General features: G+C 49.5%; 136 protein-coding genes. 61 read left to right on the plus strand and 75 right to left on the minus strand.

The features are described from left to right. The first annotated feature begins 574 nt into the window (after positions 1–574). The 6 genes from L4C36_RS03015 (at position 575) to L4C36_RS03040 (ending at position 6,831) form a co-directional block, all read left to right on the plus strand. Positions 575–1,126: an ECF-type riboflavin transporter substrate-binding protein gene (locus L4C36_RS03015; protein ID WP_428476305.1), complete on the plus strand. Its 552-nt coding sequence runs from the start codon at positions 575–577 to the stop codon at positions 1,124–1,126. 3 nt (positions 1,127–1,129) lie between these two features. Further along, positions 1,130–2,824, plus strand: a complete 1,695-nt coding sequence (locus L4C36_RS03020) for an ABC transporter ATP-binding protein (protein ID WP_428476306.1) — start codon at positions 1,130–1,132, stop codon at positions 2,822–2,824. Further along, positions 2,824–3,666 (plus strand): energy-coupling factor transporter transmembrane component T family protein, encoded by an 843-nt coding sequence (locus L4C36_RS03025; protein ID WP_428476307.1) that lies wholly within the window; start codon positions 2,824–2,826, stop codon positions 3,664–3,666. Before L4C36_RS03020 ends, L4C36_RS03025 begins: the two co-directional genes overlap by 1 nt. Before the next feature lie 266 nt (positions 3,667–3,932). Further along, positions 3,933–5,204, plus strand: a complete 1,272-nt coding sequence (locus L4C36_RS03030; protein WP_428476434.1) for an ABC1 kinase family protein — start codon at positions 3,933–3,935, stop codon at positions 5,202–5,204. Positions 5,205–5,446: 242 nt separating this feature from the next. Next, complete coding sequence (locus L4C36_RS03035; RefSeq protein WP_169749957.1) at positions 5,447–5,617, plus strand: hypothetical protein; 171 nt, start codon at positions 5,447–5,449, stop codon at positions 5,615–5,617. 5 nt (positions 5,618–5,622) lie between these two features. After that, positions 5,623–6,831: an MFS transporter gene (locus tag L4C36_RS03040; protein ID WP_428476308.1), complete on the plus strand. Its 1,209-nt coding sequence runs from the start codon at positions 5,623–5,625 to the stop codon at positions 6,829–6,831. Positions 6,832–6,955: 124 nt separating this feature from the next. Here L4C36_RS03040 and L4C36_RS03045 read toward each other — a convergent pair whose 3' ends face one another. Both L4C36_RS03045 and htpX read right to left on the minus strand, forming a co-directional pair. Continuing rightward, positions 6,956–8,602, minus strand: coding sequence for a methyl-accepting chemotaxis protein (locus L4C36_RS03045; protein ID WP_428476309.1), 1,647 nt, complete (start codon positions 8,600–8,602; stop codon positions 6,956–6,958). A gap of 271 nt (positions 8,603–8,873) precedes the next feature. Further along, positions 8,874–9,752, minus strand: a complete 879-nt coding sequence (gene htpX, locus L4C36_RS03050) for a protease HtpX (protein WP_428476310.1) — start codon at positions 9,750–9,752, stop codon at positions 8,874–8,876. Positions 9,753–10,889: 1,137 nt separating this feature from the next. On the opposite strand from htpX, the gene L4C36_RS03055 reads away from it, so the two are divergent. The 7 genes from L4C36_RS03055 to L4C36_RS03085 all read left to right on the plus strand — a co-directional run bounded on the left by L4C36_RS03055 (position 10,890) and on the right by L4C36_RS03085 (position 19,106). Next, positions 10,890–12,557 (plus strand): ABC transporter substrate-binding protein, encoded by a 1,668-nt coding sequence (locus L4C36_RS03055; protein WP_428476311.1) that lies wholly within the window; start codon positions 10,890–10,892, stop codon positions 12,555–12,557. A gap of 92 nt (positions 12,558–12,649) precedes the next feature. Beyond that, complete coding sequence (locus tag L4C36_RS03060; protein WP_428476312.1) at positions 12,650–13,636, plus strand: ABC transporter permease; 987 nt, start codon at positions 12,650–12,652, stop codon at positions 13,634–13,636. Position 13,637: 1 nt separating this feature from the next. Next, a complete protein-coding gene (locus L4C36_RS03065; RefSeq protein WP_428476313.1) occupies positions 13,638–14,675 on the plus strand; it encodes an ABC transporter permease in 1,038 nt (345 codons plus the stop codon). Beyond that, a complete protein-coding gene (locus tag L4C36_RS03070) occupies positions 14,675–15,661 on the plus strand; it encodes an ABC transporter ATP-binding protein (protein ID WP_428476314.1) in 987 nt (328 codons plus the stop codon). The genes L4C36_RS03065 and L4C36_RS03070 overlap by 1 nt, the downstream gene beginning before the upstream one ends. After that, complete coding sequence (locus L4C36_RS03075; protein WP_428476315.1) at positions 15,658–16,650, plus strand: ABC transporter ATP-binding protein; 993 nt, start codon at positions 15,658–15,660, stop codon at positions 16,648–16,650. Before L4C36_RS03070 ends, L4C36_RS03075 begins: the two co-directional genes overlap by 4 nt. 29 nt (positions 16,651–16,679) lie before the next feature. Further along, positions 16,680–18,056: a leucyl aminopeptidase family protein gene (locus L4C36_RS03080; RefSeq protein WP_428476316.1), complete on the plus strand. Its 1,377-nt coding sequence runs from the start codon at positions 16,680–16,682 to the stop codon at positions 18,054–18,056. 123 nt (positions 18,057–18,179) lie between these two features. Further along, positions 18,180–19,106: a glycosylasparaginase gene (locus L4C36_RS03085; RefSeq protein WP_428476435.1), complete on the plus strand. Its 927-nt coding sequence runs from the start codon at positions 18,180–18,182 to the stop codon at positions 19,104–19,106. Between the two features lie 115 nt (positions 19,107–19,221). Here L4C36_RS03085 and bioD read toward each other — a convergent pair whose 3' ends face one another. The 4 genes from bioD to bioB are packed head-to-tail and all read right to left on the minus strand — an operon-like array spanning position 19,222 to position 22,911. Next, positions 19,222–19,908 carry a dethiobiotin synthase gene (bioD, locus tag L4C36_RS03090; protein ID WP_428476317.1) on the minus strand — a complete coding sequence of 229 codons (687 nt, stop codon included), beginning with the start codon at positions 19,906–19,908 and terminating at the stop codon, positions 19,222–19,224. After that, complete coding sequence (gene bioC, locus L4C36_RS03095; RefSeq protein ID WP_428476318.1) at positions 19,901–20,707, minus strand: malonyl-ACP O-methyltransferase BioC; 807 nt, start codon at positions 20,705–20,707, stop codon at positions 19,901–19,903. Before bioC ends, bioD begins: the two co-directional genes overlap by 8 nt. Before the next feature lie 7 nt (positions 20,708–20,714). Continuing rightward, the gene (gene bioF / locus L4C36_RS03100) at positions 20,715–21,872 is read right to left on the minus strand and encodes an 8-amino-7-oxononanoate synthase (protein WP_428476319.1); all 1,158 of its coding nucleotides are present in this window, start codon (positions 21,870–21,872) and stop codon (positions 20,715–20,717) included. After that, the gene (gene bioB / locus L4C36_RS03105) at positions 21,859–22,911 is read right to left on the minus strand and encodes a biotin synthase BioB (protein WP_428476320.1); all 1,053 of its coding nucleotides are present in this window, start codon (positions 22,909–22,911) and stop codon (positions 21,859–21,861) included. Before bioB ends, bioF begins: the two co-directional genes overlap by 14 nt. Positions 22,912–23,104: 193 nt before the next feature. On the opposite strand from bioB, the gene bioA reads away from it, so the two are divergent. The 4 genes from bioA (at position 23,105) to prsR (ending at position 29,175) form a co-directional block, all read left to right on the plus strand. Beyond that, positions 23,105–24,364, plus strand: a complete 1,260-nt coding sequence (gene bioA / locus L4C36_RS03110) for an adenosylmethionine--8-amino-7-oxononanoate transaminase (RefSeq protein ID WP_428476436.1) — start codon at positions 23,105–23,107, stop codon at positions 24,362–24,364. A gap of 140 nt (positions 24,365–24,504) precedes the next feature. Continuing rightward, entirely contained in the window at positions 24,505–25,071 is a 567-nt protein-coding gene (locus tag L4C36_RS03115; protein ID WP_428476321.1) for an LON peptidase substrate-binding domain-containing protein, read from the plus strand. A 530-nt stretch (positions 25,072–25,601) separates the two neighbouring features. After that, complete coding sequence (prsK, locus tag L4C36_RS03120; RefSeq protein WP_428476322.1) at positions 25,602–27,689, plus strand: XrtA/PEP-CTERM system histidine kinase PrsK; 2,088 nt, start codon at positions 25,602–25,604, stop codon at positions 27,687–27,689. Between the two features lie 106 nt (positions 27,690–27,795). Then, positions 27,796–29,175: a PEP-CTERM-box response regulator transcription factor gene (prsR, locus tag L4C36_RS03125; RefSeq protein ID WP_428476323.1), complete on the plus strand. Its 1,380-nt coding sequence runs from the start codon at positions 27,796–27,798 to the stop codon at positions 29,173–29,175. Positions 29,176–29,317: 142 nt separating this feature from the next. Here prsR and L4C36_RS03130 read toward each other — a convergent pair whose 3' ends face one another. The 5 genes from L4C36_RS03130 to L4C36_RS03150 are packed head-to-tail and all read right to left on the minus strand — an operon-like array spanning position 29,318 to position 35,197. Beyond that, on the minus strand, positions 29,318–30,562 hold the full coding sequence (locus L4C36_RS03130) for an XrtA/PEP-CTERM system-associated ATPase (RefSeq protein WP_428476324.1): 1,245 nt from the start codon (positions 30,560–30,562) through the stop codon (positions 29,318–29,320). Between the two features lie 2 nt (positions 30,563–30,564). After that, entirely contained in the window at positions 30,565–32,022 is a 1,458-nt protein-coding gene (locus tag L4C36_RS03135) for a TIGR03016 family PEP-CTERM system-associated outer membrane protein (protein ID WP_428476325.1), read from the minus strand. Next, positions 31,991–32,989 carry an XrtA-associated tyrosine autokinase gene (locus tag L4C36_RS03140; protein ID WP_428476326.1) on the minus strand — a complete coding sequence of 333 codons (999 nt, stop codon included), beginning with the start codon at positions 32,987–32,989 and terminating at the stop codon, positions 31,991–31,993. The genes L4C36_RS03135 and L4C36_RS03140 overlap by 32 nt, the downstream gene beginning before the upstream one ends. Then, the gene (locus tag L4C36_RS03145) at positions 32,986–34,530 is read right to left on the minus strand and encodes an XrtA system polysaccharide chain length determinant (protein WP_428476327.1); all 1,545 of its coding nucleotides are present in this window, start codon (positions 34,528–34,530) and stop codon (positions 32,986–32,988) included. The genes L4C36_RS03140 and L4C36_RS03145 overlap by 4 nt, the downstream gene beginning before the upstream one ends. A gap of 13 nt (positions 34,531–34,543) precedes the next feature. Then, entirely contained in the window at positions 34,544–35,197 is a 654-nt protein-coding gene (locus L4C36_RS03150) for an XrtA/PEP-CTERM system exopolysaccharide export protein (protein WP_428476328.1), read from the minus strand. 197 nt (positions 35,198–35,394) lie between these two features. On the opposite strand from L4C36_RS03150, the gene L4C36_RS03155 reads away from it, so the two are divergent. From L4C36_RS03155 to L4C36_RS03195, 9 genes are read left to right on the plus strand one after another with little or no spacing between them, the layout of a single operon-like run. After that, on the plus strand, positions 35,395–36,792 hold the full coding sequence (locus L4C36_RS03155; protein WP_428476329.1) for a TIGR03013 family XrtA/PEP-CTERM system glycosyltransferase: 1,398 nt from the start codon (positions 35,395–35,397) through the stop codon (positions 36,790–36,792). Between the two features lie 2 nt (positions 36,793–36,794). Continuing rightward, complete coding sequence (locus L4C36_RS03160; RefSeq protein WP_428476330.1) at positions 36,795–37,748, plus strand: XrtA system polysaccharide deacetylase; 954 nt, start codon at positions 36,795–36,797, stop codon at positions 37,746–37,748. Then, positions 37,684–38,724, plus strand: a complete 1,041-nt coding sequence (locus L4C36_RS03165; protein WP_428476331.1) for a FemAB family XrtA/PEP-CTERM system-associated protein — start codon at positions 37,684–37,686, stop codon at positions 38,722–38,724. The genes L4C36_RS03160 and L4C36_RS03165 overlap by 65 nt, the downstream gene beginning before the upstream one ends. 4 nt (positions 38,725–38,728) lie before the next feature. Continuing rightward, positions 38,729–39,958, plus strand: coding sequence for a TIGR03087 family PEP-CTERM/XrtA system glycosyltransferase (locus L4C36_RS03170; RefSeq protein WP_428476332.1), 1,230 nt, complete (start codon positions 38,729–38,731; stop codon positions 39,956–39,958). Beyond that, positions 39,955–41,388, plus strand: a complete 1,434-nt coding sequence (xrtA, locus tag L4C36_RS03175; RefSeq protein WP_428476333.1) for an exosortase A — start codon at positions 39,955–39,957, stop codon at positions 41,386–41,388. The genes L4C36_RS03170 and xrtA overlap by 4 nt, the downstream gene beginning before the upstream one ends. A gap of 50 nt (positions 41,389–41,438) precedes the next feature. Further along, positions 41,439–43,319: an XrtA/PEP-CTERM system amidotransferase gene (locus tag L4C36_RS03180; protein WP_428476334.1), complete on the plus strand. Its 1,881-nt coding sequence runs from the start codon at positions 41,439–41,441 to the stop codon at positions 43,317–43,319. 2 nt (positions 43,320–43,321) lie between these two features. After that, a complete protein-coding gene (locus L4C36_RS03185) occupies positions 43,322–44,572 on the plus strand; it encodes a glycosyltransferase (RefSeq protein ID WP_428476335.1) in 1,251 nt (416 codons plus the stop codon). Then, a complete protein-coding gene (locus tag L4C36_RS03190; protein ID WP_428476336.1) occupies positions 44,569–45,738 on the plus strand; it encodes a glycosyltransferase family 4 protein in 1,170 nt (389 codons plus the stop codon). The genes L4C36_RS03185 and L4C36_RS03190 overlap by 4 nt, the downstream gene beginning before the upstream one ends. A 9-nt stretch (positions 45,739–45,747) precedes the next feature. Further along, positions 45,748–46,914, plus strand: coding sequence for a glycosyltransferase (locus L4C36_RS03195; protein WP_428476337.1), 1,167 nt, complete (start codon positions 45,748–45,750; stop codon positions 46,912–46,914). Between the two features lie 150 nt (positions 46,915–47,064). Here the strand turns inward: L4C36_RS03195 and L4C36_RS03200 are convergent, their stop codons facing one another. From L4C36_RS03200 to L4C36_RS03225, 6 genes are all read right to left on the minus strand, one after another. Continuing rightward, on the minus strand, positions 47,065–47,802 hold the full coding sequence (locus L4C36_RS03200) for a nucleotidyltransferase family protein (protein ID WP_428476338.1): 738 nt from the start codon (positions 47,800–47,802) through the stop codon (positions 47,065–47,067). Continuing rightward, positions 47,786–48,376 carry a D-sedoheptulose-7-phosphate isomerase gene (locus tag L4C36_RS03205; protein WP_428476339.1) on the minus strand — a complete coding sequence of 197 codons (591 nt, stop codon included), beginning with the start codon at positions 48,374–48,376 and terminating at the stop codon, positions 47,786–47,788. Before L4C36_RS03205 ends, L4C36_RS03200 begins: the two co-directional genes overlap by 17 nt. Next, the gene (locus L4C36_RS03210) at positions 48,364–49,392 is read right to left on the minus strand and encodes a GHMP family kinase ATP-binding protein (RefSeq protein ID WP_428476340.1); all 1,029 of its coding nucleotides are present in this window, start codon (positions 49,390–49,392) and stop codon (positions 48,364–48,366) included. The genes L4C36_RS03205 and L4C36_RS03210 overlap by 13 nt, the downstream gene beginning before the upstream one ends. A 154-nt stretch (positions 49,393–49,546) precedes the next feature. Beyond that, positions 49,547–50,884, minus strand: coding sequence for a putative O-glycosylation ligase, exosortase A system-associated (locus tag L4C36_RS03215; protein WP_428476341.1), 1,338 nt, complete (start codon positions 50,882–50,884; stop codon positions 49,547–49,549). An 89-nt stretch (positions 50,885–50,973) separates the two neighbouring features. Next, complete coding sequence (locus L4C36_RS03220) at positions 50,974–52,458, minus strand: oligosaccharide flippase family protein (protein WP_428476342.1); 1,485 nt, start codon at positions 52,456–52,458, stop codon at positions 50,974–50,976. A 53-nt stretch (positions 52,459–52,511) separates the two neighbouring features. After that, entirely contained in the window at positions 52,512–53,435 is a 924-nt protein-coding gene (locus tag L4C36_RS03225) for a hypothetical protein (RefSeq protein ID WP_428476343.1), read from the minus strand. A 190-nt stretch (positions 53,436–53,625) separates the two neighbouring features. Between L4C36_RS03225 and L4C36_RS03230 the strand changes: the two genes are divergently transcribed. Continuing rightward, a complete protein-coding gene (locus L4C36_RS03230) occupies positions 53,626–55,080 on the plus strand; it encodes a polysaccharide lyase domain-containing protein (RefSeq protein ID WP_428476344.1) in 1,455 nt (484 codons plus the stop codon). Here the strand turns inward: L4C36_RS03230 and L4C36_RS03235 are convergent. The 5 genes from L4C36_RS03235 to L4C36_RS03255 are packed head-to-tail and all read right to left on the minus strand — an operon-like array spanning position 55,073 to position 60,700. Next, positions 55,073–55,864: a hypothetical protein gene (locus L4C36_RS03235; RefSeq protein WP_428476345.1), complete on the minus strand. Its 792-nt coding sequence runs from the start codon at positions 55,862–55,864 to the stop codon at positions 55,073–55,075. The two genes, L4C36_RS03230 and L4C36_RS03235, sit on opposite strands and share 8 nt — an antisense overlap. A gap of 2 nt (positions 55,865–55,866) precedes the next feature. Further along, the gene (locus tag L4C36_RS03240) at positions 55,867–56,880 is read right to left on the minus strand and encodes a glycosyltransferase (RefSeq protein WP_428476346.1); all 1,014 of its coding nucleotides are present in this window, start codon (positions 56,878–56,880) and stop codon (positions 55,867–55,869) included. Then, on the minus strand, positions 56,873–57,841 hold the full coding sequence (locus L4C36_RS03245; RefSeq protein WP_428476347.1) for a polysaccharide deacetylase family protein: 969 nt from the start codon (positions 57,839–57,841) through the stop codon (positions 56,873–56,875). The genes L4C36_RS03240 and L4C36_RS03245 overlap by 8 nt, the downstream gene beginning before the upstream one ends. Further along, positions 57,831–59,555 carry an arsenate reductase/protein-tyrosine-phosphatase family protein gene (locus tag L4C36_RS03250; RefSeq protein ID WP_428476348.1) on the minus strand — a complete coding sequence of 575 codons (1,725 nt, stop codon included), beginning with the start codon at positions 59,553–59,555 and terminating at the stop codon, positions 57,831–57,833. The genes L4C36_RS03245 and L4C36_RS03250 overlap by 11 nt, the downstream gene beginning before the upstream one ends. 38 nt (positions 59,556–59,593) lie before the next feature. Then, positions 59,594–60,700: a GNAT family N-acetyltransferase gene (locus tag L4C36_RS03255; RefSeq protein WP_428476349.1), complete on the minus strand. Its 1,107-nt coding sequence runs from the start codon at positions 60,698–60,700 to the stop codon at positions 59,594–59,596. A 184-nt stretch (positions 60,701–60,884) separates the two neighbouring features. Here L4C36_RS03255 and prsT point away from each other — a divergent pair, with 184 nt between their 5' ends. The 5 genes from prsT (at position 60,885) to L4C36_RS03280 (ending at position 68,120) form a co-directional block, all read left to right on the plus strand. Beyond that, complete coding sequence (gene prsT, locus L4C36_RS03260) at positions 60,885–63,653, plus strand: XrtA/PEP-CTERM system TPR-repeat protein PrsT (protein WP_428476350.1); 2,769 nt, start codon at positions 60,885–60,887, stop codon at positions 63,651–63,653. Between the two features lie 33 nt (positions 63,654–63,686). Then, a complete protein-coding gene (locus L4C36_RS03265) occupies positions 63,687–64,457 on the plus strand; it encodes a S1 family peptidase (protein ID WP_428476351.1) in 771 nt (256 codons plus the stop codon). A gap of 24 nt (positions 64,458–64,481) precedes the next feature. Beyond that, positions 64,482–64,901, plus strand: a complete 420-nt coding sequence (locus L4C36_RS03270) for a VanZ family protein (RefSeq protein WP_428476352.1) — start codon at positions 64,482–64,484, stop codon at positions 64,899–64,901. A 460-nt stretch (positions 64,902–65,361) separates the two neighbouring features. Then, positions 65,362–66,753 carry a solute carrier family 23 protein gene (locus L4C36_RS03275; protein ID WP_428476353.1) on the plus strand — a complete coding sequence of 464 codons (1,392 nt, stop codon included), beginning with the start codon at positions 65,362–65,364 and terminating at the stop codon, positions 66,751–66,753. Next, positions 66,753–68,120 (plus strand): amidohydrolase family protein, encoded by a 1,368-nt coding sequence (locus tag L4C36_RS03280; protein WP_428476354.1) that lies wholly within the window; start codon positions 66,753–66,755, stop codon positions 68,118–68,120. Before L4C36_RS03275 ends, L4C36_RS03280 begins: the two co-directional genes overlap by 1 nt. 120 nt (positions 68,121–68,240) lie before the next feature. On the opposite strand, the gene mlc is transcribed toward L4C36_RS03280, so the two are convergent. Next, positions 68,241–69,455, minus strand: coding sequence for a sugar metabolism global transcriptional regulator Mlc (mlc, locus tag L4C36_RS03285; RefSeq protein ID WP_428476355.1), 1,215 nt, complete (start codon positions 69,453–69,455; stop codon positions 68,241–68,243). Positions 69,456–69,726: 271 nt separating this feature from the next. Here mlc and queE point away from each other — a divergent pair, with 271 nt between their 5' ends. The 4 genes from queE to L4C36_RS03305 all read left to right on the plus strand — a co-directional run bounded on the left by queE (position 69,727) and on the right by L4C36_RS03305 (position 75,917). After that, positions 69,727–70,395 carry a 7-carboxy-7-deazaguanine synthase QueE gene (gene queE, locus L4C36_RS03290; RefSeq protein WP_428476356.1) on the plus strand — a complete coding sequence of 223 codons (669 nt, stop codon included), beginning with the start codon at positions 69,727–69,729 and terminating at the stop codon, positions 70,393–70,395. A 199-nt stretch (positions 70,396–70,594) separates the two neighbouring features. Continuing rightward, entirely contained in the window at positions 70,595–73,447 is a 2,853-nt protein-coding gene (locus tag L4C36_RS03295; protein WP_428476357.1) for a hydrogenase expression protein HypA, read from the plus strand. Positions 73,448–73,790: 343 nt separating this feature from the next. Then, positions 73,791–75,191, plus strand: a complete 1,401-nt coding sequence (asnS, locus tag L4C36_RS03300) for an asparagine--tRNA ligase (protein ID WP_428476358.1) — start codon at positions 73,791–73,793, stop codon at positions 75,189–75,191. A 156-nt stretch (positions 75,192–75,347) separates the two neighbouring features. Then, complete coding sequence (locus L4C36_RS03305) at positions 75,348–75,917, plus strand: hypothetical protein (protein ID WP_428476359.1); 570 nt, start codon at positions 75,348–75,350, stop codon at positions 75,915–75,917. A 100-nt stretch (positions 75,918–76,017) separates the two neighbouring features. On the opposite strand, the gene L4C36_RS03310 is transcribed toward L4C36_RS03305, so the two are convergent. Then, positions 76,018–76,512: a YehS family protein gene (locus tag L4C36_RS03310; protein ID WP_428476360.1), complete on the minus strand. Its 495-nt coding sequence runs from the start codon at positions 76,510–76,512 to the stop codon at positions 76,018–76,020. A 161-nt stretch (positions 76,513–76,673) separates the two neighbouring features. Between L4C36_RS03310 and L4C36_RS03315 the strand changes: the two genes are divergently transcribed. Further along, positions 76,674–76,895: a VF530 family protein gene (locus tag L4C36_RS03315; RefSeq protein ID WP_428476361.1), complete on the plus strand. Its 222-nt coding sequence runs from the start codon at positions 76,674–76,676 to the stop codon at positions 76,893–76,895. Positions 76,896–77,449: 554 nt separating this feature from the next. Then, positions 77,450–78,640 carry an amino acid aminotransferase gene (locus L4C36_RS03320; protein WP_428476362.1) on the plus strand — a complete coding sequence of 397 codons (1,191 nt, stop codon included), beginning with the start codon at positions 77,450–77,452 and terminating at the stop codon, positions 78,638–78,640. A gap of 205 nt (positions 78,641–78,845) precedes the next feature. Here L4C36_RS03320 and L4C36_RS03325 read toward each other — a convergent pair whose 3' ends face one another. Next, positions 78,846–79,151 (minus strand): hypothetical protein, encoded by a 306-nt coding sequence (locus L4C36_RS03325; protein ID WP_428476363.1) that lies wholly within the window; start codon positions 79,149–79,151, stop codon positions 78,846–78,848. A gap of 458 nt (positions 79,152–79,609) precedes the next feature. Then, complete coding sequence (locus L4C36_RS03330) at positions 79,610–80,017, minus strand: MarR family transcriptional regulator (protein ID WP_428476364.1); 408 nt, start codon at positions 80,015–80,017, stop codon at positions 79,610–79,612. Between the two features lie 416 nt (positions 80,018–80,433). Here L4C36_RS03330 and L4C36_RS03335 point away from each other — a divergent pair, with 416 nt between their 5' ends. Further along, a complete protein-coding gene (locus tag L4C36_RS03335) occupies positions 80,434–81,108 on the plus strand; it encodes a DUF2982 domain-containing protein (RefSeq protein WP_428476365.1) in 675 nt (224 codons plus the stop codon). 54 nt (positions 81,109–81,162) lie between these two features. On the opposite strand, the gene L4C36_RS03340 is transcribed toward L4C36_RS03335, so the two are convergent. From L4C36_RS03340 to L4C36_RS03360, 5 genes are all read right to left on the minus strand, one after another. Then, on the minus strand, positions 81,163–82,503 hold the full coding sequence (locus L4C36_RS03340; protein WP_428476366.1) for an MFS transporter: 1,341 nt from the start codon (positions 82,501–82,503) through the stop codon (positions 81,163–81,165). A gap of 2 nt (positions 82,504–82,505) precedes the next feature. Beyond that, positions 82,506–84,029: a signal transduction histidine-protein kinase/phosphatase UhpB gene (uhpB, locus tag L4C36_RS03345; protein WP_428476367.1), complete on the minus strand. Its 1,524-nt coding sequence runs from the start codon at positions 84,027–84,029 to the stop codon at positions 82,506–82,508. Beyond that, positions 84,029–84,661 (minus strand): response regulator transcription factor UhpA, encoded by a 633-nt coding sequence (gene uhpA, locus L4C36_RS03350; protein WP_428476368.1) that lies wholly within the window; start codon positions 84,659–84,661, stop codon positions 84,029–84,031. The genes uhpB and uhpA overlap by 1 nt, the downstream gene beginning before the upstream one ends. A gap of 283 nt (positions 84,662–84,944) precedes the next feature. After that, positions 84,945–86,348 carry a hexose-6-phosphate:phosphate antiporter UhpT gene (uhpT, locus tag L4C36_RS03355; protein ID WP_428476369.1) on the minus strand — a complete coding sequence of 468 codons (1,404 nt, stop codon included), beginning with the start codon at positions 86,346–86,348 and terminating at the stop codon, positions 84,945–84,947. A gap of 288 nt (positions 86,349–86,636) precedes the next feature. Next, on the minus strand, positions 86,637–87,602 hold the full coding sequence (locus L4C36_RS03360) for a hypothetical protein (protein WP_428476370.1): 966 nt from the start codon (positions 87,600–87,602) through the stop codon (positions 86,637–86,639). Positions 87,603–87,825: 223 nt separating this feature from the next. On the opposite strand from L4C36_RS03360, the gene L4C36_RS03365 reads away from it, so the two are divergent. Then, entirely contained in the window at positions 87,826–88,659 is an 834-nt protein-coding gene (locus tag L4C36_RS03365; protein ID WP_428476437.1) for a glycosyltransferase, read from the plus strand. Positions 88,660–88,766: 107 nt separating this feature from the next. Here L4C36_RS03365 and L4C36_RS03370 read toward each other — a convergent pair whose 3' ends face one another. The 7 genes from L4C36_RS03370 to L4C36_RS03400 form a co-directional block, all read right to left on the minus strand. Beyond that, a complete protein-coding gene (locus L4C36_RS03370) occupies positions 88,767–89,420 on the minus strand; it encodes an MBL fold metallo-hydrolase (protein WP_428476371.1) in 654 nt (217 codons plus the stop codon). Between the two features lie 161 nt (positions 89,421–89,581). Continuing rightward, the gene (gene mepK / locus L4C36_RS03375; protein WP_428476372.1) at positions 89,582–90,136 is read right to left on the minus strand and encodes a peptidoglycan L,D-endopeptidase MepK; all 555 of its coding nucleotides are present in this window, start codon (positions 90,134–90,136) and stop codon (positions 89,582–89,584) included. A gap of 174 nt (positions 90,137–90,310) precedes the next feature. Beyond that, positions 90,311–92,011 (minus strand): L,D-transpeptidase family protein, encoded by a 1,701-nt coding sequence (locus L4C36_RS03380; protein ID WP_428476373.1) that lies wholly within the window; start codon positions 92,009–92,011, stop codon positions 90,311–90,313. A 181-nt stretch (positions 92,012–92,192) separates the two neighbouring features. Further along, entirely contained in the window at positions 92,193–93,446 is a 1,254-nt protein-coding gene (locus tag L4C36_RS03385) for a DUF1513 domain-containing protein (protein ID WP_428476374.1), read from the minus strand. Beyond that, on the minus strand, positions 93,427–94,575 hold the full coding sequence (locus tag L4C36_RS03390; RefSeq protein ID WP_428476375.1) for an imelysin family protein: 1,149 nt from the start codon (positions 94,573–94,575) through the stop codon (positions 93,427–93,429). The genes L4C36_RS03385 and L4C36_RS03390 overlap by 20 nt, the downstream gene beginning before the upstream one ends. Before the next feature lie 6 nt (positions 94,576–94,581). After that, a complete protein-coding gene (locus L4C36_RS03395; RefSeq protein ID WP_428476376.1) occupies positions 94,582–96,051 on the minus strand; it encodes a di-heme oxidoreductase family protein in 1,470 nt (489 codons plus the stop codon). Between the two features lie 160 nt (positions 96,052–96,211). Continuing rightward, positions 96,212–97,477 (minus strand): imelysin family protein, encoded by a 1,266-nt coding sequence (locus L4C36_RS03400; RefSeq protein ID WP_428476377.1) that lies wholly within the window; start codon positions 97,475–97,477, stop codon positions 96,212–96,214. A gap of 337 nt (positions 97,478–97,814) precedes the next feature. On the opposite strand from L4C36_RS03400, the gene L4C36_RS03405 reads away from it, so the two are divergent. Together L4C36_RS03405 and L4C36_RS03410 are read left to right on the plus strand one after the other, a co-directional pair. Beyond that, positions 97,815–98,300: a MarR family winged helix-turn-helix transcriptional regulator gene (locus L4C36_RS03405; RefSeq protein ID WP_428476378.1), complete on the plus strand. Its 486-nt coding sequence runs from the start codon at positions 97,815–97,817 to the stop codon at positions 98,298–98,300. Positions 98,301–98,315: 15 nt separating this feature from the next. Continuing rightward, positions 98,316–99,161: a LysR family transcriptional regulator gene (locus L4C36_RS03410; protein ID WP_428476379.1), complete on the plus strand. Its 846-nt coding sequence runs from the start codon at positions 98,316–98,318 to the stop codon at positions 99,159–99,161. Here L4C36_RS03410 and L4C36_RS03415 read toward each other — a convergent pair. After that, complete coding sequence (locus L4C36_RS03415; RefSeq protein WP_428476380.1) at positions 99,121–99,891, minus strand: TSUP family transporter; 771 nt, start codon at positions 99,889–99,891, stop codon at positions 99,121–99,123. The two genes, L4C36_RS03410 and L4C36_RS03415, sit on opposite strands and share 41 nt — an antisense overlap. 413 nt (positions 99,892–100,304) lie before the next feature. Between L4C36_RS03415 and L4C36_RS03420 the strand changes: the two genes are divergently transcribed. Then, positions 100,305–101,615 carry an anaerobic C4-dicarboxylate transporter gene (locus L4C36_RS03420; RefSeq protein WP_428476381.1) on the plus strand — a complete coding sequence of 437 codons (1,311 nt, stop codon included), beginning with the start codon at positions 100,305–100,307 and terminating at the stop codon, positions 101,613–101,615. Between the two features lie 83 nt (positions 101,616–101,698). Here the strand turns inward: L4C36_RS03420 and L4C36_RS03425 are convergent, their stop codons facing one another. Further along, on the minus strand, positions 101,699–102,610 hold the full coding sequence (locus L4C36_RS03425; protein WP_428476382.1) for a LysR substrate-binding domain-containing protein: 912 nt from the start codon (positions 102,608–102,610) through the stop codon (positions 101,699–101,701). 200 nt (positions 102,611–102,810) lie between these two features. On the opposite strand from L4C36_RS03425, the gene cuyB reads away from it, so the two are divergent. Both cuyB and L4C36_RS03435 read left to right on the plus strand, forming a co-directional pair. Continuing rightward, the gene (cuyB, locus tag L4C36_RS03430) at positions 102,811–103,521 is read left to right on the plus strand and encodes a cysteate racemase (protein WP_428476383.1); all 711 of its coding nucleotides are present in this window, start codon (positions 102,811–102,813) and stop codon (positions 103,519–103,521) included. A 459-nt stretch (positions 103,522–103,980) separates the two neighbouring features. Continuing rightward, positions 103,981–105,285: an anaerobic C4-dicarboxylate transporter gene (locus L4C36_RS03435; protein WP_428476384.1), complete on the plus strand. Its 1,305-nt coding sequence runs from the start codon at positions 103,981–103,983 to the stop codon at positions 105,283–105,285. A 132-nt stretch (positions 105,286–105,417) separates the two neighbouring features. On the opposite strand, the gene L4C36_RS03440 is transcribed toward L4C36_RS03435, so the two are convergent. From L4C36_RS03440 to cmoM, 13 genes are all read right to left on the minus strand, one after another. After that, on the minus strand, positions 105,418–106,260 hold the full coding sequence (locus L4C36_RS03440; protein ID WP_428476385.1) for a TSUP family transporter: 843 nt from the start codon (positions 106,258–106,260) through the stop codon (positions 105,418–105,420). Positions 106,261–106,514: 254 nt separating this feature from the next. Further along, a complete protein-coding gene (locus L4C36_RS03445) occupies positions 106,515–106,943 on the minus strand; it encodes a globin domain-containing protein (RefSeq protein WP_428476386.1) in 429 nt (142 codons plus the stop codon). A gap of 128 nt (positions 106,944–107,071) precedes the next feature. Next, positions 107,072–107,773 carry a PEP-CTERM sorting domain-containing protein gene (locus tag L4C36_RS03450; RefSeq protein WP_428476387.1) on the minus strand — a complete coding sequence of 234 codons (702 nt, stop codon included), beginning with the start codon at positions 107,771–107,773 and terminating at the stop codon, positions 107,072–107,074. Positions 107,774–108,167: 394 nt separating this feature from the next. Next, positions 108,168–110,654 carry a trimethylamine-N-oxide reductase TorA gene (torA, locus tag L4C36_RS03455; RefSeq protein WP_428476388.1) on the minus strand — a complete coding sequence of 829 codons (2,487 nt, stop codon included), beginning with the start codon at positions 110,652–110,654 and terminating at the stop codon, positions 108,168–108,170. Positions 110,655–110,677: 23 nt separating this feature from the next. Further along, positions 110,678–111,862, minus strand: coding sequence for a pentaheme c-type cytochrome TorC (gene torC / locus L4C36_RS03460; protein ID WP_428476389.1), 1,185 nt, complete (start codon positions 111,860–111,862; stop codon positions 110,678–110,680). Between the two features lie 53 nt (positions 111,863–111,915). Continuing rightward, positions 111,916–112,089 (minus strand): periplasmic nitrate reductase, NapE protein, encoded by a 174-nt coding sequence (locus L4C36_RS03465; protein WP_428476390.1) that lies wholly within the window; start codon positions 112,087–112,089, stop codon positions 111,916–111,918. A gap of 217 nt (positions 112,090–112,306) precedes the next feature. Then, a complete protein-coding gene (locus L4C36_RS03470) occupies positions 112,307–113,098 on the minus strand; it encodes a tetratricopeptide repeat protein (protein ID WP_428476391.1) in 792 nt (263 codons plus the stop codon). 450 nt (positions 113,099–113,548) lie between these two features. Further along, the gene (locus tag L4C36_RS03475; RefSeq protein ID WP_428476392.1) at positions 113,549–114,544 is read right to left on the minus strand and encodes a hypothetical protein; all 996 of its coding nucleotides are present in this window, start codon (positions 114,542–114,544) and stop codon (positions 113,549–113,551) included. Beyond that, positions 114,541–114,666, minus strand: coding sequence for a hypothetical protein (locus L4C36_RS03480; RefSeq protein ID WP_428476393.1), 126 nt, complete (start codon positions 114,664–114,666; stop codon positions 114,541–114,543). Before L4C36_RS03480 ends, L4C36_RS03475 begins: the two co-directional genes overlap by 4 nt. A 196-nt stretch (positions 114,667–114,862) precedes the next feature. Beyond that, entirely contained in the window at positions 114,863–119,326 is a 4,464-nt protein-coding gene (mukB, locus tag L4C36_RS03485; RefSeq protein WP_428476394.1) for a chromosome partition protein MukB, read from the minus strand. Next, entirely contained in the window at positions 119,326–120,075 is a 750-nt protein-coding gene (mukE, locus tag L4C36_RS03490) for a chromosome partition protein MukE (RefSeq protein WP_428476395.1), read from the minus strand. Before mukE ends, mukB begins: the two co-directional genes overlap by 1 nt. Next, positions 120,056–121,378, minus strand: a complete 1,323-nt coding sequence (gene mukF, locus L4C36_RS03495; protein WP_428476396.1) for a chromosome partition protein MukF — start codon at positions 121,376–121,378, stop codon at positions 120,056–120,058. Before mukF ends, mukE begins: the two co-directional genes overlap by 20 nt. Beyond that, complete coding sequence (gene cmoM / locus L4C36_RS03500) at positions 121,375–122,196, minus strand: tRNA uridine 5-oxyacetic acid(34) methyltransferase CmoM (RefSeq protein WP_428476397.1); 822 nt, start codon at positions 122,194–122,196, stop codon at positions 121,375–121,377. The genes mukF and cmoM overlap by 4 nt, the downstream gene beginning before the upstream one ends. A gap of 120 nt (positions 122,197–122,316) precedes the next feature. On the opposite strand from cmoM, the gene elyC reads away from it, so the two are divergent. From elyC to L4C36_RS03515, 3 genes are all read left to right on the plus strand, one after another. After that, on the plus strand, positions 122,317–123,099 hold the full coding sequence (gene elyC, locus L4C36_RS03505; RefSeq protein WP_428476398.1) for an envelope biogenesis factor ElyC: 783 nt from the start codon (positions 122,317–122,319) through the stop codon (positions 123,097–123,099). A gap of 382 nt (positions 123,100–123,481) precedes the next feature. Next, on the plus strand, positions 123,482–124,870 hold the full coding sequence (locus tag L4C36_RS03510) for an L-cystine transporter (protein ID WP_428476399.1): 1,389 nt from the start codon (positions 123,482–123,484) through the stop codon (positions 124,868–124,870). A 285-nt stretch (positions 124,871–125,155) separates the two neighbouring features. Then, positions 125,156–125,515, plus strand: a complete 360-nt coding sequence (locus tag L4C36_RS03515) for a YgiW/YdeI family stress tolerance OB fold protein (protein ID WP_428476400.1) — start codon at positions 125,156–125,158, stop codon at positions 125,513–125,515. 206 nt (positions 125,516–125,721) lie between these two features. On the opposite strand, the gene kdsB is transcribed toward L4C36_RS03515, so the two are convergent. From kdsB to L4C36_RS03540, 5 genes are all read right to left on the minus strand, one after another. Beyond that, the gene (kdsB, locus tag L4C36_RS03520; RefSeq protein ID WP_428476401.1) at positions 125,722–126,468 is read right to left on the minus strand and encodes a 3-deoxy-manno-octulosonate cytidylyltransferase; all 747 of its coding nucleotides are present in this window, start codon (positions 126,466–126,468) and stop codon (positions 125,722–125,724) included. Further along, positions 126,468–126,647: a Trm112 family protein gene (locus L4C36_RS03525; RefSeq protein ID WP_428476402.1), complete on the minus strand. Its 180-nt coding sequence runs from the start codon at positions 126,645–126,647 to the stop codon at positions 126,468–126,470. Before L4C36_RS03525 ends, kdsB begins: the two co-directional genes overlap by 1 nt. Then, positions 126,628–127,635 (minus strand): tetraacyldisaccharide 4'-kinase, encoded by a 1,008-nt coding sequence (lpxK, locus tag L4C36_RS03530; protein WP_428476438.1) that lies wholly within the window; start codon positions 127,633–127,635, stop codon positions 126,628–126,630. Before lpxK ends, L4C36_RS03525 begins: the two co-directional genes overlap by 20 nt. A gap of 8 nt (positions 127,636–127,643) precedes the next feature. Then, entirely contained in the window at positions 127,644–129,401 is a 1,758-nt protein-coding gene (gene msbA, locus L4C36_RS03535; RefSeq protein ID WP_428476403.1) for a lipid A ABC transporter ATP-binding protein/permease MsbA, read from the minus strand. 83 nt (positions 129,402–129,484) lie between these two features. After that, entirely contained in the window at positions 129,485–132,034 is a 2,550-nt protein-coding gene (locus L4C36_RS03540) for a DNA internalization-related competence protein ComEC/Rec2 (protein ID WP_428476404.1), read from the minus strand. Between L4C36_RS03540 and L4C36_RS03545 the strand changes: the two genes are divergently transcribed. Next, positions 132,006–132,524: a DUF2062 domain-containing protein gene (locus tag L4C36_RS03545; RefSeq protein ID WP_428476405.1), complete on the plus strand. Its 519-nt coding sequence runs from the start codon at positions 132,006–132,008 to the stop codon at positions 132,522–132,524. The genes L4C36_RS03540 and L4C36_RS03545 overlap by 29 nt on opposite strands. Positions 132,525–132,825: 301 nt before the next feature. On the opposite strand, the gene lolE is transcribed toward L4C36_RS03545, so the two are convergent. The 3 genes from lolE to lolC are packed head-to-tail and all read right to left on the minus strand — an operon-like array spanning position 132,826 to position 135,960. Further along, complete coding sequence (lolE, locus tag L4C36_RS03550) at positions 132,826–134,070, minus strand: lipoprotein-releasing ABC transporter permease subunit LolE (protein ID WP_428476406.1); 1,245 nt, start codon at positions 134,068–134,070, stop codon at positions 132,826–132,828. Continuing rightward, a complete protein-coding gene (gene lolD, locus L4C36_RS03555) occupies positions 134,070–134,759 on the minus strand; it encodes a lipoprotein-releasing ABC transporter ATP-binding protein LolD (protein ID WP_428476407.1) in 690 nt (229 codons plus the stop codon). The genes lolE and lolD overlap by 1 nt, the downstream gene beginning before the upstream one ends. Continuing rightward, entirely contained in the window at positions 134,752–135,960 is a 1,209-nt protein-coding gene (lolC, locus tag L4C36_RS03560; protein WP_428476439.1) for a lipoprotein-releasing ABC transporter permease subunit LolC, read from the minus strand. The genes lolD and lolC overlap by 8 nt, the downstream gene beginning before the upstream one ends. Positions 135,961–136,149: 189 nt before the next feature. Here lolC and L4C36_RS03565 point away from each other — a divergent pair, with 189 nt between their 5' ends. The 5 genes from L4C36_RS03565 to bamJ all read left to right on the plus strand — a co-directional run bounded on the left by L4C36_RS03565 (position 136,150) and on the right by bamJ (position 142,352). Beyond that, complete coding sequence (locus L4C36_RS03565; RefSeq protein ID WP_428476408.1) at positions 136,150–136,722, plus strand: PilZ domain-containing protein; 573 nt, start codon at positions 136,150–136,152, stop codon at positions 136,720–136,722. Between the two features lie 3 nt (positions 136,723–136,725). After that, entirely contained in the window at positions 136,726–140,181 is a 3,456-nt protein-coding gene (gene mfd / locus L4C36_RS03570) for a transcription-repair coupling factor (protein WP_428476409.1), read from the plus strand. A gap of 29 nt (positions 140,182–140,210) precedes the next feature. Continuing rightward, positions 140,211–141,041: a peptidoglycan binding protein CsiV gene (locus L4C36_RS03575; RefSeq protein WP_428476410.1), complete on the plus strand. Its 831-nt coding sequence runs from the start codon at positions 140,211–140,213 to the stop codon at positions 141,039–141,041. A gap of 169 nt (positions 141,042–141,210) precedes the next feature. Further along, positions 141,211–141,765: a GNAT family N-acetyltransferase gene (locus L4C36_RS03580; protein WP_428476411.1), complete on the plus strand. Its 555-nt coding sequence runs from the start codon at positions 141,211–141,213 to the stop codon at positions 141,763–141,765. A 113-nt stretch (positions 141,766–141,878) separates the two neighbouring features. Then, positions 141,879–142,352: a BamJ family beta-barrel-assembly machinery protein gene (bamJ, locus tag L4C36_RS03585; protein WP_428476412.1), complete on the plus strand. Its 474-nt coding sequence runs from the start codon at positions 141,879–141,881 to the stop codon at positions 142,350–142,352. 125 nt (positions 142,353–142,477) lie between these two features. On the opposite strand, the gene L4C36_RS03590 is transcribed toward bamJ, so the two are convergent. The 3 genes from L4C36_RS03590 to L4C36_RS03600 form a co-directional block, all read right to left on the minus strand. Next, positions 142,478–143,767, minus strand: a complete 1,290-nt coding sequence (locus L4C36_RS03590) for an NAD(P)/FAD-dependent oxidoreductase (protein ID WP_428476413.1) — start codon at positions 143,765–143,767, stop codon at positions 142,478–142,480. 605 nt (positions 143,768–144,372) lie between these two features. Next, the gene (gene ycfP, locus L4C36_RS03595; RefSeq protein ID WP_428476414.1) at positions 144,373–144,906 is read right to left on the minus strand and encodes an alpha/beta hydrolase YcfP; all 534 of its coding nucleotides are present in this window, start codon (positions 144,904–144,906) and stop codon (positions 144,373–144,375) included. A 227-nt stretch (positions 144,907–145,133) separates the two neighbouring features. Next, the gene (locus L4C36_RS03600; protein ID WP_428476415.1) at positions 145,134–145,952 is read right to left on the minus strand and encodes a DUF6279 family lipoprotein; all 819 of its coding nucleotides are present in this window, start codon (positions 145,950–145,952) and stop codon (positions 145,134–145,136) included. A 92-nt stretch (positions 145,953–146,044) separates the two neighbouring features. Between L4C36_RS03600 and L4C36_RS03605 the strand changes: the two genes are divergently transcribed. Next, positions 146,045–146,182 (plus strand): hypothetical protein, encoded by a 138-nt coding sequence (locus tag L4C36_RS03605; RefSeq protein WP_428476416.1) that lies wholly within the window; start codon positions 146,045–146,047, stop codon positions 146,180–146,182. Positions 146,183–146,309: 127 nt separating this feature from the next. Here L4C36_RS03605 and L4C36_RS03610 read toward each other — a convergent pair whose 3' ends face one another. The 5 genes from L4C36_RS03610 to hinT all read right to left on the minus strand — a co-directional run bounded on the left by L4C36_RS03610 (position 146,310) and on the right by hinT (position 150,174). Further along, entirely contained in the window at positions 146,310–147,194 is an 885-nt protein-coding gene (locus L4C36_RS03610) for a phosphotransferase (protein ID WP_428476417.1), read from the minus strand. 40 nt (positions 147,195–147,234) lie between these two features. Then, positions 147,235–147,828 (minus strand): penicillin-binding protein activator LpoB, encoded by a 594-nt coding sequence (gene lpoB / locus L4C36_RS03615; protein ID WP_428476418.1) that lies wholly within the window; start codon positions 147,826–147,828, stop codon positions 147,235–147,237. A 60-nt stretch (positions 147,829–147,888) separates the two neighbouring features. After that, positions 147,889–148,275, minus strand: a complete 387-nt coding sequence (locus tag L4C36_RS03620; protein WP_428476419.1) for a YcfL family putative periplasmic lipoprotein — start codon at positions 148,273–148,275, stop codon at positions 147,889–147,891. After that, the gene (locus L4C36_RS03625; protein ID WP_428476420.1) at positions 148,275–149,660 is read right to left on the minus strand and encodes a COG3014 family protein; all 1,386 of its coding nucleotides are present in this window, start codon (positions 149,658–149,660) and stop codon (positions 148,275–148,277) included. Before L4C36_RS03625 ends, L4C36_RS03620 begins: the two co-directional genes overlap by 1 nt. A gap of 163 nt (positions 149,661–149,823) precedes the next feature. After that, positions 149,824–150,174, minus strand: a complete 351-nt coding sequence (hinT, locus tag L4C36_RS03630) for a purine nucleoside phosphoramidase (protein WP_428476421.1) — start codon at positions 150,172–150,174, stop codon at positions 149,824–149,826. Between the two features lie 363 nt (positions 150,175–150,537). On the opposite strand from hinT, the gene L4C36_RS03635 reads away from it, so the two are divergent. Beyond that, complete coding sequence (locus L4C36_RS03635; protein ID WP_428476422.1) at positions 150,538–152,541, plus strand: methyl-accepting chemotaxis protein; 2,004 nt, start codon at positions 150,538–150,540, stop codon at positions 152,539–152,541. Positions 152,542–152,850: 309 nt separating this feature from the next. Further along, positions 152,851–153,882, plus strand: a complete 1,032-nt coding sequence (pyrC, locus tag L4C36_RS03640; RefSeq protein ID WP_428476423.1) for a dihydroorotase — start codon at positions 152,851–152,853, stop codon at positions 153,880–153,882. 156 nt (positions 153,883–154,038) lie between these two features. On the opposite strand, the gene L4C36_RS03645 is transcribed toward pyrC, so the two are convergent. From L4C36_RS03645 to L4C36_RS03660, 4 genes are all read right to left on the minus strand, one after another. Further along, a complete protein-coding gene (locus L4C36_RS03645) occupies positions 154,039–157,137 on the minus strand; it encodes an efflux RND transporter permease subunit (RefSeq protein ID WP_428476424.1) in 3,099 nt (1,032 codons plus the stop codon). After that, on the minus strand, positions 157,134–158,234 hold the full coding sequence (locus L4C36_RS03650) for an efflux RND transporter periplasmic adaptor subunit (protein WP_428476425.1): 1,101 nt from the start codon (positions 158,232–158,234) through the stop codon (positions 157,134–157,136). The genes L4C36_RS03645 and L4C36_RS03650 overlap by 4 nt, the downstream gene beginning before the upstream one ends. Before the next feature lies 1 nt (position 158,235). Beyond that, entirely contained in the window at positions 158,236–159,276 is a 1,041-nt protein-coding gene (locus L4C36_RS03655) for an efflux RND transporter periplasmic adaptor subunit (RefSeq protein ID WP_428476426.1), read from the minus strand. 309 nt (positions 159,277–159,585) lie between these two features. Next, the gene (locus tag L4C36_RS03660; protein ID WP_428476427.1) at positions 159,586–161,088 is read right to left on the minus strand and encodes a fumarate hydratase; all 1,503 of its coding nucleotides are present in this window, start codon (positions 161,086–161,088) and stop codon (positions 159,586–159,588) included. 276 nt (positions 161,089–161,364) lie between these two features. On the opposite strand from L4C36_RS03660, the gene pabB reads away from it, so the two are divergent. From pabB to L4C36_RS03680, 4 genes are all read left to right on the plus strand, one after another. Further along, complete coding sequence (pabB, locus tag L4C36_RS03665) at positions 161,365–162,771, plus strand: aminodeoxychorismate synthase component I (protein ID WP_428476428.1); 1,407 nt, start codon at positions 161,365–161,367, stop codon at positions 162,769–162,771. A 208-nt stretch (positions 162,772–162,979) separates the two neighbouring features. Next, positions 162,980–163,588 (plus strand): CoA pyrophosphatase, encoded by a 609-nt coding sequence (locus tag L4C36_RS03670; RefSeq protein ID WP_428476429.1) that lies wholly within the window; start codon positions 162,980–162,982, stop codon positions 163,586–163,588. 183 nt (positions 163,589–163,771) lie between these two features. Continuing rightward, entirely contained in the window at positions 163,772–165,025 is a 1,254-nt protein-coding gene (locus L4C36_RS03675; RefSeq protein ID WP_428476430.1) for an aromatic amino acid transport family protein, read from the plus strand. Between the two features lie 236 nt (positions 165,026–165,261). After that, positions 165,262–166,623, plus strand: a complete 1,362-nt coding sequence (locus L4C36_RS03680) for an L-serine ammonia-lyase (protein WP_428476431.1) — start codon at positions 165,262–165,264, stop codon at positions 166,621–166,623. Positions 166,624–166,735: 112 nt separating this feature from the next. Here L4C36_RS03680 and L4C36_RS03685 read toward each other — a convergent pair whose 3' ends face one another. Together L4C36_RS03685 and L4C36_RS03690 are read right to left on the minus strand one after the other, a co-directional pair. After that, entirely contained in the window at positions 166,736–167,704 is a 969-nt protein-coding gene (locus L4C36_RS03685; RefSeq protein ID WP_428476432.1) for an ADP-ribosylglycohydrolase family protein, read from the minus strand. 168 nt (positions 167,705–167,872) lie between these two features. Continuing rightward, positions 167,873–168,460, minus strand: a complete 588-nt coding sequence (locus tag L4C36_RS03690) for an acetate uptake transporter (protein WP_428476433.1) — start codon at positions 168,458–168,460, stop codon at positions 167,873–167,875. Between the last annotated feature and the right edge of the window lie 307 nt (positions 168,461–168,767).

Genomic DNA, 168,767 nt, shown 5'->3' on the forward strand with positions numbered 1-168,767 from the left:
AACATTCACTTTGTATTTTTGACTGAATTTTCAATTTTTTATAAATAAATCACCGCGTTAAAAGCATCCCCACAAAGCATATAGGTTATATCTTCACCATTGAGCGCCATTTTTTTTACAACACCGATTTACTGACTATTCATCACTGCCACTTGACGGCATTTAACACGGTGTTAACGTTTGAATTCTCGTCTTATCCTGCTTTATTGGGATTGTGCGGTCAAGTCAGAACCTGCCTAACTATCTAGGCGTTTGCGATCATTACTTTTTACGTTAAATAACGCAATATGGTTCATTGAATTGCATATTATTTTGTGAGTATAGCCCTTAGAATAAATGAATTGATTAAGAGTTAGACGTCTAGAAGTAAAGGTTTCCTTTCTTTATTCGGTTCATGTATGATGCGCCCCTCTTATGTCTCCCGACATAACTGCTCTTGCTCAAAACGGATATTTGCCCGCGAGTCGCAACCCTATTGCGACTCACATTTCGCTAATGACAGCGCCCCGCAAAGCAGCCTCGTGGTTGACACAGAAATACGCAAATACCCCCAAGAGTATATAAAGGTTATGTCATGAATCTCTCGGCTAAGACAGTTGTGGTCATCGCTATTGGTGCTGCTTTGTATGGAATAGGCGGCTTGCCTATGTTCGGTATTCCTGTCTTTGCAAATACCACCTTAAAACCCGCAATGGCTGTGCTTGCCCTCTTTGGCGTGCTATTTGGCCCATTAGTCGGCTTCCTCGTTGGTTTCATTGGCCACTGGGTCACGGATCTGTTCGCCGGTTGGGGCGTGTGGATCACGTGGGTGATCGGCTCTGGCATTGTGGGGCTATTGATTGGCCTCTACCCAAAAATCACCAAACAGCGCATTGAAAAAGGCATCTTCACCCGTTGGGATTTTTGCCTGTTTGTTCTGCTTGCTTTCCTTGGCAACGTGATTGGCTACGGCACCTCTGCATTCTTGGATGCCGTGCTATACGCCGAACCGTTTACCAAAGTCTTAGCGCAGCTCACTATCATTGCCGCTGGCAACACCCTGCTCATTGCGATTGTTGGCCACTTCATTTTGACGTCTGTCGCCAAACGCAAGCAACAAAGCTATAACCTGAAAGAGGCTTACTAACGCATGTCCATTGAGTTTTCTAATTTCTCGTTCAAATACTGGGCGTTGGAACAACCGACCCTAAAGAACATCAATTTAACGATCGAGAAAGGTGAAAAGGTCGTGATTGTCGGCCCTAGCGGCAGCGGCAAATCAACCCTTGGCCAATGCCTGAATGGCTTGATCCCGTTTGCGATTAAAGGGGATATCACAGGTTCTCTGTGCATTGGCGGCCAAGACACACAGCACATGGATCTTCACCAGTGCACCAACCTTGTTGGCACGGTACTGCAAGACACTGACGGCCAGTTTGTCGGCCTGAGTATCGGGGAAGACATCGCCTTTGCGCTGGAAAACCAGATGGTTGCACCGGGCCCTATGCACCGTGTCGTGGAAGAAACAGCAGCGATGCTGGATCTGGATACCATGCTGCATCTGTCACCGTTTGATTTGAGCGGTGGCCAGAAGCAACGCGTGTCACTGGCAGGCGTCATGGTCGATGATGTTGATATCCTCCTTTTTGATGAACCGCTGGCCAGCCTTGATCCAAAAACGGGCAAAGCCACAATTGAAGTGATTGATCGTCTGCACCGTGAAACGGGTAAAACCGTGGTGATCATCGAACACCGTCTGGAAGATGTCCTGCACTGCGCGGTTGACCGCATCATCATGATGGAACGCGGCGAGATCGTCGCGAACATGACGCCAGATGCCCTGCTTGCCAGCCCTTTGCTTGAGCAATACGGTATCCGTGAGCCACTGTATTTATCAGCGATGAAAGCCGCGGGCTGCCAGATCACGGAAGTGGATAAACCCGCGAATTTGGCGACAATGGATATATCCAAGTTTGCCCCGCAATTAATGGGCTGGTATCAGCAGCAAACCACTGAGACAGAACACGGCGAACAAACGCCGTTACTGGAAGTGAAAAACCTGGGCTATTCCTATGATGACCAACGCCAGACACTCAGTGATGTCAGCTTTGTAGTCAACAAAGGGGAGTTTGTCTCTATTTTGGGCAAAAATGGGTCGGGGAAATCCACCATTACTCGCCTCATCATGGGGGTACTTGAACCGGATCACGGCCGTATCTTCTTTAACGGCGAAGACATTGCCGAGCGTTCCATTTTTGCGCGCAGCCAAGACATCGGTATTGTATTGCAAAACCCGAACCATATGATTTCGCACCACATGATTTTTGATGAAGTCGCCTCTGGCCTGCGTAACCGTGGCATGGCAGAAGATCGCGTCAAAGAAAAAGTCATGGCGACACTTGAGCTGTGTGGCCTTGGTCGCTACCACCACTGGCCGATTGATGCTCTGAGCTATGGCCAGAAAAAGCGTGTGACGATTGCCACGATGCTAGTACTTGAGCCGAAGCTGCTGATTTTGGATGAACCAACATCGGGTCAGGATTATTACCACTACACCAAAATGATGAATTTCATTCGTGAGATCAACCAATCACTTGGGTTAACCATTGTGATCATCTCCCATGATATGCATCTGGTATTGGAATATACCGACCGTGCCATCGTGATCGCCGATAGCCTGCTACTGGCTGATGAACCGGTTAATTCTGTCTTTAGTCAACCTGCGTTGCTTGAGCAAGCGAACCTGACCGTCACCAGTTTATATACCTTGGCAGAGCGCTTAGGCATTGAACGTATTGATCACTTTATTCGTTGCTTCATTAACCATGAGGCAAAGACACAATAATGAAAACCAATAAAATCAAATTCGGTATTAGCTATGTAAATACCGGCTCACCGTTGCATGCGCTAAACGGTATTACCAAATTTTTGCTGTTCATGGCATGGGTAACGGTCGTGCTAATGACCTTTGATCTGCGTATTATTCTTGCGCTGATCTTGGTCGGTTTTGGCTTACTCCGTCTGTCTCGTGTGCCGTTTCCTGCGTACAAAACATTGATGACGGGCACTGTCAGCGTGTTGCTCATGAACGCTGTCTTTATGTTCATGATCGCTCCGCAGCAAGGCACGGAGTACATGGGCAGCCAAACGGTATTACTGTCGGTGGCGGGTAATTATTCCATCACTCTAGAAACCCTGTTTTATCTGCTAACAGTCACACTGAAATATTTCAGTATGTTCCCGATCGCGTTAGTGTTTGTGTTCACCACACACCCTACCGAGTTCTCTGCCAGTTTAAATCGCCTAGGGGTGCCTTACCGTATTGCTTATGCCGTAAGCCTGACATTGCGTTATCTGCCGGAAGTCACCAAAGATTTCATCAACATCATGCATGCACAGCAAGCACGTGGTGTGGATATTTCTAAAAATGCACCGGTATTCACACGTATTAAAAACGTCGCGAAAATTTTGGGCCCATTGATTTTCTCAAGCCTTGATCGCGCAGATGTGATTTCTAACGCCATGACACTGCGTGGCTTTGGCCGCAATAAAGCCCGTAGCTGGTATAGCCAAAAGCCTCTGACTAAGGCTGACTTTGCCGTATTGGCTCTGTTAGGTCTGGTACTTGCGGCAAGCTTTGCTAACCGCTATCAAGCTGAGCAGCTATTCTGGTACCCATTCAGCTGATACCACAGCGTGATTATCTACCTCGGTGATCCAACTCTGATTTTTTCGACCCATGGCCAGCTTTGCTGGCCATGTTCGTATTCATCACCATCATTGAACTAATCTTCGTTACAGCACGTACCTTTTGGCACACCGCTTTGGTATTAACGAATGATGAGACTTCCATGACCCGAAATAAACCGACGGCTCCTTCCCCCCTATTTGATGACGCCTCTCCAACGTCTGAGCTGGAATATGCTGCCGTACCCAAAAGCCGTTTTGCTCGTATGAGTAAACTCGGACTGCTGGCATCACGGGTCGCAGGCGGTATGGTCTCAGAAGGCGTCAAACAACTTGCACAAGGCAACAGACCCCGTGCCAGTGATCTATTACTGACACCCGCCAATGCCAAACGGGTTGCCGAGCAGCTTGCCCAATTACGCGGCGCGGCGATGAAAGTCGGACAATTAATGTCAATGGATGCTGGCGACCTGCTTCCACCCGAGCTGGCTGACCTGCTAGCGCGACTTCGTGCAGAAGCCAAAGCCATGCCTATCAGCCAACTTAATCATCTGCTAGAGCGTGAATGGGAGCTGGATTGGCAAGACCGCTTTCAACGCTTTTCGTTCTACCCCATCGCGGCAGCATCCATTGGCCAAGTTCACGCAGCGACCACCTGGCAAGACGAACAGGTTGCACTCAAAATTCAGTATCCGGGAATCAAAGAAAGTATCGACAGCGATGTCGATAACGTCGCGACCTTACTGAAAATATCCGGGCTGATCCCTAAAGACGTGGACTACCAACCTCTGCTGACGGATGCGAAACAGCAATTGCATGATGAAGCCGACTATCTACTGGAAGCCTCGCTCCTCAAGCGATACAAAGCGTTATTGAGTGATGACCCGCGTTATCGCATTCCTGCGGTGTATGACGCACTCACCACGGAACATATCCTCGCCATGGAATTTGTGGAGGGGGAACCCGTTGAGCACCTGCACACACAACCACAAGCCGTACGGAATTATGTCATGGCACTGGCCTTTGAACTGTTGTTCAAGGAAATGTTTACTTTCCGCTTGGTACAAACGGATCCCAATTTTGCCAACTTCCTGTATGACATTGAGCACCGTCAACTCGTATTGTTGGATTTCGGTGCGACCCGTCAGTATCCCGAGCACATTGCCACGGGCTATCAAGCGCTGATCAGTCATGCGATACATGACAACGATATAGAGATGCAAAATGCCCTCAAACAAATCGGGTTCTTCAGTCAACCCATTACTACTCGCCAACAGCAAGCCGTGGTGGACCTGTGTAAAGAAGCCTGTGAGCCGGTGATTTATGACGGTGTGTTCGACTTTGGCCGAACAGATTTAGCACAACGCATTCGTGATGCGGGCACGGCGCTGAGTACGCGAGAAAACTATTGGCATACCCCACCCGCTGATGCCATTTTCTTTCACCGCAAGCTTGGCGGTCTCTACCTACTGGCTGCTCGCCTGAAAGCACAGGTGAACGTACGCGCACTGTTTATGCCTTACTACCTGTCCGTATAGACAAGTATTTTATAACTAAAACGTTATATCGAAGCGCCCTATAAGCACTTTTCTTACCCTGCTTTACCGTGACCAATGAGTGAGATCTTGGTCACATTCTTTATTTTTGCCTAACTCCTCAGCAATCCCTGAACAGCCCCTCAGCGTATGCATTTTACGCATACCATAGTTGAATTTTGCTCATTTGAGTCATGTGATCGAATCCACTATCATCCGGCCTCTTTTTTCGCATTGAGGTATTCATGTTCTCGCAATCTCTACGTGCGCAGTTGATCCGTATGACGATTTTACTGGCGATCACTTTAGTGGGTGTGCACCACTGCCAGCCTCTGTTGGACGCATTGGCAGCACATGCGATGAGCGGTGGTTGCCATCAGCAAAATTCAACAAGCCCTAACTATTCAGGACTTTAAACACAATGAGTATTTTTCGTTTTCCACTCCTCGTTTGGATGGGAATTGGGACACTAATTATCAGCCTAGGGATCAGGCAGTCATTTGGTATCTTCATGATGCCTATCTCGACCCATTTTGATACGGGCCGAGAATTTTTTAGCCTTGCGATTGCCTTGCAGAACCTTCTTTTTGGTGTATTCCAACCTTTTGTCGGCATGGCAGCAGACCGCTGGGGCGCTCAACGTGTGATTTGGACGGGGGCGATTGCGTATGCGCTGGGCCTGTACTTGACGTCTATTGCCCTTGAACCCAACTGGCTATTCCTGACGCTGGGTGGCTTGGTCGGTCTCGGCTTGAGTGCCACCAGCTACGTGATTGTACTGGGGGCGGTTGCCCGTGTAGTACCTGCAGAGCACACAGCCAAAGCCTTTGGTTTAACCACTGCTGCCGGTTCGTTCGGTATGTTTGCGGTGATCCCGGGGGCGCAGTACCTACTGAGTGATTTCAACTGGCAAACCGCCCTACAAGTGTTTGCAATACTGTGTGGCCTAATTTTGGCTTTCTCATGCTTCATGAAAACCAAACCAGCAGCGACACCTGCCGGCCAAGCACCAGAGCAAGAACAAACGCTACGTGAAGCTTTGAGCGAAGCGTTCCACCACCGCGGTTACTGGCTCATCCATTTAGGCTTCTTTGTCTGTGGTTTCCACGTGATGTTCATTGCCACACACTTACCAAGCTATTTAGCCGACAAAGGCCTGCCTGCATCTGCGGCAGCCATGGCGCTGGCCTATGTGGGGATCTTCAATATCTTCGGGAGTTATTTCTGGGGTGTGATGGGTGACAAGTTCAGCAAACGCTATGTGATGACCGCGTTGTACCTGATGCGTACCGTTGTGATTGCTTGCTTTGTGTTGTTCCCTGTCACCGTGGAAACAGCGGCGATCTTTGGCGGTGCGATTGGTTTCTGTTGGTTGGGTACCGTGCCGTTGACGTCAGGCCTTGTCCGTCAAATCTTCGGTGCGCGTTACATGTCGACGTTGTACGGTTTGGTCTTCTTCACGCACCAAGTCGGCAGCTTCCTCGGCGCATGGGCCGGTGGCCGTATTTACGATTACTACGGCAGTTACGAACCTATTTGGTGGAGCACCGTTGTGTTGGCCTTCTTGGCTGCGTTAATTCATATTCCAGTGGATGACAAACCGATTGTGCGTCAACCAAGCATGGCATAACGCTGCACTGACAAGCAACGTAACATTCAGCGATAAAAAAACGGGCAGCTCACAAGGCTGCCCGTTTTATTTTTTCACGCTATCACACGGATATTCATACCGCATTCAATCTGCCGTTGCCGCGTTATACTCGGAACTGCGCAATCAACCCATCCAACACTTCGCTTTGTTTAGCGAGGCTCTGACACGCCAATTGAGCGTTTTGGACATGACTCAAGGTTTCCGTACAACCCGCGACAATATCGTGAATATTGTGAGTCAATTCATCCGTCACTGTCGTTTGCTGCTGAGCGGCTGTCGCCACTTGCGTGTTCATGTCACTGATCAACACAATCGACTGGCTCATTGCATCTAACGCGGTATTGGTTTGCTGCGCACGTTCAACCGTGTGTGTACCTGCGGCCGAATTATTGCGCATCGCCTGTACCGAGTGATCAACGGTTTCTTGCAGTTTCTCAATCATGGTATGGATTTCACCAGTACATGATTGTGTCTTGCTCGCCAAAGAACGGACTTCATCAGCCACCACGGCAAAACCACGGCCTTGCTCACCCGCACGAGCGGCTTCAATCGCGGCATTCAAAGCCAGCAAGTTCGTTTGGTCGGCAATCCCACGGATCACTTCTAGAATGGACGCAATGCCGCCCACGTTCTTTTCAAGCTCTTGAATCAAGCCGCTAGACTGATCAATTTCATTCGCCAACTGGCCAATGGCATTCACAGATTCATCCAGCGTCACCTGTACTTGGTGTGACTGGGTGCTGATATCGCTGGTCACGTTCGCCGCATCACTGGCGTGGCCGCTGACGGTCTGGCTAGTCGCACTCAGCTCCTGAATCGCGGCAGCCACTTGATCATACTGGCTTTGCTGCTCTTGCGATGCGTGCAAAATATTATTGGTCAATGCGGTTAATTGCTCCGCTTCTGAACGTACTTGGTGTGAAGATGCGACCACTTTGCCTAATGTGTGGTGAATCTTTTCCACAAACGTATTGAACGCCACCGCCAACTGACCGACTTCGTCATCACCCGACACATGTACACGAGCAGACAAATCACCATCACCCGCAGAAATTTCTTTCAACGTATCCGTCAATTTCTGCATAGGGTTCACCACCAAACGGCTAACCACCAAAGTGATCGCAGCCGATAGCAACAAGGTTAAAATCGACCCCACCACCAACATGGTATTGGTCTCTTCCGCATGCGCTTTCACTTCGGCTAATACTTCAGCGCGGTGCTTTTCAATGTCATTGCGGATCAATTTCAGCTGCTTACGCATTGACTCGAAGTCTTTTTCTGCCAGTTGTTCGTTAGCACGGTAAAACGCATTCGCATTCGCCGGATCGGTGATCATGATCTCGTAGCGTTTTTGCCATGTATCAAAGTTACGCTCTAACGCTTGAACATTGCGACGACTGGATTCAGGCAAGAAACCACTGTCAATCAATTGATGAACGGAGGAAATACGTGGTGCCGCTTTCGGCGCATTATCGTAAAAGTTGAAACGGTGAAGCTCGATGGAATCCGTTTCATGCTGCTCAGTCAGGGCCATCCCCATACCTGCCGCCATGACTTGGTACATATCGCGATAGGAATCTTCCAAATTGTCCAGCACAGGCTGAACCTCTTCGCGGAGTAAGGTATCTACTTGTTGTTGCTCGTTATAGGAACGGAAAACCTGTGCAATCAAGCCAGAGAAGGCCAATGCAACAATCAGGACCGGAAATACCAACTTATACTTAAAACTTATATTATTAAACCAATTCATATCTATCCTTGATCAAAAACTTTGTCATGCTTTTCTGTTTGCACCTCAAAGGAATTTGATATCTCGCTTCTTGTAAAAATCATACCTATGTCGGCATGTTAAGTGCAAAGTTGAGCATATTCTCCATGAAAATTTTTTATCAAGTTAATAAAAAGCATGAAGCTTTATTTCAATCGCAGGGAGGAGTATATAAAAAAAGCCCCTGACGGATTCGTCAGAGGCTCACATTTTACGTATTACGTAATGTATCAATATATTAAGGGATAACGCCTTACAAGTGCTCACCACGGCGTAGCGCATCAATACGCTTATCCAACGGCGGGTGTGTCATGAACAACTCTGACAGTGACTTCTTGCCATTGATACCAAAGGCCATCATTGACCCTTCCAGTTGAGACTCGTGGCTCATCTTCAAACGTTCCAGTGCCGCGATCATCTTCTCTCTACCAACCAAATGGGCTGAACCTGCATCCGCTTTAAATTCACGGTGACGGCTGTACCACATGGTGAGAATGCTGGCCAAGAAACCAAACAACACTTCCATGATTGAAGAAACAATAAAGTACGTCATGTAACTGCCGCCTTCGCCTTCTTCATCACTGTTGTTAACGCCACTGATGGCTCCGGCCACCAAGCGGGATACGAAAATCACAAAGGTGTTCACCACACCCTGCATCAGCGTCATTGTAACCATATCACCGTTCGCAATATGGCTCACTTCATGTGCCAACACGGCTTCCGCTTCATCGCGGGTCATGTTCTGCAGTAAACCGGTTGATACGGCGACCAGTGAATCATCTCGCTTTGCTCCGGTTGCAAAGGCATTAATATCACCTGAGTCGTAAATTGCAACAGTCGGCATACCAATACCGGCTTGTTGCGCCTGGCGAGAAACGGTTTCCATCAACCAATGTTCTGTCTCGTCACGTGGGTGTTCAATCACCATACCGCCCACTGAACGCAAAGCCATCGACTTTGACATAAACAGTGAAATTAACGAGCCACCAAAACCAAACAAGGCAGCCATCACCAATAAGCCAGAAAGGCTACCTGGTTGCATCCCCGTCACTGCATAAACCACATTCAAGACAACACTGAACACCAGCATGACTGCCAGGTTGGTCGCCAAAAACAATGCAATACGCTTCATAGTAAACTCTTTCTCCAGAAAAAGGCGTTGTTATTCCAACATAAGAATGACAGTACACACCACCGTGTCCGTCCTCATATTTCATCTTATAGTATGGTCGTCGAATCGAAAAACAAGGGAAAGAGATAAATTGTTACGTTTCGTGAGTTTGCCTGCTGCATAAGGCATCACTTCCTCTCAATGCCAAGAAAAGACGGCTTAATGGTATCACCTCACCAAACCGTTCACTGATCACATTTATTCCATGTAAACATAGTATGCGGTGCAGATTAGACTTTAGTCTTATTGAATGCATAGGCACATTGCACTATTGTCAGTACCAGTTAAAAGAAACTGTTGCGCTGTTGATTATCAAGGAGGAATGATGGCTGACCATGAGAACTACCAAGTAGCTATTGATATTTTGCGCTGTCATCTTGGTATGTCAGCTGAAGAGGCACGTAAGGAACTAGGTCTAGATGGAAACAAGACTGGCCTATCCGATACGCAAGATGCACTCATCGGCTTGATCCAAGACTAGCACTACCTGCTCGACCCGAATACACTCATCCGGCTTCAATCATGAAGCCGGATTTTTTGTTATTACGATCACGTCCTAACCTTCCCCCACCTCACTGCTGAAATTTTACCGGAATACACCTCACACTTCTGTCAGTGATATTCATATTAATATGCATTGTTTAAGCACGTCACAATTTATGTGTATGGATACAGAAGTCCAGTTGAGGTGATATTTATCCACTCCTCATTCCACACAAGGCATATTAGACTGTTCTCATAGCAAAGGAAGATACCAGGTCTGAATAAACGGAATGACACACGACCTAAACATCAGTTTTACACGTTCGATATTTTTATTTCGAGCGCGAATAAAAAACGCATAAATATAAACAATGTCACACGCTAGGATAATGCCCTATTTCCAGTCTAGGGCATTCATTTTCACTTGCTTAACCCTTTAATGGCATTTCACTGGGTGCGTTTATTCTGCGCCACAGAAATTCCATCGCTATGACTCGCTTTCAAAAAGGCATTTAGTTTTTCAAATAGACGGTTGCCGACTTGGCGTTAAGTGATGGTTTTGCATTGCCTCTCTATTCACGCTTTAACAAATGAATTATCAAGTAAGGACGCTCTATGTTATTTAAAGCGAAATCTTCTCGGCTTGCGTTAGTCATTCTTGCTGCATTATCCGCCCCAAGCGCGATGGCAGAAGTAAAGAATCAATTGACCATCGTGTCTGACTTCTACCCGGTTCTCATTCGTAACTTCAACCCCTACCTTTCAACCAACTTGCGTACGACAACGGACTTCGTCTACGAACCTTTGGTGATTTTCAACCAAATGCACGGTAACAAACCGGTCATGCGCTTGGCGAAAAACTACTACATGTCAGACGATTTGACCCAAGTCACTTATGAAATCCGTGACGGCGTGAAGTGGTCGGATGGTACACCTTTCACCGCAGCCGATGTCGTGTTCTCGTTTGAATTGATCAAAGCCAAACCAGAACTTGACCCTCGCGGTATCAACCGCTGGCTGAAAGATGTACGCCAGGAAGGCAACAATGTGGTGTTTGATTTAACCGAAGCCCACTCTAACCTACCGTATGAAATTGCCAACGTACCTGTGGTGCCGATGCACATCTGGAAAGACGTTGAGAAGCCAGAAAGTTTTGCTAACGAAAACCCCGTCGGTACCGGCCCATTCACAGAAATCGATACCTTTACCCCGCAGCTTTACGTGCAGTGTCGTAACCCACACTACTGGGATAACGACAACCTTGAAGTCGACTGTCTACGCGTACCTCAAATCGCCAACAACGACCAATTGCTAAGCCGTATTATCAAGTCTGAACTCGACTGGTCAGCGGCCTTCATTCCCGATATCGACAGCACATACGCGGCCCGTAGCGAGCATCACAAATACTGGTACCCAGCGGCCAGTACGCAAGCGTTCATGCTGAACTTCAACTCCCCGAAACCGGGCAACCATGAAGCCATCAATAACGTTGACTTCCGCCGCGCCTTCTCTATGTCGATTGACCGTCAGAAGATCATTGATATTGCCTTCTACGGTAACGGCGTAGTGAATGATTACGCGTCTGGCCTAGGTAAAGTATTTGAGTTTTGGGCTGATAAAGACATTTACAACAAGTACAAAGGCTACAACACTTACAACCTGAAAGGGGCAAAAGCGCTTCTTGAAAAAGCCGGCTTTAAAGACATCGACGGCGATGGCTATGTAGAAACCCCAACCGGTAAGCCGATTTTGATGGAAGTGCAGTCACCCAATGGCTGGACCGATTTCAACAACACCGTACAACTGGGGGTAGAACAGCTACGCGCGGTCGGGATCAATGCCACCGCCCGTACTTCAGACTTTGCCGTGTACAACAAAGCCATGGTATCAGGCACGTATGACGTAGCCTACACCAACTACTTTAACGGCGCCGATCCGCACCGTTACTGGAGCAGCGGTTACCACTCACAGAACCAAACTGGCGGTAACATGCCTCGCTTTGCGATGCATTTCTTTAAGAACGCCCAGCTCGATGCATTACTGGACAAGTTCTATAAAACTGCCGTACTTGAAGAACAAAAAGACATCGCCCACCAGATCCAGCAAATCATTGCTGAAAACCAAGTCACTGTCCCTGTGATGTCTGGGGTTGACGTGTACCAGTTTAACGAAAGCCGCTTTACCGGTTGGTGGAGTGAGAGCAATCCAAAAGGCCGTCCATTGTCATGGGCGGGTGTACCGGAGCGCTTATTGCACGTGTTGGACTTAAAACCACGTAAATAACCGTACACCGCATCACAACGTGATGATAACAGCGTGCAGGTGATGTCCTGCGCGCTGTGACGTTGTTTATCTTTTTTTATTAGGAAACGACTATGTCCTTTTTTGTTCGACGGCTTTTATTCTATTTCTTAGCATTAATTTTCGCCGCCACATTAAACTTTATTTTACCCCGCGCTATGCCGGGTGATCCGGTTACCATGATGTTTGCCAATGCGATGACCTATGTCAGCCCTGAACGCATTGATGCCATGAAAAAATTACTGGGATTTGTTGACGCGCCTTTATACGAGCAGTACTTCACTTATCTTGCCAATATATTCACCTGGAACTGGGGAACATCCATTAAGTTCTACCCCATTTCCGTGAATGAATTATTGGGCAATGCCATTGGTTGGTCTTTATTCCTCACCGGTACGGCCGTTGTTTTGTCATTCTGTATTGGCTCTGTGCTCGGTATTTTTGCCGCATGGCGCCGTGGCAGTTATTACGACGCCTTTATTTCTCCGGGTATGTTGGTGGTGCAATCCATCCCTTCGGTGGTGGTCGCCATGCTGGTCATGTTTATTTTCGCCATCGGTCTGGAATGGTTCCCTGCTGGGAATGCCTACACTTCCGGTACCACGCCTGACTGGTCCAGCTGGGCCTTCTACAAAGACGTGCTCTACCACGCGGCCTTGCCGCTGTTGTGTGCCACGTTATCCCAGATCGGCGGGTTCTTGATCAACATGCGTAACAACATGATCAACCTGCTGAATGAAGACTTCATCACCATGGCGAAAGCGAAAGGCCTGAGCGAAAACCGTGTTGTTTTCAACTATGCCGCCCGTAACGCCATGCTGCCAAGTGTGACCGCGCTGTCGATGGCACTGGGTACGGCCATCAGTGGCCAGTTGATTGTCGAGATGATCTTCAACTACCCCGGCCTAGGCACGGTACTACTGAACGCCATTCATGCCCGTGACTACCAGGTACTGCAAGGTCAGTTACTGCTGATGACACTGTTCATGCTGTTCTTCAACTTCATGGCTGACATTTTGATTGTTTACTTAGATCCTCGCCTGCGTAACGGAGATAAATAAGATGAAAGGATTATTTCTCTTACTGACCCGCAACCACAAATCACTGGCTGGTTTGTGTATTTTACTTATGTTCATCTTCATTGCGTTGTTTGCACCGTTCCTGACCAAACACGCCCCGGATGTCGGTACCGGCAACCCGCATGAGTACCCGTCTTTTGTCGTGAAGGCAGCCCAGAATAACCCTGACGGTTGGGTCGCGCAAAATCTGGCCGTGAACAAGCGTACCTTGTACATGTCAGAAAAAGCCGATCACGTACTGGGCACGTCCCGTATGGGCCGTGACATTTGGTCACAGTTTGTTTACGGCACCCGTACGTCCCTTTCTGTTGGTTTAGGCGCAGGGATCTTGGTGTGTTTCTTGGCCACCTTTATTGGTGTATCCGCGGGTTACTTCGGTGGCCGTGTGGATGAGGTGCTGACCGCGGCAATGAACATCATGCTGGTGGTGCCACAGCTCCCCTTGCTGTTCATCATTGCAGCCTTTATTGGTCAGGCTGGCCCTGCCACCATTGCGATAGTGATCGCGATAACCTCCTGGGCATGGGGCGCACGTGTTGTGCGTGCACAAACCTTGTCGTTGCGAGAGAAAGAGTTTATCCGCGCCGCAGAGCTACTCGGTGAATCGCCTTGGCGCATTATCGCCGCAGAAATTCTGCCTAACCTGATCTCTATCGTGGGGGCGAGCTTCATTGGCTGTGTACTGCTAGCCATCATGACCGAAGCCAGCTTGTCTTTCTTAGGTTTGGGCGATCCGAACGCCATCAGTTGGGGCGTCATGCTCTACAACGTACAAACCTCATCATCGATGCTGGTTGGCGCATGGTGGGAAATTCTGACGCCATGTTTGGCACTGACCTTCATTGCCATTGGTCTGTCACTGCTAAACTTCGCGGTCGATGAAATCGCTAACCCACAGTTACGTTCACACAAAGGTTTACGCCGCTGGCAGAACGTGGCCAATCAAGCCACTAACGCACAAAAAGCACCGGCTGCTGCAACGGGTACGCCGATCACCCAAGCACCTGGGGAGATGAAATAATGACAACCCCACAAATATCTATCCGCGAATTGTGCGTGGACTACATTACCGAAGCGGGTGACATCCGCGCGGTAAACAATGTCAGCTTTGATATTGGTAAAGGTGAGATTTTCGGTCTGGCCGGTGAATCCGGTTGCGGTAAATCCACCGTGGCGTTCTCCTTGATGCGTCTGCACAAGCCGCCTGCATTCATTACTGGCGGAGAAGTATTGTTTGATGGCCACGGTGATTTGCTCAAGAAAACCGATGCCCAAATGTCTGCATTCCGTTGGAGCGAAATGTCGATGGTGTTCCAGAGCGCCATGAACGCCTTGAACCCAGTACTGACGCTGGAAGAACAATTCTGTGACGTGATCATGCGCCACACGGGCTTTACGCGCCAACAGGCCATCTCTCGCGCCCAAGGACTGCTGGAGATCGTCGATATTCACCCAAGCCGTTTGCGCGATTACCCGCACCAATTCTCAGGCGGTATGCGTCAACGTTTGGTGATCGCTATTGCGTTGGCGTTAAATCCGAAAATGATCATCATGGATGAACCGACCACTGCGCTGGATGTGGTGGTTCAGCGTGAGATCTTGCAAAAGATCTACGCGCTGAAACAAGAGTTCGGTTTCTCGATCCTGTTTATCACCCATGACTTGTCGTTAATGGTCGAGTTCTCGGATCGCATCGGCATCATGTACTCCGGTGAACTGGTGGAAGTCGCGCCGTCGCGTGAAATACTCACCCACCCTTATCACCCGTACACCGAAGGCTTAGGTCGCTCGTTCCCACCGCTGACGGGGCCTAAAACCCGCCTTGCGGGGATTCCGGGCAACCCCCTTAACCTGCTAGAGATCCCACAAGGTTGCCGCTTCCAAGCGCGCTGCCCAAAAGCACACGACATTTGCTTCAAGCAAGCCACACAGATATGTGAAATCGATGCGGGCCGCTTTAGTAACTGTCACCTCTTTACCCAAGCACTTACAGCGGAGTCACTATGAGTCAGTCACTCGGCCAACCGATCATTGAAGGCAAAAATCTGATCAAAGATTTTGCCGTGAACAGCAATTCCTTGAAGAAGTCGAAGATGCGCGCCATCAACGACGTCTCTTTCAAAATGTACAAAAGCCGTGGCTTGGCGGTCGTGGGCGAATCCGGTTCCGGTAAGTCCACCACCGCCAAAATGATAGCCAAAATGTACCCGCAAACCGCCGGTACCATTGAGTACTACGGCCGTGATATTCAGACCATCACCAAAGGTGAAGATCTGATGCAGTACCGCCGTGGGGTGCAAATGGTATGGCAGGATCCGTTTGGATCGTTAAACCCGACACACACGATCTTCCACCACATTGCGCGCCCACTGTTGATCCACAACAAGGTCAGCAAGGGCAATCAGAAAGAACTGGAAGAGATGGTGTACGCCCTGCTTGAGCAAGTGGGCTTGATCCCGCCGAAAGCCACCGCGGAAAAATACCCGCATCAGCTGTCTGGTGGACAACGTCAACGCGTGAACTTGGCACGTAACATTGCCGTAGGCGCCGAAGTGGTACTGGCGGATGAGCCGACCTCCATGCTGGATGTCTCGATCCGTGCGGGTGTCCTCAACCTGATGGAAGAGATGAAGTTCGACCGTGGCATGGCCTTGTTGTATATCACCCACGACATTGCCACAGCACGCTACATCGCTGAGGACTTGGCCGTGATGTATGTCGGGCACATGGTGGAATGGGGAGACACCGAAACCATTATCCATGACCCACAGCACCCGTATACCCAACTGTTAGTCTCCGCCGTGCCCGATCCCAGCAAGTCGATCCACACTCGCTTGGAAGGCAACAAAGGGGAAATTCCACTGTGGACACCGGAGAGCGTTGGCTGTCCATTCGCCGGCCGCTGTACACACACCACCGACCGTTGTCGTCAACAACTGCCGGATGTAACCCAGCTGTCTGACAACCATTTTGTGCGTTGTTACTTGTACGAATAATAAAACCCAATAAGAGTAAGGATGACTCCATGCAACAGTTCGATTTTGTCCGTGGCGATGACACCATTTACACCGCCACCAAAACGATTTTTCTGACCAAGGGCAGCAGCCCAAAGATCGAAATGGAACGTGACAGCCTCGATTACGACGGTGAGATCAGTCCGCACGTATACACGGTGGCGGATATTCAAGACATTGGCTACCTGATCGCCACCACGTTTAAAACCGCCTCAACCCTGAGTGTTATGATTGACGATCACGTGGCACCATGTTTTGAACGTGATGTTTGGGTGAAATGGCTCTCGTTTGGGTTGGCTTTATCTGCATACCGCTATCAACACACCACCAGTGCACAGCTACAACCTGACGTCGCAACTTTCCGTTTAGCGACCGGCTGCAAAACACTCATGGCCGCGTTTGACGAAGGACAAACGCTGGCTCGCAGCCAATTGATCGCACGCGAATTGATGAACAAACCGGGGAATATCCTTTACCCCGCCACATTTGTTGATGCCGTTGAAGGACTGGCGCTACAGGGCGTGTCGCTGTCTTATCTGGGTGATGAAGAGATGTTGGCGCAAGGCTTTGGCGGACTGATGGGCATTGCACAAGGCAGTGATCGCGAAGCGCGCTTGTTATGTTTGGACTACCACCCTGCTGACGCGCAAACCACGATTGCCTTAGTCGGCAAAGGGGTCACCTTTGATTCCGGCGGTATCAGTATCAAACAACCGCGTTACATGAGCACGATGAAAGTCGACATGGGGGGCGCCGCCTCGGTTGTCGGTGCGCTGCATGCGATCGCCAGCCTGAAATTACCCGTTCGCGTAATTGGTCTGTGTGGTTTGGTGGAAAACATGCCTTCCGGCAACGCGGTGAAGCCGGGGGACGTGGTCACCATGCTGTCTAAAACCAGCGTTGAAATCATTACGACCGATGCCGAAGGTCGCATGGTGTTAGCCGATGTGCTGCATTACGCCCAGCAAATGTATCAGCCGGATTACTTAGTGGATATTGCTACCCTCACGGGCAGCACCGGTATCGCACTGGGTAAAGCGTATGCTTCGTTGATGGGCAATGACGATACCTTCATGCACCTGGCACAACAAGCCGGTAACGCCTGTGCCGAAGCAGTATGGCCAATGCCGTCTAATCACGCCATGTTCCAATCGGCCTTGAAGAGTGATTTTGCGGATTTGCGCCATGGTAGTGAAGAGCCGGATGGCAGCCCGTGTGTAGCCGCCACCTTCTTGCAGCACTTTGTGACACCCGAGCAAAAGTGGATCCATATCGACTCGGCCGCGATGTCTCTAGGCATGAACCATCGCCATATTCATCCGAATGCGGCCAGTGGTTACGGTGCTTTATTGCTGACACACATTTGCCAGCAGATTATCGCGCAATAGCCCATAAACCTGACAAATAGAACGATAAACAGAAAAAACAGACACACCATGAGGGCGCGGGTTTCGCGTCCTCACACTCGCATTTTGAATTTGAGCCATTAAATGAATAACAAGGTAAATAACATGATCTTGCTTGCTAACTCCGAAGCTTACCCAGGTATTGAAGAATCTGCGCGCCGCCTACAGGCCGGTGAAGATGGCCTACGTGCATTGATTGAAGGCATTAAACTGGTCGAGCTGGATCCACGCGTACGCACCGTGGGCTACGGCGGTTGGCCGAATGTACTGGGTGAAATGGAACTGGATGCGTCCGTGATGGACGGTGACAGTTTACGCACCGGTGCCGTAGGCGCACTAAAAGGTTACATGCACCCGGTTGAAGTGGCGTATGACGTCATGAAAAAGCTGAACCATGAGATTTTGGTCGGTGAAGGCGCGGCGATTTTTGCTAACGAAATGGGCGCAGTGGCCGGTGATAATCTGATTGAAAATTCCAAGCAAGTCTGGTGGGAAAAACTGGCTGACGCGATGACACCTGAACAGCAAGCTGCGTTCCCCAATGTACCGCTGGCACCGTTATCAAATAACGCGACCGATCCAGAACGTGTCCGTGATACGACCGTCTTCTTGTCCTCTGACAGTCGTGAAAGCATCAGTGCTGCCACCTCCACGTCGGGATGGGCATGGAAATACCCGGGCCGTTTAGGTGACAGCCCAATCATTGGTGCGGGCTCTTATGCTGACAGCCGCTACGGCGCTTGTGCGTGTACGCACACTGGTGAGATGAGCATTCGTTGTGCCACCGCTCACGCTGTGGTGCTCTACATGAAAATGGGGATGTCATTGGATGAAGCAGTTTACGAGGCGATTAACGATCTGAAATACCTCAAAGACGGCTACACCGAGGGCGTGACCATCCATGCGATTGATAACAAAGGCAACCACAAAGTGGTAAGTTTGAACTGCCCAGGCAACATCACTTACTGGTTCTGGGAATCAGGCATGGACAAACCTGAAGAGCGTCAAGCCGAAGTGATCATGACCAAGTAACGCAACACCGTATTGCTGATGCAATACAAACGTTCTACTAATACAAACAACAAGGGGGCGCATGATGCGCCCCCTTCTTACTGTACCCGGCTTTAACCGATACCCGGCCTTAACGTTACTTCGTTAAACCCAACGGTGATAAATCAATGAACTGCCCCAAATCACGCTTTTTGATACCCGGCATGTAAGGGATTTCGCCCAGCTTCTGGCCTGGCAAATTTGCTTCCAACATACGAATGATTTCAGCATAGTTTTCGGTGCCCGGATTGATACGGTTAGCGACCCAGCCCACCACTTCCAAGCCGTCATGGCCAATGGCTTCTGCGGTCAAAATCGCATGGCTTAAACAGCCCAGCTTCACCCCCACCACCAAAATGACTGGCAGCTTTTCACGCTTCACCCAGCTAGATAGAAAATCGGTACGCGTAACAGGCACACGCCAGCCGCCCGCGCCTTCGACCAACACGGCCTCAGACTTTTGCTTTAAGTGCTCTAGACCTTGAGATAACACGTCAAAATCAATCTGACGGTTTTCTTGCTCAGCGGCTAAATGCGGTGATACTGGGGCTTCAAACGCGTACGGGTTCACTTCATCGTACGCCAGTGTAACCGGTGACGCTTCTTGAATGTACAGCGCATCCGAATTGCGCATCCCTTCTGCTGTCATGGCGCTGCCTGATGCCACAGGCTTATAACCCGCCATCTTGATATTCGCGCTGGCTGCTGCATGAAGAATGGCGCGAGAGGCAACCGTTTTACCCACTTCGGTATCGGTCCCTGTTACAAAGAAAGCGTTAGTCATTAATTATTACTCCAAAACAGACTTGATAGGTGGCGGGCAGTTGATGGTTCTCATCTCGATACGCTTCATAAGCGCGTTCCAAAGCCAATAGTGTTTTTCTACCGGCCAAGCCTGCTTTGCGCCCCTGTTGCAGATGTGTTGCTCCAATGCCTTTCAGATCTTTCATGAGGTCAACTGCCGCGTTGTAATGCATGGTGATCGGAAGGAATTCTAGGTCACCCATATGCGCACCCGCTTGCGCCAGCGCAAGTTTTATAGCCTTTTGCGAAAGAAACTCGTTCACATGTTGATATTGATCAACCTGCTGCCACGCCTGCGCCAGCTCATGCAACGACCCTTCTGCCAGTGTGCTAAATACAATACGCCCACCGGGTTTTACCACCCGACGTAACTCACGCAAGGGCACCGACAAGTCATCACACCACTGCAAGGCCAAACTGCTGAACGCCACATCAAACTGATCATCGGCTAGCGGCAAGTGCTCGGCATCTGCCAATAAATACGACACCCGATCACCGCAACGTTGCGCGGCTTGCTCCAACATCGGAGCCGATAAATCCGCCGCACACACGGCAAACCCGCGTTCGGCAAGTTGCTTACTGAAATAGCCCGTCCCACAACCGACATCCAACACACGGCTATTAGCCGCCTGTAGCGGGGGAAGCTTACCCAGCAAATGCTGCCCCACAATACGCTGAAATTCAGCGGCCTGATCGTAACGCTTCGCCGCTTTACCAAACGCTTTGGCAATGGCTTGTTTATCGCAGCCCTGCCCGCCTGAAATCGACTGCGTTATCATCCTGTTCTCATTCACGATGAAATACCTCATTGATCGCGACGGCTAACTGCTTCACATCCTCTACTTGATGGGCGGCCGTCAGGGTGATCCGCAAACGCGCGGTATGTTGGGGCACTGTCGGTGGCCGAATCGCACTCACCCAGAAACCTTGCTCACGTAATGCATCGGCATAAGACAGTGCTCGTTGGCTTTCGCCCAACACGACAGGTTTGATCGGCGTACTCGTTACCACCAACGGAATGGCCGGATCGAGCGTTTCTGTCAAAAGTTCGCCTAACTCATTCAGCGCTTCTCGGCGCCAATCGTCTTGCTGAATTAATCGACATGCATGGGATAGCGCATACGCCTGTGCGGGGGGCATCGCCGTGGAATAAATGTAGTGACGGGCAAATTGGATCAGGTATTCAGCAATAGCGTGATCACACAATATCGCCGCCCCTTGCATGCCAAACGCTTTTCCAAAGGTCACCACCAAAATATCCGGTTTAATCCCCGCTAAATCACAGCTACCACGCCCTTGCTCACCCAATACGCCACAGCCGTGGGCATCGTCCACCATCAGCAATGCATGGGGTGAAGCCACATGGTGAATCTCCGCCAACGGGGCGAGATCCCCATCCATGCTAAAGACCCCTTCCGTGACCACCAGCGTATTGGCAGAAGCATCCGATGCAGATGAAAGCAGACGCGCTAACGCGGCGGGATCGTTATGGGCAAAGCGCCGCATGGTGGCGTCACTGAGCATGCCCGCTTCCATCAGCGAGGCATGATTGAGCTTGTCTTGCAGCAACACATCGCCTTTTTGCAGCAAGGTAAATAACAGCGCCTGATTCGCACTGAAACCGCTGTTAAACAGCAACGCACGTTCATACCCTAGCCAATCGGCCAACTGAGCTTCCAGCTCTCGGTGAGGCGAGTGATAACCGGTCACCAGTGGCGAGGCACCACTGCCTGCACCGTATCGGCTTAACCCGTCTTGCCATGCCGCCAGCAAGACCGGCGATTGCGCCAGCCCCAAGTAATCGTTACTGGAAAAATTCACATACGATTGCTGCTGTGTGACGCGCCCCTTCGCCTCCCGCGCTAACGGCGCACGCTGGCGGTACAAACCTTGTTCAGCGCGCGCCGTCAGTGCCTGTTCAATGCGGGAGTTAAACGGACGCATCGTAAAACAGGTCGTCTTTGGTCGGGCGGGCAGCGACACGCTGTGCCACTTGCCCCAACAATTCTTGAGCTTGCACCTCATCTGGCTTGGCGGCTTGCTCTTCGCGGTTAATACCCAACTTGGCAAATAACTGCATGTCTTTGTCTTCACCTGGGTTCGGCGTGGTGAGCAACTTACAGCCATAAAACACCGAGTTTGCCCCCGCCATGAAGCACAAGGCTTGCATTTGCTCATTCATGTCTTCGCGGCCTGCTGATAAACGCACGGCGGATTGCGGCATGATAATCCGAGCAACGGCAATAATACGGACGAAATCAAACGGGTCGACATCATCCACCGCTTCCAGTGGTGTTCCCTTCACTTTCACCAACATGTTGATGGGCACACTTTCTGGATGCGTTGGCAGGTTTGCCAACTCTACCAGCAAACCTGCACGGTCACGGGCACTTTCACCCATACCGATGATCCCACCTGAACAGATTTTCATGCCGGCATCACGCACATGGCTCAAGGTGTCTAAGCGGTCTTGGTAGGTGCGGGTTGTAATGATGTTGCCGTAGAATTCCGGCGAAGTGTCGAGGTTGTGGTTGTAGTAGTCCAAGCCTGCAGTGGCTAATTCACTGGCTTGATCGCCCGTGATCATCCCCAGCGTCATGCAGGTTTCTAGTCCCATGGACTTCACGCCTTTCACCATTTCCAGCAAATACGGCATATCGCGTTCTTTCGGATTTTTCCACGCCGCGCCCATACAGAAACGGGTCGCGCCAGACGACTTGGCTTTTTCCGCCGCATCCAAAACGCGTTCCACTTCCAATAAACGCTCACGCTCAACATCCGTACGGTAGTGCGCACTTTGCGGGCAATATTTGCAATCTTCTGGGCAGGCACCGGTTTTGATCGACAGCAAGGTGCTGACTTGTACCTGATTCGGCTGGTGATACTGACGGTGTACTTGCTGTGCCGCAAAGATCAAATCCATAAACGGCTTTTCAAATAATGCTTGTACTTCCCTGACGGTCCAGTCGTGACGAACTTCCACGTGTCATATCCTCTTTTTCTTTTATTTTTCCTAGCTCACAGCGTTGGGCTGGGCCTTGCTCGTAACACCATTCCCAACAAGCTAAAAGCGTAATATCTGATTTCAGTGACTTGGCTAGTCTACGTAGAGTGAGTAAACTGTCAACCACCAACAAGGAGCGAGGTTTACACTTGTGCAAAAATTGAACACAGCTATCGATCTTGAATTTGACCAGCAACATATCTGGCACCCTTATACATCTACCCTACATCCATTACGTTGCTATCCCGTTACGCGGGCAGAAGGCGTGCATCTGGAACTTGAAGACGGCCGCCAGTTGGTGGACGGCATGTCTTCATGGTGGTCGACCATTCACGGCTATAACCACCCCGCACTCAACGAAGCCGCCAAAGCGCAAATTGATAACATGTCGCATGTCATGTTTGGGGGGATCACCCACCAGCCTGCTGTTGAGCTGTGCCGTAAGTTAGTCACCATGACGCCTGAACCGCTGCAACATGTATTTCTGGCTGATTCTGGCTCTGTGGCGGTGGAAGTGGCGCTAAAAATGGCCTTGCAGTATTGGCAGGCCAAAGGGGAAAAACGGCCGAAGTTTTTGACGGTGAAACATGGTTATCATGGTGACACCTTCGCCGCCATGTCAGTGACCGACCCGAATAACTCCATGCACAGCCTGTACAAGGGCTTCCTGCCCGAACACATTTTTGCCGAGTCGCCGCAGTGTGGATTCTTTGATGAATGGGATGACGCCGATATGGCGGACTTTGAGCAGAAGATGTTACAACACCGCGATGAGATTGCCGCCGTCATCATCGAACCCATTGTACAAGGGGCGGGAGGCATGCGGATCTACCACCCGTTGTTCCTTAAACGGGTACGAGAACTGTGCGACCAACACGGCATTTTGCTCATTGCGGATGAAATCGCCACTGGATTTGGCCGTACTGGCAAATTATTTGCCTGCGAACACGCCAATATCAGCCCTGATATTTTGTGTCTCGGAAAAGCACTGACTGGCGGGTATATGACACTCTCTGCCACATTAGCGACACAGCATGTCGCAAATACGGTATGCGGCGGGGATGCCGGTTGCTTCATGCATGGCCCCACGTTTATGGGTAACCCACTGGCCTGTGCCGTCGCCAATGCCAGCCTTGACATACTGGCTTTGAATCATTGGCAAAATCAAGTAAAAAACATTGAAAATCAATTGGCTGAATCGTTACCAGAGCTTGAAAAGCTCGACCGCGTCAAGACCGTTCGATGGTTGGGCGCGATCGGTGTGGTGGAGCTGCATGAGCCGGTTGATATGGAAAGCATTCAGCAGACATTTGTCGACAACGGTGTCTGGATTCGCCCTTTTGGCACACTTGTATACATAATGCCTCCTTTTATCATTAATCAACAAGAACTTAGCCAACTCACATCCGCCATCCACCTTGCATTGAGCTAGTATCGAAAAGCAGACAACACCCCGTCGTTGTCTGCTTATACTTTTCCTGAACGTTATAGCAACTTCCGTTCCGTTCCCACCGTATAACGGTATAAAACCGGAACCCACTCATAATCAATAACGTCAGTAAGGCTAGTACTATGCAACTACCATTATTCCCACTCCAGATCTACGTGCTTCCCGGCGGGATCAGCAAACTGCGCATCTTTGAACCGCGCTACACCCGACTGGTTAAGTTGGCCATGGCCGCCAGTGAAGGCTTTGGCTTGTGCATGAAAGATGGGGACACACTGTGCCATTTTGGTACCCGCGCCATCATCACCGACTTTGAACAGTTACCCGATGGTTTGCTGGGGGTCACGATTAAAGGCGTGGAGAAATTCTTAATCAACAAACACTGGAAGGAAGACGACGGGCTTCGGTTTGGTGATGTCACCACCATGTCGAATTGGACGCCCACCGACATTAAATTTGTTGATCGTGACATCTCCATGTGTCTCAAAGCCCTGTTTGAGGAATACCCCGAACACGCCTCGCAATACCCCCTGCCCGATTACAATGACATGACGTGGGTTTGCCAGCGCTGGTTAGAATTGCTTCCGCTTGAAACCAATCAAAAGCAATGGTTCATGAGCAGAAATGATCATCGTGCTGCGCTGTCTTTCCTACACAATGTGATTGATGAACAATTAAATAAAGACCATTAGTTTGCTGCCATGATCATGTCTGTGGATGTTATGTTTAACAAAGGCATGATTTTCTTTTATACCGCAGCACCACCATCACATGCTCGGCATACCTTGCAAATAGCCACCGGCAGCGATTTATTCTTATCAATACGTCACTGTCTCGTGTTGATCATCACTAGAGTTAATACAACTAGGACAGCTCATACCCAACGGAGTGCGACTTATCATGCGTTGAGGACGCGAGAATGAAAAAACTGCTCTTAATTTTAACGTTAAACGGCCTCCCCTTTGTCATTTATGCCGCCGTGGGTTTCCAGCCGGATCACCTGCCCGCCTCCTATCGTGACGCTCTGCTTCATTCTCTGGGCGGCCACTCGCAATGCCTCACACACACGTCGGATATGCCCCCGCCACTTCGCCAAACCCATCAAATAACGCATCAAGTTTTACATCAGTCGCACACGCTCACATAACCGTCAGGTTGAACAAATATCTGCGATAAAATCGTCTAGGCTTATGATCAAGAAGGGAGAAAGAAGGAATGCAGAATGGAACGGCTGCTGGGACCAGTGGGATACATCGTTGCCGCACTCGGCTTTGCCCTGATCTTTTTGCTGATCTTGGCCACCAAACGTAAAAAGCACCTGCAAAAACGGCTTTTACAAAGCTTATGTGTACTGGGCGCGACATGGTGCGGGGTCACAGCATGGCAACTGCTCTATGCGCAATCTCGGGTACCGTCACTGCTGACAGAGAGCCTGTTCAATTTGTGTTTGATCTTATTGATCACCTCTTCGCTCACCGACAGTCATCGACTCTCTCAGTTACTGAAAAAGCGCAGTGACCTGTGGTTTTGTGCTTTTATTACCCTGACGGCCAGCCTAGAAACACTCCGTTTGTTTCTGCCGCTATTTCATCAAAAGGTGTATTTCTTCCTCCATCTCGGTCAAGCCATTATCGGTTTATGGTTCATTGAAAACCTCTATCGCAGCAGTCAGCATGCCGCGCGTGATGCCGTTAAACCACTGAGCCTTGGGCTCGGGCTGATCTTTGGTTATAACTTTGCCCTGTATGCCGATGCCGTCCTCACGAACTCACTCACGGCTACCTTCTGGCAAGGACGCGGCTGGGTCATTGCCATGGCGATCCCTTTGCTGTTACTGGCCATTAAACGGTTAAACCAATGGGAAAGTCGCGTCTATATTTCACGCGACATTGTTTATCACAGTACCCTGATCATGGTAGCAGGCATGTATTTGCTGACCATGGCCGCGGTCAGTTACCTGATCAAAATCGCCGGTTTCCACTGGGCCGATACCGCACAAACCCTCTTTTTTGCGTTAAGCGGCGTGGTGTTAGCGAGCCTGTTTTTATCCGAATCCTTACGCAAACAACTCAAGGTATTCATTGCTAAACACTTTTTTGCCAACAAATACGAATACCGTCAGGAATGGATGCAATTTTGCGCCACGTTGGAAGAACCGAATCGCTCGCCGTATGACAATGCGCTCGCCGCCGCCATGCGGCCTTTTGGCTGTGAATACGGCGTATTGGCCCTCAAGAAAAAAGGCCATTTACGCCCGATCACCAGCCTACATTGCACACTTAAGCACCCGGATATTGTCCCGACGCTGGATGCCATTGGCGAACTCGCCATTCAGCATCAATGGATCACGGAGCTTAATGCCTTAAGCCACGGTATTGAAACGCCGCCCTTTCCTATTCCCCATGCGGCGTTGATTTACCCTAATCATTTTTCCTTACTCATTCCGTTTGATTCATCCGGCCACTATCAAGGCGTATTGTTATTATCACAACCCACCTCAAGCGACAGTGTGAACTGGGAAGACCGGGATTTAATGCGGGCCATTAGTCAACAGCTCGGGGTCTATCTGGCGATGTACGAAGCTAATCAGCAACTGGCAGAAAGCCAACAGTTCGATACCTTCAACCGTATGTCTTCTTTTCTGGTGCACGACATCAAAAACGTTACCGCACAGCTGCAATTACTCAGTCGAAATGCAGAGCAACACAAACACAATCCCGCGTTTATTGATGATGCGTTTGAAACGGTCGATCACGCTATTGAGCGACTCAATAAAATGAGTTCTCAGCTACGTAAAAAGCAAATTGATATTGAAAGTCCGCAATCTTTTGATTTGATCGCCATGCTGGAGCACGTCTGTCAAACCCGCAGTATTCAACGACCTATTCCACAATTTTTCCCGCCAAGCCCCACCGCCAGAGCGTCCCTCAGTGATAGCACGGCACCACGTATAGACTTGCATGCCAGTAAAGAACGCTTTGAAAATATCCTCTGCCACTTGGTGCAAAATGCGCAAGACGCCACGCCCGATGACGGACAGGTTGAGTTGCATCTGACAATCGATGGCCAACACGCACACCTGACCATCAGCGATAGCGGCCACGGCATGAGCGAAGCTTTCATTAGAGAACGGTTATTTAAACCGTTTGATACCACCAAGGGCAATGCGGGTATGGGAATTGGTGCCTATGACGCCAAAAATATGATTGAGCAACTGGGCGGGCATATTGAGGTCCAATCGGCCGCACACCAAGGCACACAATTTCACTTGGCTATCCCACTCAGTAAAAACACCGCCGATACTACCTAACAGATACCGTGGTATCGAAATAAGCATCACCATACACAAACAAGCACAGCCACACTCAAAAAAGCACCACTATACTCAAATAACAACCACAAAAAAGAGACAATGCATGGACACACTTCTCGTTATTGAAGACGACCTTGGCATTCAAAAACAACTTAAATGGAGCCTTGCAGATTACCACGTCATTTTTGCGGCCAATCGGCAAGATGCCATCAGCGCACTGCGCAGGCATGAACCTCATGTTGTCACCCTTGATCTTGGTCTTCCACCCGACCCAACCAACGCCTCTGAAGGCTTGCAGACATTACAAGAGATCATGGCGTTATCGCCCAGTACCAAAGTCATTGTCATTACCGGTAATGACGACAAAGAAAACGCCCTGAAAGCGATTGCCTTGGGCGCGCATGACTTCTACCAAAAGCCCATCGACAGCGACATTTTAAATGTCATTGTCGAACGGGCCTTTATTCTGACCAAGCTTGAAAAAGAAAATATCCAGTTGCGTCAATCGTCAATGGATAACCACGGTTTCATCGGCAATTGCCCTAAAATCCAGCATGTCTGTCGCATGGTAGAACGCATTGCGGCGACAGAAATCTCAACCCTGATCTTAGGGGAAAGCGGCACGGGTAAAGAAGTGCTGGCACGGGCGATCCATAACCAGAGCCCACGTCGTGACGCCCCCTTTATCGCGATCAACTGTGCGTCGATTCCCGAGCACCTGCTGGAAAGTGAGCTGTTCGGCTTTGAAAAAGGCGCATTTACTGGCGCACATAAAACCACGATTGGAAAAATAGAATTCGCCAATGGCGGTACTCTCTTCTTGGATGAAATTGGCGACATGCCTTACACCCTGCAAGCCAAGATATTGCGTTTTTTGCAAGAGAAGGTGATTGAGCGTGTCGGGGGACGAACCGAAATACCTGTGGATGTAAAAATCGTCTGTGCTACCCACCAAAATTTGCAGCAAATGATGGCAGACAAAAGTTTCCGTGAAGATTTATTTTTCCGCGTCAGCGAGATCACAATTGAGAACCCGCCATTGCGTGAACGTGGCAGTGATATCATTTTATTGGCCAAATACTTTTTGCACATCGCGAACCAACAAACGCAACGTAACATCAACGGATTCACGGAAGATGCCTTGCAGGCGCTGTGCCATCATCAGTGGCCCGGTAACATTCGAGAACTGCAAAACAAGATCAAATCCGCCGCGATCATGGCGGATGGCAAAATGATCAGTGAGCTTGATCTCGCCCTTATGCCTGTTGACTCAGCCAGTAAAGAAACGCTGGCACTCAACCTGCGTCAAGTCCGGGAAGCCGCAGAAAAACAAGCCATTAAACAAGCATTGGCCATATGCAACAACACCATTTCTCAAGCATCCAATTTGTTGGGTATCACCCGCCCTACCTTGTATGCCTTACTTGAAAAATATTCAATGATGAACGAATACAAAGCCCAAAATGAAAGCAACGCGGAATAAAAACATGCCGTTATTGAGGACGGGATTATTGATAGCACCTAGCACCGAAGAATAGAATAAGGCGAAAGAAGAACAGCACCTAAGGGTGCTGTTCTTCTTTATGGCTTATCGCATTATTGTTGTGGTCATCCGTTGTTATTCTTCAACTGTCTTTCATCAATCGCTTAAACCAATGTTTATTTTTTAAGGTGCCATGATTGCCAGTCTTCGGGTTATCCGAATCCATCGCCGTATCACATTGATCCAATGCGCTATACGCTGTGCTGTCACCTGTGCCATCATCCCCTAGAATACGTTCGTCTGTGGTATAACGGGCACTGCTGGCAGGTACCGATTCAGACGGTGCTGGCGCATTGTACTGGCGACGCTTTTTAATGAGCTGCGCATCCAAGTAGCGAATGGTCGCCACCTTGCGTTCAATCACTTTATCCAGCACGTCGGTCACATCATCGAGCGTCTTAAAAAGCTTTTCGGTTTCATGTTCCGACCAGGTTCGCGACGTTTGGAAGCGAGATCCGCCATCATGCTGCTCGTCTCCCTCTGCAGCGCCTAATGCGCTAGCCGTCGACAATGCACCAGAGAACTCTTCCCCCATTTCTGCCAGTACCTGTGTGATAGCCGTCTCTGTCACCACGGGCATTTCTTCCAAAAAAGCGAACAGTAATACACGATCCATCAAGATATTGATCTTGCGGGGGATCCCGGCGGTATGCTCACAAATAACCGGAAAAATACTGTCCTCTAACGCCGGATTGCCCGTCCATCCCACTTGCAGCAGACGGTGCAGCACATACTCTTTCGTTTGCTCACAGTCAAACGACTGCAAATGGCAAGAGGCGATCACCCGCTGACGGAATTGTTCCATATCGGGGCGGGCTAAAATGGCTTTCAACTCTTCCTGTCCTAACAAGAAACTTTGTAGCAACGGTTTGTCATCTTGTTGGAAGTTTGACAGCATTCTTAGCTCTTCCACGGTTTCCGCCGGCAGGTTCTGGGCTTCATCCACCAGTAATAAGACTTGTAACCCTTTGGCATGTAACGACAAAAAACACTGCTCTAAACGCTTCAAAATGTCCGCTTTTGTCAGCCCTTCGACAGGAATATCAAATTTTGCCGCAACCAATCTCACCAGTTCATCGGGGCTCAAACACGTTGTGGCTATTTGAACGGCAACCACCGAATCATCAAGATTGGCTAACAAATGGCGGGCAATCATGGTTTTTCCTGACCCAATAGGCCCTGTTACCACAATGAACCCTTCCCCAGACGACAAGCCATATTGTAAATATGACGCCGCTTTCTCATGATGGGGGCTGGCAAAGAAAAAACGGGGATCCGGGCTCAGCCTAAAAGGTTTATCGGATAGTCCAAAATACGCTTCATACATGATTATAAATCCACACTTAATTCGAGATAGATTCGGTTCTCATCATACCCATCATCCGGTAACGATGATGACCGCGTGTTATGTTCAACACCGGCGGTCAGCACCACCTCAGGGTTGATGGTATAGCTGCCATCAATAGAGAAGGTCCAATAATGATCATCTTGATCGGGTGTATCTAAGTTTTTAAAATGGTAGTCGCTGTAATCGATAAGGGCTGACACACTAAACCGCCGCGACAAGCGATGATCGGCCGCGATGCTTGCGCCATAGCCAGACTCGTCTCCATCATTGTTAGTAGCGTTGAGCGCATCCACCTCAAACCGATAAAGAGAGAAAATAAAGGTTGAACGCCGCGCTTCAAGGGTTGATAGCCAAGTAAGCCGTCGCTCTAACGTGGCTTCTGCAATATTGGCACCGCTAACGAACGTATCACGATCAAAATTCGTCACCTCTTCTTCATACGTAATTTCGTTGGTCAGTCGACGAGAACGGTGTGACAGCAAGAAGAAATATGCATCGCCAAAAGTCCGTTTATCGTAAGACGCCCTGAGCAAAGTGCGCGGTGAAGGACGCAAGTAAATCGCCCCGGCCCAAAAGTCCGACTGGTTCTCGGTTTCCGTAAAGTTATAGCTCAATTCAAAGTACGTGGTTTTCGTCCAAAAATACCGTACCGCTGGACCCCAACTGAGCATGTCATCACTGTCTGCATCGGTAAGACCTGAGTAGTTTTCATAGTTCAAACGCACAAAAGGCACCCAGCGATACATCGTCTGAAAACCGATTTCTTCTCGCAGAATAACAAACGACGTATTGGGATCGTCGCCCTGACTCTGTTTGTAATCATAGGTGCCTTCTATCAGCCAAAACATGTCACGCACATTCGGGCCATTGGAAAAACTGAGGCTCGCACCGATGCCATCGTAGTTACCGATGTCATCTTCATTATTGATGACAATCCCAAATATACGGGCACTAAGATTACTGTCGCTCAGCGGGTTACTCTGATAGCTCAATCCAATTTCAGCTTGCCGGCTCTCCACCGTGTCGCCGGAGAAAATGTCCGCGTTGGCATTTTCGTCAATCGCGGCGGCTATGTTCTCTATCGATGCGATCGCATCAACACGAAAACCGTTGCCGATCCCTTTATCCGCTTCAAACTGCAAGGTTTGATACAGTGCGTTATCATTACCATCATGGCTATAAAAAAGCTGACTCAGCCCATAATTCAGCAGTAACACATTGCCATCAACGCCTGACACATCGAGCCCAAAATCGGCATTCGCGGTCGTAATTAAACTGCCCTGTCGATCAGAGGCGGTTTGATCAACATTATCGGTAAAGACCAGGCCGGCACCGACACTGGACGACACCGACACCTCAACGGCCAACGCCAACGGGGCAAGCAAGCACAACGCCGCCAGCGCGACATTAGTCGATATCGGTTGTTTTCCCATAGCCATATCCATATCCGTATTGGCTATAATTGCCGTGGGTCGCTTTATTGATGATAAATCCCATCGCGATATCCCGATTGAGCATCGAAATCGCTTCATCAATATTCGACAAGCTAGTTTTTGACTGTTCCACCACAATCATGGCTTGCCCCATAAACTTAGACACCGTGATCGTTTCGATCACACCTAATAACGGTGGGCAATCGAAAATCATGATACGATCGCTATAACGGGTAGCCAGCTCCTGCGCCAACGCCGCCATTTTGTCACTGGATAACAACTCATTACTTAAATGGTGTGCAGCACCCGCCGGCAAAATACGCAGATGAGGAATATTCGTGTCGTAGATAACATCGGCAATATCCTCGACCTCTCCCAGCAGGTAGTCGATCAATCCTTTACAGGATTTTATCCCCAACATAGCAGACACACTCGGTTTCAACACATCGGCATCCACCAGTAAAACCGTTTTGTCTTTTTCAGACGCGACACTTAACGCTAAATTCACCGACGTAAACGTCTTTCCTTCATTCGGTGCGGTACTCGATACCATGACCATATTGCTGTTTGTGATCGTTTCCGCCGCAGGACCAAACGCGTTATATAAAATCTTATGTTTTATCGAGCGATATTCATTCGTCATTTCAGGATTGGCTTTATCATTGTCGTGCGACACCATGCCTTTTCGTTTGAGTGCGTCAGTATCAATCGTAAACACCACATCATGGCTATCAACCTCCGATACCATGCGCGGTTTGCGTTTTTTCGCTTGCTTCACTGCCGTCGTCAGTGACGAAGAATGACCGGCATCGCCTGCCGCCCCATTCTGGTGTGTATCGGCATTAGTAGTATCCGCAGCCTCTGCCACAGTTTGTCGCTTAGCCTCTTCCGACGCCATCACCCGACCAATCAAGCTTTTTTTCTTTGAGCCTTTGTCGCGCCCTTTTTGGAGAGCTTTTTGAATGGTATTCATAATGACTCCTTCGCTTGCAATATCTGCTCATGAATGGAGGGGGTGGTATTAATGACAATAAAGGCCACAAATACGAGTCCTAACATGCCACACAAAGCGACATAGCGAATAACCTGTCTGCGCTTCGCTTGTTTTAATCCTGACATTTCTGTAGCCGATACCACGCCAAAAACGGGCACTTGTGTGTGTTTGAACAGTTGTGTCGGCGAAATAACCACAGGCCAGATCTGGCTGGCTAAAAAGGCTAAACACACACCGGCACCCAGCGACAAAATCAGGACAATCGTTAAAAACAAAGGTCGCATCGGTCCGGATGGCTCTCTCGGTAACAGTGGCGGATCAATGATACGAAACGAGATCTGGTCAGCGGAATTCCCAATATTTTGCGAAATCATCGCGGATTCACGGCGCGACAGCAGCATGTCATACTGGCTTTTCGTCACGTCATAATTTCGCATCATATGCGTCAATTGCGCTTCCACTTCCGGTAGATCGCTCAGCTTTTTCTCTATGAAGGTAATTTTCGTCACTAAACCTTCTTCGCGCACCGCCAATGAAGCGACTTGGTTTTCTAGCTCACTGACAATCAGTTTCATTTCTTGCAGCACCACAGTGTCATTATCGATATTGGTGCCTTGCGCAATCACCGTGCTTTTAAGTTTCTGTAATTCTTCAATTTGGCGACGTGTTTCACGCACGTCGGGGTGCTTTTCAGTAAAGCGGAACAGTAACGCATCAAGACGGGCCTTCAGTACATCTAACCGATCATCGTATTCGGTCCGATTGTTTCTCCCTTGACGCCTTATCTCCATCATTTCGCGATTAAGCTGATCACGTGCAGACGCTAAGCGTGACCTCGCCTCTTGCAGCTCTAAGCGGGTCGATTCCAGTGTGCGTTTTAACTCCTCCGCCATGCTGAAATAACCACTTTCAGAGCCAGGCATATAACCCGCATTGGTACGTTTGAAATTGGCGAGTTTCGCCTCCGCATCAATCAAACGCTCTTCATACACCGTGAGCTGCGTTTCAATAAAGACATTGGCTTGTTCTGTATCGTCCTTTTTCTGCCCCACCGCATTTTCAACAAACACATCCAGCGACGCCTGCACCACATCTTTCACAAATTTAGGGTCTTTACCTGAGTAGCTGATTTTGAACAGGTTTTCTTTCCCTGCTGAGCTGATTTTTATCTTAGATTTCAGATTCTCAAGCGCATTTTCGTAATCGTCTTGCGTTTCCGCTTTCACGTCGGCATCGGTATAGCGGGCAATCGTCTCCAAGTTTTTACGACTGAGCAGCGTTTTTACCATCAAGCGCAGCTCTTGAGAGGGATCGTTATCGATAGCGATCCCCTGCAGTAAGGGTTGCAAAATGGTACGGGTATCTGCATATACCCGTGCATTAGAGGTATATTGGTTAGACATCAATGTCACCGCAATCCAACCTAGCGGACAAAGAAGCCAAGCCGTAATGATAATCCAGCGACGGCGGTGCCAAATGCCATAGAGATAATGCAGCAGCAGTTCTAACTGTTCCTTCATGCCTTAGTCTCCTCTAAAACCAAGCTTCCGGAATAATAATGATGTCGCCGGGCAAGATATCGATATTGGCGTAAATATCCCCGTCTCGCACTAAATCGGCCATCTTGAGATTGAACTGCTTTTGCTGACCGTTGATCACGCGGATCAAGCGGGCATCATTGCCATCGGCATATTCTGTTAGCCCGCCTACCTCGACCATCACATCCAGTAACGTCATATTTTCACGGTAGTTAATGGCTTGCGGTGAAGAGGCTTCGCCTATCACTCGTACCTGCTCACTGTAAGGCCCGACAAAGCCTGAAATCATCACACTCACAATCGGGTCTCGCACGTATTCGGCTAATTGTGCTTCAAGGCTACGCGCCAAATCTGTCGGGGTGCGGCCGGAGGCAGGAAGGTCATCGACCAAGGAAGTTGAAATCATGCCATCGGGACGGACCATATAGCTGCCTGATATTTCAGGGTTACCCCAAACAAAAATAGACAAACTATCACCAGGGCCAATCAAATATTTGTAATCATTTATATTTTTGGTCAGTGATGACTGTGGCGTTGCCGAAGGTAAAAGAGGCAAGTCGTTCGAGCTACACCCTGACATGGCCATCACCAATGCCACGCATGCACATGTTACATACTTCACTTTAACAGCCTGTTCATTCATATCCATATCCACCCTTCGCCATTACCCTTGAGTTACCGAGTGCTCACTAATAACCATTTGAAGCATTTACTGTTATATGACTAATTTGTGGTACTAATTTAACTATATATGATTTTTTTATTTTGCAGATTTTTTCTGCTCATCAATAATTCAGGATGTACCTAATGAAATAAAATCAGCATCAATATAAATAGGGCTCGTTTATGGCAAACTCGCGTTTTCACGATTTAAACCTGAGTAACGCAACACTCATTGTCACCGATATTGTGATTTTAACAGCGATCTATTTTTTTGCTYCTCACTATTTATCAGGCATTTACCCTTCGCCTCCTCCCGCATTTGATCTGAGAACCGTTGTCCATCTCTTTTTCTTTACGTTTCCCATACAACTAACCTTATTGGCGGTCGGGCTCTACAATGAAAAATTGCGTGAGAATTTTCGCGGGATCACCCTACGCATCACCGTAGCGATCATATTGGCCTATTTGCTGACATTCACGCTGGCTATTTTCATTCCGCACCTTACCTTAGCCGGCTTCAGTAAAGAAATACTGTACGCCATCGCCTTGCTGGTATTGGTCGTCGCGCGCTATGTCGCCATTACGAATAATTATGAGCACATCGGCCGTCGCCGCGTAGTCCTTCTCGGACACGGTAAAAGGGCGCAACTCATCAACACCAGCATGCGCCGCAAAGCAGACCGGGTGCATTGTGACATTGTCGGCTATATCGATGTGCCAGGGGATCATTGTGAAGCACCTGACAATATTCCCCTTCTCACACTGAAACAGCCACTGGAAGAATACGTTCGTGACGAAAACATCGATGAGATTGTCATTGCCGTCGACGAGCGCCGTGGCAACCTGCCCATTGAAAGCCTATTCAAATGCAAAATACAACGTGTCCTTATCACGGATGTGATTGATTTCATTGAACGGGAGACAGGCCAAATTGCAGTTAACCATATTAATCCATCGTTTGTTATCTACAATAACAATGCCTCCGATAACACACTTTCGGCATTGTTTAGTTGGCTATTTAACAGCGTGATTGCCATGATTATTCTGTCTGTCAGTTGGCCGCTAATTATTGCTTCTTTTATTTGTATAAAATTTGAAGATGGTCTATTTGCCCCAGTTTTATACTCACAAAAAAGGGTGGGATTACAAGGCAAAGTCTTTTCCATTTATAAATTCAGGAGCATGCGGATTGATGCAGAAAAGCACGGTGCACAAATGGCAGCAAAAGCGGATAACCGTATCACCAAAATAGGCCACATCCTGCGTAAATACCGTATTGATGAGCTCCCCCAATTGGTCAACGTATTGCGCGGCGACATGTGCTTTGTGGGGCCTCGGCCAGAACGCCCTTTATTTTCCGACCAATTTGCCGATGACATTCCCTTTTATACCCACCGCCATGATGTGAAACCGGGCTTAACGGGCTGGGCGCAACTTAAATACCCTTACGGGGATGGGCTGGATGACGCCATTGAAAAACTGAAATTTGATCTCTACTACATCAAGCATCGCAGTCTACGATTGGATTTACTGATCCTCATCAGAACATCGGAAATTGTTCTCTTCGGTAAAGGACGCTGATTATGGAAAATCCGGTAACACCGACACGCTCATTACCTGCTAAGGTGCACGCGATGACCAATGCCATGACCATTGATGTCGAGGACTATTTTCATGTCTCGGCACTGTCATCGGTGGTTAAACCGCAAGATTGGGGAACGACCTACCCTCTGCGGGTAGAAGCCAGCACCTACCGTATCTTGCAAATTCTGGCGCAGCACGACACCAAGGCGACCTTCTTCGTCTTAGGTTGGGTAGCAGAAGCATGTCCACAACTGATCAAAGACATTGCCAAGGCCGGTCATGAAGTCGCCTGTCACGGGTTCGCCCACCAGCGGGCCAACCAACAAACTCAAACGGTATTTCGTGATGATGTCGCTAAATCAAAAGCCTTATTGGAATCACTGACGGGGCAGCGTGTCTACGGTTACCGTGCCCCCAGTTTTTCCATCGATGAGTCCAACACGTGGGCGTTTGAAACATTAGCTGAACTCGGCTTTGTTTACTCAAGCAGCACCTACCCCGTGAAGCATGATCTCTACGGTGTGCCTGATTGGCCGCGTTTTAAATACCGCCGCCCAGAAGGAGTGATTGAAGTGCCGATCCCCACGCTAACGCACTGGGGGCGAAATATCCCGATTGGTGGCGGGGGCTATTTCCGATTCTACCCTTACCTGCTAAGCCGACACTTAATAAAAACCTATCTCGAGCGTACGGGGCAGCCCTACAGCTTTTATTTTCACCCATGGGAAATCGACCCCGACCAACCCAGAGTCTCTGGAATATCGAGAAAGTCACAATTTAGGCATTACCTCAATTTAGACCGAATGGAGCAACGCTTAACGCGGTTATTGCAAGATTTCAACTGGCATTCAATGAATCACGTTTATCAACTCTATGGGCATGACAATCATGGACAACCTGACAATACGGAAATTATCAAAACACCAACACCCTGCGTGGGACACGTACGTTGATCACCATCCGGATGGCAGCTTTTTCCACCTGTCTGGTTGGCTTGATGTCATCCACTCCGTCTTCGGCCACCAGCATCACTATTTACTGGCAGAGCAAAATGATGAGCTTGTCGGGGTACTGCCCTTATTTGAACAAAAAAGTTGGTTATTTGGCCACGCACTCATTTCTACGCCTTTTTGTGTGTATGGCGGCGCCCTGTCAGATAGCACATCCGTCCGAGAAAAATTAGAAGACGCCGCTTATGAATTGGGTTGTAAACTGAATGTCGATTACGTCGAGTTACGCGATAAACATCCGGTTGAGAATACCGGCCCGTGGGTCACGCACAGTCATCACACCGCTTTTCAGTGTCCGCTGCCTGCCGAGTCGGATGCCATTCTCACCACCATTAAACGCAAACAGCGGGCGGTGATCCGGCATTCACAAAAAAACGACCTGCAATGGGACAACAGCGACAACCCACAGGGCTGTTTTGATTTGTATGCCGAGAGTGTTCGCAACCTCGGGACGCCGGTGTTTTCCGATAAATTATTTTCAGCATTGAAAAAGACGTTCGGGGAGCGCTGTGAAACACTGATCATCCATGACAAAGCAAATCAACCAGTGTCTGGCGTATTGAGTTTTTACTACAAAGACCAAGTGTTGCCCTATTACGGCGGTGGGAAGCATGAAGCCCGCGATCTGAAAAGTAATGATTTTATGTATTTTCAACTGATGCACATCGCCCAACAGAAAGGCATGACGTCGTTCGATTTTGGCCGCAGCAAAGTGGATTCAGGCGCCTACAAGTACAAAAAGCATTGGGGAATGGAAGAAATCCCGCTGCACTACCGCATTGCTCTCGTGAAAGCGAAGGCGCTGCCTAACTTGTCACCCAACAATCCTAAATACAAATATTTCATCCAAGCCTGGCAAAAGCTTCCACTCAGCGTAAGCCGACATCTGGGTCCTTTTCTGTCTAAGTACTTAGGATAAGCCTATGAAAGAGCCTCTACTTTATCTTTGTCATCGTATTCCCTTTCCCCCCAACAAAGGGGATAAAATCACGACGTACAATGTACTGAAATACTTACAGCAACATTATGACATTCACTTAGGGTGCTTTGTCGATGATGCCTTTGATACGCGCTATCAAGACGATGTAGCCCAATTTTGTGTCAGCAGCCATTGCATTCCGTTGTCACGGGCTTACAGCAAACTTAAAGGGCTGACGGCGTTATTGAAAGGGGAGCCCATTACGCTTCCTTTTTACGCGCGGCAAGCCATGCAGCAATGGGTCGATCGCACGTTAGCACAACACAGTATTCGCAAAGCCTTTGTGTATTCAGGCTGTATGGCGCAATACGTTATTCCCCATTCAGCCCAGTTACACACGGTGATGCATTTCGCCGATATCGACTCCGATAAATGGCGGCAGTATGCTTTGAAATCACACGGGATCATGAAGGCCATTTACCAGCGTGAGCACAAAACGTTGGAAGAGTACGAAATCGCGGTGGCTCATGCCCTCAATGTCAGCTGCTTTGTCACGCAGACAGAAACGGATGCGTTCAAAGCCCTGCTCGAACCGCGGGTACAAGACAAAATCATGCTGCTGGAAAACGGCCTCGACAGCGACTATTTCTCTCCTTCTGCGAACACCACACTCGGTGAATCTTACCCGCTGGAAAGCGATAACTACATTGTGTTCACAGGCGCAATGGACTATTGGGCCAATGCCGATGCTGTCACGTGGTTTACCCAGCAGGTATGGCCTTTAGTGATCCAAACACTGCCGGAAGCCAAACTGTATTTGGTGGGCAGCTCCCCCGGGCCCAACGTTGAAGCGTTAGCAGAGCAAACAGGAGTGATCGTGACTGGGCGAGTGGAAGACGTTCGACCGTATTTACAACACGCCAAAGCCGCTATCGCGCCCATGCAAATTGCCCGAGGGGTGCAAAACAAATTGCTGGAAGCCATGGCAATGGCCAAACCCATCATTGTCTCGCCGCTCACCATTGAAGGAATGGAAGACTATCCAACGGAACACCTCGCCATTGCCGATGCGCCAGAAGAAATCGCTCGCTGGTTGATTAACAAATTACAAGCACCCGCGATTGAAGCACATTCGTCACGCGAATGGATTGAGCAACACTATAGCTGGGAAGCCAAATTGAAACCGCTGCTCGGTTACCTCAGTCCCCCGCCCATTGGAGAGGTGACGGTATGATACGAAACAGAGCCACGTTAGTGTTGATCCCCATGTTCTGTTGGGGGTTGATTTTCTACAGCAGCGTGATCGATATGGTCACTGTATGGAGTCAATCCAAAACCTATGAGCACTGCTTTTTGATTTTGCCGATTTTTTTCTGGCTGGTCTGGCAAAAACGCCATGCCCTGCAAGAACAACCGCAAGACATTGCTCTGGTTCCCATCATATTGATCCCACTACCGGGCTTGCTCTGGTTGGTTGGCAAAACGGCAGGTGTCAGCTTGTTTGAACACGCTGCGGCTATATTCAGTTTGCAGTTGCTGATTTGGGCGCTACTCGGTACCGCTCGCGCCAAGCAAATTTGGTTTCCCATTTGTTACTTGGTGTTCTGTATTCCCTTTGGTGAAGAACTAGTACCGGCGCTGCAGGATATTACCGCCGATCTGTCTATGGTCATGCTGTCACTGTCAGGCATTGCGGCTTATCGCGACGGGCTCTACATTACCATCCCTAACGGGCAGTTTGTGGTGGCAGAAGCCTGTTCCGGCATCCGTTTTTTGATTTCCAGTTTGGCGCTGGGCACACTCTTTGCGTACCTACAATTTGCGAAGCTCTGGAAACGTGTCGCGTTCGTGGGCTTTTCTTTTATTTTCCCCATCATTGCAAACGGTATTCGCGCCTACGGCATTATTGTCATTGGTTATTTAAGTGATATGAAACATGCCACGGGGGCGGACCACCTCGTGTACGGCTGGTTGTTCTTTAGCATCGTGATTATCTGTATTTTTATGACCGCGAGTTTTTTCGCCGATCCCCCCGAAGCAACATCCCAGCACGCGGTGTCTAGCAACGCACAAAGTCAGCACAACAGCAAATCTATCGGGCTCTTGTCAGCGTTGCTTGTATGTATTGCGCTGTGGGGCCAAAGCATTCAACAACCCACGGCCAATGTGGAAGATACCTCTGCGTTATTAGCCGAAACCATGGTCACAAAAGATCACCTTCCTCGTGCTTATTGGGGGATCCAATTCCCCTATTCCAGCCATGACAAGCTCGCCACCAATGAAAACGGGGACACGTACTTTTACACCGCTCGCTATGCCCTCAATCAAACCCAAGGCGAGTTAATCAGCAGTGAAAACAGCCTGTATGACAAAGAATCCTGGTCGTTGCACTCCACCCAGCCTCTCCCTTTGGGTAATGATACGGACGCAACAACTCTCTCGTTAATCGACCAAAATGGTCGCACGATGGAAGTCATCTACTGGTATTGCATCAATGATTTTTGTACTAGCGATCCTTTAGCACTAAAACTGTATAAGGCAGGGCATCTTATTACCGGTGGTGATGGGTATGCCGATGTGTTTGCGATTGCGAGCCGAAAAGGCGCACAAGCGCAACATTATGCCAAACGCTGGCAACAAGCCGCGCAACGCACGGCGGAGTAACCGCAACATACGGATCAATGCTATCGGCTATCGCGTCAAGGAGGAATACCATGTGTGGCATTTCAGGCATCTTCAACCTACATTGCTCTCAGCCCATCGATGGTGAGTTACTGAAGCGCATTAACCGGCTACAACAACATCGCGGCCCCGACGATGAAGGCTATTATCTAGATCCACATGCGGCACTTGCTCATCGGCGCCTCTCTATTATCGATTTATCCGGTGGCCACCAACCGTTGTTCAACGAAGATAACAGCGTGGTCGTGGTGTTCAATGGCGAGATTTACAACTTCCGCGAATTGGCCGATGAACTGAAAGCATTAGGGCACCAATTTCGCACCTTGAGTGATACCGAAGTGATTGTGCACGCGTGGGAAGCGTGGGGGGAAGACTGTGTCCGCCGTTTCAGGGGCATGTTTGCTTTCGCCGTCTGGGATACCAATACACGCACGCTGTTTATCGGCCGTGACCGATTGGGCAAAAAGCCCTTGTTTTATACCGTGACCGAGCAGGGCCAGTTTGTATTTGCCTCTGAACTAAAAGTACTTATCGGTCATCCGGCAGTGAATAAACAGCTACGCCCCGAAATGGCGGAAGAGTTTTTCATGTATGGCTACATCCCCGACCCATTCAGTGCTTATCAGCATATTTTCAAACTTGAGGCCGGGCACACTCTGACCCTGCACCCCAACAGTACGGTTGCCTCCAAACAATATTGGGATTTAACGACGCCCTCTCACATACTCAGTTGGGAAGACACCCAGCAATCATTGGTCGAAAAACTCAGAGAAGCGGTCAACATACGTTTAATGGCGGATGTTCCGCTCGGGGCCTTTTTATCTGGCGGCGTGGATTCGAGTGCCATTGTTGCACTGATGGCAGAACTGCAATCGACCCCCGTCAACACCTGCTCGATTGGGTTTGATGAACGTGACTTTGATGAAAGCACCTACGCGCAACAAGTCGCAGAACGCCATCACACGCATCATTGGCAAGAAATTGCCAGTCCGCATGATGTCAGCCTGATTGATAAATTGGCTGACATTTATGATGAACCCTACGCTGACAGTTCAGCCCTGCCAACTTACAAAGTGTGTCAACTCGCCCGTCAGCAGGTAAAGGTCGCGCTTTCTGGCGATGGGGGGGATGAGATTTTCGGCGGCTATCGTCGTCACCGCATGCACCTTGCCGAACAACGATTGCGTAACGCAATCCCGCAGCCTATTCGTAAACCCTTATTCGGCACCCTTGGTTGCCTCTACCCCAAAGCCGATTGGGCACCACAGCCTTTGCGCGCAAAAACGACGTTTCAATCATTAGCGATGGACATGGTGGAAGGCTATGCCAGCAGTGTTTCAAAAATCCGTGCCGCAGAACGGCATAAACTCTTCAGTCCGGCGTATAACCGACAATTAAACGGCTATAACGGCATCGATATTTTGCACCAGCATGCCAAACGTTTACCAACCGATGACCCACTCAAGCAGATCCAATATCTGGATTTTAAAACCTGGCTGCCTGGCGACATTCTCACGAAAGTCGACCGAGCCAGCATGGCGCATGGGCTCGAGGTTCGTGCCCCTTTGCTAGACCATGAATTCATTGAGTGGGCCTACAGTATCAATAGCCGCAACAACATCAAAGGCAACGAGGGTAAGTACGCCTTCAAAAAATCGCTTGAAGGCCGCGTTAGTAATGACATTCTGTATCGACCAAAAATGGGCTTTGGCATGCCCATTGCTCACTGGTTCCGAACAACGCTACAACCCAGTTTGCACCAAAATGTCCTGTCTGAGGCCATGTGTGACAGCGGATTCTTTAATGTGGATTGGCTAAAAAAAATGGTGCATGACCACCAGCACGGTTACCGTGACCACGGCGTCTCTCTCTGGTGCTTACTGATGTTTTCTCAATTTATGGTGAGGCAATAAGTATGCAATTACTCACAATCACCACCTTATATCCCAATGCTAACGATACGAAGCACGGTATCTTTGTGGAAAATCGACTTCGTCATTTGCAAAAGCACCATCCTGATGTCGGGTGCACAGTGATTGCGCCGGTGCCTTGGTTTCCGTCCAGTCACCCACGCTTTGGGGAATATGCCCGTTATGCCGATGTACCACGGCAAGAAACCCGGCATGGCATCACGATTTATCACCCTCGTTATCTGGCGGTCCCTAAAATCGGGATGCAATTGCTGCCCGTCACACTCCATCATTGCATCCTTAAACAAGTTCGCGCTTTGTTAAAACAAGGGGAGCATTTTGACTGTATTGATGGGCACTATTTTTATCCCGAAGGGGTCGCGGTAGAAAAAGTGGCGGCGCAGGTTAACCTGCCATTTACCATGACAGCGCGCGGCACCGATATTAATCTTATTCCGTCGTTCCCTCGCCCCCTGCGCCAGATACAGCAGGTGTTTAGGCACAGTCACCATAATCTGGCGGTGTGTGAGGCATTACGCCAAACCATGATTTTGCACGGGGCCAATCCGGCCTCGACCACCACTGCCCGCAATGGCGTAGATTTAGCCTTATTTCCGTTTGTCGATCACCACCAACAACACGCATTGCGCACTGAATTAGACTTACCCGTTGATCGCCCCCTCTTTATTTCCGTTGGCTGGCTCATAGAACGAAAGGGACACCATTTAGTGATTGAGGCCATGCAGTCTCACCCTGAAGCCATGCTGCTGATCGCCGGAACCGGTCCCAACGAAAAAGCCTTGAAACAGCAAGCCCAGCAACAAGGAATGGGCGATCGTATTCGCTTTCTTGGCGGGGTCGACCAACCTACCTTGGCCCGTTATTTTGCAGCCTGCGACCTCTCCATTCTGGCCTCTGACCGAGAAGGCTGGGCCAATGTGTTACTAGAGTCGATGGCCTGTGGCACACCGGTCGTCGCCACCAATATTTGGGGCACACCGGAAGTGGTTAACTGTCCAGAAGCCGGTATATTGGTTGAACGTGATGCCGTCAGTTTGGCCAAGGGCATCGAGACACTATTACATCAACGCCCCGACCGCCAAGCAACGCGCCATCACGCAGAACGGTTTTCTTGGGAAGATACCGCCCACTTGCTCTATCACCTTTTTGAGCAAATCATTGCCTCCACGACGCCCTCATCATCTGCGGCACCGCACACCTCTTCCCCATCACCGCATAAGGATATGGCCTCATGAAAATTCTTTATCACCATCGTGTGGCATCACGAGATGGTCAGTTTGTTCACATTGACGCCATCATTCACGCCTTACGGCAACAAGGCCATGAGGTGATCGTGGTGGCGCCAGAGATCAGTGAAAACACAGATTTTGGTGATAATGGCGGCTGGGTGTCCACACTGCGCCGTCGGTTACCCGGGGCGGTGGCAGAGCTGTTGGAGTTTGGCTATAGCCTGTATGATTTCATCGCGTTATACCGTGCGATTAAACAGCATCAACCGGATGCTATTTACGAGCGTTATAACCTCTTTTTACCCTCCGGTATTTGGGCGAAAACCTGGTTTAATCTGCCCTTAATCCTCGAGGTCAATTCCCCCTTATTCCAAGAGCGTCACGATTACACGGGCATTCATCTACCTATGTTAGCGCGCTGGTCGGAATACTATACGTGGCGTAACGCCGATCATGTTTTGCCCGTTAGCCATGTTCTCGCTGGGTACTTGTATGATGCAGGCGTACCTTCTTCTCGCGTAACAGTGATCCCAAACGGTATTGACACGGCACACTTTTATCCTGACTTACCGGCCTCTCGTATGCCTGAATTTGACGGGAAAACCGTGATTGGTTTTGTGGGTTTTTGTCGGGAATGGCACCGATTAGATGCCGTTATGGCGCGTATCGCCGCATTGAATGACCCGACCATCCAGTTACTGATCATTGGGGACGGCCCCGTGTTAGACGATCTCAAAGCGCAAGCCAAAGCCCTTCAGATCACCGAACAAACCCATATCACTGGCTTGGTGCCTCGCGATGCCATGCCTCAATGGCTGGCACAAATTGACATTGCCTTGCAACCGGCGGTCACCCCTTGGTGTTCCCCCTTAAAACTCATCGAATATTTGGCGGCGGGTAAAGCCATTGTGGCGCCAGATGCCGATAACATCAAAGAGCTGCTCACCGATGATCATAACGCTTTGTTGTTTAAAAACGGTGATATGGAAAGCATGCTGGATGCGATTGAAACCTTGATCACATCACCGACATTGCGTGATCGCCTACGCCAACAAGCCAGCCAAACCATTCAAGAGAAGCAGTTAACATGGGACAGTAATGGCCAAAAGATCGTCCACCTGCTGACGCAGGTGTGCACAGAATCCGCGATCACGATTGAGCAACGCTCATAAGGATGCATCATGACCCAGTCAGTGGTTCACATTGTTCACGGCTTTCACATTGGCGGATTGGAAAAGTTGATCGTTAACTGTATCAACAAGATGGGTGAACAGTATCAGCACACCATTATCAGCCTGACCACCATCGGCGATGATATCGTGCAGCAACTGCAATACCCTGTCACGATGATTACATTGCATAAACCTGCCGGTAACAGTGTGCGTTTATATCCAACGATCTACCGCCATCTACGCCAAATTCAACCTGATATCGTACAAACTTATAACCTTGCCACCATTGAATACCAATGCGTGGCGGCAGCAGCGCGTGTCTCCGTCCGTATCCATGCTGAACATGGTCGTGACACCTACGACCCGTTCGGAAAAGTAAAAAAATACCGTTACCTCCGCCGGCTCTGTGCCTGCTTAATTCATCGCATGGTGGCCGTGTCTGATGATCTCTACCAGTGGCTCGCCAACGATGTGGGCATACCGAAAAAGAAACTCCTTTTGATTCGCAACGGGATCAATACCGATCACTTTCAGCCGGCGATGCCGTTATCTTTCGTCAAGCCCGATCCTGACGCTGAGCCTGACTATGACGATATCCCTCGCACAGAAGAGAACAATGTCGTCTCTTTCCCCCCGACATTCACCTTTGGCCATGTTGCTCGGCTGCAAAGTGTTAAAAACCAGCAATTACTGATCGGGGCTTATCAAGAAGCATGTCGGCAGAGTCCGACATTCGCCCAAGACACCCAATTGGTATTAGTGGGTGATGGTGATCAACGGCCTGCGTTAGAGCAGCTCGTGGTGCAATCGCCCCCCGGCACGCATATCCACTTCGCCGGCAGCCAAACCGATATGCGAGCCCAATATGCCCGCTTTGATGCCTTTGTCTTGTCTTCTATTGCTGAAGGGATCCCACTGACGTTATTGGAATCAATGTCGATGGGGATTCCTCATATCGTGACCAACGTCGGCGGAATTGGTGAAGTGATCATCGAAGGCTGTACCGGTATCGGTGTGCCCTCTGAAAATCAAGCCGCGCTAACAACGGCATTGTTGGAATTTTATCACCAGAAGAATCAACTACCGGATATGGGCGCATCGGCACGCCATCGCATCGAGCAAGACTTCAGTGAACATAACATGGTAGAAGCGTATAAATCACTTTACCGAGCTTAACGGCCATCACACTTAATAGCCTCAGTCACCACGTACCACGTTATTAAAAAACCACAACAGCCATTTAATTAGAAAACATTAATTAGAAACCATAGTAAAAGCCGACAACTTGTCGGCTTTTGTTTTCTGCTTTGATGATACATACCGTTATTAAAAATGCCGTTCATGCGTCACATTATCATGTTGCTTGAAATATTCATTCGCCAGCATGTAGTCATCAAAGATACCAATATCAATGAAATAACTGTCTGACTTCTGACTGACCACCTCAAGGGATCGTGCTGCCGCCCCTTCGAGAAACGCTTTTTCAAACGAGAACGTCTGCAATGGGCTCGACGAAAATTCACTGCCACGCAGCAAATAAATCCCCGCATTAATGTAACCAGACGCACTGCGTTTCTTCTCTAAGAAACCAATTACACGGCTCTCTTGATCTAACTGCGTTGTGCCATAGCGACTGGTGTTATGAAGATATTTAATGACCATTACGATATTGGCATCCGACAACTGCCGACGCATCCCGCTTAAATCAAATTCACAATAACTGTCACCATTCACGACCAGCAAGGTTTTCTGTTCGAGTTGGCATTGGCGCACCGCATTCACAATCGCGCCCCCCGTCCCAAGCGGTTCATCTTCCACGCTATACTCAATGGCGACGCCGCGGTATGAGGCACCAAAATAGTGCTCAATCACATCCCGTAAGTAGGACACAGCAAGCACAATGCGTGATACGTTTTGCTCAACTAAATTATCCAACACACGCTCAATGAAAGGGCGACCAGCCACATCCACCATGGGCTTCGGCTGGGATTTGGTCATATCCCCTAATCGTGTGCCGAGCCCACCACAAAGCACGATAGCAACAATGTCATCCTGCGTAGCCATTGAAATACTCCTTCTCCACATAACCACAAATCATGTGGCCAATCAGAATATGGGTCTCTTGGATGCGGGGCGTATCAGATGACGGCACAGCAATGCACAAATCACTGGCATGTTGTATTTCACCGCCCTGTCCCGCTAACCCAACAGCAGTAATCCCATGTTCACGCGCATAAGCCATGGCTTTGAGGATGTTCGGCGAATTGCCAGATGTCGTAATACCGATGAAGATATCCCCCGGCAGGCCATTGGCTTGCAACTGCCGTTCAAACAACTTCTCGAACCCGTAGTCGTTCCCTATCGCCGTGAGCACCGACGTATCAGTGGTTAATGCCATCGACGGCAAACCGGGGCGATCAAAGTTAAATCGACTGACAAACTCCGCCGCAATATGTTGCGCATCGGCGGCACTCCCCCCGTTACCGGCTAAAATAACTTTATTACCGCGCTTATATGCAGCTAAACAGAGATCCGCGACTTCCCCGATGGTCGCCATCACTTCAGGGGATTCCACCAACCGTTGTTTCACCGCAATAGACTGGACAATGCTTTGCTGAAAATACGTTAAACTTTCCATGATTGGGTTCCTTCTTGAGTAAATTTAAACGGATGGACCGTCCCTTCTAAATCCTCTAACGCATTCTCAACGGCAATGCGTTTCAGTGGATCGACAAAGAGCATCATAAATCCGCCGCCACCGGCACCTGATATTTTCAGCGACGTGGCCCCCGCACTCATGGCGCGATCTTCAATTTGCTCAATCAGAGGTGTTGATATGGCGGGCGACGTGGCTTTTTTGGCTACCCACGATTCCTGAAATAAATGCGACATACCGGAGATATCGGAATGCAGTAATCGCTCTTTCATCTCAAACGCCAATTGCTTCACCTCATGCATGGCTTGCAACGGTTTCTCTGTATTACCCGATGTGGTTTTTACCTGATCATCAATGATTTTCGCTGATGAACGAGATACGCCGGTAAAATACAATAACAACTGGGTTTCCAGCTCATTAAGAATCGACCGTCGGATCCGCAATGGATTCACCAACACTTTATTTTCATCGTGAAATTCCATGAAATTGAAACCACCAAACGTGGTCGCGTATTGGTCCTGCTTTCCGCCAGAGAGCTGGCAATCAACCCGTTCAATGTCATACGCGAGTCGTGCAATATCATATTCACCCAGCGGTAAATTCAGCAATTTCTGATAAGCGCTGATCATGGTAACAACCATGGTCGATGAAGAGCCCAATCCACTGCCAGGAGGGGCATCGCAATGGGTATAAACGTTAAGTGATAACGGGTTGCCATTGTTATATTCAGAAATAACACGGTTATATACTGCTTTATGCAATAATAACCGACCGTCTAACGGTAATTGTCCCGTTAAATCAGAATGAAAATGTTCATCAATATCTTGCGCATAAAAGGACACGCCTTCAATATCATCATCCATTTCAATAGTACAGTGGGCATACATGTCAATGGTCGCATTGAGCACGCACCCCCCGTATTTATCACAGTAGGGGGACAGATCGGTCCCTCCGCCTGCTAATCCTAATCTCAGTGGTGAACGTGAGCGTACAATCATTGACAAGCCCTCTGTCAGTGTTAAATAAATGACAAGACCACAAAAAATTACAACAACTATTTTAGAGTGGTAGAGCAAATGAATTTATGCAAGAAAATGTCGGACGATGGGGAGTACGGGGTTATCCTCTTTTAAAGACACCCCATCCGCCCTGCTATCCCGCATGCTGAGGTTGCTCAGATGCCGTAACCTGTCGCTTTTCTTTTTTGATCTCATCGAGTGACTCTCGCATCGATAAATCCAATGCAATCGCCACCGCAATAAACGACCAACACGCTTCCGCATAAGGCAACGACAACGCGGCGCCTGACACACAATACGCCACTATGGATAATTTCAGCATACCTGCAAGGTTGTATTGCCATCGCAGTCGCTCAAGGTCTTTTACTTTTCGCATAATATTACTTAACGTGAAATACGCGACGCTAATGACCCCCAAGAAGAGCCCTAAGCCCAAGAAACCATGATCCCCAAGCACCTGAAAATAGATACTGTGTGCCGCCCACCCTTTTTCTCCGGGTTCAGGGGATTCAATGAAGGATAATTTCTCAAAATCCCCTGCCACCGAACGCCAAACATAGCCAAACTGCATTGAGCGGAATCCGCCCCCCACCATTGGGCGTTCCATGGCCATCAATGTGTACATTTTCCACGCTTTCACCCGAATCATAAATGATCCGTCTTCTTCCGCATTTTCTATTGTATTCATACGGTTGAACCATTTTTCAGGTAAAAACTGCAGAGCAAGGAGCGTTAATACACCGAACCCGACCAGCGTGAGTATTTTCCGTTTACTCTTGATCCAGAAGAACCCACCCACACACGTTAGTCCGATAAATCCGCCTCGAGACTGAGTACCCAATACCGCTAAGACGCATAAAATCAAGATGGTGATAAGTCCGATACGATACAGTTTTTGTTTGTATTGCCCCAATAGGTAAACCACGACAGGCATCACCATACACAGGGCTAACGCAAAATGATTATTGTCGGATAAAATATTATTGCTCGGCCCTTTTATGTGGTGCCCTCCTGCCGTGGCCATGAATTTAAGTCCTTCGACAACCCCCATAAACCCCAGTGAGAACACATATGCCATTAATAAATAGTTGAAATGATTTCTTGATTTAATAATCAAAAACATAAATAGCATCATTAATATTGTTTTTGAAAACTTCACCCATTCATTAAACACATAGTCGGGATCCGCCACCGTAAACACCGTTGTCAATGTGACGTGGGCAAAAAACAGAAAAAATACAATTAATAATGGCGTTGACCGTAACGCACGTTTATCCGGAGAGGCCACGTACATAATAAATGTCAGTAGCACAAAGAGGCTATTGAAGCTGATTCCTGCAGCAAAACCATGTAACCAGTATTTAGGAACAAAAAGCCCCGTCCATAACCACAACGTGACCGCGACATACGGCTTACGCAGCGCCAAAAGGACTAAACAAACAATGACCAGTACAAATACGAGGTCCCTCATTCGTTATCGTCCTTATCATCATCTTTTATCGATAAATGAGTCACTAGAATGAATGCGATTAAGGCGACTAAAAAGAGAATGGACTCCATTTAATTCTCCTTTTGAAGTGTTACGCTGATTTTCTTATGAAGATAAGCATACGTAAAATCACAACATTCCCAGTAATAGACAAATTTCTGGCGAAACAAATAAGCCAATAAACCGAACACGCTGATATACAATATACACCCCGTCAGTATCGCAAAAACTAATTGTGCAATGACGTTATCCATTGAGGTCACCACTTCATGCGCCCCAAAGTACATCACGACACTCGCCACCAATGGAATCGCAAACAGTGATGCCAAATCAAACACGGCAATGTTCAAAATGCGGTAATTCAGAAACAGTAGCCACCCTAAAAAACCAACCCCGACCCACATTCTTAGCTCGGCGAGTTCTTGTACGGTGGATGAACGGTGCAGAAAAAATACCGTGGCGATCACAACAATGGCGATAATGTCGGATAACATCAAAACGCCCAATTTCTTTTTCACGGTTAACGCGGTATTGATCAAGCCGTGTGTGGCCATCACAATCATCAAACATGAGATGCTCACAATCAAGGCCTCTGCATCCTGCCATTCATCGCCCAAAATAATATCGGTAAAAGGTCCGGCGATGGCCATCATGCCAAAAGCACAAGGAATAACGATCAGCAAATTTAAACTCATCTGCTTCAATAATCGGTACTGAAACATTAATGGGTTGTCATGCAATTTGGCTAAAACGGCAAATAATCCCCGGTTAATCGGGCCAACGATTTCGACATAAGATAACCAAGCAAATTCCGTCGACACATTGTAGACCCCCACACTGCGGGTACCCACTAGATTACCGAGAATCAACACGTCGATACGAGAACGCAAGTAACCAAAAATAGATGAAAAATACAGCCATTTTGAGAAGTTCCACTGCTTATGCCAATAACGGCATGACAACTTTGGCCAATAAGGGCACATGACATAGCCCAGTATGATTTCCGTAGTATTGAGAGCGATCACCCCAATGATCAACGCCCAATATGACTGCAAATAAATGGCCAAGCTGATAGAAACCACCGTACCCACGGTTTTGGCGATCATGGTATTGACCAGCAGCAATTTGAAATTGTAATTTTTTTCCTCTACATCAAGCGCCACATTACGCAGCCCCAATAACAGGGGAATAAAAGAAGTTGCTCGTATCACATCCCCCATCGCCGCATTGTTGACATAATCAGCAATGAGATCGGCCGAACAAAATAATAGCGCAGACGCAAAGCCTTTCAGCACCAACCCTAACGTCCATACACTATCCAATTCCCGTTTTGACATCTTGCCCTGTGTGATTACAAATTTATTGGTTCCCATGTGGGAGAAAGCTTCAAATAACGACACAAAAAATGTCGCCAGCGCGGCAATACCGAAATCTTCTGTTCCGAGTAATTTCAGCAGGATAAGGGTGTTGACGAGACCGATACCTCGGCTATACCAATTACAGATCAATGCCCATTTAGCACTGTGCATCAGTCCGTCTTGATCGGATATTGCCATTCATCTTCCCTATTGATTGGTGTCACTCATACCCGTGGATAATGTCACTCGCCTCATACAAGATCTTGCATGGCTTGCGTCGCAATACGCCGGTATGCCCCCCTCTGGTATCGACAAGTCCCCATGAAATGAATCAATGACGCTTCATCGTGCGGATGTTCTGTGGGGGGAAACATAAAGGTTTGATATTTCGGCCAAGGCAAGACATGGGCCCCTTTCGCCGATGAGACAATCACATTGGAAGCAACTTGTTCCGAGCCCCACGTGTTCCATTTATCTTCGCCTAGCGCCTGAGTCATCTGCGCCGAAAACTGCTTCAACAGGGGCAAATATTGGGTTCCCGCAGGCAACCCCACGAACGCGGCACACCCACGAAAATACGAGGCCGTCGTCTGTTGAAAAAGCGGCAACCCCGCAAACTCTTGCTCTGAGCGCCCTTGAATGTGGCATTCCCCCCAATGCTTGGCGATCGAGGACATCTCATTCATTGACAGTGGCACAGACCATTCCGGGGAGCCTAATAAGAAGGCATCATTGTGCACAATGGCCACCAACACTTCAGCTATATCACCATTCACCACAATGTCGGCATCCAATTGGATCACATAGTTATCTTCCGCCAGGGTTAACAGCGTCACCAAGCGTTCCCAACAGTTCCCCCGCGGTAGCCCAGTCATATCCACATCGGCATATTCATGAATTACCAAATGCGGTAAGTGATGCTGTAACGTTGCCCTATCGCCGGTTGTTAATGACCCATCATTTAAGATGTGCACTTGCGACACAGGACACCGCTGCAAAAGGGTTTTGACTGCCACCAAGTAGTCATTCACCACCCGATGCCCAATCATAGAAAACACCAAGACTGGCGTTTCCGACTGGCACGTTACCGGTTCAGAGTGAAGAATTTTGACCAACTGCTTGTCACAAAATACTTTACCGACTGTGCGCGTTATTCTGTCAATCCAGTGGTGCATCGTGCCGCCCTCCATGTCACTGACGCACAGATGGAAAACATCGAATTAGCGTCATTTTTAAGCATGGCACAAAACAAAAAAACACCATAATGCAACGCCTCATATTATGGGCATTGGTATATATTTGTTAGATGGTGTGTAATCCACGCGCTTGTTTCTTGCAGAGATAAACCAATCAAAAGGCAAATACGTGAAAAAAATCTTTAAAAAATATGTCTTTGCCTGTGGGGTGCTTTTTAACATCGTGCTTCTCGCTGTCAGCGTAAAAGGCGCCGCGCATGTCGGGAGCCGAGTGAGTAATTTAGGTGAGCTGTTTCATTACTCGGCAGAATGGGTGAAGCCCTACTCCGCCTCATCCGCCCAGTTATTACTGTCTCTGTCAGAACGCGTCACGACCCAGCATGCGTTCGAGCAGCACTTTACGCCGCGCAATTGGCCCAATATAGGTCCTGCAGCGAACAGCGATCCCCTTCCTCCCTCTTCAATGATAACGGTGAGCACCAGTCAGGGACTTCTGTCAGCTTTACGCGATGTGCTTCCGGGACAAACCATTGTGATTGAAAATGGCCGCTATGAACTAAAAGGTAAACGCTTCAATATCAGCTCAAAAACCGCCAGTGCCTCGGCACCGATTCGGGTTATGGCGGCCACTCGTGGCCAAGTCACCCTCGCACTCAATAGCCGAGAAGGCATTGTCATTAACCAGCCACACTGGCAGATTGAAGGCATTCAGTTTATCGGCGCCTGTGAGCAGCATAGCCAGTGTGATCATGCCTTACATATCGTCGGCGATGCCGATTACACACAAGTGGCACACAACACGTTTTATGATTTTAATGCCGCTATAAAAATCAACCAGCAGGATGCCAATTATCCCGATAATGGCTTGATTAATAACAATGTGTTTGGTGCGACCTCCCCACGCAACACCCACCTTTCTGTTACCCCTATCAACCTTGACCATGGCAGTGACTGGGTCATCAAAAAGAACATTATTCATGATTTCATTAAATTGGGCGGCAACCGCGTCAGTTATGGGGCGTACATGAAAGGGGGCATTCAGGGGGGCGTATTTGAACAAAACTTAGTAATCTGCAATACAGGGAAAGAAAGCTATCCGGGTAGTCAGGTCGGGCTCTCATTTGGTGGCGGTGGTATGCAAAAAGATCACCGCAGGGATAAAGCCGATTATGAAGTGACGGAAGCGGTGATGCGTAACAATCTTATTCTGCATTGCAATGATGTGGGCATTTATAGCCAGCGCGCATCGTCAGTCACGATTAATAACAATACTCTCTATAATACCGCGGGCATCGATGTGCGGTTCCCAATATCGAGTGCCACCGTTTACAACAACATTTTAAACGGACGGATTAAGCCGCGTGATGCAGCCCATATCGATACCATTAACAATCTCGTGTCGCCGGCATCCTTTCTGCGACAGAGTAATGCACTCAATGCTATTTTTACCGCGCCACAAAATGGGGTGTTTTCCGTCATCAACCCTGATGCGTTATTTGATTATGCATTAGAAGCCAAACCAACAACGCAGACCGTGTATGATTTTTGCGGCAATCGCGTTCATCAAGGCACAGCCTACATCGGGGCGATTTATCAAGATAAAGCCTGCTTTTCGGCTAACTGACCGTCGTGGCGGGCTCTACCCCCTCACTGACCCAGCTGCGGCTTTTCAGCAGTGTGCGGCAACGAACATACGCATCCTGACATTGCAGCAGCAATTCCTCATCGATATCCAGAGCGGTGCTGTCCCCTTTCTTCTGTAGCACTTTGCCGGAGAGAATATTCTCTGAGCTGTCTCCGGCCGTTTTCTTCCCTGTCTGCGCAAACTGTTTATAGGTGGTTTCAAAAGGGGAATCCAAACCAATATAGCGTTGGATCTCGCCCAATACCGTTTCTGTATCAGAGATCAACGCCTCCGCATCGTAGTACAAATACGCATTGTCTCCTTCAAAGGCCATCGCAAAATCTATGATCCCCTGAATACGCTCACAATAATATACCGCGGCATTATGCTGCTCTGTGAACGGGTGCTCTGGGTGTTTTGAACGGTACAGCTTCACAATACTATTAATGGTGGCTATTGGCTCTCTGATTGAGAAAAGGCATTTTACATTTTGATGGCCGAGCAGTGCTGGGTTGACACCATGATCGTTGTGTAACAACTTATCAAAATAAATGGGCGTTAAAGGTTCAGATACATTTTGCTCATGAAATATAAACTTCTGATTTATCAAACTCTTCCAGCTGTAATACCCAATGTGCATTTCATAGTATCCAGAGATATCATCATGACTGCCGATTAGGTGAGAGACAACACTGGTATTGGCTCGCATGTGGCTGATCAAAAAGACATGCTGTGTCGGCAACAACAATCGTGCTTTGGTAACGGCATCTTTTACATCAATCATCTTTATCGTCCCTCTTCAATGGCAGCGGAATGACTTTTATGGCTAAACAATTTTCTACCCGCTAAGTAATGGCAATACAGCAACCACTTGATTGAAAAGCCATCGGCCAGAGCCTGCCAAGCATACGAAAAGGCACGGTGGTACTTCCCCTGTTCAGCAAAAGCTTCCGCAATAAACTTGAACTGAACACTTTTCCCATAGCGACAATGTTGAATAATTTCAGATCGCACACTGTGCAATATGCCTTTCTCATACACCCTTAATTGATACAGCCGCTTTTCAAATACAGTGACAGCGGTCGACATGTTTTTATCATCATTTTTATCTGGGATATTGTGGTATGACACAAAGGCCGGATCATAAAGAATATAATCTGCTTTATCGATGGATCGGATATAAATATCGCGGTCACATTCATAACGGATATTTTCATCCATGCCACCGATATACTGATAAAAATCACGCTTGAATATGGAGCAATTCAAGTGCGCAAACCCCTGACTGTCGAGTAAGGTTTGAGTATCTACAGGGTAAGCACTGTTGTTCTCTTTCAGGATAAACTCCTTCTTTTCTATCAAATCTTCAATCCAGACATTACTCTCATTCTGCGTACCATCAGAAAAGAATGCCTTTTGATTGGAGTAGTACAAATCAATCCGCTTTCCTAACAGATTATTATTGGCACGCGTCAAGTATGCATCATCGGTCCAATAGTCATCATCATCCAAAAAACAGAGGTACTCCCCTTTGGCGGCTTGTGCGCCAAAATTCATTGAATAGCTTTGTCCATGTCCATTGGCGCGCTGAACCAACGAGTAGAACGTCACATTGGCATGTTTTTCAATGATCGCTTCGTACTGCGTGACATACTCATCATCACTGCCGTCATTCACGACGATAACTTCTTTGTCTTCAAAGTGCTGACTTAGCACTGAGTTTAGCGCTAACTCGAATAATGCAGGTCGATTACGCGTTGGGATGATCACTGAAAAAAAAGGTGAATGCGATTTAACCATAATGCCCTCCGGTAGCATTGAGATTGGCTGGTGTCACCATTTCCGAATTCGGTACTCCCTTAAACCATTTAATGAAGTCAACCGTTGTGGTGGTAAACGCTTGCTGCTCATCCGCACTAGAAACATAAGGGGTCATACCCGGTTTCACCGTGGGAGAATGAAAAGACATAATGAGGTGCTCATGACCCAGACGAAGTTGATTTTCAACGGCGGTGATCATATCTGCTAACCCCGTTCCCTCTGGTGATAAACGATAGGTTTTTACCCCGAGAAATTTTTTCACCACTCGGCTCGCCAAGTCGTTGTTATTGAGTAACATTGGGGTGCTATTGAGTACCTTTGTTAATGGCGGAAAAGCCGAGTACCGACAGCAGGTATGCGGAAGATAGGTGATCGCCCCCTCCTGAAACATTTGGTTATTATAATGCCGGAAATCGGGTCCCTCTTGATGAGTGAAATCAGTAAATGCACTGATGCTCAGATCGACCCGGTAGCCTAACCGCTTCAAAATACCCGCGGTGTTGTAACCAATGCCATAACGCCCAGCTAAATACGTCACTGGCCGTTGCCCCGTCACGTCTTCTATCGCATCCGTCAGTGTTTTCAGTTTTTCATATTCCAACTCTGCCGTCAGGTTGCCCGGATAAGAGAGGATGTTGGCTACTTCGCCATTTTTACTATGTTCATCGAACGGCGGCGTCACCCACGGATGTAGGTGCGTGGCAAACTCAATATGTTCTTTGCCGTAACGTTGACAATGGGCAATCACTTGCTGGCCACCGTCACTGGTGACAAACGGGTAATCCATCGCTAACGTGACTTTGGCCCCCACCGCCAACATGTCATCAATTAACGTAATTAATTCAACATGGTGTGTGACTTGGTCTTGATGTTGCTTGAACCCTCCCGACCAATCAAACTCTTCTTCTGCATGAATAACAACGGCAAGTTTAGCGACCATACACATCCCTCTGATAACATCTCAACAAGTAGGCAATTGCACGCTCAATTTGGGTATAACACGTTGTAACGCCCTCCATACCGTGACCATAAGGGTCTGCGACTTCATGTTGCATCGCCGCGCGCAGCGGAATCAAATCGGCCAAGCAAAACGCATTCGCAATATCGTAACTGGCGGCGATCGTGCTGCCATTTCGCTCATCAAAATAGAAGACAATATCGTCATCAAGCAGGTCGCACTGACGCAAACACTTAGATCGGTGCTGATCGAGGCGGTAGTTAAAATGCTGTGCCGCCGCTTGAGCTTCCTCTGGGCTTTGCCGATTTTCAGGCACATGAAAGCCAAAGGATTCGACATCACACACCGCCATATCACGTTCAAACAGCGATTTACACACCTGCTCTGCAAACGGGCTCCGCATAATGTTGCCATAGCAAATAAACAGAATGCGACGACGGGGGTTAGCCTTAAACAACGCTTTTAATCGTGACTGTGTACGCACACTGCGGTATTTCAATAACAACGGGAAACGGCGGCATACGCCCAGTGCAATTTGCTCCGCAATCGCCATCACCTCGCGTAAAAAGGGGACAGGATCTCGCCACGTAAAGCTGTCGATACGCTCGCGCCCTAAGGCGATCCGTCCATACTGCATCAATCGCTGGCTGATCGTCCGTATACCGGATTCACGCCGTAGCTGGTAGAAATCGGCGGTTAACGCACGCGCATAACGATGCAAGGGATACGTCATGATAGGCTGGCTCGGCAATTGACCGTCCAGCAGGTATTGCGCATACACTGCAGGGAAATCGACACCGCAATACGCCGCTAAGGGCAATGACCCCCAAAAGCGGGCATTGACCTCCACCAAGATCCAGGAGCGCGTGTCAGGATTGCGCCGAAATTCAAACATGGCCACACCGGTAAACGTGGTTTCACGACACATCGCAGCCACCGCAGCCAATTGGTCAGGATCATGCGGTATGCTTTTTCGGTAAGAGCTCCCGCCCCCATGTTTAGGCTCGGCTTCACGTTGATGCGAAAACGCCATCTGAAGATGGCCATCCACGGAAAATACTGACAAGCCTTCACCGCAACCGGAAAAGAACGCCTCTACCATCACCGTATCCGCCGCTGGTGACACCTGATTAAAGTCCTCATCATTATGAATAATGCTGACATTCTGGCGTTTATTGAGCCCCTCTTCGTCAAATGACTGCAGCGGCTTAATCACAAAACTGTCGCCAAATTCATGTGCCAAACGGGGATAACTTTCTTCGGATAGCGTGACTAATCGACCATGCGCAATAGGCACGTCGCATGCGATGGCCAATTGTTTGGTTTTCCATTTATCAAACAACGCCGTTAATGCGATATCGTTGGCAATGGCCAGTTTTGTCTTTTCTGGTAAGGTCTCTTTGACAGACCACAAGGGATAAATCGACCGCTCATCACAGGGAATAATCACATCAAACTGATACCGTTCAATCAGTTGCTGTACAGCCTCTAACCATTGCGATTGAGAATACGCTTGGTAGTTATAAAATTTTGCCATTGTGATATACCGGCTCGAGAGCGCGGGACTGGTGCGGTCGTAACACACAACGTGCACCGCATATCCCGCCTCCCCCAAAGCGCGGATCACACTTAAAAAACTGCGGGTGTCTTCACCGAGTATTAATACCGTCGGCTTTCGTCCTTGTTCTGTACTCATGTTTCCACCTTGGCAACGGCGTCGCTTTACGCTTTGTACTAGTCAGTCAATTGCAATCGATGTTTGAGATCGCGGATGGTATTTTCAACGTGCAGCGCCATCGTCGGCTGCTGAAAGGCATACACCGCCAGTCCTGATTCCGTGTTGGCGAACGTGCGTTTATACCGCGTCGATCCCCCCATAAAATCGTAGCGTTCAGCATCTTGTGATAACGCCTGATTAATCAATAAGTAATGTGCAACCAGGCCTGGCTTGGCATGTTTAATCGGCAAGTCATAATTCAATGCACTTAAATAGAAATACACCCGTCCTTGCCAATGAAAGTTATAAATAATGCCCACCGTGTGCTCGCCAGCCATGATCTTGCTCACGGCCATCACATCATGATTTCTTTTATTCATTTGGCGATGAAAACGCATAAAATCCGGATTCACAAAGCCGCTTTGCCCGGCTTTATTTCCCCACCGTTTCACATGAAGAGGATTCGCCTCATCAAAATACTGCTCCACGTCCTCGATGGACGGTGCTGTCGTCACGGTCAACGCCCCTAATGATGCATATTGACGCATGCTGCGATGAATTTGATAACGAGCACTGCGGGAGATAGCACGATCTAAAGTACCGTGCTGCGCTTTCAATCGCTTCAGGTCTAGCATGTATGTGGTTGTTTCCCACAAACACTGCCGCGCCAAATGAGGAAGAAAGGTACCGCTAAACACCTCACTGTCGCAGGCACCCACCACGAAAATATCTTTCTTAATCAGGGTACGCATCACCGTCGACATCATTTGTTGTCTCACAGCCTTAGCGCATGCTGCATTCAACAAGAAATCGTTATATTCAATCCAAATCTGGTCATATTTTTCGACACCGGTTCGATGCAGGTAGTAACGCTTTTTCTGCCCTACCCCCGTTTTCCCAGCCGCTTCGACAATAATGCCAAGGCCAACAATCTTGCTGCCTTGCCGAGCTTCTACAAGGTAAAAATTATCGACAAAACACTCAATCCAACATCCGATCCATTTCCAAGAAAGAAAAAAATTACCCGACGCTTGCTGATCCAGCGATTGCCACACCCTTGCTACCCAAGCCTTATCCGGATTAAAAAAAACCTCACATTGAATGTTATTTTTTTGTCTATCCATCATTTTCCCTGTCATGACACTCACATGGTCATAGCTACCTGAGTCATCAGTAAGAATAGACATGAATATGGACGATAAACAAATCCACCGACCAAGATGTATAGAATAAATTTATCTCTTCATATGTGATTATTCTTACTAAGATTACTTGAAGTAAACTTTTTTATTATTGCGTGAGGTATCTATGGAATGTCGGTTACTTTCGTTTCTAAAAACAAGCAGTACAGCCATTGCCTTTACACTTCTTCTGACCGCTTGTAATTCAGAAACGCCAGAGCAGCATATTTCTAATGCGAAAGACTACCTTTCAAAAGGGAATATCAATGCCGCCATCCTTGAACTCAAAAATGCCATTCAACAGGCGCCAGAAAACATCCAGTCCCGCCACCTGCTCGCCGAAACGTATTTGCGCCTCGGTAATTTCGCTGCAGCAGAAAAAGAATTCAGCCGAGCCATACGCAATGGCGGTGACGTCAACCGCCTAACCCCATTACTCGCTCAGGCATTATTCGGCCAAAGCGACATTAACGCGCTGAATCAACTGGTTGCGAAATCGACACTGGATGATCCCACCGCGATGGCCAACGTTTTGGCTATCAAGGCCATTGTTCAGCTTCAGCATGGCAAAGCCGATGACGCAGAAGTCATGGTTCAAAAAGCCCAAACCTTTGATCGTGAGGCCTATTATGTGGTGCTCGCACACAGCAGCCTGCTGGCTGAACAACAACAGCAGGAGCAAGCACTCGCACAATTGAGTGCGTTACATCGCACCTATGGCGACAGTAGTGATCTTTTGCTGATCATCGGGCACCTTGAACTGGCTGCTGGTCAGCATGATGAAGCAATAAAGGCCTACACCAAAGCCGTCGAACTGACCCCACTCGCCATTCATTACAACCTGTTTTTGGCACAAGCATTAGTGAGAGATCAGCAATACATCAAAGCGGAGCCCTATGTGGATCGCCTGCTCAGTATTCACCAAGCGCATGCGCTGGCCAATGAACTGAAGGCGATTATTCTTTATGATCGTGAAGAATACGATGTGGCAAAATCCCATGCAGACGTGGCCATAAAAAATGGATCCCAAAACCATGGTGCGATGATCATTTCAGGGGTCACCGCCTATAAACAAGGGAATTATGACGAAGCAAATCGCCATTTTTCACGGGTCGCCCCCTTTGTTGACAGTAACCATTTCGTAAAACGGTTATTCGCCTCAACCCAGTTTCAACTGGGGAATATGGACGGTGCATTATCGACACTGAATGCCTTTGATCTTTCCGTAGAAGAAAACAATGATTTTACGACTCAAATGAGTTTGGAATTCGCCCGCATAGGCCGAAAAACGGATGCCGTTGCATTGGCAACTAAAGCAAGCAGTCACGAGATAGATAATGCCGCATTGCGTTTAGGGCTCATTCAGTTAGGCAGCAATGATGAGCGAGGTGTCGCTCGACTCCAAGAGGTTCTCCGTAAAGCCCCTTCCTCAACAGAGGCCAACCTCGGTCTCATTTATTACTACCTCAATAACGAAAGAAACGCTGAAGCGGCAACAGCCGTGGATAGTTGGTTGGCCGCCGCGCCTGATGAGTCTGTCGCTATGATGCTGAAAGGCCATATGGCGATGCAGAATAAAGACTATACCCATGCAGAACAGCACTTCAGCAAAGCCGCCCAACTTGCCCCTGACAACCTCACGACGCAATTGTCCCTGAACCAACTCCAATTCATTCAGGGAGAGAAAGAAAAAGCCTTTAATAACACGCTATTACTTGCGCAAGATAACCTGAATAACTATGTGGTGGCTAAATACCTATTCCAATATTCGGAAACAGACGCACAACGCGAACAAGCGGCTGAACTGTACAAAAAACACGTAAGAGAGAACCCTGACAGTATCGATGTTAGAATGATTCTCGCCCGCAGTTACGCCTCTCTGGGTAACTATGCGGCAGGGGTCAATCTGCTTAAACCGCTTGCGACAAATCAGCAATCCGCGGATACCTGGAGCTTTTTGACGTTACTGTATTTCAAACAAGACGCCTACCGTAAAGCGTTTCATGCTGCCAACCAATGGTTGGATCGCGACCCTCTCAATCCGGAAGCGTACATCCGTACCATTCAGGTCAGCGAGCTGACGGGCAACTATTCAAGCGGCATTAATGTAGCCAATAAAGCGACCCAATTGTTCAGTGACCGCCCTGAATTTATCCTGATGACAGCAGGGTTACTCATCAAAGATGAGCAATTCGACGCCAGCCAATCCCTGTTAGACGCACAACCTGACGCCATGAAGAAGGACGTGTATTTCTTACGTCTGCAAGGTGAACTCTATAATGCGAAACAAGAGTATACGAAGGCGATTACGGTTTATAAGCAGCGTTACCAACAACAACCGAGCCTCTCTGCAGCCAAGGATCTCGCCGTTGCTTACGCGCAAAACAATCAAACGTCGAAAGCCGCCGGCTTTTTAGAAACGGTCATCAAACAGTTTGGTCAAGCGGCAGAACCGTTGACGCTATTACTGGCACAAATGCAGTTAAAGGATAAACCGGATGCTGCGATTTTACATTACCAAAACATTTTGGAAAAAGAACCCAATAATGTAATTGCACTCAATAACTTGGCGTGGCTCTACATCGAAAAAGATGACATCACACAAGCGTGTATGTCAGCGACGAAAGCTTACAAACTGGCCGGAGAAGCGCCTGAGATTCAAGATACTTATGGCTATTGCTTACTCAAGGCCGGCGATGCGAGAAAGTCGCTAACGCCACTGAAAACGGCGTATGAAAACTTGTCTTCAGATGTGGAAGTTGGGCTGCATTATGCTGAGAGCCTCATCATGAACCACCAGCATGCACAGGCTCAAATCATTCTGGATCAACTTGCGCCGAAAGATGACGAGTTACAGGCGAAAAAGCAGCAATTATTGCAGGCCATCAATCAATAAAAACCGACAAGAGCCGACTACGTGGAGGGTCACATGACAAGGCAATGGACGAGATACACGGGTGTATTCGCATGGCTTGGGATTATGCTACTTGGGGCATTATCCCAAGCCATCGCAGGATTGCCCGACACCATTGCGAAACTGAAACCCTCCATCGTCGGCGTCGGCACTTATAACCGCTTAGCGACGCCCCGCGCCCAACTGCACGGGACGGGGTTCGCCGTAAGCCCATCACTCATCGCCACCAATGCCCATGTGGTGGATGACCGAGTGAAAAAATCAAAGAACACTTCATTTGTGGTATTTATCGGGAAAGGTAACAGTCCAGATGTGCGTCAGGCGACCGTGATCGCCCGTGACACCCGCCATGATTTAGCCCTGTTGAGAATTTCAGGGGCCGCACTCCCTCCCGTGGCCTTATCAACACGCCCTGTTCGTGAAGGGGAAATGTACAGCTTTACCGGCTTTCCCATTGGCGCGATCTTAGGCCTACACCCCGCGACACATCGCGGTATTGTGGCCAGCATTACCCCCATTGCAACTCCAGCACGCAATGCGAAAGAATTAAGCATTCAACAACTCAAGCAACTTAAACGCCCTTATAACGTGTACCAGTTTGATGCCACCGCCTACCCCGGTAACAGTGGCAGTCCGGTGTATCACCCTGACACGGGGGAAGTCATTGCGGTGATCAACAAAGTCTTTGTGAAATCAAGCCGTGAATCTGCACTGACCGACCCCAGTGCCATCACCTATGCCATTCCGGTTAAACACCTTATTACCCTTCTGAAACAAAACCCATAACGCCACAATCACAAGGCCACCGACATGCCGCCCTCGTACTCTCCCCCTCTTCCTAAGCGCCGCTTTTGGCAACGCACCCTACGATGGACGGCGTTTATCAGCTACGCCATCTGGGTCGGTATCATCTCGCTCGGACCGGCGGCACAAACGGGGGATCTCACGGATCTCAAGCAATACGACATCGCCGCACTGGATAAAATTTTACACTTCGGCGTTTATGGCCTTTTTACCTGTTTGGGATTCCTTGCCGTCCCTCGTCACCGCTTTCAATTGTGTTGTTTATTACTTGCCCTCTATGGGGCAGGGCTAGAGTACTTACAAGGCATCGACATGGCGGGACGCGAAGCATCCTGGGCAGATGGAGCCGCCAATGTCATCGGCGTGATCGCAGGGTATTACAGCTTACAAATAATCGAACGCCTCCTGAAAAAACAGTCCGCATAAATAGGTAAACCTCCCTTTTATCGTCGTCACACATCACACACAGCGAGCGAACGACATCCGCTTTGTACATCTTCTCAGCACACCCTGTACTATCTGAATTTTTGATATTAACCATAAAAACATTTCATCACCGCTTATCGCCATTTCCCGCCCACACCCATCATTAATGCATGCTATTGATATTTTAGTGTTTTAATGGATTTCAGTGACATATTTCACAAAAAAATCGTCGCACCCGCCAAAAAGCAAACGCTTGCGCAATCGTTTATATTCAGTAAAATCGCGGCCAATTCAACACGATGACAGCACGAAAACGGATACGACCTCTTCACGTCATCACGCTAATACTCCAAATTTGTCCGTACTGCCACCTGGGTCAGTACCGGCTTATGACACCCAAACCTTGTTGTTGATAATTTCAATATCAACATCGCAATCAGTATGAGAGCAGGTAACTGACATGGCGCAGAACGCAGCTACCCCTAGCGTAAATAAGACCGGAAACAACTCGGCTCACAACATCGACGAAAAAATCTCGATTCCTCGATCGCTGTCCCTCGGGGCGCAGCATGTACTGGCGATGGATCTGTATATCGTTCCCATCATTCTTGCCAGCCTTCTATCATTGACCGTGGCCGATACCTCTTCGCTGATCCAAATGACCTTTGTGGTCGCCGGTTTAGCGACCATTATTCAGTCACGCTGCTTGCTTAAACTGCCTGTCATGCAAGGTCCATCGTATATTCCCATTGGTGCCATTGCCGCCATCGGAAAAAGCATGGGCATGGGTGCCGTCTACGGCGCGCTGATCCCTGTCGCGATTTTTGTTGCGTTACTGGGCAAGCCACTGAATGTCTTCAGTAAAATCGTCCGTAAATTTGTTCCTCCGATTGTCGGTGGTACGGTGATCATCGTGGTCGGCATCTCCTTGCTGCCTATCGCCTTTAACGGGATCTACAGCGGCGAACACCCAAGCCAAAACATCGTCATCGCCCTTGTCAGCATGGTTTCGTTATGCAGCTTTATTCTGCTTGGCTGCATGTGCCAAAAATTGCATTGGTTACGCCTTACATCCGTATTGGGGGCCATTGTGCTAGGTACAATCACAGCCTCGTTGTATGGCATGACGGACTTTTCATCCGTGGCTAACGCAGCATGGGTACAATTGCCGAATTTGCTACCGTTTGGTGAACTGACCTTTGATCCTATCGCTATCATGACCATGCTGTTTATCTCCATGATTGTCTTAGTTGAAACAACGGGTACATGGTGTGCGGTCAGTGCAGTAACCAGTGTGCCGCTTGAAGATGAACGTCTTAATCGCGGCGCGACCGGTGAAGCAGTGGGTCACTTCTTCTGTTCATTGATTGGCGGTAGCCCAGTAACCGGCTACTCAACCAATGCCGGGATCATCGCGGTCACGGGTGTGTCGTCACGCCGCGCGATCATTGCGGGGGGCTTCATTTTGCTTCTGCTTGGTTTGATGCCAAAACTGACTAGCGTGATTGCTTCTATTCCACACGCGGTGATCTCCGGTATTTTCACCGTGATTTGTGTGGTGATTGCCATGAACGGCTTCCGCGTTGTGCAACACATCGACTTGTCTGAGCGCAATATGTTGGTGATTGGCTTACCGATCATGCTGTCGCTCGGTGCGGTACTGATGCCACGAGAGTTGGTCTATGCATTGCCTGAACTTGTCGGCTATTTGGTTAACTCAGGCATTGCGATTGGTGCATTGGCGGCGGTTATCCTCAACTTTGTACTGCCCGATGACACCGCGACAGCAGCACAAAACCAAGACCCAAAAAGCACAGACCTGACGCCAGCAACCGCAAACGAGGCAAACTAATGATGATGTTCCACGATATCCAATTTGCCGTTCAGGCGGACACCTTCCATTGCCCAAACAAAGGCGCGTTTGAGTTCAACCCAGACTTTTTACTTCTGATTAATGATGAGGGGGATATCGCGGCGACTTATTCGCAGACCCACCCCCATTATGCGGATGTACGCCACGCTCTGGCACAGCAAAACAAACTGAAGGTACTGGAAAAAGGCCAGTACTTGCTGCCGGGATTGGTGGATTTACACTGCCATGCGCCGCAGTGGCCACAAGCAGGCAAAGGCTTAGACTTGCCACTGTATGACTGGCTGCAAAACTACACGTTCCCGCTTGAGCACCGTTATCAGGATATCGCGTTTGCGGAGGCTATCTATCAAGACGTCACCCGCACACTGCTGGCTAATGGCACCACCAGCGCGGTGTACTTTGCTTCCATTGATCGCGCCTCCACCGAATTGCTTGCTCAGCAATGTTTACACATTGGCCAACGCGCTTATGTCGGCAAAATCAATATGGATAATGCCGAACAGTGCCCGCCTTACTATTGTGAACATGATGTCACTCAGGCTGTAGACGATACCGATGCGTTCATCCATAACGTATTGGCACTCAACGGCAATGAACAACGCTTAGTCCAACCGGTGATCACCCCACGCTTTGTCCCAAGTTGTACGCCCGACATGCTCAACCAACTGGGTAAACGCGTGCAGCAATACGACCTGCACATGCAAACCCATTGCTCAGAAAGCGATTGGGCGCGTGATTATGCTCAGCAACATTTTGGCAAAACCGACGTACAAATTTATGCGGATGCGGGGTTGCTGAACAATAAATCGGTACTGGCCCATTCGATTTTTCTGACGCCTAACGATGTGGCGATGATTAAGCAATTCGATGCGGGTATCGCCCACTGCCCGCTGTCTAACATGTTTTTTGCCAACGCGGCGATGCAAACCCGCGAGCTGCTTGATAGCGGCGTACAAATTGGTTTAGGCAGTGATATTGCCGGCGCACCGTCACCGTCTATCTTCCGTGCAGCGTTTGATGCGGTGTGTCATTCCCGTGTGCGTGAAGAAGGCGTGGATGTGATGATACCGACAGGACAACGCGGCACAGCCAATGCCCGCGTCAGCTTTGTTGAAGCGTTCTGGATGGCAACCGCTGGCGGGGCGAACGTTTTGAATGCCCAAACGGGCGTCTTCGCCAAAGACCATCACTTTGATGCCATTGTGATTGAAGCCAAACCGAGTATCGGCAACCTGCGTATTTGGCCAGAATTTGATTCACCACGCGATATTCTGGAAAAAATCATCTGCTTGGCTCAGAAAGAAAACGTGCAGCGGGTTTGGGTGCAAGGTAAAGCGGTGATTTAACCTGCTTCCTGTCGTGCTCATTCGTCCCTATCACTGAATAATCAGCGTCAATAAAAAGCCCCCTGCGTGTAAACACACGAGGGGGCTTTTTGTATTCGTCGTTGATATTCGTTGTGGCTTTTAACCTTCAATCAACTTCATCAGCAAATGGCCGTCATACATCGCCTGCTTCACCAATGCCGCACCCGGCATGGTGGCTTGGGTGTAAAAGCAACTTTGTTCAATCACCAAATCACGGTTATACACGGGCAATGACTGGGTACGAATGCATTCCATGATCGCGGGATACAACACCTCTTTTGCACGGTTAAACTCGCCGCCAATCAAGATTTTTTCGGGATTAAACAAGTTCACCATAATCGCAATGGCTTGCCCCAGATTGTGTCCTAACTCAACAATCACCTGCCGTGCCAAGGTATCCCCTGCCACAGCCGCATCGCAGATTTTCTCAATCGTTAATCGCTGACCATGGAGCTGAGATGGGTGCCCTTCGCGTAAACGCTGCTCCACTTGCTCCAGCACCGCCTTCAGGCTCGCCACCGTTTCTAAGCAACCGTGGTTACCGCAGAAACAACGCTTCCCATAAGGCTTAATTTGAATGTGTCCAAGTTCGCCTACATTGCCAATGCGGCCTTGTAAAATCACGTTATCCAGCACAATGCCCGCACCGACACCGTGATGAATGGAAATCAAAATCGAGTTCGCCACATCTTGCGAGTTACCAAACAGTTTCTCGGCCAATGCCCATGAACGGGTATCGTTCCCCACAAACACAGGTACCCCTGTCGCTTGATGGATCGCAGGGCCCAATTCTAAGCGGTGGACATGGTAATGCGGCATTTGCAACACCATCCCCGTATCAGAATGCACCAAGCCCGGCAGAGACACCGCAATGGCGGTAATACGATCCAATTCGCTGACATGGTTCGCAAAGAAAGTGTGGATCTCGGCAATCAATTTGCTGAGCACTTCATCTTGCTCAAGCACATCCACATCTTGGCGTTCTTCAACCAGAATGTCGCCGCCTAACTCATGCAAGGCGATGGTTAAATACCCACGCCCTAAACGGATAGACATAAACTGCCAGCCTTCATTGGCGGGCACCAAGCCGATCGCAGGGCGTCCACGACTGCTGGTTTCTTGAATCGCCGTTTCTTTGATCAAGTGCGCATCGATCAACTCGCGGGTAATTTTGGTAATACTGGCAGGTGCTAATTGACTACGCTTAGACAGTTCAATTCGAGATATAGGCCCGTAAAGATCAATAAGCTTATAGACGCTGCCTGCATTGTTTCTTTTTATATGGTCGATATGACCAGGCTGAGCGACATACATGCCTACACTCCCGATAAAATCCATCAATGTTATTAGCCAATTGAATTTTTTTACTTTGCGAAGTAATTGTGAAGTCGATAATTCAAAGGACGTGACCACGGTCACGATGAGAGAGAAACTTTACAGCAAAACATGCTCTAAAGCCCATTTTTGAGATGCGATTTCGTGGGTTTTTTTGCTTGTAAAATTTAACACACACAAGACAGTTCCCTGTGATTTTGCGATAATCGTCGGCTGCATGAAATAATGTTAACTCACCACGAGGTTTGCGGTGTATAAAATCAACGAAGTGTTTGAAACCATTCAAGGTGAAGGCGTCTTTACAGGTGTCCCAGCCATTTTTGTTCGTCTGCAAGTCTGCCCAGTGGGTTGCGCTTGGTGTGATACCAAGCAAACATGGAGTGCCGAACCGCAAGATGAAGTCGCCATCGACACCATCATGGCGAAGCACGGTGACTCTCCCCTTTGGACCGCATTGGATGCCGACGGGGTTGTCGCACTGCTGATTGACCAGCAGTATACCGCCAAGCATGTGGTCATCACGGGGGGTGAGCCGTGTATTTACGATCTTCGCCCGTTAACCATGGCGTTAGAGGCTGCCGGTTTCCAATGTCAAATTGAAACCAGTGGCACGTCAGAGGTCCTTGTGACCGATCGTACCTGGGTAACCGTGTCGCCAAAAATCAATATGAAAGCGAAGTTACCCGTACTGGCCAGTGCCCTTGAGCGTGCGGATGAAATTAAGCACCCTGTTGGCACCGAAAAAGACATCGAACAACTGGATGATTTACTGGCAGGCAAAGACCTGAAAAGTAATGTGACTATCGCATTACAGCCGATCAGCCAAAAGCCACGTGCAACCGAGTTGTGCATTGAAACGTGTATCTCGCGTAACTGGCGTTTGTCGATTCAGACCCATAAATACCTGGCGATTGCCTAACCGCCTTACGTCTCGCGCTATTCTCATCCCCTGCGCGCGTCTCGCGGCTGTCTCAATACTACGACAGCCGCCCAATCTCCAAGACACGTCTTCCTTCTTAACACGGCCTCGGTGTGCAATCTCTATACTGAGCAAAAAAGTTAAGCAAAAAAGCAATAACACATCTTGTTTATTCATTGTGATTGTTTGGGGAATACCTATGCGCCGTTATCTAGGGAAATGCTTCTGGGCTGCCTGCAGCCTGCTCCTTGCTGCCTGCGGAGGTGGCACCGATACACCCACGCCTGTTGCCGGTACACCGACACCGGTGTCCAATACCTTCACGGTCTCGGTCGATTTACCGGCCAGTATGACGCTGGCTCAGCGGCAACCCACCTTGTTCCCCACCGCGTATGCGGACGCGGTGCAAGATCTCACCGAACAAAACTTCGCGGCCGTGTGGCTGGATGACACCGGCAAGGTGTTTGAATCCATCGATATTACCCGCTGGGTTTCTCAGGGTGATGGCCGCTATGAGCTTGATGCAGGCACACAATATCGCATCAATGCTGTGCTGTTAATGAACCCTGCTGGCGTACCGGTTTTCACCTTGGGTGAAGCGTTACCGGAAGGGCTTTATATGATCCCCCTCGCCACCGAACGGCTCGCCATTACGCTGGAATCGTCACTGGCCTATTACGCGTTTACGCAACGTGTGGTTCAAGATGGTGGCTGGGGGGTGTTCAGCGAAATCTTTAATGACGCCCCACAAGGTAAGGTCTTGTTTGCCTTACAAGACATCAACAGTATGGCCACTGACATCAGTGATACCTTGTTCCCGAAAATCAGCGTGCAAGGCCTGACCCTGAAAGAGCTCATGACCTTGTCTATCGTGCAGTCCATGACAACCGGCCGCGTGGAACGTTTCTTTACCGAGCAAGCCGCTGCGATTGCCGATATTCAAGCCATTTTGGGTGACGGATATTGGCAGGTGGGTAGCTTTACCAATAACAGTGGCAGTGGCATTTTGGTCGACAGCACCCAATACGACGGTACCGAAACCACGGTCAATGAATTTCGCTGGGAAAAGTCCGGTAATGCCGATATTTCCCTCAATGATTTTTTCACCTATTTCAGTGAATCAACCGCTTTCGGCACAGAAGACATTACCCATCAGGTATTAACCAGCAACGGCTGGAAAGGCCTGTTCAGTTACCTGCGCGTCGTATTCGCCACCCAAACCACCGCACTACTGACGGATGCCGCCCTCTCGATTGACGATAAAGCGGGGATCACGCTGGATGCCAACGTATATTCTCTGAATGGCAAAAAAATGCATGACTTTTTGTCGAGTAAAAACAATCACTACGTCACGCGTTATATCCAACCCGACGCAACATTCAGCGAAGGGGCTTCTGGCTTTTACTTTACGTGGCGACCGGAAGGGGAAACCTACCTGCTGTGTGACACCAGCAATGATCAAGATACCTGCCGTGTATTCCCCATTCAGATGCCTGATGCCGGTTATACGACGTTGGATGAGGTGATCACGCCGCTGGCCAATATTGGTCCCAACATCACCGACGTTAACGGCTTTCAACTCAGTGACAACATTGTGGTCGAGTTGATTGATGACAATTTCTTTACCCTGCGTTACTGGAACAATATTGCAGGTGACGAATGGGCGGTTCAGGAAGTTGGCGCTTGGGCACCGACAACCGTGGCAGGCCAATCGGTCATTCGCTTTGATGTGCCCGACATCATGAAACAACTGGCTTCTAACTACCGCTTTAACAGCACCAATCTGTTCCTGATTGCGGATCGTGGTTTTGTCAATATCGGGGAAGTCCTGCTAAAAAATACGGAATACCACTATTCGGGTTTCGATAATGACGCCAAAGCGCAAATTATCAGTGCCGCCAGCCGTGACAACCTTCCCCCGTTTGACAACTGTGACTTCGGCAATACGGCGCAAGCCACCGCAGGTCTTTTCCTGAACGCGGTCACTGAATGTGGCGGGGATGAACGGTTTACGGGAGCGCGCCTTGATACTCTGATCGGCCATTCTTTGGTGCAAATTTCTGAAGATGGCGAGATCAGCGCGCACATTCTGCGTGACGATAACACGTGGGAGATGTACCGCCATACCGATCTCAAAGCAGGATCACGCCAATGGGCACTCACAGAGGAAGGTTATCTTGCCCTCTTCCCGGATGCCAATGATAGCACCACCGTTAATCGCTGGGCGTTAACCCATTACGAGTACACCTTACGGTTATTGGCTATCAAGCAATTCAGCCAAACAGACAATGGCGCCACCATCGATAACGTGATGACCCGTGAGTATGCCCCTGACAGTTTAGCGGCCTGCTCGACGCTCGATTCTGGCTGGGATCAAGCGACGACCACCCCGGTCACCACACGCACGCTCGAGGACTATCAAACCCAAATAACCCAATGTAAAACAGTGTGGTTTGATCGCAATCCCGTGTTGACCGAAACCCTGCTGATCGGCAATACCGGCGATAACAGTGATGATAAAGCCCTGCAGTTTGCCAGTGACAGTTCGCGCTTCTTAACACTGAGTGATGACTTCTCTGGCGAATACTTCCTTGGCCAATATGTGGATTCTGATGGGTGTGGTTTCAATATCGACATCCGCTGGAAAATCGACGATGACGGTACCTTGTATTACGAGGCGCTGGATGGCTCCATGAATGAGCGCATTGCCCTCACCGATACCGATGGTTTGAAACTGGCCATCAAAGCGTTCAACCATCAAACCCGTTGGCAAGACGATGAGACACGCACGTTCGCCGCCACTGACGGTGAACTATGGAGTGACATTGTCACGTTAATCCCGGCCAGTGACGTGCCTGACGTAACCCCCATAGAACCACCGCCGCCAACACCGCCAGCCGACGATGAAACACCCACAGACGGTGAAACCCCAACGGAGGGCGACACACCCGGCGAAAGCGAGAACACCGAAGAGCCAGCGGGACCACCAACTGGGACGATCCTCAATGATGGGCAACAGTGTGCTTACCTAGAGGAAACGCCCGCCCCATAGTGGCCGTTTTCTTTAACCACACGTAGCGATGCTGTATGCACATCTTTAATATGTGCCTGCTTAATACACGCCACCCTCATGCGGGTGGCGCGTTCATCTCGGTGGCACGTCTTTTTTTAATCGTATCACCGCATCACACCACCGAGGCCCATGTAAATTCGCACAATTATTGTGCGCCCCTTTCTATATTTCGTGCAATTGCGCCATCAAATCACGCTTTAAGGTCACAACAAGGCTTGAAGCGAAACGTAAGACAGGTAATATGTTGTCTTTGGACTGTGTCTAAGGGAATTCTGCCCTTAGTGAACACAAGTAAAGTGCCTTAACGGAGAATAATTTACACATGACTTACGCGCCTGTAACAGACGTACTTAGCGGTAAGCTCGCGGTAGACAGTGAAGTCACTGTTCGCGGCTGGATCCGTTCACGTCGTGATTCCAAAGCTGGGATCTCTTTTCTTGCCATTTATGACGGCTCTTGTTTCGACCCGATTCAGGCCGTGGTCCCTAATGAGTTAAATAATTACCAGGAAGAAGTACTTAAACTGACGACTGGTTGCTCTGTTGAGGTGACGGGTAAAATCGTTGCGTCTCCAGCGAAGGGACAAGATTTTGAGCTTGCGGCCACTGACGTTAAAGTCGTGGGTTGGGTTGAAGACCCTGACACGTACCCAATGGCGAAAACACGCCACTCTATTGAGTACCTCCGTGAAGTGGCACACCTACGTCCACGTACAAACGTAATTGGTGCGGTTGCGCGTGTGCGTAACTGTCTATCACAAGCGATCCACCGCTTTTACCACGAGCAAGGCTTCTTCTGGATGTCTGCGCCACTGATCACAGCGTCTGACTGTGAAGGTGCGGGTGAAATGTTCCGCGTATCAACACTTGATATGGTGAACACACCAATGACAGATGCGGGTGAAGTGGACTTTGATAAAGACTTCTTTGGTAAAGAAACGTTCCTAACGGTTTCTGGCCAGCTAAACGCTGAAACGTACGCTTGTGCGCTAAGCAAAGTGTACACCTTTGGCCCGACATTCCGTGCTGAAAACTCAAACACTAGCCGCCACCTAGCGGAATTCTGGATGGTTGAGCCGGAAGTGGCGTTTGCCGAGTTGGACGATGTCGCTAAACTTGCAGAAGACATGCTGAAGTATGTATTCAAAGCGGTACTAGAAGAGCGTCGTGATGACCTTGAGTTCTTTGCTGATCGTATCAACAAAGATGCAATCACTCGTCTAGAGCAGTTCGTGACGTCTGATTTTGCACAAGTTGATTACACAGACGCTATCCAGATCCTAAAAGATTCTGGCCGTGAGTTTGAGTTCGATGTTGAGTGGGGCATTGACATGTCTTCTGAGCACGAGCGCTACTTGGCGGAAGAGCACTTCAAAGCACCGGTTGTCGTTAAAAACTACCCGAAAGACATCAAAGCGTTCTACATGCGTATGAACGATGACGGCAAAACCGTTGCTGCGATGGATGTATTGGCACCGGGTATCGGTGAGATCATCGGTGGTTCTCAGCGTGAAGAGCGCCTAGAGCTACTTGACAAGCGCATTGCTGAAATGGGTATCGATGCCAGTCACATTGATTGGTACCGTGACCTTCGTCGCTACGGCACCGTGCCTCACTCAGGTTTCGGCCTAGGCTTTGAGCGCTTGGTAACGTACGTAACTGGCATGGCAAACATCCGTGATGTGATCCCATTCCCACGTGCACCACGCTCTGCAAACTTCTAATCTGAAGTTCGCTCAAAAGCAGTAAAAAGTCACCTCCGGGTGGCTTTTTTTATACCCAGATTAAACGGGTCAATAGACTTGGTTACAGGGTTAGAATAAGCTTAGGCTATCCGCTTATCGCAGATAAGCAGCAACACTAATTCACATGAGTCAATTATGATCAGAGAAATCACCCTCACGCCAGCAAGCCAATGGGCCAAACCCTTCGTATCAGAAGTTGCTGAAATTATTAACCTGCTTAAAGAGTACGGTTATGATTCCGCCACCCTTGCCCTTTTAACTGGCCTACAAGAGAAAAAAATCTCTGATTGGATGTCACGTTACAAACGCGAACCTGAAAATCGTTCTGATATTCCCTACCCATGCTGGTGTTTTCTGACCGCGCTTGTCGGCAGACCTAACATTCAAAATAATGGGCAACCGATTGATGTGGACGCCAAAAAAGTGATGCGTGCGTTCAAGCCGACGGCTTTCAAAAACCAAGCGATGTTTGAAATGCCAAGTGAAAAAGAATTCAAGCGTGTTATTGGCGACAATACCTTTACAGGCATCACCATTGAAGGCCTAAGTGAGACTTTCTTATGGAAGCCTGCACAACTGGCTACAAGCCTAGAGAACGGCACCCTACCTTTCTTAAACTGGTGTCTGATCCTGATGTTGTGTGGTTTCAATATTCAAAAGATGTTGCTCACGCAGCATGAAGGCGACATCGTACTGATTAAATAAGCCTGTCTTTAATCCGGGCATTATTTCATCACGCAGTTATTCCAGCGATAAAAAAGGCTACCCTTGGGTAGCCTTCTCTTATTTATCGGTTATATACCGCTTATTCTGCATCCGCCAACGTTTCAGGGCGATCTTCTGGACGGAAATGGTATTGCACCGCCAGCAAGAAATTACGCAAAATCTGATCTTTACACTCACGGTAGTGCTTGTTCTCAGGCTTTCTAAAGAACGCACTCAGCTCGTGCTTACTGATCGTGAAATTCACTGATTCCATCAATTCCAATACGTCTTCTGCTTTAAAATCCAAAGCAATACGTAATTTCATGAAGATCATATTATTGGTCAGGCGAGACTCCGGCTCAGCCTGCGGGCCTTCTTTCTTACCGCGTCGGGTATTGATCAGACCATTAAGAAAAATGGCTAGTTCACGGTCGGTACATTTATCAACAAATGCACCATCATCATCTTTCTTCAACCAATCGCAAACTTGCTCTCGTGTTACCTCGTGGTCAGCAGAAGCAAAGATTTCAATCATCGCTGAATCATTAAGATCGAAGGTATAGCGAATACGTCGCAAGATGTCGTTGTTGAGCACAGTAAATCCTAGTAAAAATGCAGCATTGTCAACATGACGTACTGCGAAGTTGTGCTTCATTTTACCAGATATATACCCAATAAGTTTACTTACTGCGATTTAATCAACAGGGCCAAGCTGCTATAGTGCGCGTTGACCCTATCAACACAGAAACAACATCCATGGATACCCAACCTAAAAACCCGCTGCATGGCGTAACGCTTCAAACCCTATTGAACGAACTTGTGGATCACTACGGCTGGGAAGAACTGGGTCGCATCGTAAAAGTACGTTGCTTCACCAGTGACCCAAGTATCAAGTCAAGCCTGAAGTTTCTTCGCCGCACCGAGTGGGCCCGAAAAGAAGTTGAGCAACTTTACCTCGACACGTTCTTTATCAATTAAGTGGTCGATGCGATAGATAACAAGCCGTTATTTATCGCATCCCCCCTATGATTCCCGTCCATCCGTCTTTACGCTTTATCCCCCGTCCAATGGGCTAACATGCTATTAAGTGATATTTAGTGCATTTCACTTAAAGAATGCCATTTCCCTGTTATTTATCTACCCTATCCGACGCTTTAAAGGGCAAAAATACCATCTCCAATCCTAGATTGACGTATTTTTCATCATAATCCCCGCCTTGATGTACCACATTATTTTTGCCAAACACCCAACAAAATCGATCAAAAAATGACGGTTTATTCCCTCTATTGGGGGCTATTTTAGTGACCCGCCACACAGTCAGATTATTATTCAACCAATTATGTCGTCATCTTACGGTAGTTCCGCCCATGCACGGCGATCGCACCCTCTCATGGCATGGCGTAAAAACCGCAACTACAAGGCACTCCCAAAATTTATTGAGTGTAATTGTTACAACTTCTTGTCAACCCCCTCGGTATAGAGGTATAAATAAGCTAATGACTGTTTATTCTTACCCCCCATGGACGATGACAATGTTTGAGAAAATTACCGCCGCACCGGCAGACCCGATTCTAGGCTTAACGGACGAGTTCAAAAATGACCCACGCGCAGAGAAGATTAATCTGGGTGTTGGCATCTATAAAAATGAAGCGGGCAACACACCAGTATTAGCCACCGTCAAAAAAGCAGAAGCCATTCTGCTAGAGAAAGAGACAACCAAATCTTATCTCAGCATTCCCGGCACTGCGGAATACGGCTTGGCTGTTCAACAACTGTTGTTCGGTGCGGATTCTCCTGTCATCTCATCAACACGCGCTTTCACGGCACAAGCACCTGGTGGTACAGGGGCACTGCGTGTTGCCGCTGAATTTATCAAGCGCCAACTCGGTGATGTGAAAGTCTGGATCAGTAACCCAACGTGGGCAAACCATAACGGCGTGTTTGCGGCGGCAGGTCTTGAAACCGCGCAATACACTTACTACAACGCTGAAAACAAAGACATGGATTTTGCCAGCACCCTCGCTGATCTGAATCAAGCCTCAGAAGGTGATATCGTTTTGCTTCACGGCTGCTGCCATAACCCAACCGGTATCGACCCGGATGCCGCGCAATGGCAACAACTGGCTGACCTGTGTGTAGAGAAAAAACTGCTGCCAATGTTTGACTTCGCGTACCAAGGCTTTGCTAAAGGCGTAGAAGACGATGCACAAGGCCTGCGTATTTTCGCTGACAAGTGTGAAGAACTATTGGTTGCCAGCTCGTTCTCGAAAAACTTCGGCCTGTACAATGAGCGTGTGGGTGCCTTTACGTTGGTAGCAAGAAATAGCGAAGAAGGGACGACAGCATTCAGCCAAGTGAAGAGTATCGCGCGTGTGATTTACTCTAACCCACCGGCACACGGTGCTGCTGTTGTGACTGAAATTCTTAACGACCCTGCACTGCGTGCAGAGTGGGAACAAGAAGTCGCAGACATGCGTGACCGCATCCAAGAAATGCGCACCTTGTTTGTACAAACACTGAAAGACATGGGTGTTGACGCTGACTTCAGCTTCATTGAGCGCCAGAACGGCATGTTCTCATTCTCTGGTCTGAACAAAGATCAAGTGAATCGTTTGAAAGACGAATTTGCGATCTACATTGTTGGATCTGGTCGTATCAGTGTCGCGGGCATGACCAAATCAAACATGCAGCCACTGTGCAAGGGCATTGCCGCAGTGCTTTAATCGCGAAGCCAGCATAAGCGATTCCGCTTTAACTCAGGCTTTGACGCAAACAAATAAATAACGGGCCTCGCGCCCGTTATTTTTTGCGTGTTATTTTTACTTATCATCACGCGATTGATTGTCATCCTGTGTGTTATGCATATCGGTAGGCGCTTTGGCCTCATCGATCGTTTTATCGATGGGGGCGTTTTGTTGTAAACGATGCTCAGCCAGACTTATCGAGAGGGAGGACGTTGCAAAAAAGATCCCTCTCATATTGGTTTTCCAGCTGCTCACGCCAAGGACGTTTTGCAACAGGCACCAAATAGAACACATCGCGTGACGTGTCAGTGACAAACGCCATGTCGTGTTGCATCAGCTCATAATGAATGTCGTGAATAAACCCTAAAGAAAAGCTTTGTCGTCCCGTTAATTGATTTATATCGGCACGTGTTAGGCTCACCCCTTGATCTTCACCTGCAAAGCGATTGCGCAGCCAGTCAGAAAACTCTCTAGCACTTATCATTGTCATACACTCGCCTCCTCGTCACTCTTCCCTGAAAAACTAAAAAAATGAGAATGAGTCCATTATTAATAAGTTATAGCAGAGTTAAGACATAACGACAGAGTAATCAATCAATAGGCAAGTAAAGTACGACGGTGACGCAGGGATGAGACACAGCACAAAAAGCGTAAATCAGCGTATCGCGCAGAGAGAAAAGTAACGCTGAATAGATCAAAAATAGCAGGGAAAATGACGCGCTGAAACCCACAAAGAAAGGGAGGATGGCTCGATAAGTAGGTAAGTAATCAGTCGGTGAATAAGCAAATGAACAATTACGTTGATCAATAAATCGGCGGGAAGATAAAGATAAAAATAGAAAGAAATAGCACCCGCCCCTGCTGACACAGGAACGGGTCTGGCGGCAAACACAATCTTAGCGAAAGGTATTACTGAAAAAGGTCAGATAAACCCCAATAAGATTGGGCTTAAAGTGCTTTGTAAAGTACCTTATTGCCTGCCAGTTGGATGCGTTCAACCAAGTTTTCTTCAACCAACTTTTTCAACGCACCAGTGGCCCATGAAGCGGCTTTCGCATCTTCCTGACCCGCTTGAAGACCAATCCCTTTAGGGTTAATGCCTTCAGCATGCTGAACCACAATATCCAGCACTTGCTGCTGCTTTGGCGTCAACGCCACATTCACAGCAACTGATGCTACCGCTTCAACTGGCTTAACCGCTTCAACAACAGGTTTCGCCGCTGGAGCAGCTTTTACTGTTTCTGCAGTGGGTGCTTTTTTCACAGCAGGTTTTACTGCTGCTGTTGCTGCTACTGCCACGCCTTTTACGCGCTTTTGCAGTTTTAGCTGAACTTTACGTTTGTGAGAGATTCTCATTAAATTTCCTACTCCGTTGCACTACTTTCAGTCACCACTATCTATCGAGGTAACCTTGTGGGTTGACCCGATATATCCAGCGGGAAAAAGTAAGCGCGTGTTATACCAAGGATGTCAGAGAATTGCCAGCAAACGGTTATTTAAGCTGCAACAAAAGACGATTTTACTCAAAAAGGAGAGACGGCTTCTCATTTTCCTGAGTCTTACGCATACGCGCAAACGGCAAAGTATGTAGAAATTGAGTCAAGTTGCGGTCAAATTCAAAGAAATAGCAGAAAATACTGGATAAATAGCCATGTGCACATTATCGCTATAATACCCTGTTTTTTATCATCATCTTTCGTCAAGTGATCCCCTTCGCGATTCCACCACGTAAGCCATACTGAGAGAAGTAAAGCTGTAACAGGATACGAATAATGCATCACGAGTTAGAAACACGTTATATCAAACAGCCGCTCACCTTGGCACATGCCGGGCTGTATGCCGGAGGTTTGGTGGGGGTGATTTTAGCGGCCGTATTAGGCTTTTTCTTCCCGATGATCGCCCCGTCTGCGGTCGCGATTCTGGTATTAGTCGCCGGACTTATGGCGTTATTGGGCTACAAATATCAACAAGGGCCAGAGTTAACCTTCACCCTGACTTTTATGCATTTGCAGTTTCATAGCCACCAAGGCGGTTGGCTGGCGCGCTGGAAGAATATTGATCGTATTGCCCAAGCCAGTATCGCCAATAGTGGCTGGTACCAACCCATTCCTTGGGTCGGCATTAAACTCAAAGATTACAGCGAATTTGTCGATGCAATATGCCCGCGCGTGGCCAGTAAATTACTTATCGAACAGCGGATCTTATTAGTGATGGCGCATAAAAACATGGCCGACCCGCCCTATCAATTGGAAGACATTTTATTTGATGATAGCCCCTACATCACCCCGTCTGGGCATGTCTTCAAAGGGCTACAAGCGATGTTGGCTAACCGCATGCGCTACAACCGCACGTTTTTAGGGTATGACTTTTTCATTTCTGAAGATTTTCTCGATCGCCCTGCCGCCGATTTCGCAGGGCTCGCCCGCCGCTATCTGGCTGCCGCGTAGGCGTCCCTCCCCCCAATCGCCCAATAAACCGATCGTGGCAGCAGGGGGGAACACTTAACGCGAGACACCCACGCTGGCCTGTGCTTTTAAAAACGGCAGTAATAACAGTCCAACCGTGCCCCCAGCAATCGCAATTACGGTGAAAAAACCCGTCCAATGAAACTGCTCGACAATCAACGCTAGGGGATACCCCGCCATGGCCGCCCCCATGTAAGCAAACAGCCCAACAAAACCGGTAGCCGCCCCCGCAGAGTCTTTATGCGAGCATTCCGCCGCCGCCATGCCAATCAACATCTGTGGGCCAAACACAAAAAAGCCCACGGCAAAGAAACAGCCCGCTAACAACACATCACTGTCGATGGGCATTAACCACAATGCTGACACGGACAGGAAGATGCCAATGGCAAAAATGAGATTCATCGGGCCACGGTTACCACCAAACCAACGGTCAGACCCCCAACCCGCCACCAGCGAGCCAACAAAGCCCCCCACCTCAAACAATGACAACGCCATGTTGGCTTGTATCAAGCCGTAGCCTTTTTGCTCACTCAGGTAGAGGTTGCCCCAATCATTAATTGCGGTGCGAACGATGTAGACCAACACGTAACTGAAGGCCAATAGCCAAATGTATTTATTCCGGATCACGTATTTCACGAGGATCTCACGGTGGCTTAGGCCTTGCCCTTCACGCTCTTGCGCCAATTCCAAGTGATCCTGCCGCCATTGTCCCACCGTTGGCAGCCCCAATGTGACGGGTTTATCCCGCAGTCGCCAGCAAAGAAAGAGCCCGACAACCATCGCAATCACGCCCGGCACAATGAAGCCCATCCGCCAACTGGCGTGCAAGGTAAGGTAACCGACCAAAATCGGGATCAACGCCCCACCCACGTTATGAGCGGTATTCCAGATTGACCACCAATGGCCACGCTCTGAGCGCGAATACCAGGTTGTCATGAGCTTAGAGCACGGTGGCCAGCCCCAGCCTTGGAACCACGCGTTCAGCACCCACAAACTCATCAGTACCCATAGCGCATCGGAAAAACCAAACGCAATATTGATCACGCCAGTGGCAAACAAGCCAATCCCCATAAAATACCGCGGGTTCGACCGGTCAGACACCACGCCTGACAAAAACTTAGAGGCACCATAAGTCAGATAAAACAACGTACCCATCATGCCGATGTCGGATTTCTCCAACCCCAAATCCACCAACATGGACGGCATCGCATAGTTAAAATTCTTGCGGGTAAAGTAGAAGACGGCATACCCCACATACATGGTGAACATGATATGAAAGCGCCAGTAACGGTAGGTCTCCGCGATCTCTACTGGTGATTTTCCTGATTGCGAAGACGGTGGTGATTCTAGGGGCTGTGAGAGCGGTGAAGGGTTCATGATTACATTACCGGTAACTGAATGTGAATATCAGTGCCCTGCACAGGGGACTGCATGCGGCTCTTAATAGCGATCTGCCCACCGAGGGCTTCGACCCGTTCTTGCATGCCGCGCAAGCCAAAACCACTGGCAGAGGCTTGCATTAACGCCGCGACTGCAAACCCTTTACCATCATCACGGATCTGCACATGCACATTCTCTTTTTCGAGTACAAATTCAAGGTGTAAGGTACTGGCTTGCGCGTATTTCACCACGTTATTCACCGCTTCCTGGCACAAGCGATACACGGTCACACTCAAGGTATCACTTAACGCCTCAAACGACAGACCATCCCCCCGCCATGTGACGGTCGTGTGGATCCCGTGACGTTCGCATTCTAAATCCCGAATCAGTTGAGCGATCGCGGCTTCTAAGCCCATATCATCCAGCGTTTTCGGTCGCAGTCGCGTCAGCAGGCCTTTGGTGGTGTCATAGATGTTCAACGACAAGGCTTCAATCGTATCGGCACAATGTATACCCATTGGGGGTGTATCCACCCGCTTGATGATGCTGGCTTGGGTACGAATCGCGGTAATGTTCTGACCGATTTCATCGTGCAGTTCACGGGCGATCTCACGCCGTACTGATTCCTCCGCCGTGATCAATTGCCGGGATAAACTGTGATTACGCGAAAGTTGTAGCCGTAGCTGTTGATTGAGCTCACGCTGACGTTGAATACCCATACCGAGCAAAATGCCGGTCAGACTTTGCGCTGTCAGCGACAACAATAGATCAGTGATCGCCAAATCACTGCCGCTGCTGCGGGCCGCAATCAAGGCAATACTGTTAAATAAGGTCCCCATTAAGGCCCCCTGCCAGCCATAACGGAACGCCAACAAAATGATGGGGATAGCCAAACAGAACGGGGCAAAACGGCGAAGCTCTTCCGGTAAACCCAATTGCAGCACAATGCTGCCAATCAAGACCGCCACATACAACAATACATGGCGTACACGTAAAGACACGGGACGGGAGACCAAATCCACCGTCAGTGGTACCCACGTTTGTTGAAACAAATAGCTCCACACCAAATAGCAACTTGGCACCAACATTAACCCACCCGTCACACTAACCAGCAAAACCATCAAACCCTGTGACAGTGCCGAGGCAACCACCATGTTTAGCAATGAGGTCGCTACAATCACCGCCCCCATGACGGTCAGTCGATGCAATTGGGTACCGATGTAATGACGGTGCGCAAACCACAGCACAGGCACACTCAGTAAACTGGCCAACATGGCGATCTGCCAAATGGACTCCCCCACTTGGGACGCTAAAACAAGCAACAATAGCCACTCGGTGACGTATACGGCAGGCCAAAAACGCTTCGGGCAATGCAGGAGCACGCCCAGCCGTAACGCAAAGGGAAAAAGGAAAACGGCTAATTCAGGATCAAGGGTAAAATAGGTGGCAATCACCCACAGGCAAAACCACCCACAGGCCAGCAGTAACCCGCCCACCAGCGATGTCACGGCAAGGTGCCGCATCAGTTCACTCCGGTCGGAAAGTCTGATTGATAATCGCTCTGAAAATGGCGAGCCAGTTCTACGTTATTCTTTGCGCCCAGTTTATCCATGGCATGGGCACGGTGAACATGCACCGTTTTATGGCTCAATCCCAAGGCATTCGCGACCGCTTTCACGTCTAGCCCAGTCGCCAACATTTCACTGATCTGACGCTCACGCTTGGTCAATTGCGATACCGACGGCACGGTTTTCGCCGTTGAGGCCAATTTCAGGGCAATATCCGGCGTCAGGTAACACCCTCCGGCCGCTGCGGTGCGTACTGCTTGCACCAACTCGTCCGGACTGCAACGTTTGCTCAGGTAGCCACGCGCGCCCATTTCTAAGGCTTTTTCGACCATCCCTGGAGAATCATGGACGCTCAACATGATGGTGGCGAGTCCGTCGGGTAGATCCGCCAACAAAGACAGACCGCTTTCATCCGGCATCGAGATATCAAGAATGCACACTGACGCTTGGCTCCCCGGCAGGCCCTGTCTCGCGGCTTTCGCCGAGCCAAACTCACCCACTACCGTCATATCGTCTTCCAGTGTCAGTAATTGCGCAAAACCAGAGCGTACGATGATGTGGTCATCGACCAGTGCAACCTTGATCATTCTCCCTCCTCCGATCAATCAACAGCAAACAATAAGAATTAAAGCGCACAACAGCACGAAAAAAAGAGCAATAAACTACCTGCTCTCTTTCCCACAGACAAGCATGAAATATAATTAGTCAATAATGCACGGGCTGAGTGGGTATCCCGCAAGCGGGCATAAAACAGACATAAAAAAACTGCCCGTAGGCAGTTTTTTTAATGCGTCATCACGCTTTCACACCCGACTCACCAACGTTGACCTCATTTCCGTTCCGTCACGCTGTCAGCCAAATCATGCAACGTTATGCCGTCTCAAGCGCCGCCGCTTCTTTCAGCAAGCGTTTTTCTCGGCGAATTTTCTTTTCTTCCGCAATCGCAACGAACAACAGCAACACAATACATACCGCCGCTGAGGTATCTAACGCGGCAAATGTCCCTTTCCAACCCGTCAATCCAAAGATTGGCGTGCCATCGGCAATCATACCCAAGCCTAGCTTAGCAAAGCTGTCACCAATCAGGTACGCAAAGGTCCCTTTGATACCATCTGCCACACTGATGGCTTTTTTCGGTACAAAACCGACAGCAGCTACACCAATCAACAACTGTGGACCAAACACCAAGAAGCCAAGCACGAACAACGAACCTAAATACATGTACTCGCTGGTCGCGTGCTGATAGAACTCCAAGCAAAAGATGATCAACACCAACGATACACACGCCACAATCGCACGACGACCATTGGCTAAATCAGACAAGTAACCCCACATCAGGGTGCCCACTAATGCGCCCACTTCAAACAGTGTGAAGCCTGAAATGGCGGTCTCTTTTGACAAACCCAACTCTTGGTATGCATAGACGGTTGACCACTGATCAATACCGATACGTACGATGTACAAGAAGATATTGGCAAAACACAGCAGCCAGATAATCTTATTCTTCAATACGTATTCCATGAAGATCTGGCGCTTGGTCATCTGTGTTTCTTCTGCGATAGCGTCTTCTTCGCTGATCGCTTCGTCAAACAACTCTTCTGCTTTACCCAAGCCGTACGCTTCCGGTGAGTCGCTACCAAAACGCAGACCAATAAAACCGACAACCAATGCAATGATCGATGGGAAGATAAACATGCCGATCACATGGCCATCAAACAGGTAGTTTGCACCGAATAACGCGACACCTGCGGCACCCGCACCGCCCACGTTATGGGACATATTCCATAAACCCAGGTAGGTCCCGCGCTTGTTACGCGGCGTCCATTTGGTAATGGTGGAATAACTAGAAGGCCCACCAGTACTTTGGAAGAAACCGCTTAAACCGTAAAACGCGACCATCATGAACAAGCTGGCACTCGTGCCACCCATGCTGGCACTGAAACCTAACATCGCAAGGCCAGAAAGAATCAGCATGAAAGGCAAAAATTGTTTGGTGTTCTTTCCGTCAGCGTAATAAGAAACAGCCGTTTTACCGATCCCGTACGTGATCGAAAAACCCAGACCAATCAAACCCAGATCCGTCATCGACAACCCATAGGTTTCGATCATGTCATTTTGAGCAACATTAAAGTTTTTACGGATCAAGTACATGGTCATATAGCCAATGAATACAACCAAATAGGATTGTAAGAAGGGCTTAAACCACATTTTACGGCGTTCTTCGACAGGCAGATCCAGTGTCGGTTTTCTTACCTGATCTAACAGTTTTAACATGTGAAACCTCAGTCATCTCTTGACACAGTGAGCCGGAAAACGGCTCATCGCTGGTCATCATCTGGGTCAGCAGGTTCAAAAATGGGAATGATGAAGACCATTGGCGAGAGAGACTAAAGCAAGGTGATGTGTCTGGCTTGAGAACCAGGCTTAGGAAAACTAGGAATAATTCCTAGATTGAGCGGGCTCAGTAGAAAAGCGTGAAAGTAATCACAAAAATCACACTATGTGTCTGCGTTACATACACAAGCGCGCCCTGTTACCAAACAGGGCGCATTGTTCACAGACTCAGCACGAAATCCCCATTTGCTTGGCAAGGCGATACACATCGTAATTCCCGCGCAAATCCAACCCCGTGTCACGGTTCTCATTGTTGTCAGAAAGCACTTTAAAGTTATCTTTGCTGGTGCGACTAAAATGCCCTTCATCGAGATAACGTTCTTGAATGATTGTCACTTTGCCGCCGTAATGTTGTTGCCAGTACAGCAAGCCAGCACCGTGGTCCCAATGCAATTTCAACCGGCGTTGAAACTCTTCTTCACTGGGGCAGTTCGGATGGAACGCCCACCCTTGCCACATACTGCAGCCTTTATCGAAAATATCTTGGCTAGCACCACGTGTGATGCACCCTGCTAATTCAAACAACTTCTCTTGCTTTGAAAACAGCTTTTGCATCCACTCAAAACGGAGCTTCGTCAGGTTAGTCATGGCAATCTCACCATCGGGCAACGCTTTAAACAACGCGGACAGCTTGGCCATTTTCTCGGGTTTAACGAGCAAGTCCGAATGGAAAAACGCCAGCCTCGGGGCAAATAAATGGATAAAATCGAGCGGGATGTGCATATAAAAAATAGGGAGATTTAAGCCTTGGTTGAAATCCACCAAAATGCTTTCTTTGAGGAGTTTTGTCGGCGGCTTGGCTCTGGGATCATAACCGACAATAGGCGTCCACCCCGCTTCAACGACCATCTTTTGCTGCACGTAGGCCCAATCTTCGTCCACGCTCCAGACTAACCAAGGGTATTCCACCCCTTCCAGCGCCTTTTTCCACCCCGATGCCGCTTGATAAAAACACTCAGCCGTAGGCATATCATCGAACTGCATGTTCAATGCCCGCAGTGCGCGCCAATTGGCATTACCCAAACGTTTCAGCAAACGATCTTGATCAGAAAACATGGTGCGAATGTTTTCATCTGCATTCACATCGTTGTTTTGATTGACAATATTATCTTTCATATACTGGGGAATAGGCATAATAAATCCTTTTATGGGTGGACAAAATAATTATAGTTAAGATTTTTTTATCTACCGCAAAACAACCTATTCCTGCGCAAGGTAAAGAAAAAGACATCACGTCACATCAAATTGGAGGGAGATAATAAAGGCTTTTATACGGCGTTATCCGCAATTTGTATCAAGGTCTTTCGATAGTCTACAGTCTATTTAGGACAGAAAAAGGATGTGAGCGATRCGAAAAATTGTTTGGGTATATTGGGAAAATATCAATCCAAAAGTAAAGGAACCGGCTTATATCACCTTGAGCCGCTGGACCATGCTCAACAACCTCAGCGACTGCATGGTCATTTTCGTCAACCCTGACAACATTGAAAAATATTTACCGGGTATCAACCAGTTAGTTGATGGTATTGAAGTGGAAGTCCGCGGTCGATTAGACCGATTCTGTCGCCATTTCACGCCCTCTAATCGGAAAAACATTGCGGTAAAATGTGATGTAATTCGCTCGCTGCTGCTTTACTATTATGGCGGTGTTTATCTTGATGCGGATGCGATTGTACTGGATGATTTTAATAAGTATTTTGATCTTCTTGAACAGCATCAATTCATCATCCCTCAGCGTCAATCGCATAATAAAGATCACATGAGTATTAGCTTTTATGGTAGTACCGCAAAAGGCAAGATCATTACTCTGTATACTCAAGCGATAAAACAACGACTGAGTCAAAATAAAGAAGTGGCGTACAATGAGTTAGGTGCAGGGATGCTCACGCCGATCGTAAAAGCCCATCAAGACGCCGCCTACATTTTTGATGAAAGCGAAACACAACCTATCACCTATGAAAATTCCGTTTCCCATTTCTTAAGCACGGACCTCAACCCTGAGGACATTTTGCCCAAAGAGCAAATCATCTTCATGTTGTTCAATGACCCCTTTCAGGGTGAGATGAAAAATATCTTAATTCAGGATCTTTATCATTCCGATATGCTGATCAGCAAAATATTCCGCAAAGCCATTCCCGAAGAGGCCTTCAATCATTTACTTCGTGGCAACGGTTTGGCCGTGTCGACGTAATAAACCTATGCAATAAAAACAGGGACCATACCCGGGATCATAGAGACAAAAACAATCAAGCCTTGCATTGCGCAAGGCTTGATGAGTATTCCAGCGGTTTATATCGCTTAATACAGTGGCATTTCGTCTGCAACAAAGGGGTTAGAGGCACGCTCTTGGCCAAACGTTGAAACAGGACCGTGACCCGGAATGAAAATCACTGCATTGCCCAACGGCCACAGCTTGCCTTTAATGGAATTGATCAATGTCTGGTAGTCCCCTTGCGGGAAATCAGTACGACCCACGCCACCTTTAAACAATACATCACCCACAAACGCCACATTAGCGTCCGCGCTGTGCAATACCACGTGACCCGGTGTATGACCCGGCGTGTGCAGTACAGACAACGTCTGCTTACCCACGGTCACCGTTTCACCATCATTCAGCCATTCGGTCGGCTCAAAGGCTTCTGTCATTGGGAAACCAAACATTTCACTTTGACGAGGTAACCCCTGCAGCCAAAACGCATCGTCTTTATGCGGACCAATCACAGGAATAGAAAACTCTTTCGCTAATGGCGCGGTGCCACCCACGTGATCCAAATGACCATGGGTTAAGATCAGCTTGGTCAATGTTAAACCCAGTTGCTGCACTTTTTCTTTCAGGAGATCGATATCACCGCCGGGATCGACCATCGCCGCTTCCATGGTTTCATCACACCAAATTATGGAACAGTTCTGCTGAAACGGAGTAACAGGGACAATTTCAAATTGGAGACTCATTCACTTTTCCTAAGATTGCAGTTCTGCCCGCAGGATACCACAGCCACAGGCGGAAAAGCCAAAACGACAAAAGCCGGCGTCCTCTGCAAACGCAGATGACACCGGCTTGAATAAATGGGTGTTTTTGTCACTTCACGCCGAGGATCGGGCCGTGAATAGGTCTAACCATTCCAACGACGAACAGGACCGGTATCAATATGCACAAAACCACTGCGCGGGTAATAACCCACTCCGCCAATGCGTAATTCTTGCGCTGCACGACGAATGCGAGACAAAGAAACGCCTTCCAAATTGAAGTCTATCGCTTGCCCCTTCATATGGTAGCTTTTCTTTGCCACGCCGCCGGTTTTACGCAACGCTTGGTTTGTGGCTGGCGAGCGGTAACCGGAAATGATCCGCACTTGGCCTTTATGGCCTAAACCGGCCTGAATTTCGGTAATGGCATCAAATAAGCGGCGATCGATCTTGGCCACTTCATTACGCCGAAAATCACGGCATAGATAGTTCATTTTTTGCAGTTCCGCTTTCAGATACTGCTTGCCATCAAAATACTCTGTTTCCAAATCTTCATTGGTATGAATGTTACTCAATGAAATCTGACGTGGTGTGGCAGCACGGTACGGGCTCGCCAACGCCCAGCTCGGCAGTAAACTCGCACCCAGCGTTAATCCGCCAGCAAGCAAAATCTGGCGACGCTTGTAGTTAATTTCAGACATAGTTCAACAATAACCAATTCATCGCAATACGCGGACTTTCCCCTAACAAGCACAATGGCTTGTCCGCAAACGAACTCACGATAACGTTCAGTTATTGTTCAGTCAAACAATGACACCCCCTCTAACTGTTGCTTATTTGGGCAAACCCCGCCTAATTATTGACTCGCAAGCATTTTATTCACTGTAAGAATATGTAAATAATTCTTTATTTTGCGACTGGGCTATAATTTTGTCGTAGTCATACACATCCGCGCGGTAATTCACCAACCCTTGGTTATCCACCCAAGCGGTCTGATAAATCAAATGCACCTGCACTTTATGCTGCAAACCCACTGTCTTGGTTTTCGTACGCGATTTCAGTGCATTCACGCGGCGCTCTGGTACACCGGAATGATTCAGTAACACCATTGCCAACACGTCAGCCTGCTCGACACGTACACAGCCCGAACTGAATGCCCGTGTTTCTTTGGCAAACAAGCGCTTTCCAGGGGTGTCATGCAAATAAATCGCTTCATCATTGGGCATGYTAAATTTAAAACGCCCTAACGCATTGCGGTTACCCGGTTTTTGACGTAGGCGGTATGGGAAAGACTTGGCATTCACAATACGCCAATCAATGGTGTGAATCGGGATTTGCTCTGAATTGTTCCAACTGCGGATCACCGCAAAACCATTGCGGTGTAAATAACTGCGATCACGTTGAGCTTTTGGCAATATATCCTTTCGCATGATAGACATCGGCACATTCCAGTACGGATTAAACACCACTGAAGCGACGTTCGTGCTCATCACCGGTGTGCGTCTGCTTGGACGTCCGACAATCACTTTACTGTCAAAGACATGCTGATTATCCAACCACAGGTTCATTTCATAATTAGGGATATTGACGATCAGCATCGACGCCGAACTCTGCCACATACGTGTGCGTTGGGCATTAAGCGCCAATACGCGTATACGCGCCTGAGGTGAGAGCGACAACCACTGCCGTGTTTGTGGACCAATCGCCCCGTCCGCTTTCAAACCATGGCGGCGCTGGAAACTTTTCACAGCATTGGCTAAATCAATATTGTACGTACGCACACCGGCTCTACGAATTTGATCGGCTTCAAAGTCACGTAAATCCCCCAGATTTTCCAACAAGGTGATCAGCGCATCGGGATCACGCAACCGTGTCCCTAAACGAATGATCCCACGCTGATAAAACGCAGGCCAACGTTGATTCGCCACTTGCTCAAGGGACTCAATCGCCAATAACAATTGGGTGAATTTTTCATCATTGGGTTGTAACCCTTCCACCCAGTGGCGCAGTTGCTCTCGCTCAATGGCACTGTACAACCCCGCCATCGCAGACGTCGAAGGTAATGGCAAACGCGCATCAACCCCTTCTCCGAACAACCATTGCTTACCGTGCGTGGGCAGTCCTTCAACGTAACTCATGTACGCAAACAAGGTATCCGTCGCGAGCAAATCATACTGCCGCCAATCATTGCTGTTTTTGTAACGCTGTAAGAGTGAATAACGTTGGCTGAAATCACGACTGACACTGGAGAGCACCAATAAACGCAATTGTTGTTCAAACGCATTGGCCGTGAAACTGTCTTGCCAAAGCGGAACAAATCCGATGCCGTGATACACCTCGGCTAACTGATCCACATAACGAATGGCAGAAATGTCATTCGCGACTTCGTGGATCCACTGGCGGGCTTTTTCCTGTTGAAGCCGGGTTTCAGAAAACTGATCTTCTAACTCAGCGCGAGTAGATAACGGCTGAACGGGTTCTAGCTCATTGGCCAAGGCGACCGATGAAGCGGGGATGGCTAGTGCGGTGACTAGTACGGTGACTGAGATGAGGCCAATAGAACTGCGCGTGGTCATTGCCAACTGACTCCTCATTGCCATTATTATCATTATGGCAAATTCGATGAATAACGGACTAACTTTAGCCGTCTCTATCAGCTGATTCTGTTTCAAATTTTAAATTCGGCGCGATCTCTCACCAAGTCACGCACCAAAAATGAGACACTTGCTCAGGCGCCAATGCCGGCTCGCTCGCCAACTAAATAATATTCCAATGATTATCCCACATCACGGTACTTTGTATCACTTGCGGTGAGCCCGCGACGGCAGTCGTCACTATTTTCCCACTCCCGCTACTCAACCACCATTGCCCTTGATTGGCACTCACACCCGCCACGTCTGTCAACGGACGAAGTTCAACCAAGGTGCCGGTTGCAACATGCCAAATACCGTAACAATTGCCCCTTGGCGAGGTAGCGAGCACATAGCCATCATGACAAGCGACACTGGCAATATAGTGCTGGAACCGTTGCCACTGCGCCTCTTTGGCTTGCAAAGGGCGGAGTGGTTCACCGCGCTGATGTACCGCAATCAAGGGCAACGTAATCAACGAAGGCGTGACAGACTCGTTCTGACTCTCGTCTGCGCGTTGCGTCAATGACGATATTTGAGGGTCACCCCGGTATTGCTGGCCACACACCACTTGCCCATTCGCTGTGACGCTTAAATGGCGAATGCTCCACCGGTGATCCGGTAACGTGGCACGCTCTTCCACGGCACCAGTATGGCGATTCACATACACTAACGCTGGTTGCATGGTATTCAGGTTTAACGGGGTGCGCCCTTGCGTATGCACACCGCCTACAGCGATGGCCAACGTATGTGCATCGGCCAATATCACCTCATGCGGGCCGATACCGATTGACGACCATTCAGCGGCTTTTGTCAGCCGAGGTATACCGGATGACTCAGGGGCACCTTGCTCAACACGATATACCCCAATCACCCCCTCGCTCGTCGCCGTCACGCCTTCGGAGGCATACAACCACTGACCATCCGGTGAAAACACACCATGCCCATAATAATGCCGTCTGCTGTCTGCCTCATAACAGCTCCCTGCCTGCCCAGAGCGCACATCCACCAGCTGAATAAACTGCCCCGGTCGACGAGCAAACACCGCAGCCAGCGTGCCGTTAGGATGAATAGCAATACCATGTCCACGTGCGGGTAGCGGAAATTGGTGAAGACGTTGACCAGTACTGTCCGCGACAACAGCGGCAAAACGTCCCTCGCTATCTCGATCATAAGAATAACGACAGCAGCCGATCATGCGTGTCGCAGAAGCCGGTGTCAAAGGAGGCGATGTCGAATGCGCCACAGTCGAGGTGAAAGCTGACTCGGGTACACTCTCGGGCAAACAACCGGACAAACTCCCGATCGACGCTAATGCCCCGCCCCCTAATGCGCCTTTTAACAGTCGACGCCTTGTCTGATCAGTCACCATCGGTCGCATTAAACCCCATCACAATGCCTAACGACGGCGCGACATCATCGTGCAACGCCAATTGAATGTACTCCAGACCGTTGTATAAATTCAGTAACTCGCGGTATCCAGCGCGGGTCTTCAACATCACCGCCATTGACGGCTCTGCAGGCCAATCCGCCAATAATGCTTCAAAGCGAAGGGCGATCCGATCTGCCGTTTGCCCCTCCCCCTGCTGACGCAGCAAGGCGTCCAAACCCACTGCCGTCCCAACGTTTACATCAGAGAAACCGATGCTATCTGCACGTAACGTCTTGCCCAAATACCACTGTTGCAACGCCATCACGCTGGCTTTTAAATGCCGCATCGAGGTGCCGGAACGCCACGCTTCCGTCTGATAAGGCTTCGGGTATCCGGGCTTACCGAGTGGCATGGTGAGTTTCTTGACCGTACGATCCAACTGATTATTCAGTGCGCCGACATATATACCCAGCACCCTCTTTTCGGACAGGTTTTTCCATGGATTGACTTGCCATACCGCCTGCAAAGACTGACCCGTTTGTGCCAAATGCTGACTAATGGCGGTCGCTAACTGGCAACCGTTTGGTGTTTGCAACGCCTTTGGTTGATCATACAGAAACCATTCCAGCGCCCCCAAGCCCTGCACGGCCACGCTGGCCTGAGCCACATCCTCAACGCCCTCTGATTGTTCTTTTTTTAGCCACTGTGTTAACTGTCTGCCAGTGGTGTTTTTCTTATCCGGCCAAAATTGAATGTGCCAACTTAATGCTATTGCGGCTTCATCCCCTTTATCTCGCCCTTGCAGGGTCATCCAGGCGGTCATGGTGTCTCGCCAAGCCTGTTGCATGGGTAAGAAGGGGGATAAGGTTTCGTTATCTGCATCCCTTTGGCAATACACCGTTACGGTATAGGCCAACCTCTGGCTGGCTTGTGCAAACGCCGACGCGCCTTGATAAGATTGCTGCCACATCACGGTAGACAACGCCGTGTGATCGGCAGATGACGCTTTTTGTGCCGTCGTTAGCGAAAACGGCTCACATCCCGCCAACAGCAAGGTAAGCCCAGCACACACCCATGCCTTGTTCTGACATCGGCAAACCTTACTCTGAATGCCGTGAAGAATAGACGTCACCATCATGCTCTCCTATAAAGAATCAAGAAACGCCAACAGCGCATTACGATCGGCGGTGGACAACCCCACCACTTTGTCACGGCTCGCTTGCGCTTCACCGCCGTGCCATAACACCGCCTCTAACACATTGCGTGCTCGTCCATCGTGCAACAAAAACGTATGCCCATTCACTTCCTCCGTGTAGCCCAACCCCCACAATGGCGCCGTGCGCCACTCGCGGCCATTGGCTAAAAACTCCGGTCGGTGATCCGCTAAGCCTTCACCCATATCATGCAGCAGCAAATCGGTATAAGGATGAATTCGCTGCGCCGACAACGCCGGTAGCTCAGGATTATCCGCCGTCATCAGGTTTGTTTGATGACAGTTTTGGCAGCCGATGTCCGTAAACAAGGCTTCACCTTGCTGTACTTGCGGATCATCCACATTACGTCGTGCAGGCACGGCCAAATGCCGTGCATAAAATTCCACAAAATCGAGCACATTGTCCGATACCTCTGGCTTTCCACCATCGGGTAAATCCGTACATATGCTTTGTGGCTCGGTGCAGTTTTCTGTCATAAATAACGCGCTGGTTAAACCTAAATCACCATTGAAAGCCGCCGCGTTTTGCTGCATCAATGTCGGCTGTCCCGCTTTCCAACCAAAGCGTCCGACCGTTAGCCCTTGCTGTTTCACGTCCCACACTTGATTGACTTTACCGCTGATCCCTTCGCTTTCTGTCTTCTGCATTTTTGCTAAGGCAAACAAAGTGGACTCTGGGATCTGCTCTAGCAGTCCAAGGCCAATCATCGGCGGGGCGACACGAGCAGAGGTTTGAACGTGCGGATGCATCTCGCCGTAGTTGAGATCGCGAATGATCAACGTCGGCTTACGCAACGTCACGGTATGACCATCAGCCAAGGTAACGGGAACGGCGCTATATTCAACGGTTACCTGCCCTTCAGGCTTGGCTTTCGGTAAGGCGAAATCTTGTAGCTGGCCACCATAGATAGGATCGGGGATCACACCACTCGTGATCACTTGTTGTTTTTGCGCATCGGTCAGTGCCGGAATACTCAAGCGCACCAACATCGACACTGCATTGGTATCACCCGCTTGTGGCGGATGCCCGCGCCCGTCTTTTATATGGCAGTTTTGGCATCCATTGGTGTTAAACAGTGGGCCGAGGCCATCTCTGGCATCCGTCGTCGCGGGGGCTTGTACCCACGGGTTTCGAAAAAAACTGTTACCGACACTGAAATCTAACCGTTTAGATAAGGGCAAATTGGCCGCTGGCAACGAAAATGCATTGGGACCCGATTTACGTACCGTGGTATCCCCGCCGGATTTCAGCTGGGCGACATCAACCACCGTTTTAGTAACAACAGGGGTTGTCTTGGCAACAACAGGCGACGTTATAGAGAGGTTGTCAGAGGCAAAAGATGTCGTCGTCGCGAGGATAAAACTCACAGAAAGGACGACACGCGGTAGGGAGAAGATCATTGCTCAAACTCTTTTATGTGGCAGTCTGTGTACTGACCGCTGATATACAGGGGTGACAAGTGAAATAACATTGTGACCGTTGATTGACGGGTGTGACGGATGAGATATCGACAACAACAAGGGGCTCACACTGGAGCCCCTTGCGAGGATGTATCACCGATTAAAACTGGTGATCAGCCGTATCTGGGTTTAAGTTACTCACCCCTAGCACACTGGCTGCTTGTTCAATGCCTTGAGTCTGTTTCACTAACGCCATGATCGACGCGTTCACTAATTGATGACCCGCTTTATTGCCGGATGCAATCAGCTGATCAAACGACTGGCCTTTCTCTTCTGCGGATTCAACCAAGGTATAGACTTGCTGACGCGCACGCTCAACGTCCCCTTGAATAGACGCGGCCGCGGCTTTGTCTTTTTTCGCCACTAAGTCGTGCAGACTGGGGCCTTTCACCGTTTTGCCTTCTACCGTTTGGTAGGTACCGGTGTACACGTTGACGATCCCTTGTTCATTGTAATAATGCGAGTAATGGGTGTTGTCTGAGAAGCAATCATGCTCGTCTTCCGTTGAGTTGGCTTCTAACGCCACTTTCATGCGCTCACCCGCCAATTCTCCCAGCGACAGTGACCCCATACCGAATAGCATTTTACGCAATCCGTTTTCTGCAGAATCCGCCAATAACTCAGCACGATAATTACCGGTTTCGCTCGGTGACCACTGCTGTGCCATCCAAGTGAGATCATCTTGTAGCAACGCCGATGCAGCCTGCAAGTAATCGTTACGGCGGTCACAATTACCGTTGGTGCACGCTTTCCCCTCGACGAAATCGGTATACTGACGCTCGCCGGCTCCATTGCGGGTACCGTTCAAATCTTGGCCCCATAGTAAAAATTCAATGGCATGGTAACCGGTCGCCACATTCGCTTCCGAGCCGCCAATTTCATTCAAGTCAGCCAATAACGCCGGGGTTATTTGGGCTATATCGACGGTTTTATTGCCAACAAGCAGTGAGCGATTGGCAATAATATTGGCCGTTGCCCCTTCATTGCCCAGTTCATACTGATAATCCTCGGCCACATAATCAATCAACCCTTCATCCAGCGGCCAAGCATTCAGTTGCCCTTCCCAATCATCGACAATCGCATTCCCGAAACGGAACACTTCGGATTGTTGATACGGCACACGGGCTTGCTTCCATGCCTGTCGGGCTTGCTGTAGGTTTTTCTCTGACGGCGCCACAATCAACGCAGCAATGGCGCGATCCAAGGCTTGGGCGGTCATCAGCGCATCGCTGTAAACATGGTGAGCAATATCGGCATAGTGTGAAACGACCGCTGACTGTGTCACGGGGGTATCAGCGGCATAACCCACTGTCGGTACGGCCAGTAGCGCAGCCATAATAAGATTGCGAGAAAAAGGGAGGTTCATGATTAGGTCATCCATGTAAAAGCGGGATTAAAATGATAATCAACAGCAACATGACCGACATTCCTGTATGGTGAATCGTTAGCATACGACACCGCCACTACCGAGCATGACATTAATACTAATTATCATTTGCATTATCAAATGATAACGAAACCATTAACCATCTGCAAACATCCTTTTACAATTTACGGTAATAAAGCAGGTCGTTATTAACAAAAAATGCCCCGACATCCCTTTGGGTGAATGCCTTGTGGGATAAGGCAAGATTATGAAAACAAAGGCTTCCAACTTGAGGCGGATTACGGTACTTTCGCCCAGCACTATTGAGGAGAGTTTTATGGATAAGCACGATGAAGTCTTGATTGCCCTTCGCCAGATCATTCGAGCCATCGACCTGCATTCACGCAAGTTGAATAAATTGGCAGGACTAACAGGACCACAATTGGTCTTAATGCGTGCTATCCGTGATTCCGGTGAAGAAGTGACCATTCGTCAGCTGTCAAACAACACCAACATGAGCCAAGCCACCGCGACCACTATTTTGGATCGCTTAGAAAAACGTGGCTTAGTGAAACGTGAGCGCAGCACACTGGATAAACGTAAAGTACACGCCCACCTTACCGAAGCGGGTCAAGATACCCTCTCGAAAGCGCCCCCTCCTCTACAGGAAGATTTCGTCGCTCGCTTTCATCAATTGGAAGAATGGGAACAGTCTTTACTGCTTTCATCGGTTCAGCGTATTTCCACCATGATGAATGCCGAACATTTAGATGTGGCCGCCATGTTGGAAGTCGGCAGCATTACTCAGCCAGAAAACGAATAAATAGACGGTACGACGGTGCTTCTCGAAGGGATTGAAACATTGTTGGTGCTGGCACAAGAAGGCACCATGAGTAAAGCGGGAAGCCGTCTGTATCTGAGCCAAAGTGCCGTCAGTAAGCGGATCGCTAAACTGGAAAAACGGTTAGGCAAAAAGCTCATTGAACCCCAAGGCCGGCGGATTAAACTCACCGCAGATGCGCAGCAGCTCATTGCAGCGGTTGGCCCAAGCATGAATGAGATCAAGGGGCTGATCTTTGATCAACTGCCCGCCAGCGATCATTCCCTGATCCAAATTGCCAGCTCTGAAACCTTAGTGGCAGGGTATCTCGGCGAATGCATGGGACGCTATTTTCAGCATGATCCCTACATCCGCATTTCAACCCACCATACCCCTGTCATTGTGGAAAAAGTGCAAGCGGGAGATGCCACGTTGGGCTTTTGTGCTGGTCACTTACCGCCACAGCACGGTCTCACCACGCTGCATTTATTCAATGAACCGTTTGTGGTGATTAGCCAGATGCCATTAACACAACCGCCTGTCGCGCTGTTAGTGAATGATTTTAAAAATCCCGCCAACGCGAATCAAGCCAGTACACTGCAAAAAGCTGGCATCATGCCGCTAATGGAAATGGACTCTTATACCGCCGCCGCGCAATTGGCCTTAGGGGGCGTTGCGCCGGCTTTGGTGCCCATTTCCATCGTCAAAACCTTACAAATTGCGCCAGCGCACTGTCACCAGTTTGAGGCACTCAACACACTGACTCGCCCTGTCCATTTGTGTTACCGACAGAGCAGCGCCCGCTCTGCACGCGTTAAGGCCCTTATTGAAACCATTGCGGATTCTGTTCCCACAGCAATTTAATCGCCATGATCATCGACACAATCACCACCATGGGCCGGATCAATTTACGGCCCTTGGTGATCACCACTTTCGCCCCCATTCGCGCGCCTAAAAAGCCGCCGGCGGCCATCACCAAGCCGATTTCCCAAATCGGTAAACCTGCCGCAATAAAAAACAGCAAGGCGGCAAAGTTTGATGTGAAATTCAACACCTTGGCTTTTGCCGTGGCTTCCACCAAACCGCATTGCGCAATGGCCACAAAACACACGGTAAACAACGCACCCGCCCCTGGGCCAAAGAAACCGTCATAAAACCCAATGCCTGTGCCCACGGTTAACGCCAGCATATTGGCTGACATTTTCGCCTCACCGCCCCCTTGCCCCGCTTGGGGGGCAAACAAGAAATACAAAGCAATACAAACCAGCAGAACCGGAATCACATTGGTTAATACCCCGGCATCCATCCGCTGTACTAATTCCGCCCCTAACGCCGATCCCAAAAAGGTCATCACAATGGCATTGCGCATTTCCTTCAGGCTCACTAACCCATTCCGCACGAAATACCATGACGCCGAAAAACTGCCGAACGAACCCTGCAACTTATTGGTTGCCAAGGCTTGCGCTGGCGGTACCCCCACTGCCAATAACGCCGGCACCGTGATCATACCCCCACCGCCTGCAATCGCATCAATAAAGCCGGCAATACCTGCCACTAAAAACAAAATGCCAAGTATGTCTAACGACAAATCCATGTTATGTCTCTTTTATCGCACTCAGAAAGGCCCTGACAGTATCACCGACTTTTCAGGACAAATAGCGAAACCTAAGACAGCAATCTATTCCCACTTGTCATCAACCATTTAAAAACAGTGTTCGATGTCTCACTTTTTCGTCATGCGTTTTTGATCAAAACGTTATCAATTCAGCGCAAAATGTAATCAAAGAGCCAAAAAACCACCCGCAACACCCCTATGTCCGTGAGCAGCCTCTCATTTTACGCCCCGCACCCATGCCGATTCGTTATCAGAAAGCGAAATTCGGCATTTAACAGATCAGAGCAGTTTCAGCACTATGACGACCATGAAGCAGTGAGTTGTACTTTATTTTCGCATTTTGGCAGCACCACTCACCAATACGGATTTTTTCATTTTGTGTAGGACACGTTATGTTAGTAGTAATTGAGCTTATTGTCGTTTTAGGCTGTATTTATTGGGGGCTTAAAATGGGCGGCCTCGGCGTTGGCCTGGCGGGCGGTTTAGGGTTAGCGATCTTGACCTTGGGGTTTGGGCTTGAACCAAGTGCCCCGGCAGTGGATGTCATTTTGATCATCATGGCAGTGGTGACGGCCGCATCGACTATGCAAGCGGCGGGCGGTATGGACTGGCTGGTACACCACGCCGGTAATTTAATGCGCCGTAACCCACGTTACATCTGTTTCTTAGCGCCGATGATCACGTGGTTGATGACCATCATGGCGGGTACAGGCTACACCGTATTCTCTACCCTGCCTGTGATTTCTGAAGTGGCTAAAGAGATTGGCGTTCGCCCATCACGCCCATTGTCGGCAGCGGTTGTTGCCTCGCAAGTCGCCATTTCTGGCTCACCGATTTCTGCGGCAATGGCAGCGATGATTTCCATCATGGAACCTATCGGTGTGAGCTTCCTTGAAATCATGGCTGTGTGTTTACCGGCCTCTTTCCTTGCGGCGATGGTCGCGGCCTTCATTGCTTCACGCCAAGGTTGTGAACTGAAAGATGATCCGATTTACCTTGAACGCCTACAGCAAGAACAAAAAGAAAAGCAAGCCGAAAAGACGCTGTCTCTGAACTTTGACCCACGTGCAAAATACTCGGTGTTCCTGTTCTTGTTGGCGACGGTTGCCATTGTGGTTTATGCCGCTTTCCCAGTGCTTCGCCCTGCGTTTGAAGACGGCAGCATGATGTCAACGCGCGATATCATCATCGTGTCTATGTTTGCTGTGGCGTGTTTGATGGTGCCATTCTGCAAGATCAATCCGGATGCCATTATCCGTACCTCTACCTTCCGTTCTGGCATGAGTTCTGTGGCCGTTATCTTGGGTATCGTGACAATGGGCTCCACCATGGTGAACGCCCACTTACCTGAAATCAAAGAGTTCGCAGGCACACTATTGCAGTCATACCCAATGCTGTTGTCAGTGGTACTGTTCGGCACCTGTACTTTGCTGCTGTCACAAGGGGCAACAACGCCACTGATCATTCCATTGGCATTGAGCCTACAAGTACCACACTGGGCTATTTTGGCATCTTTCGTTGCAGTAACCGGTGTCTTCGTTCTGCCGACTTACCCAACCTCACTGGCTGCGATTGAATTCGACTCAACCGGTACCACACGCATGGGCAAAAACATCTTTGACCATCCGTTCTTACTGCCAGGTTTAGTGGGCGTCGTGGTCGCGACCTTGTTCGGCTTCATCATCGCACCGATGGTGGTATAACCGCCGAATGCCTAGAACCTAGAACCTAGAACCTAGAAACGATAAATTTGAAAATCGCCACTAGGCACTTAACAATGAAGCAATCACCGCGTGGGTGGTTGCTTCTTCATTTCATCACTCGCTAACTGCTGTAACGCCTGCCACACCTGCTCACCCGCTGGATGTAAACGGGCTTGATAGCGGTACGCATAATACGCAATCGGCAGCCGCAGGTGCGAGTCACCAATAATGGCCACCTGACCACTTTTCAGTTCAGCTTCTACCGAGTAATCCGGCAACCACGCCACCCCCACTCCTTGTAACACCAGCTTTTTCAACAAGTCCGTCATAGACGATAAAAACACGGCTTGCAGGTTAACCTGATCGCGCACCGCTTCCACTTGGCGTCCCATGTAAGAGCTTGGGCTATAAGCCAGCCATGGCACGGTATCGTCACCCTTAAGCTGAAATTTAGGGCTGCCTTCTGCATCACAGACACACACGGGTAGCAATTCCGCTTGGCCAATGAGCAAAGATTGATACGGCGGCAAACGCAATAAATCATCATCAAAGGCCAACAGCACATCACACCCGCCTTCTTGCAGTTCTTCAATCGCATCATCCACATCGATCGCTTCCACACTCAACAAGGGCTGGTGCTTACCGGCCAATAGCGCGGGCTGAATAGAAGGCACAAGGCTACTGGCCAAAGAGTGTGCCGCCGCCACGCGCACAATGTTGCCCCCCAATTTGGAGAGATCAGACAACTGCCCGATACCGTCGATCATCTGGTTCATAAGGGTACGGGCAGTAATACGGAAAAGACGGCCACTGGGGGTTAACGCGACGGGAGTTTTACTGCGATCAATCAGCTCTGCGCCAACCATGTGTTCTAACGCTTTAATCCGTCGACTAAACGCAGGCTGCGTCACATTGCGCATCTCGGCCGCTAAGGAAAAATTGCGCACTTCTGCCAACGCCAGAAAATCCTCCAGCCATTTACTTTCTACATTCATACATTACAAAGACACAGGAAAAAGAAAAAGCGAGTATATACCTCGCATTAATCATCTCAGACAGATTTCAAGCTCGCACGATCACACTTTCATACTTTGCCCATACAGATTCGGCATCACCACCCCAACAACGGCATTTCTCAACATCCTTGCTGCACTCTATAGTGGCGTTAATGGAAAATACTTTTAGGAACAATAAGATGAGAAAGAAACTCGGCATTCTTGGTGGTATGGGACCTTTGGCAACCGTAGAGTTTATGCAGAAAATTATTGCCCGTACGCCGGCGCATAATGATCAACAGCATATCCCTATGTTGGTAAGCAATAACCCACAAATCCCAGACCGCACAGCGTTTCTGATCAGCGGCGGTGAAGACCCGTTCCCCGCACTTAAACAAGGCATGGAAGAGCTAGAGAATGCGGGCGCGGGATGTATTGTCATGCCGTGCAATACGGCCCATTATTGGTACCCGCGTCTTAGCCAGCAGTGCAAAGTGCACACTATCAGTATTCTCGACAGCGTGGTGCAGGAAGCCGTAGTTCGTGGTTACAAGAAAGTCGGGATCATGGCAACGACCGCGACCATGCAAACACAAATGTATAAGTCTAAATTAGCGCAATACCAGATTGAGGTCGTTGAACCATCTGATAGTCAGCAAGTTGCTGTAATGGAAGGCATTTACGCGGTTAAAGGCGGAAAAGTAGAGGCCGGTCAACAAGCGATGCTACCGGTGTTTGAATCCTTATTAACACAAGGGGCTGAAGCCGTGATTTTAGGCTGTACCGAGATCCCTGTGGCACTGGCTGAACAAGCCTACCATCAGCCGCATTTGTGTCTTGATTCTCTCGATATTCTTGCCGATCAGTGCATTCAATGGGCCACGGAAGATGCCGTTGAGCTGGTCGCATAACAACAATGTAAGCGCTTAACTGACGCATTACACAAACCTTTCCTGTCTTTCCTTTCAGTCCTTTGTAAGGGGGCGATATTGTCTCATGAGGCCGGCCAACCAGCCTCAGCGGGACATGTCGCTCTTTTTTTTGCCTGTCCCTTTTCTCACGCCCCTTTTCTTTTCGCTCACGGCATTGACTTGTCGTGTGCGACGCCGAATGCGTTATTCACAGTTCTGACAATATAAGCAAAACTAATAGTTTTCATCATTTTATCCTCTGTTATTCAATTGCAGAGCCCACGCAATCTATCTGTTCTCGTCTTCCCATACAGTAATAGCCACGAACATAACGCTGTTGCTGCTCCCCTATTCCGTCACTCAAACATGATGCGGCAATGCTTCGACCCTATTTCACGACTTTGTATTTGAACGATAAAAAGCCGGCTCCCTGAAGGGAAAATGGCAAGGAGAAAAACCATGATTTTACTGGAAACGTGTTTATTACTTGGGGCCATCATTCTCGCGGCAAGACTCGGCGGTATTGGCGTCGGCCTTGCGGGCGGCTTGGGTATGGCCATTGCCGTGTTTGTGCTTGGTCTGCCACCGGGCGATATTCCTGTCTCGGTGATTTTGATCATCATGTCCGTGATCTTGGCGCTGTCCGTCATGCAGCAAGCGGGCGGCATGAGTTACATGGTGAACATGGCAGAAAAAATGCTGCGTAACCACCCTAAGCACATTAACATTCTGGCCCCCGCGACCACCTTCATCCTGACAACACTGGCCGGTACCGGCTACACTGCGATGTCCGTTCTGAACGTGATCCAGCAGGTCGCAAAAGAAAATGGCGTACGCCCAAGCCAACCGCTGAGCTCGGCTGTGGTCGCCTCGCAAATCGCGATTACAGCCTCTCCCATTTCAGCCGCGACAGCGGCCATGTATGTGGTGGTTGAGCAGATGGGCGTGACCTTCGGCGCCGCGCTGAGTGTGATAATGCCTGCTGCAGTGTTTGGTACTGTGGTCGCATCGTTTATCGCCAGCCGCCAAGGCTGTGATTTGAAAGATGATCCTATTTTTCAGGAGCGTGTGAAAAAGGGTCTGGTCAACTTCACGCCAGAAGCGCAGAAACACCAAGAGCCCACACTGGCTGCTAAACGTTCTGTCTGGCTGTTCCTCGCAGGGGTGATTTTCATCGTGGCACTGTTGCTGTTTAAGCCAATGATTGGTCACGACTTAGGTTCGCGCGACATCATCGTGATTGTGATGCTATTAACGGGCTTCATTACGGCCATGGTGTGTAAGGTCGAACTGACGTCAATTAAGAAAGCGCCGATTTTTGCCGATGGCGCAGAAAGTTTGGTGGTGATTTTGGGTATCGTGTGGCTCAGCTCCACCATCATTGGTGTTCACATTCCAGAGATCAAAGAATTGGCCGGCAATCTGCTGAGCGAGTACCCTGCACTGCTGGCGGTGGTCTTCTTTGGTACGTCAGCGCTGCTATTCAGCCAAGGCGCAACCAGTGCCCTATTGGTGCCGATTGCCGCCTCGTTGAACGTTGATCCGGTCACGATTTTGGCCAGTTTTGTGGCAGTGAGTGCACTGTACATGACCAACATCTACCCAACCACGGCGTTTGCCATTGCCACTGATGACACGGGCTCTTTCCTCGATAAGAAATGGAATGGCTCTTACATTGTTAACCATCCGTTCTTCTTGCCGGGCATGATAGGTATTGTGGCCGCCGTGCCGTTTGGCTTTGTCATTGCCAATCTCGTGCTGTAAACCTTGTACTATAAATCAAGTGCAACAAAGCAAGCTCAACGCAGCATAAATAATTAGTATAACTAATAGGCACTCGCTTGAATAAGCGGGTGCCTAATCGTTTTCTCTTGTAACGCTCGACCTACACTTTTTTCACACCCATGCCGATTGCACATAGCTTACGAGATCGGCCCACCACAGCGCACTGTTATTCACCCAAAAATGCTTATCCAACCACTGTGGGTTTTGATCTAGCATCAGCTTGACGGCCATGGTCATGGACACCAACACCACCATAGGCCGAATGAATTGACGCCCACGGGTCACCACCACTTTTGCCCCCATGCGAGCACCAAGGAAGCCCCCGACAGCCATGGCCAGTCCAACTTCCCAAATAGGCAATCCCGCCATAATGAACAGTAACAAAGCGGCTAAATTAGACGTAAAGTTCAATACCTTGGTGCGTGCGGTAGCTTCTACAATACCCAACTGTGCAATCAGTACAAAACAAACGGTAAACAACGAACCGGTCCCCGGGCCAAAAAAGCCATCGTAGAACCCCACCCCCATGCCGACAGTTAACGCGAAACCCCACTCCGACAATTTGGGCTCTCCGCTACCTGTGGTGGTTGACGGTACGAACAAGAAATACAAGGCAATAGCGAACAACAGCACAGGGATCAGGTTGGTCAGTACGCCCGCGTCCATCACCTGTACCAGTCCCGCACCCATCAGAGAGCCACTAAACGTACAAGCAATGGCAATACGCATTGTCTTCAACTGAACGAGCCCATTGCGGACAAAATACAGCGCGGCAGAAAAGCTTCCAAACGTGCTTTGCAGTTTGTTGGTGGCTAACGTTTGCGCCGGTGGGATCCCCGCAGCCAATAGTGCTGGCACAGTAAGCATACCGCCACCGCCCGCAATCGCGTCAATAAACCCAGCCACGCTCGCAACGAGAAACAGCGACCCAATAATTTCCCAAGACAATTCCATACCCATATCCACAAGAGCAACAACGACCTCTGCTCCTATTGGTAAAAGGCATAGCAGAGTCACGTTAGTGTCGGCGACAAAAAGCGCTTAGGATACGGATAGAACATAAAATGAAAATAACAAAGATGCTTGAAAAAGCATTTACACGCTCAATCGCGGAATAAACAGTCAATATGGGTGACGCAGCGTAATGATACGTGAAGTTTTTATGCGGGCTTTTCATGCGTGTTTTGATGACAGGTGGTTACGGTTGATTACGGTTGATTACGGCATGCCTCGGCGAGCAGGGAGAACTGCACCATCAAATAGCGAACGAGTAAATTATCCAGACCTTGCACATCCAAGGCTTTTTGCATGCACGCCAGCCACGCCTGCTTTTCAGCCATGCCAAAGGTTAAGTGTGCCCAATCTTCAGGGTGAGGATGCGTCGATGGCGGTATCTGCCCGGCCATCCAAGCTTGCAGAAACATCGCCAATTTGGCTTTCGCGTCCGTTAAGTCTTCATCGTATAGCAAGCGAATCTTTTGCGCTTCCGGCAAGGTGTCCATTGCGTGATAAAAACCTTCGGCTAACCGTTCTATCCCTTGATGCCCGCCAATTTCTTGCATCAGTTGCTCACTCGGTGCAAAAGCCGGGATATCACGATGAATAACGGAAGAAATATCAAATGAATCAGACTGCATAAATCGGTGCCCACTCTCATCACTGTCGCCATATACCGTCTCTTAACTGTAGTGTGCTACTCACACAGTCACTGTCACAAAAAAGAAAACCCTCACAAGGAGGGTCATCTTTCATCACATATACCGAATTACACAGACTGTTTCCGTTGACGACGTATACCCCAACCGACACCAGCCATCCCCATTAAAAACAGGCCAAATGATGCAGGCTCTGGCACCTGCGGTGGGCCGCTTGGCGGACAATCACGTGTCACGCCAGCGCGAGTGTTAGGACATTCTGGGATTTCTTGAAAAGCTTTATCACTGCCGCTACCGAGTACTGATTGTCCACGAATACCCACCGCAATAAAATCATTCAGTGATAAACCTAAATCAGCAATATCAAATGACACATCATAATACCAGTCAGTAAGCGGAGAACCCTGATTACCAACCCGCAAAATTACATCAAATGGTGCAGGGTCAACAGAACCATTAAAATTACAGCCAGCTCCACAATTACTGGTATTAAAAAACGTATTAGTTGGTGCTACTGCGGGACCGCCACTACGAGCAATCGCACTAAAATTCATGACATCCAAATTGGCCGATGTGTATTCTGTTGCCCCGTCGGTATTAAACGCAACAGCTAAGATATCTGCATCCGTCTGAGGTACTGAAATATTAAATGTAAAACGCCCTGCGGTGTTGTCATTAATGCTGTAAGTGTAACCAGCCGTTGGCGCACTCGTATCTTGCCAATTGGTGATGATGATTTCACCTGCACTTACACTGGTTGCCACCATGCTTCCGCACAATGCCAATAATGATAGAGGGGAAACTACTCTCATTATTTTGCTCCTTCAATTTATCTTTTTTGTGTTTGGCATGATCTTATTAGCATTAACCATGCCACCCTTTCCCTCTTTATTTTTCAATGTATTACATCTGTATTCATCACATCAAGTCATCATGTGTAATAGAAGCTGACAGTGAATGATGGTGACACTCATAACCACGTATTTTTGTCGCTATCTTGAGACACAGTCTCATTATTTAACACCTTTTAAATCGGTTTAATCCATTTACTCGCTTACCTCGCATTCAAATAATAAAAGACATCAATTTCACTGTTAAAAATCCTGACACCGTGTACGGTCTTGTTCTTCAGGCATAAAATAGCCCTGATAAACAGGGCTATTTTTCATTTCACTTTGCGAACCACAATGCGGTATTCTTTATTATTTACGACACGTAAATCGGCCCACCAAACGATGTGACTGGCGGCACTTCTCCCGTGTATTTCTCGACATTTACGACGACCGTATTGGCACTGGTCGCTTGCGCCAGTTCCGAAGTACCAATATCCATCGTCAGGGTATTCGGGTCACCATACGTGTCGAGCGCACCGACTTTCACGCTTAATGGACCATACCACGCCCCTTCATAAATACGCACAACGCCGGTTGGGTAATTGTCAGACACGACCGCCCCCGCTAAGAGTTGACCACGATCGTTAAATACCCGCACCAAGTCACCGTCTTTAATGCCACGGGCTTTCGCATCGTCTGGATTCATGTATACCGGCTCACGGTCTTGCACCGTGTAGGTCGCCCGGAACGCATCAGACTCACACATTTGGGAATGCAAACGCTTGTTCGGGTGACAAGACTGTAACCACAGTGGGAATTTTTCCGAACCCGGTCCGCCATGCGAACGCTCTGCTTTCTCAAACCACATCGGATGGCCTTGGCAGTGTGCATACTTATAGCTAGCGATTTTGCGGCTATAGATTTCAATGAACCCAGAAGGCGTCCCCAAGGGGTTAATTTCAGGATCTTCACGGAATTTGGCGTGGCTGACGTAATTCTTACCCGCACCAAAATCAAACCACCCTTTTTCATCTGCCCAAAAGGCATCAAAGTCCGGCATTTTGAAATTGGCTTTGTTGGCTTCTTTACAACCGTCATACAGGGATTGGATCCACTGTCGTTCATCCATGCCACGGGTGTACTCTTTACTGCGATTAAAACGACGACAAAAATCGGTGAAGATGGCGAAATCTGTCCGAGACTGGTACATCGGATCCACCAGCTTATGCATAGCCAATATACCGGTACCGGAATACGCGCCATATAAGTCGATGTCATCCCGCTCATATTGGGTACACGCCGGCAAAACGATATCCGAGAAGCGGCAGGTCGCTGTCCACGCAAAATCAATGGTCACCACCGTTTGTAACTTCTGGAAGGCGACTTTCATGCGATTGCGATCTTGCTGGTGATGCCACGGGTTACAACCGCTGACTACCAGCATTTTCGTATCAGGCAGGATCACCTTATTACCGTTGTAGTTAATTTCTTTGCCCGGCTCAAGGATGGCATCAATCCAACGCGCCACTGGCATGGTTTTACTGTACCCCTTGTAATCATTGTTATCCCAGATCGGCGTCATGCCCTCATCCAAGTTACGCGGGAAGCCCCCCGGGCCTGCCGCCCCTGTCGGTGGGATCCCCACGCCGCTGTAGTGGTGAGAATAAGATATCCCGCCCCCAGGCAAGCCTATTTGCCCTAACATGGTCGCGATCACTGCACCCATCCAATACGGTTGCTCGCCGTGCTGTTGACGCTGCACCGCCCAGCCAAAAATCAGCTGGGTACGGCCTTTGGCTAATAAACGAGCAAACGCGCGAATATCATCGGCTTTGACGCCACAGATTTTCTCTGCCCATTCCGGCGTTTTTTCGACTTTGTCTTTCGCCTTGCCTAACACATACGGCATGAATTCTTCAAACCCGAGTGCATAGGTATCAATGAATTTCTTGTCGTACAAATCTTCGGTATACAAGGTATGGGCGATGCCCAACATAAACGGCACATCGGTTTGTGGATTGACGTATTGGTGATCACACTGCAGGTAATTCTGGGTTTTCGATTTGACCGGATCCACACAGATCACTTTGATCTCTCCTTTGGCCACCTTGTCTTTTAGTTGCTCGTAATACATGTAGGAGTCATGGGTTTCCGCCTGCCACCCCACTTGGGTGTTTTTCAGTGGATCATTGGCCCACCAAATCACAGTATCCGTGTGCTCTAAGATCAACGGCCAAGAGGTCCCTTGTGCGTACACTTCGGTCGACCCCAGTACATAAGGCAAAATGGTCTGCCCTGCCCCCGTCGAGTAATCCCCCACTTTGGTGGTGAAATTACCGTGCATCCCAACCGCACGTTGCATGTGGCTGGTACAACTTTGGAACTGGCCGGTTTGTCGCCAGCCCGTCATGCCCGCATTCAATGCCCACGGCCCATAGTCTTTCTGGACGCGTTCTAGTTCGTTGTAAAACAGATCCAACGCTTCATCCCATGTCACGCGAATAAAGCGATTATTCCCTCGGGTATCACCGCTGTACTTGTGCTTCTTCAACCAGTCGAGGCGCACCATGGGGTAACGTACCCGCGATGGGCTGTAGATGATCCCTTTGATGCCTTTTAGCATTTCTGTCGGGTATTTATCCCTCGGCAGTGGCTCAATCTCAGCCACTTGTCCGTTGTAGATTTTGGCGCGGAAAGCCCCCCAATGGGATCCCGTGACTTTCCATACCCCCTCCGCCGAATACGGCGAAGTCACTTCTTCAGCGGCTCTCGCCACCGATCCTAATAAACTGGGGCCAATCACAGAAACCGCACTGGTGGTGGCTAGCCCTTTTAAAAATTTACGTCGACTCAGAGACATCACTTACCTCACTTCGCTTCTTATTAATGGCTTTCTTTAGAAAAAGTCGATGAGTGTTTCTGCAAATATTTCAATACCAAGGCTTCGCTATCATGATCCAGATTCACGAACGCCAGCATACCGTTGAACATCCCCGGCCATGTATTGGCATCAAAGTGGTTGGGTGCAGGTTGGGTATGACACACACTACAGTTGGTGGTGTAAGCAGGCTTAGTCTCAGCCCAGATATCGTCAATATTGCTCAGTAACGACTCTTTAGGCATCCACAATTTCACCGTCACACGCTGCCAGCCTAAGCCAGTCAGTTCATCTTCTTTCTCTTCAAATTTTTCCACCAGCGTGTCACTTTGCGCGGCCTCTTTGCTCAACGCAGCAGTTGGAATGTTCAACCCAAAGTCTTCATTGATCACGCGACCAAAGCCTTTGGTTTTACGCCAACCAGACAACTCCACTTGCACGACGTCATCTTTTACTTCTACAACTTTTACTTCTGATGCAGGGTTAAGTTGGCCACCATCAATGGTCATCGCCTCGTCTTGATACATCGGTAAGAAACGCACACTGTAATAGTTGTCACCTTCACTGTAAGAGGTGCTGTGCGATTTTTGCACTAACTCTTGCACCATGCCGCCCGCTTGCCCCATATCACCCGGCAAGGCATGCGCGATCCCTTTATGGCAATCAATACAGCTTTGATCACGCTCAGCCGCTTGTTTCATCTGCGATTGTGCTAACGTGGACATTTCATCCCACTTCATGCTGTCGTAGTTATGGCAGCTTTTACATTCCAACGACCCATTGGCAGAGAAACGTGCCCATTCGTGATTCGCTAATTCCGCCCGTTTTTCCAAAAACTTTTCACGGGTATCAATGGTGCCAAAAATGGTCCCAAATACCTCTTTACTGGCCTGCATTTTACGGGCAATTTTATCCGTCCAATTATGCGGAACATGACAATCCGGACAGGTTGCCCTTACCCCTGAATGGTTGGACCAATGCACGGTTTGTTGGAGTTCTTCATATACGTTGTCACGCATTTCATGACAACCGATACAAAATTTTTCGGTGTTGGTCATTTCCAGCGCGGTGTTAAATCCTCCCCAGAAAATCACCCCAGCGATGAATCCGCCAAGGGTTAAGACCCCTAAACTGATATGCACTGCGGGACGCCAAAAGGTCGCCCACAGTTTTTTTAAAAACTTCATCATAGTCGTACCCTGTTTCCTTGTTGGTCATTGTGGCTCAGCGCGATCAGCGTCGTTTAGCCATGACCCGGCGGTCCCCAGAAAAAGATCTGCATCGCCCAGATAAAGAAGCCGTAGCCGCTTACAATGGCAATCGAAAGGATTGGAAATAGAAATATGGTGATGAAGAGAAAAGAGCGCCATTCGTACTTGGCTCTTTCTTTGTCACTGACTTGTGCTGGCGTATTCATTGCTGACATCCTTTTTTTCTTCTTATGCCCCCCATTCATACAGGCCAAGACCCGTCACCAATGGGCTACTGAGCTAAGTATAGTTAAGGATGGAAAGTGGATTGAGAATTGTCCGTTCAAGCAGAAAAGGAAGGTCAATAAGGCGATAATCGTCACACCGTCAGGCACAAAAAAAGGATGCACTCAGGCATCCTTCTTCAAACAATGTGGTGCTATTTTACAACGCCGCGCTATACAGCGTCTGACGCTGTTGGTACAACTTCAGACGCTGAACAAAATTGGCGTAACGCTCAGCGTTTTGATCATCCAACTTTTTAATCGCGGTTTGTTGTGCATTCATGGCTTGATTAAAGTCACCCAACGCCGCATACGCTGCCGCAAGGTTATCGTAATCACCCGCATCACCAGTGCCACTGCGGCTTAATACTTGCTTGGCGAGCTTCAGTGCACGGTGACCATCACGTATTTGTGCATCATTACAGGTCGCGTATAACCACACCAAGTTACGCTTGGATTCTAATGACCCACTGTTAGACGCTTCATTGAACCACTTAATGGCATTGGCACAATCCACGGACCCATTATTGCTCGCACCCGAGGCATAATACATCCCCAGCTCCACCATCGCGCCCACTTCACCGTCATTGGCCGCTTCGGTGTACCAATGCAGCGCTTGGGTATTATCACGTGGCAACACTTGCCCCGCTTTAAAGAGATCGCCAATCATGGTTTTGACTTCAGGCATATCAACGGCGGCTTTTTCCAACCAGTACATGCCTTTTAGCGGATCGGCTTTCAGGCCATTTGACCCTTCCAGATAGGCACGCCCCAAAAACAACTGCATGTTCTTATCCCCTTGCTCCGCTTCTAACTCCACGTAGTTCAAGGTCGATAATAAATGGTGTTCCGGTGACGTCGTGACCGAGGCATTGGCAAACGTTGCGCTGCACGCCATCACGCCAAACATGGCACCACATAGCACTTTTTTTAGGGTCATTGTTGTTGGCATATCGGGGTTCTCTATCATTGCACGGTCACGGTATGGGTTGGCAATGTAAAGAAAGCGTGGTTAAAAAACAACCATTGCAAAATGCATTTTTTCAACGAATTTGGGCGAAGATAAGCGGATTGGCTTGCGAGTCAGTTGCTTAAGAGGAATAAAAAAATAAGGCAAAATGAAGAAAAGTGAGAGATAGATCTCACGTTAGCAGACAAGCATAACAGGATCGCCTGAACTATTACTGACAAACCTGATGATAACCCTGTCGACAACACGATTAACAACATGACGAGTAAGCCCGTTGGCGATATGCATGGCACGCTAACGTTGTTTCTCGACACCGTCATCGATTAGCACATCAAGACGGACATAAAACAGCGGCCAAGCCGGATGTCAGGCTTGGCCGCTTGCTGATAATGTCGAGGGTGCAGATACGCGATCTTCTCTCCCCCGCTCGGTTTACAAATTCCTGTAGTGATCTTCACCCGCTTCGATATCTTGATCTTGGTACTTCGAGGCGGTGCCATCGAGATCGATATCTAAGTCAATTTCATTGGGGAGATCCAACAAGGCATCACACACCAAGACAATGTCGTATTTGCCTTCTGGGACATAATCCATCGAGTACGTATTGTCTTCCCCTACTTTGGCGGTTTGCAGTGGCGCATAATCAGAGCCTAAATCACCGTACTCTTCCGTGTCTGACTCATACAAATACACATAAGCATCTTTGGCAGAGGTCACACACGCGCTCACATCAATGTCCCCAAATAGCTTACCAACCGTCAGGTTATCCACCACACGAAACCCTTCACTTTTCAGTTGATAGGCTTGCTCCACCAATTGGATCATGCTGCGCAGATCAAACGACATGGTAAACGTGGTAGGCGCATCAATGTTGATGTTCAGTCCTTCAAATTTCAGATCGTCCACGATGTCCATTTTGAGATTATCTATCGGGTTACCCACGTATGAATACGGTGTATTCAAGAAGTCCCCGTAGCTCCCTTGCAAGACTGACATCGCCATGGTGGTGTACTCCCCAACGGGCACCAACTGCTCAGTGATCAAGTTGACCAAATCCACCCCAGCGATATCGTATAAATCAATCACGATGAATTTCGGATACCCATCGTTATCGACAGGGATCTCGGAATCCGCAGGAATACATTGGGTCGAGTTAACCGCATAAGGATCCGCCATGCTCTTGGTGGTCCACTCCACAATGGTGCCAGCCAAATCGGTAATCGAGACCGCATCAATCGCCACACAGGCTTGCAGCTCATCCGCCCCGTTTGGCACTTCTTCCGGTGGTATGGCCACATCCACCGACACAGGCACGGTGCCACTGTCTTGGTTTGGCGTGGCCTCGTTCGTCAACGCTGCAACATCATCTGAGTCACTACACCCCGCCATGATCAGCGTGGCGAGCACTGGTAATACTATTTTTTTCATGTCATCACCCCTACGACAATAAATAAACTGGCCTGTACCAAACCAATCTGCTGGCCGCCGAGTGTTTGGTTATGTTCTTGTGTACCGCGATGAATGAAAGTGAGGGTCACTCCTGATGACATAACCTCATTTCCCTTCATGTTGGCAGATGGCCGAATCTGACAGTTCAAATATTAGGCAGGAATAACAGGGCAAAAAATTTATCCGAGTACTAATTAAGTAATGAGAAAAAGATCTTACGATCAAGACGAAATTACACGCACAAAAAAGCCGATCATGATGATCGGCTTTTGATGTTCAGCTCTTGCGGGCGATCCGCTATACCGGATCCACTTCCAGCATCGCCGGTATGTTTAACTGCGGTTTCTGCTCTTGCCCAAAACCACGCAGACCCACAACGTGTACGTGTTCGCGATCTTTAAAGATCTTACGCACCAGTTTGTACGTTGTTCCCTTCTCTGGGCTGATGTTTTCTGGCGCGGCAATCAATAACTGCATATCCAGACGCTCACACAGCTCAAACAGGGTCGCGATCGACTTACCATCCAGACGCGCGGCCTCATCGAGGAACAACAGACGACATGGGATAATGTCTTTACCACGCAGACGGCGTGATTCTTCTTCCCAGCTCTGTACCACCATCAGCAAAATAGCCTGACCGGTACCGATCGCTTCACCCGTAGACAGCGCGCCGGATTCGGCTTGTAGCCAACCGTCTGTACCACGGTTCACCTCAATGCTCAGCTCAAGGTAGTTACGGTAGTCCAGCAGTTCTTCACCCAAGGTTTGTGGTGAACGCTGACCCACATCAATGTGCGGATTCAAACGTTGGAACAGTTTCGCCATGGCTTCAGAGAACGACAAACGCTGGTTACCGAACAGATCCTGATGCTGATCTTGCTGCTCTGCCAAGCCGTGCAACAGGGATTCATGCGTTTCGCGTACTTTCACGTTCAGACGCACGCCTTTCACCTGACCAAAACCGATGTTTTGCAGGCCTTGGTTCAACAAGCGAATACGGTTCTGCTCACGCTGAATGGTCTTGCGAATAATGTTCGCGACCGAATCAGAACTGATTGCCAAGCGTTGCTCACGGGCGGTCAGCTCTTCACTCAGACGCGCCAGCTCCACTTCCATCTCTTCAATCGCTTCAACCGGATCGTCGGTACGAATGATGTCGTGACGGATACGCTCACGCAGGTGCTGATAAACGGCAATGTAGAACAAGACTTTGCGTTCTGGACGTGACACGTCTTCTGACGCACGCAGCGCATCACGCAAGTTTTCGTTGTCTGCCACCGCCAAGCGCAACGCACCCAAGGATTTATCTGACAACGAACGCAGTTCATCGGCGGTCATGTACGCCATTTCACGACGGTGCAGGCGACGCTCAACATCACTTTCACGTGCCAAACGCAATACCGCACACCAGCCCGCTTTCGCGTTCACAACCAGTTTACGGATGTCTTGATACTCTTTACCCACTTTACGCAGACGCTTGATCAAGCCCTTCATTTCCAGCTCAACCGATGTGATGGTTTTTTCTAGCTGGCTACGACGGGTACGTGAACTGTGCAGACGTTCATTAAGCTCATCACGGCGCAGACGCGCACGCTCTTCGGCTTCCACATCCGCACGCACACCCAACTCTTGCAGTTCGCGTTCAAATTCCTGAACGGTTTCCAGTTTCGCTTGGTGTGAACTTTTCAATGACGCCATCAACTGGTTGTACTGGTTCGCTTGTGCACGGTTCTGCTTCAAGGCATCGCGACAACGGGTACGCTCACGCTCAGCCGACGCCAGTTTATTTTTCAACTGCTCGTTCAGCTCAGAGCTCTTGTTCAGCATGTCGATAGAATCGGCGTAGCTGAAGTGATGACGACGCTCGACCAAATCTGCCACGGCGAAGATTTTGGTCTTCAACGCTTGTAGGGTCTGATCCGCTTGCACGTAGCTCGCTTGCAGCGCATCGAATTGCTCTGGGTCTGCATCCAACGCTGTTACCAGTGTTTCCAGTTCCGCAATCGCCTTACCGTGACGGTCAAGGTAGTTCGCAGCGTCATCCAGTTGGGACAATTGCTGCTCGATTTCGTCAAAACGTGCTTGTAGTGTGTCGTCTTCCAGCAAGTTCACCAGCGGGTTGATCTTGCCGAGTAAGGTTAACCCGTCACGCGCACCGATTAATTGGCTGCGTTGCTGTTGTTCAGTGGCTTCGGATTCTGCAAGCTGACGTACAACGTGATTACGTTGCTCACGTACCGTTTTCAACGCCGCTTCCGGATCGTCATTGAACGCCACGGCCATGTGTGTCGCCACAAAACTGTTGAAGCTCTGGTACAAACGCTGCAGTTTTTGTGAATCAAACGCGGCTTTGGCGTGATCTTCAATTAACTGCTCACGTTCTGCACGCAGTTGCTCAAGACGCTGTTCACGTGCCGCACGGCCAAACAGTGGCACTTTCGGGAAACGCGAGTAACGCAACTGACGGTCGTTCAGGTGTACACACACCGCGCCGTCCATCTCATCGACATCGAAACCGCTGTCGTCAAACGCATCCACATCGCCTTCGATGATGTAAAGATCATCAGGACAATCGTCCAACGCCACCAGCTTGTCTTTAATGCCTTTCAGATCAGGCACGACAATCGCGTGACGAGAAGGACCGTACATCGCACTGAAATACGGCGCATCCGCCAAGGTAATATCGTCGTAAATCTCTGACAGCAGGCTACCGCCCAAGGTATCGGCTAATCCACGCAAACGTGAATCATCGCTACCACCTGGCTGTGCCAGACGCTCAATCGCCTGCTCCAACTCGGTTTTACGGGTCGCTAACTGATCACGTTTTGCTGACACCTCGCGCTCTTTGTCGAGCGTGTGCTGCATCGCGTCCATGACCGCCTGACTGTCATACAGTTCAGACTCCGACTGCTCAGCCAGTTTTTCTAACGCATCAGACGCGGCAATCCACGCTGGCGCCGCCGCTTCCAATGTGCTGATCTGCGCATTGCACTGCTGCTCTTGGCGACGGTATTCATTTCGTTGCTCAACCAAAATCGCTTGGTCTTGCTCTAACGCTTCCAATGTCGCTTCGTGACGAGCTTGTTCTTCAGCTAACGCTAACTCGCTATCCACAGTCACCGCAAAACGCTTGGCGTACGTTTCTGCCAATTCTGTTGCTTGACGCTGATTACGTACCGCACGCTCAAGGTCGCGGTATTGCGCTTTAAGCTGCTCGCTGCGCTCAGTCACCGTGGTCAATTGACGGGCATGGCTGATCAGTTCACGGGCTTTTGCACCCGCTTCGCCACGTGCCACCACACCGGCAATGGTCGTCACCAGCTGCAAGCCTTTCTCAAACTGTTGCGCCGCGGCAGATGACATGTCCAGCTTGTGCTTCAATGCCAACAACGCGGTGGTTTGCGTGTCTTGCTCTTGCTTCAGTTGTGCCAGATAAGGCACGGCTTTATCCGCCAACAACTGATGATCGCCAGACAAGTCACGGGCTTTTTCCAGCGCCTGTACCGCCTGCTGGTATTGCAGCGCACGGGTTTGCTGCATGTCCAACGCTTGTTGATAATCTGCAAGCTGGGTTTTCAGGCTGTCGACTTCTTCTTCGGTCAACAACGCTTGTTCTTCGGCCATGGCCAGCTGTTCAGCCGCTTCTTCCACCACCATGACCTGCTCTTCCAAGCGCTCGGTCAATTCTTCCAGATCTTCACGGTAACGTTCGATCTTCTCTTGCTGACGCACTGCTGTTTGTACCAACTGCAGGTGATCCGACGCGGCTTGATGATCTTGCTCTAACGCGCTTTCGCGGTCTGTCAGTTCATCCAGCTCTGCAGTCATGTTGATCATTGCCGTTTGCTGATCGTCCAACGTTTTACGTGAACCCATCAGCTCACCGCGCAAGCTCAGCGTTTGCTCCAGCTTATTACGACGTTCGTTGGCATGGCGCATGTAGTCCGCTGCCACGTAATTGGTCGCTTCGGTGATCAGGTGTTTAAACAGATCACGGTCACTTTGCGTCAGTTTGATCGCTTCCAGCGTCATGCGGTTTTCACGCAACGCCGCTTCCATATCCTGGAAGGCTTTCTTCACGCCGCTGTTGTGTGGCAACAAGTAGTCGCGCAGCGAGCGAGTAATGGCACTGGAGATACCGCCGTACAACGAGGCTTCAATCAAACGGTAGAACTTTGAACGATCCGTGCTGTTACGCAGTTTCTTCGGCAAGACGCCAAATTCAAACATCTGCGCGTGGTAATCGGTCACGGAGTTGAAGGTTTTGAAAATCACACCTTCGTGCTCAGCGGTCACCACGTCTTTCACTTCGTTGATCTGACGCACACGCGCCTGATTGTCCGACAGCGTTTCCACCAACACATCGGTCGGTTTCACGTGCGACGGCAGGCCCTGAATAATGAATGGCTTGATGTCGACTTTCTTATCTCGGCCCGCCACTTGCTGTAGGCGTACCGCAAAGATAATGCGCTGGTTACGTGAGTTCACCACGTCCAATGCCGAATAACAGGCACCTGGCTTCAACTTACCGTGCAAACCTTTGTCACGCGAAGCATTCGAGCTGCCCGCTTCCGTGGTGTTACGGAAGTGCAACAAGCTTTGATCGGGGATCAATGAGGTAATGAAGGCCGCCATGGTGGTCGACTTACCGGCACCGTTACCCCCTGACAAGGTGGTGACCAAGTTATCGATGTCAAAAGTACGGGCAAAGAAGCCGTTCCAGTTGACCATGGTCAATGATTGATACTTACCGCGTTCCATTAGGCATTGCCCTCCTGATCGGCGTGGTCTTGGTCATGATCGACATCGTGTTCTGCGTCGTCGTTGTCGTCATGCTCATCCAGCAGGCTCGACTGACTCGGGGCTTGTTGATGCACCACCACCGCTTCACCATCACGGATCAAGCGGATCTGCGCTTCACGCATATCGTCCCCGGCGCGCACATCGGCACCAAAACGGAATACTGATTCGCTGATACGGAATTTACCGCTTTCGCCAATCGGAATAATCATGCCCAAACGGCGCAAACGGCGCAGTGAGGTTTTGACTTTGTCATACAGCTTTTCACGGTCCAGATCCGACCCTGATGCGCGGTTAGTGACCAGCTTCATCAGTTTCTTCTCATCGGCCAGCGTCATCAGCTCTTCAAACATCTCTTGGTTAGTGAAGATGCCTTCATGCGCCAAACGCTCTGGGCTCAGGTAAAGAAAACACAGTACCTTACCCACCAGCATGTCAAGTTCGGCCAATACCGAACGGCTGATCAACGAGGTTGAACGCGGACGCAGGTAGAAAAAGCCTTCTGGTGCACGCACCAATTCCGCGTTATAACGCTTATAGAACATCGCCAATTCCTGCTCAAATTCAATCAGCAGGGCATGGTTATCTAAATCTTCGCTGGAAACATGACGACCAGAACGAAGGGCATTATCCAGTGCCGGGAAAAGTGGGTTGGCAATCGCCTTGGCCAACTTCTCAGGCATAAATTCTTCAATATTTGTCAATGACATTCGCTTGTACCTTGGCTCCATAGTCATTAATTGCTTCCCAGTCAGGCTGGATGGCGTTGAAATCAGACTCGGCGTAACCCAGTCTTACCGCCTGATCAATCACCAGGCGCGCCAAATCAAAATGCTGGGCATGGGAATGCTGAGCCAAATAGTCTTTGAGCAGCACACTCAGGTTAATTGCCGCACCGGTTTCTTTGTGCGCTTGCAGCATCACCGCCACTTGATCGGCTAGCTGATCGGTCACCAGCTCTAGCTCTTCAAATTCCACCGCTTCAGGTACCATACCGGTCACTTCATCGTCACGCAGCACGAGGGCTTCATCACGCATGTCCAACAGGCGGTCGGCATCGGCATAGGTCAACACCCAAGGGGCATCAAAATAGTCCTGTACCGACTGGCGTAAACGCTGGCTAAAGGCCCGGTTTTTATCCATGTCGATCGCGGTACGAATGAATTTGTGTACGTGGCGGTCATAGCCAATCCACAAATCAATCGCTTGCTGACCCCAGTTGATGATGCGATCCAACTTGGCTTGCAAGTTGAAAATCATGGCATCAACAAAGTCCAGTTCAGGCTCGCCCTGCACTTCTTCTTGAATAATCAGCAACTGGGTCTGTAATTGGTCACCGGCCGCTTGCAACGTGTCTTGTAACTCGCGCAAGGTGCTGGAGGTTTCATTCAGCAGCACTTCACAGCTCGAAATCGCCGCACGCCAGTCTTGATTCAGCAATTCAGCAATGTCTTTTTTCACCTGCTGCTGCTGTTCATCCATGGTGCGCTGGTTCAAGTCGATACGGTCAAAGATCTCCGCAACGGAATACTTCAACACCGCATGCACGTTCTGTCGCCAGTGTTTCTCGTCACCGCCTTCTTGGGCAGCGGTCGCGGCTTTATTAATTTCATCTGCCACCATCGCCAACTGAATAGACAATTTCAGTGTGGAATACTCACGATGGCGGGCATAGTAGTCTGTGATCCCCAGCGCCAGCGGGCTTAAACGGTAAATACTCGCACCGTCTGTCACTTCACTGGTAAAGCGGGAAATCAAGCGTTGGCGAACCAACTCATTTATGGCGTTGTTGGCACGGAAGGCCACGGTTTCTTTTGACTGGCCAAACATGTCGCTGACAATACGAAATGCATCAACCAGTTCACCTTCCCCTAATTCTTCATCGAAACGATCGCTGCTTAATACCGCGATCGCCAACAGGAACGCCAGCCGTTCAGTTGGCAGGTTAAGCTCAAATTCATGCTGCTTAACCCAATTGACCAACTCAGGAACGGTCTGGGTTACGTCACTCATCCGTTGTCCTTATTGCTTGTATGCGCGTCGTCTTCAGTGCCATTGAGTGGCCGTTGCGCATATACGTGGATATATCGCCCTAAAGACAAAAAAGGCTCCTGACGGCAGAGTTGTTGCTCCATCGCCAAAACCTGTTCAAAACTGTAGTCACCCACCCTGACGGTTTGCATGTAGTCATGGAAGGTTCTCACGCCGGTTTTCCCCAAAATGGTGAATCCCGCTTCGGTGAGCCAACTATACACCTCATCCGGCTTAATGCCTTTCTGTGGTTGCAATTTAAAACGCTTACGGTGCGGCATCCCTTCTTCAATGTGGGTTAAATTGCCACAGATTAAGTTTTTAAACAGTAACCCGTTATAGTTGTAGAACATCACGGAAATGGCGCCGCCTGGCTTCACTTGCTGTAACAGGCAATCTAAGGCTTCTCTCGGATCCGCCAGCCACTCCATCACGGCATGGAACAAAATCAAATCCACCGGGGCAGCCAGGTGTTGATCAATGTCCTGCACCGCGCTGTGAACCAGTCGATACTGATCCAGCAACCCGTTCTTTGCAATGTCCTGCTCGGCCAGTTTGAGCATTTCACTGGAGAGATCACATAACGTGACGTGATGCCCGCGTTCAGCAATTTTTTGTGAGAGCTGGCCTACCCCTCCGCCTGCATCTAAGACTTGCAGCGGCTCATTGTTTTCTAATAGGGCTAAAATTTGCGCCAAATCTTGCCAGACCACCGTTTGCCTAATTTGGCCTTTGCCGGTCCCGTAAATATTTCTTGCAAATTTTTGCGCTAAATCGTCAAAATTTCGGTCTTTGATCACGTCGGCTTTACGTTATGATAGTGGTTCTAAAAATATGGCTTATTTTCTCACAAGCGATAGAGGAATAAAGGCTTGTGGTGCTTTTTCAAGCTCAACTGCTGATTTTTCGGACGACATTGCATGTTTGAACTCAAAAAAATTGTCTCTGCTTTTTTAATGCCTTTGCCCGCGATGCTGATTCTCGGGGTTATTGGTTTACTCCTACTCTGGTTTACCCGCCGAAAAGGGCTGGCTTCGGCCTTTATCAGCTTTGCCTTTCTTGGCATTTTCCTGATGTCTTTCCAACCGATCGCAACCAGTTTGTTGCGACCACTGGAAAAAGCGTATCCACCGTATGTGCCTGCGGGCAAAGCGGTGGAATACGTGATGGTACTGGGCAGTGGCCATGTGATTGACAGCGCGATGCCAATGACATCGCAATTATCACGCACCTCGCTCATGCGATTGAACGAAGGCATTCGTATTCACCGTTTGTTCCCGGGGTCAAAACTGATCCTGTCAGGATACGGCGGCGGCTCTGCCACTAGCCAAGCGCGTATGATGGCGAAAGTAGCGCTGGCCTTGGGCGTGAACAAAAATGACATTCTGTTGCTTGAAACCGCCAAAGACACGTGGGAAGAGGCGTTTCAGGCCAAATCCGTGGTGGGGGACAGCAAACTGGTTCTCGTGACCTCGGCAAGTCATATGACCCGGGCGATGGCGGAATTTCACGATGTGGGCTTAAACCCTACGGCGGCACCGACGAACTTCTTGGCCAGTAACAAGATCAATCAACCTTGGGATCGTTACCAGCCTCAAGCGAGTTATCTGGAACAAACCGAGCGCTACTGGCATGAAACGATGGGACGTTGGTGGCGCACTATTCGCCATCACTTAAATGAAAAAGTGGCTGAACAAGCGTAAACCTACGCCGAACAACACAATCAATACGTATCAACAAGCCGTTAATCCCGCCTCTGGATTAACGGCTTATTTCTTTCTGCCTGCTCGTCTCTCTTGTCTTGCTTTCTCACCTTGCAGCCTCTCCATGCCGTCTCGCACACACCGCATGACCTCACCAAACAAGCACCGCTCAACATTTGACCAATCAGCGCAGAACAAAGACCAAAACTGAACAATAATCCACCCTTATTCCAAAAGGCTTTATTTTGTGCCTTTTTCATATATTAAAAGTAATAAAAAACCATTCCTGTTTTGGAACCCGCGTCATACTATTGAGCGCAATTAGTGATTAATAAGTCAGTACATGGACGCGCTGATTTATAACAACGTTAGGAAATGTGTCATGCTCCAGATTATGAATATGGCGATCTTCGCCCTCCTTATCGCCCTACTTTATCGACAACAAAAAGCCGAACATACGCTATCAAAACGCGTGTTCACCAGCCTAGGTTTAGGTGTGCTGTTTGGTGGCGCGCTGCAACTGGTTTACGGTGGCGGCAATGCGGTGATCAGCGATACGCTGGAGTACGTTAACATTGTGGGCGCGGGATATGTCAGCTTACTGAAAATGATCATCATGCCGTTGATCATGGTGTCCATTATTGGTGCCATCATCAAAGTGAAAGACTCGGGCTCTCTGGGGAAAATCTCCGGCTTGAGCATCGGTATTTTGCTCGCCACCACTGCAGTATCCGCCTTGATCGGCATCATGGTCAGCAACCTGTTTGGCTTATCCGCTGAAGGGATTGTGCAGGGTGCCCGTGAGATTGCGCGCGGTGAAGCTCTAGAAACCAGTTTGCACACCGTACACGCGTTGTCTTTTGCTGACATGATCACCTCTTTCTTCCCGGGTAACCCCTTCGCCGATTTGGCGGGCAGTCGCCCTACTTCTACCATCGCGGTCGTGATTTTCTCTGCCTTTGTCGGTGTCGCGGGTTTAACCGTGATCCGTACTCAGCCAGAATTGGGTGAGAGCTTTGAAAAGTTCGTCAATGTCTCACAGGAAGTGGTACGCACATTAGTACGCATGGTACTGAGCCTGACACCGTACGGGGTATTGGCCCTGATGACCAAAGTGGTTGCGGGATCTAACTATGACGACATTCTGAGCCTGATCAGTTTCGTGATGGCCTCGTATGTCGGGCTGGGACTGATTCTGCTTATGCACTTAGTACTGGTTTCTCTGGTGGGTGTGAACCCCGTGAAGTACTTGAAAAAAATCTTGCCGGTACTGACCTTTGCGTTCACGTCTCGCTCAAGCGCAGGGACGATTCCGCTCAATGTGGACACGCAGGTACAAAAGTTGGGTAATGGCGACGCGGTAGCCAACTTCTCGGCTTCCTTTGGTGCCACCATGGGACAAAACGGCTGTGCCGGTCTGTACCCTGCGATGTTGGCGGTCATGATTGCCCCAACGATTGGTATTAACCCACTCGACCCAAGCTTTATGCTGACCCTGATTGCGGTGGTGACGGTAAGCTCCTTCGGGATTGCCGGTGTGGGTGGCGGCGCAACGTTCGCAGCACTGATTGTCTTGTCGGCACTGGATATGCCGGTAGCACTGGCAGGGTTATTGATTTCGATTGAACCACTGATTGATATGGGCCGTACTGCGATTAATGTTAGCGGTTCAATGACAGCGGGTACCATTACCTCGCGTCTACTGGGCCAAGCGGATGAGACACTGTTTAATGCTGACAACGATGTGACACCGTCGACAGCAAAAATCTAACACAGACAGTCAAAAACACCTTTCCTTTCGATTTTCAAAGCCACCTCCGGGTGGCTTTTTCTTATTTTTCAATCACGTTATTCCCAGCCTATCCCTTTCACGTGTCAGCCTTGCGCAGCGCAAAATTGTTTTAACGGGGAATATGAACGCCACATGAATATACCAGTCACGCATTATTCAGTCAGGCTTTGTTTTAATGGCTCCATCAACACGGCGACCCACCCAGCATGAACCGGTACGCCGAATAGCCCGAACAACGCTTTGAATGAAAATAGGATGACGACAATGAACAAGCCAAGTGTATACCTACTGACCGCGATCCTTGCCTTTGGCCCAACACTGGCGATGGCACAATCTCAACCTATCGCTTACACCGGTCCAACGAAAATCACACCGGTCCATGAAATACTGAACGAGATTAATATCTTCACTGATCAAGATGTCATGATGGAAGGCAAACTGATCAAACAGCTGAGCGCGGATACGTTTGTCTTCAGTGACGGGAAAGATGAAATCACGGTAGAACTGGATGATGACACCCGCTTGGGCCAAACCATTGATGCAGAAACTCGCGTACGCGTATACGGTGAAGTCGATGGTGGTCTGCAGCCAGAAATCGAAATTGACCGAATCCAAGTGCTGTAAGCGTTAACGCCCACACACTGCACTTTTCTTATAGCTACTTTGTGAATATCACACGCGGCCCAGCAGGATGTCTGAGGCCGCTTTTTTTATTTTTAAACCGTATGCCGACAACGAGCAGACATAAAAAAAGTGGCACCAAAGGCACCACTTCTATGGATTTATTCGCGATGACGAGATGACGTTTCTCGCCCGTCACATCAAGACCATTAGCGCACCAACTGACGCACTTTTTCCAGATCTTCTGGGGTATCGACACCCGCGGGTGGCGCATCAATGGCCACATCTACGTGGATTTTCTCGCCGTACCAGAGTACACGCAATTGCTCGAGTGATTCGATTTTCTCTAACGCACTCGGTTCCCAGTTGATGTAGGTATTGATAAAGCCCGCACGGTAAGCATAAATACCGACATGACGCAGCAGGTTACGGTGAATTTCCTGCGGGCGCTTAGCAAAGTTGTCACGATCCCAGGGGATCGATGCGCGGCTAAAGTACAGCGCATAACCGTCTTTATCCGTCACCACTTTCACGGCGTTCGGGTTAAACACTTCATCCGCGTGATCAATTTCCACCGCCAGTGTTGCCATCGGTGCCACACTGTTCGCCAGATTATCCGCGACCTGACGAATAATGGTTTCAGGGATCAACGGCTCGTCACCTTGCACGTTCACCACAATGTGATCGGCTGGTAACTGGTATTTCTCAACCACTTCCGCCAAACGCTCCGTACCCGACTCATGATCGGCACGAGTCAGGCAGACTTCACCACCAAACCCTTTCACCACATCCACGATACGCTGATCATCGGTGGCCACAATCACTTGCTCAGCACCGGCTTTACAGGCTTGCTCATACACCCACTGCACCATCGGCTTGCCACCAATATCAGCCAGGGGCTTACCCGGCAAACGGGTAGACTGATAACGCGCAGGAATAATGACTGTGAATGACATTATTTCACCTCTTCCGAGCTTAATGTGCGGGCTTCAGGTTCTAGCAGAACCGGAATGCCTTCTTTGATCGGGTATGCGAGACGATCAAATTTACAAATCAGCTCATTGTTGTCTTTATCGAAGTTAAGCTTACCTTTGCAAGCAGGACAAGCAACGATTTCAAGCAGACGATGATCCATATTCTTCCTTTACCTTAATAATCCGGTTAATCAAACGCTCAGCTTGCTCCGTCGGGATGACCGCATCGACTGGCAAGTACCACCAATCGGGCTGAGCGAACGTGTGGCATTTCACCGCATCTTTCTCAGTCATGAGCAAGTGCTGCCCGCGGGCAGACAACTGATGTAATTCTTGTTCAGAAAATGCTTTATGATCAGCAAACGGCTGACAGACAACAGGGTGAACCCCTAGTGTCGATAATGTATTAAAAAAGCGGGGTGGATGGCCAATTCCCGCCATGGCCACAACATCGCCAGATAACGCACTTACGTCACAGCGCGCACCCGACTGCACATTGACCAAGGCGGACGGCGCCAAATGCATCGGGATCTCACCGCCCTGCGCCTCACCGCCGTTACAAATCAGAAAGTCGACTTGCTGCAAGCGTTCGCACCCTTCACGCAAGGGACCGGCAGGAATTAGCTGCTGGTTACCAAAACGACGCTGGCCATCAATCACCACGATTTCAATATCACGCGCTAGCGCATAATGCTGCAAACCGTCGTCGGTGATGATGACATCCACGTCAGGCTCTAACAAGGCCACCGCGTCAGCGCGTACTGGTGACACCGCAACCGGCACCCCCGTGCGACGATAAATCAGCACAGGTTCATCACCCGCTTCCGCCGTGGTACTGCTGTCCGTGACACGATACGGGTAATGCGGCGCTTTCGCCCCGTAACCCCGTGACACCACGCCCGGTTTCAACCCTTTGGCCAGTAATTGCTCCACCAGCCAAACGACAACGGGTGTTTTCCCGTTCCCGCCTGCGGTGATATTACCGACCACGACCACCGGTACCTTGGCACGGTAAACGGTTTTTTGACCGGATTGATACTGTTGACGACGGTGACGGCTGATCGCACCAAACAGTTTGCTAAGCGGCCACAATACCGGCGAGAGTACCCACCCTAGCGGGTGAGACTCAAACCAGATTTTTTCAATCACAGAAGCCATTAGTCACCAAATTGAATACGATGAAGCTGGGCATAGGCACCGTTTTGTGCAATTAACTCAGCATGCACACCGCGTTCAATGATTTCGCCTTCGTCCACCACCAAGATTTGGTCGGCGTTTTCAATCGTAGAAAGACGGTGGGCAATCACCAGCACAGTACGATCTTTTTGCAGTTCATCTAGCGCTGACTGAATCGCACGCTCAGATTCCGTATCCAACGCTGACGTGGCTTCATCCAAAATCAGTACAGGCGCATCACGCAGCAAGGCACGCGCAATGGCAATACGCTGACGCTGACCGCCAGACAGGCTTACACCGTTTTCACCAATCATGGTGTCTAAACCATTGTCCATGCCGTTAATGAAGTCCATGGCATGTGCGAGTGTGGCGGCTTTTTCAATCTCCGCACGGCTGTAACGGCCATCGCTCGCATACGCGATGTTATTGGCAATGGTGTCGTTAAACAGGTGAACGTTCTGTGATACCACCGCCACCTGATCGCGCAGGTTCGTCAGTTTGTAATCACAAATGTCATGGCCATCAATGGCAATTTTACCCGAATCAATGTCATAGAAGCGGGTCAACAAATTCGCAATGGTACTCTTACCTGAACCGGAACGACCCACCAAGGCCAGTGTTTTACCGGCAGGCAGTTCAAAGCTCACCTTGCGCAGGGCTGGCGATTCTTTCGTTGGGTAGGTAAAGGTCACATCAGACACGCTAATCACACCTTTTACGCGTTCTGCCTCATGGTTACCGTGATCTTTTTCGGTCTCAAGCTCCATCAAACTGAACAAGGTCTGACACGCGGCCATACCACGCTGGAATTGTGAGGTCACGTTAGTCAAGGCTTTTAGCGGACGCATCAAACCAAACATCGAACCGARGATCAGCGCAAACGTACCCGGCGTTAATGATTCACGCAGGCTATCGGTATTGGCCAAAATCAGCACGACCACCAACGCCAACGATGCAATCACCTGAATCACTGGGTTCGCGATCGCCTGTGCCGAGACCAATTTCATGGTTTGCTGGCGCATACGGTTACTAACTTGCTCAAAGCGTTCTTGTTCGACTTGCTGACCGCCGTAGCTCAAGACCACTTTGTGGCCTTTTAGCATTTGCTCGGCCGATGAGGTCACGGAGCCCATCGCATCTTGCATGTTCTTGGAGATGCCACGAAAACGCTTAGATACGATACGGATGCTAATGGCTACAACCGGCGCAATCACCAACAGAATCGCAGACAGCTGCCAGCTGTTGTAAAACATGATGGTCATCAGGGCGATAATCGTTGCCCCTTCACGCACCAAGCTCACCAAGGCACCGCTGGTTGCCGCCGCCACTTGCTCAGAATCGTACGTAATACGGGAAAGCAATTTACCCGCAGATTCTTGATCAAAAAAACCCACGGGCATTTTCATAAAGTGGTTAAACATCTGGCGACGCATCGTCATCACGACATTGCCAGATACCCAAGACAGGCAGTAAGTAGAAACAAAACCGCTGACACCGCGGAGGATCATCAGACCCAGTAGGTAAATGGGCATCATCGCGAGGAAATTGGATTCGACGCTGTCTAAACCACCAAAACTTTCATCCATCAGGGGTTTAATCATAGAAAGCATCAGTGCATCACTTGCAGCGTTGACGATTAATGCCACTACAGCCGCCGCTAGCCCTGTTTTGTACAGGCTAATAGAAGGCCATAATTGCTTAAACGTTTCCCAAGTGGTTTGATCGTTGGGTTGTGTCATGGAAACCATTATTTCTTGAAGTCAATGTTTCACATTCTACTCGCTTCACGCCAAGGCACCAAATAAGTTCACCGATCCTTTTTTTAATCTGCTTGTTTTTCCGCCGCTTTTTCATCCATTCTGGCAAGCGGTGTCCCCTGCGAGGATAACACGCTTGGCGTCACCGTATGATCAGGCCGATACCAGGCGGCTTTTTTATCTTGCCGGTAACGCACAACATCGATCTGTTTTTGCACAATTCGCACACTGACTTGACCCGCTTCTGCGGTCGAGAGCCACGTAATGTCTCGCGCCTGATAACGCTGCATAATCGACGGTGACGGCAACGCCCAAGGGCTGTAACGCGCCACGGAAACCAAACCGTATTGCGGATTCATCGCGTCCAACCATGTCTGTGTTGACGACGTGGCACTACCATGGTGGGGCACAAACACAATGTCCGGTGCTAACGTTGGCTCATGCTGCGCCAAGATCAGCTCAGAAATCGCATCAATGTCCCCCGTCAGCAACACACTGGCCGCCTGTCCTGCCGCCACAGAGGGATCAGAAATATGAATGACACAGGAATGGGGGTTGGCGGCACGGCTCACCTGTTTTGGCGGCCATAAAACGTCAAACGATAAGCCCTGCCATTGCCAGTTTTCGCCCCGTACACATGGCAAGTACCCGGCACGCCGATCACTGCTGCGCTTCCAGCGCGGAGAAAAACGCGCATCGATATAATCCGCGCCACCAGCATGATCACTGTCGGCATGGCTTAAAATCAATCCGTCCAGTTGGGTAATGCCTCGCTGTTTTAATACGGGTTCGATCACCGAGCCAGCAATGCTGCCCATCGGCCACTGATCACCTGTGTCATACACAATGGCGTGCTGTCCGCGAGAAATGACCACAGCCAATCCATGCCCGACATCGAGCATGTCGATACGCCATGGCACAGAAGCGGTATTCATGGCCTCCCAATTCGCCTGTAACCCCGACTGACGATCCTTTGTCTCAGCAAAGAATAACGGTATGGATGAAAGGGCATCTAATGAACGGTGAAAGACCGGAAACGCCCACACCACACTGCAAATCAGCACGACGGTCACTAACACTCGACTTCGCCGCCAGGGCAGCAGCCAGCCCATTCCACCTACGGCCACGATACCGAGCAACAGCGGTAAGTGCGTGGTCGGTACCGCCCACCACTGTTCGGATGCCACGCTGGCAAAAACCAATACGGGTTGTAACGCAAGATCGGCCCCTTGCCACAATATGCTAGCCACCGAAACCCACCCCGAAAACACGATGGCAGCCAACACGAAAGGCACGACAATAAGGCTGACCCAAGGAATGGCGATAAAATTGATCACAGGGGAAAGCGGCGCAAAACCCCCAAACCAGATCCATTGCACCGGCAACATAAACAACAACAACGCCAGTTGCATCCATGCCGTCTTTTTTAATGTCTGCCAGATCCACTGGCCACGCGATATCAAGGGGGAGGCATCATGCTCACTGCGGCCAACACCCAAATGATGGGCGAGCAGGATCACCCCGACCGCACTGAACGACAGCCAAAAACCAGCAAGATAAGACGCCAGTGGATTGAGCGCCAGACTGATCACAAACACCACCAAGATGATCTGTCCACTCGGCCATCGAACACCGCCTCGCAACAAGCACAAGGCCAACAGGCTCATCATCAATGCACGTTGGGTCGGCAAGCTGAATCCGGCTAACCATGCATACCCCGCCCCACACATAATGGCACCCCACAGGGGTAACCAGCGCCAACGGGCGCTATCACCAAGAAGAAAACGCCCCAGACCGCCGCTCCCCCAGCCAAGCATCACCGCCAGCCCGATGTGCAAACCGGAAATCGCCATCAAATGGGCTAATCCACTGTCTCGCAGCAAGGCCCACGCGGTGTCATCCAGTAAATCACGGAAACCAAACCCTAACGCCAGTAAATACCCCTGATGAGCCAGCCCGTCAGTGTGCGCAACAGCCTGTTCAAATAGCCCTTGTCGCCAACCTGCAGGAGCTCCTTCACTGGCGGTTACGCGCTCTCCTTGATACACAATACCCGAGGCATGAATGCCTTTGCCGACAAAATGCCGCTCACGATCAAACCCCGCGCTGTTCACGCGGCCATGCGGTGGACGCAATTTCACACTTAATTGCCAGCGCTCTCCCTGACGCATCGTTGGCGCTGGTACACCCTGCTGCCAGCGCAACTGAAAACGGGATGTGATCCCCGTCTCGTCCGGTGGGCTCCCCCTTACCTCACTAACAAATTCAAACAATGTAACGTTATTGTTTGGATTTAATAGGCTACGAACCTCCCCGACTATGGTAATATGCCCCTGCTCTAGCGCAGCAAATTGGACGCTTTTAACATAGGATGTGGCGGAAAAATTCGCCAACAGCGCACCCACTGCGAACCAAAACAAGATTCGCTGATGGAAATACGCTAACACCATGCTGCCTATCATCAAAACAGAAACAAACGCATTATACTCTGGAAGTGATGGCCAGAAATGCAGCGATAACAGTCCAAGTGCAACCCCAGCTGTGTGACGCACCATGTCAACGCAGCCCGCAGAAATAAGAAAGACAATGCCTAGACAAGTCCTTAAACGATTCATGCCAAGCCACGAACTGATCAAGCGTCAAAAAGCCCTGAAGATTTTTGGCAACGTCCTGTATAACCCGAATTTGTGGTGCCTGAACCGCCGTTCGGCCTCGGGCGCGTTTGCAGTTGGCTTGTTCATGGCGTTCGTGCCTTTGCCAAGCCAAATGATCATGGCGGCCGGTTTGGCCATTTTGTTCGGTGTGAATTTGCCGCTGTCGGTCTGCTTGGTCTGGATCAGTAATCCCATTACGATGCCAGTCCTGTTCTTCGGCGCCTATAAAGTCGGGGCCTGGCTGATGAATACCCCTCACCAAGCGTTTCATTTTGAGCTGTCGTGGGAATTCCTGTTGCATCAGATGAATCAAATCGGTCCTCCCTTCCTGCTCGGTTGTATGGTCACCGGTGTTAGCTGTGCGCTTATCGGCTATTTTGGTATTCGAGGTTTGTGGCGCTATTCCGTGGTTCGCAGCTGGCAAAAACGTAAGTTCCGCGTGCTACGCTAATTTTTCTCACCCTTTTTACCGCACGCACTCATTTTGCACGCTCGCCAACGCCAAAGGCCGTCAGAAGCAAAAGAGCCAGATACAAAAAAACCTCGCAGTGCGAGGTTTTTTTATGCCTAACCGTTTTGTATACAACCCCCCATCACGGCGCAATGCCTTTCGATGGTAACGCAACAGCCGTAACAACGGTGAATGCAACACGCTGCGTTAACGTGAGCAGGCATGAAGCCAGCTCACGTTTTGACGCTAACGCACAGTGAAAACAGTACAGTGAAGAGTATGCAATAAAAACAGTGCCGTATTACTTGGCGCTCAATACAGCCGCCGGCTGTAACGCACTCGCCCGTTTTGCGGGGTACCACGTCGCCAAGAAACTCAGTACCACGGCTGTCACGGTAACTAACAGCACATCATGCAGCGCCAATTCTGTCGGCAAGAAATCGACAAAGTAGATATCACCGGACAAGAATTTATGCCCGACGATGCCTTCAAGGCCACGCAACATGCTGGTCAGATTCAACGCTACCAAGGAGCCCAATAGTGAGCCGATCAAGCTACCAATCACGCCTGAGAACACCCCATGCCAAATAAAGATGGAACGGATCAGCCGATCGGTCGCGCCCATGGTACGCAGAATCGCAATATCTGCTGAACGATCTTTCACGGCCATCATCAGAGTCGAGACAATGTTAAAGCTCGCCACTCCAATCACCAGTACCATCACCAAATACATGATGGTGCGTACCATCTGAATGTCGCGGTACAAATACCCGTATTTGTGGTTCCAGCTTTTCAGGTACACATACACGGGCAGTGTTCCGCCCACTTCACGCACAATCTGCTGAGCGTCCAAAACATTATCAACGTTCAGTTCGATGCCGGAAATACCGTCGCCCATCGACAGGTATTGCTGTGCATCTTTAAGGGGCACTAACGCAAAGTTATGGTCAATTTGCCCCGCCAAGGCCAACAACCCCACCACTTGCAAACGAATACGGTGCGGTGCTTTCAGCTTCAGGCTCGGATCAGGGTTCGGGATCATCGCGGTGATCCAATCCCCCACGCCAATCCCCAATTTATCCGCCACACCTTGGCCCAGAATGACCTGCTGCTTATCGGCTTCAAAATGGTCCCACGCATTGTCTTTCACGTACGTTGGCAACGCACTCACCGCACGTTGCTGCTCCGGATTCACCCCGCGCACTTCGACGGCTTTCAGGCTATTGCCCTTTTCCAGTAGTGCGGTGAACTGAATATACGGTGCTGCTGCCGTTACGCGCGGGTGTTTTTCAACCGTCTCCAGGATAGGCTGCCAGTCTTTAAACGGCGGTTGGACCGCTTCTAACTCCGCATGCGGAATCACCGACAACACGCGATTTTGGAGCTCTCGCTCAAACCCGTTCATGGCCGATAAACCAATGATGATCACGGCCACCCCAACAGCGATACCCAGCATGGACGAGATAGAGATGAACGACACCATGCGGTTACGTTGTTTCGCCCGACTAAAACGGCTACCGATAAATAATGAAAGCGGTCGGATCATCAAGCAGCCTCTACCTTAACCAGCTCGCCATCTTGCATATGCATGGTGCGATCAAGCTTGCCAGCCAGTTCTTTATCATGTGTCACCACCAAAAACGCGGTGCCCGATTCTTTATTCAAGGTGCGCATCAAATCATAAATTTCTAACGCGGTTTTGTGGTCCAAGTTACCGGTTGGCTCATCAGCCAACACCAATGCCGGACGGTTCACCAACGCACGGGCAATCGCCACACGCTGACGTTCCCCGCCACTCAACTCTGAGGGACGGTGCGCCAAACGGTGAGATAAGCCCACCAGCTCCAGCATGCTTTGGGCACGGCTACGGGCTTGTTGTGCCGACACGCCCCCAATCAACAGCGGCATCGCGACATTCTCTTCCGCACTGAAATCCGCTAACAAATGGTGGAACTGGTACACAAAACCAATTTCTTGGTTGCGCAATTTGGCTTGCTTGTTGGCACTCATGGCATTGAGATTCTGTCCTTTAAAGAACACCTCGCCCGCCGTCGGCTCATCCAATGCACCCAACAAATGCAGCAAGGTACTTTTCCCTGAGCCTGACGAGCCCACAATCGCCACCAATTCACCGGCCTCTAATGCAAACCCGACGCCTTTGAGCACCTCCGTTTCCAGTTGCGCTTCTTGATAAATCTTACGCAATCCCTGACAAACCAATAACGACTTACTCATAACGCAGTGCCTCAGCAGGACGAACCGATGCCGCCCGATAAGATGGAAATACGGTTGCTAGCAAACTCAATAAAATCGCGCCAGCAATCACAATCAAAATTTGAACCGGTTCAACAACGACAGGCAATGATCCGCCCGCCATGATCAAACTGCCACCGGTGACAGCCAACACACTGTTTAGGTTCATCGCCAATACCATACCAAGCAGGCCGCCGATGATCGCGCCAATCACGCCGCTGCTCGCGCCTTGTACCATGAACACCAAGAGCACCTGACGGCTGGTCATCCCTTGGGTTTTTAAAATGGCCACTTCCGCTTGTTTCTCCATCACCACCATGATCAAGGCAGAAATGATATTAAAGGCCGCGACACCAATGATCAGACCGAGCATCAGCCCCATCATGTTCTTTTCCATTTTGACCGCTTGGAACAGCTCACCGCGTTGTTCACGCCAGTCTGACCACACCATGTTGTCCGGTAACGGCTGGGTGGCCAGTTCAGACACCACAAACGGGTCATCCACAAACAAACGCCAACCGGTGATCTGATCTTTTTTCAAGCGCAACAAACGGCCAGCATCGTCAATGTTCGTGAGCATCAACATGTTATCGACATCTGACCCCGTATTGTAAAAACCGGCCACTTCAAAATTACGTTGGCTCGGGATACGCCCAATCGGTGTGTACTGGCTGGCACTGGTGACCATCAAGCGTACTTTATCGCCGACACCGACACCCAATTGATTAGCCAACCCTTGCCCAAGTAGGACGCGGTAACTGCCGGGCGTGAGCATCTCGAGTGCACCGCGGTTCACGTAATATTTCACGGGCTCAAATTGGGTGGGATCGACCCCCAGCAACATACCCGCGGCTAATGAGCTGGCACTTTGCAACACGGCTTCACCACGGGTGACAGGCACGACCATGTCCACGTGGGGCATGTCGGTTAAAAACGCAGGGGGCTGAGGCGTACGCGTGAGATGGCCATCCGGCCCGGAGACCACCACTTGTGGCATCACACCAAGAATGCGCGACTTCAGCTGATCCTCAAAGCCATTCATGACCGACAACACGGTTACCAATGACAGCACACCGATGGTAATACCAGCGGTAGACATATAGGAAACAAACCGGCTGAAACGATCGCCAGATCGTCCGCGCAAATAGCGTAACCCTATAAAAAACGATACGGGATGAAACATAGATTCAACAACAAACCATCCAGATAAAGACTGCCGCAAGGATACCCCTTGCCAACACCTTTTACCATTGACGTAGGCAAAAGTAATGTAAAAACAGAGGCTAAAATTGGACCAGTAACGGTCACTGACTTGCCCCCAAGCGAGAGCTAAGTGATAATCGAAGGATAGTTAATTTATAACGAGAGCAACATGAATCAGGACGAGTATTTTTCAGTCCATGCTGGATTGACCCTTAATGTAGAACCGCTCGCACCCGATGAATCGGTGCCCGAGCAAGCGGATTTTATTGCCGAAATCCCGCCCCTGTTTCGTGTTGCCAGTGAATGCAGCAGCCTTGATGACGACTTAGAGCGTGCTCTCACCCACTTTTCCAAACCCGAGGCCACAGGACTGACCCAATACTTAGCTGCCCAGAACAGTAAAATTAATTTGTTACTGTCTTTTGTATTGGCCCAGCAGGACGATCCGACGCAACGTTACACGACCCACACCTTTGGGGCGAGCCGTCTGACATACGGCGCATCGCAACCACTGGCTACGGGCACAGCGGTTCGACTGAAGATCTTCCTCGATAACCCAGCAGCGGCCGTCTACGCCTATGCTGAAGTCACCGATTGTCACACTGAACACGACCTTGTGACGGTTCATTTACGTTATACGCGACTCACGGAAGAGGATCAGGACCTGTTGATCCGAGCAGCCTTACTCTTCCAACAAAAAATTCTGCGCCAACGCGCGCAACAGCGATCAGAACATCAATAAGCCATGAAAGCACACTCCATACTCTCTCTCCCTTCCCCCCATAAAGCGGGAGACTGCCGATTCATCGGTAATATTTCGGGGGCCGCGCTGGCATTGTCGATTGCCGAATTGGCCGAATCCCATCAAGGCCCGCTACTGGCCGTGGTGCCGGATACTCAATCCGCCTTGCGCCTGCAACCGGAAGTCAGCCAATTCACAGCCAAAGACGTCACGGTTTTCCCGGACTGGGAAACCCTGCCGTACGATAACTTTTCACCGCATCAGGACATTATTTCAGCGCGTCTGTCGTGCTTGTATGGCCTGCCTCAGCAAAAAGACGGGATCGTCTTAGTGCCGATCAGTACCTTGTTGCAGCGTTTGAGCCCACGCGCGTTTATTCAGCAACATGCGCTATTGGTCAGTAACGGCGATCGCCTGTCGCTCGAAAAGCTGCGCCTGCAATTGGAAAACGCGGGTTACCGCCACGTGGATCAGGTGATGGAACACGGCGAATACGCCAGCCGAGGCTCGTTGCTTGACCTCTTCCCAATGGGCAGCAACCAGCCGTTCCGTATCGACTTCTTTGATGATGAAGTGGATTCCATTCGTCAGTTTGATCCCGAAAACCAACGTTCAACCGGTGAGATTGAACAGATCCGCTTGTTGCCTGCACACGAATTCCCGACCGACGAAGTGGCCATTGAAAGTTTCCGCATGCGCTGGCGTGAACGCTTTGACGCGCGCCGCGAGCCGGAATCCATTTATCAGCAAGTCAGCAAACGGACATGGCCAGCCGGTATTGAATATTGGCAACCGCTGTTTTTCGATGAAACAGAAACCCTGTTTGACTACCTGCCAGACAGCAGCCTGCTCGTCACTATCGGTCACCTTGAACCGGCGGTGGATCAGTTCTTAACCGATGCCGAATACCGGTTCGATCAACGCCGTGTGGATCCGCTGCGTCCGTTGTTGCCACCGAAAGATTTGTGGCTCAACAAAGAAGAAATGTTTACCCATTTCAAACAACTGCCACAAGTGCGGATCCGCAAAGACGCGGAGCCGGAAAAAGCCGGTCGCTTTAACCCGGCACTCAGTGCGGTGCCCGCGCTCACCATTAACCACCAGCTCAAAGAGCCGTTAGCGGAACTGCGCCGTTTTACCGAGCAATTTAACGGGAAGGTCATTTTCTCTGTGGCCTCTGAAGGCCGCCGTGAAGCCCTGCTGGATTTATTAGCGCGGATCAAGCTACGTCCGATCGTGTGCGCATCACTTACTGAAGCCATTGCGGCACCCGGCGCCTTTAGCTTAGTCATTGGTGCTGCCGAGCACGGTTTTGTGTTGGATAACCCAGCTATCGCCTTGATCTGTGAAAGTGATCTGCTGGGTGAGCGCGTGGTGCAACGTCGCCGCAGTGACGAGAAGAAAAGCGTTAATGCCGATACCATCATTCGTAACTTGGCTGAGCTGCAAGTCGGTCAGCCCGTGGTGCACCTTGACCACGGTATCGGTCGCTATCAAGGACTGCAAACCCTCGAAGCCGGTGGCATCAAAACCGAGTACGTGACCTTGGAATACCAAGGTGGTGCGAAACTCTATGTGCCCGTTGCCTCTTTACACCTGATCAGCCGCTATTCAGGCGGAGCCGATGACAGTGCCCCCATCCATAAACTGGGCGGTGAAACATGGGTAAAAGCACGCCGTAAAGCCGCAGAAAAAGTGCGCGATGTTGCCGCCGAACTGCTGGATGTGTACGCCAAACGCGAAATGAAACCGGGCTTCAAGTTCACGCTTGATCGTGAGGCGTATGCCGACTTTGCCACGGGCTTCCCGTTTGATGAAACCCATGATCAGGCGCTGGCGATTAACGCCGTACTGTCTGACATGTGCCAAGCCAAAGCCATGGATCGCTTGGTGTGTGGTGACGTAGGCTTTGGTAAAACCGAAGTCGCCATGCGCGCGGCCTTTGTGGCGGTCGATAACAGCAAGCAGGTCACCATACTGGTGCCCACGACCCTGCTGGCTCAACAGCATTTCGAGAACTTCCGTGACCGCTTTGCCAACACGCCGGTACGTGTCGAAGTGCTCTCTCGCTTTAAAACCGCCAAAGAGCAGAAGCAAATCTTGGCAGACATGGCTGACGGTAAGATTGATATTCTGATCGGTACCCACAAATTACTGAATGCTTCGGTGGCGTATCACGACCTTGGCCTGCTCATCGTCGATGAAGAGCACCGCTTTGGGGTACGTCAGAAAGAAAAACTCAAAGCATTGCGTGCCGATGTGGACATTCTGACCCTGACCGCAACGCCGATCCCGCGTACGCTGAACATGGCCATGAGTGGCATGCGTGATCTGTCGATCATTGCCACGCCACCTGCACGCCGCTTGGCGATCAAAACCTTTGTTCGCGAAAACGATGATGCCCTCATTCGTGAGGCGGTACTGCGTGAAGTCATGCGTGGCGGGCAAGTCTACTTCTTGCACAACGACGTCGATTCGATTGAAAAAATGGCTGACGAGTTGAGCGCATTGATCCCCGAAGCACGTGTCACATTTGCCCACGGTCAAATGCGCGAACGTGAACTCGAACGCATCATGAGTGATTTTTATCATCAGCGTTTTAACCTGCTCGTGTGTACCACCATTATTGAAACAGGGATTGATGTCCCAACCGCCAATACCATCGTGATCAACCGTGCTGATCACCTTGGCCTTGCGCAGTTGCACCAATTACGTGGCCGTGTCGGTCGTTCGCACCACCAAGCGTATGCGTACTTACTGACACCGCACCCGAAACGCATGACCAAAGATGCGGTAAAACGCCTTGAAGCCATTTCATCACTGGAAGATTTGGGCGCCGGCTTTACTTTGGCCACGCACGATTTGGAAATTCGCGGAGCCGGTGAATTGCTGGGGGATGAACAAAGTGGTCAAATTCAATCCGTCGGCTTTACCCTGTTCATGGAAATGTTAGAACAGGCCGTCGAGTCACTGAAAGAAGGCAAAGAACCGGCACTGGATGACTTACTGCGTCAACAAACAGAAATTGAACTGCGTCTGCCTGCTCTGCTGCCGGATGACTTCATTCCTGACATCAATACCCGTTTATCACTCTACAAACGCATCGCCAGCGCCGACAGTGAAAACGCATTGATGGAATTGAAAGTCGAGCTGATTGACCGCTTTGGCTTACTGCCAGAAGCGACCACCAACTTACTGACGATCAACAACATTAAGCTTAAAGCAGCCAGCATTGGGGTGCGTAAAATTGAAGCGGGTGAGAAAGGCGGGTTCATCGAATTTAATCAAAATGCTTCGATCAACCCCGGTTTTCTGGTCGGCTTATTGCAATCAGCACCACAACATTACCGGATGGAAGGCCCAACTAAACTGAAAGTCATGGCACCAATGAGTGACAGAAAGGATAGAATTAAGTATGTTGACGAGCTTTTAACAAAGTTGGCTGAAAACACCCTATAATAGATGGCACTTAAGTGCGGAGTATTCTCTTGAAAAAACTGATTTATTTGCTGCTCTTCGTCATTAGCTGGCCAAGTTTAGCGCGACAATTTGATGTCGAGGTTATCCTGTTCAAACGCAACATTGCACCGGAGCAGGTCAATGAATTATGGCCGGATCAACTGCCTGCGATAGATTACAGCACTGCGATTGATCTGGGTGATACCGCCAGCCTGAAAGCCCGCGGGATCCGACCAATGTCTTCGTCCCGTTTTCAGCTAAATGGCGAGTATAACAAGCTAAAGCAACATGCAGGGTTTACCCCGCTGGCCCATTTTGGTTGGCGTCAAGGCGATTTAAGCAAAGCGGCCGCACCTGAAGTCCACTTTGCCTACGGCAAAGATTTTTCTGGCCAATTCCTGCCAGACGGCACATCGCGTGCGTCTGCTCAAGCAGGCACCGCCAGCGACACGGGTAGCATGACGATCACCTCGGATAACAGCGGAACGGATACCTCGGCCACTCACTTGTCAGGCGCTGCCCTGTATGAGCTAGAAGGCAAAATGAAGGTTTACGTGCAGCATTATCTGTTCACCGAAGCCACCTTTGATCTGCGCGAGCCAAGCCGCCGTGAAGTGATTGTAGGCACCGAGCCGCTTGAGAATACCGGCATCGACCCTATGCTGACGCCATCAGCAGATGCCTCTCTCACCAGCAGCAATGTGCAAGTCGGCCATTTGCAAGCCGTGAACAAGCAAATTGAAGTGGAAGAGTTCCTTAAATCGTACCGCTTCGATCAGCAGCGTCAAATGGGCAGTAACGAACTGCACTACATTGACCACCCTCTGCTGGGCATGATCATTCAAATTCGCCGTCTGTAACGACGCGCGCATAATCCATCGAAACAGGCGACCGCAAGGTCGTCTGTTTTTTTATTCCTGCTTTTTTGTTTTTTGACGTCGCTTTTCTGCCTCAACATAATTGCATTTCCCTCGTGCTACCCTATTCTATTCCTTACTCTTTTCCCCCTCCTTTGAGACTGGCGGTGCCATGAAATTAGACTTTGAACTGGTGACGGAAAGACTGCGGCTTCGCCCGTACAAAAATGCCGATTTATTTTCACTGGTTGAGGCTATCCAAGATTCTCACGCGGCACTCTCACCGTGGTTAACCTGGTGTACCCCGCAATATAATCAAGACGATGCCCATGAATGGATCCATGCCAGCCAGCAAAACTGGCGCTACGATATCAGCTATGAGCTCGCTATTTTTGAGCGTGAGACAGACGAGTTTATTGGCAGTACGGCGATCAGTAACCTGTCGGAAATCGGCAACTCAGGGGAATTAGGCTACTGGGTACGAGAAAGTGCACAACGTCGCGGCTTTGCCACCGAAGCCTGTGTTGCGGTCAGCCAATTTGCGTTTCAAACCCTCGGGCTGACACGGCTCGAAATCGTCACCCATTTAGGCAACTTAGCCAGCCAACGTACGGCCTTAGCCTGCCGAGCACAATTTGAATGCACGGCACGCAATCGCATTGTCATGCATGATAAAGCCGTTAACGGTTTGCTGTTTTCTCTGATCCCTGCTGATATCATCGGGTAAGCCGGTTTGGCTGATTTTCCATGACTTTTCAGCATCCTATCGCTCTGCTACTATTGACCTATCGCTCTGCTGCTATTGAGTAGGTTATCCCTTTATCCTTGTAAGGACACATCGTGCTAAAAATTATTCTAACTATCGTACTTATTGGTCTGGTTATTTTCTTTATTCAGCGTTCAATGAGCAACAAACAGTCTGCCGCTGAAAATATCCAACTAGGCCAAACATTTCTGCTAGAAAACAAAGCTAATGAAGACGTGCAAACCACAGCATCAGGGCTGCAATACCAAGTGCTACAAACAGGCACCGGTACCGTTCACCCTAAAGCTACCGATAAGGTGACGGTGCACTACCACGGTACCTTGATTGACGGCACGGTTTTCGACAGTTCTGTTGATCGTGGGGAAACCATTCAATTTGGCCTGAACCAAGTGATCCCTGGCTGGACAGAAGGCCTACAGCTGATGGTTGAAGGGGAAAAAGCGCGCTTCTTCATTCCGGCAGACTTGGCTTATGGCAACCGTTCAATGGGCGTGATTAAGCCGGGATCTACCCTGATCTTTGATGTTGAGCTGTTCAAAATCAACTAAGGCGTTAACCGTTAAGCTAACGATCACACCACTCCATCGCTTTTTGAACGCATAAAAAAACCGCCATTTCGAGGCGGTTTTTTATTACTTTTTCATGACTCTCGCCATGCCTTGTGGCAAGGGGATCAGTGCAATTTCAGGTTTGGACGCAATACACGGTTGATACGTCCCACCAGCATCATCAAGCCTGTTTTGAATACACCGTGCAGCGCGACAAGGTGCATGCGGTAAAGTGAGATGTATACCACGCGAGCAATACGGCCTTCTACCATCATGGAGCCTTTGGTTAGGTTACCCATCAAGCTACCCACGGTAGAGAAACGGCTGAGAGAAACCAATGAACCGTGATCGCTGTACACGTAAGGTTTTTGCTCACGATCTGTCATTTTCGCCACGATGTTTGAGAAACAACGGCTTGCCATCTGGTGTGCCGCTTGCGCACGCGGAGGGACAAAGCTACCATCTTCCTGTACACACGATGCCAAATCACCGATCACGTAGATGTTATCATCGCGAGTGGTTTGTAGGGTGGGTTTCACCACTAGCTGGTTAATGCGGTTCGTTTCAAGGCCAGCAATATCTTTCATGAAATCAGGCGCCTTGATACCGGCTGCCCATACCATGATTTGTGCAGGAATGTGCTCACCGTCTTTGGTTGTCAAACCGGTGTGATCCGCTTTCGTGACCATGGTTGCGGTACGTACGTTCACGCCCAGTTTGGTCAACTCGCTGTGTGCAGCAGACGAAATACGCGGTGGCAAAGCAGGAAGAATACGCTCACCCGCTTCCACAAGGTTCACGTTCAAACGCGAACTGTCGAGATCACCAAACCCGTAATTACGCAGTTCTTGTACTGCATTGTGCAACTCGGCAGACAGCTCTACCCCTGTTGCACCGGCACCCACGATCGCGATGTCCACGGTTTTTTGATCTTTGTTAGCATGCAGCTTCAAAAATTGGTTGTTCATTTCCGTACGGAAACGGTGCGCCTGCTCTGGGCTATCAAGGAAGATACAATGTTCACGCACGCCAGGGGTGTTGAAGTCGTTTGACGTTGAGCCAATCGCCATCACCAAAATGTCATACTCAAGCTCACGCTCTGGCAACAACAGTTCGTCGTGCTTGTCGTACAGCGCCGCCAACTTGATCACTTTGCGTTCACGATCAATATCTTGCAAGCTGCCCATTTGGAAATCAAAAGAATGGTTTTTGGCATGTGCACGGTAGCTCAGGGCATCAACCCCTGCATCCATCGACCCCGTCGCCACTTCGTGTAACAAAGGTTTCCATAAATGGCTGCCCTTGCGATCCACCAACGTGACGCTTGCTCGGCCTTTACGGCCCAAGGTACGACCCAGTTTGGTTGCTAGCTCCAAACCGCCAGCGCCGCCGCCTACTACGATAATTCGCATCACAATATCTTCCTCTTATCTTATATAAATTTTTTCTGCTCAGAGCCTTACATCTACGTTTCATCCCTAAAATGAAGAGGATAATGCGCTGGCTAGCTGACTAATAATACCTATAGCGAAAGGCCCTTTGCCGTCTCGGCGTGCACTTCTGGTCACGATACAGGCGGCAAACCGCCGTCGCATGACACGAAGAGTGTGCTTGAGACGCACACAAAGGCATTGTGCTATAGATATGGGGCAAACGTGTTCCATCGTCTGCTGTAGGTAGGAGGTAGGTGGTGCTACTTTCTTATTATTATCTTGTTACCGTGTGGTCATTGTCGCGTGTGGACGACCGCGTTTTACTCTCATGCTGACTCACCGGCACAAAGCGAGAATGGTTATCATCCCCTTACATTTTGTGTGACGATTATCTAATATTTCCGCAATAGTTGGAAGTATATAAAGCAAAAAATCCGATAAATTTTCAAAAAAAACCGCAAAAATTGCTCTAGCGCATAGAATTGATTGCACTTTTAGTTGTGGCCTCATGCTTTTGTCATGAGGCCACCGATACATAAAGCACACCATTTATGCCGAACAACGAGCTGTGGCACGCAATACACGCTTTACGCATTAAAGGCTTTCAGCGTCTGTAAATGCTGAGAAATTTTCTTGAACTTATGGGTTTCGTTCTCATCCCAAATCACCTCGTAGTACGCAGCTAACGCTTGTTCTGACAAGGTGTTGTCCATGGTTTCATCATGACGCGAAAGGAACAACAATGCGTTGCCTTTATTTTTCGCGCGGAAATCAGATACGCACTTGGTGGCGATGTCGGCATACTCTTCCGGGCGGTCAATTTTCCCTTCCATGGTCGCTTCAGGGTACAGGTTGGGGTTAAACATCGCTTGTTTTATCCCACATAAAAAACCAATACGCTCCGCCCAGAAACCACCAAGCCCAACACCACAAATCAGGGTATTGTCTCTCCCGTTTGCTTCAATCAACCCGCTGACTTCTTTCAACAAGTGCGCCATATCATGCTTCGGGTGCTGGGTACTATAGGTGACGATCTTTACATCATCAATGAACTGCAGCTGCAATACTTTCTCGTGATTACCCGCACTGGTTGCATCATAGCCATGTAAATAAATAATCATCGTTAACGTCCTGTTTTCATTCTCGTTCTGGTGTTTTGCCTCAATAAGCCAGTGAAAGCCTGCCGTTCTCGAAGGCGCTTACCGAATGGCATTTACGTAAAGGTAACATTTACTCTTGTTTAATCTAACACTTTTTGTGAGGTTTGTTGACCCAACACTGTTTTACAGCGGGTTCTCGTACCCGTTGCCTCTCCATACCCGCTCACGCAGCGCGCTGTTATGCATCGCTACTGCTGGATTAACACCGCCACATCCTTGCGTAAATCAACCAGATTACGGTTCAAGGTATGGCGCTGCTTGTCACTCAACGAATGCTGCAACCGTAACATGAGTTCAAAACGGCGATTGAGGTACACATCCATCGCATTGCTGTGTTGCGCAGTGTTAAACGCAACAAGGTTACGCATCCATTGTGTCAGTTGTGTGGAAAAACCCGCTTGTGTGCGCTGAGCAAGCAACGATTGCCATGTCTGCCAATAGTGTTGCCGCATAGCCAGAAACACGGGTGTCATCTCAAGCTGGTACCCCGCGAGTTCTTTGAGCATGGCGCGCTGTTCTGGCGTACTCCGCCCCACCCAATCTTGCAGGGTGTCAATCAAGCGGTCGGTCCGTTTATCTAACCGTTGTGCTGGGGTCAGTGCTTTTCGTTCTGCATCCACCTCATTGAAACGCGCCTGAATTTCACGATCAAGTTCGGTAACCTGCCGATCACTGAGCAGGGATAGCATGGACGCCACCGGTTTCCCCACCATTGCAGCGGCATCTTGCCCGAGATCGGTAAACAAATAATGATACCGGCGGATTTGAGAGAGGGTCATAGGCGTCATCACATCCGCTTGCAGGCTATCAAGCGCACGATGAATCGCAGGCAGACCTTGTTTACGATGACGCTCCAGCGCCGTTTCCAACCCTTGATCAAGCACGCGGTCTTGCAGACGGGTCAAGTCCACATAATCATCAATACGGTAAGCAATAAGATAATCGAGGTTGTTGTAAGCAAACCGCGTCGTACAGCCAACCAGTAAAAGCAGTAAGCCACTGATCACTCCTGCCGCACGCCAAGATCGGCAAGCCCCCCAAGGCTGCCGAAGCGGTTTAGCAACCGACGGCTTTGGGGGCGTTAAGGGTGTGTCTGATCGTGAGTGTGGATGTAGATCGTGTATTGAATCTGGCTTCAGATGTTGATCTTGATTTTGGTGCGCTGATTTCACAGTCCCAGCGTGCGTCATCCTTCTCCCCCTTTAGCGATACACAACATGGTGATCATGATGCCTAGATTTAGTCTAGGCGAACACGCTTAAAGAATGGGCAAAATAACGGGGGATAAATCACGGGAGAGGGATCACAACCGACAATGCGGCGGATGTCGACTATCACGACCGCAGCGCGGCAGGCGACGGACTTTAGCGAGACAACAAGCGCTGCTTCAATGACAGGGCGCTGTCACGATACGTTTCATCGTCCCACAATTGGGCACCGACAAAAAACCACAACATGGCCAAATAATCACACCAGGGCAACCAGGCATTCACGGCCTCTAGCCAAACACGTGGCGCAGCTAACAGAGGTAATCCTACCTCTTCACGTTGTTGGCAATACTGAAATACAGCCGTTTCCACATCCCATTGGTTAGCACTGATCGTCAGCGCTAAATCCAACGATGGATCACCCGCCGCCGCATATTCCCAATCAATCACAGTAGGATCACCCGAAGGCGGTATGATCACGTTATATGCCCCGAGATCATGGTGACAACATGTCGCGGCAAACCACGGCTTAGGCGGTTGATATTGAAATTGCTGATGCAACGCACACAAATCAGCGTCTTGGTCTGCTGGCGCAATATGTGTCCAATATTTCACCGCACGCTCACGGCAGTCAAGCTGCCATGCCGGCGGGGCAATGGCATGGATCCTTGCTTGCAACTGCAACAATGTCGCCATCGGTAAATCGGCAGGGGCCATTACGCCCTCCACCCACTCCACCAGCAAACCCGTTTCACTGTAGGCGAACGGTGCAGGGGCTAGCGGCATGTCACACAAGGACGCTAACAACCGGTACTCGTGTTCACGCGATACACCAAACGCCGAAGTGGCCGCTGAACACGGCCGCCACACGCAAGTGTGTGTCGTTAACTGCACACGGTGTTGCAGCGTCACTCGCCAACAGCGATTACTGAGGCCACCACTTAACGGGGTGGCCTCAAGCACTATGAATGCTGGCCACGCCGTCTGTAGCTGTGTCACTAACGCGGCGGATTCCGGACCCGACAACAGGGACGGCGACATGCAATTATCCATGATGGCGTTCATCGCCTAGCATCTGGTATTACCAGCCAAGCAGGCTTTTAGACGCTTGCTTACGGATTTCCGTTTCGTCTGCCCATTCGATCAAGCCCGTTTCCAAGTCCATCAAACGCATGGTCATTTTGTAGTACACGTCTTGATCACTGCCGGCCGATTTCACGATGCTCGACAAATTACCGTACAGCATGTACTGCGCGCCAACCATTTTACCGAACTGAATCGCCGTGCTTTGATTCACCAGTTGGTCGTTATTTTGGAAATCCAACTGCTTACGTACGTCTTCAACACGGGTCATGTCGACAAAGCGGAATTTGCCCGAGTTCAGCAAACGGGTGCTAACAGAATCGGTAATAGACTCGGTATCAATGTGCTCACTGGTTTTGTTTTTGATCCCATCCACCACAATGATCGGACGCTTGCCGTTCGCCGTAATCACGCCAACAGAACCCGATGACAACATGCTATCGGTCATGTCTTCCGCAATTTTTTGCAGATCCGTCGAGCCAAAATCAATGGTGGTGGTTTCAACCGCTTGGGCATCACCATAGCTGATTTTTTGTGCACACCCGCCCATTAAAGACGCCACAGCCATTACTACAATTACGCTCTTTTTCATTATTTGTACCTTATTTTTTGCGTGTACAGCCGAATGATTGTGCTGCACGATTCCCCAAAATTAGTCGTTCAATTTCCGAATATAAATTCGATATTGTGTGGCTTCCGGCGTTCTCGCCATGGCTTGCAATGTCATGGTATCTTGGCCGTGAATGATCACATGTCGCCACGGACTGTCACTGCCGCTCACCTCTAACCCTTGCGCGTCATACCAATAGAAGCGGTATTGCAACGCCAGATCAGAATCGATATTGCTCTTCACCGGTACCGCCGCTTTCAATAAGCCATTCACCTTGGTGACCGCCGCCTCTTCAATGCTTAAGCGTTGCGCCAAGTGTGAATTCCCAATCACGACACTCTGATTACTGCTCTCAATACTGATCCCAGACGTGTTGTCTGCACAGGCTGCCAATCCCAGCACCATGCCTAAAATAATCAGTCTTCTCATTAGTTATCTCCCAATAATACTGACCAGCCGGTCATCACTGTTCCTTGCCGTGATACCCACACCATCGTGGTACGTCCCGGCTTTACGTTGACGGCTATCGTTTGTCCTTGCCACGACAAGGCATACTGCCCTGCGGCCACATCTTGCTGACTCAGCGACACATTTGCAGGCAGTGTCTGCCAGCTTCGGGTATCGGGTTGCTCCGTCAGTGTATTGAAAATATTGACCAGCACATTGCCCAAATCATCCCCTTCACGGGACGCCGCGCGACGTACTTCATTTTTGGCTAATACACGCAGCGACTGACGTACTACCATCGCGGGCAAGGCTTCTTTCAAACTCTGTTGTGCCATGCCATTCACATTGACCAGTGCACTTTCCTGCAAGGTTTGTCGCCCTAACATCAACGGGCTGTATTGCTGTATTGCCGTCGCTCGGTAATACGGCAAGGCCAAGTTGTACATCGCGCCCTGCCCACGGCTGTCCGGCAACCAAAGCGGCAACCGCCAACTGTCTCGTGCGGCAACGACCCCTTGCTCATCGAACACCACCACGCGGCCAGTGCCGGAGGCCGGTCGATGATACTGACCGTATCGGGCTTCGAGGGATTTCAGATCGCTGCGCATACCTAAACGGGCGGCCACACGCATCACCGTTTGGCTGACAAACGGGTTATCCGGTGCGACGGCCAGCGCCCGTTTGTAATCGATATAGGCGTTATTCAAATCCCCATCGGCTTCATATAAAACGCCAGAGAGGTAAAACAAATAACCGTTTTGCACATTGCCCAAGGTGTGCCTCGCGTCCGGATAGCGTGCGAGTACAGCACCTAGATTCTGGGCGATGCCTTTTTCATCGGCGGCATGTTCGGCTTGTTGCAGTTCAGCCTCGCGAATTTTCTTCGCCGCTTCCTGCACTTGGTTAGCCCGACGCACTTCGACCAGCGCCCCGGATAAATCATGTTGCTGGATATAATTCAGCGCGAGATAAAGATGAAGAAAACCTAATTCATAATCCGCTGGGCGGTAGGTGATCATATTGTCATTCGTGAGCAGCGCGCCGGCTTGATTGAAGCCCGATGAGAGTTGGATCACCGCTTGCTGCTGCTGTTCTTTCGCCGCTTGATCAGCAGTTTGCAACGCAGAGAAACTCAGCGGGTACACCCCAGCCACAAAGCCCACGCGGCCTTTTTCCATACCATCCAATATCTCACCTGCAGGCGCATCAGGTAATACCGCCAATGCCTGCTGATACTGGCCTTGCTGCATTGCCTGATGCGCCTCAGACGTGGCGGCACTGTAATGGCTAAATAAGTTCTGTGCCGATAAATTCGCGCAAGCCGTTAACCCTAACGAAAACATCACCACAAAAGCACGTTTTATCATTCTTTTGCTTACCCCAATAAAAAAGCCTGAGTGCTGTACGGTTCAGTCTACAATGCTGCTGTGCCGTATCGCCTACTCAGACTTCAAACTGAACTCAAAGTTCCTGCTCACCGAACATCCGCGTAAAACGGTACTGACATGATGAGAGACACACCAACGGTGATTAACCGACGATCATTGGTCCCATTGGGCGACCGCCGACCAGGTGCATGTGAATATGGTACACTTCCTGACCACCGTGTGGGTTGCAGTTTACAATCAGACGGTAGCCGTCTTTCGCGATCCCTTCCAGCTCCGCCAATTTACGTGCAACGGTAAATAGACGCCCCATCATCAACTCATCTTCAGCTTCCACATCATTCACCGTTGGCAATAGCTTATTCGGAATGATCAGAATATGGCTTGGCGCACGCGGGTTAATATCACGAAATGCCGTCACCAACTCATCTTGGTAAACAACGTCTGCTGGAATTTCCTTACGAATAATTTTACTGAAAATGGTTTCTTCAGCCATGTCATGCTCCGTTATCAATGTATAAGCGTGTTGGCAGTATGCGCGGTTCTGTCTGGCAGAGCAATATTGAACACTGTTTTAAACGAGCATACCCTCTCTTTTGAACAGACTACAACCATTTTTACGCCTTCGGATAAATCTCCATCTCCCTAAACCGGCCATCTGTTCCTTGGTAGCACCTCTAAAGAATGTGCACTTGAATCACACAAATTGAGTCAAAACAAACCAAAAAACACCCAGCTAGCGAGAGCATAATTTTGACACTTCACATTTTTCATGATGATTAAAAACAGAATTATCAGTTTGAATTACAGTGCATTCTATTAGTTATATTGCCACTAACTGGGTCTTTCTAGGGATGATATGAAAAAAGTGAAGCACACCTCAGTTATTCGCCGTATGTACACCGGCTTCGCCATGATGGTGATGGTGTTTACTGCAATGGTCTTCATGATGCTGGATGGTACCAGCCGCATTCACCAACAACTCCAACATGTCACCGATACCGCTTTGCCTTTGGTTTCTTACTCCAACCAAACCAGTGTCCGTTTATTAGCGGCAGATAAGCTGTTTAAAGATTTCCTGACCAGTCAGGATCCACAGCGCATGGACACCTATGAAGCGTTGTTTACGGAGGCACAGACACAATTTCGCCAAGCGCTCGTACAACTAATCAACGCCAACAGCCACAATCCCGATGTAAAAAGCCAACTCGATGCCCTGAGCGACATTGAAACGCGCTACTTTCAAGAAGCCCAAACGGCGATGGCGAATTATCGCACCCAGATGCTCGCGCAAAACGAACGTCAGCAATCTGCCCGCCACTTTCAGCGCTTGTACGGCAAACTGAACGGTGAGATGGCCGAACAGTTGGCAAATGACACGAGTATTCCCGTCAAAATGATGGCCAAAAACTATTTCATGAAATTAAGGCAGACGGAAACCATCACGTCTGATGCGCTGGCCACCGAAGAGATCAGCAAGATTCAAAAAGCCATGAAAGATAACAAGCGCTACGTTAATCATGTCGGCAATGCTTACCGTTCCTTGTCTACCATGAAGCCGGAATTAAAACTGGCATTTGATCAACCCATCGCACAATACATGCGTGATATTGGCCGCAGTGGTGGTGCATTGGATGCCCACTACCAGTACATTGATGCCCGTACCAAGCTGTACGATAACATTCATATTTTGGCCGGCGAGATCGATAAAGCCACGCAGGTTCTGGACAGCTTCCGCCACTATGCCAATCAGCAAATGAACAATGCCATTGAGCGCGCCGATGTCGCTTATCAACAGGGGTATAACAACGCAATCCTGTTTGGTGGCCTGATGGTCACCGTGGCGCTTGGCATTGGCTGGTACATTGCACAGTCGGTCAGAAAGCCCCTCAATGCCACGTTGTTGACCCTGGAAGCCTTAGCCAACGGCGATATGACCAAGCGCAGCGACATCAACCAGTGTGTTGAATTTAGCCAGCTCGGGGTGTACATCAATAGCCTGGCCGATAACTTGCAGGAAATTCTCAGCCGCCTCAGTCAAGCCTCCGGTGAATTAACCAGCGTGGCGGAGAAGAACCAAACCACCACCAATGACGCGAAATACCGGTTGAATGAGCAGCGTCAACAAACCGCGTCTGTGGCCACCGCCATGACCGAAATGGAACATTCGGTCACGGAAGTGTCGCTCAGCGCACAGAACACCATGACACGTATTCATGATGTTGAGCACGCCTCCCAGACGGGGCGTGAAGTCATGAACACCAACATTCAGACGACGCAGCAGTTAGCCGCGCGGCTCGATGAATCCGTTCAAGCGGTGGCTAACCTGCAGCAAATGAGCAGCAACATTGGTTCGATTCTCGATGTGATCCGCAATATTGCCGATCAAACCAATTTACTGGCCCTCAACGCCGCCATTGAAGCAGCACGCGCCGGGGATCAAGGGCGTGGGTTTGCGGTCGTGGCCGATGAGGTGCGCGTGCTCGCCAAACGTACCACCGACTCCACCGCAGAAATCGAAAAAATGATCGCCACGCTACAAGGGCGTGCCAGTCAAACCATGTCATTAATGCAAAGCTGCGTAACCGAAATGGATAACAGCATTGAAGAAGCCACCAATGCGCACCATGCGATGGAAGCGATTCAAAGCATCATTCTTGAAATCAGCCAGATGAGTGCACAGATTGCCCAAGCAGCCGAAGAACAACGCGATACCACGGTTGCCACAGCACGCAGCTTAGAAGGGATCAGCCATATTGCTGATGCTAACTATAACGCGATGGAAGAAGTTGCCAGTGCCAGCCAAACACTGGATGCACTGGCGCACCAACAAAACGACCTCGTGCACCGCTTCAAGCTTTAAGCGCTTTACGTTTTAAGCAAGCCACTCGACACATTCTGCATGCACGTCACGGCCACCGTTTCAGGCTTTCTCTGAACGGTGGCCGTATCTTTCTTCTATACTGAATTTATTTATCCCGTCCCGCGTGATCTCGCGCTGTAACCCGACCCTTTCACTGAAAATTCACGACCTTAGCCACGCATATCCCCGCCGCCACAAGCAAACGGTTGCCCCTTTATTCATCAATAAGATAGATTGTTTGAATCGTGACCTTTACATCCCTTTTATAAGCAATTAGAATCGGTCGATTTTTTTTGGAGGGAAGCAACAATGACGACGATTACGATTACACGTCCTGATGACTGGCATATCCACTTGCGTGACGGCGACGTGCTCAATGATACCGTCCGTGATATTAGCCGCTACATGGGCCGCGCCATTATCATGCCAAACTTGGTCCCGCCAGTGACCGATACCGAAGCAGCATTGGCATACCGCGATCGCATCCTCGCTGCCGAGCCGTTGGCTCCATTCTCTCCGCTTATGACACTTTACCTCACCGACAACACCACCCCCGGCGATATTCGCCAAGCAAAAGCCACTGGCCACATTTATGCTGCGAAGCTTTACCCTGCCGGTGCCACCACGAACTCCGATTCTGGTGTAACCGATATCGACAAGCTGATCCCCACCCTTGAAGCCATGCAAGACGTCGGCATGCTACTGCTGATCCACGGGGAAGTGACCACGCACGATGTGGATATCTTTGACCGCGAAAAAACGTTCCTCGATACCGTTTTAGGCCCTATCGTTGAGAAAATGCCGAACCTAAAAATTGTGGTTGAGCACATCACCACCAAAGAGGCGGTCGAGTTCGTTAAACAAGCCGGTCCGAACGTGGGCGCGACCATCACGGCGCATCACCTGATGTTCAACCGTAACCACATGCTGGTTGGCGGTATTCGCCCTCACTTCTACTGCTTGCCGATCCTAAAGCGCAATATCCACCAGCACGCGTTGATCGAAGCGGCCACCAGCGGTAACCCGAAATTCTTCTTGGGTACCGATTCTGCACCCCACGCACAAGGCCGCAAAGAAGCCGCCTGTGGTTGTGCGGGGTCATACACGGCGCACGCGTCTATCGAGTTGTATGCTGAAGTATTTGAGAACGCAGGAGCACTCGATAAGCTGGAAGCCTTTGCAAGCTTCAATGGCCCTGACTTCTACGGACTGCCACGCAACAGTGACACCATTACCCTAAGCAAAGAAAGCTGGGCGGTGCCTGACACCATGGCTTTTGGTCAAGATGTGGTTGTGCCTATCCGTGCTGGCGAAGACATGGCTTGGAAAGTCACGGCTTAATCGACGCAGTGACGGATAGGTAGTATCGAGTAGCTAGAATCGAGTATCGAAAAGCTAGAAACTAGAAACTAGAATAAAAACAAAAAAAGGGGACGCAGTATTGCGTCCCCTTTCCTTTTTCGCTCACTCAGAGTGTCACCTCTGGCACGTTCAGCACTAGCCCATTGCAGGGTTCGGCTTCAACGCGGCCTGTTGTTCCGGCAAACCAATATGGTGGAATAAACGGTACAGCACCGGCACCACAATCAAGGTGAGGACAGTAGCAAAGCCTAAACCAAACATGATGGTGACAGCCATCGGCTTGAAGAACACGTCAGGAAGAAGCGGGATCATCCCGAGAATCGTCGTGACCGCCGCCATACAGACCGGCCGCACACGACTGACTGCCGCATCCACCACCGCTTGGTATTTTTCTTTCCCGCTGGCAATTTCAAGCTCGATTTGATCCAACAAGACAATACCGTTTTTCACCAACATGCCAGACAAGCTCAAGAAGCCCAGCAAGGCCATGAAGCCAAACGGCGTATTCAGCAAGAGCAGCCCGGTGGTCACCCCAATCACGGCCAGTGGTACGGTCGCCCAAACAATCAGCGCCTCTTTCACTTTGTTAAACAGGAAGATGGTGATCAAGAACATCACCAAGTACCCCATTGGCATGGTCTGGAACAACGAGGCTTTCGCATCCGCTGATGATTCATACTCACCGCCCCACTCGAGCGAATAGCCCGGTGGGTAGTTAAGCGCCTCAATCTGAGGTTGGATCCGCGCTTGCACCGTCGCCGCCGTTTCATCACCCAGCGGATCAGGATCGGCCATCACGGTCAGCATACGTTTCCGGTTTTTCCGCACAATGAGCGGATCTTCCCAGCGAATATTGACCCCATTGATCACCTGTTGCAGTGGGATGTAGCCCTGTATCGCGGGACTCCAAATCTTCATTCCTTCAATGGTACTGACATCCACGCGTTCAGCATCCGGTAACCGTGCCACAATTGGCATCAGGTTGGTCCCATCACGGTATACCCCGATCGTCAGCCCCGAAAACGACATCTGTAACAAATCATCCACGTCTTTCTTAGTGACCCCATAGCGACGCGCCTGACTTTCGTTAAACACCGGTTCAATCACTTTGTTACGTTCACGCCAGTCATGGCGAATGTTAAACGCCCCAGGGTCAGCATTCATGATCTGAACCACGTCTTTTGCCATGCTACGCAATATAGTCGGATCCGGTCCCACTAACCGCGCCTCAATTTTCGAGCCAGAGGAGGGGCCTAACATGATTTGCTTGAGCTTATATTCCAACTCAGGGTGATTAGTTTCCAAGACTTCACTCAGCTTGCTCATCACAGGGATCACATCTTCAAATGTTTTCACGCGAATGATCAGCTCGCCGTATGAGGAATAGCTCTTTTCCGGCGTATAGGTCAGCATGAAACGTTGTGAGCCTTTACCCGCACTGGCACTGACATACACCACACGATCATCTTGCGTCACCACGCCTTCCAGCTCTTTCAACACGCTGTTGGTGGCACGAATATCTGTCCCTTCCGGTAACCACACATCCACCATAAACATCGGCGTCGTCGACGACGGGAAGAAGGACTGCTTCAACAACGTAAAGCCGTACAAACTTACCCCTAGCATCAATACCAAGGTAATGACGGTTAACCACGCACGGCGTAAACAGAATTCTAAAAAGGCCCTGTACCAGACAAACAATTTGCCGGCATACGGGTCCGATGCTTCTCCCTCGGCATGGGTTTTGACCCCACGGAAAAACAAATCGGCAAAGAATGGCGTCAACGAAATCGCCGTAAACCAACTCAACATCAAAGACACCAGCAACACGCTAAACAGCGTACGGCAGTATTCGCCGGTTGAGTCTTGCGATAATCCAATCGGCGCAAAGGCCATCACCGCAATAACGGTCGCCCCCAATAACGGCCATTTGGTTTGCGTGACAATATCGGACGCGGCTTGCATACGGGTTCGCCCTTTTTGCATGCCGATCAATATACCCTCGACCACCACAATGGCGTTATCCACCAGCATCCCCAGCGCGATAACCAGCGCCCCGAGTGAAATACGCTGCAAGTCGATGGCCATCCAACTCATGAAGACGAAGGTACCCAATACCGTCAGCAGCAAAATCAATCCGATTAACACGCCGGAACGCAGCCCCATAAAGAACAGCAATACGATGATGACGATCGCGACCGCTTCACCCAAGCTGACCACAAAGCCGCTCACCGATTTATCCACTTCTGTTGGCTGGCTGTACACCGCCCCGATATTGATCCCTACCGGTTGTTGCTCTTTCAGTTCTTGCAGGCGGCGCTCAACACGGTGACCCGCCGACACCACATTGATGCCCTCAACAAACGAGATCCCCACGTTCAGGGCTTGCTGCCCATCATACGCAATCAAGTTATCCGGAATTTCTTTGAAATCACGCTTAATCGTGGCCACGTCACGCAGATAAATCAGCCCTTCTGCGCCACTTTCCGTGATAATTAAATCCCCCAACTCATCCACGTTGTTGAATTCACCGGTAGGATGAACGCGAATATACTCGCTGCCGATCCGCACGGCCCCGGCACTGGTGACTAAGTTTTGGGTTTCGAGAATGCCATAAATGGTATCTGGCGAAATCCCCAAGCTGCTCAACCGCTGCATGGAGATTTCAATAAAGACTTGCTCTTGCTGCCCGCCGGTCACCGACACTTTGCCGACCCCATCGACCAATTCAATTTCACGGCGCAGGTAGTCCACATAGTCATTCAGTTCTTTGTAACTGTAACCATCACCGGTGATCGACAGCAGTATCCCGAACACATCCCCGAAGTCATCAATGACTTTCGGTTCATACACCCCGGGCGGTAACGATGGCTTTAGATCATTCACTTTCCGCCGCAATTCATCCCAAATCTGCGGTAAATCATCCGGGCCATAATTATTTTTCATGGAGACCGTGATTTGGGAAAGTCCTCGACTGGACACCGAGTTCACTTCATCCACATAAGACAACTGTTGAATGGCTTTTTCTATCGGGTAGGTGACTTCCTCTTCCACTTGCAACGGCGTCGCACCGGGATAAGAGGTAACGACCATGGCGTCTTTAATGGTAAACGCGGGATCTTCCAATCGCCCTAAACCAAAGAAGGCCATGGTGCCGCCAATCAGGAAGATCAGCGTCAGCATCCAACTGATCACCTTATTGCGGATAAAATAGGCTGCTATATCTTGTTTCATACGCCGTCGCCCTCCTTGTTAACGATCCGCACTTGTTGCCCTTCATGTAATCGGTTCGCCCCTTCCACCACGATAAGCTCATCGGCTTGCAGCCCTTTGAGCAAGCGCACACCTTGTGGCACCACTTTATCCGTAACGACTTGACGTTTACTGACCGTATTATCCGACCCTACTACCCAAACAAACTTGTTGGTTAAGGCTAAATCATCACCGTCTTCATTGAAAATGGCCTCAAGCGGAATAACTGGCTCCCCTTTACGGTAAATTTTCAACTTCTGCGCATCCGCACGTACTTCCACCGCCATGCCGTCCAAAATGAAACGATCTTTGGGCATCGGCATGGTCAGCGTCACCAAAAACGATCCCAATTCAGGATCCGGCTCGGTGGTGAACTCTTTCAAACGGGCGCGGTATTCTGTGCCATCTTCCAGCACAATACGGGCGCCCGGCGCCGAGTCTTGCACTTCCACCGCCGTACTCTGGGAATAAATCATATCCGGCGCTTGTATAATCACATCCACCGCGTTGGTTAAATGCAGGTTCATGACTGGCTGACCGATTTGTACATTTTCAAATTGCTCAACCGGCACGCGGGAGATCACACCGTTAAACGGCGCTTTCAACTCAGTAAAAGTTAAGTTCAATTTAGCCAAATCGAGACGCGCTTTGGCGATGCGTCGTTGTGCCTTCAATTCATCAAATTGCGATTGCGGTAAATAGCCCTGCTTCACCAGCTTAGCCGAGCGTCGATACTGGCTGTCCGATACATTGAATTTGGCTTGCGCATCATCCACTTCCAGCCGGTAATCTACCGGATCCAAGCGAGCCAATAACTGGCCTTTTTTTACTCTGTCGCCTGGGCGCACGGAAATATGGCTGACTTCCCCTTGCACGCGGAAAGACAAACTGGATTTATTGGCGGCGGCAGCCACGGCCGGAAACGTCAGTTGAGGCGCAGCATCGGCCATTTGCACTTTTGTCACAGCCACAGGTGCAATAATCACCCGCTCTTCCACCGTGGGTTTCTCGCACCCGCTGAGTCCAAGCAGGCTCACCAGCACGCACACCGCGAGCGGTAATTCACGTCGTGTCTGCATGCTATAACCCCCTTTCCTTGACCCATGCCCTGACTTTCTGGCCATCTTCCAATTCATACACGCCAGAGGTCGCGATATTGTCACCGTCAGACAATCCCGAAATCACGCGGCGCTTGTCGTCCAGTGTCACCGCCACTTTGGAGACAGCACCTTGCTCATCGACACGCCAAACAAATTGCTGATCACCGTCTTTCATGATCGCTCTGACAGGAATGGCACCTAACTCTCCGCCAGGCAATGCCACTTTCACGTGCCCAGCCATGCCGGGCAGTAAATTGAATCCCTTCGGTCGTTCCATAAATAGCGTCACTTTATAGCTGGAAGTTTTTTCATCCGCTTCGGTATCGATTTCTTTAAATTCAGCCGAAAAGTGCTGATTAGGGATGGTGTCAAACGAGACGGTTGGCTTTACATCAAAACTGGACGTGTCTTGAAAACGGACAAAGAGCTGATCCGGCAACTGAAACGTTACGTTGATCAATCCCGCGCTTTGAATATGCATCACCGGCTCTTTTGCCGCGACATATTCATAATTTTCAATTAAGGAGAGGGATAGCGTGCCGTCATAAGGCGCGATAAGGGTGGCATAGTTCAGATTGGCTTTGGCTTTGTCTAATTCGGCTTTCGCCTGATTAAGTTCTGCTTTTGAGCGGTCAAAATCAAGCTCGGATACCACATTGGTTTTTAGCAGTTTTTTATCCCGCCTAAACTGCACATACGCCAGTTCATAATTGGCTTGCGCCTGTTCGACCAACAGTTGCAATTCATCCGTGTTTAAATGTGCCAGCGTTTGCCCCCGATCCACAGTCTCTCCGGGGTTTACGACCACCTTATCTAACTGACCTGACACCCGAAACGCCAATACGGCCTTATCACCCGCTTCCACCACCGCAGGAAAGGTTCGAAACACTTCATTGTTTCCCACCGCAACGGAATGCAATTTCACCGGTCTTGATTCGGGCTCAGGTACCGGTACTTCTTTTTCGCCACATCCCGTCACTGCCACTAACAGCACGGTTGTCGCTAACAATACGCGTCCCATAACATCCTCAATCCATGATTTTTTGTTGTATTATTTAGCGGGAGCTATTGCAACATAGTCACACAACCCTCCAGCTTTCGTTACCACTATAGCCCAGACTGTATAACATTATTTGAACATTACGCAAAAACACGAAAAAAAACAGATCATTAAATCGCTTTTATCGGATGTGAGCTCCCCACTCGTTACGCGTTTTTACAGTAGATAAAAGCAACTTTGCTAGGAAGAAGCAGAATGACAACCATAAAAAAAGGCCCTAACCGAAGTTAGAGCCTTTCTCTCAAAGGTAGTCAGAAAACGCTTATCGCATTACATTTCTGCGATTTTCACTTTCCACGTATCCGGACCGGTCTGGTGCGCATTCACGCCTTCAGCATCCACGGCAACCGTCACAGGCATGTCTTCGACATCAAACTCGTAAATCGCTTCCATGCCCAAGTCTTCAAACGCAACCACACGGGCTTGTTTGATCGCTTTCGCGACCAGATAAGCGGCACCGCCGACGGCCATTAGATACACCGCTTTGTGTTTCTTGATGGATTCAATCGCCGCCGGACCGCGCTCGGCTTTACCGATCATGCCAGTCAAACCCGCTTGCTCAAGCATCATGTCGGTGAATTTATCCATGCGGGTCGATGTGGTCGGCCCTGCTGGCCCCACCACTTCATCACCCACGGCATCAACCGGACCGACGTAGTAAATAAAGCGATTGTTGAAATCCACCGGGAAATCTTCACCGTTCGCCAACATGTCAGCAATACGCTTGTGGGCGGCATCACGGCCTGTCAGAATTTTACCCGACAGCAGAATGGTTTCGCCTGAACGCCACTCTTGCACGTCCGCTTTCGTCACGTTATCAAGGTTAACGCGACGAACACTGTCACCCACTTCCCACGTCACTTCTGGCCAGTCTTCTAGCTTCGGTGGCGTCAGTTCTGCAGGCCCAGAACCGTCAAGGGTGAAATGTACGTGACGGGTCGCAGCACAGTTCGGGATCATACAAACGGGCTTAGACGCCGCATGGGTTGGCGCGGTTTTGATCTTCACATCCAATACCGTGGTCAAGCCACCTAGCCCTTGCGCACCGATACCGAGCTTATTCACACGATTATAGATGTCCAAACGTAGGGCTTCTTCCGTGGTCTGCGCACCGCGTTCTTGCAGTTCGTGCATGTCGATAGATTCCATTAAGGATTCTTTCGCCAATACGGCCGCTTTCTCTGCCGTACCGCCGATACCTATACCTAACATGCCCGGTGGGCACCAGCCCGCGCCCATCAATGGCACGGTTTTTTCAACCCACTCGGCGACATCGTCAGACGGGTTCAGCATGACCATTTTGGTTTTGTTTTCAGAACCGCCGCCCTTGGCCGCGATTTGAATGTCAACTTTATTGCCCGGCACCATGTCAATGTGTACCACGGCAGGGGCATTGTCTTTGGTGTTTTTACGACTACCGGCAGGATCCGCCACGACAGAGGCTCGTAGTGGATTATCCGGATTGGTGTAGGCTTGACGCACGCCTTCATCAATCATTTCCTGCACCGTCAGGTCGCTTTCCCACTGCACATTCATGCCGATTTTAACGAAACAAGTCACAATCCCCGTGTCCTGACAGATAGGACGACGCCCTTCTGCTGACATGCGGGAGTTAATGAGGATCTGCGCCATCGCATCTTTCGCGGCTTGGCTCTGCTCTTTGTTGTAGGCTTTTTCTAATGCCTGAACAAAGTCCAGTGGGTGATAGTAAGAAATATACTGTAATGCGTCAGCGACACTACTAATCACATCTTGTTTACGGATGACGGTCATATATGCCCTCGTTGATTATTATCATTCCATGGCGCCCGATTTGTTGCTTCCATGTAGGGTATGATTCACATGACTCCCACCCTGTAGGGAAGGTACAGGGAGATCATGCAACCACGCGGCCATGTTCCTCATGGCAGTGCTCCAATCTACTTCGATAAAGAAGACAAAAAAGCAGAAAGGATCGTCCTTGGGCGTCGTATTAAATTCTCTGTTTATGATACTCTTGCGTACAATTTCGCGCTATGCGCCTATCGTACACCTGTCACAAAAAAGAAAATGATTTGTAAATCACATCCAGAACTGATTCTTGAGCAACTCGACTACGACAAGGATGCATCGCTTACGTGGTTTGAACCGTTAGCAGGCCAGCCGTGGGCCATGATATTACGCTCCGCCGCTTCTGATCATCCAGATAATCGCTTCGATATTTTAGTTGCTGATCCTTTAGCCACTTTAGCGACACATGGTGAAATAACTCATATTAAGTTTTCAAATGGTGATGAAAAAACCAGCACCCTTGACCCCTTCCACCTCGTTGAGAAAATTCAGCATGATCTCCTGCCATCACTGAAACCCATAAACGATGTGCCATTCATTGGTGGGGCTGTTGGTTTTTTTTCCTATGACTTAGGCCGTCGTGTTGAGCGTATTGCGAACACGGCCAGCCATGATCTGGGCACGGCCGATATGGCGGTGGGCATTTATGATTGGGCGCTGATTGCCGATCACCAATTGCAGCAGTTGTATCTGATCTCGCCAAAAGGGCAATCGCGTTTGACGTGGCTTCAAGATATTCGCCAGAGTCATCTCGCACACGCACTGACAAAGCGCGAGTTACACAATGATCACTTCTCGCTAACATCTGATTGGCAAGCCAACATGGATAAAGCGACCTATTGCAACAAATTTGATCGTGTTCAATCGTATTTGCTTTCCGGTGACTGTTACCAGATCAATTTGGCACAACGTTTTTCGGCTCAATACTGCGGTGACGAATGGCAGGCCTACCGATTATTGGAGCAAAGTAACGGGGCACCGTTCTCTGCATTTATTCGCACCGACGACAGTGCCGTCTTGTCGGTCTCCCCAGAACGTTTCTTGCAACACCGCCATGGCCGAGTGGAAACCAAGCCAATCAAAGGAACACGTCCGCGTGGCGCCAATGCCACTGACGATGCCGCACTGGCTGAAGATTTGCGTACCACCGAAAAAGATCGTGCTGAAAACCTGATGATTGTCGATCTATTGCGTAACGACATTGGTCGCGTGGCCAAACCGGGCACGGTGTCTGTGCCGAAGCTATTTGATGTGGAAAGTTTCCCTGCGGTGCACCATTTGGTGAGTACGGTGGTGGGAGAGCTAGACAGCCAATACAGCCCGACTGACCTGCTGCGTGCCTGTTTCCCGGGCGGATCCATCACTGGCGCCCCGAAAATTCGCGCGATGCAGATCATTGAAGAATTAGAACCGCACCGACGCAGCGTGTACTGCGGCAGTATTGGCTACATCAGCCGCTGCGGCCAAATGGACACCAGCATCACCATTCGCACCGTGGTCGCGCATCAACAGCACGTGTATGCATGGGCCGGCGGCGGTGTGGTGGCTGACAGCCAAGCCAACAGTGAATATCAGGAGACACTGGATAAACTCAGTCGTATTTTGCCGACCCTTTCCACAGTGTGATCTTGAGCCATCATTCTGAAAATCCAAGCGTTGTGTCCTGCATGATGCTTGGCTTTTTTCTGACGATTGATTATTCTCAGACCACATTTTCTTCCTTGTGTGACATGGATTTGCCACCAAGAGCGGGAAAATTTCCCGCACATTAGTCAGTAAGTGGTTGTTTTTAACGCTACAGTTACAGTATGTTTTATCGTTCCACGGAAGGTTTATGAACTCCCAGCAGCATCTTGTTACGCGTTTTCTGCTTGCGCCACAGGCCAGTTATGATGCCAGTCATACGGCCCGTATTCAGCAAAGCTTGGATATTCGCCGTCCCTTGAAACAAGCGGCTGTGCTGATCCCCCTCGTCCCCCGCCAACACACATTCCATGTGGTATTGACCCGTCGCGCCCTGCATTTGAAGCACCACCCCGGTCAAATTTCTTTTCCTGGGGGAAAATATGAACCCTTTGATCATGATTTGATTGCCACTGCGCTGCGTGAAACACACGAAGAAACCGGCATTTTGTGCCATCGAGACAGCATTATTGGACAATTGCCCGCGCTACCGACTGTCAGTGGGTACTTGGTCACGCCCTTTGTTTCGGTGATCTCGCCGGCATACACCCCCACCTTAGACGCCAATGAAGTGGATGAGCTGTTTGAAGCTCCGCTCGATTACTTGCTTAATCCCGTGAATATGCGGACCCAAGAAGTGACCATCGGGGGCAACATTCATCACATTTATTCGGTGCCCTTCAGCAAATATTCCATTTGGGGCGCGACCGCCCAAATGCTCAAAGTGCTGTCAAAACAGCTCTGGCATGAGCATAACTAATGTGACACGTTATTTTCCCTAATCCCACCCATTAGAAAAGTGTGATCTTGATCACTTTTAATTGTATTGCAATTTCACTCCATTACATAACGAGATCTTGATCAAAGTTTTCTTGCAATAAATAACGAAAATGCGCTTCGTTCCGTAATTTCCGTTCCGTAATTCAACTTTGGATAGATAATCATGCAAACATCTACAAGCACCGCAGCCACCACTGCTGCAAAAGCAGGATGGACGTATAAAGACGTAACTTGGGCACTATCGCTATTCGGTACTGCTGTAGGCGCTGGTGTACTGTTCCTTCCTATTAAAGCGGGTGCAGGCGGCTTCTGGCCTCTAGTGATTCTTGCTCTACTTGCTCTACCAATGACTTGGTTCGCACACAAGAGCCTTGCACGTTTCGTTCTTTCTGCAAAAGATCCAAACGCTGACATCACTGATACAGTAGAAGAGCACTTCGGTAAGACTGGCGCAAACATCATCACTTTTGCATACTTCTTCGCCATCTACCCAATCGTACTTATCTACGGTGTTGGTATTACCAACACTGTTGACTCTTTCATGGTTAACCAGCTAGGTATGGAATCTATTCCACGCTGGCTACTGTCTGGTGGTTTAATCCTTGCGATGACAGCGGGCGTTCTTTTCGGTAAAGAAATGATGCTTAAAGCAACATCTGCAGTGGTTTACCCGCTAGTATTTGTTCTATTCGCACTGTCTATCTACCTGGTTCCTGAGTGGAACGCATCAATGGTTTCAGTCGCACCAGATTGGTCAGCAATGCCTTCTGTTGTATGGCTAGCGATTCCAATCATCGTTTTCTCTTTCAACCACAGCCCAATCATCTCTCAGTTTGCTAAAGAACAGCGTCAGCAGTTCGGCGACGATGCTGTGAAGAAAACAGACATGATCACTGGCGGCGCAGCAATGATGCTGATGACGTTTGTTATGTTCTTCGTATTCTCTGTTGTTCTGTCTATGTCTCCAGAGCAACTAGCAGAAGCACAAGCACAAAACATCTCTGTACTGTCTTACTTAGCAAACGTACACGAATCTCCACTGATCTCTCTAATGGGTCCATTGGTTGCTTTCGCTGCGATTACTTCTAGCTACTTCGGTCACTTCCTAGGTGCACAAGAAGGTCTAGTAGGTCTTGTGAAGTCTCGCTCTTCAATGCCTGTTAGCAAGATTGAAAAAATCGCACTTGCGTTCATCGTTGTAACGACTTGGATTGTTGCGGTAGTTAACCCAAGCATCCTTGGCATGATTGAAACAATGGGCGCACCGATGATTGCCGGTATCCTGTTCCTAATGCCAATCTTCGCGATGAACAAAGTACCAGCAATGGCGAAGTTCAAAACGTCAGCAGCTGCGCAGATTTTCACAGTACTATGTGGTATTGCAGCGATTACTTCTGTAATCTACGGCGCTCTATAAGTTAGCTATCACCAAACGCGTGATAATTGACCGCTACGGATTAGAACTTCAAGGAAATGCGCTACAACGCATAGTCTTGACAGACAAATCACGTACAATATAGCCACAAAAGAGCAGGAAGCTTTACGCCCCTGCTCTTTTGTTTTGTTTATCTCGCCAAGGAAGGGGCGGGAAATGATAAGAACGATACGGTCTAAGGTGAAGCGAGATGGCTTCTCTGACTGAAGGTATTAGCAATGATCAGTGTTTTTGATATCTACAAAATCGGTGTGGGTCCTTCCAGTTCACACACTGTCGGCCCAATGAAAGCAGGTAAAGAGTTCATCGATGACCTTCGCGCCATGGGTAAACTTCGTGATGTGACTAAAATTACCGTTGATGTTTACGGTTCGCTTTCTCTAACGGGTAAAGGTCACCACACTGATATCGCTATCATTATGGGCCTTGCTGGCAATAGCCCAGAACACGTTGATATTGATAGCATTCCTGGCTTCATCGCTCGCGTTGAAGAAACTGAGCGTATGCCTGTTGGCATGCACTGTCATACTGTTGACTTCCCTCGTGAAGGCGGTATGAACTTCCATACAACAAACCTTCCTCTACACGAAAACGGCATGACTATTCATGCTTGGATCGGTGAAGAAGAAGCGTACACCAAAACATACTACTCGACGGGCGGTGGTTTCATCGTTGACGAAGAGAACTTTGGTAAGTCAGCTGAATCATCAGTAAAAGTGCCTTACATGTTTACCACAGCTGAAGAGCTGCTTAAGCAATGTAAAGAACACGGCCTTTCTGTGAGTTCATTGGTTATGGCCAATGAGCGTGCATTGACGGCTGAAGAAGAAATCAGCACATCATTTGCAAACATCTGGCGCACCATGCGTGAGTGTATGGAACGTGGTATGAGCGAGGAAGGTATTCTTCCTGGTCCACTACGTGTACCTCGCCGTGCCGCTGCCCTTCGTCAGCAACTGCTTACTACTGAAAAACTCAGCAACGACCCAATGACGGTGGTTGACTGGGTTAACATGTACGCATTCGCGGTTAACGAAGAAAACGCAGCCGGTGGCCGCGTAGTAACTGCACCAACAAACGGCGCATGTGGCATCATTCCTGCGGTACTGGCTTACTACGATAAGTTCATCCAGTCTGTGGGTCCTAAAGAATACACGCGTTACTTCGCAGCATCTGGCGCAGTAGGCGGTCTTTACAAGCGTAACGCTTCTATCTCTGGCGCAGAAGTTGGCTGTCAGGGTGAAGTGGGCGTAGCGTGTTCAATGGCTGCAGCAGGCCTTGCTGAGCTTATGGGTGGTAGCCCTGAGCAAGTATGTATGGCGGCTGAAATCGCAATGGAACACAACCTAGGCCTAACGTGTGACCCTGTTGCTGGTCAGGTTCAGGTTCCGTGTATCGAGCGTAACGGTATTGCTGCTGTGAAAGCGATCAACGCATGCCGTATGGCACTGCGTCGTTCTTCTGAACCGCGCGTATCACTGGATAAAGTGATCGAGACAATGCTAGAAACCGGTAAAGACATGAACGCGAAATACCGCGAAACGTCTCAAGGTGGCCTAGCAATTAAAGTCATCTGCTAATTACAGAATGACTCACGGTTAATACCGAACATGAAAAAGCGACCCTCGGGTCGCTTTTTTTCGTTTATATCTTCGGTAATTCAGCTATTCAGGCAACACCCCACGAAACCAACTAATACGCCCCACCCGCACTGTGCAAGAGCTGCTCAATGTCTTCCGCCAGTGCCTCGCCACACTGTAACGTGGTGACCCAAGAGATCGGAATACCCTGCTGATCACCAAAGCCATAGCAGGCCCCCGCTAATGCCCCGACCAACATGGCCCGTCCACAACTGTCACCAGACGCCCGTATATTATTGAGCACCGCTTCCGTATAGCTGTTGCTGTTTTGCAAAATCCACGCCGCCATCGGTAAGCTATCCCCCAAATGGCAGGCCTGATTCACGATCGTCAGCACGTGGTTGATGTCATTCACCTCCCCTTCCAACGCGCGCAACTGCTCGATTTTCTCTTTAATCGCTGGCGGGCTTTTCACTGCTAGAATATTCAACACCGGCTCTATACGACGGGAACGCAATGCTTCATTTAACGCACAGGCAAAAGCTTTGGCGCACGTTATAGCAGTTTCATTTTGATGGGTAATGCCTACAAGGCGCTCTATTTCATGCTCCAATTCCTCAGACTGCAATTTCAGTGCAACCAAGGCGGGAATGGCGCATAAGGCGGGATTTTGATCATCATCGCTGCCAGAGTCATCCGGCCATTCCTCAGGGGTCAACGAAAATAAGGTCAGCAATAACGCTTTGGTGGGACTATCGACGTAACCGATAAACTCCCCACCGGGGCCGAAATAGTCCAGCATGGCTTGCTGCAAACTCACGGTATCGGCATCAGGCTGGCTGAGTAAACGGATATACAACGCCAACCACTCCCCATACAGGGTCAATTCACCGGCCGTCAACTTATCATGGGCATAATACCCGTCTACTCCCGCGTAATGCTGAGGATCAGGCTCAATAAAAGGGAAATGCGGTAAATCTTGCAGGCTGGCAATGCGGGCCGGGGAATAGATCCAGTGGGTCCCCATACTGGCGGCATCGGCCACCAGCGCCCCCATCAATGCTGCATAACGTTGTGCCATCGTGTCTTCTCCCCCACATCACTATTTCACCACTATTGATGGTTTTAAGCTTAGGACAAAGCACGCATTTCACGGCACCAATCTTAAAAACAGGCACAAATAACAGGCATAAAAAAACCCGCCATCAGGCGGGTTTTTCAATTTCTTTTCTTACGATACAGTCAGAAATTACGCAGCAGCTTTAAGCGCTTTGTCTTTCTTCAATTCGCCAACAGGCAAAATGGTACGGCCGTATTCGTTGTTCAGTACTTGCGCCATTGCGAAGTAGATAGCACTTGCACCACAGATAATGCCTTCGAAACCAGCGATAGTGCCGATTAGCGCGCTACCCGTGAAATCACGTGCAGCCAATAGGAAGAACAATACGGTTAGTGAGCCGAACACGAACTGCTTAGCACGTGGGTAGCAAAGTGAACCGATGAACATGAAGCCAGTGAAGATGCCCCATAGTAGTAGGTACCAACCCATGAAGCCAGCAGGGCTTGCAGGTAGACCCATGTAAGGCATAACAAGGATACCCACTAGTGACAACCAGAATAGACCGTAAGAGGTAAAGGCTGTTGTACCGAATGTATCACCACGCTTGAAACACATCATGCCAACAAGAACTTGGCTTAGACCACCGTAAAAGATACCCATCGCTAGGATCATAGAATCAATAGGGAAAAAGCCCGCATTGTGGATATTTAGAAGGATGGTAGTCATACCAAAACCCATTAGACCAAGTGGTGCTGGGTTTGCTAGTTTCGTCGACATTGAGTTCCCCTACAGGAGTCTTTCAAAAAAAGTGATAATAATTAAAATTTGGATGCACTCTCTGTGAATGCGCCGCGAATTCTAATGGACGTTGTGAGGCAAATCAAGCCAAAAACAGCGTAAAACTTAATCGAACGCAAAAAAATGTAGTTTTCTCTTTATTCCTGTAAAGTTATTTTTCTCATAAAAGCCCCAACAAGTGTTACCAAGTATTTTCCCACAGCACTAAACCGTTACCTGCAGAAACCTTTAATTAATTTAATTTCAAACACTTAAACCAAAAACCAATCAAGTAAAACTTAACAAG

Source organism: Photobacterium japonica, from assembly GCF_050337005.1.
Classification (GTDB): Bacteria; Pseudomonadota; Gammaproteobacteria; order Enterobacterales; family Vibrionaceae; genus Photobacterium; species Photobacterium japonica.

What these genes read in the sequence shown, in the direction of transcription:
- L4C36_RS03645 (WP_428476424.1), bottom strand. Translation starts at nt 157,137, where the DNA reads ATGAAACAAGATATAGCAGCCTATTTTATCCGCAATAAGGTGATCAGT.
- L4C36_RS03425 (WP_428476382.1), bottom strand. Translation starts at nt 102,610, where the DNA reads ATGAATGTAGAAAGTAAATGGCTGGAGGATTTTCTGGCGTTGGCAGAA.
- L4C36_RS03515 (WP_428476400.1), top strand. Translation starts at nt 125,156, where the DNA reads ATGAACAAGCCAAGTGTATACCTACTGACCGCGATCCTTGCCTTTGGC.
- L4C36_RS03060 (WP_428476312.1), top strand. Translation starts at nt 12,650, where the DNA reads ATGTCCTTTTTTGTTCGACGGCTTTTATTCTATTTCTTAGCATTAATT.
- L4C36_RS03065 (WP_428476313.1), top strand. Translation starts at nt 13,638, where the DNA reads ATGAAAGGATTATTTCTCTTACTGACCCGCAACCACAAATCACTGGCT.
- cuyB (WP_428476383.1), top strand. Translation starts at nt 102,811, where the DNA reads ATGAGAAAGAAACTCGGCATTCTTGGTGGTATGGGACCTTTGGCAACC.
- L4C36_RS03265 (WP_428476351.1), top strand. Translation starts at nt 63,687, where the DNA reads ATGACAAGGCAATGGACGAGATACACGGGTGTATTCGCATGGCTTGGG.
- L4C36_RS03225 (WP_428476343.1), bottom strand. Translation starts at nt 53,435, where the DNA reads ATGCACCACTGGATTGACAGAATAACGCGCACAGTCGGTAAAGTATTT.
- L4C36_RS03055 (WP_428476311.1), top strand. Translation starts at nt 10,890, where the DNA reads ATGTTATTTAAAGCGAAATCTTCTCGGCTTGCGTTAGTCATTCTTGCT.
- L4C36_RS03015 (WP_428476305.1), top strand. Translation starts at nt 575, where the DNA reads ATGAATCTCTCGGCTAAGACAGTTGTGGTCATCGCTATTGGTGCTGCT.
- L4C36_RS03685 (WP_428476432.1), bottom strand. Translation starts at nt 167,704, where the DNA reads ATGGCACAACGTTATGCAGCATTGATGGGGGCGCTGGTGGCCGATGCC.
- L4C36_RS03470 (WP_428476391.1), bottom strand. Translation starts at nt 113,098, where the DNA reads ATGCCAACAACAATGACCCTAAAAAAAGTGCTATGTGGTGCCATGTTT.
- L4C36_RS03320 (WP_428476362.1), top strand. Translation starts at nt 77,450, where the DNA reads ATGTTTGAGAAAATTACCGCCGCACCGGCAGACCCGATTCTAGGCTTA.
- L4C36_RS03325 (WP_428476363.1), bottom strand. Translation starts at nt 79,151, where the DNA reads ATGACAATGATAAGTGCTAGAGAGTTTTCTGACTGGCTGCGCAATCGC.
- L4C36_RS03680 (WP_428476431.1), top strand. Translation starts at nt 165,262, where the DNA reads ATGATCAGTGTTTTTGATATCTACAAAATCGGTGTGGGTCCTTCCAGT.
- L4C36_RS03450 (WP_428476387.1), bottom strand. Translation starts at nt 107,773, where the DNA reads ATGAGAGTAGTTTCCCCTCTATCATTATTGGCATTGTGCGGAAGCATG.
- L4C36_RS03400 (WP_428476377.1), bottom strand. Translation starts at nt 97,477, where the DNA reads ATGAACCTCCCTTTTTCTCGCAATCTTATTATGGCTGCGCTACTGGCC.
- prsT (WP_428476350.1), top strand. Translation starts at nt 60,885, where the DNA reads ATGGAATGTCGGTTACTTTCGTTTCTAAAAACAAGCAGTACAGCCATT.
- asnS (WP_428476358.1), top strand. Translation starts at nt 73,791, where the DNA reads ATGACTTACGCGCCTGTAACAGACGTACTTAGCGGTAAGCTCGCGGTA.
- L4C36_RS03150 (WP_428476328.1), bottom strand. Translation starts at nt 35,197, where the DNA reads ATGGATATGAATGAACAGGCTGTTAAAGTGAAGTATGTAACATGTGCA.
- L4C36_RS03020 (WP_428476306.1), top strand. Translation starts at nt 1,130, where the DNA reads ATGTCCATTGAGTTTTCTAATTTCTCGTTCAAATACTGGGCGTTGGAA.
- L4C36_RS03315 (WP_428476361.1), top strand. Translation starts at nt 76,674, where the DNA reads ATGGATACCCAACCTAAAAACCCGCTGCATGGCGTAACGCTTCAAACC.
- L4C36_RS03270 (WP_428476352.1), top strand. Translation starts at nt 64,482, where the DNA reads ATGCCGCCCTCGTACTCTCCCCCTCTTCCTAAGCGCCGCTTTTGGCAA.
- L4C36_RS03420 (WP_428476381.1), top strand. Translation starts at nt 100,305, where the DNA reads ATGTTAGTAGTAATTGAGCTTATTGTCGTTTTAGGCTGTATTTATTGG.
- mepK (WP_428476372.1), bottom strand. Translation starts at nt 90,136, where the DNA reads ATGTCTGAAATTAACTACAAGCGTCGCCAGATTTTGCTTGCTGGCGGA.
- L4C36_RS03475 (WP_428476392.1), bottom strand. Translation starts at nt 114,544, where the DNA reads ATGAAAAAAATAGTATTACCAGTGCTCGCCACGCTGATCATGGCGGGG.
- prsR (WP_428476323.1), top strand. Translation starts at nt 27,796, where the DNA reads ATGGACACACTTCTCGTTATTGAAGACGACCTTGGCATTCAAAAACAA.
- L4C36_RS03040 (WP_428476308.1), top strand. Translation starts at nt 5,623, where the DNA reads ATGAGTATTTTTCGTTTTCCACTCCTCGTTTGGATGGGAATTGGGACA.
- hinT (WP_428476421.1), bottom strand. Translation starts at nt 150,174, where the DNA reads ATGGCTGAAGAAACCATTTTCAGTAAAATTATTCGTAAGGAAATTCCA.
- torA (WP_428476388.1), bottom strand. Translation starts at nt 110,654, where the DNA reads ATGTCTCTGAGTCGACGTAAATTTTTAAAAGGGCTAGCCACCACCAGT.
- L4C36_RS03275 (WP_428476353.1), top strand. Translation starts at nt 65,362, where the DNA reads ATGGCGCAGAACGCAGCTACCCCTAGCGTAAATAAGACCGGAAACAAC.
- L4C36_RS03165 (WP_428476331.1), top strand. Translation starts at nt 37,684, where the DNA reads ATGGACAACCTGACAATACGGAAATTATCAAAACACCAACACCCTGCG.
- bioD (WP_428476317.1), bottom strand. Translation starts at nt 19,908, where the DNA reads ATGACTAACGCTTTCTTTGTAACAGGGACCGATACCGAAGTGGGTAAA.
- L4C36_RS03675 (WP_428476430.1), top strand. Translation starts at nt 163,772, where the DNA reads ATGCAAACATCTACAAGCACCGCAGCCACCACTGCTGCAAAAGCAGGA.
- L4C36_RS03565 (WP_428476408.1), top strand. Translation starts at nt 136,150, where the DNA reads ATGAATCAGGACGAGTATTTTTCAGTCCATGCTGGATTGACCCTTAAT.
- L4C36_RS03180 (WP_428476334.1), top strand. Translation starts at nt 41,439, where the DNA reads ATGTGTGGCATTTCAGGCATCTTCAACCTACATTGCTCTCAGCCCATC.
- pyrC (WP_428476423.1), top strand. Translation starts at nt 152,851, where the DNA reads ATGACGACGATTACGATTACACGTCCTGATGACTGGCATATCCACTTG.
- L4C36_RS03510 (WP_428476399.1), top strand. Translation starts at nt 123,482, where the DNA reads ATGCTCCAGATTATGAATATGGCGATCTTCGCCCTCCTTATCGCCCTA.
- L4C36_RS03370 (WP_428476371.1), bottom strand. Translation starts at nt 89,420, where the DNA reads ATGAGTCTCCAATTTGAAATTGTCCCTGTTACTCCGTTTCAGCAGAAC.
- L4C36_RS03445 (WP_428476386.1), bottom strand. Translation starts at nt 106,943, where the DNA reads ATGCAGTCTGATTCATTTGATATTTCTTCCGTTATTCATCGTGATATC.
- L4C36_RS03330 (WP_428476364.1), bottom strand. Translation starts at nt 80,017, where the DNA reads ATGAGAATCTCTCACAAACGTAAAGTTCAGCTAAAACTGCAAAAGCGC.
- mukE (WP_428476395.1), bottom strand. Translation starts at nt 120,075, where the DNA reads ATGTCATTGACAAATATTGAAGAATTTATGCCTGAGAAGTTGGCCAAG.
- L4C36_RS03480 (WP_428476393.1), bottom strand. Translation starts at nt 114,666, where the DNA reads ATGTCATCAGGAGTGACCCTCACTTTCATTCATCGCGGTACACAAGAA.
- L4C36_RS03240 (WP_428476346.1), bottom strand. Translation starts at nt 56,880, where the DNA reads ATGGTTAAATCGCATTCACCTTTTTTTTCAGTGATCATCCCAACGCGT.
- L4C36_RS03190 (WP_428476336.1), top strand. Translation starts at nt 44,569, where the DNA reads ATGAAAATTCTTTATCACCATCGTGTGGCATCACGAGATGGTCAGTTT.
- L4C36_RS03625 (WP_428476420.1), bottom strand. Translation starts at nt 149,660, where the DNA reads ATGATAAAACGTGCTTTTGTGGTGATGTTTTCGTTAGGGTTAACGGCT.
- L4C36_RS03145 (WP_428476327.1), bottom strand. Translation starts at nt 34,530, where the DNA reads ATGAAGGAACAGTTAGAACTGCTGCTGCATTATCTCTATGGCATTTGG.
- L4C36_RS03385 (WP_428476374.1), bottom strand. Translation starts at nt 93,446, where the DNA reads ATGCGACCGATGGTGACTGATCAGACAAGGCGTCGACTGTTAAAAGGC.
- L4C36_RS03250 (WP_428476348.1), bottom strand. Translation starts at nt 59,555, where the DNA reads ATGAGTACAGAACAAGGACGAAAGCCGACGGTATTAATACTCGGTGAA.
- xrtA (WP_428476333.1), top strand. Translation starts at nt 39,955, where the DNA reads ATGATACGAAACAGAGCCACGTTAGTGTTGATCCCCATGTTCTGTTGG.
- mlc (WP_428476355.1), bottom strand. Translation starts at nt 69,455, where the DNA reads ATGTATGTCGCTCAGCCTGGTCATATCGACCATATAAAAAGAAACAAT.
- L4C36_RS03405 (WP_428476378.1), top strand. Translation starts at nt 97,815, where the DNA reads ATGGATAAGCACGATGAAGTCTTGATTGCCCTTCGCCAGATCATTCGA.
- L4C36_RS03670 (WP_428476429.1), top strand. Translation starts at nt 162,980, where the DNA reads ATGAACTCCCAGCAGCATCTTGTTACGCGTTTTCTGCTTGCGCCACAG.
- L4C36_RS03545 (WP_428476405.1), top strand. Translation starts at nt 132,006, where the DNA reads ATGCCTAGACAAGTCCTTAAACGATTCATGCCAAGCCACGAACTGATC.
- L4C36_RS03540 (WP_428476404.1), bottom strand. Translation starts at nt 132,034, where the DNA reads ATGAATCGTTTAAGGACTTGTCTAGGCATTGTCTTTCTTATTTCTGCG.
- L4C36_RS03140 (WP_428476326.1), bottom strand. Translation starts at nt 32,989, where the DNA reads ATGAATACCATTCAAAAAGCTCTCCAAAAAGGGCGCGACAAAGGCTCA.
- L4C36_RS03465 (WP_428476390.1), bottom strand. Translation starts at nt 112,089, where the DNA reads ATGAATACGCCAGCACAAGTCAGTGACAAAGAAAGAGCCAAGTACGAA.
- L4C36_RS03305 (WP_428476359.1), top strand. Translation starts at nt 75,348, where the DNA reads ATGATCAGAGAAATCACCCTCACGCCAGCAAGCCAATGGGCCAAACCC.
- L4C36_RS03030 (WP_428476434.1), top strand. Translation starts at nt 3,933, where the DNA reads ATGAGTAAACTCGGACTGCTGGCATCACGGGTCGCAGGCGGTATGGTC.
- L4C36_RS03440 (WP_428476385.1), bottom strand. Translation starts at nt 106,260, where the DNA reads ATGGAATTGTCTTGGGAAATTATTGGGTCGCTGTTTCTCGTTGCGAGC.
- lpoB (WP_428476418.1), bottom strand. Translation starts at nt 147,828, where the DNA reads ATGAAAAAGAGCGTAATTGTAGTAATGGCTGTGGCGTCTTTAATGGGC.
- L4C36_RS03580 (WP_428476411.1), top strand. Translation starts at nt 141,211, where the DNA reads ATGAAATTAGACTTTGAACTGGTGACGGAAAGACTGCGGCTTCGCCCG.
- L4C36_RS03080 (WP_428476316.1), top strand. Translation starts at nt 16,680, where the DNA reads ATGCAACAGTTCGATTTTGTCCGTGGCGATGACACCATTTACACCGCC.
- L4C36_RS03620 (WP_428476419.1), bottom strand. Translation starts at nt 148,275, where the DNA reads ATGAGAAGACTGATTATTTTAGGCATGGTGCTGGGATTGGCAGCCTGT.
- L4C36_RS03660 (WP_428476427.1), bottom strand. Translation starts at nt 161,088, where the DNA reads ATGACCGTCATCCGTAAACAAGATGTGATTAGTAGTGTCGCTGACGCA.
- L4C36_RS03130 (WP_428476324.1), bottom strand. Translation starts at nt 30,562, where the DNA reads ATGTATGAAGCGTATTTTGGACTATCCGATAAACCTTTTAGGCTGAGC.
- L4C36_RS03215 (WP_428476341.1), bottom strand. Translation starts at nt 50,884, where the DNA reads ATGAGGGACCTCGTATTTGTACTGGTCATTGTTTGTTTAGTCCTTTTG.
- torC (WP_428476389.1), bottom strand. Translation starts at nt 111,862, where the DNA reads ATGATGAAGTTTTTAAAAAAACTGTGGGCGACCTTTTGGCGTCCCGCA.
- mukF (WP_428476396.1), bottom strand. Translation starts at nt 121,378, where the DNA reads ATGAGTGACGTAACCCAGACCGTTCCTGAGTTGGTCAATTGGGTTAAG.
- mfd (WP_428476409.1), top strand. Translation starts at nt 136,726, where the DNA reads ATGAAAGCACACTCCATACTCTCTCTCCCTTCCCCCCATAAAGCGGGA.
- L4C36_RS03395 (WP_428476376.1), bottom strand. Translation starts at nt 96,051, where the DNA reads ATGATCTTCTCCCTACCGCGTGTCGTCCTTTCTGTGAGTTTTATCCTC.
- lolE (WP_428476406.1), bottom strand. Translation starts at nt 134,070, where the DNA reads ATGATCCGACCGCTTTCATTATTTATCGGTAGCCGTTTTAGTCGGGCG.
- L4C36_RS03525 (WP_428476402.1), bottom strand. Translation starts at nt 126,647, where the DNA reads ATGGATCATCGTCTGCTTGAAATCGTTGCTTGTCCTGCTTGCAAAGGT.
- L4C36_RS03075 (WP_428476315.1), top strand. Translation starts at nt 15,658, where the DNA reads ATGAGTCAGTCACTCGGCCAACCGATCATTGAAGGCAAAAATCTGATC.
- kdsB (WP_428476401.1), bottom strand. Translation starts at nt 126,468, where the DNA reads ATGTCATTCACAGTCATTATTCCTGCGCGTTATCAGTCTACCCGTTTG.
- L4C36_RS03255 (WP_428476349.1), bottom strand. Translation starts at nt 60,700, where the DNA reads ATGGATAGACAAAAAAATAACATTCAATGTGAGGTTTTTTTTAATCCG.
- mukB (WP_428476394.1), bottom strand. Translation starts at nt 119,326, where the DNA reads ATGGAACGCGGTAAGTATCAATCATTGACCATGGTCAACTGGAACGGC.
- L4C36_RS03200 (WP_428476338.1), bottom strand. Translation starts at nt 47,802, where the DNA reads ATGGCTACGCAGGATGACATTGTTGCTATCGTGCTTTGTGGTGGGCTC.
- L4C36_RS03025 (WP_428476307.1), top strand. Translation starts at nt 2,824, where the DNA reads ATGAAAACCAATAAAATCAAATTCGGTATTAGCTATGTAAATACCGGC.
- L4C36_RS03160 (WP_428476330.1), top strand. Translation starts at nt 36,795, where the DNA reads ATGGAAAATCCGGTAACACCGACACGCTCATTACCTGCTAAGGTGCAC.
- L4C36_RS03245 (WP_428476347.1), bottom strand. Translation starts at nt 57,841, where the DNA reads ATGGTCGCTAAACTTGCCGTTGTTATTCATGCAGAAGAAGAGTTTGAT.
- L4C36_RS03045 (WP_428476309.1), bottom strand. Translation starts at nt 8,602, where the DNA reads ATGAATTGGTTTAATAATATAAGTTTTAAGTATAAGTTGGTATTTCCG.
- L4C36_RS03415 (WP_428476380.1), bottom strand. Translation starts at nt 99,891, where the DNA reads ATGGATTTGTCGTTAGACATACTTGGCATTTTGTTTTTAGTGGCAGGT.
- uhpA (WP_428476368.1), bottom strand. Translation starts at nt 84,661, where the DNA reads ATGATCAAGGTTGCACTGGTCGATGACCACATCATCGTACGCTCTGGT.
- L4C36_RS03435 (WP_428476384.1), top strand. Translation starts at nt 103,981, where the DNA reads ATGATTTTACTGGAAACGTGTTTATTACTTGGGGCCATCATTCTCGCG.
- L4C36_RS03340 (WP_428476366.1), bottom strand. Translation starts at nt 82,503, where the DNA reads ATGAACCCTTCACCGCTCTCACAGCCCCTAGAATCACCACCGTCTTCG.
- lolC (WP_428476439.1), bottom strand. Translation starts at nt 135,960, where the DNA reads ATGTTTCATCCCGTATCGTTTTTTATAGGGTTACGCTATTTGCGCGGA.
- L4C36_RS03235 (WP_428476345.1), bottom strand. Translation starts at nt 55,864, where the DNA reads ATGATTGATGTAAAAGATGCCGTTACCAAAGCACGATTGTTGTTGCCG.
- L4C36_RS03360 (WP_428476370.1), bottom strand. Translation starts at nt 87,602, where the DNA reads ATGCCTATTCCCCAGTATATGAAAGATAATATTGTCAATCAAAACAAC.
- ycfP (WP_428476414.1), bottom strand. Translation starts at nt 144,906, where the DNA reads ATGATTATTTATTTACATGGCTATGATGCAACCAGTGCGGGTAATCAC.
- L4C36_RS03635 (WP_428476422.1), top strand. Translation starts at nt 150,538, where the DNA reads ATGAAAAAAGTGAAGCACACCTCAGTTATTCGCCGTATGTACACCGGC.
- L4C36_RS03195 (WP_428476337.1), top strand. Translation starts at nt 45,748, where the DNA reads ATGACCCAGTCAGTGGTTCACATTGTTCACGGCTTTCACATTGGCGGA.
- uhpB (WP_428476367.1), bottom strand. Translation starts at nt 84,029, where the DNA reads ATGCGGCACCTTGCCGTGACATCGCTGGTGGGCGGGTTACTGCTGGCC.
- L4C36_RS03135 (WP_428476325.1), bottom strand. Translation starts at nt 32,022, where the DNA reads ATGGCTATGGGAAAACAACCGATATCGACTAATGTCGCGCTGGCGGCG.
- L4C36_RS03205 (WP_428476339.1), bottom strand. Translation starts at nt 48,376, where the DNA reads ATGGAAAGTTTAACGTATTTTCAGCAAAGCATTGTCCAGTCTATTGCG.
- L4C36_RS03610 (WP_428476417.1), bottom strand. Translation starts at nt 147,194, where the DNA reads ATGTCGCCGTCCCTGTTGTCGGGTCCGGAATCCGCCGCGTTAGTGACA.
- L4C36_RS03115 (WP_428476321.1), top strand. Translation starts at nt 24,505, where the DNA reads ATGCAACTACCATTATTCCCACTCCAGATCTACGTGCTTCCCGGCGGG.
- elyC (WP_428476398.1), top strand. Translation starts at nt 122,317, where the DNA reads ATGTTTGAACTCAAAAAAATTGTCTCTGCTTTTTTAATGCCTTTGCCC.
- L4C36_RS03690 (WP_428476433.1), bottom strand. Translation starts at nt 168,460, where the DNA reads ATGTCGACGAAACTAGCAAACCCAGCACCACTTGGTCTAATGGGTTTT.
- L4C36_RS03070 (WP_428476314.1), top strand. Translation starts at nt 14,675, where the DNA reads ATGACAACCCCACAAATATCTATCCGCGAATTGTGCGTGGACTACATT.
- prsK (WP_428476322.1), top strand. Translation starts at nt 25,602, where the DNA reads ATGGAACGGCTGCTGGGACCAGTGGGATACATCGTTGCCGCACTCGGC.
- htpX (WP_428476310.1), bottom strand. Translation starts at nt 9,752, where the DNA reads ATGAAGCGTATTGCATTGTTTTTGGCGACCAACCTGGCAGTCATGCTG.
- L4C36_RS03170 (WP_428476332.1), top strand. Translation starts at nt 38,729, where the DNA reads ATGAAAGAGCCTCTACTTTATCTTTGTCATCGTATTCCCTTTCCCCCC.
- L4C36_RS03295 (WP_428476357.1), top strand. Translation starts at nt 70,595, where the DNA reads ATGCGCCGTTATCTAGGGAAATGCTTCTGGGCTGCCTGCAGCCTGCTC.
- bioC (WP_428476318.1), bottom strand. Translation starts at nt 20,707, where the DNA reads ATGATAACGCAGTCGATTTCAGGCGGGCAGGGCTGCGATAAACAAGCC.
- L4C36_RS03335 (WP_428476365.1), top strand. Translation starts at nt 80,434, where the DNA reads ATGCATCACGAGTTAGAAACACGTTATATCAAACAGCCGCTCACCTTG.
- L4C36_RS03035 (WP_169749957.1), top strand. Translation starts at nt 5,447, where the DNA reads ATGTTCTCGCAATCTCTACGTGCGCAGTTGATCCGTATGACGATTTTA.
- L4C36_RS03085 (WP_428476435.1), top strand. Translation starts at nt 18,180, where the DNA reads ATGATCTTGCTTGCTAACTCCGAAGCTTACCCAGGTATTGAAGAATCT.
- bioF (WP_428476319.1), bottom strand. Translation starts at nt 21,872, where the DNA reads ATGCGTCCGTTTAACTCCCGCATTGAACAGGCACTGACGGCGCGCGCT.
- pabB (WP_428476428.1), top strand. Translation starts at nt 161,365, where the DNA reads ATGATTTGTAAATCACATCCAGAACTGATTCTTGAGCAACTCGACTAC.
- L4C36_RS03655 (WP_428476426.1), bottom strand. Translation starts at nt 159,276, where the DNA reads ATGGGACGCGTATTGTTAGCGACAACCGTGCTGTTAGTGGCAGTGACG.
- lolD (WP_428476407.1), bottom strand. Translation starts at nt 134,759, where the DNA reads ATGAGTAAGTCGTTATTGGTTTGTCAGGGATTGCGTAAGATTTATCAA.
- uhpT (WP_428476369.1), bottom strand. Translation starts at nt 86,348, where the DNA reads ATGTTAAAACTGTTAGATCAGGTAAGAAAACCGACACTGGATCTGCCT.
- L4C36_RS03390 (WP_428476375.1), bottom strand. Translation starts at nt 94,575, where the DNA reads ATGATGGTGACGTCTATTCTTCACGGCATTCAGAGTAAGGTTTGCCGA.
- L4C36_RS03650 (WP_428476425.1), bottom strand. Translation starts at nt 158,234, where the DNA reads ATGCAGACACGACGTGAATTACCGCTCGCGGTGTGCGTGCTGGTGAGC.
- L4C36_RS03280 (WP_428476354.1), top strand. Translation starts at nt 66,753, where the DNA reads ATGATGATGTTCCACGATATCCAATTTGCCGTTCAGGCGGACACCTTC.
- L4C36_RS03210 (WP_428476340.1), bottom strand. Translation starts at nt 49,392, where the DNA reads ATGATTGTACGCTCACGTTCACCACTGAGATTAGGATTAGCAGGCGGA.
- L4C36_RS03185 (WP_428476335.1), top strand. Translation starts at nt 43,322, where the DNA reads ATGCAATTACTCACAATCACCACCTTATATCCCAATGCTAACGATACG.
- L4C36_RS03220 (WP_428476342.1), bottom strand. Translation starts at nt 52,458, where the DNA reads ATGGCAATATCCGATCAAGACGGACTGATGCACAGTGCTAAATGGGCA.